This is a genomic window from Bradyrhizobium sp. C-145 (assembly GCF_023375135.1).
Lineage (GTDB): Bacteria > Pseudomonadota > Alphaproteobacteria > Rhizobiales > Xanthobacteraceae > Bradyrhizobium > Bradyrhizobium zhanjiangense.
Genome location: NZ_CP088150.1, coordinates 6,320,088 through 6,550,773, shown reverse-complemented (window position 1 = coordinate 6,550,773; position 230,686 = coordinate 6,320,088). Strand labels below are relative to the sequence as shown.

Genomic DNA, 230,686 nt, shown 5'->3' with positions numbered 1-230,686 from the left:
AACAGCCTTTGAATGCGCGCCCGGCAACGACACCACAACGTCTAACGTGGTGGCCCAGGAATACGGAGGAAACGGCCATCGAGCTGCTTTGGTAGGTATCGGCGAGCAGTTGATGGCTCCGTCAGAGCCGTTGGCGCGGAAAAATCTGTCTTGCATCCGAGTCCTTGAGGTGCGCGGCGTTCGTTGGTCACGCTTGCCACGTGCCCGTGATCTCGAACAACCTCCCGGAATTGGTAGTTGATAAGGTGATGGTTGCCGGTCCAATCGGCCATTGCGGCTCGGCCGGCTCAGCCGTGGCGCTTACGTCGCGTTCCGGATGGAGTTGCTGGTCGCGGCAAGGCGTGAGGGGGCCATCGAACACACTGCAGGATCAGTGGACGGCTTGCATTGGCAGCGGCAAGGTAAGAAAATCTGCAAGGTTCTTCTGAATGGTTTGAAAAAGCTGCGCCATCGCCGACGAAGACGGGAATTATTGCTGGCTAGTGGCGCTATCATCGAGATCGCGCGCAAATTGGAGCGCTGCGTTGCTCAAGAAGCAGCGTTTCATACGAGCAGGGACAGCCGATCGGGAAGCTCGCCAAGATTGATTATTGTCGACGCTGGCGGCTCCTGGAGCGCGTGAGCATCGCAAGCTGTCGCGTCGACGAAATAAGCCTGCTGGAATTGGATGTTGAGCGAGGGACAATGGACTTGATTGATCAAGCGGCCGCCTCAGACTTGCGGCCGCTGTTGCACGGGCCGTCAAGACGGATTCTCCCGGTTTTGGTGCTTCCGCTTGCCCTCGTCGGATCGTGTGCTGCTGGCGCCTGGCTTTGGGCTAACCTTGAAGAGTTTGTCGAGACGCCGGAAGCCCGGGACGTTGCTTCAACGATGAGCCTGTCACTGGAGGACAGGGCGTCCCTGTCCGAGATAAAGTGGGCACAGCAGAAAGCTGGCGATGAGATCGCAGTACTCAACCGCCGGATCGATGCCCAACGGGATGACCTCAAAGCGATTCTGGATCAGATCACCATGCTGACTTCGCGGATCGATTCGCTGCAGAGTTTAACACCTATCCCTTCTGCTGCTTCCGAGCCTCCTTTGTCGTCAGCCCGGGCTGTTCCGTACGTCTCCAGGAAACGCTTCGGGCGGTCCAAACCACAGGGACCTGTTTCCGTCGGAGGCGCGCCAGTGATCGCAGGACCGAAGACAGCCGAGCCTTGAGGTCTGAGACCGCTGCGGGCGTGGTCGAGTCTCCAACTGTGCTCGAGGAGGTGGACCGTAGCTTCACAAAGCTGCCTGCGGCCGTAAAATACCCGAAACTTGTGCGGGCGCCGGCATCTCCAGCGGCATATCGCTGATGCCGTCACCATCATCGAGAGCACTCCAGCGGAGGTGGGGCAGAGCCCTTTCCGCATGATCGAGGCGTGGCCCTGAACGGCGAAGTCCGCTGCGCCTCTCCTTTAAATCAGCTCCCTTTTAATAAGCCCTCGCCAGTTTTGAAACCATATCTGAAACGTCGTGTCATCACACTGCCGCTGCATCCTCGAAATCTGGCCTGTCTGCTCGAGGCGCGTCTTCGGATCGCTCCCTCGCGGGGAGCTTAGAGGTTGGGGATCTGCTCACATGCGTGGCTAAGTTAATAGGGGGTACGGTCGAGATAAGTGTCGAATGCGGCAGCAACAGCACGAATGACAAACCGGTGCTCCTGCTTGACCCGAATGAAGCCCTCTTCAATGTCCACTATCCCGTCTTCGACAAGCATTCCCAGGCCGTCGGCCGAATCAAGAAAAGGAATCGGATCAAATCCGTGAGCAGCACAGATCGCTGGTACGTCGACCTGCAAATCGCACATCAGACGCTCGATGATTGCGGCGCGGAGGCGATCTTCGGGGGTGAGACAGTAGCCTTTTGAGGTCGCTAGACGGCCAGCCTGAATGTGTTGGTGATAGGAATCGGTTGCGATCTCGTTCTGGACGTAACCGTCACGCAGGCGGCCGATGGCTGACGGACCTAAGCCGATCACGGTTTTGCAGGTATCAGCCGAATAACCCAGAGAGTTGCGGCGCAGCTGACCGGCTTTCTGCGCCAGCGCGAGCTCGTCGTCGGGCAGGGCGAAATGGTCGAGCCCGATCTGGCGATAGCCGGCCGAGACCAGCGTATCTGCAATGGCCGCGGCTTGCTCAGCGCGGGCGACATTGTCCGGCAGCGCCGTCTCATCGATCTGGCGCTGACGTTTCATATAGGAGGGGACGTGAGCATAGCCGAAAATCGCAAGCCGGTCTGGCCGCATGGCCAGAGCCGTCCGCGCGGAGTCCACGCAGGATCGCACCGTCTGATGCGGCAATCCGAACAGAAGGTCGAAATTGATGCGGCTTATCCCATGCTGGCGAAGCCTTTCGACGACAGAAGCCGTCTGCACCTCGCTCTGGACGCGGTTGACCGCCCTTTGAACCACAGGGTCAAAGCTTTGCACGCCTATGCTCGCGCGGCTGACCCCCGCCGCTTCTAACGTTTCGACCATCTCGGCCGTGAACGCACGCGGGTCGATTTCTATGGCGATGGTAGATGATTTGCTGAACGCGAAGCAGCGGCGCAGGAGTTCCATCAAGGCCCGGAAGTCGGTCGGTGCAATGGTGGTCGGCGTCCCGCCGCCGAAATGCAGGTCGCTCACCGGCAGAGCGCGCGGCGCTTGCTCTGCGACCAAGCGCATCTCATCCTGCACCGCCGCCAAATAATTGCGCAGCGGTCGCTCGCTGCGAGTGAGGCTTGTAGGGAAGCCGCAATACCAGCAGATCGAGCGGCAGAACGGAACGTGGAGGTAGAGCGATACGGGTTCGTCGGGCGGCAGCCGCCTCAACCATGTCTCACAAGTCTTGGGACCGACCATCGCGGTGAAATCAGGTACGGTTGGGTAGATGGTGTACCAAGGCAGGCGAGCATCGCAATACTTGTTTAGGAGTGAGGTCTGCAAGGCTTAACTTTCCCATGCTCAAACAGCATGAAGCTGACCGATGCCCTCGCTTGTGTCTTTGCGTTATGTCAACCGTGCCTAACCGTTCCTGAGATCTGGTCCCGCTCTCGATGTCAGTCCAACGCGGCTTAGGGGCCGGGGGTGAGAGTGGAGTGAGAGCCCCTCGTTGGCGATTATCTGAATGCTTGTGGGTAGAATGAACTTCTCGTATGAGCACGGTCGAAGCGGCTAGACGTCCTCCGACTAGCCTGCGCGCAGTGTCAATCATTCATTCAAGGGCGCGTCGCTTCCCATCCCCTAACGTGCAGCCGCTTTGCGACGAAAAGGGGGATCTAAAGGCATCACCGGGAGCGGGCCACCCCGGATTTGCCGGGTCTCTCGACTTTCAAGCTGGTTTTCCGTGAAAAAACCGATGTGGATGCGCACAGCATTCGACCTATGCGTCCCGTCCAAGGCCGGCGTGTCACGGAAAAAAGTTGCTTGCTAGATGAAGGAGCCAAGTGCGCGATCGTACAACGTGACGCTACGTGCGATTCAAGTCCTTTGGAGCAGCTCACCAAAACATTTTTGATCTTCAAGCATGAGCCTCAATTCCGCCACGCTGCTTGTCTCATTGCCGCAAGCATCATCACGGATGTACTGATGATGTTGGGGCGGGCCCGGCGCACTTTCACCCCCCGGCAAAGTGCGTCGGGGCGCCTTGGTTCGGCGGCGTCTCGTTCCGGCTCCAATGCAGCTCACCAACTCACAACAACTTGCAGGTCCTGCTTATAGCGAACGCGAGGGCCGGCCAGATATCTCACACGTGACACTATCTGCGATGGTTTCTATTCTGCTTCAGCACTTGATGTCTTCTGTTTTTAACATCGCCTTTGCAGCTATCGGTCGCTGCCAGAGCGCGCATAATTATGCAGTTGGCCCTTCTCATTGGCGTCGCATCAATGCGATGCACCTGCAGCTCTCACTGTTTCACATAAGCCACCTGGTGAGGCGTCGATCATCCCGTCACAAGTAATCGTTCTCCCGCGGCGACCTGGAGGCCATCTAGGAAGAAGCCGGCTGGGAGATGTTGCGCCGCTTCATTACATCAAATGGGATTCGCACCCCCTGGCATTCCAGTTTCACACTGGATCGAAAAAGTTTGTGGTACGTAAGCCGATCGGGCCTGAAGATCATCTTCCGCGAATGAGGGCTGAGCCTATCAAGCCAGCGAGGATGATCGCCGAACAATTTGATAACTTGAAACTGGGCACCCCACGAGATGCCATAATTGAAATGCTCGGCTCGCCGCCAGCCAGCCATCGGTGATGACTACCCGTAAGACGGTAATCAAGAGGGCATAGCGACGGCTACGTACGTGAGAATATGATCGGTGGCGATCATGACCTTCAGTTCGCTATTGAAAACGTTTGCGGCCAATATCGATGCTTCACGCCCCCAAACCGCTTGAGTCTGTCAGCAGCGTTTAGCGAGACCGCGTCGATCTGACCGCGCTGGGCGCTTACCAACCACAAAAGATGGGACTTGAGACTTTCAAGCGCGAACCAATTGGATGCCGGCAACGAGCAGAACCGCCACGAGGATGAACCTGATAGCTGTCTGGTTCAACCATTTCAGGCCGATAACCGTTCCTGCGACGGCACCGGCCAGCGCGGAGATTGCGTAAAGCGCCAAATCCGAGGACGGAAATTGGCCGGTGAAAAGAGCTCCGAGGAAGCCGACTGTGGAATTAGCCAGGATAAAAGGGGGTGATAGCGCGGCGGTCTGCTTAGGTGATGCCCAATTCAGTGCGACAAGCGTCGGGGCCAGGAACACTCCGCCGCCCACGCCGGTCAGGCCGGAAACCAGGCCGAGGACCGCGCCAATGGCCACGCTTGCCCGGAGCGGAGTTTCGCAAATGCGATCGGCAGCTCGTTCGCGCCGCATGATCATCACGGCGCTCGCCAGAAGAAGAGCGATTCCGGTCAGTGTTTTGTAAATGTGTTCCTCGAGCACAATCAAGCCACCGGCAAGCGCCGTTGGCATCGATGAAAGCAGAAGCGGACGCAAGATTATCCAGTCTACGGCTTTGTTGCGGTTGAAGAGCCACGTAGAATAAGTCGCCACAACAATGTTGAGAGCAAGCGCCGTCGGGCGCATCTCTGTCGATGGCATACCAGAAAAGGCCATTAGCGACAGGAATGCGGTGCCACCCGCTTGGCCGACGGTCGCATAGAACAGTGAGGTGATCGCGAAGAGCAGAGAAACCATACTTCACCGATCTTGGCGAAGTTCTTCGCCTTGGTTGCACCAACGGCATCATGATCCGAGCGTGAGGTGCAATTGTCGTTCCGCCAGGGGGCGGATTCCGAGCTCTAAGTCGGGGATCCGCGCGGCCGAAGCTGCCCCTTTCTTCGGCTGAGTCAATTCGTGCCGCGGCTCGCGCAAATGGCCCTGTCGCGTTTCCTCCCGATGTCATGATTGCTTCAATGCACTTACTGCGGAAACCAACCGTCCGCCTTACAAGCCCTTGTTCCGACGCTTGATTTTCACGAAATCAACAGGTGGTACGACACTTGCTGATCTGCTCCAGGGTCCTCTCCCTTCTGGAGATGCGCATGCAAAGTGTCCTCTGCATCAAGCAGGTCTCGCGATTGCGAGTATCTCCCGTGGCGCCTTTGACGTGGCCATTTTCTGCCCGTTCGATTCATTTGCGCCGGACCTGCCTGACGGACACGCTGAAACGCCGGGCAATCGTGCGAGGAGTATGGCTTCTGCCTCGGATGTTACGTGTGGCCCATCGATCGCGTCCACCAACACGGATGAGGGCGCGGTAATCCCGATTTGGCCATCGGCGAGCTGGACCGATCATTTTGCATGTGCAACGGCGCTTCGATTGCGGCGTGCCGTTCAGCCTCAGACCAGGGATGGTGACAGCATCTCGGCTGTTTGACGGGATCATGCCGGCGCAGCCAGGCAGGGCAACGAATTCGGGAATGGCGTCTGACGCAGCGTGCGAGCGCTCAGACTTCACGAAGAACAAACCCAAGAGTTCAGGTCATGGAATGGAATTTGGCTCCGCCTGAAACAAGCGTAATTGAACACAGTGACAGGGAGCTTGATCGGCGTTCTGAGGCACCCATCATGGATCTCTATAGCTTCACCGAATGCGCGAACCAGACGCATTCGCTCAGAGCGCTGTTCGAGCTTCTTGTAAGCTGTGCCACCGAAGAAGGGTTCAGTGAAGTCGCTTACGGCGCTCTCAATTTCGTCGAGCCACTTCGGCTGGCGGAGTATCCACCTCCGACCGTGGCTGTGAAGTGGCCGCCAGACTGGTGCGACCGATACTTCAACCGCAAGTACCATACTATTGATCCGGTGGTGCGGCGGACGCCGATGCATACGCGGCCGTTTTTGTGGGATCAACTCGCCGACCGCCATCAACTTCAACCAGACGAGAGACGAGTACTGGAAGAGGCCAGAGAGGCGGGCCTGAAGCATGGTATGAGCGTACCATTGTTCGGCCCGTTGGGTCGGGTATCTGTGGTGTCGTTTGCATCTCCGTCCGACGATGCTGATCCTCAGGCCCGCATGCGTCATCTTAACGCGCTGGCCTGCCTCTTTCACACCGCCTCTGGCGAGATCGCTCGTCCCTCCAATAATGATTGCGACCGAAAAGTTGCATTATCGCAGCGGGAGATCAGTTGCCTGCGGTGGGTGTCCGAGGGGAAATCGTCATGGGAAATTGGGAAGATCCTGCGAATCAGCGAGAATACAGTCAATTTTCATATCAAAAATGCGATGCGAAAGCTGGACGCGACCAGCCGGATTCAAGCGGTCGTTACGGCTATTCGCCTCGGTGTTCTTTGAATTCATCAGTCGAATGGGACGAGCACCAACTGCCAAATTTTTGTTTCCAGCTTCTGCCAAGTTCAGCATGGCACTCTTGGCCAAATCGCAGATACAAGGGTCATCGAGACAAGCGATCTCAAACCTCACGCGGCGTGAGGTTGTGGAGCTCCATTACCCGTCGATGACGTATCGCATCGACCGTAAACGGTACGAGAGGGCCACGGACTTGGTGCGGACGGCCTACGCACCGCGCTTGAAGCGTATAGGCATCCAGAACTGGCGCAGCGCCTCGACGGTTGCTGGAATGTCGCGCCAGGCGTTTTGGACAATGGGCTGCGTTCCCAGCGTGCGCCGGGCCGGAGGTAGCAAGGGCCGACCTGCGTCGTCGATGCAATGGACCAAGATCGGCCGCAGCATAAGGTGTTCGGTTCCGTTCGGGGAGAGAAGCCGCGACCAGACGAGAAGCCGAAGCTTCATGACGGCGTAGAAGCCCATGCACCAGGGCTGCGGGTCGACTTCGTCGTCCGGTGATCGCACGAACAGCGGCTCGAAGCTCTCCGGTCTCGTCGACAGCGTCTCACCGATTGCGTTGTGGCGCATCAGCGTGGCGGCGATCGCCGAGAACTCCTCGGTGTCGTGATTGAAGGCGTCGGGATCTACGCCGAGGAGCGGGCACACCCATTCCTCGGACGCCATCGAGACCGGCCCGGCGACGACCGCGGCCACCGCGCCGTCGAGCATGGAGAGCGACGTCGCCCGCGGATGCCGAAGCGTCGGCGACCTGGCGCGCTCGCTGATCCATTGCCCGAGCCGTTCGAACGACATGGCATAGTCCGCCATCGTCGTCTTGCGTGCTTTTCGCGTTCCCCGCCGTTGCTTCGGCTTCGTCATGCCACGGCTCGCTTTTCCGCTTCGCGTGCGGCCTTCCAGTTCCAGGCCAGAAGTTTGTGAAGCTGGTTGGTCTTCGTGGCGCCGCTCACCATGCGATCGAGAACGTCGACGAGATACGCCTCGGGGTCGAGGCCATTCAATTTCGCTGTGTTAAGAAGCGAAGCGAGTATCGCCCAGGTCTCGCCCCCGCCTTCGTCACCACTGAACAACGAGTTCTTTTTTCCGATCGCAATTGGCCTGATCGATCGCTCGACCGTGTTGGTGTCCGGCTCGAGCCGCCCGTCATCCAGGAATGCCGTCAGGCCCTGCCAGCGTTCGAGCATGTAGTCGATCGCCTTGATGAGCGTCGAGCGGCGGGAGATCCCGTCCTTCACCGCGATCAGACGGGCCCTCAACGCCTCCATCAGCGGCTTCGTCTCGGCCTGTCGCGTCGCGCGGCGTTCCCCAGCGTCGAGACCGCGGATCCTCTCCTCGATCGCGTAGACGGCCGCAACGCGCTCGATGACCTCCGCGGCGAAGGGTGAGTTCGTCGTCTTGTGCACCCTCACGAAGTTGCGGCGCGCGTGAACGAGACAATACGCCAGCTGGATCTGGCCCGACATCTTCGCATCGCCGGCCAGCGAGGCGTAGGCGGCATAGCCGTCGACTTGCAGCACGCCTTCGAAGCCGGCCAACTGCGCCACGATCTCCTTCTTGCCGCGACCGCCTGCGAACACGTAGGCGACCGCCGGCGGCGCCGGCTCCTTCCACGCCCGATCGTCCGTCGCGTGCGCCCAGAGCTGGCAGATCCTCGTGCGGCCGCGTCCCGGATCGAGAACTGGCATCGGCGTCTCGTCGCAGAACAGCCGCTCGAAGCCATGCATGGTCTTCAGTTGCAGATCGTAGAGGCCCCTGACCAGCCACGCCGCGCTCCCCATCCAGCGCGCCAGCGTCTGACGGTCGACGACGACACCCTGGCCCGCCAGGATCTGCGTCTGGCGGTAGAGCGTCGATTGCCAGGCATATTTGGCCGCGGCGATATGCGCGATCAGCGCCGTCGTCGCCATGCCGCCCTCGACGAGCCGCGCCGGTGCCGGGGCCTGGACAATCGGGCCCTCACAGGAGCGGCAGGCGTATTTTGGACGGATCGTGCGGAGCACACGCAGCCACGCGGGAACCCGATCGAGCGCTTCGCTGCTCTCCTCGCCGATCCGATGCATCTGACCCGTGCAGCACGGGCACAGCGTGGACGCCGGCTCGATCACCCGCTCGACCCGGGGCAGATGCGCCGGCAGCGCGCCGATGTTGCGCCTCGCTTTGCGCCGCTTCGGTCTCGGCGCGTCCGGTTTGTCGTCATTGGCCGGAGGCTGCGCGCCCGCGGTCCGTTCCAGATCGAGCGCGATCTGTTCAGCGCAGACGATTGCCGAGCGCTCCGATCGCGCGCCGAAGATCAGGCTCTTCAACGTGGCGATCTCTGCGCGCAGATCGTCGTTCTCGCCTTCGAAAGCCAGCACCATCTCGGCGAGAGCCGCAGGGTCACAGGGGAGATCTTCAGGGCGAAGCGCCATATCGCAGAGCTACACGAACACACTCGCAATCGCCAGCAAAACAAGACGATTCAGGCAACTTTCGTCGGCCGCTTCGTCACCTTGGGGACCACACGCGACCACTCCGCAAGACCTTCAATCAGCATCGCCAGTTGCGCCCCGTCACCGGCATCGTACCCTCGCGAACAGGTGGCCAGGCGAAGCCCCCATTCTCGAGCCACTTCGTCGCTAGAACCATTCCCGAGCCGTCAAAAACCAGTAGCTTCAAACGATCCGATCGCTTCGATCGGAAGACATAAACGTCGCCGCTGTAGGGCTTGCCGCCTAATCCCTCCGCTACCAGCGCGACCAGGCCATGAACGCCTTTGCGAAAGTCAATCGGCTGCGTCGCGACGAACACACGGACCATTGGACCAAACGAGATCATCGCGTCGACCTCACCGCCGCCAGCACGCGCTCCAGCGTCGCGGCGTCGACGCCGACGGGCACGCGCACCGTCGCGCCCGCGATCATCACCTCGATCCGCTCGGCCGGACTCACCAGAACATGCGCCTTATCGATCGCGTTCGGCTGCGCCTCGACGGCGGCGTCGAGCCTGACTTGCACGAACTGCGGCGCTTCGCTCGACGCGAGCCGCGCCTGGCGCCGCCACACACTGAGCAGTCCCCGGTTGACCCCGTTGCGTCGAGCCACCTCGGAAATGCTCGTCTCCGGATCGGCGCTCTCGGCCACGATCCGCGCCTTCTCCGCATCGCTCCAACTGCGCCGTCGCCTCTCCCCCGTGATCATCTCGATCCGCTGATAGGAGGCGGCATCATGCCTGTCTTGATGTCTGTCTTGATGCATGGAATGAGCGTCCCTCGCGTTGTCAAATCCACGCGCGAGTCTCGCTCATCCCGTCCACCTAAACGAGGTGGGGTCGTCGTACCGCTATCCATCGACCGACCTGGTCCGCCAGCGTTGGAGTCAGTCGGCGTCGTTCCATCCAGCCGGTGATCCAGGCTTAGACGAGCTCGGGCCTGGTGCCTCGGAACTGCGGCAGGGATGTCGCGGGGGAGAGGGGCGTCTGAAGAAGAGCCCCGACCGTGGTCGGGGCCCCCGATTCACGCAGACGCGTGGAGATCAATATTTGGGAAACGTCTGGCCGAACTTGTAATTGAGCCGTGCCGTGATGAGATCGACGTCCTGGTGGACGCGATCGGCGCCAAAGGCCGCTGGGAAGCTTACGTTGCTGCGCTGCATGAACAAGTGGGTATACTCGACGCCAGCTGACCAGTTCGGCATGAGGCTGACTTCGGCACCGGCGCCCAGCGCGCCACCCCAACGCACATCATTGTTTTTGGCAATCTCGGTGCCAGTAGCCACCGAGTTGACGTGATAGGTGTTGCTGATCACCGCAGCACCGCCCTTGCCGTAAAGCAGCACGGCATTGAACGCGTAGCCGATATGGCCGGTGAGCAGACCGAACGCATCTGTTTTGGTGCCAATGGTGTCTGCTGGGAAGGCGGTGCTGACGTTGGAGCCGCTGAAGTCGGCCCAGTTGCCCTGGCCTTCGATCCCGTAGACCATGTTGAAGATGTGCCAACGATAGCCAATCTGGCCGCCAATGGTACCGCCAGTCGAATTATGGCAACCCTCGGGAGTGACGCCATTGAAATCCCAGCAGTTGCGGCTCGTTCCCCAGCCGCCATTCACACCGATATAGTAGCCGGACCAATCGATAATCGGGGCTGCGACCGGCAGCGGTGGCGCCTTGACCTTGACGGGCTGAGCTGCGAAGTCCGCGCCGAATGCGGGAGCGGCCGCACTGAGTGCGCCGATGCTTGCGGTCAGAATAAGAAAATTCTTCATTCGAGTGTCGTTCCTTTCGATGCTCCCCGGCGCCGTGCGTTTAACAATATGATCGCGAATTGCTGTAACTGCGGCACAACATGTCTTCGAAAGAAATGGGTTCAATCGCACGCCGCGTCAGATTGTTGAGCACGCAACTTGCCATGCACTGCCTCGACCGAAATGCGGCCTGACAGTGGTCGCCTCGCGCAGATCCTTCTTTGAATACGATGCGTTCATGATGGCCTGTGATGCGCCGCAATGCTGGCAGGTGCTTGGCTCCTTCTGTCGCTAGAGCGAGTTGTGATCAAAGCGGATTGTATCCGCAATGACGGATGTAATTGGCGCATTGCTCTGGGGTAAAGAGATCCAGAGAGCGGCCGATGAGGTCCCAGAGGGCGTCGACGGTTCTGGCCTGGGCTTGGCGCAATAATTCTTTGAGTTTGGCGAAGGCCATCTCGATCGGATTGAGATCCGGACTGTAGGGCGGCAGGAACAGCAGGTGCGCGCCGGCGCCGGCAATGAGACGCGCAGCCGCTTCATCCTTGTGGCTGGACAAATTGTCGAGGATCACCGTGTCGCCTTCGCGCAGCACCGGGACAAGGACTTGCTCGACATAGGCGAAGAAGCATTCGGCGTTGATCGGCCCATCCAGCACAAAGGGCGCAATCAGTCCCTCGCAGGTCAGGCCGGCAAGAAACGTCGTCGTCTTCCAATGACCGTTCGGGGCGTGGCCGATGGCGCGGGCGCCGACGTCGGCCCAGGCGTAACGCCGCGTCATTGCCGTCGTCGTCCAGGTCTCGTCGAGGAAGATGAGCCGGCCGCCGAGGCTGCTTTGCGCGCACCGCCACGCTTGTCGGCGTTCAGCGACGTCGGGACGATCCTGTTCGCTGGCGTGCACGGTTTTTTTTGAAGCTGATGCCCTCACCAGCAAAGAAGCGCGACAACATCGACTTGTCGGCTTCGACGCCGTGCTTGCGAAGCAGGCGCTCGGCGATCGCATCGAGCGTCAGATCATTCTCATTGCGCCGAAGTTCCAAGAGCCAGTCCCGATGCGGCTTCAGCACAGAGCGCCGGTCCCCGCCAGTCGGCAAAGCCGCCGTGCGCTGCGTTTCCTCAAATGCCTTCACCCAGCGGATCGCGCTCGCGATCCCCACCCGGAATATTCGGGCCGCCTCGTTCCGCGAAAGACCATCCTCAACCACGGCCTTGATGACCCGAATGCGAAGAGCCTCTCCATGCGCCATCCCTGCCGGCCTCCTCCCGGCCTCAAGGATGAATCACGCTTTGCGCCCTTTGGGAATCCCTCCGATTCAACTCGACCCCAACTCGCTCTAACGAGTGCCAAAACCAGGCGCGCCAACACGCCCCATGCCTGCTCGCTGTTCAGGCAGTTCGGCAAATGAAGACCGCTGATCGAGCACACGTCTCGGGCGCTCAAGCTCGTTCTTCCGGCAGGGCGGCCGTGCTGCCGCTTGCAATCGTGAGGGATGCGGTGGTGATCGATCACAGGCCTCGATCGCTTTGGCTCCGGACCTCCTCGATTCCTACCGCGATCGAGGGACGTCAAGAAGCCGATGCGGCTGCGCTCGATGAGGCTCTTGCTTGAAGTTGCGCAAGCTCGTGCCGAGCCAAAGGTCAGGATAGCAAACGGCATGCCATTTCCTGGCGCCAGCGAATATTAGCGCAGCTGTCCCGTCTCGTCGCCGACTTGCTCTGGGTTCCAGCTTACTGGTCTCGGGTCACCAGAAGAGCTGCACAGGCAACAGTCGTCGCGAACGTGCTCGTCTTCAGCGGGGCTGAACATGAGTGGAGGAAGGTCAGCTCGACCACGCTCTGACCCGGTTCTTTTCCCTGCCGCATAAGGTCCCCAAGAGCCTTAACGAAGCCAAACCCATCTGACACTAGAGGTGCAAGCTATTGCTCGGTCGACGGCGCCAGTTCAGCGCGCAAATTGCGTATCGCCTCGTTTGCCAGATTCAAAGTATTTCGTTCGCCGTTCCTTATCGAACACTCAAGGAAAGTTCGCAACCGGCTATGAAGGACGGTCTTGAGATTATGCGCCAGCAACGGATCCTTCTCGACAAAGCGCCAGGCCTTATCAAATGCGACGCTCACGATAGCATCTGGCACCTGCACTTGCTTGGATAAGAACTGATCCATCTCAACACTCCACGACGTCCTGATACAAGGAAGTACCTTGGCAAAAGCTGACCGAGAGTCTGTGGCTTGTCCCAGCAAGTAAGACATCAGGGCCGCAGCCCGCTCGGGTATCGAGCTGCTCTCGGTGCTTCAATGAAGTTTATAGATGTTTGTTGAAGTTCCGATGACCGAATGTCGTATTGCCAGGCGCAATTCGAATAATTTTGAAACGGTTGAAGCGATCACGCGTTGTTCGCGCGCTTCGTTGCCGCAGTTCTCTTGTTGCTTGGCATCGGTCAATAGTTGTGGCTCTTCTTCCTGCAATCGGAAGATCGGCGCCATGCCAATCACGACTAAAGCCGAACATGATGAAAATGGACCGTTCCTCTCCTTTCGCAGTCTCAAGCTAAGATGCGTTCTTATCGCAGCTGCTTGTCATGTCGTTTCTGGAATCGTGTGGCGTTTTCCGAACGCTGCTTGTTTGCCTTCCGACATGTGTCCGCGGCCCGTCGTTCTGTTGCTCGACCTTTCGCGTGGCCTCCTGCCCTCGGTGGGATTTTTGCTCCAGGTGAGTCGCACTAGAGAAGGGAGCGAGATGCAGCGGCAATTGCGATGCTCTCCTACCGAATTCGCTGTCGTCCGGCAAAGGAATGTGGGTGCCGTTCGTTGCGCGTTTGTAGGAGACAATGCCGCAACGAGGGCCGAACGCATGGGGGGATCACAAGCGGCGATAGCCGTGCGATGTCTCGCACGCATGTGTTGGGTTGCGCTTCCCGCTATCAGCCCTTGGAGTTGGCCGCAGGCGTTTAAGACACCATAGCTATCAGGTACTCGAAGAACAGCAAGGTCTAGCTGGATCGAATGTAACTGTGTCATCTCCGGCGCGAGGTGGTTTAATAGGGCGAGCCCGCTTTCGAGCGTGGTGGCGAACAGTTGCGATATGGAAAAGCCAGCGGAACCGGCGCGCTTACGGGACGGTGAACCCATAAATGCCAAGTCGTCAATCCCTGGTGCGTTCGGGCGTAGCAGTCAGCCCAGCGACAAACGCTCGATAAGCGCGCCATCAACTGCAGAAAAAACCACATCTAATCTCAGTCCGCTGCTGCACGTGACAGAATTAGTTTGGCGATCTTCATTTGGTTGGCGGGAGTTCGCAGCACTTCCGGTAATGCCGCCACGGCCTGATCGAGAAGGCGTCCCAAAACCTGAAGGTCTTCTGGGTGGTAAACGCCACGGTCCCGCGACAGTCGCGCTGTTCGCCGGTCGCCGGCGCGGCCCCCGGTTCTCGTATCGCCGAGCTGGCCGAGCTCCAGTTCCGCCGTAATCATTTGGTTTGTGAGTGCGTTTAGCAGTCGGATCGCTTCGAGCTCGTTGCCTTCTTCGCGTATGAGGGCGGCCACGATGTCGAGTTGCAAGTCGATGCGATCCTCGAGGTCTTGTTTGCGTGAATTGGAAGGGTCAAGTTTCACGGTGTTGCTCCAGAGTAGTTAAATGCAGGGCAGCAGGCTGAGTAACGGTTGTGTCGTGCTTCCTCGTTCGCGAGACGGCGGACGCGGCGCTACAACGAATGGCTGCTAGCCAAGTGCGCACGCATAGTCGCCGAAGGGAAAGGGTGGCAGGCACGTGCCGCGAAAAGACCGCAAAGGCGGGATCGAGGGGATAGAACGCCGCGAACAGCGTCTCTCTGCATTCGTTGACAGGCGATGCCTGGCACGCTGAGGGTGCGGATGGGCTCCTGGAAACTGCGCGCGCTAAGATACAAGACCGGCAGATCGCGCACGTCCACCACTCGTTCCAATGGTGATGTAAGGAGTCCTGACAAGGCATAAGCGCGTCGGGATATGGTCGAAGAGCGCCGGCGCATAGAATGAGATGAGGTAACGTCAGTCTGTAGGAAGTGGGTGTGGGCGCCGCCCGCCGACGAAGACTGAGGACGCGAGCGGAGTGAGAATCCACGATCCCACGACGTACGGGGATGGGCAGTAAGATCGCGAGGCTGGTCTCATCACGCGGATCGACATCGGTGCCTCGTCCTGGTCGGAGGATATGTGTCTTGCACTTAGCGTAGTCAGATAGCTGACCGCACCGCTTTGCTTGAAGGCCGCGACAGCGGCGGATTGTCGACGCTACCCGCCTGGTCAGGGCCAAAAGTCCAGCCCGCACCGGTGTAGAGGGCAGTTCGCCTGCCCGAATTCTATGCAGCGCACGCATTTACCTTGGCCAAGCAGTGTGTGTGAGAGCCGATCCTCTTAAAGGGCCTTAGTATGATGGCAAAGGGGGAGGCGACAACGCGATAGATTGCGCGGCGGACGTTGCGGCTGGCCATCCGACCGCATCTGCGCCGCACGTGCGTCGATTTCAAAGCTTGAGGGCTGTCGTTGGGGATGCAGCCACGAGAAGCTTGAATTGGCCTACGACTATGCTGAAAGCAAAAAGGATCCATTGTCACACGACATTCGTGAAATGTTCTTTCCGGAAGCCGGCGATCGACTTATGGGTATTTGGCTGAAATTGGTAAAATCGAAAGTGTTGATGGGATGCATCCAGTGCGTGAATAGCGCACGCGAGTCATCTCATCGCCCACATCAAAAGCGCGGTAATTAGTTTTTTCCCGCCGTCTTGGTTCAGTGAGCTTGAGGAACGTTCAGGCGAGCCTGCTGATTCGTTGATGACCGGACATGATTGAGAAGACAAAAAGGTCGCAGCGGTGACCCTTGGCGAATACCTTTAACTCCAGATGTCACGAAGTTCCCACAAAAAAACCTCGATCGCCGCAAGCCGAAAAGAAGGCGATGGAATCTCGATGGCGACTATCCACCAGCTCCGGCCTCCCGCAGATGCAGGATGACCCTGAGCAATCGCGGGCCTTCGTTGAAGAGGCCCGCGAGATCGAAGCCGACGAAGTGCGTTCGGCTGCGCATGAGTTGATGAAGCGCTTGGCAAAGACTGCCTAAGCCAAAAGCTCCCTTCCAAATAGGAGCCGCCAGGCGGTCAGATATCGCCGATTTTCTCCAGTGTAACGTGTACCGGACTACCCTCAACCATGAGCACCTTTGGCTTCACATCTGAAAAGTTGGCAGGCCAATCGAGTGTGAGGCTCCATCTGCTGTCTGCCGGTACTTGAGCGCCGGTTACAAGCGTACCGCCGGTTGGACAGCCCCTTTATGCGACCGCCTTGCTCGATGTAGGTGCCACTATAGTGAAGGTTTCCAGCGTCGATTCCGACATCTTGCCGTTGCCGACGTAGACGGCACCGCCGCCAGTTCCGCTCATGTCGACAAAGTTCATTGCGCAAAGCGCGCTCACAATCGAAGTATTCCCTTCGAAAGCAGAGCGTCGTGTGTCGAAGTAAGAAGAAGCGCACGCAAGAACATGACCGCTTGATCGCTGCCATTGAGGTTGACGATCGCCTTTGCGCAAGGCAAACGACAACCAAAATCGCAACCAGTTTCGGATACAACCTCAGTGCACCCGTCTACTTGCCAAGTGTATGATTCCCCAATGTAGAGATTATCCGCCAAAGCTATCGAGAATTTCAGTTTTGATTGCGGTTGCGGTGTACAGGGAAATCTCGAGCGGAAGGTTTCCGAATGCAAGCTGGCAAAGCAAATAGTTGGCACCTGCCTCTTCCATCTGGTGAAGAAGGAGCTGTCGGACGGAAGCTGGCGTTCCAACGACGCACAATTCGCTCTCAAGTGCTGCATCGAAGGTCAGCGGAAGGGCGGGCGGTGTCGGAATGGCATTCAGCTCGTAAAGAAACTTAAAGCTCTCCAGCCATCGTCGATACGCAGTTTCGGCCGCCGCATGAGCGTCCTGGTCAGACTCCGCAATCACGACCATGCGGGCCAGCCCGAGGAATGGCTCGCGGCCGTGTGCGGTTGTATTTTGGGCTCGATGGGAGCGGTAGGCGTCCGTAACCTTCCGGACAACACAGGCGGGGCCTATGCACGCCAAATTGGCACCATTTGCAGCGGCCCACTGCGCCGACTCGGCCCGATTGCTCGCGATCCAGGTCGGCGGATAAGGACGTTGATGTGGCCTCAAGGTCAAGGGTATTTCGCTCAGCTCAAAGTGGTGTCCCTGATAAGATAGCGTATGTCCCTTCAGCGCAATATTCAGGATTTCGCTGGCTTCCGTATAACGGCTTGGTGCGGCGTCTGCACTGATGCCGAAATAGCTCCATTCAATCGGCTGGGAGCCGCGGCCTATCCCGAGCTCGAGCCTGCCGCCGCTCAATTGGTCAAGCATGCAGATCTCTTCGAATGCGCGCAATGGATGATAAAGGTTGAGCAACAGCACGAGCGGACCGAAGCGTAATCGCCGGGTGCGCTGCGCGACGCTTGATAGAAACAGGTTCGGCGAGGGCCCTCTGCCATGAGGTGTGCAGTGGTGTTCGGCCAGGTGATAAGCGTAGAAGCCGAGGGAATCGCAGACCTCCGCCAGCTTGAGACGATCTTCATATTGTCGTGCGGCATCTCGGCCGTCGTCATCCAAATGGTCGAAAATGCCGCACGTTAGTCTTGACGGAAGGCGACTCTTCACTCGATCAATCTCCGATTATGGGTTAGGTGGCGAGTCTTGGTTGCTTCATGCCGTCGCGCTCAGAGGTCTCATTCGTCATTTGACCGCTTATGGCGTTCTCTTTGGGAGCGTGGATCTGAGCTTGCACGATGTGATTGGGTCACGAGAACGCGCAGGGGCCGTTACTTTGATCGAAGTTGGCGAAGCGCCTCCACGCCGAGCATGTGCTCGACCAGAAGCATCATTAGCTTCGCGTTCTCCTCTTCCTGGGCCTTCGACCGCTTGGAAGCAGAAACGTCCATGCCGCCAAACCTGGCATCAGATGGCCGCTTCAGAAATGCTGTGCCTGCCAGCCAGATCAGCTCGGTACGCTACTATTTGTCGATCGTCAGACGTAACGTCTCCTTCAGGTCGACATCGGGTAGCTCTGCGAGCGCTGCAACGAACGCGAAAAACGCTCCAAAAGCTGCAAGTATAAGAGAGCTTGCGAGTATCGCTGCTCCAACGTCATGAGGGCGTCTCATCATCCGTGTCACTTTGAGTTTGGGGAGACGGCGTTGATGCCAATCAGTTCAGCTCCACAGTTTCAACACGGCCGTCGCGCCAGCGGTAAACCAGAAAACCAGGAGCCGCGTTGTCTCCCTTTGTATCGAACCGGACTGGGCCAATCACGGTATCGATCGGCCGTGAACGAAGTGCACCGGCGACGCGCGCAGCATTAAAGGAGCCGGTCCGGTTCACCGCTTCTGCCCATGCTTGCACGGCTGCATAGGCGTAAAGCGTGTAGCCTTCAGCGGACAGGTTGGAAGCTTGGAGTCCGGCTACCACGCCGACCGCATTGGCATTCCTGGCGGGGTCCGGCATGAAGGTAAACAATGTGTCATTCCCAGCGCTGCTGGTAATGGCCCAGAATTCAGAGGTCATCAACGGATCGTTCGCCATGACGATGAGTCCCGCTCCTGCTTCTGATGCCTGGCGTACAAACAATCCGATTTCGGTATGATAGCCGCCGATATAGGCAACGCGCACCCGATCCTTCTTCATTCTTGAGACCAGCGCTCTGTAATCCTTTTCACCGGCTACATAGCTTTGCCGAATGACTTGTTCACCGAATCTCTGAAGCTGTGCCTCAACCACGTCGGCAATACCCTTGCCTGCGGTGCTCTTGTCGTCGAGCACCGCGATCTTGTGGTTAGGATAGTTCCTGTGAATGTACTCAGCGGCAACGGTGCCCTGTTGGTCGTCGCGGCCGCAGATCCGAAAGACAGTCTCGAGGCCGCGTTCTGTTAGCTGAGGATTGGACGAGCCAGGTGACAGCTGAACGATGCCTGCTTCGGCGTAGATGTCGGAGGCCGGGATCGACGAAGAGGAACAAAAATGGCCAACGACCATCCGAACCCGCTCTGTTGTGAGCTTATTCGCGACTGCGACAGCTTGCTTCGGGTCGCAGGCGTCGTCGGCGACACTCAATATCACCTTGGTATCGGGAAGTAGGCCCGAAGCGTTCAATGTCTCGACCGCCGCAGCCGCACCAACGCGCATTTGCGCGCCGAACGCAGCGCTGCTTCCGCTCATTGGGCCAGCCACGGCAATATTGACCTCGGAGCCGCGCGCAGCCGAGGCGAGGGCGCAGAAGAGAAGCGCTGCACTCGCAGCAGAAGCGTAAGGCCCATTTAACATTGTAGAGCTCCCAATGCTCACCTGAAGTGAACCGCCAGCAGCTGTGATCAGACGTGCCTGCAGGTCGAAGCCGCCTGCCAAGCGAAGCGTGCGTTAAGTCGGCCAGAGCCTACAATTTGACGTTACGTGCGGTTCAAGCCCCTTCTGAAGGGAGCCTCGATCAATGCGTCAGGGAGCGCGGATCGGCGAGGCCATGACGATCTGCCCGGTGACCGTAAAACTGTCGACCCGCATCAGAGCCGCCGATCAACCACGCTTCATCGCTTTTTCAGCTTGTCAAGGCCGATCGGCAATCCTGTGCGGAGCCAGCCATGAGGACGTCAGTACGGCTGATCCTCCAACCCGCCAAGGGCGAGATCGAGATATTGCATGAGGCAGGGATCCCAACCAGCCAGACTACGGGGGGCGCTTAATCGTGCAAGTACCTTCAGGATCATCGAAACGCGTGAATCGGCCCCGGCGATTTCGCTGATCAGCAAGCGTGCTGCAGCTGCGACGGCCTTTGCCCGCTCGCCGCAAGGGTGCTCGCCTCTATCCATACAATCACGCAGGTCGTCGCGGATCCGCCGCCACCGCTCCTCGCGATCTGCAGCTAACTTGCAGGTGCATCGGGACGTCTGACTACGCGTCTCGACCCGCGACATCGCATTCAGGGTGGCAGGCAGCTCATCCACACTAACCTGGCTCTCGCTGTCGATGGTCATGTTGCGCAAACGGTCGCGCAACAGAGTTGCTCGAGCGACTTGAAGTTCTATCCGCTCTAGATGTTTGCGCAGCAGGTCGATGAGTGAGGTCGTGCCTTCCATAGCTTTACGGATCTCGACAAGGGAGAAGCCAAGCTCACGTAGCGCGCGAATCTGGTGAACCCGCTGCACGCTTTCGCGGTCGTACATCCGGTGGCCGCCGTCAGTACGCTCCGAGGCTGCTAGGAGCCCCGTGTGTTCATAATGATGCAGCGTGCGTACCGTTACTCCGGTCGCCTCTGCAAGTTCGCCAATGCGCCATCGACGCCTTCGTGGTGTAGCTTTGCTCATGTTGTTCAATTTCAAAGCCTACAACCTGACGTCACGTATGATTCAAGCTATTTCAAAGCTCTAGCTGGATCGTCTTCCATTCCAGCGCGAGAATGGTGACTATCCTCAGAATGGCGGGGGATCAACCCTGAGAGGAAATGGTGATCAACAAGTTCGTCAGGCATGCCACTTGAGCCTCGCCAGCCGCTGTACGCTCCAGGATGAGTTTGGCGATTGCTGTGCGATTTTCCGGATTTCGCATCGATGGGGGTAGAGCGGTGACCGCGCCATCATAAAGGCGTCCCAGGACGGAAAGCTCTTCCGGATCGAACACCCTGCTGCATTGCTCCAACGTTCAGCTCCTTATTTGTCATTGCGTCAGGGCAGCGCACGTCGTCAAGACGTTTGGCTGCGGTAGGGCCAAAAGAAGTCAGACCGGCGGCGCAGAGCGACGAAAGATGCGATGTCCTCCAGGGTGATGCGACAGGGCAACACGCGTGCGAGATGCTTGCTTCGACAGCGCAAGAGATCGTGGTCATATGCATGATCGATGACCATCACGCTCACTGTGCGTGGTGGTACTTATCCGAACAAGCCGAATCGTCTCCGCTTATCGGGAGGCACTACTGATTCGGAGAGTTGACGACAGCCCCGTCCCGATCCTGCTGTATCGAGGCGGGTGCGCCCGGCGGCTGGGGTTGCAGCGTAAAGGCCTGGCTTGGCAGCGAACGCGTCGCTCCTGTCTCTAAAAACCAGGCCAACAGTCTGAGCCGCCGCTCGCACGTCGAGCCTAATGCCAACATGTGAAAGAGCTACACAACGTCGCCGTGATAGCCGTCCGCTGCGAGGGTCGTTATCCAGCGACAATGAGCTCGCGCGAGGCGAGCCTGAGTCGTTTAGACATGCGTTGGGATATGATGTTCGCAGACTTTGCGAACGTCCTTACGACAACGGTGAGACAGATCGTACCAAATCTCCGGCAGTATCCGCTCGTTCCGAAGTGATGATGGAGGGCTCTTGTGCAGTTGCTATGCGGGTAGCCTCCTGCAACAATATCTCTCGCATCCAGAGGCTTTCCGGGTCGCTGTTGTGAAGCACGGGCCATTGGACCGCCTCAGTGAAGGCGGGGAATGGCTGCGGAAGCTCGGCAATCCGAAGGAGCATCGTTCTTTGGAAATGCTTTACGAGCCCTAATGGCATCGTCCCTATGCGGTTCGTGCCTACCAGCAGGGGCGGGATCATGCTGAAGCTCTGCACGAGAATGTCGATGCGCCGATTGAGGCCGAGATCGAGTAAAAAGGATTCCTCGACCGGCGTCTTGCACGCACCTCCGAGCTTAACCGCAACGTGGCCCATCGACATGTACTGATCAAATGTAAGCCGCCGTAGTAGTTGGCTGTTCGTGCAGCAGCCTATGCAGACGAGTCTCTCCTCGAATAGGGCCGCCCTGGGGTGCGCGCTGGACATGAATAATTCCGGCAGGATAACAAAATCGACTTCGCCGCGGCGGAGAAGCTCATCGTGCTCATCAATGAGCGCCACCAGTTCGAAGCTGACGGCGGGTGCTTCTCGCGCGACGCGCTCCACGACATTTCGGAAGAATACGACTGTTATAAAATCAGAAAGGGCGATCCTGAATCGCCGATTCGATCGAGCTGGGTCGAACACGTCACGCGCGATAATTGAGAGATCAATATGCATTAGAGCCTCGCGCACAGGAGATGCGAGTCCTTCCGCGCGTGAGGTCGGGACAAGTTCCCGCCCCTTCATCCCAAACAGCTCATCACGGAAATAGGAGCGCAGCCGGGCAACGGCTGCGCTCATGGCCGGCTGACTGAGGTTAATCTTGCGTGCCGCTGCGGTGAGGTTGCGCTCAGTCATGAGAGCATCCAGCGCGACGAGAAGATTTAGATCCAGACCTTTGAAACGCATGTCTTCTTATCCGGCACAAACGTTCTTGCGGCGCATACAACGAGCGGCGACCGCTGCGTCCGAAGCGGTCCTGTCGGCTCGCCCGCATGAACATCGGTTCCATCGTGCGATCGCGTAAAGACGCTCGCGAAATGACCGCAAGGATGGCGAGCTAGACCCACCAACGGCCGGAAACGGTCAGGACTCCCGAAGCTGGTCGATCCCGCCGCTTCCGGCGAGCCACGCACGGACCCGGTCAGTTCGTTAACGGCAGATCATCCCGGTGTCTGGTCAGCGCCGTGAGTTCGCCAAAGCGCCCCGTCGACCGCCGCGCAGCGCAGCATTAGCGGTCAACCTACAACCTGACGCAGTGTGCGGTTCAAGCGATTTTATCGGGCCAGCTAAACATTATTGGACTGGAGGAGGCGTGTTCTGCCGTGATATTGCCGGGCCTCACCTGTTTGCAGTGCAAGCGCATCAAACCACACCCGCGAGGTCGACGCTCACCACTCGGCAAGTCTTCGCAACCGATCCCCGGCTCGCGGCGCTCTCTGGCAGCTTCGCCCCAGAGACGTTGAAGAGACGAAAGGGGCCGAGCACGTCGGAGGATTTATAGCGTATTTGAAGCGTTCGAGCGCGGCATGAGCCTAGCAGCGCCTGCGAGTTGGAGGTTCCTGATGCCCAGATGCCATGTTGGATGCCTCCTCAAGCAATATCCGCCGCATCCAAATGCTCGCCGGGTCGGTATTGTGGAACGCAGGCCACTGCACAGCCTCGGTGAATGTGGGCAGGGGAAGCGGTGGCTCGACGATCCGCAGTGGCATCCGCTTTTCGAAGTGTCTGGCGAGCCGTAAGGGCATCGTGCCGATACGGCCCGTATCTAACAATATGGGCGGAATCAGGCTAAAGCCCTGCACAACGACCTCAATGCGTCTCTTGAGGCCGTGCTCAAGCAAAAACCATTCTTCTAGGTTCGGTCTCAGCGCTCGTCCGAACTTGGCCGTAACGTGCCCCATCGAAATGTATTTTTCGAACGTAAGCTGCCGCGATAGCTGCTTGTTCGCGCGGCATCCCACGCATACGAGGGTCTCGTCGAACAGCATCGCCTTAGGGTGCGCGCTCGACATGAACAATTCCGGCAGAATGAGAAAGTCGACCTCGCCGCGGCGGAGCAGCTCATCGGGTTCATCGGAAAATGGCAGCAATTCGAAGCGCACCGCGGGAGCTTCCTGTGCAATACGGTCCACGATTCTTCGAAAAAAGACGATTGTCATGAAATCGGAGAGAATGACCCTGAAGCGTCGGTTCGACTGAGTCGGGTCGAACACGTCACGTGATATGATCGAGAGTTGGATGTGCAGCAGGGCCTCGCGGACCGGACCTGCAAGCGCCTCCGCGCCAGGTGTCGGGACGAGCTCGCGACCTCTCATGTTAAATAGCTCATCGCGGAAATAGGTGCGCAGCCGCGCGATCGCAGCGCTCATAGCGGGCTGGCTCAAGTTAATTTTGCGCGCCGCCGCTGTGAGGTTGCGCTCCGTCATCAGAGCATCGAGCGCAACGAGAAGATTTAGATCAAGTCCCTTGAACCGCATGTTGTGAGTCTATCCATCGTGTGGATGTGTTCTATCGAAACAATCGATTTTACCAAACTGCGGAATGTTGGATAGCAAACATCAGTTTGAAAAAGTACTCAGGCATACCACGATGGCTGCTGGTCGCTCCCGCGGGCTCAGAGAAAAACTTCTGGACGTGCGAGCACCCGCCGCATCAGTTTCGAGGACGGCTGTGGTCGCGCCGTGCGAGCCCCGTCGCTTCTTATCGGTTGCGAAGCGCGCTCGATTGGACGTCAGGCGGGTCCCCATAAACGTTTGTATGCGTATTCCATCCGTTTCCATATTGGAGGTTTACCCGCGTACACTTGAGAGCGCGTTCAGCCTCATTCTAGTGTCGCGAAATAGCGGCAGGCGCGGATTGCGGATGCCAAGTATTTCCGGCGACTCTCCAAATGGCTCGCCTGTCCACCGCATTGGGGGCGTGTCGAAGATGCATAAGAAAAAGTTTGGTCTGATGCCACTCCGATACGCCATCGATGAGGCTCCTCGCATCGATAGCCTGCCCTCAGACGTCATAACGTCGACAGCGATGCTGGACGAGGCGGAAAAGCTCCGAAGTGCCGACAGGTTCTGGATGGTCCAATCGCCTCGTTGGCATCTTGCGGCATACCGCGCGCAGGGCATTGGCCGGATGACGAGCGCGAACCATGCGATCGTTTCGTCACGAGCGAAGGCGCGCGGCGCGATGCAGGCGAGGGGTGCCGGGCTCCGACAGGGCATGGCAGCGCATTTCAGTATTGATCAGCGGTTCGGCGAGTAACGAGTTCACGTGACCATCTCCGCTCTTAATTCCACTGGCGCAAGGAAGCCCGCCATGAACATTGCCGTATCCCGGACTGCGGAAGCTCCTTCTGCACGCGCTCAAGTGCGGTGGAGCCGTCGCTGGGAAAACGAACTACGGCTCGCTGATCATGCCGAACTCGCCGAGTTCTTCCGCAAGAGTTACGGGCCGACCGGTGCGTTCAATGCGCAGCCATTTGAGGGCAACCGAAGTTGGGCCGGTGCAAGACCTGAGTTCCGCGTTATTGGTTACGACGGGCGCGGGGTAGCTGCTCACCTCGGGCTACTACGCCGCTTCATCAAGATCGGTGGGGTCGATCTCCTCGTGGCCGAACTGGGGTTATATGCGGTGCGTCCGGATCTCGAAGGGCTGGGAATCAGCCACGCAATGCGCGTGACGTATCCGATACTGCAGGAGCTTGGGGTTCCATTCGGCTTTGGTACGGTTCGGCCTGCGCTTGAGAAACATATGACCCGACTGGTCCAAAGGCAGGGGCTCGCCACGCTCATGTCTGGCATTCGCGTCCGCTCCACGCATCCGGATGTCTATCCCAATTTGTCGCCGACCCGCATCGAAGACGTGATCGTGGTGGTTTTCCCGGTTGGACGCTCGATAAGCGAGTGGCCGGCCGGGACGATCATCGATCGGAACGGGCCTGAGCTGTGAAAGAGCTTTTCCCACTATCTGCTGTTCGCTGCGACTATGCTGACGTGAGCGGAAGTCGACCTGTCTATTTGACCTTTGACGATGGGCCAAATCCATTTTGCACGCCAGAGGTGCTCGATGTGCTGGCCCAACATCGGGTTCCGGCGACGTTCTTCGTGATCGGCACGTACGCGGCCGACCAACCTGAACTCATTCGACGAATGATTGCGGAAGGGCATGAGGTTGCGAACCACACGATGACGCATCCGGATCTATCCAGATGCGGACCTGCGGAGGTGCGCGATGAAGTGCTGACGGCGAGCGAGGCGATCCGCTTGGCGTGCCCGCAGGCCTCGCCCAGGCACATGCGAGCACCTTACGGCGTATGGACACAACAGGTGCTCGCTACGTCAGCGAGCGCTGGTCTCACAGCTGTGCACTGGTCGGTCGATCCGAGAGACTGGTCCCGCCCCGGGGTTGATAGAATTGTGAATTCAGTACTGGCAAGCGTGCGCCCGGGTGCAATTGTGCTCCTGCACGACGGATATCCTCCTGATGAGGAGAGACTGTGCACCGATGCCACGCTGCGTGATCAGACCACGATGGCGCTATCATATCTGATTCCAGCATTACAACGGCGCGGGTTTGTAATCCGTCCATTCCCTCAACTTCACTGAAAAAACTGATACCCTATGGACCTGCTCGCTACAACCAGTGCTGTCGCCGTTTCGTCTTATGCGCTGCTCTCGACTATCTACAAGAGCGCGCAAGCGCTTTATGCCCAGCCGCCGATTAAGTCATCGCTGCAGGACAACCTGGAGCAATCGGAGGTCGTCCTTCCCACTGTGGACGTCATCGTGCCGTGCTTCAACGAGGATCCAAACACGCTCGCCGAATGTCTGGAGTCGCTTGCGAGTCAAGACTACGCCGGAAAGCTACAGTTCTATGTGGTCGACGACGGATCTGCAAATCGCGACGTTGTCGCGCCTGTACACAAGATCTATGCGAACGATCCGAGATTCAGCATCATCTTGCTGGCAAACAACGTTGGAAAGCGCAAGGCGCAGATCGCCGCAATACGCAGCTCATCCGGGGACCTGGTCCTCAACGTCGACTCGGATACGATACTTGCTGCTGACGTTGTCACGAAGCTTGTATTGAAGATGCATAACCCGGAAATCGGGGCGGCCATGGGTCAGTTGATAGCGAGCAATCGCAGCGAAACCTGGCTGACCAGGCTGATCGATATGGAATACTGGTTGGCGTGCAATGAAGAGCGCGCGGCACAGGCTCGTTTCGGTGCCGTCATGTGCTGCTGCGGCCCATGTGCCATGTATCGTCGCTCCGCGCTCGCCTTGCTTCTTGATCAATACGAAGCGCAATTCTTTCGCGGAAAGCCGAGCGATTTCGGCGAGGATCGCCATCTAACGATCCTCATGCTCAAGGCGGGGTTTCGAACCGAATATGTCCCCGACGCGATCGCAGCAACAGTCGTCCCGGACAGCCTTGGGCCATATCTGCGTCAGCAACTCCGCTGGGCGCGCAGTACCTTTCGGGACACGTTTCTTGCATTACGCCTGCTGCCAGAGCTCGATGGCTATTTGACGCTCGACGTTATCGGGCAAAATCTGGGCCCGTTGCTTCTCGCCCTTTCATCACTGGCTGCGCTCGCACAGCTCCTAATCGGCGGCTCGGTACCCTGGTGGACGGGATTGACGATTGCAGCAATGACAATGGTCCGCTGCAGTGTGGCAGCCCTTCGTGCTCGCGAACTGCGGTTTCTCGGCTTCTCGCTCCACACACCGATCAATATCTTTCTCTTACTTCCTTTGAAGGCCTATGCGCTTTGTACATTGAGCAACAGCGATTGGCTATCGCGCAAGGTCGCCGATGTGCCGGCCGAAGCGGAAAAGCAGTCTGTCATCCTGCACCCGAACGCTGGCCGAAGTGCTGCAAGTATAGGGGGAATGTCTAGTACAATTCGTAAGGCGGGGTCTTCGCACCGTCCATCGAGCCTGGCGGCGACGGAGAGTGTCTGTGGTCGCGATCGTTCGGCTGCCTACAAAAAGGTGGGTGGCTCATGATCCTGGACGCAAACCGTCAGCTATTAGAGCGAGAGTTGGCTGTCGACGACCCATGGCGCCTTGACAGTAGTTCGTTCGAGCAGGAGCGATACGCGCAAATGCTCCGGATGTCGAGTTGCAACGGAGATGTTGCGTATGCCCTCGAAGTAGGTTGTGCAGCCGGCGCGTTCACGGACATGCTGGCGCCGCTATGCGAACGACTCACCGTGGTCGATGTCATGCCGCAGGCGATCGAGCGAGCGCGACTGCGGACCAGGAAATGGTCGCATATCACGTGGGTGACCTGCGACATTCAGCGGTTCTCGACCACTGAGCAGTTCGATTTGATCGTCGTGGCCGAGGTTCTTTACTACCTCAGGGACATTGTCGAGATGCATACGGCTATCGGCAACCTGGTGAGTATGCTTGTGCCAAATGGAGCTCTGATTTTCGGGTCCGCACGTGATGCCACCTGTCAACGCTGGGGTTATGCTGCCGGTGCCGAAACGGTGATCGCTCTCTTCAACGAGTGCCTATCGGAGGTCGAGCGTCTGCACTGCCGCACCGAGTCGGTCAACGAAGACTGCTTGATCGTCCGGTTCCGGAAGCCGGGTCAATCGTCAGAACAATCAAACGTCGGTCACTAGGCCAGAGGGTCGTATGCGCATCTGCGGCATCAAGTTAACACATGACGGGGCAATTGCTGTCGTCGAGGACGGGCGGCTTGTCTTTTGCAACGAGCAAGAGAAGCGCGGCAACAGTCCACGCTATCAATCCGTCGACAATCTCGATGCTGTCGTGCTCGCCTTGGCGGAGCATGGCCTGGATCCGCGGGATATCGATCAATTCGTCATTGACGGCTGGGATGGGGAGATTGAGTCGCAGTTCCAGGTCCTGAGTGGGGCTGTGCCGATCGCGCTTAAAGGGGCGCCATATGTCGAGCGCCATGCCGAGGGCCTTCTTGATTCCGTCGACGGATTTGGCCTGATCCTCGGAGGCAAGGTGTTTCCATATAAGAGCTACCCGCACGTCACGGGCCACGTCGCGTCAGCATATAGCACCAGTCCCTTTGCCAGCGCGGGGAAACCCGCGTTCTGTCTGGTATGGGATGGCTGCATCTTTCCACGTCTTTATTATGTCGAACCTCGGGGGGCACGGCTCATTGGATCCCTGTTTCCGATGATCGGCCATGCCTATGCTGCCGCGGGCCTTCACTTCGGGCCTTACAGGCAGCCGGATCGCTCCAGTTGGGATCTGGGCATTGCCGGCAAGTTGATGGCCTACATCGCGCTTGGCTCTGTCGACGAAAGCATCGTGGCAGTGTTTCAGGGGCTCTATGAAAAGCGCTTTTCGGCCGACACGGAGCAGGCGCGTCGCTACCGCGCGGACATCAACAATGCAGAATCGTCTCTTGCAGCTCTGCATGACTTCTTCGAGGCAAGCGCAGTGCGCCTGACGGCCAAGCGAGCGGAGGACGTCCTCGCGTCGTTTCACGTGTTCCTGGAACGTCTTCTCGTCAAGGAGATCGCGATGGTTCTGCTGCGGCACTCGTCGCTTCCGGGAGCGCGAAATCTGTGTGTCGCCGGAGGTTGCGGTCTCAATATCAAGTGGAACAGCGCGCTCCGTGCGACGGGACTGTTCGATGATGTCTGGGTGCCGCCGTTTCCGAATGACAGCGGCTCGGCAATCGGCGCTGCTTGCGGCGCGATGGCGGCGCAAAATGGCTTCGGGCCATTGGAATGGTCAGTCTACAGTGGTCCGGTCTTGCAGGACAGCGAGCTTCCGCCGGATTGGGAGGCGGCGCCATGCAGTCTGCGTGAACTTGCGGCGATTCTGGCCGACAACAAGCCGGTCATCTTCCTTTCCGGGCGCGCCGAGCTTGGGCCGCGGGCGTTGGGCGGCAGAAGCATTCTTGCAGCGCCGACCTCTCCGGCAATGAAGGATCATCTCAACGACATCAAGCGTCGCGAGCACTTCCGGCCAGTGGCGCCGATCTGTCTGGAGGATCGGGCGCCAGAAATTTTCAGCCCAGGTACGCCAGATCCTTACATGCTGTTCGATCACCAGACCCGGGCGGAATGGCGCGACAAGGTCCCCGCTGTGGTCCATCTTGATGGCTCCGCTCGGCTGCAGACAATCTCCTGCAACTCTCCGCACAAAATCGCCGCGCTTCTCGTCGAATTTGAGCAACTCACGGGGATACCGCTGCTCTGCAACACGAGCGCCAACCTCCACGGACGGGGATTTTTCCCGGATGCTGCCGCGGCCTGCCAATGGGGGCGTGTCGAGCATGTGTGGTGCGAGGGCCAGCTCTGGACCAACACGGTGGTAAGGAAGCCATTGTCGGCCGAGCGACTTCTGTCAGCCTAAGAGTGACCATGTCCACCGTAGCAATTGAGCTTGCCGGCGTGAAAAAGTCATTTGGCGACAAGGTCATCGTCAATGAACTGTCGTTCTCGGTTGCGCGCGGAGAATGCTTCGGCCTGCTTGGGCCAAATGGAGCTGGCAAGAGTACGATTGCGCGTATGTTGCTCGGCATGATTTCGCCGGACGCAGGCAAGATTACGGTCCTCAATGAGCCTGTGCCTTCCCGCGCTCGTGTCGCACGTGTGCGTATCGGCGTGGTGCCACAATTCGATAATCTTGAACTCGAGTTCACCGTACGAGAGAATCTGTTGGTGTTTGGCCGCTATTTCGGCATGAGCGCTCGCAAGATCGAGGCGGTCGCCCCGTCGCTGCTCGAGTTTGCACGCCTCGAAAGCAAGGCGGACACGCGCGTTGCCGAGCTGTCCGGTGGCATGAAACGGCGGCTGACGCTGGCGCGGGCGCTAATCAATGACCCGCATCTGCTCGTGATGGACGAGCCGACGACTGGATTGGACCCGCACGCCCGTCACCTGATTTGGGAACGCCTGCGGGTTCTGCTTGCGCGGGGCAAGACGATTCTCTTGACCACTCACTTCATGGAAGAGGCCGAACGCCTGTGCGATCGGCTGTGTGTCCTCGAGCATGGACGCAAGATCGCCGAAGGCAAGCCAGACGCCCTGATCGATGAGCATATTGGCTGCAACGTCATTGAAATCTATGGGGGGGATCCACATCAGCTCTGCGAGCTGGTCAGGCCGTATGCTCGGCACATCGAAGTGAGTGGAGAGACTCTCTTCTGTTATGCGCCACATCCGGAGCAGGTACGCGTGAAACTGCGAGGGCGAGCGGGCCTTCGTATTCTGCAGCGCCCGCCGAATCTCGAAGACGTGTTTTTGCGGCTCACCGGGCGCGAGATGGAGAAGTGAGCAATGGGTGAAAGCTATGCGGCGGTAATGCCCGCTAACGCGTACAACTGGATCGCGGTATGGCGTCGGAACTTTCTAGCATGGAAGAAAGCCGCACTTGCATCGATTCTCGGCAACCTCGCAGATCCTATAACCAATCTGCTTGGCCTCGGCTTTGGCCTTGGGCTGATCGTGGGGCGCGTTGAGGGGACGTCGTACATCGCGTTTCTGGCGGCGGGCATGGTCGCGACCAGCGCCATGACGTCTGCGACCTTTGAAACCATGTATGCAGCCTTTGCGCGCATGGATGCAAAGCGCACCTGGGAAGCGATCCTCTCTACTCAGCTCACGCTTGGCGATATCGTTCTGGGTGAACTGGTCTGGGCGGCCAGTAAGTCCGTTCTGGCGGGAACAGCGATCGGGATCGTCGCTGCCACGCTGGGTTATGCATCCTGGCCATCCATTCTGTATGCGATGCCAACAATCGCCCTTACTGGCCTTGTCTTCGCCAGCCTGGCGATGGTCGTCATATCTCTTGCGCCAAGTTACGATTACTTCGTGTTCTACCAGACACTTGTCCTCACTCCTATGGTGTTTCTGTGTGGCGCGGTCTTTCCGATGAGCCAACTGCCCGGCTCATTTCGGCACTTCGCCGGCTTGTTGCCGCTCGCACATTCGGTCGACCTTATTCGCCCGGCGATGCTTGAGCGCGGCGCCGACAGCGCTGCCCTGCACGTAGGTGCGCTCTGCGTTTACGCGGTCCTGCCCTTTTTCGCCTCGACAGCACTATTTCGGCGCCGCCTGCTGCGTTGACGTGAGTTCAGCGAAAACGGAGAAAGTCACATCGATGCAATGTCACGATGCGTTCTGCGGCAGCTCGGGATGACCTGGTCTGTCACAGCAGCCGGTTCAATGGCCTTAAGAGGCCCCGATCGAGCAAGGTCTACGGCCGTCTATTCGGTCGATCGGTGCGGACGCCAGCACCGGTACTTTCTGAGCGCCTGTCGCTAGGCGCCGAGACGGACTTTGCAAAGTTGTGTGTGCTGTCTGGCCCGCGCACCCGACGGAGCGTGACTGTAAAGATTAGATAGGTGGGACGCAGCTGGCGTTCCCGTCATGGTCAAATGGAGAACGGGATGTTGTGCCTGGGAGTGAGTGGCGGACTTGACAGAATCTATGAAAGCACGCCGGAGCTGCCGAATACATTTCTTCACGATGGCGCTGCGGTTCTTGTGCAGGATGGCCGCGTGATTGCTGCTGTCGAAGAGGAGCGCCTCAACCGCGTCAAGCACTCCAACAAGTTCCCGAGCAATTCGATCCGATACTGCCTTTCTACCGCAGGAGTTGAGCTCCGCGAGATTGATCGTATCGCGTTCTACGCGACTGAAGCCTATTGCAACACCATGCTCGAGCGTCTTTCTGTTTCTCAGCCCGTTCCGTTGGACGCCAAACTGTTGCTGCGCCAGCTGCTGGCACGGGAGTTCGGCGCTGAGATCGATCCGTCGCGGCTTTCCTTCGTGAATCACCACGAAGCGCATGCCGTGAGCGCGTTTGCCATGTCCGGCTTCGAGCGAAGTCTCGTTTTTGCGATCGACGGCGGTGGTGATTTTCTCTCCGGCTTATTGGCGGTGGGGTCTGGCACCGAAATTGCGCAACTTGCAAGCTTCCCGGAACATAACTCCCTGGGACTGTTCTATCTCGAGACGATCCGATATCTCGGGTACGGGTTGTTCGACGAGTACAAAGTGATGGGGCTTGCCCCGTATGGTGATCCCGCTCCCTATCGCGAGCTCTTCGCGCAGTTCTACGAGTTGTTGGAAAACGGTGGCTATCGCGTTCACCTGGATCGGATCGGTCCGGCCCTAGTCCGCAACATCGAGGTTCGGCGAAAAGGAATGCCATTCACCCAACAGCATCGAGATGTCAGCGCTTCGCTGCAGGAAGCGCTGGAGCGGATCGTGTTTCACATCCTGCGCCACTATCGCGAAGCGACGGGCATGACTCGCTTGTGCCTGGCTGGGGGTGTAGCCCATAATTGCACGCTGAACGGTAAGCTGCTTTATTCCGGGCTATTTGACGACATCTTTGTCCAACCCGCAGCGCATGACGCCGGTTGCGCACTCGGCGCTGCATTGATGATGTCAAACGAGCTGGGCAGGCCAGCGCCGCGCGAGCGACTGCCGGACGTTTATTGGGGGCCCGATCTCGGAGCCGAGCAAGCCGTAGAGCATGAGCTCAACGCATGGTCAGGCCACCTCGACATTCAACGAAGCGATGACATAGCATCCAGTGCGGCAGAATGGATGGCAAATGGCGCTGTAATCGGCTGGGTTCAGGGCCGCTCTGAATTCGGCCCACGTGCGCTTGGTAACCGCAGCATTCTTGCGGACCCGCGGCCTGCGGAAAACAAGGACCGCATCAACGCGATGGTCAAGAAGCGGGAGGGCTATCGCCCGTTTGCGCCATCTGTACTGGAGGAGGATGCGAGCGAGTTCTTTGAGCTCCCGGACGGCACGCGGCAGCTCCCCTTCATGAACTTCGTGGTTCGTGTGCGTGAAGCCAAGCGTAACGTGCTCGGTGCGATCACGCACGTTGATGGGACCGCTCGGCTGCAGACAGTATCGCGCGAGACAAATCCCACCTATTGGGATGTAATTAATGCGTTCAAGAGGCGAACCGGCATCCCGGTTCTTCTAAATACGTCATTTAACAACAATGCCGAGCCGATCGTGGAGTCCGTTTCAGATGCGATCACCACGTTCTTGACGACTGACCTGGATGGACTTGTTGTTGGGCCTTTCCTCGTCAGGAAGCGGGCAGCATCACTGCAGGATTGGAGTGCACTGGGCGTTTCATTGCCGCCGTATGCATCCCTTCATCGTGTTCGCTCCCACACGGGGCCAGATCGTCAGGAAGCGGTCTGCGAGATCCGCACGGGACATTCCGGCCGCGACAGTATGCGTATCTCATATGAGCTTTTCGAGATCTTGATGCGGATCGAGGGCGAGGCGTCGCTCGGCTCGCTTCTCGACGCGACCACGCTGGGCCAGGGCAAGCGTGAAGATCTCGTGAAGGAATTGCGGCTCGTGTGGGAGCTGCGGGGCGTTCGCCTGCATCCGCCGCGCGCGGCTTGCGGCCGCAATAAACTGCAAAGCGAAACATAGCCGGAGCTCAGAGCATGGCCATGCTTATGCCTGCATGTGAAGAGGCCAGGCCACCCGACGCACAAGGTACATCGGCCATCCGACTGAAATCGGCGCGCCGACGCAACACCGCTGAAGAAAGACGGAAAGTGTTGAGAGAACGCGGCCCATCACGGAAAGCGCTGCTATGAAGTTCTACCGACGCAGCTCGCCGGCACCGCGATTTCAGACCATGACGCCGGACAAGATGATACGTGAGATGTCGGCAATGACGTCTCCTATCCAATCAGGAGCCCGGGAAGAGGCAATGCAGATGCTTAGCGGTTCGAGGAATGATCGGTTCGTAGTTTCCCGGCGACGTACGGGGTTCGGCGACTGCCTGTGGTCACTGGCCGCAGCCTGGCGTTTTGCAAAACAGACAGGACGGACGCTAGCCATTGATTGGCGGGGATCTTGTTATCTCGATGAGCCATTCACCAACGCCTTTCCAGTCTTCTTCGAACCGGTTCAAGACATTGCTGGCGTGCGGGTGATTTGCGACGACAAGATCAATCAGTGTTCATTTCCGGGACCATTCTTCCCGACATGGTGGAACAAGCCATCCATCGATTGCGTCTATCGCCCGGACGAGCAGATTTTCCGGGAGCGCGACGAACTCGATCAACTATTCCAGAGCCAGAAAGATAGTGATGCTAAGACGGTTGTGTGTGACGCCTGCCTGATGTGGCGCTGCGATCAGGAGGCCGAACGAGAAATCTTTCGGAGGATCCAGCCACGACCTGAAATTCAGGCTCGAATTGATGCTATCTACCGCGAGCACTTTGAGCCGTACAGCGTCATCGGCATTCATGTCCGGCATGGCAACGGCGAGGATATCATGGGGCATGCCCCCTACTGGGCTGACCCGGAGCGCGCCTTCCGACAGGTCTGTAATGCCATTGATAAGGCCCGGGGTTTACCCCACGCAAAACCCGTGAGGGCTTTCCTGTGCACGGACAGCGCGCTCGTCCTTGAGAAGGTTTCGACTATATTTCCCGATCTGTTCACGATCCCCAAACGGTTCCAGGCACCTCAGGCCGGCCCATTGCACAACGCCGCGCTCGGAGCCGAGGGCGGCTTCTCCGCCCTCATCGAAATGTATCTCCTTGCGCGGTGCGACACCGTGATCCGTTTTCCCCCGACGAGCGCCTTCACGCGCTATGCGCGTCTCTTTGCCCCACGCGTTATAGAATTCGATTTGAACGATCCGAGCCGATTGATCCTGATTGAAGAAACCTCGCAAGAGCTCGTGGCTTCATGAAAGTCGTAGCCCGCTTGATCGATCTGATTGTCGCTCTTTGCATCCAGCAGTACTGGCAGTTCTTTTCGAGGCGGCAATTGTCTGCCCAAAGTGATGCTCTGTCGCGAACTTCCACCGGAGAACAGAACGATGCGGCGGCCGAATGTCTTCCGCTTAAGCTCGACGTCGACAACAATGGCCTTAACGTGCTGCCGCCGCGTTAAACAGGTGGAACACGTCTTCGTCGTCGCCTCGGCGGACCGCAAGTCGAAGCTAATCGGTGGTTGATCGCGGATGAACATATCGAAATGTTCTCCGTTCAGCCGGTGAGTTCCGTCTTGGCGGTCGGGCACTCGCTGGTGCGGACGGGCGCTCTCGAGGTCCACTATTTGGGGCCGAACATTCAGTACGCTACGTCATGGTCCGAAATTGATCCGCCCGGCGATGTGCCAGTGCTGGACACCGCAGAGCAGGGCGCGATGAAGTTAGCATCAGTTGCCGACGAATCTAACGTACGAAGCTGGTAACGTCAGCTTTCGAGTTGACGCGGCTACTGGCCGCGGCCGCTATCCTGATCGATCGTTGTGTACGATCGGGAAAGAGACCGCGGCTCGTAGACTTGTCTTGACGCAGGCGGGTGTGCTCGCGACATTACGTAGCTGATGCACCATCGCTGTCACAAAGCACACACACACCATGTCTTGAATCCGCCAAGCATTCCGCGTGCGCGACATTAGGACGCAAAACGGAAGCGAATTTACGTGCATCGCAGTGGCACAAACCCTGCTACGCGTGCGCCGGCGCAACAGGAGAGGAGGCGGGCGTGGGTCTCGATCTACCAAATGACGATCTGATCAGAGGCCCGGTGCCCGAAACACATTTGGGCTGCCTGTTTCACTCCGATAAAGCCCCTGTTCATCGCGGAGAACAGAAGGCGATGTTGCTGACCGGCGCATCGCGCGGAATTGGTCATGCCACTGCTAAGCTGTTCTCGGAGGCGGGCTGGCGCATCATTTCTTGCGCGCGCCAACCGTTCGACCGCGAGCGATGCCCCTGGGAGGCAGGGAACGAGGATCATGTCGAGATCGACCTCAGCAATCATCGAATGCTGCCGCGCGCGATCACCGAGATCAAGAAACGCTTGGCCGGTGCACCTTTGCACGCGCTGGTGAATAATGCCGGTGTCTCGCCGAAAACGCCCACTGGCGATCGGATGACGTCGTTGACGACATCAACCGAGACCTGGATGAGGGTGTTCCATCTCAATCTGGTGGCCCCGATCCTGCTGGCGCAGGGTTTATTTGACGAGCTAAGAGCCGCGTCAGGATCGATCGTGAATGTAACGTCGATCGCGGGCTCGCGGGTGCACCCGTTTGCCGGCAGCGCCTATGCGACCTCGAAAGCTGCGCTTGCAAGCCTCACACGCGAGATGGCGCATGATTATGCGCCGCATGGCATTCGCGTGAATGCGATCGCGCCCGGCGAAATCAGGACGGACATGTTATCGCCCGACACAGAAGCGCGTCTCGTGCCAAGTATCCCGCTGCGCAGAGTGGGAACCCCGGATGAAGTGGCCAGGGTCATCTTCTTCCTGTGCTCGGATGCTGCGAGCTATGTCACGGGGGCCGAGGTGCCGATCAATGGTGGGCAACATCTGTGAATCGGTCGGCCTTGGCGACGCAGCTGATTTGAGCTGCAGCAGCGGTACTTATGTTCTCCGCTGACGACGCGCACACAATCCGCAAATTGAAATGAAGGCACACTGTAAGTTTACCGTAGTGCCATGAAAAGGTGTTACGGTTCGATGTCATCTCGTCAACACTTGGCGCTAGATCGAGAGTGACATGCAAAACGAAGCTCGCCGACCCGAACAAGGTACCAGGGAGGATGATCAAGGCAACGGAGACCGCCTCATGCTGCATATCCCTTCCTCACGCGGACCTGCCTCGCAACCTGAGCCGGAGCGTAAGCTCTCGGGGGAGCCGTTGCGTGAGAGCGCGCTGACTGGCATCTTCGAAATATCGAAAATACTCACCGCTCCTTGTCGGCTCGAAGTCACATTGGCCAACGTTGTTGGTCTTCTGCAATCGTTTGTGCAGATGCGACACGGCATCGTCTCACTGTTCGACGATGACGGCATGCCGGAAGTTACAGTGGGCGCCGGCTGGAGCGAAGGCAGCGACGAACATTACCGGATGCGCCTGCCGCAGAAGGCAATCGACCAAATCGTCGCGACAGACAGGCCGCTTGTCGCCGAGAACGTGGCGGCCGAGCCGGCATTCAGCGCTGCCGACCGGGAAGTCCTCGGCGCCTCCGATGATATGCCAGTGTCCTTCATCGGGGTTCCGATCCGCATTGATCCGAAGGTCGTGGGTACGCTGACGATCGACCGTATCCGGGACGATAGGTCAAGTCTCCGGCTCGATTACGATGTGCGGCTGCTCGCGATGATCGCCAACCTGGTGGGACAAACAGTGAAGTTACATCGCTTGTTCGCCTCCGATCGCGAACGACTGATGGCGGAGAAGGATCGTCTCCAAAAGCAGATATATGAGCTCAGGCAGCCTGCTCGGGAGCGCAAGAAGCTACACGTCCATGGGATCATTGGCGACAGTCCGGCGCTGCGCGGGCTGCTCGAGAAGATTGCAGTTGTAGCAAAATCGAACAGCACGGTTCTGTTGCGTGGCGAATCCGGTACCGGGAAGGAACTCGTAGCCAAGGCCATTCACGAATCGTCCTCCCGCGCCAAGCGGCCGTTCGTTAAGCTGAATTGCGCGGCGCTCCCCGAGACCGTCCTGGAATCGGAATTGTTTGGCCATGAAAAAGGTGCCTTTACCGGTGCGTTCAGCTCGCGCAAGGGGCGCTTCGAACTTGCTGACAAAGGAACGCTATTTCTTGACGAGATCGGCGAGATCTCAGCTCCGTTCCAGGCGAAGTTGCTGCGCGTCCTGCAAGAGCAGGAGTTCGAGCGGGTCGGCAGCAACCAAACTATTAAGGTCGATGTTCGAGTCATAGCTGCGACCAACAAGAACCTTGAAGAGGCCGTCGCAAGGAGCGAGTTCCGCGCGGACCTTTACTATCGCATCAGCGTAGTTCCCTTGTTGTTGCCGCCGCTGCGCGAAAGACGCAGTGATATTCCGCTGCTTGCCAGCGAGTTTCTCAGAAATTTCAACAACGAGAACGGCCGTACGCTGACCTTGGAGGCGAGTGCGATCGATGTACTGATGAACTGCGGCTTTCCGGGAAATGTCCGCGAACTTGAAAACTGCATCGAGCGGACAGCGACGCTGTGCGCCGGATCATCGATCGTGAGAAGTGACTTTGCATGCTGCCACGGCCAGTGCCTTTCCGCGATGCTGTGGAAAAGCACATCGGACGAGAGGACAGACCAGCCGGCACCCATCCCACCGGTGCCCGCAAAGTCCATCATTCCGCTAGCTGAAGCGACCCCGCCGGTCCAGTCTGTCGGCAGCGAACTGGCCTCACTGGCGCCTCCCGGCACAGTTCTCGTTAGTGGCGCGAAGATGGCCGACCGCGAGCGGGTTATTGCGGCCATGGAAAAATCTGGCTGGGTGCAGGCCAAGGCAGCGCGCCTGCTCGGACTAACGCCGCGCCAGATCGGCTACGCGCTGAGGAAATACGGAATCGAGATAAAGCGGTTCTGAGCGACGACATCGGTCAGAACTGCTACTGCCAAATAGCTATATGAGGACGATCTGCGATAGGCAATCTCATCACAATCTGAAGGGAATGGGTCCGCCCTCGGAGACGACTTGGCCACGAGCGAAACCACCCCGCCTGCTTGCGAGACTGCTGTCAAAAGGCAGGCTCACCTGGTTCAGTGAGAGATGGACTTGCGCGCCATGACAGAGCGTCACCTGCGGGCCATGCAATGGCGAACGGTCGGCTGCTCAACATCTAATGAGCTCTCATGCCTATCCGTCAATCAAGCTCGGATTAATGAGCGGCAATGCTCATTGAACGTCATCCGGTCCGCCGCCCGCTCGTGATTAGCGGCAGTAGTCTGTCGCAAGCTGTCCTGGCGTCACTCAGCTGGCGTGCCCTGCGGAACAGCGCTGTCGCAGCCCTGACTTGTGTCGGCATTCGTTCGTCAGGGAGAGCGGGCTAGAGAGGCGCATCCCCCGGTCTAAGCCTCTGTGATGGCAAGCCGATTCCAGGAGGGCGGCGATGGTACAACACTTGCTGTGCTCTTCGCAGCTGTCGCAACTTTTGGAGCAACACCGTGCACAATGTCGTCTGCATCAAACAGGTTCCGGACTCGGCGCAGATCCGCGTGCACCCCGTGACCAATACAATCATGCGTCAGGGAGTGCCGACCATCATCAACCCATATGACCTATTCGCGCTCGAGGCTGCGCTGGAGCTGCGCGATCGGTTCGGCGGCGAAATTACCGTGCTTACAATGGGACCGCCATCGGCGGAAGATTCCTTGCGAAAGGCGCTAACTTATGGTGCCGATCGCGCCGTCCTACTCACCGATCGCTGCTTTGCGGGCTCCGATACCCTGGCCACAACGTATGCACTTGCAACAGCCATCCGAAAAATTGGTAGGGAATATGGCCCGACAAACCTCATCTTCACGGGAAAGCAGACCATCGACGGCGATACGGCGCAGGTTGGGCCCGGCATCGCAAAGCGGCTGGGCGTACTGCAGCTAACCTACGTTGCGAAGGTCAGATCCTTAGATCTCGCCGCCCATACGATTGAAGCGGAACGACGCTCCGAAGGTGGTGTCCAGGTGCTGCACACGAGGCTGCCCTGTCTCATCACCATGTTGGAGGCAACGAATCGGATTCGGCGGGGCGCGATGGCGGATGCCTTGCGTGCCGCGCGTGCCCAAATCGTGAAATGGAGCGCGCACGATGCCGGTGTCGAAGACGTCTCCAAATGCGGCCTCAAGGGCTCGCCGACCGTCGTCAAGCGAGTGTTCGCTCCCTCTGCGCGGGCTGAGAAGGCGGCGCTCGTTGAGGCCGCCGAGCAACCGGCGCAGGCGTTGATAGACGCAATTTTCAAGCATCAACCGAAGCTCGAAGCCGATCTTGCGGCACTTGTCCGTGACGCTTGATCGGGAGAGTCCTGGCAACGATAGATCGAAACGGTCCAAGGGATGTACCAACACCAAGAGGCACCGGCGTCCAGTGAGCGCGCAAGATGTAGCTAGGCATCTCAGCCCGCGACTTGCGCATTCTGGTCCATGGCGTTCTTCGATTGCTCGTGATCACCCGGGACCGGTGTTTCGTAGACCACGTTATGGCTCGATCGATGCCCGAAGTTGGCCGCGATTGTCAGGCGCATCGACAAAGCGCTGCGCATGCGTCCAGATCCCACTGTATGGTCGTGTTCGACGGCGTTGAGGCCAGTGCGTTGCGCGTAGTTGTCACGAGCGAAGACGGAATACGTCAGCGACTGGGATCACCATGTTAGCGCCCGAACGCCCAAAGCGCTGTCGCGCTGTTCAGGGCGCGAAGCCCACCTATGTGGCACTTTTGGACCAATCTCCGCGATTCGACAGCCCTATACCCATTGTGAGTGGCGGCTGGCTCTTCGCCGTTTGGTTTCTGACGGCCGTGCAAGCGCTGTCAGGTTCAATACACTTGCAATGAGGAGGCGGTCGCGAGCGTTTTGTCAATGTATTCAGAATCTGTGGAGTGAGTGCACTAGTTGGCACGGTGATTGCTCGTAAACGTGCAAGAAGACAGCGTGGCGGCGCTCGCGAACGCGAAAACCTAGCGGCGGTCTCTTTGAGAAGCTCCTGCCGGCCAGCAGCCGGCATTTCGCGCAGCTTGGGGCCGAAGGCCTCAAGAGCCAGGTAGATCCGGATAGTCCTTGCAATGCTGTACGAAGCTCATAGCGGTTCGATCAACTGGCGGGAGCAGCAGCCGCGAGGGATTGATCCATTCACGACAGATCGCGAAAGCTGCAAGCGCGCCGGGCGACCAGACACGCCACTTGCGCATGTGACGTTAGCCTCCCGATGGCGTGCGCGGCGCAATATCTCACCATGATGCAAGGGAATCCTGGCCGTGTCGGGCATTCGCGGCATCGGACTGCTCGTGGACTGGAATCCGTCTGGATCGCCGCCGCTCAGTTAATGAACGCGTTCACTTCGATGCGCGTGAGCAGGACTGAGCATGCCGCTGCCTGCTAACGCCTGGATGGTGAACGCGAATCATAAGCTCATCGAAACCAACAAACTCGCGGCGGCCAATAGTTGGCCCGGACACGAAGTTGCTTCGTCAAGGATCGTTCTCTCCTCATCGTCAGGGGTCAAATGACATCTCAAGCGTCTCGATTTACACCCGATCAGACTCCGCAGATATCCTGCGAGTATTTGACTGAGCAAGCGCGAGCGCTGTTCGGCCCGCACCCGTTCGCTGCGGAGATGTCCCAGGACCAGGTCGCTAGCCTGCTGCCTGAATACCTGGCGATGTCACAGGCGTTCCCGTACCTGCAGGCGGGGTCGCAAAGAGATCTCATATTCGATGCAATGCATCACAATCGAGATCTTGGGAGGGACATTGAACTGACCAGCGTGGTCGCAAATTTCATCTGTTGGGATGAGACGGGTGGCCATGGCCGAATTCTCCAGGGCGGCAAGGCGGCGCTACCCGATATTCTGTTGACTGAGAACTTCCACTCCAACTTGTTTAGAAAGGATGCTTCGCAACTGCTCGGCAGAGCAATACGGCCCAACTACAGCGCCACGACGAAGCGGTACCTGCATTCTCTCTATGCCGGATTGTCATCGAAAGATCCTTTGGTGCGTTGCGCCTACATGGTCGCGTTTGAACTACATGCTGCGGACATGATCCAGTCGCTGTGGACCACTCTGGTCAAAAGCTTTAAGGCGCGATCTGACGATCTTGAGTACTTCCGCAGCCATGTCGGCGGAGAAGATCCCGCGGAGAAGTATCATGGAGAAATGACAAGCCGGCTGATTGGCGAACTTGTCCAAGCTGAGCGTAATGATCGCTTTTTGGATGAATTCGATCGAGCCTATCGGCTCAACCTGCAGTGGTGCCGCGATCTGCTCCGAATTGTCTCACTTGAGGGAGATGATCACTCGGAGATCGAACACTATGGCCGTTGTCATTGTGGTTCTGTCAAGTTCTACGTCCGAGCGCCGCGAGAGCTCTCTGCAGTTCGATGCAATTGCTCAATCTGCCAAATGTCTGGATTTCTGCACTTGCTCGTACCTGGCGACAAGCTTGGCATTGAGTGCGGCGAAGAATTCCTCACGGCGTACCAGTTCAACAAGAACATCGCTCGGCACATGTTTTGCCGGGTTTGTGGCGTAAAGCCATTCTATAGGCCGCGGTCGAATCCGTCCGGATTCAGCGTAAATATTCGATGCCTGGAGAAAAGGACCATCGACCGCATAAGAATAAGCGAGTTCGATGGCGAGCATTGGGAGCAAGCATTCCGCTCGATGCACCAGGATCTAGAGTCCTGCGTCGAAGATCAAAACCCTGGAGTGAACTCGAATGGCGCGTGCAATGAAAGATAAATCCCGTCTGCTTTCAGAAGAAGCTCTGACAAAATACCGCGTAGAGCTGTTGGTGAAGGGGACAGTCGTGATCGGCCCCCAGATATTGTTTACCCAAGATGACTTGGCCAAGATCGATCAGCTGCAGGCCGAGATTGCCGAAGAAGAAGTGAGGGAGGGAGATGCCGGCGACTCGCACAATGTCTTTGTCAAACGCGTGAGGGTAGACCCGCCCGGCCGCGCGCCTAGCAACGTGGGTGGTGCAGCTCCAGAGCAGATCATGGAACTACTTGAAAGGAAAGACCGCAGCTTCGCGCTAAAAAAGATCTTGGGAGCCACGTCAGATTACGTGATTCGTCGATGCCAAATGCATCGGATGCCTCCTGGTTCCTTTGTTGGCATCCATCTGGATGCTGCGAGCGACCCGGATTTCGAGTACTCGGTGATTGTGCAGCTCGCGAGAGACTTCGAGGGGGGTGAGTTCGTCGTATATCCAAGCGGGTACGAACACCAGGTATTCCGACCGCCATTTGGCGCCGTGCTTGTCACCACATGTAAGCTCCGGCATGAGGTGAAGCCTGTGCTGACCGGTGAGCGGCGATCGCTGGTCTACTTCTGTTCAAAACGCAGCGGCGCGAACCGCCGGATCATCGAAAGCTCTACCGCTGGGCTATGAGGTGGGGTGGCTGAAATGCGCTTTCGAATGAATTAGGTAACGGGTCAGGGGAGGTTGGTAGCTTGGTCATGTCGTGGTCAGAGTGTCCCTCGCAAAAGGCTGCCACAATGCCGGTCGGAAGGAACGGCTAGCCTTGATGCCTGTAAAGGCCACTACGCGTAATCCGAGCAGAGGTTGCTCAGGGTAGTTGGGGCAAGTCATCGTCGCGGCCCCGAACCGGGAGGCGTGTCGGCGCGTGCGCGATGGGCACGGCCGACTACGCGCTAGTGGAAGAAGAGTTGCGGAGGAAAGATCCGGATCTCGCCGTCCAGACCCGGTTCCTTCAACCTCGCAAGCGCAGCTCCTGCGCTTGATCCCGAGCCAGAGCGATCGCGTACAAACCTTCCGGAAGATCGTCAATGATCAGGATGGCAACGATACCACCAACCTCCTGTTCGTGCCTGTGAACGATGGTGGCGTTAGTGGCGGCGGCGCCCGCTGGTCGCTTCTGCTGGTTGATCGGCGCGTGCCCACCGCGCCGGTTGCCTATCACTATGACTCCGTCGGGTCTCGCAACAGCACCGTTGCAGAACAGCTCGCAGCACGTCTGGGCTCCCGTCTGCAACCGGCCCGCATGGCCCGGCAGCAGAACGGCCATGATTGCGGAGTCTATGTGGTAGACGCGACGCGAGCGCTGATTGGACGACTGGCGCAGGGCGAGCGGCCAGACAAGGAGCCGCTGCACCTCGAGCACCTCATCGCCGATCGGCCGGCACAGCGCCTGTATTATGGGTTATACAGCTGCGGGCGCGTAATTCGCTTCGCATTCCGCCGGAGCAACCCACAGTCGCCCCTTACATTTCGCTAGATCTGCATCAGCGGCAACGGAACCGCGGCAGTTACTAAATAAGACGCAGACGCCGCGCCTTGACGACGCACTGGGTACGGCTGGTCGTTTCCAGCTTTCGCATCGCATTCTTGACGTGAAAATTGACGGTGTTCTCGCTCACTTTCAGGATGACGCCGATGGCCCAGGATGACTTCCCCTCCTCGACCCATCGCAAGCACTGTCTTTCCCGTTCCGACAGCACAACCCCTTGCACATCCGCCATGACTTTCTCCTGGAGCCGAGAGGACGTGGAATGAGATCAGCAAATGCCATACCAGTCAGTGGCACCTTAAACTCTCGCGGCAGGACAAAATCTTGGGAGATTGCCGGTTCACTTCTCCGGAGACTGCCATCCAACTGCAGCCCTATCGACGGGATTGCGACATATGTCGAAAACGCAACAGCAGTATTTACGACAACCGTAGCAGTCGATATTTGCTCAACATCTGTGAGCTGGATATCACCCTTTGGCCAGGCGTTCCTCCCGCAAGGGGTGAATGCTCTGTGAAGAGCCGTAGCACCCGGCTCGCGAGCCGAGATCCTTCATTTGCACCAAAGCTTTCCTTTCCAACGTGTCGGCTCCGATCCATCCATCACAACAGCCCCGCGTTCGGCGCCCATCCTATGGCGATAATGCAAGCTTTTACGTCCCAATCAACTACAACGCTGCTCATTGATCGGCATCACAACAAAAAGGTATGAGCAGTGAGGTTTGGAATCCCCGATCGATTCAGCCTCGGGCGATCATGCTCTAGCCTACCAAGGGAGGCCCCCCGGCTCTGCCGGGGAGGCAGCAGAAGTTTGACATTTAAGGCAGTCGCCCATCGATGAAACTACCGACTCGTGAGCCACCACGCACACGAGAAGGAGTTTCACGATGGACGATTACGCGAGCCTAAGCCACAGCAAGTGGGACTGCAAATACCATGTAGTGTTCATTCCCAAGTGCCGCAGAAAGACGTTGTACGGCGAGCTGAGGCAGCATCTCGGGGAAGTCTTCCGCAGATTGGCGATGCAGAAGGAGAGCCGGGTCGAGGAGGGGCATCTGATGCCCGATCATGTCCACATGATGATATCGATACCGCCGAAGTATGCGGTTTCGCAGGTGATCGGATACATCAAAGGCAAGAGCGCCATCCACCTGGCGCGTGTTTACGGGGAGCGGAAGCGTAACTTCATAGGGCAGCACTTCTGGGCTCGGGGCTACTTCGTCTCGACCGTCGGTCGAGACGAAGCGGTGATCAGAGAGTACATCAGGAAGCAGGAGACCGAAGATGCTCGCCTCGATCAACTCAATATGTGGCGCTAGGGCCGCCTTCAGGCGGCCAACAAAATCGGGGACGCGTTAGCGTCCCCACGGCCGCTTTGAGCGGCCCAATTCCTAAAGCCCCCGGCTTTGCCGGGGGATACTTACTTCGAGTTTTGCGGTCTGCTGATCGTATGTGCCGGCGCCATTTGTGCAGCCCCGGGAAGTTCGTCGGTGCTAGATGTGATTGCGGCCTTTGTGGGCTTGGGGGGACTTGAGGCGATTGGCGTTGGCCTCAAACTTTTGCCCGCCAGCCAAACGCGCAACCTGTGGCAGGTTCGTTAGGGCTGCGCCGGGCTCGTATGGAAGGCGCTCGATGTCACGACTCCTAAATGGCGCAGCGGGATCTCTCCTGGGCGACCGTGACCGCGGTAAGGCCCAACATCACGTTGCCGGTGATTCCGAAATGGAGGCGGTAGAGCCACCAGATTGCGCAGCACCGGTCGAGATCGGAAATGGCGAGCGCGCGCTTTATTGCTACACCCATCCGCGCCATCGGCTTCATTCCACGTGTCATCTGGAAACCTCGACGTCTCGGGGCCAGTGCTCTCCATTTAGTGCGTTTTCGGTCGGTGATGGCTCGCTGTCGAACGCGTGCATCTGCAATACATTGGGAGCTGATGTTCGCCATGGCATTCTTTTCCGCGTTTTGAAGCTGGTTGAGCACTCGCCTATGTGCATCCAACCTTGCCGTAACCTTATGATGGAAGTACTGCTTCCAAAACGCCCACATCTGGTAGTGACAATTGACAGGACACCTATCCGATAAGTGCGCGCATGCAATCCCACTGCTGCACAAAGCACCTGCGCCACTTGCCACTGTCGTTGCGGCTATCCGAACTTTGCTGCTACCTCCTTCAGAAATACCTCAGCGCCCAAGACAATCTGGGGTCGCACCGGCAGGGCCTACGCCGTTTTCCGAGGGGCAGCCAACGCCATCGTCGCCGGCCGTATCAAATCGCTCAGCATCGGGTCTGCCAGCTGTCGCGCGTCGAGTGCTCCATCGCGACTGTCCCGAAAGACCGCGCAGAGCGATGCCGCTCTAGCGTTGCGTGTCCACTCAGCCTTCGCTCTTTCTTTTGCCGAATGCCGAGGCCACGAGCTCAATGTTGAAGATTGTCGCAGTAGGGCATTTTCCTAGGAGAAGCCCTTTCGCTAATCGCGAAGTTGATCGCCTCAACCGGCGGGCATAGACAACACTCCTGCTGATGTTCGTGCCGATAGCGGTCGGCGGCGTCGTACTCGTCTCAGGATACGCACTCGGCTACATGCTCAGCGTGAGCTTGAGCTCAAGGTAGCAGGCCTTCCTGGCTCGCCTGTGTGACGGCGTCGCAGATTTTGATTGAAGCATCGGAAGGCGCTTTCTTTCACCTCCACGATCGTGTCCATGTGCTCCAGCACCGCGACGCGCTTCTCGAATGGCGCCCCGATCACGAACTGCAGGCCGAGCTTCTTGTAGAAGCTCATCATCTGGCCCTCCGCACGATACGCCAGTCACGAGGAGCAGCAGGAGGCCGAGCGCGAGCCAGCCGTGCCGAACAACAGGAACAACGTCGCGCCGAGGATGAAGTGTACCTCAGAGACCCCGGCCCCCGTTCGATCCAGACCCTATGTGCCCAATGCCGCGCTGTCCGAGGGATGCGATAAATGCCCGGAGTCTTGGGGGTGCGGCCGAAATCTTCTACCCATTTCACCCGCTCTTCGCGTAAGCGCTTAGCTGAAGCGCCTCACGCTTTGCGGGCTCCTCGGGCTGAGAGCATCGATCTGAGACATCGGCTCAGCCTTGTCCGATCCGAGCTTGTGTGACCCAGGTATGCGGGATCGCCGTCACCCATATTTGCCCCTCTGCAGATCGTGGGGATGACCACCTTGCTCCGGCCTCGGCCATGGCTGTACGCAAAGGTGCATTTTGCAAGAAAGTGTTCAGCATATGACCGCCAGAGACTTTGCGTTATGGGATCGCGGTGCGACTTCACCTGGAAGATCACCTCCGCGTCGATCCGGACGGAGGTCATGTCCGAACCTCCAACGTGCCACAAACGATCCACCGCCGTGCTCGCGGATCGCTAATTGCCGCTGGCCCACCGGATAAATGGACGAATTGACCGGTGAGCAGCTCAGATCGTTACCCTTTTTCATCTTTTCTCTCCGGCGCTTGCCCTTTGATACTTTGCGAGACGCCGGGTTGCGGAGTCGCACAAAGAGACCCATAGCAAGCCTTCTGAGCCTTGTAGTTGGCCAACGTTTGGACCAATACCGATGTAACCTGCTGTTTCAGTTTGTCCGGGATAGCTGCGGGGCCGTCCAGCGACTTCAGCGTCACCTCGATCAACTCGATCGCGCGATCCTTGTTGCCGCTCTCGTAATAGTACTGAGCGACCGCCGGATAGGACCGGAACTTAGGGCCCTCGCGGCGTTGCGGAGGATTCACTGCCAGAATGTGTTCGGATAACTCCTTGCCCATCGCAAAGCGCTCGGCCTGCGGCAAATGAGAGTTGTCATTCGCCGGATCAAAGAGTTGCCGCATCGCCCCGACCATCCACAGCTCGGATTTTTTGTTGATCGCGTCACGAACCAATTGGCGCATCACCGGCAGGCCGGCCTGCAAGTCGTGCATTTTGTGAAGCAACAGATCCGCATGGAGCACGCGGAAGTTCACGTCATCCGGCAGAACAGCGACGGCTTCTTCGACCACCGAAAGCGCCTTCGCCCAATCCTGCGCCTTCATCGCCGGCGTCAGTTTGGCGAAGATCGGCATTGTGCGTTCGCCCTTGGCGATCCGCTCTGCATCGGCGGCTTTCGCTTCATCGCTGATGCGCCAGCTGCCGGTCAGAATCTTCGGCAAAACGTCATCGAGTTGCATCGGGGAACCGATAAAGGCGATGTGGCCGTCACGGTCGACGACGAACGAGGTGGGAATCCCGACAGAAAAGCTGGAATCCATCCAAAGCCTGTCCATTTTGCGTGTGTACTCGAACCCGACCCGATAGTTGAGATTCGGCAACTTTTCGGTCAACCATGCGTCCAACTTGCTTCGGGCCTCTTCCGCTGTTTGAGCGCGCTCACGAGCTGCTATTCCGAGGACCTCAACTCCGCTATCTCTGTATTTCTCTTGCAGCTGTACCAGATCGGACAGCGCCGCCAGACAGGGTGCGCACCAAGTTGCCCAAAATTCGACGATGTACACTTTCCCGGGCTGGAAGCTCGTGAGGGGCTGACCGCGCAGCCAGTTCTCCACCTTGATCGGAGGAGCTGGGGATTCTAAGCCCAGCGCCATGTTACTCTCCAAAATTAGTGTCAGAGGTTGCGCGACGTTTTGCGCTAGCTGATCTCTGATCGCGACCGAGAGGGGTGGTGCCTTGACGGGTTGCCGAGCGAGATCCGCAGCGAATGTCGGTGTCGCCGCGCTAAGCGCGACGACACACAAAGTCACAAGCAACAAGCTCTTCCTCTCACAAGCGGGCCACATCGGTTCAAGGAAGGAGAGCATCGCTCGTCTCGCCTCTGGGTGCGCTCAGCACTTTCAGTACTGCTGCACTTTAGTAGCAATGTCCGTGCCAGCATCGTCTGCGCGCATTAAGTGCCTAATTGCGCATGAATAGCTCAACGGCACTCCACGGCGCCCAGTGTTTTGAACCCGACGGGCTTTGTACCGCTGTCGGAATTTGAACAAGAATTGCGAACTTCGCGCCGCCAGAAAACTGATTTGATGTTGTGAGCCGCCGAACGGAAACTAGGTAATCCTTGTCCCCTAGCAGACAGGATTAGAGGCGAGCGACGATGTAGATCGGACTCGAACGAGCCAAAGCCCGTGGACTGGGGACACGTGTTCGGGTCGATGACGATGGAACCATTCGCGGGGAACTGCAGACGGTGCCGCCGATCAGGGAGGCTCTGAAACTGTCAGTGCTCGCCACCGCGCCAAGCGGTCCTGCACCAAAAACTGGTACTTCGATTAGTTTGCTGTCCAGCCGCGTGTACCAGGGGTCCCTGACGCCTCCATCCACTTCGAAAACCGTTGGCCCTCGTACCGAAACAGATGCCGCCGATCGCCTCGAGGGAGCTAAGGCTTATACGGCGTTCACCTCCAGGTTTCTGACCAGGAGGCCGGCTGGACCCACCCGCTAGCGGCGCGCATCACTTCCTCGATTCTTTGCGCAAGCTGCGGACCTTTAGGGTCCATCGTGCTACAGCTGGATGACAGGTATCGAATAGGCAGATGGTGGCCCCTGCAATATGCGATAACCGCGGTACTGCGGAGCTAAACAGTATGGCCCTAAGCAGCGTCGCCGAGGTCGCCTGACAACGGACGGGCCGCAGCGAGCGAGCCTTGGCGCTGCTTTCTTAAGGGGCGCCGCGCAATTTCTGCGTCGTGAGCCGGAAAGTGCTTCGAATCCTGTTGATCGTTTCGATTTGGACAAGAGAATTCACACGTCTGCGCGGCACCCAACGCACAAAGCGCCGAGCAAATTGCTCCGCTGGAAGCGCGGTCGCGAAACGCGCCGCGCCGTCGTCTTCGGCGATGCGACGCAAGGCATCGCAACTTGCGATCATTCATTCAACAAACACGAATGTTCGTTTTGTTCGCAACTTCGCCAACGAGTAGAAGCCGTCAACAATCCTGCGTCAAACTTCAGGTGCTCCCCTTGTCTTTCGTTGAAGAACGGATCGAGGCTTGTCCGTTCCTCCGAAGCCGAGGTCATGACTGCGCGAGCCGCCGAGCTGCGCGAACAAGGCGTGGACGTGATCACACTGGGTCAGGGCGAACCCGATTTCGAAACCTCACTTGCTGCCTGCGAGGCCAGCATCTGCGCAATCCGCGACGGGCCAACGAAATGCACCGCGCTCGTAGGGAGCAGGCAGCTGCGCGGGCCGTCCGCGGGACTTCAGTCGCGATCACGGGCTCGATTCCAGGATCGATCAGACCACAGTCTTTTGCGGCGCGAAGCAGGTCGTGTTCAACGCGAACTTTGCGAGTCTCGATACCGGGGCAACGGCGGTTCGGAGGCCGACGCAATGACTGGTTGGTGCGTTCTGTATGGCGCAGGACCTTTAACTCTGGTCAAGGCCATCAATCTCGTCCAGAATCTGACCTTTTCCCGCCGGAGCGCGATCGCGCAGCACGCAGCCGTCGAGGCGCGGTCTGGCGTCCCGGGGCATCTGCGGCAATTCGCGCGCCTTTCCGCAACGCCGCGAACTCGTGGTCGCTAAGCTGAACCAGGCGGAAGGACTATCGTGCCTCTTACCGGGCGCATTCTACGCGTTTTCCTCCTGCGCCGGTTTGGTCGGAAAACGCACCCGGGCGGCAAGGTGACAGAGGCTAACAGCCATGTTCGCCAGGTAGCTTCTCGATGCGTTTGGGTCCCTGTAGTGGGCCCGGCGGCTTCCTGGCCTCGCCGTACATTCGCATCTCCCATGCTTCCTCGCTTGAGGATCTCACGCGCGCCTGCGATCGGATCATCACCGCTCGCCGCCCTATCTTGAAAGACTTCCGATCTCCCCTGCCAAACGCCAGCGCGCCCGGATGGCCGAAAGCGCTCTTGTCCACATTATGCCAGCTCATAGCCCGGTTTCAGCGATCCTCGCGGAGGAAGCCGGTTTCGATGGGCTGTGGGCCTCCGGTTCGAACTGACATGAGCCTGATCGCGATGGCAGAGCATCTGGATATGCTGCGTGCAATCGCCGGGCGCACGACGATACCGATCGTGGCCGACTTCAGGAACGACTTAAGGATGGCCGCGATTGGGGCTGACAGAGCTCGAGCAAGACGAAGCAGACATTCACGTCACGTCGTCAGCTACCGGTTTGGGCGCCCGACCGAAAGCAGGGTCAAGTTCGGATGAATTGACCGGTTGAAGATATGGTCGCTGGGATCTCAATCAAACCATTCTCAGTAGCCGGTGCTGCAGATCGCGGGCCGCGGGCCTATCGCGCGCAATCACAAGGCACTCCACCGTGCCAGCCTCTTCGTCGGCGGCAAGCGGAATCACGCCCTCCTTGCGTGTGCGGTCGAACAGAAATCCTTCCTTGACGAAACGATCATGCGCTGTTTGGAGGGATCGTGATCGAACATTCCTCGCGGATAAAATAACGTTGCAACCGGAATAGTCGAAGCCCAGCAGCCGGACGGCAATGCTGTGTAACACCGAGCCGCCACCCCAGCGGCCGTTCGCTTCATTAAACAGTAACCGTCCGTCATCCGCGAAAATGGCGTCAATGTTGATCATTCCGCGATATCCCAGGTCTCGCGCAAGCGCCACAAATCGGTAGGCATGCGCCTGGGCAGTCAACCATTGCTCGTTCCCCAGGTCGCTTGGAAGCTCGAGTCCTGTCCAGATCAGAGCTCTTTCGGATCGATCCGTGCTTTTACGCAGACGTATGTTTCCACTGTTCATGAAAACGATTGAACCATCATCCTCGAGTTCATACTCGAGATAGAACAAAGACCGGGCCAGGTGGTACGATTCCACGACCAGCGTCTTACACGATGCTGTTGTCATCTCAGACCAAAGCGCGTCAGGATCGAACGAAGGCCATGGAATTCGCCGGGTATCTCTTGCCCCAGGTAGTGGATCGCTTTCATTTCCGGTCAGGATGACATTTCCGACTCCACCGGCTCCATTGTCCAGCTTTACAATGACGCTGCCGGTCTCGGATCTGAGGGAAGCGACCGCTCTGAATAGTTCGTTTGAGTCCGTCGTGACGGATCCATTGGGCAGCGGAAGTGCGACGCTGGTCGCCAATTGACGGAAGTGGCTCTTGCGGTTCAACAGATCAGGCCCTCGCTGCAAAGCGAAGTCGTCGCCGGTCTGCGGTATGCCCAGCATGGCCGCCAAGCGTGCGACGCCTTCGGTAGAGTAGCAGGGATACAATCGCCAGGTTGATTTCTGACGAATATGTCTGTTGATTCGTTCAACGACAGACTTGGACAGCAGTGTGCAATCATCAAGGACCGGCGATTGGCGGCCGCCTTCAGGTACAAGCAGACAAAGGCTCGATGCGTCGAAATCGAGCGTCGCGCCAATGAAGGATAGCAGATCCGCCGGGATGACTATCGGGGAGACTATCAGATCGCCCTCCTGAGCAAACCACGCCGAACGGTATGCCGAGTTGGCGGCCAGCGAAAGTTGAGCTGGTGTCAGATCGCCGCCTGACATTTGAGCTGTACCGGCATTCATGATCAAGATCCGCGGCATCCGCGACCTCCGGGCATTTGGACGCGATCAGACAGGGATCGTCATGCCAACAATGGTGAACTTGCTGCGCCGTGGTGAGGCACTGAGCGAAGTTTGATTTGGCGCCGTCTCGACGTCACCTGCGATGTAGCGGGAGAGCACGGCCCGCCTCGTCCTGCCGATCTCAATTGATACCTTCTTTCCGGCTTGATCGCTGGGCGATTTCCTTCAGCAGAAAATGCTGGATCTTGCCCAACGCGGTTTTCGGTAGTTCTTGCGTGAAAATGATTTCGCGCGGCACCTTAAAACGGGCGAGCTGTGACTGGACATGAGCTATCAGCACTTCCGCCTCGATCCGGGCCCCCGGTCGCCTGATCACATAAGCGACCGGTACTTCTTCCCAGCGCGGATCGGGTCGACCGACCACGGCGCATTCCGCGACATCCGGATGGCCCGTAAGCACACGCTCTACTTCTGCCGGATAGACATTCTCTCCGCCCGAAATGATCAGGTTTTTCTTGCGGTCGTGGACCCAAAAATATCCATCTGCGTCGCAGCGGCCAATGTCCCCAGTGCGATACCAACCATTGCTCAAAGCCTCACGCGTTGCCTGTGGATTGCCCCAATATCCGCAAAAAACGTTGGGCCCACGGATTGCGATCTCGCCTGGGGTACCGGGCGGCAACTTGCTGCCCGAATCACCGATGATCGCCGCTTCGCAGCAGAGACCTGCCTGGCCGCTTGAGCCCTCAGGCACGAGATCTCCGCCGAGCTTCGTATACACTGCGATCGGGCAGGTCTCCGTTGAACCGTAAACCTGCAGGACTGGCACGCCACGCGCGACAAAGCGTTCGACGAGGTGCTGAGGCACCATCGTCGATCCGGTACAGATTGCTCTGAGCGAGGATAGATCGGTGCTTTCCCATCGACCATTGTTGGCCAGGGCTTGCATCATGGCTGGCACCATGGCTGCCAGCGTCGGCCGGTCATGCTCGAACGCGTAAAGCATGGTCTCCGGCGCAAAGCGGGTGTGGATAGTCACCGTCGCGCCGTGATGCAAACTCGGCGTCGTCTGGATGTTCAAGCCACCGACGTGGAAGAACGGCAAAACAGCCAGCGCGTGATCAGCCGAGGTGAGGTCATGCATGTGCTGACTCATGATGCCGTTCCACAGCAACGCTTCCTGAGGCAGCACGGCGCCTTTCGGTCGCCCTGTGCTGCCCGAAGTATAAACGATCAGAAGCGGGCAAGACGCGTCCACCCGTGGATTGCGTCCGTCACCACAGTCTCCGTCCAGGAGATCGTCCAACTTGCTGCCGCCGAGGGGCGTAAAATCCAACCCGATAAGGGAGGCATGGGGCACTTGCTTCGTCAGGACAGGCAAAGCTGCGTCGAACGACTGCTCAAGAACGAGCGCTTTTGCCCCCGAGTCTGACAAGATGAAAAGGTGCTCGGCGGCCGCAAGGCGCCAATTCAATGGTACGAGGATTGCGCCGAGCCTCGCGCAGGCATAGAGCAGCGCTAGATAATCAGGCCTGTTGAGGCTGAGGATCGCGATTCGGTCTCCCCTTTGGACGCCAAGCTGGCTCTTGAAGGCGCGAGCGATCCGCTCGATCCGTCGATTGAGGCTGACGTAGCTAAGAGTCTGCCCTTCGAAATGGATCGCGGTTTTGTCGGGAGTGTACGCAGCGTTTCGCTCGATCAGTGTGCAGAGATCCAACTTGTCCCCCATGTGCCTCAGGCCCGCACAGTACGTTTGTCCGATGCGCTTCAGCCGCAACCCGGAATTGCTTGGCGAGATCCCGATCACATGCTTCAGTTGGTCCAGGCTATGATCACACGGCCTTGGCCGGACCCGGTTCTCGATCGTTGTCATGGGTTGCGAACAATGGGTATTGCTTGAGGGATCTCAGGCGATTGATCACTCACGCCGTTCTGCTGGGCGGCAGTCGTGTGCATCTGTCGGTAGTGATAGGCACACCACGAAGACAGTTTCTTGCCGCGTCTTTGATATACAGGCTCGCCGCACATATAGGCCGCCCTGGCATCTCCATCTTTGAAGCCGATAATGCAACGGCATTGGCCTTCAATATGGTCGATTAAAAGGACCTTCTTGACGCCGTCGGGCTCCTTCAACTTGCTGCTCCTGAATGCCAAGCAATATCTTCCGAGGCCGCGCTGTTCACGCGGAGCGACACTTGCAGCTCAGGCTCTTTGAAAACCCGCGCCGTTCTGAGGCCCGCCGTCCGTCGCACCTTCGCGCGATGGAAATGCCTTGCCAGTCACGGGAAAGCAGTTTGAACAGAGCGGAAAGCCGGTTCGGCGAACTGATTTTGGCGCGGTGTCGCGCCAGAGGAGGGGCTTGTTTCAGATTCGGGAAGCTGCGCCCTCCCGTAGGGGCTTCGGATGGAGGTCGACGTCGATCAATTCTGACCTCATCGGCTCTCTGGTGGCCCGGCCCAGAACAGCCACATAGTCTCGGGTCCGGAATGGCGAACCATTCAAAGCTACGTGCGAGCCATCGCGCCGCAATCGGGACTCGCTGCATAGCCCTTCCGGCCGACCCGCCACCGGAGATGAGGATCATGACCGACCGTCGGGGCGTGGATCTGACCAGCTGAGACATTCACAATCCTTCACAATTCCGGCGGCAGACCAAGATCCAACCTCAAGACCGTACAACTTAACGTTACGTCCGATTCAAGCCCTTTTGGGCTGCCTGTGTGAACATGGCCAAGCTCTCAGGCTGCCGGAAACGGGCCGCCGGCCGGTCTGGGGTCGCACGCATTCAGCGTTGCGATTTGCGTCAAGAAAGTTCGTCATCCCCTTGAGATCAGGGTCGCTGCCGATGAGCCCATTGTCGGAAACGCTCGCCCTTTCGCGACCAAGTGCTCGCTGCCTTTGCAGCCGATTGCGCGCCTGACCTCCGCTGCGGCGTCATTGAATAGCTCAGTCACTTCTATCCGGCGCTGACCCTGGAATGCCAAATGCGGCATCCGACCGATAGTTTTCGATGAGGTCGGCTTGATGGGGGCGCAGCCTGTAGCCCTTGGGGGCGGGCGAGGAACAATCCCGCAAATATGCCGGCGGCCATCATCCAACGCACGTCGCGATCGCTGACTTCGCCTGGTGCCGGGATCATCGCAGCGTCTGATAGAGGCGGTACAGCAGTCGCGCGCGAGGTTCAATCGACGAGATGGAGAGTTGCTCATAATGCGTATGCGCGCCCTTGCCATCGACGCCAAGGCCGTCAAGGGTTGCGGTATGCGGCGCGGTGAAATTGCTATCGGAGCCGCCGCCGCTGAACGCGTCGAGCAGCTCGAAGCCAAGCTCGGCGGCAAGCTTTTTGGCGTGTTCGTAAAGCGCGGCACCGGCGCTGGTTTTCTCATATGGCGGACGGTTCAATTTGCCCAATACCTTCACGCTGACGCCCTCGGTGCGCGAGCTGATGCCGAGAATCTTCGGCACCAGCTCGTCGGCATGGGCCATGGTCGGGACGCGCAGGTCGACTTGCGCATAGGCCAGTTCCGCGATCACGTTTGGCCTGGTGCCGCCGCGGACGACGCCGACATTGACGGTGATACCGCGTGTGAGATCGTTCATCGCCTCCAGCGTCTGGATCACATGGCCGAGTTCCCGGATCGCGCTGCGGCCGTCCTCGGGGCGCGTGCCGGCATGCGCGGGTGCCCCCTTGATGAATACGTCGAAGCGCGCGACGCCCTTGCGCCCCGTGATGACCTTGCCGCCGTCGCGCGCCGGCTCGGTCACCAACACGTATTTGGCCTTGCGTCCCTCGGCCTCGATCAGCGCGCGCGAGGTCGGGCTGCCGATCTCTTCGTCCGAGACGTAGAGCTGGGTGATGCCGAGCGGTGGGCGTACGTCATCGGCGCAGATTTGCCGGAATGCGTGATAGGCGAGGTAGGCGCCGCCCTTCATGTCGTAGATGCCGGGGCCGAACGCACTGTCGCCGTCGACCTTGAATGGTAGCCGTTCGATGGATCCCACCGGATGAACGGTGTCGAGATGGCTCAACACCAGAATGCCCGGTACGCCCTGCCCCCAAGAAGAGCGGGTGACCAAATGATCGCCGCAGCCGTCACGCCCCGCAACGCGCTCGACGCCGGCCGGCAGGTCGCGATAGCCTGCTGCGACGAGATCAGCCAGTTTGTTGATCTGATCCGGCCGCTCCGTCGGAGATTCGATCACGACCCAGCGGCGGATGCCCTCCAGAATCGGGGCGATGTCGAACGCGTTGCTGGACATAGTTGTCTGACGCCTTTGAATTCGATTGTCATCGCTTCTGCAAGATCATGACATCACGCCATGTACTCACATCAGAATCGAGGCCGAACATCTAGAAAGTCGCCAACCGTTGTGACCCAGGTGTGCCTCTGGATCCGATCTTGCTGCGGCAACGATGTACGCGCCCGTCGATTTTAACGGAGCTACCAAAGCTGGTAGTTTTCGACGCGATTATGCGGCCCCAAGAAGAAGGCCGTTCTGGCTTGGCCGTTCTGGTGAGCTGTAATTATTCTGATCAGGACCTTCCTGCGACATCCGCGCTAATCGCGTTGTCTTGACCAGATGACCCCGCACGACTTAGAGCGGGAGGTCGCCGGCCAGCGCCAGCATAGCACGAGCGGCGAAGCGCCGAAATCGCCGGAGCTGAGGGGACCCGTCAATACGAGCTCTACTCTGTGAAACCAGTTGCAGGCCGGGCGATTGTTTGATGACTGTCGTTAGAAGCCACTAGGCATTGAGGCCATCCACCGTTCTGCTCTCCCGACGGCATCTGCGCAAGCCGCACTCAGTCAAGCAGTAACGTTCGAAGCGCGCCCCGGAAGTTGATCAATGGATTGCCATGGCCTTCTCGGGCCGCGATAATTCGTCCGATAAAGATGGTATGTGTCCCAAGCACCTTGTGGTCATACAAAACGCACTCGAGCGCGCAAAATGCGCTCGGCAATAGCGGTACATCGAGGACGCCCTGACTCCAGGGTGCGGTATCGAAGCGGTGAACGCCTTTCGCCCCCTCCCGACCGCCAAAACGCAGTGCAAGGTCCTCCTGGTCACTGCGAAGAAGACTGACTCCAAAGCTGCCGCTGGCAAGTATCTCATCATGTGCCTCGGAGCGGGCATTGATGCCAACGACCAGGCACGGCGGCTCCATGCAGATGGACGTCACAGAACTCACCGTCAGTCCACGTCGTCCGCCTGCCGTTCCGGTCGTCACGATGGCAACACCGGTCGCCAGACTTCGCATGGCCTGACGGAACTCTGCCGGTTGGATAGACGGCATTTCCCGAATCGCAGGAGAGAACTGGTGGCTCATGATCTGCCTCTGGAGTTGTACCCCATTTCTAATGTCTCCGTATCCAGAGAAGACTTTGGCCCCTATTGGGTCTGTAATGGGGTACCCGGTGTCGGAATTGCGTGCTCAGATTGAGACCGGGTGTGACTTCGATGTCCTCTGGATCACTACGATCATGACTGGACGGACGTGCAATATCTCGGCGCGTTACGCCGGATCGGCGATCGCGGTGGCAGAACTGAGAATTGCCGCCGCCACGCTAGGGCCTCTTCAAGCAGAAAACCGCGCTGAGCGGCCAGCGACGCGCCAGTGCACATGGAGTCGTGGTCGCGATCCGACCAGCTGGGCTGGAACCTCGCTGGACCCCCGTGCGGATGAGGATGCCGATTGCGGTACCGGCGCACGCCTGCCAGAGTTTCTCCGCATGTAGAGGGCATCGACGCACCTAATGCACGTTTAGGAGAACACGTTTTTTTGCCTCGAGAAGATGCTCATCGAGCGTCGCGTGCAGCGCACCCCGCAGCTCCGGCGGGATCGAGCTATCTGTATCGATCAATTCCCGAAACTTCCGAATGATGTGTTCTATCATTGCAACAGATCCGAGTGTTTCAATCTTCTGCCAGGACATCATCGATTGTCTCCTTTGGCGCGCAGCGCGCGCTTGGTCGCGGGTCCTCACCTCGGCAACCCCGGCCGCAACAGGCACTGGTCGATAAAAGCCGCGTGCTCAGCGCGAATTGCTTTGATCAGGGCGAGGGCAGGCGGTGCACGCTCCCTCAAATCCCGCGGAAGGGACGCGCATTCGCGGCCCCAATATTTTCGCGCTCGTGCGCAGCAGTCTTGGTCGGAATACTGGAACATCGGCCAGCTCGGCTGTCACGCGTTCGAAACCGCGATCAGCCGCTTCAGTCGAGCGGCTGCGGCGCCGCCATCAAGTGATTCTTCTCCAAGTGCTACGCCTTCCTGCAGGGTCGAGGCCCGTCCGGCCAAGACCAATGCCGCCGCCGCGTTCAAAAGCGCGGCGTCGCGAAATCGACCTGGTTCGCCATCAAGCACATTTTGCAGGGCAACGGCATTAGCCTCGGCATCGCTGCTCTTCAGCGCGTCGTTGGGGCAGCGGGGAAGCCCGGCTTCTTCCGGCGTCACTTCGAAGGTGCGGACTATACCCGCCTCAAGCGCAGCAACAAAGGTTGGGCCGGTGAGGGTTATTTCGTCGAGTCCGTCCGAGCCATGAACAACCCATACCGACTCAGCACCAAGGTTCTTCAAGACGTACGTCAGAGGCTGGACCCATTCGGGAGAGAATACCCCAACGATCTGCCGCTTGACCTTGGCCGGATTGGACAGAGGCTCGATCAGATCAAAGATCGTGTGGGTTCCAAGTGCGCTCCGGATCTGCCCGACGCGCTGCCTCGCCGGATAATGGGCTGACGCAAACATGAAGCCGATGTCGGCTTCCTGCACACAACGTGCGATGACCTCAGGCTTGAGATCGACCTTCACACCGAGGCGCGCCAACACGTCTGCGGCGCTTGAACCCGAAGACGCAGCGCGGTTGGCATGCTTGGCCACAGGAATGCCGGCCCCGGCCACGATGAAGGAAGCACATGTCGACACGTTGGCCGAATACATAAGAGTGTCGCTCGCGCCAGCGATACCGACGGGATCGCATGCCGCCTCGACGCGCGGCATTCTATTCCGCATCGCCGAGGCGGCGCCGGTGACTTCTTCGACCGTCTCGCCCCGGACCCGCATCCCCATCAACAAGGCACCGATTTGCGAGGGAGTCGCGTAACCCGACATCATGCTGTCGAAGGCTGACGCAGTTTCCTCACGCGTCAGAGTGGCGCCCGTGGCAACTTTGCCGATGATCGATCTAAGCACTTCCATCGAACTCTACAGTTCCTTGTCCAAACCTGGGGCTCGTCCGTTCAACGAGGCATCGTGGAGACCTGGCACCGGTAGCTTTGATGCACTTGCCCGCCCCATCCGCACGCGCCATGGCCTCATTGATGCTCGAGGCGGCAGTCGGTTGAGTGTGGGCACCCTTCGTGAGGCTACAACCTGACGCTACGTGAGGGTCAAGCTCTCCATTTCGGTAGTGCCGTCGAGAGGAGATCGTCGGCCAGTTAGAACACTGCAGTTGCTTGACGCCAGGACCAATCGCACTGTCTCGCGCCCGCTTGCCGCGTCCGCAGCGGCCTCTTTACCGTGGTGTTCCGGCCGGATCACCGCATCCTTCAAAGCCTTTTAACTTTCCGGCGCCGCCGTGGTGGAGGGTTGAAGCGGCTTCCTCTACCTGCTTCGAATCTGGGTAGATCGATGCCGATCTCAGCTGGCTCTACAAAATGCCCCCACCTGATTGTAAATGAAGCTGCGCAGGGCAGCCTTCATAGAGCGATCGACGCGTCCCGTTGATCCGCCCGCATCAGGCGGTGAGCCGCCCGTGTTCGGTCCTGCCTTACAGTCGGAATACGCCGTACTGCGGCGCGTCGATCGGCGCATTGAGCGAAGCGCTCAATGCGATTGCAAGGGCAGTTCTGGTATCGACAGGATCAAGAATCCCGTCGTCCCAGATTTCCGAGGTCGCATAATAGGCACTCGACCGCTCGCGATATTCTTCAAGAATCGGTGCTCGAATGGCTGCCAATTCCTGGTCCGAGAGGCGCCCTCCGGCCCGAGCCAATTGTCTCGCCTTGACGTGGGTGAGAACTCCGGCGGCCTGCTCGGCGCCCATCGCAGATATCTGAGAATTCGGCCAGCTGAAAACGAATCGAGGATCAAACGCGCGTCCCGACATAGCGTAAGTTCCTGCGCCGTGCGAGCTATTACAAATGATCGTAAACTTCGGCACGGACGCTCCGGACACCGCCATGATCAGCTTGGCCCCGTCCTTGGTGATCCCACGCTGTTCATATTCGCGGCCAACCATAAAGCCCGTGACGTTCTGCAGGAAGAGCAGGGGCGTCCGGTTCTTGTCGCACAGTTGAACGAAATGAGCCCCCTTTAGCGCGCTGTCACCGAACAGCACGCCATTATTGGCAAGAATCCCAATTTGATATCCATGAAGCCGCGCAAAGCCGCACACGAGTGATGTCGCATAGCGCGGCTGGTATTCTTGAAATCGGCTGCCATCGACCAGACGAGCGATGATCTCTCGCATGTCGAACTGCGCTCGCGCGTCCTTTGGAATGATCCCATAGAGTTCGGACGCACTATAGGCGGGCGGCTCGGGGTCCAGTCGATCGATCGAGGTCTTCGCCGGTTGGTGGAAGCGAGCAACGACGTCGCGGGCAATCGCAATTGCGTGGATCTCGGAGCTTGCGAAGTAATCACTGGTGCCTGACATGCTGGTGTGCATGAGGGCACCGCCAAGTTCTTCGGCGGACACTTGTTCGCCGGTGGCAGCCTTCACGACCGGAGGGCCGCCGAGAAAAATCGCTCCAGTGCCTTCGACGATAATGTTGTACTCACTAAGCGCCGGGACGTAGGCCCCTGCCGCGGTGCAGTGGCCCATGACGATGGCGACCTGCGGCACTCCCATCTTGGAGAGAACGGATTGATTGCGGAGGATTCGACCGGCATGGTAGCGATCAGCAAAGAATTCCGCCTGCAAAGGCAGGAATCCCCCGGCGCAGTCGCACAGGTGAACCACCGGCAGACGGTTTTCGATGGCTATATCCAGGGCCCGCACGATCTTCTTGACCGACAGCGGATACCATGCGCCGCTCTTCACGCTGGCATCGTCGGCGTGAACAATAACCTCTCGCCCCGCCACAATGCCGATGCCGACGACCTGGGCGGCGCCGGGCACCTCGCCATCGTAAGCCTTGTTAGCCGCCAGCGTCGAAAGCTCTAGGAACGGAGTCTCCGGATCGAGCAAGGCCGCGAGTCGCTCACGAACAAACAGTTTATTCTGCCGACGCAGCCGCTCGAAGTCCCGCTCGGGCCGGTGGAAGCGGGCAACGCGTTGGCGCTCCTTCAATTCGGCGGCAAGTTGTCTATTGCGCAGGTCGTTGCGACGAAATTCCTGCGAGTTTACGTTCGCCACGGAACCGATCCGCTGCATTTCAGCGCCCTTCTTTAGAGAGCGTGACCAGCACAGCGTCGTGCTCGAAGCTCTCGCCTTCCTTGACGTGAATTCGATCGACGATGCCATCGTGTGGTGAGCGTATGATCGTTTCCAGCTTCATGCTCTCAATCATCATCAGCGCCATTCCCGCCGAAACGGATTGACCAGGCGAAACTTTGATCGCAACAACAAAGCCAGGCATCGGCGCCCGGGCCACCAGCGCGTGAGTCTCGTCATTCCCGGAAGAGCACGCCCGCAACGGGTCATTGTAGCGCAAAATGCGCGTCCTGCCGCGGATGTGGAGGTGAATGAGTTCGCCATCGATCGCGAACCTGACCGATTCATTCTCGCCCGCAATGGTCAAGATGCCGCTACTGTCGCCGCGATGCGTGAGCGCGACAGGGGCAATCACCTGGTCTCGCAGATGAAGTCGATAGCCTTGCTGGCTGCATGAAAGCCACAATTCATGATCTACGCCGTCGACCTCGAATGAGTGATACACGTCAATTTCTCCAACTGCCGAGTGCTGCGTGAAGCTCGGGCACGGCGTCGGCCGCTTCGCGGACAGGTCTCGTCAGGAGAGCTGCGGATGCCAGGAACGCAGACATTCCGGCAGCAAAGTTGCCCGCTGCGAGATGTGGGTTTTCTTCCAGGTACCCCGTATGGAACTGACCGCCGAGAAATGCCTCGTCGCAAAGAATCCGGGCGAGCAAGTTCGCGTTCGTCTCGCACCCAAGTAGAACCAGTTCGCGAACGGCGCGATGTGCTTTCAGAGCGGCCTCTATGCGGCTCGGTGAATGCACGATGATCTTGGCGAGCAAGGGATCGAACGCCGGCGTGATGTTCTGGCCTTGCATTATGCCGCTGTCGATCCGTACGCCATCCGGATACTCGAGAAGAAGTACTTTGCCGGTGGTCGGGACATTTCCGCGTTCGGGAGCCTCCGCGCAAAGCCTGAGCTCGATTGCATGCCCATTTGAAACAATGTCGGACTGAGAAAGTGAAAGTTCGCGACCGGCTGCCGCATAGACCTGTTCGGCGATCAGATCGGCGCCGGTGATCATCTCGGTCACCGGATGTTCCACCTGAATGCGTGCATTCATTTCCAGAAAGTAGAACTCTCCGCCGCTGAAAATGAACTCGACCGTTCCTGCATTCTGATAGTTCGCTGCACGGGCGATGCCGACGGCGGTCTCGCAAACGCGGGTCCGCAATTCTGGTGATAGCGCTGGCGAGGGCGTTTCCTCGATGATCTTCTGGAAACGGCGCTGCACCGAACATTCGCGCTCGAAGAGATGGACCAGGTTACCGAAGGAGTCACCGAGCACCTGTACTTCAATATGTCGCGGGCTTTGGATATATCGTTCAACATAAAGTCGTCCATCTCCAAAGTAGCGACGCGCTTCACTGCTCGCCTGCTCAATGGCTGCCTCCAACGTAGCAAGCTCGTGTACAATCCGCATTCCCTTGCCGCCACCGCCCCTCGATGGCTTCACGAGCAAAGGAACTCCAATAGCCCGCGCTCTCGAAACGAATGTCGCCGGATCATCTTCCTCGACGGCGCAGGGCACGACTAGAAAGCCCTTGCCCTGAACGAAATTACGGGCGCGGATCTTGTCGCCCATTAGTTCGATAGTTTCTGGAGCGGGTCCGATGAACGCAATACCGGCCTTTATCACTGTCCTGGCGAATTCCGCATTCTCAGAAAGCATTCCATAACCCGGATGTATCGCGCCGGCGTTTGCCTTGTGAGCGGCAGCGATGATCTGCGCGATGTCCAGATAGCTTGCGATCGGCGTGCGGCCGCTGATCGGAATAGCCAAGTCGGCCATTGAGACGGCCGGGCTTCCCGCATCAACCTCGTGGTAGGCAATTGCAGAACGAAGTCCAAGCTTGTGCAACGTTTTGATGATACGTACGGCTATCTCACCCCTATTGGCGATCAGAACTGTATCGAAGGGCAATTTGTGCATTCGCCTATCCGGACAAGCGCGATTGAACCAGAGCATTCGTCAATTGTGGGCGGCCATGCTCGTCGCCTGACCTCGCGTGACCGTCCTGCAGGTCAGGCTGGGACCACGTCTGGGCATGAGGCAAGCGAAACAGGCCGCCACATTCTTCACTTCGAGTCGCTGCTTCGCTTGTCAGTGTCTCGCACGGAGATCACGTAGCGACATTGCTGACTGAGGCTCGCTTGCTTGGATCTGAGGCAGGCAGTGATAGCGGTGCGATCTGGTATGTGGTTGCTACAAAGGCGGAACACGTCCTGAGTGCAAGCCTCTTTCTCCTCTGCGGTCGGCGTTTGATCGCGCGCGTTGACCGGCCCGGGGATTACAGCTGTCATTGCGAGGGCAAGAGCGATGGCGCAGTGGTAGATCTTGAGGCGCGAAACCAACTGAGTTCCTTGAGTTTGAGTCATGATATCCCTTCAAGTCGGTGGGTCTGCGGTATTGTTGTTCCTGCGCGAAGCGCAACATGGCCTGTCAACCGGGAAACAGGCCGGAACTGCTTAAGTACGGTGCCCCGGCAGGCTCGTTCTCCCGCTTTTGCGGTCCTGACTGTACGGTGCTGGTCATCTGTCCGGCACGACAGAAACAAGACCTGCCGTAGTGGCGGAGTCCCACGAAGAAGGGAAGCACTGGCGGCTGAGCTGGCCGAGCAAGTGATCATTTTGGAGCTTCCGGTGATTGTGCGGTCGGTGCATGCCTGCGACGCCCGGTCGAAGGGGCCCGGGCCAGCAGCTATCGCGAGGCAGAGAGAGCAGGCAAAAGCCAAGTGCACTCAAGCGATTCTTGATGATGCATGCGTCGTGCAGAGCGAACCATGATGGCGCGCGTCGAGGCTATGTTTGGTGTAATCGCGCCCGTGTTCCACCTTATGTGAAGACGGCGGGTGGGGTATCTGGGATGGACCCTTCGTCTTGCGTCCGTTCCGGTGAGGCTACGGTGATGGGAGCGCCTGCCGTGCAGATCTCGAAACGCGCGATTACGTCCAGCCGCGACAGGAGCAGCCTCCGATGAAGCGCGGACAAGAGTGCATCTGGAAGATCGTATCGTCCTGATTGTGTCGTGCCATGTGAGTTTAGATGTTTGAGACATTCGCAATTCTCATGACCTGTCAGGAAGCGTCTGGATTGTCGGACGTGGTTCCCACTTGTTTAGGATCGTACAATCTGACGCTACGTGCGATTCAAGTCCCTTCGTGCGTCCGATCGTCTGAGAATGTCAAAGCTGTGCATCGTTCGTATGAGCCTCGGATGCAACGCGCACTTTGGCGTTTCGGAACAGCGGCTGTTCATGGCGACTGTTCGGTTCGGAAACCGGGCCACGAGCGTCGCTGTTACGTGATTATACGGAGCGCTGCTGTCGCATTTCTTTGATCTGCGAATTGCATGCTCGCGGCATGAATCCGAAAAGTAAACTCTACCAGCCCGACCACTGGCGAGCCCGTGCGGAAGCAACGCGAAAGAAAGCAGAAGCGCTCGCTGACGGCAAACCCAGAGACAGGCTGCTTAAGATTGCCATGGAATATGACAACCTGGCTCGGCGTGCCCAAGTGTGGCAGACGCGCAGAGACGAGGACGATACGTGGCCTGAGCAAGAGCTGTAAAGCGTCGCTGCGGTTCGATAAAAAGCGCCCCAATCGGTTGATGGCTACCCCCGATGGCTAGGCAAATGTCGCTCAGCAGGCAATTCAGTGGCGCTTGCACGGGACTTGAGGCGGCACCGTAGGACGAGGCATAGGCATACCGACGGTCCTGTGCCGCGCTCCAGATCGCGACACGTACGTCGAGGGCGGAGCAGGCCGCCTGCCCAACGGCCACTTCAGGTCTACTGGTTTAGTCAGCTTTTCGAAAGCTAATCCTCTTATGATGAGGATGCGGAACCATAGACCTCCATTCGCAGTCAATGCGTCGCGCTGAACGTCGAAGGCCGCATGCCATCCGCGCGTGGCAGTGTTGAGCTGTGACAGGTCAGTGTTTGGCACTTCGTCGCGGCTGCAATCCAGGCTGGCGAGCTGGCGGCATATCGGTTTCGCCAATTCGAGACATCTGCGTCATGCCTCACTATTTCGTTTGCGTCGGTCGGAGGGGCGGATTTTATATCCAGGTAGCCGCGCCAAGTGTTGACTTGAACCAAGTCTGTGAAAGAGGTCTCCACGCCCGATTGATGGTGCGCCATACGTTGCGTCCGCGGCATGCGAGAGGCATCGAAAAGCCCCTCGCGCCTTTGCTATCGGCGAGATTATTTCAGAAAAGTGCTCTGATGATCCAATAGATACCGACCCAAAGCAGCGCATTTAGGAGGAGTGCCGCGAGAGGCCACAGGTTCCACCGCCTTTGCGCCTGCCAGGAGCGACAATCGGCGCGGTAATGCTTGATCGTTCGGTGCTTTGGTGCGCGCCAATGTGTCATTTCATCACACGCTGCGCTGGTCCACGGAAAAACGCCAGGCTTTGCATGCTTCGTATCGCTCATAACGTCGCAGTCCTCTTTCAAAGCGCGAGTATCAGAATCCTTGTTTGTTGCGCGGCGAGCATCCGGCCGATGATATGCTCGCGCATCGTCGGTACAGGGAGGTCGCGTTCCGTCACCACAGCAATCTGCATGCCACGACGGAGAAGTTCCGGCTTCGCTTTGATAGAAGAAAAAGCGCGGCTGTCGGCGTTGGCGACACGGAGTCGCTGCCCGTGGTCGGATTCGCGACGTCGACGTCTGAAAGACAACACTCGCATTAGCAGCAAAAGGGTGAGCGCTTCGCGAGCGCCATACCGGAAACAATGCGTTAGGAGTTGCATCGTAGTTACACGGGAAGATCGGCCGACGGTCCTGTTGCAGTCAATGAAATCGACTAATCATTTTCTCTAATCATTAGCTTGCAAGGAGGCAGCGAGATGGCAGGCGATCCGGCCCCCATACAACTCAATCGTGGTCACATAGATGGCGCATTGGCTCTGTTTCAGAGCCCGGCGGGACGGCTGCGAATGATCAAGTACGAGTCACGAAGCAGCACTATCGCCGCGAAGCGTCACCTGGTGCCGCCACTGGTTTTGCGAGGCCATCATGGAATGTAGATGTCAAAGGCCATTATAGGGAGCATGCCATGATGACGATCGATTCATTGAAGACGAGTTGACGGGCCAAGAGCCGTCGATTTCATGTACTCAAGCAGATCGCCATGAGACATGAATGGGCACGGGCACGAGCGCTTGCTTGAAGCGCGAAAGCTCGATGGCATATATTACTGTTGCTGATGCGCGCGCTCTGTTCGGCGATGTGCGGCCAGCACTGGCTGGCATCGATGAGCAAGATGCTTCGCATGAGAGGGGCTCGAAGACGCAGTTGTCCGGTGAGCGAACCCGTCGGGCCACCAAGAGCGCGAAGGTGCAATCCGCGGGCTGATTCGCCATCGCTTAGATCTTGCACGGCTCATAGTCAGGCAATCGGCGGCCCTTGAGAGCGTTCGTCGGCCACAATGCGAGCGTTAGAAGATTAATAACAGGAGAACGAGTGATGATGGACATCTGCAGCTTTCTCGGATGGTTCGCTGAAGAGTGGCATAGGAACACTGGGCCGAAGACCGAGCCGGTTGATGAGTTGCGAGACAACGTCATCTACGTCGAATTCAAGGCCATCCGAGAGGCAAAGGAGGGGGCGTGCGAGCACAGATCATAGAGAAGCTGGAGGCCGGCCGCGTGCAATACGGCCAGTTCGCTACCGTTCCGGGATCAGGCCCTTGCGGTCTGTTCTTTGTGCAGGGGCCTTGCGGGTGTGAACTCAAGATAAGTGGACTAGTCCGTCCTGGCTGGGAGCATGTCGCCGTCTCGACGCCGCGGCGCTGTCCGAATTGGGACGAGATGTGCTTTGTCAAAGACCTGTTCTGGGATGAAGAGGAGTGCGTCATGCAACTGCATCCGCCACATTCGCAGTATGTGAATAACAGCCGATATTGCCTGCACCTGTGGAGACCCACTCATCGGGACATCCCAATGCCGCCGCCGAGCTTTGTAGGCATCGTTGGGCTAGGGCCATCAGAAGCGGCAATGTTGTTTGCGCGGATGAGCGCGACAGCATGATGAGCCGAGTTAACGATATCCGAGCGGAAGATGAGGCCGAGCGGGTGCAGAAGCACCGGTTCAGCACCGCCGGAATGAGGCGTCACAAGCGGATATATGTCAGGACCGATCGCCTGTTGCAGTGTGCGCAGGGTGGGCTGAGCTGAATTCGCTGCTGTCAGGAAAGAGAGCCGCTGACAGTGCACTGATCCGGTTCAAGAGATGTCTCGTATGTCCAGGCCCCGCCTCGGCCACCAGGCGGGGTCGCCGTCACCCCTGACTGCATCCGGAATTGCTCAAGCTAGGCCTACCGGTCGCTGTGCAAGAGCCGTTAGCTCGTCGCCCACTACCCCGCATCTGGAGCGGGGCTGGTGAGCAGAGACGGTCGAGTCACCAAATAGCCAGCTGGGGCAGTAGCTTCTCGAGCTTATCTGGTTGTCAGCTTGTCGTCAGCTTGCCGCGAATATCATTCGCAGGCAGGGTGTAAGCAGCCCGCGCTAGCTTTGACGAAACGTACGCTGAAGAGGCAGGCGAACCGGCATGTATAATCGAGTTAGTGGCCAATCCACGCGCCCAAATCAAACTGACGAACCGAGTCAGTCGGCAGACAGTAGCGAATTTGCGCAAACACTGACGGATCTCGCTCAACGGGAGAGCGCGCCATCCGGGGAATTGTCTGACAAAATGGGGCTCTGCTGCAGCAAGCCACATACCTCAGATGCAAACATTTACACTCCAAGCACCTCGGACCCCAGCACATCCTCTCTATCCTCCAGCTCAAATCCATCCTCTCCAGCGAGGCCTATCCGTCCTCTGTTCGAATACAGGACTGCTGAATTGCCCGAAGCCAATGTCAACGGAATCTGCGTTGGATTGGCAGCGGAGTGGCTCCTCAATCTCCCAAGCAGCCCTTCATCCCGGATGAGGGCGCTGCGCTCGGGTACTCAAAATCACAGCTCAGCGGCAGTGCGGCAGCAGCGGTACGAAGACCTCAAGACTCTGTTGCGAAGCGATAGGGCGGAAGGTTCTCACAACCTTCAGGCAAGAAGCACGATGTTACGCGAAGCCGGCCTAGAGCCGTCGGCCGAACAAACGCGATATAGGTTTGGTACATCTTCGCGCATTGACCAGATCGTGAACGAGGTCACCCACGATCCATCGATCTACTTGGTCAGCTTGCGTTTCGCCGCAGGTGGTGCCCACATGATCGCAACGTCGACATCGAACGGAATGACGACCCTCTTTGATCCTAACTATGGAGAATTTACTGTTCGGTCAGATCAGATGAGTGATCTGTTCAAAAGTCTTGCCGACCGTTACAGCAACCCGCCGAACAGACTTGATATATCGACGGTCGTCACACAAAGGATGACGTGAGTGTTTCGGATGTTCCAACGGACCTTGCCGATCCCACGCGCGGATCCTTTCGTGTTCGTTACTGGACGGCCGCATCGCCTCTGACAGTGCAGCACCACGGCCGGGAACACGGATTTTGCCGCCCTCAACGTGCGCCCGACGTGATACCGGAGCTCACCGCGGCCCTTCAGATGTTGGGAGCGGTACGCTCGACGGAAGCTCTCGGAAAGTAGTGCACCGAGGGGGGCGAATGTTCAGAGATAGAGGCTAGCCTATCACAGGTTGATGAGCTCGTGCCCTTGCGCGTCAAAGCCAAATGGCCGGGGCTTGCACTCAAGCGGGACGAGGGCCCGTTAGAGCTTGCCTGAAAGCTGGCTGAGTTCCTCGTGTGGGCTTCGATCCCTTACGCCCCGCTTGCACTCAGGGCTAAGAGCGGGCACCAGGCACCCACCACAGACGGCACAAGCTGTAGTTCGTCTGCTTCGGAATCATCGCAGGCCTCTTCTCCACTGACGTCGCCAGCCAAACAGCTGGTGCGGCGGCAATGCATGCCGTCGCACCACCGAACAAACCGAGTCGACGCTTGCCGCGAGCTCCGCAACAATCTGCTCCTTCTCGTCGCTGCACTTCCGCTGACGTCCGGTTCTGGTGAAGTCCTCAAGCCTCGAACCGACTCAGTGATAACACTATGCACTGTGTTCGTTCTAAGCCTCACGGTTCAAACAAACCGTCAGCGATGTCCCAAGCCTGATCCATATCTCTTTGGAATTGTTCCAGCTTTGCGCCGAGCTGGACTAGAAGGTCATTTGCCCCGAATAATGCGAGGTGAAGCTCCACTCCGCGGAGCGGGCGCAAGCTGGCTATTAAGCTTGATCTGGAAGACCGTCTCCCGGTGGCTTGGATATGATCCCAGTCTCACATCGGAAGCAGCGCGGGCGCGACTCGGCGCTGGTCGGGCTGGGATGGATCAGACGCTGTCCCTGCCACGCCCGCACTACTGATTGAAGTTAGCAGAAACGTGACTCGGCGCCCAAAAGCCCCACGCATACACAGGGCAAGCGCTGTCCCTACCACGCGCCGCTAACCTCAACGGCGTTGTACGCGGACTAGCTTTCCGAAAGCTGACGAAACCCGACGCGATTCAGAAAACGAAAAGCGGCTGGTGCGGGTCGATGCCCTCTGTCTGGAACCCACCATCTGGCCAGCGGATCGCCCGATGCTGTTGACAGACCTGAAGCCCCCGATCACTGCCAGTGTCGATTACCACCGCCGCTAGCTAGCACATCCGCCCTGCTCGGATCGACCAAGTTGACGTTGGCGTGCCGGTAAAGACGGACCGCACATTCAGGTAGGACGTAAGCGTCGTTCTCAGGCCACGGCTTTGAAGGCTTGAGCTCGGTAGGCCCAGGGCAGTAACTGGTCAGTGTCGCGGTTTGGATGTCCGTTCACGATCCTTGTCAGGCGGCGACGTCGTTGATTTTTCAAGTCTCGAGCAGGGTTGCGACGACGGCCCAATGTTCGGCGCCCTAAGCCAGACCATCAGACCGCTTACACATGGCTGATGGGGTTCAGTATATCTGGCTTGGCCGCTCATGCCCAAAATAACAGAAGCCTCGCGGCACTGGCTAGGTCATGGCGGCCATCGCGTTGCAGCATGCGCTTTGACGCCGGCGTCGCAACGGAGCGTTACAGGACCAAGGATGAAGGGCCTGGGCTTTTCAGTGTGGGGCGGCACTCGTGTGGTAGATGGCGTTTCTCGGGCGCATTACGAGAAAAGTCAGAAGACGCATCCCTATCGCGCAGTCGCCAGGCGCAAAAGCACTGTGGCGTCAGCATCGACCATGGGGGACCACGAAACGGTGGCTGGCCATCATGGACAAGGGTCGGAACGTGCTCGAGTTCATGGGTTCATGGAGGCGGTCCACCGTTGTCGAGCGGCAGCCGGTCGAGGAGGGGGGCCGGCTCCTCCTGAACGCGCAAGCCTTTGCTGCGGCCGCGCGCTGCCCGGGAGCGAGCTTGGGTTAGGCCCTCATAGCAGAGCCTGCCGGACTCAGAGGTGGCAGTGCTCAGGGACGCCTCGGCTTTCCGCAGCTGCGTCGTCGCGCGCGGCACCACTACGTGGAAAGACGTGCGGCATCCGCTAGATGTCAGACATACTGCAACAATTTGAGGTAATCGTCTGTGAGGACAGGTGAGCGAATCGAACGAGCCGCGTCTTGAAGGAAGGTGGTCAGGGTTCGACTGGCCCGATTGCGGCCTTCGAAAGATTGCCTTGCCGGCGCGCGAGTACGGAGAGTTGCTAGTTCCGAACTGACCAGGTCAGCCGCTGCTGCGGTGCAATCTGAGGCAGAGAAGCAACCAGCAGACATGACAGCCTGTGCCAGTCCCAGCGTGGTGAGCCAACCCGCATAGATCAGCACGGCACCGTCTGTCTCATTGAGCGCAGAGAGCTCCTCAATTGCAGCAGCATGGACTGATGCCGCACCAACAGACCGAAACAGATCGGCTATCTCGTGACGCGTGGCTTTAGAGAGGAGGCAGCGACCGAGATGTGATAGGAGCGCCTCAGTGGGACCTTCGAAGATGCGGAGGATGCGAGCGTCTCGATAGATCTTGGCTAAAGGCGTTCCCTCATCGTAACCACGGCCACCTAACAGCTGGACACATTGATCAGCGACAAGGCCGCACCACTCCGAGGACAAAACCTTCGTTGCCGACGCAAGGTGGACGTTGGGCGCGCCCTGCGCTGAAACAAGTCGGCAGGATGCGGCCAGCATCGCCTTCACGACTTCCCGCCGCAGCACCATCTGCCCAAATAACTGCTCGATGTAGCTGTTCTCGATCATGCGCAGTTTACCGAGTCGACGATGGCTTGCATAAGAGGCTGCGACCTGGATAGCGCGCTCAAGCGCTCCAAGACCCATAGCAGCCACACCGATACGGCCGCGGTTCATACTAGATGCCGCCGCGCCCCAGCCGTCTTGATCGCGAGAGAGCACGTAAGCACGCGGCACCTCGACATCCTGGAACTCCAGAGTATTCTGAATAATGCCGCGTAGACCCAGTGTGCGATGCTCGTGCGTTACCTTCAGGCCTGGAGCCTGCCTGTCAACGAGTACACCAACGAGCCGACCTTTCGCATCGGGACCAGACGCGCGTGCAAAGCAAACGATCCAGCGAGCCCAGTCAGCGAGGCCGATCCAGATCTTGCGGCCAGAGATACGAACTTTATCTTCGCGCATGAGAGCCGAAGCCTCTATATGCCTCGGGGCAGAACCAGCTCCAGGCTCCGTCAAAGCGAAAGCGCAGAGATCGCCGCGTGTTGCACCCCAAATGATATTCTTTTGTTCGGGGATGTGCGGTGCCGCTTCGATGCAGGGCAAGGCCAGGAAGTTATGGATAACGAGCGTAGAGGCAGCGGAGACATCGAAGGATGCAGTGGCGGAGATGAGGTTGATAGCCTCTTGCAAGGGAAGAGCTAATCCGCCGTGCTCTCCTGGTGTGGTGAGCCCGAACAGTCCATGCTTTGCCAACATGCTGTGTAGGGTCGGAGGGAATGCTCGGCGGTCATCCGCGTCTGCGAAATTCAGCTGACTGAGGTCAGCGATCAAACTAGAGTATAGTGCATCTGCACGGCCTTCAGCTGTGCGTTCCTGCGCCTCCCCGCATTGGGCGTAAACCTGAGTGTACATATCCATAAGGCCTACAATGATCCCGGCCGCGCTTAGTGCCAATTCATCCCCGTGGCTAGCTCGGCTACACATTGGTATAGTGTGGATGCAGGCGCAGTATAAGCACGTTGTCTGGAACGGCATTTATTGCGGCCGCCGCGCGGGCTCCCATCAAGATGCGTCTTGTCGATATGACCTATCGGAGGCGCACGCTCGTTTCGGTGACCTCCCATTCTCCTCAGGACTCACTCAGGTTGTCGATTGGTGTTTCGTCCCAAAGAGAGCCGCCTGGGGGGAGATCCGTCATGGACCGATCGCCAGCATAGCGAGGCGATACGTGACATATGGCATTTTAAATCATGTTCACCGCCACTCCGTGGCTGTTCGGCTTAGCGCGGACATACGCGCAGCACCAACGAACCGAAATGATCTGTCGCTCAAGACTAGCAAGCGCTAGGCGGGTCCAACCCCGCTCCGCAAGCAAGAGACCTCTCGATAGCCAGACTTGTTGCAAAGCGCGCGCACCGTGTCCGAGGTGCGACGATTGTGAAGATGCGCACAGGCTGCTTTGGGCGACAAAGTTGTAATTCAAAGAGTTCCTTCTTGGCACGACTAATGCTTTGGGTTGGCCGGCGACGCCGCCGGACCAGGATAATACCCTCGAGCAAGCGCGACCTGGCGATATCCAAAGCATGGAATAGCAGATAGATGATATTGATCATGATCCCATTCCTCATCCAGAAACAACTGCAATGGAGCTTGCAAAAACTCGTGCCGCTCCAGCGGCGGACGAACCATGCCGCGTCCAACCACCCGCCCCACCGTGCTTTCGTTCCAGTTCGAGTGCTGTCAAGGCTGTCGACATCTTCATCTCGATCGGTTGCGTGCCTTCTAGCGCTGGTCCTGACCAGCGCCTTCTTGACAGATGGCATGTCAGCCGAGGCTCCTTCGAGCTCCGTGCCGCTCTCCAGCTTTACGCTTAACAACGGCCTGCAGGTGGTTGTGATCCCGGACCATCGCACACCCGTGGTGACGCAGATGATCTGGTACAAGGTAGGCTCTGCAGACGAAACGCCGGGCAAATCGGGGCTCGCACATTTCCTCGAGCACTTGATGTTCAAGGGCACCGAGAAACACCCGGTCGGCGAATTCTCCCAGACAGTGCATCGCACCGGAGGCAACGAGAACGCCTCAACCTCGGTCGACTACACCAACTACTATCAGCACGTGCCGCGCGAGCAGTTGCCGACCGTGATGAAATTCGAGGCCGATCGCATGACCGGGCTCGTGCTCAAGGACGACAACGTGCTGCCCGAGCGCGACGTCGTGCTCGAAGAACGCAACATGCGCGTCGCCAACAGCCCCGCGGCGCGGCTGAGCGAGCAAATTCAGAGGGCACTCTACCTCAATCACCCCTATGGACGGCCGATCATCGGTTGGCGGCAAGAGATCGAAAAATTGGATCGCGAGGATGCGCTGGCTTTCTACCGCCGCTTCTATGCGCCGAACAACGCGATCCTGGTGATCGCTGGCGATGTAGACGCCGCTGAAATCCGCCCGCTGGTCGAGCGCAATTTCGGCTCCATCCCGGCGCAGCCCACCATCCCAGCGCGGCGCATTCGTCCGCAGGAGCCGGAGCCGGCCGCCCCGCGCACCGTCACGCTGGCCGACCCGCGGGTCGAGCAGCCCAGCGTGCACCGCCATTATGTGGTGCCCTCGGCGATGACCGCCGCAGCCGGCGAGAGCGCGGCCCTCGACGTGCTCGCGCAACTGATGGGCAAGGACTACAACTCTTATCTTTACCGCGCGCTCGTCGTCGACAAACCGCTCGCGGTCTCGGCCAGCGCCAGCTATTGGGACATCTCGCTCGACCCGAGCGAGTTCTCGATCTCGGCCTCGCCCAAGCAGGGTGTCAGCTTCGCGGAGGTCGAACAGGTGATCGATGATATCATCGCGGACATCGTAAAGAAGCCGATTGGCGCCGAGGATCTCGAGCGGGTCAAGACCCAGCTCATCGCCCGGGCAATCTACGCCCAAGACGATCATGCGGTGCTGGCGAGCTTGTATGGCAGCGCGTTGACGATAGGCCTGTCCACCGATTACATCCGCAGCTGGCCTGATCGCATCCGCGCAGTCACTGCCGAGCAGGTTCGCGCCGTTGCGCAAAAATGGCTCGAGAAGAAGCGCTCGGTGACGGGCTATCTGATCAAGGACACCGCCACCGCCAAGCGCGAGGAGAAGCGTTCGTGACCTATCCCTTCCTCCGCGCGCGTCACTTCGCGCTATCCTTCGTCACCGGCGCGGCCCTCGCACTGGCTGCGGTCTCGCCGTCGCATGCAGCCGCAAAGATCCAGCATCTGACCTCTCCGGGCGGCATCGAAGCCTGGTTCGTGCAGGACGCAACCGTGCCGCTGATCGCCATGGAATATTCCTTCGCCGGCGGCTCGGCGCAGGATCCCAAGGACAAGTCGGGCGTCGCTAACCTCGTCGGCGACCTCCTCGACGAGGGCTCCGGTGATCTCGACTCCAAGACCTTCCATGAACGGCTCGACCGCCGCGCCATCGAGCTCTCCTTCAACGCCACCCGCGACACCCTCCGCGGCAGCCTGCGCATGCTGCGTGACAACAAGGACGAGGCCTTCGATCTGCTGCGGATGGCTTTGACCTCGCCGCATTTCGACACGGCCGACGTCGAGCGCATCCGCTCGCAGGTCATCTCGGGGCTGCGCCGCGAGACCACCAATCCGACATCGCTGGCGAGCCGCAAGTTCCTCGAGGTCGCCTTCGGCGATCACCCCTACGGCCGGCAGACCAACGGCAACCTCGACAGCGTGCCCACCATCACGGTCGCCGACTTGAAGGATTATGTCGGCCGCGTTCTCGCCAAGGATGGGCTGAAGATCGCGGTCGTCGGCGACGTCGATCCGGCCACGCTCGGCAAGCTGCTCGACCACACCTTTGGTAGCCTGCCCGCCAAGGCCAACCTCACGCCGGTCCCCGACGTCGAGGCCGCAAAGCCGCCGCAACGCGCCTTCGTGACGCTCGACGTGCCGCAGACCGTGATCACCTTCGGTGGCCCCGGCGTGAAGCGCAGCGATCCCAACTTCATGGCGGCCTATGTCGTCAACCACATCCTCGGCGGCGGTGGATTGTCCTCCCGGCTCTATCGCGAGGTCCGCGAGAAGCGCGGGCTGGCCTATTCCGTATACGAATCGCTGCTGTGGATGGAGCATTCGGCGCTGTTCATCGGCAATACCGGCACGCGCGCCGACCGCGCCGGCGACACCATCGACGCCATCGAGAAGGAAGTCCGCCGCATCGCCGAGGAGGGCCCGACACAGAAGGAGCTCGATGAGGCCAAGTCCTACCTCAAGGGCTCGCAGATGCTGGCGCTGGACACCTCCTCCAAGCTGGCACAGGCGCTGTTGCAGTATCAGCAGGACAAGCTGCCGATCGACTATATCGAGAAGCGCAACGCCATCGTCGATGCGGTGACGCTGGACGACGCCAAGGCCGCCGCGAAGCGCCTGTGGGACCAGGGCCTCCTTACCGTCGTCGTCGGCCGGGCACCCCAGGCTGCGCAGCCCGCCGCAGCGACCCCGCCGAAGTCGGACTGAAGTGCCTCATTGCCAGCAGAGCTCCATAAGTCGAGTTCGGCACCTCCCATCTGTAAGATATGTGGCGCTTCGCGGCCCAGCGGAAACCGCATCGCGCCGCGTAGCGTTCTCAACGGCAAAACAAGGAGACGATGCATTTTGTCTCTAGAGGATCGCTGGCACGGGGCTAGACTGCATTTGTTGACAATGAGCATTTTGAACCCGGAGGGCCGCCGGCAGTATCGTCGGCGCCTCCTTCAACGAGAAGCGGATGAGGATTGGGCTGCCCTTTGTCGCCACCAGCGTCCGGGCCACGTCGCGGCTTGTGTAGCGGGCCGTACTGCGCGGGAGAGCGTCGATGCGTGATTGGAAGAGCGAACTCGATGCGCTCGTCGCTGAAGCGATGGCTTTCGCGCTGAAGGTGGAGATCGGGCAGCCCCGGCCTCAACTGAAAGAAGTCATCGACCGGGATGGCGTCAGCCTGCCCGACTATGGTGGCAGCGAACGCGATCAAATTAGGAAGCGGGTCGAGAGCTTCAAAGCGCACCAAGAGCGCTTCATGCGCGAGCGCGAGGAATATGCTAATTCGCTGCTGCGCCGGATCAGGCCGATCACCAAAGCTTAGAAGAGTTCGTTGAACCTTTTCACGAGCCCGGAGGCAGCTTTAGTTATGCAGCTCAAGCAGTGCTCGAGGGCAAACCTGTGGGCCGAGAGTTTTCCGCCATTTCGGTCATTGATAAGCGGGCCCTAGACTTGCGGACCTCTCGAACCGGCTCATTCCGGAGAGTTAAAGTACTCAGGCTCTCGCGGTGCCAGGGTTTTTCCGTCGCACATGTGCCCCCATTACTCTAAAAAGACGCGTTCTTTTCTACAAGTATCGCGGATCTTGCTCCGAGCTGCGGCGTCGTCACGCTCGGGTGTTTTTTCGTGAGCGTCATCCCGGGACCACGGGCTGAGGGCTGATCTGGTGGGTTAGGAAGATCTCGTGGAATGGTTAGTCACGAGGCCTGCATGTCAAAGGATAGTCGTAAGGATAGCGATAAGGATAGGCATACACCTATCCTCGAAGACGGCGCCGACACGCTGCAGCGTGTCGAGATCATCACCGGGACCGGCCGGCGCCGACGCTGGTCGACCAATGCGAAGGGGGCGATTATCGCGGAGAGTTTTGCGCCGGGTGCAAGCGTGTCCGCGGTGGCGCGGCGACATGACATCAGCCCAAGCCTGTTGTTTCTGTGGCGTCGTCAAACGACGCGGGCGAAGGTCGCGGAGCGTGGGGCTGGAGACGTGCCACCTGGCTTTGTGCCGGTCGCGATCACCGGCTGCGGGAGCAAATTACGGTCGTGTGAGGAGCAGGCGGCAATCGAGATCGAGGTCGGCGCGGTTCGCATCCGTGTCAGGGGGACGGTCGACCGGCGGGCGCTGTGCGAGGTGCTGGCGGCAGTCGGGACGGTTTGCCGATGATCGGGCTGCGACCCGGATTGTCGATCTGGATCGCGACGCAGCCGGTCGATTTCCGTCGCGGCATGGACTCACTGGCGATGCTGGTGAGCGAGGCGTTTGGAGCCGATCCGTTCGACGGCGGACTTTATATCTTCCGCTCCAAGCGCCGAGATCGCGTGAAGATCCTGACCTGGGACGGAAGCGGCCTTGTCCTTTACTACAAGAGAATCGAGGGGCAATTCACCTGGCCGCCGATCAAGGAAGGCGTCATGCCGCTATCTCATGCTCAGCTCTCGGTGCTGCTCGATGGCTCAGACTGGAAGCGTGTGCCAATGCGTGTTGTGGATCAGCCAGCACGAGCTGGTTGATCCTTATCAAGAGTAGTTCGTCATTCATGCAGAGTTGTTGTACGATTACGCTGCATGATTGATTTGCCTTCCGATCCAGCCGTGCTCCGACAAGCCGTGATGAAGCTATCGTCACGGCTTGCGGCGTTGTCGGCGGAATGCGGCACGCTGGCGGCCGAGCGTGATGCGGCGATCGCCCAACGCGACGCTGCGGTTCAGGAGAACGACAAGCTCCTGATGATCCTGTCCCAGTACAAGCACACGATCTTCGGTCCCCGCTCCGAGACACTGGATTCCGGACAGCTGTCTCTCTTCACCATCACGGCGCAGGCGGCTGGTGCCGCCGCCAACGACGACGTGACCGGAGGCAGGCTGCCTGATGGAGCGGAAGGCCGTAGCAAGCGACCGGCGCGACGCAACCGGGGGAAGCTTCCGGAGCATTTGCCGCGCATCGACGTCATGATCGATATCGAGAGCCACATCTGCCCCTGCTGCGGCGAGCCGCTGCACAAGATCGGGGAGACCGTCAAGGAAGCCTTCGACGTCATTCCGATGCAGTACCGGGTCAAGCGCATTGTGCGTCCGCGGTACGGCTGCCGGGGATGCCGCCAGAGTGTGCAGCAGGCACCCGCGCCGGCCCAGGCGATCGACGGCGGGATGGTGACGGAAGCCTTGCTGGCCCACATCGCGGTGATGAAATACGGCTACCAGCTGCCGCTGTATCGGCAGGAACAGATGTTCGCCGCGCAAGGCATCACGCTCGACCGGCAGACGCTGGCCTCGTGGATGGGCCGCGCCGCCTGGTGGCTGAAGCCGCTTCACACGCTGTTGCGCGACACAGTGATGTCCTACCCGCGGCTGTTTGCCGACGAGACGCCGCTGCCGGTTCTCGATCCCGGCCGTGGCAGGACCAAAGTCTGCCAGTTCTGGGCGATCGCCACCGACGACCGTCCGTGGAGCGGCCTGGCGCCGCCGGCGGTGGTCTACATGTTTGCCGAGGATCGCAAGGCGATCCGCGCCAAGCAGCTGTTCGGGAACTACCACGGCATCCTGCAGGTCGACGGCTATGCCGCCTACAAGGGCCTGATCAAGAACGGCGGCCGTCTGGTGCAGCTGGCGTTCTGCTTCGCGCATGCGCGGCGGAAGTTCTGGGACGTTCACGTCGCGACGAAGTCGCCGATTGCCGCGGAAGCGCTGCAACGGATCGCGATGTTCTACGCCATTGAGGATCGCATCCGCGGTCTGCCGGCGACGCATCGGGCTGTGGTGCGGCGAACCGACACCAGGCCGCTGATCGAGGACTTCAAACCCTGGCTCGAGGCGCGACTGCTGGAAGTCTCGAAGAAGTCCGGTCTGGGCAAAGCCATCCGCTACACCCTCAACCATTGGGACGGCCTGACGCGCTTCATCGATGACGGACGCATTGAAATAGACAACAATACGGTCGAGCGCAGCATCAAGCCGATAGGCCTGGGAAAGAAGAACTATTTGTTCGCCGGCAGTGAAGGCGGTGCCGAGACATGGGCCATTCTCGCGTCGCTTATCAACACGGCAAAGCTGCAAGACATCGACCCGCGGCACTATCTGACCGATGTTCTCGATCGCGTCGTCTCCGGTCGTACAAAGATCAATCAGCTGCACATGCTGTTGCCGTGGAATTGGAAGGCCGAGCGCGATAGTCCGCAGGCAAAGCTCGCCGCCTGATCAGTTCGACGGCAGGGCATCTGGAACTTCCTGCGCATCGCTGGTGTCGTCATAGATCTCTTCGCGGATCACGCGTTGCGTCACCTCGTGCAGATAGACTTGCAGCGCCCTCTCCAGCTCGGTGAACTCCGGTAGCAGAACCTTGTCGACGAAGCCTCGTGAGGCACGGATCATCACCGTGTTGCGTCGCTGGCGGTGATAACGAAACGGCCGCAGCCCGTACCGGCGGCAAAGCGCCAAGAACAGGTGCCGCGACCATTGGTCGGGAAGTGACAATTGCTGCTCGATTGGCGGATCGTGGCGAGCCAGCTCCTCGACCCGAGCACGCACCCGCTGTAGCGCAGCTTCCGCCGCGAGGCGCTCACCGGCAGTTCCCGCACCCGCGAACAACGCCTCGATCTTCCGAAGCTTCTCGCGCAGCTGCGACTCGCTGGTCATTCCGAGGTCCCCCGTCGCCCGCTCTAACCCGCGGTCACCCCATCATCACGCAACGGCAGCGTCAATCACCTCGATCGGGCAATCCAAAGCATTCCGCGCAAGTCAAGGCCGGGCACGGTGATCCTCTCGTGACGCTCACGTTTTTTCGAGGGTGACGATCGGCAGACGGATTGCGACCAGCTATTTGGCACACAAGTGATCTCCCGCGGCCATAACGCGCAAATTCCCGCCGCGCCCTCATCTCCGGCCAGAAGCGCGGGTTGTTCGGCGCGATCACGCGCGAGGTACGCCGCCATTTTGAAATTGACCCCACCATCGAGACCTCAAGTGGCGGCTTACGATTGCCGAAAGCTTGTCAGTCTCGCAGCTTCGACATTGCAAAGCGGCGATTGGACCGATCCCGACGCCGCCGACGTTAAGAATTCTTTGAGAGCACGCTCATCTTGAAAACGCCGAACGAGCGTCAGACTTCCGCCCGGCCTCCGAAAGGAGGCCGGACTCTTTCGCCACAAACAGCTCTGGCAAATCCCGAACGATTTGAATCGGATGCTAACGCTTCACCGTGGCCGCTGTTCGCAGAAAACCTTCAGCCACAGTTGCCAACCAGAGCTTTGTGGGGCGTAGGCGCTGGCTTCAGTCGCTGTCGGCGCTGCCACCATTTGCCGAATCGTCAATAATCGCTTTGGAGGGGGCCGTGCCGGTGGCGCCGGTCGTACCCTTAGTCCCCTTAGTTGATTTTATGCCCACCTTTCCGCCCACGGAGCCGGGGTGCGCGCTCAATACCTCATCATCGATCTTGGTGCCCTGTGTTTTCTTGCCTTGCATGCCGCTGTGGGGCTTCGTGGATTCGGAAGGAAGTGCTTGCGCGAGGACAGGGCCGACAAGCAAGGCCGAAAGGGCGCATGCGATGGCAGAGGTTTTAACTAAGTTCATCCAAATCTCCTGGATTGCTTCGCGATGAGACGATTCGGTGACTTCCCGCCATTCGCATGCACCGGACCGATCGCATCGCATAAGATGGTGCGAATGGCGCGGGGGTCATCAATCTGCTTCGTGTGGTCATCGTGTAGGGATTTCGGGGCAATTTCGCGGAAATGCCCACCGCATATGCGGCGACACGCAACGCGCACGGCAACGTGCGGTTTGGGCGACGTGGCGGTGCTTTGCTGAAGCCTTAGTCTCACCTTTGGATCAATCCAAGATGCTCGTCTTTTCTATGGCGGCGGACAAACGGAAGTGTGGCTAGGTCTCGCGGAAATCATGCTCAAGCAAGAACCAGGGCCCATCCATCTCATTGCCGAGGCACCACAGCTTGATCCATGAGAATGGGCATTCTCGCTTGGGGGGTTCAAACAAGCCATCTGGCCATGAGATGTAAGTGCGAAATTCCAGGAAAGGGCATTTGGGCGCTTGGGACTACGCGTCAGGACAGGAAAGTAGGCAAGTCGAAAGCGGGTAGGCGGCACCAGACCCAGACGAAGGGTTCGAACACTCGGATGAGCAGAGGCGGCTTTGTGAGAGTCAAATAACGACAGGCTCGTTTCCATCGCCGTGCTGGACCCGCTTTACCTTGGCCGAGGCCCTGTCGCCGCCGAAGGAAAAGTCACAAGCAAATTAGGTCTGGACCTACCGCCGCTCATATGGATAGCCCGATGGGTTGGGCCTTTGGGGCGACTTGCAAGGGCTACGTTGGAAGCTCGCCCGAAGCAAAAACCCTGGCATTCCTGCCAGGGTTTTGCATGTCATCGACACTTTGAGAGGGTGGATCAGAAGTCCATACCGCCCATGCCGGCGCCCGGAGGCATTGCTGGACCAGCCGCGGCCTTCTTCGGCAGCTCGGCAACCATCGCTTCCGTCGTGATCAGCAGCGCCGCCACTGAGGAGGCGTTCTGGACCGCGATGCGCACGACCTTGGTCGGGTCAATGATGCCCTTGGAGACAAGGTTGCTGTACTCGCCTGTCTGCGCATCGAAGCCATAGGAGTACTGCTCGTTGTCGATGACTTTGCCGACCACGATCGAGCCGTCTTCACCGGCATTGATCGCGATCTGGCGGGCCGGCCAGGACAGCGCCTTGCGCACGATCTCGACGCCGGTCTTCTGGTCGTCGTTCTTGGTGCGCAGGCCCTTGAGCTGCTCGGAGGCACGGAGCAGGGCGACGCCGCCGCCCGGTAGGATGCCTTCTTCCACGGCCGCGCGGGTCGCATGCATCGCGTCATCAACGCGATCCTTGCGCTCCTTTACCTCGACCTCGGTCGCGCCGCCGACGCGGATCACCGCGACGCCGCCGGCGAGCTTGGCCAGACGCTCCTGGAGCTTCTCACGGTCGTAGTCCGAGGTGGTCTCCTCGATCTGCGCCTTGATCTGGGCCACGCGAGCGTCGATGTCGGCCTTCTTGCCGGCGCCGTTGACGATCGTGGTGTTCTCCTTGTCGATCATCACCTTCTTGGCGCGACCGAGCATGTTGAGCGTGACGTTCTCGAGCTTGATGCCGAGATCTTCCGAGATCGCCTGGCCGCCGGTCAGGATCGCGATGTCCTGCAGCATGGCCTTGCGGCGATCGCCGAAGCCCGGAGCCTTGACGGCCGCGACCTTGAGGCCGCCGCGGAGGCGGTTCACGACCAGGGTCGCAAGGGCTTCGCCCTCGACGTCCTCGGCGACGATGACCAGCGGCTTGCCACTCTGCACCACAGCCTCGAGCAGCGGCAGCAGCTCGTTCAGCGAGGAGAGCTTCTTCTCGTTGATGAGGATGTAGGCGTCGTCCATCTCAACGCGCATCTTGTCGGCGTTGGTGACGAAGTAGGGCGAGATGTAGCCGCGGTCGAACTGCATGCCCTCGACGACGTCGAGCTCGGTCTCGAGCGACTTGGCCTCCTCGACCGTGATCACGCCTTCGTTGCCGACCTTCTTCACGGCGTCGGCGAGGAACTTGCCAATCTCGGCATCGCCGTTGGCCGAAATGGTGCCGACCTGGGCGATCTCGTCGTTCGAGGTGACCTTCTTCGAGTTCTTCTGGAGATCCGCGACGACGGCTTCGACCGCGAGGTCGATACCGCGCTTGAGGTCCATCGGGTTCATACCGGCGGCCACCGACTTGGCGCCTTCACGGACGATCGCGGCCGCCAGGACGGTCGCGGTGGTGGTGCCGTCGCCGGCAGCATCCGCCGCCTTCGAAGCCACTTCGCGCACCATCTGGGCGCCCATGTTCTCGAACTTGTCGTCGAGTTCGATGTCCTTGGCGACGGCAACGCCGTCCTTGGTGATGCGAGGCGCGCCGAACGACTTGTCGAGCACCACGTTGCGACCCTTCGGACCGAGCGTGACCTGTACTGCATTGGCGAGGATGTCGACACCGCGCAGCATGCGGTCCCGCGCTTCTACTCCGAATTTGACTTCTTTGGCTGACATAATTTCCTCAGTTCTTATTTTCTCATCCTTCAGCGCGCCCGGTGGGCGCTCGTCAGGGGGTGAGCTGTGCGAGTGCTGGGTTAGGCGGCTTTTTTCTTGGAAAACACATCGGTGAGAACGCCCATGATGTCGCTCTCCTTCATGATCAACAGGTCCTGCCCGTCGATCTTGACCTCGGTGCCGGACCATTTGCCGAACAGCACGCGGTCGCCGACCTCGAGGTCGATCGGGATCAGCTTGCCGGCTTCGTCGCGGCCTCCCGGGCCAACTGCAATAACTTCACCCTGCGAGGGCTTTTCCTTGGCTGTATCCGGAATGATGATGCCACCAGCGGTCTTCTCATCGGCGTCGATGCGCTTGACCACGACGCGGTCGTGAAGCGGACGGAAATTCATACAGGACTCCTGAGCGTTTGAACAAGTTGGAGATAGGCACATTGTGACCAACCCAATGATAGCAAGAGACAGGCCAAAATGAGCTGAACGATCCGTGCCTGCAGTTCTGCTGAATCATTGCCTGGCCTGCGCGTGTCTTTGTCCGGAAGCAAACGCCCTCAGGTACACAGCCCGCCAAGCTGTTGCGAAAATGACATTGCGTGTCGTAGAAACACCGGATTGAGCCCAGGGTTCCTCAACATTGCACGGGCGGCCGTTACACCGATCGCAGCGTCGGGTGTTTCGACGACGGCGGCCGGGCTGCACATGATTGCTTCGTCTGACGGCAGCATCTAGCAGCTGACGCCGGCGAAGCGTGCGGTGCACAAGACTCATCGAAGAGCGGCGCTCGATGAAATCTGACGTAGTCGCGACAATAACAATATACTAACTATCTCGAAAACCCAGGCTATGTTTCCTGTAAGAAGAGGCGGCAAGAGAGGCCATCATCGAAATTGTATGGAATTGTCGATGTCCAGCCGTGGCACGGTCGCTCAAAACCTGTTGACGTTATCCCGATTGTTCGTAGACCGATGATGATCGAAGAGATCTGCGACGATCGCTGCGGAGGCTTGCTTGCGCGCAAACGCGTGCGTCAGGGCTTTGACGGCGTACGCTCTTCTTGCGTCAGCGAATCTGTGATGGCGACCGTCAACCGGTAGAGCCATTTCGCGCACCTGTGATCGAAGTGATTGGCTATTGCTGCGCACGAGAGATCACTCTGCCCGGCACGCTCCAGGGAGAATCGACGACAGGTGAAATTCGAGCGAAGCCGATCTATCGGCCGCCCGAAAGAACCGAAGACGACGATCTGGCTCACAGAGGGCGCGTCTGCCGACGCTGGGTTGCAATTTGCATTACGGGGCCAGTCGCTGCACCTGTCGGTCCGACAGGTTTCCCCTTTGATGTCGATCATCAAAATAGCCGTCATGGATCAAGGGACTGACGGACACTTGAATTGTATACCTTGATATACGTTGTACCGGCGCGTCTGGCGTGTGATTGCGGCTTCGAAGTCGAAAATTCACCCGATCTCAGCGCCCAATGGAAAAAGCACCTGTGTCGTCTGTGGAAGTACACCAGCACATCGTCTCACTTCTTCAGAAGCCGAATCCCGTCATCCTGGATATCGGCTGCAATGACGGGACCGATACGCAACAGTTTCTCAACCTGTGCCCGCAAGCTCAGCTCTACTGCTTTGAGCCGGACCCCAGAGCGATCGCGCGCTTCAAGAAGAAGCTGGGCCCATCCCTCAATAGGGTGAAGCTGCTTGAAATCGCGATCAGTGATCGAAACGGCATGATCGACTTCCATCCAAGCAATGCAGATGGTGATGCGAAGGAATGGGACCTCTCCGGCTCAATTCGCCGCCCGAAGAATCATCTTACTGAGTATGATTGGGTTCGGTTCGATCGCCCTGTCTCGGTCGAAACGCGGCGACTGGACGACTGGTGCAGCGAAGCCAAGCTGAATACGATCGATTTCATCTGGATGGATGTTCAGGGAGCCGAAGCTGATGTTATCGCCGGCGGCATGCAAACCTTGAGCAACACGCGCTTCATCTACACGGAATATAGCGACCGCGAGCTCTACGAAGGGCAATTGTCCCTTCAAGCCATTCTTGACCTGTTACCATCATTCGAAGTGGCGGCCCACTATCCCCGCGCAGTGGAGGGTGATGTATTGCTCAAAAATAAGCGCTTGTAGTCGCTACTCATATCGAGCGCCTCATTCATTGCTGGAAGACCTGACTAGCGCGTTTGTGCCGTCAAAGCTGCACAACTGTTGATCATTAAGGCGAGGGGATATCGGTAGCCGAACGGGCAGTCCGGTTTCCGCCTGCCATTGCAGACCCCACGCATCACATCCGCGTCGGGCGGGTGGTGGGTTTCTGACAATCAGTTCTTTGACGAGCCGGCACGACCGACGGCTTCGCGGTCAGCAGCCCGAACCGTTTCAGGCTGGAATCAACCACTGCCAGCCGGCTGCTAACCGAAGACTGCGCCATCAAGATCGCGCACGACTGAAATCTCCCAGCGAGCCTTGGCCTTCGGGCGCGCTTTGAGGTCGCGTGACTTCCCCGCGAAGTACGACGTGCAAGAGGCTGGCGGTCGCTCACATCTGGAGTACTGGATTCCGGCCGAAGATCTCGATGCCTTCAATGCCGCACTCGTCGCCGTATCGAGGTCGTTGGGAGTTTCCCCTAGCTGCGCCGCCCGATCACCCGCAATTCCAGATCGGGCCGATCGGCGTCCGCGTCCAGCACGGCCCGAAACTGCCGCCGTTGTAGCGGCCGCCGCCGAAGCCGGGGCGGCCGAAATAGTGCCACTCGCCATCCCAACCGTAGTACTGAGGAACCGGGTCAATATACCAGTGGCGCCGGTCGGCGCGCGAGAGCCGACGCATCGCGTCCTTCTGCTTGTAGAGCGGAATGCTGTTGCTCAGCGGCTGCTGGTAGCCGGGCAGGAAGCCGAAACCTTGCCAGACCGGCTTGGGCCGCTTTTGAATTGGCGCAGCGTTCGCGACGACCGGCAGCAGCGACATGATGATAGTAGCAGTTAGACACACAAGGCGAGACATGGATCGACAATAGTCGGTCGGTTGCGCGGAGGCCATTCAAATTTGGGTGCAGAGTTCTGCGCAATCTGCGCAGAATTTTTCTTTTAGCTGATCACGCCCTTGCTGATCAGAAAGCACCCATATCCCTGCTGTCCCCACCTGCACGACGCCGAAGCCCGAAGCCGCCGCGCGATAGAAATCCGGCCGCGAGAGCTTGACGGGACTGATGAGCGGCCGAATGGCTTATGCCCCGCAGCTCGATCAGGCGATGCGAGGAGAGCCGTCGCGGCAATGCGAGTAGGGCCCATGGAGGCGAGCAGCCAGAGCAGGTCGGGGGGCAGGATCGGATCGATCGATTACAGCATGTGACGAACTGTCCCAATCGATCGTTTACGTTTGTCTCTGTCTCCCTAACCCTTCGTCAGACACGGGGGCCAGAACACCCAAACTGTCGTTCATTGCTGGCAAAAAAAGCCCGGCCTCATTTCGATGGCCGGGCGGAAGTCAGCCATCGACAGAGGGAGAACTGCCGACGGTTATTGCGGCAAAACGTTCACCGCAAATTCTAACTACGATTGATCAATGATCGGAGAAATCTGGCGTCATTCCTTCTTATCAAAACGATGTTGTCGGAATGCGGCTCAACATTGGCTCGCACAAACCTGGAAGGAGGTGTTCTCCGTTGTCGTGAGGATCGTCAAAGTCATGCTGATTAAAAGAGCGGCGCCGAGAGATGATCCGCGGCTGTTCGCACGGCTTCAACGTTCCGGCCCAAACAAAACCCAGCATCCCCTGGGGCCGGGAAGAAGTACCTTGTTGTTCGCATGCGAGCACTCGGAGCTCGTTCGCGCGATCCTGCAGGCCGGGCGTCGCCCTCTGCTGTACACACATCGACCGCATTGGTATCATCGTCTCACCGATGTCAGCAAAGCCGGTCCGGCTTGCCGGGCATCCTCGTCAGCTACTTCAAAATGGTACAACGTGACGCTACGTGCGATTCAAGGCCTTTTGAGCTGATCTGCATAAAATTCAAGCCGCCGACCTCTCGCAGACAGCTAAGTGATCCGCCAGCACTCGACGTGCATATCGCATTCCATTTTTGGATGGGCTTATACACGTGAGCGCTCAAGGCACATTGCACGTTATATTTGTTGTGTGATGTCGTACGTGTTCGTGTTTTCCAGAGGATCACGTGGTTTGTTGGCGACCACGAATCTTCAGGTCATCATTTTGAAGATTCTTGTTGGCTATCCGACTGGGATGGCCAGCGTCGACGATCTCAAAGTCAAGATGGTCGTTCTGGCCAAGAGTGGACAGGATTGGTGCGAGCCCCGTCTGAGAATCTTTTACAATGTGGCTTGTGGAACGTGCTTATTCGGCTGGTCCCATCACAGCGAGATGCCGAGCGGTATTGGCCAACATGGAAAGCCGCTCTCCTGTGGTCGAGAGCTCCTCATTGCCTGACGAGGCAGATGTTCCGGAGCGTGCTGGCGTTCTTTGCGGACGCCGAATCCGCCTCGACGAGCACGGCCAAGATCGGGGTGGAGGTGCCGTCCACGTCCTGGATTGCCTGAATTTGACGTTCTCCACACAAGCCACTACACCGAAGCTTTGGATCATACCTCAGCAAGGTTGTGTTTTTGATACGCTGTGCCCACGCTCAAATATTTAGAGCAAATCAGGGAGGCAATTGAGCTCCAATGTGGCTCCTTGCGCGAGAGCCGGCCCGAGGAGGACAAACTCGATCTATTCGTCTGGTGAGCGAGTTTTTGTACGATACGCTCAGATCTGTAGCCGGGATGGCACACTAATCGGATGCGGCGAGATCGTGGATCGCTGCGTACGATGTTTACTGGCGCAAAAAGACCGGTCTGCCGGTACAATACAGAGCAAGATTATACTTGAGCCGTCGTTCGCGCTTACCTGGTCGGATAGAGGTTCAACATGAGTTATGCGGCCGGGAACCGCTGTAAAGTATCGAGAATGACAGATGAAGAGCGCGAATTGGCGCGGTGCAAGCAAGAAATAGCGAGACTCAAACAACTGGTTGTGCAGCTTTCTGAGCTCGTCTTGCGCAATGTCGCGGAAAATACCGAGGAGCGAAAGTCGCAAGGCGGGTGAAGCGCTCGGCCTTATATCGAATAATCAGTCGACAGATAAGCGACGGTAGACAAAAGTCATTGTAATGCGATTAAGGAACGGACTGCTAACTCAGAACCTTTCGCTGCGAACTTGCGGGCCATGTTGAGGGAGATGCCGCTCTCCGATAGACAATGAGAGTGGACATTTTGAACTCTGACAGCTTGCCGAGCAACTGCACCTTAACGCCGGCTCATAAGTCGCAAACGGCAAGCCGGGGTCGTCAGTTGGCGCCGCTCAATGGCAAAGCGCAGATCACATCTTCGCCCGCGATCTTCACCTTGAGGTCACGGTCCAGTCGTTGAAATTGAAGTTCATTCCCCCCGGGGACGAGGTGATCTCGACGCCGTATTGGACGCTACCGACGTTTATGTCGCCGAAGTAGCCCTTTGACTTGATCCACTGCAGGATACTCTTGATGTCCACTGTCCCGCTGTTCGTCTTCGAAGTGCGCAGGAGTGAGATGACCTTGTGACCATTGAAGCCTTCAAAAACGTTCCAAGTCGCCCCGCCCACGTCGACGTTGGTGTAGACCGGGATCGCCGCCCCGGAAGGATCCTGCCGATAATGATAAGAAATTGGTTTGACGTTGCCGCTGCCGTCCGGATTTCCGGTGTAATTGGTCCAGAGCATTATCTCATGCTGGTTTGAGCTGTCCCAGATATCGTAGGCGACGTCCCAGGCGCCGCTAGTCGGACCATCCTGATTGAAGCTCGAGCGCAGAGTGTTAATTGAACTCAGCGGTTTTCCGATATTGAAGGCCTCGTGCGGGTAACTCTTGATGCCAGCAGTATTAGGCTGGTTCGACCACACGCCCCATTGGTTGGCTGCATGCACCGAAATTGTTTGAGGCCCAGCGCCCGCACCCCATACGTCGTTGTTCCAAGAGTAGCCATCGCGTGAGAAGGTCCCGTATGGATCGCTCGAACGCCAAATCGGAGCCTTTGCCGATGCAGGCGCAGCAGACGATGGCCTGGCTTCACTCACAGCCTGCCTAAATAGATTATGGTCGTCCTGTGTGCGAACGTACCCCATTGGGGACCCTGGCGAGCCGGCATCGTTTATCCGATTGGAATCCATAATTGCTCTCCTTGCTCTTATTCGAACAAAGTCTCTTGCCGATCCGTCGAGCGGGTACCCCAGGCTCGTCACCAGTCCCGGTCATAGGCGGCATCGGCATCTAGAGACCAGGTTCGAATGCTAGGAAGGTTGGCTGTCGAGAAGCTGACTAGTGCCTATCTGCGGTGATTATGATTCTTTGAAAGTGTTGGGGTAAGGTCCTCCAGCGGCAGACCGCATCATACGCAGTTCCGGCAATCCGTTGCTGCGGGCGTGCAGAATTGCTCGTGGATGACTACTTCATGGAAAGCCCGGCTGTGCTGCACTTCCGAGCAGGAGGCTGCCGGCGCTCTGGAGAGTTCCCTCGTTTAAAGCTGCGTGCTGGGCAACCACGAAGCTGTCGCACATGGCGCGCGCTAAATTGCTGGTGGTATAGAGCGACGCAGTTCCAGCGAGACCGCTCGCAATCTGGCAGACCTCAGCGCTCTGCCGCGCGGCGTTCGTCGCGGCGAGCCGCATCAGCGTCGCCGTGCTCAGGTTTACCGCACCCTTGAGCGCTTCCTTCCACAGCTCCTCGGTGGCCTCATAGAAGAAGGAACGGGCGGAACGCAGCATGGCCTCGGCTCTGGCCATCTCCAGCTGGATATAACCGCGCTCTGCCATCACGGGCGCTCCAGTGATCGAGGCGCGGCTTCCGGCCATGGCGATCACCTCGTCTAGCGCGGAGCGCGCAATACCGATGCCGACAATCGCATGCGCCTGCGCAGCGAAAGCCACGGATGGATAACGATAAACCGGTCCGTCGAGTGTCGGCGGACCGCCGCGGATCAAGGTCCATTCCTCTGGCACAATGACGTCGTTGACAACGACGTCGTGGCTGCCGGTGCCTTGCAGGCCGATGACGTCCCAATTGGGGCGGATTGTCACCTTCTCGGCCGGGATCACGGCTACACGCGCAAGACCACCGGTCGGTTCATCTTCCACAGTGATGCCAACGCCTATCAGATCCGCGCCCGGTGAGCCGCTGGCGAATGGCCACACGCCGTTCACGACAAACCCGTCGGTGCTTCGCCTGGCGGGCTGGAGCGGGAAAAGCGCACCTGCCAACACCACGTCAGGTCCATTCGCGTATACCTTGCGAAGCGTGTCGTCCGGAAGAGCAGCGAGGTAGCGAGCTCCATCGCCGAAGCTGGCGACCCAACCGGCGGAGCCATCGGCTTCGGAAATGCGCTCGATCAGGCGACAAAAATCGGCCGGCGTTCGCTCCTCGCCGCCGAATCGTCTGGCGGCCATTGCCCGATAGACGCCAACGCGCTTGAAGCCCTCGATGATCTCGTCTGGAATCTTCTGCGCGCGGGCGAACTCGTTTCGACGCGCGCGGATATCGACCAGTAACGGCGACAGATTATCCCAGGTCGCAGCCGTAGCGTCGGTTTCTGGCGTGATCTTTTCTGGTGGAGCGTTCATAAGCTGTCCTCGCTGTCTTGAGTCGATCGAGCCGCGCGTCATTGATATGGATTGCGCGCATGGCGAAGCCGGCCGGATTGATGCCCCAGCCGGAGGGGATCGTCGAGACTGTCGCAGTTGATATCGACTGTGATGAGATTGCAGGCGGTTGCGACTCCAAACCGCGTCCCGAACGGATTGGCTCAAAAAAAAGGTCTTGAGGGCTGGGAAGGCTGACCGAGATATGGCTGTTGATGTTTCTCATTGTGGCTGAACCGGCAAAGCGGCCGATATGCGGCGGCGAGATCGATCCGCCTCTGCTGCACTATGTCTCCGATGGTCGAGGGCACCGCAGGTCTTATGTCTTCTCCAACCGACGGTTTGTCACACTCGGGCCCGGGCCGGCTCGAGCCACGTTGTGAATTCCTGAGTTGCGACGGCGGGGTCGCCCAAGGCTGCAGCTCCGTTTCCATCTCCCCAGCAATCGACGTGCCATCAAAGTGGTCTGCCGGCCTTGTCTGAATCGAGCGAGATCACGTGGCCCGTGGCGCGCCGAGCAGGATGCTCGCGCCTCTGTGGTCTGGTTCCAGGCACAAGGCGTCATCAATCGGACACGGCGGTAGGAGAACGACTGAAGTGGACCTCGACCGCGGACCAGTCGGGCTCGGCTTGCTACTGGAGTTTCAGGCCCGCGCCGATCTAATTACCAACAACGCAATTTACCGTTGTCGCGACTGTGGGTGAGCTGTCGGTTACGAGCGGACGTCAGACGGCAGGTGTTCAACAAACGCGACGGCGGCTTCAGACGCTGCCATTGCATGATCAAGTCGCTGTCACAGGTGCTGCAAGAGTGCACCCGCTCATGCAAGCGAAAGAAAAAGCTTCCAGCAGGCTTTGAGATTTTCGAGGTTCGCCACCAACTGATCCGCCTGTTCGCGTTCTGCCGTACCGAACGCAAGAGATTTGCGCAGATTCCTGACGTGACTCGCCCTTTTCCGGCCGCTGGCGCCTGCATTTGGGTCCGATGCTTCGGATCATGGCTGAGCTTGTCCAACTCGTCCAGCAACAGCGTCAAAAGGGCCTGCCGGTCCTTCTGAGACCACTGCTGTACAGGACGCCGAGATCGCGATCGACGTTCGCGCGCGCGACGTATCCGTACAGTCGCCGTCCTTTGCCCGGGACGGTCCCGCAAACCTAACGTTGGCGCCTAATACCAGCAAGCCCCAGCAATTGTCGCGGTTTGGGCCAACAGCCATCCGGTAGAGCGACTGAACTCCCGCGCGTCTGCCGGCTGCTAAGCGCAACACGATCTGATCAGGCTGCATCGCCAAGTGTGCCCGTGCAAATAGCGAAAATATTGTCCAAAACGGACGATGCGCGCAGCCACACCTTCGACGATCTCATCGATGTGAGCCGCATCCTTGGCGGCGAAGAGACGATGTAACGAAGCACGGATACGAAGCTTGTGTCGCAATCTGTCAGATAGCTCGTGAGATTGACCGCATCGCAATGCTGGTGTGTTGCCGTGACGCGCGGCGGGGCGGCCGGTGGTTCGGCACGCCGAAACTGGAACTCTTCTCACACTCGGTACGCACCGTACGCTTATGATACGATCAGATCACTCTCGCTGAGAGAGTGTGCATTTGTCCGGTCAGTACGAAGGTTGCGCGCGCATGCCGAAGCGCAATCTGCCAAATAACCATGCGGAGAGGAATCGTCGCACCGCAACGGTTCCTTCTTTCGGCGGGGCTTTGGAAAGGTCCTTAGGCGCAAAGAAGTGAGGGCGCAGTGTCTCCGTGCAGCGGCGGCATCACCGGCACGGGCGAGGGTGGCGCGGGCGCGGGATAGTTGATCAACAGACATACTGTGACCTGCCAAAATCGAAACCGAAGCGCGATCAGCTACGTAATCGAAGCACTCCAGTCGCCAATCATGGTGGCGATTAATGGGCGCGCGACTGGCTGCAGTTAAGCGTCCTTCGAGGAGGGAAAAACGTGCAGGCCGCGCATCGTGCTGGTTCATGGGAGACGGTTGCGTCCGACCGGCTTGAAAGAGTGCACGGCGGATCCTTCATCTTCTTTTTGTAGCCATCACAGTCGTTTCAGGAGTGATGGCATCGGGCGGATTGAGCAATGTACCCAACCCATATAGGCAAGCTTAACAGCTATGCCGCGTCCCTTGAAGCCTTGAGAGGAGACGATCGACTGCGTGGCCTAAAGCCGCGCGCAGGGACTGATTTTGCTTCGAACGATTATCTGGCCCTGGCGAGCGCGCCGCGTATGAAAAAGGCTCTGCTCACCGCGCTTGAGGCCGGCACGCCGATCGGAGCTGGCGGCTCACGGCTGCTGCGCGGCAATTACGAGGAGCACGAAGCTCTCGAAGCCGAGGCGGCGCAGTTCTTCAGATCGGAGACAGCGCTGTTCTTTGGCGGCGGCTATATCGCAAACTTCGCTGTTCTGACAACGCTGCCGCAGCGGGGCGATCTGCTCGTTCTCGATTCGCTCGTGCACGCCAGCATTCATGAAGCCGCGCGAGCGGGCCGAGCCGAGTTTCGGATAAGTGCCCATAATGATCTACAGTCGGTTGAAGTTACGATTAGCGACTGGCGCGCCAAGGGCGGAATGGGGCGCATCTGGATCGTGGTGGAGAGCCTCTACAGTATGGATGGTGATTTCGCGCCGCTTAAAGATCTGGTCGCAATCGCCGAGCGCTACGAGGCGTTCCTGGTCGTGGACGAGGCTCATGCCACAGGCGTTTACGGCGAGCAGGGACGGGGGCTCACCGCTTCCTATGAGGGGCGCGAAGATCTGGTGGTGGTCCACACCTGCGGGAAAGCGCTGGGCGCGGCGGGCGCGCTTGTCACTGCTTCCGGCGTATTGCGCGACTTCATGGTCAATCGGTACCGTCCATTCATTTTCGCCACCGCGCCATCACCCCTTATGGCTGTCGCGGTGCGAGAAGCACTCTTGATCCTACAGGAGGAGCCTGAACGGCAGCAACGCCTGATCGATCTGGTCGACTTTACACATCGTCAGCTCGTTGTGTGCGGGCGCCCGAGCCGTTCGAACTCTCAGATCATTCCTTACGTCGTGGGCGACAACGCCCGCGCGATGCGGCTCGCCTCTGCACTACAGGCGCGCGGCTTTGATATCCGCGGGATACGGCCGCCGACAGTGCCTGTTGGAACGGCAAGGTTGCGGATCTCGCTGACGCTTAACGTCGGGCAAGTTGATGTATCCGATATGATTGATGCGTTGGTCGAAGAGACTTGGGGCGACGTGCGATGACGGCGCGAGCCGCGATCATGAGGCTGATGCCCGCGTCGGCAAAACGATCTTCAAAGGTGCGCGCCGGCGCGCGATAATGCTCCTTTTCGATGCGCACTTCGGAAATCCCAATGCAAAGACTCGCCTGCGCAGAGCCAGGACCGCTCTTTGGATGGCACGTCAGGCGTTCGTCGATAGTTGACCGCCAGGCTTGACGAACTCCGGCGAGGGCACAAAAGATTGTTTTCCGCTCGAACCGCTGGTCGCAATTGTCGGACGCCGGACAAGTGTCTGTTTATGCTGATCCAGGGTACAGGCCCAAGACAGATGCAACGAGGCTGCTTTTTCGACACTGGCGGTTTCCCAAATGGCTGATGCAAGAGAGACCGTCCGATGCCGACGCGAGTAGCATTATTCTTTACATCCGCAGGCTGGGCCATCATGGTGGTCGTAATCCTGCTCTATGTGATCTTCGGCCCTGGCTGAGCTGATGATCGTAAGCAGGACCATAGGTGGCTTGCCGGATCGCGGGTGAGAGTCCGCCGGAATTGTCGCGTGTTCCGCAGGCCGAGAGCTCACACCCAGTATGCCTCGCACCGCAATCTGGCGCTTGAACCACCTCTGTTGGCCTAGCGCATCAACGTGGAGGCATGAATGATGTCGGCCGCGGTATGAGTGTTTCTTGGTGCTGGCCGCGCGTTGCCAACATGAGTACGTAGAATACGAGGAGAATTAAGCAGCCGCGCATACCAAAGGTCTTCCCGAAGCTATGACAATATGGAGCGGATTGTATTCGGTGCATTTTATGCGTCCGGTGGACGAGCGAATTGTGCGGAACTCGATCGAAGCCCTGTATCAGGCGGCAAACGACTGGCCGGCCGCGCAAAGGTGCCAGCGTCAGCTCACCAAATCGACCCTGCCCGTGGCGAGCCGATACAGGCCCCCGACGACCTTCAGTCTGTTCTGCTCAACTGCCGCGTTCAGAATCGGCCCCGCCGATTTGAGTTTGTTGACATTATCGATTACATTTTGTCGGGTTGCTTCGGCGAATGTGTCACCGGTTTGCTGGCGAGATGCTTGTACCGCAGGCGCAAGCGCAGCGACGAGGGATGAAATGTGGCCCGGCGGCGGCTTATCGTCCTGGAGCGACCTGATCGCGGCGTCTATCGCGCCGCAATGATCGTGGCCAAGTACCAGGATCAGCGGCGTGTTCAGCACGGCGACCGCATATTCCATACTGGCGAGCGTGTCATCGTTGGCGAAGTTGCCAGCGAGGCGGCAGACAAACAGATCACCAAGTCCGGTGCCGAAGACAAGTTCAGGCGCCACGCGAGAATCGGCGCAGCTCAGAACCGCCGCATATGGATTCTGCCCATCGACCAAAACCGGGCGCTCGCGCTTGAAATCGTCGCCTCGTGATGCGCTCTGGACATAGCGATCGTTCCCCTCCATCAGCCGCTTCAGGGCAGCATCCGGCGAGAGCAGGTTATGTGGCTTGGGCGGCGCTTTTGCTTGCTTCGCATCGACAATGTTGTTGCCAAGCCGCAGGCAAACCGCCGAAACAGCGAACAGCAACAGCGAGCGGCGCAAAGGTGCGATCTTGGTGAGATAGGACATATTCGGAGAACGGCCGGCATACATGCGTCTCACCTCATCGCGCGGCTTTACGCCACCCGGTGGCTTCGGCTTCCGCTTCGCTGCAGAGCCAGCGTCCACCGGGCTTCTTTGTCATGTCGATTTGTCCGTAACTGAGTTGCCCGGGCAGGTGATAAATGCGCTCGCCGTTGAGGTCCGCGGTGCCTTTTATCAGACACTCGGGCGAGGGCGGGTCCAATAGCAGAGCGGATCCGAGCAGGAGTTCCTGAGCGTCGATCGGAATCGAACTTGCGCCGACGATGATCGTCCTCTTGTTGCGGCGACGCCAGTCCCAAGGCGCGATGAACGCCCCCGACCACAGCCCCGCATAGCCTGTGCTCGCCACCAACTCATAGATAGCATAGCTATGGTTAGATGGACCCGACGATAGTGCCCAGCCCGAGCGTACCATCCAGGCGTTCACATCTTCGCCTTCGATAAAGCAACTGCCGAGTGACCTCCTGTACTCATCAACTCCTGTGGTATGACAATCCCACGTTCGTCCGTTCGAATGCTTGATAAGCTCGTCGCGAGCAGCTACGCCGCAAGCCCATTTCCTGCCGTGGGCGTCGAGGCAAATCTGATCAGTCTCAGGAGCTTCGATCCCTGAGAGCCGAATCTTGGTTTGCTCGATCTCGATCATATTGCCGTCGACGATGCGCGGAGCACCGCTGAGTTTGCCCGCGCAGACCGGAGATGTGATGAGAGCGAGCAATGCGACCATCATTACGCGGTGTTTCATCCCGACAATTACCTTTCGCTCTTGATCCACGTTCACGCACGAGCCGGTGCCGCCACATTCGACTGCTGGACGCATCATGTCCGTTATTCGGCCGGCATCGTTCGACGTGTGCTTTATGAAAGCTTGGTCGAGATTTCGAACCTACGACCTGACGCTGCGTGAGGTTCAAGCGATTTCTTCCGGTGTGCGTGTCGCGGTATCCTTCGAGTCTCGATGGGCTCTCTCAGTGGGCGCGCACTGCACCCTCTCGACCTGAGGAGGAGATTCCCATCGCTCAGCGCCGAACTCGCGATGCAGGAGAAAGCCGAAGCTCGGAACGCTGTTTCTGCCGCGCTTGAACAAAAAGCGCCTGTGAATTTTCGGCGGTGGAGTGGAAGTCAGGCGTGGAGGAGCGACCCTGCTATGCTTCGTGCCAAGTTCCATCGGCAGACAGAAGGCTGCCGCCGGTCTCGACGAGGGCGATGACATTTCGCCGTAAATTCTTGTCACGAAAGACCGATGTTCGAAAGAAATCTGGTCTCGCTTCCTCTGAGATTTGGACCGCCGCGGAGTTCAGATCAACGTTCGCTGCGGAAATGATCGGTATCGTTTGCGCAAACCGCGCAGAACCCGGAGCTCTCTTTCGTAGAGCCAGCCGGGATGGGTCCTTGATGCCAATTGCATTGTGGCTTTTCGTACCTCCGCGCTGCACCATGATCGTGCGCCAGGGCAGGTGGAGCAGAACTAAAGAAGCGTTTTCCCATGCTTCAAATCCGGATCTATGACGCGCAGACGAATGCGCGCGAGAAAATCTAGCGCCGACTCAGCTCGGTCCTCGATGCCTCGCGCACGGCTCCGGGGCTCCTCGCCGGGGCTCTCGGAAAAGGGTCGGCACTCAGGGGGTATGCCGGCATCGCTAACCGTGCCCCTGTTACCCTCTTAACCGGTTTCGTCGCAACACTCGATCCCGCGCGCGGCCTCCGCGTCGGCATGCTCACGCTCTTGCGGGTGCCAGTCAGTCGCGCGATGCGCGGCGCGCACGCCGGATCGGGCTTGGGCCCGAGGCATCTTCAGGCCCGCTCCCGTGAAGAATGGCATGGAGAGTGGGTCCCTCGCAGATTGGTGTGCTCTCACTGCCTGGGGTGCGCCGGGGGCCAAATCTCGCTAGCTGGCACGCGCCGCTGAGCTCGACTCCTCGCAGAAAGAGTCGAGGTAATCGTGCTGCCCGATTTTTTCGATGACGGGCTGAAGGCTGCGGAAAGGCTCGCGACTGTTGCGGAGGCGTAAACACCGCGACTTTAGAGCTGATATGTCTTGCAGTTGCTCTGAGGCGTTCGGCGCTAAAGGAGCTGCGGTGCGATCTTGCTCTGCGGGACCATTTACCGAGGCCTTTCGCTCCCCTCTAACTCGTCCCGTTCCTTTGGCTCCATGCGAGCGAACCAGGAGCCAGGAGGAAAGGCCGCGATACGCTTGGCAAAAGAGGATTGCGGCTCCCAATCTTGTCCTTCGCTCTTCTCGAAAGTGATGACTCCGTTATGGGTAAAATAACGGGGCCCTGCGATATTACAGTTCACCAAAAGCAGAACGCGCCACAGATCACCGTTCTCGGTGGGCTTGTCATTCTGCTTCGGCAAGTAGTTCACTCCAACAGGTTCAACGATGTTGCAGCGGCCCTGCCGCAGAAGATCGCCGAGCTGGCCCTGCGCGGTCGTCACAAAGTTGAAGTTGGTCGGATCATGCAGAAAGCGAAGATTTGCGTCCCTTTCGCCATCCGCGACTTCACTGGCGATCAACGAGAGCGCCAGGGCGCGCCAGCCCAGTTCCATCGGCTTTGCATAGGTCGACGCAAGTTCAATCGTCCCGTCGAGCGCGATCTTCCAGGTGATAACGTACTGTTCGTCTGATTTATTGTCCCGGTGCCTGGTCCACGAAACGAAAACATACTCATTTCGGTCAAGTTCAGCGACGCCCCACGTTCGAGGGACGAAGTGTGCCACCTTCGAGACGTTGGACAGAATTTGTTCTATCGTCTCACCATCTTGCGCTCGCCACGTTGACTTGACTCTGTCGACAAGAGGGCTGTCGTTGGCGCGAACACTGTTGCTCATGGCAGCCAGCGCGGCCAGGCAGATCAGCGGTCCACCGAGACAAAACCATAGCGCGCGTCTTCCAGACATTCTCTTCATAACCGTCCGCCCATCTGGTCTTTCATCAACACGTCTTTCAAAGCGGGCAACCTTCAACTTGTTATGCGCGAGCGCAAGAAGTTAGCGGCTACGCGACGGGGCGACCGATGGTGTCCCGCGCGAGCAGGCGCTCCCCTCTATGTCACGCGCCGCTAACTTCAGCCGCCAGCGACAGCCCCAATTTGCTGTGCTGGACATGCCCAGCAGGAGGAGCCTGGGCATGCCGAGGACTTGCATTCTCCGTGCCAGGTAATAGACGGCAATTCTCACCGGTTTTGTGTCCTCTTTGTCGACTTTCCGACTTGCACTCGTTTCGATCGTTCCATTCAGCCTATCCATCGCGGCTTATCCATCCTCGTCACGCACTGGATATTCGACGGCGCAGGGGAACGCCTCGGTGTCCTGATGAGAATGGGGAGCACGTTTGCCGCAATTGAACCGTTTGGTTTATCGTTCCTGGAATGTGGCCTTCGATCTCTGCCATGCCTTGGGGCACTTGTGGCCAAGGAGCCGCGGCGCGGTTGGCGCTCCTTTCGCGATATGCGGCGCTCCGGAAGTCGAGGGCAGCCTCCGTCAGCTGCGCTTTGCACTCGATGGCCAAGGACGCCAAGCCAATCTTCACCGCCGAGCATTTGGAGTCTGGTTGGCACGCAAATCAACGTGCTCGCCGCGTATGTTGCTGGCTTTCGCCAGGTGTCTTGGGCCTAATCAACACTGATCCTGTTGGTCGAGAAGGCGGCTGGGGCGGACGTGCTCGAAGAACCGCTGGGAAGCCGGGACTCGCATCAAATGCGTTCTGCTCGAGGCAGCAGTTCCGGCCGCGCAAGCCGCATTTGTCCTTTCCACCGATCTGGCATGCGGCCCCACGCGCAGGTAGCCACGATGGTCATTCTGATATCGCTGATTGGAGAGCGCTTCTACATCGTAGTCAGCGATAGAGATGCTCAGTCATTCGCGTAGCAGATGTTCGCAGCATTAGCTTGCGACATAATCTGAGAGGTTGACGGAAGAGTTCTCTTGCCGATAATCCAAGTCGTCGAGGTTCTCCGGTTTGCATTTGATCCGGAGCTAAGAGGGAAGCCGGTGAAAATGCCGGCGCTGCCCCCGCAACTGTGAGCGGCGAGCCGCTGTCCAACGATGTCACTGAAGCCTGCGCGGCTTCGGGAAGGCCGGACAGCAGCGATGACCCGCGAGCCAGGAGACCTGCCCCGACAATATATTCGTCCACGGGCGGGGTGTCCCGGTGGTGCGCCAAGCAGCCGTCGCACCGCGCGACTTCCCCTGCCTGCGTCCGCCATGGCCTTTGCCCCCAACATGGGGTTTACGCTATGTCTCTTCTCTCCCTTCCGGTTGCCACGCTCGGAACGCCACGCATCGGTCCAAGGCGCGAGCTCAAACGTGCTCTAGAGAGCTACTGGGCCGGAAAAAGCAGCGAACAGCAGTTGCTCGAGGACGCAGCTGGCCTGCGTGCCGCGAACTGGGCTCGTCAGAAATCTATCGGCGTCACGGTCATTCCATCGAATGATTTCTCGCTGTATGACCAGGTGCTCGACACAAGTGTCATGGTTGGCGCCATCCCGGAGATCTACGCCTCGAAAGCCGAATCCGTTTCGCTCAAGACGTACTTCGCCATGGCCCGCGGTTCACAATGCGACGACCAGGGTGCGAGTTGCGGTCATGGACCCCGCGGATTTGGCGCACCCGCGCAGGAGATGACCAAGTGGTTCGACACCAACTACCACTACATGGTCCCCGAGTTTCACAGGGGACAGACTTTCAGGCTATGCTCTCGCAAGCCGATCGAGGAGTATGAGGAAGCCAAGGCCCTTGGCTTTCAGACCCGCCCTGTCCTGATCGGGCCGGTCACATTCCTAAAGCTCGGCAAGAGTGCCGATCTCGCGTTCCAGCCACTCTCACTGCTGGATGAACTGATACCGGCCTATATCGAGGTTCTGGAGGAATTGGCCAAACGTGGGGCAAATTGGGTTCAGTTCGATGAGCCCTGCCTGGTTCTTGATCTGGATGAGGGGGCGCGAAAATCTCTGCTCCATGCCTATGACCGGCTCGCCAAGGAGGGGCCGGCCATCAAGATCATGGTTGCCAGCTATTTTGGCGACCTCGGCGACAACCTGGATACCGCCTTGAGGCTGCCAGTTGCCGGACTTCACCTCGATCTGGTTCGAGCGCCACAGTTATTGGACCAGATCATTGCTGGCCGCCGAAGTGATCTCGTCATCTCGCTCGGCGTGATCGACGGCCGGAATGTATGGCGGTCGAATTTGTCCTCGCTGCGCCAGCGGCTCGAACCCGCGATTGCGAAGCTTGGCAAGGATCGTGTACAGATCGCCCCATCCTGCTCGCTGCTTCATGTGCCGGTCGATGTTGAACTCGAGACCGGGCTCGCTTCCGACGTCAAGAACTGGCTTGCTTTCTCGGTCCAGAAGATGCGCGAGCTTGCGATCCTGGCGCGGGCACTCGCAGGCGACCAGAATGTTGCGCTAGCTCTTGCCGAGTCGGAATGTGCTGCGACTGTCCGCCTGACTTCGCCGAAAATCCGCGATGCCAATGTCGCTGCCCGGATGAGAGCGATCGACCAGAGCATGCGCCCGCGCGCCAGCCCATTTGCCCGTCGTGCCGAGATCCAAAGCAATCGTTTCGGACTACCGGCTTTTCCTACCACGACGATCGGATCGTTTCCGCAGACCACAGAGGTCCGGAATGCCCGTGCGGCGCATGTGCGAGGCGCGATGAGCGACGAGCAATACGACAGGTTCCTCAAGGAGGAGACTGCGCGCGCCGTACGTTGGCAGGAGAACATCGGTCTTGACGTCCTCGTGCACGGCGAGTTCGAGCGCAATGACATGGTGCAGTACTTCGGCGAGCAACTCGCCGGCTTCGCATTTACCAGGAACGGATGGGTGCAATCCTACGGCTCGCGCTGCGTCAGGCCACCGATCCTATTTGGCGATGTCTTGCGGTCGAAGCCTATCACCGTAGACTGGTGGCGCTACGCGCAATCACTAACGAGCAAGCCGATGAAGGCGATGTTGACCGGACCGGTGACGATCTTGAACTGGTCCTTTGTTCGCGATGATATTCCCAGAAGCGAGGTCTGCCGCCAGATTGCGCTCGCGATCCGAGACGAAGTCCGTGATCTCGAAAATGCTGGTGCGACCATGATCCAGATCGACGAAGCTGCACTCCGCGAAGGATTGCCATTGCGCCGATCGGAGTGGACGGCTTATCTCGACTGGGCCGTAGATTGCTTCCGCATCTGCTCATCGGGCGTCGCCGATCAAACGCAAATTCATACGCATATGTGCTACTCGGAGTTCAACGACATCATCGGTGCGATTGCTGCAATGGATGCGGATGTCATCTCGATCGAGACGTCGCGCTCGAAAATGGAACTACTCGACGTGTTCAGGAACTACGAATATCCAAATCAGATCGGGCCGGGCGTGTACGACATCCACTCTCCACGCGTTCCCGAGACGGGCGAAATAAAGGAGCTGATGGCGTTGGCTCGGACACGGCTGCAGGATTCGCAGCTCTGGGTCAATCCGGACTGCGGCCTGAAGACGCGGAAATGGGAGGAGGTTCGGCCCGCGCTAGCGAACATGGTCGCTGCCGCCCGCGAACTGCGCGCTGCATCCGATCCGCGAGGCCGTTAATCCCGGGTTTGGGTCTTTTCTCGACAAAGCTGATCCGCTTGTGCTCATTTGGGCTCTCGACAATCGAGGGAGCCTTGGGAACACAAAAAGATGCCCGGCCCCGCTTAGCGGGCCGGGCGGAAGTAAAGTCTGGGAGGAGCGACGCTGACGCATCGCGCGGACTTCCATCGGCGGAGGGAGGACAGCCGCCGGTTCGATCACGGCGAGGACATTCGCCGAAGATCTGAGCCCAGTTGAAGCACAAGCTCAGCTTAGCTCAATTATGCCGTGGTATGCGACCGATATAGCTTGAGATTAGAAATCTACACCAGCGTTTGTCGCTCATGAGCACGTTGGCAGCGGTTGCCGACAGCAACGAGGGGCAGTGATGCCGGGCGGTCGCCGCAGGGCACCAACCGCAAGCTCGGTGCGCTTTCCTGCCTGGAAACCTTATGCTCGATCAGCGCGACGATACGAAAAAACCGGCTCCAAGAATCTCCCGAGCGTAGCCAGTGCATGAGCGGTTGCTATTGATTTGGACCCTGCTTAAGGCAGTCCTTGGTCGACCGGTTCCACCCGATAGTCGGGTTTCGGCTTGGGCCTCTGTTTGAGATCTATGAGCGGGCCACGCAGAGCATGTCGCGAACTTGAAGGTGGCGTGTGCCGACAGGGTGCTCCTCGGCCGTGAGTGTGGTCCTGCTCGGCCTAGCCGGTTTAGACCGCCGGACTGCGTGTAGCCGCGCCCCGAGGAAGATGAGCGTCGAACGCCGATGCGACGCTCCGGACCAGGAACTCTGCGCCATCAGCTACGGAAAGCCGGCCATCGTCAATCACCACGACGCCATCTGCGATAAGGCTCTCGATTCGAGAACGATCGACGACGGCCAACTTCGGGTCCAGTCCGTGACGACGGGATGTCTCGGAGAGATCGACTGCCATGTCGCACATGATTCGCTCGATGATCTCGGCGCGGAAGCGATCCTCCTCCGTCAGCAAATAGCCCTTCGCGGTAGCGAGCCGATCCTCGGCGATGCGAGCAAGGTAGTCCTTGGTCGAGACAGCGTTCACGACGAACCCTTGCTGCATGCGCCCGATGGCGCTAGCGCCGAGGCCAATGAGGGCGTCAGCGCAATCGTCAGTATAGCCCTGGAAGTTGCGCTTCAGCCTGCCTTCCTGCTTCGCCCGGGCAAGACTTTCGTGCGGCAGGGCAAAGTGATGGATGCCGACGCGTACGTATCCAGCATCAATTAAAGCTTCCGCGATCGTTTCGAATTGGAGGTAGCACTCGACACTGTCGGGCAGAGTGAATTCATCGATCTTGCGTTGATGCTTCTTAAATGCAGGAATATGCGCGTAGCCGAAGGCCGAAATCCGATCCGGATGCAACTCGAGGCATTTGGCGACGGTGTCCAGGCACGAAGCGACTGTCTGCTGGGGCAGGCCATAGAATAGGTCGAAATTGATCCGGCCGACGCCGGCGCGGCGTAACCGATCGACCGAAGTCGCGGTCTGACCGAAGCTCTGCAGACGATTGATAGCCCGCTGAACAACCGGATCGAAGCTCTGGACGCCAAGGCTCGCCCGGTTGACCCCGCAATAGCCAAGCGTCTCGGCCATCGGCTCGCTCAACGTGCGCGGATCGATCTCCACAGCGATCTCTGCATCAGGTAGGACGGCGAACGAATAACGTAACGAACCGACCAGATCAGCAAACGTTTCAGGCGTCATGACCGTGGGGGTACCACCCCCGAAGTGGATATGAGAGATCGGTTGTCGTTGCCCGGCTACCTCTGCAACGAGGTAGGCTTCAGTCCGCAGCCCAGCCGCATAGATCGCGATCGGCTCGTCGCGTTTCGTAGCAGACGTGTGGCAGCCGCAGTACCAGCACATGCTTCGACAAAATGGCACGTGCACGTAGATCGAGGCGGATTGCTGGCCGCCCAAGGACTTGAGCCACGCTTGATAGTCTAACTCGCGAACTGACGCTGAGAAATGCGAGGACGTCGGATAGCTGGTGTAGCGCGGTAGGGGGCCGGGCCATAGAATTGTGCCAGGTCCGGTCGCATTCGGATGCCTTTCTTGCTTTCTGGACCCGATTATCGGAGTGTCGGCTGATGGCTATGGCCACTCCAAGGCGCAATGGAGGGGCATGCTACACGCCGCATACACGAATGTTGGATGGCGATGAAGCGGTCACACACCAGAAATGAGCATCCATTACGATGTGTAGCCCCATAGCTCGTTGTAATCCAATCGCGCCAGAACTGGTGGTGGCGATTGACGTCCAGCGCCTTGTTGTTCGTGCTGAACGTACCCGGCGTGGCAGTGCTTCGCAGTTGGCGTGCAGTGAGTCGAACCGGCTGCGGTCGGATGATTAAGAGCGTGCTGGGCAGGGCTCAAGGATTGGGAGTGCTTCGCCGCACCCGCCTGGCCCCAATCGTCCGTCCTTATCGGTCGGCGGACATGAGAGGCGTCCGTTTCGCGCGATATCACTGCGCAACCGCCAGGCCTGCGACGGTCACATTGTGGAACGTGCCGGAACCAGAGCTCAAGAAGGCCTCGACCATGCCGTTTTCATTGATGGTCGAGATCATATTGCGCGGAAGCCATTTTGGCGGCACGGCAGCCTACGCGCCCGCGAGCACCCCATTTTTACTTCGACAAGATGAGCATGAGGTCCACTTCCTGCTATGAAACGGCAGCGATCAATACGGCCCATCCTTTTCGGCGCCGTGTCACGGGTTGCCGGCCTTGGCGGACGAAAATGCGACCGAGCTCCGTTCGGCCTCAGCTTCTTGCTCCAATTGCAGAATATGGGCTCTTAGCGCATCGGAAGTCGCTGCCGCTGTCTGGCTGAACAGCGGATCTCCATGATCGGTGAGGGCGGAAGCGATTTCGGTCCAATCCTGAGCCGAGAGAGCCTTCAGGGCAGCGGGAAAGAAATCTCGTTCTTCCCACATCATGTGGTGCCGCTCGCGTACTATAAAGTCGCGTATGATATTGCCGACGTCTTGCCGAAGGAGTTCACGATCCGCGAGGATGGCGTCAATAGCTTGCGCGAAGTGGTGCAAACGGTCGACGACTTCCTGGTGTTCAAGCGCGAGATCGCCGACGATTGCAGCTGCATCCGGATCGCGAGCCTTGAGCTTGGAAAAAATCAAGTCTTCCTGTGGATGATGGTACACCTCGGGGTAAACCTCGAAATAGCTGATAATCGCGCGAATGACCTCATAGTCGGGGCGGATCCCATTCCCAAAAATCTCCAATTCGCGTTGAAGAGCGACCAGAAGCAGATCAATGTTGCGATGCTCTCGAAGCAAAAGATCGATGATCATTGGGGTGCTCCTGGAGGCACAATGTAGGCTGGAAGCGTTTCTGCCATTTGCAAGATCGCCCAAGCCGAATTCGGTGTCCTTCGCTGCGCTGCAATGTCCGCGCTGTTCGACGCAAAAAGGAGCGCTTCAATTTGAGCGAGCGTAAATCAACTTAGCCGAAGTGTTGCACAAAGCTCCTGGGCAATCTGTCGTTACGCAGCTCGACTCGGCGTGAGGTCTGCAGGGCGATCACGCCATTTTGCTCAAGTTGGGTAAAGGTGCGCGACACCGTTTCGATCGTTAAGCCAAGATAATCGGCGACATCCTGCCGTGACATGGGCAGTTCGATGGCAGCGTTCTTCGTAGCGCGGCGAGACATATCGAGCAGAAAGGCGACGACCCGGTCTTCAGCGCTGCTGATCAGGAGCATCATATGTTCCTGAAAGCGGCGGAGCTCGAGCGCCATCGCGTCCCACAGCTGCCGTGTTAGCTCCCTCTCGTGACTAGCGTGAATAATGAGGGCGGTGCGCTTCACCATCAGCAGCTGTGTCTCACAAATCGCTCCGGCCGAAGAGATATGGCTTTCTCCGGCCTCGAAGCCGAAGATGTCACCGGGCAGATAAAACGCGCCGATCTGACGGCGTCCGTCTTCCAGAATCTTATAGGTTCGCACAGCGCCCGACACCACCTGATACAGGTATTCCGCTGCCTCATCTTCGCTGTAGATCTCGCGATTGCGAGTGAACCGCATCAGTGTCGCAATCATCCCAAACGGTCCACGACGATGAGGTTGCCCACGCAAGACGCTGGTCGGATAGCGGCTGGTCTCGGTAAAACTGGCGGCCTGGGCGTGCATGGCGGACCCTATCTTGCGAACGTCGATGAGACGCAGATTGGCCGCTCGTGACGAACTGGGAAATTTGGATGTTTTCCCTAGGTAGAAGCCCCTAAGTATTTACACGTAAGTCCCATGAGGAGCGCGTCTTGAATGCGGGCGGCGCATTGGTTGCTCAAACATGCTCAAATCGGGTTAGAAAGCTGAATGCTGGCTTCGTCGGCCGCGTCCATGGAAACAGTCGGAAGCGCACGGCCGCAGCCGTGAGGAGCTCCAGCCAACCGAAAGTTGTCGTCCACCGCCACTGTCCGCTCGCCGCAGGAGGTCTTGCTCGGACGCCTTGACTCTGATCCTCGTCAGCATCGGTCGGCCGCAGAGGTGACGAGCCGGATATTGACAGCATCCTCATCGATGTACGCTGGCCGACGTGGTCGACGTCTTGATGATCATGCAATACGTGCGCATGTGGACCGAGTTGGGACCCACCCGGATCATAATACTCGGCTCGCGTGACATATTGACGTAGCGCAACGGCCGGCCTTGCGGCGCTCCAGCAATTTTTGAAACCGCAGGAAATCGTGGCTGGCCTGGCTTGTCGCTGAGCTCGGGGCATCGCCGGATGGCCGGTGACAGACTGCGAGCAGTTCCTGCGGCATCTCGATCGTTAGCGCACGTGCAACGTTCGGAGCAGTGTCGCATGATGGCGGGCTCGACCGCACCTCGTCGATGGAGCGCCGGCGAACGCGCTCGCGTCGTGCAACGCGCGGGCCGCACGGCGGCTGCCGCCCCAGCAAATCCAGATTCGTCTGATCCGAAAAGCGCCATTGAAGATGTATGGCAGGTACAAAACAGGGCCGCCGGCCTGGCAAAGGGAATAGAGTTATCGTAGCTGTCGTAGCCCCTCTGAGGCTGTATGACGATGGTTAGGTTGTAGATCCGCGCTCTGGCGCAGATGATCCGGCGCGCCTCGGCCGGAACCGCACTCAGCGCGCTGTTATGCCGGCGTTCTGTGCCCGCAGTGCCGCTTCCCCCCGCTCCAACGCACGAGACCGTTTGATTTCGAAGACCGAAGTGACTGCGGCCCAGCCGAGCGCAACGACCGAATGATGGTCCTCTCGTAACCGATCGCCACAGTGTCAAAGATGCGCACCCGTGCCCAATGCGAAGGAAATCGAACCGTTTACTGCAGCCCTCACCGGGAGCTCCGTTGGCGGATGGATCAATATATTGCCGAACTATGCCGTTCTCTGGGATGACAGACCTGCTGTCCATCGGAGCACAAACCGGGGCCGACGCAATTGATCTGCTTCATGTGCCGTCGTGATTTTGTTTAAGCACGATCGATCCGGCAAGCAGCAGCTCTCGCGATGGTCCGGAGGCAAGAAACTAGCGTCGCGTGTGTTGCATCGGTAGTCGTCACCAAAAACATGATCGGTGCGGTGCGCCCGAAAGCCCTGCGTTCGTCGTCTGGACTGCGCAGGTTGAATGCATGAATACGCCATTCGCGCCATTTGCGCTGCTGCTAGAGTCCCGCGGTAATGGCGATCCGCATCAACTCGGACATGCTGCGGACATTGGTCTTGGCCATGAGGTTCGCACGGTAAACCTCCACCGTCCGGGGACTAATGCCGAGATCATGGGCGATCACCTTGTTAATCTTGCCGGCTAATAGTCCCTGTAGGACGTCACGCTCGCGCGACGAGAGGTCCGCGAGGCGGGCTTCCGCCTGCAGTTTCGCTACGTCATCCGTTGGCTTTGTTGGTCGTACTTCCAAAGCACTATTGATCGCACGCAATAGCACCTCCTCTTCGAACGGCTTCTCAATGAAGTCGACCGCACCCGCTTTCATCGCTTCGACTGCAAGCGATACGTCGCCATGACCAGTTATCAGGACGACGGGGCAGTCGACGCGATCGGCCTTCATTTTGCGGACCAGTTCGAGGCCGCTCATACCCGGCATGCGAATGTCTGACACAATGCAGTTAGCCGGACCGCTCGCGACGTCATTGAGAAACGCGGTCGCCGTTTCATAGGTTGCTACGTAGAAACCGTTAACATCAAGCAGAAACGCGAGCGAGTCCCGCATCGCGGCGTCATCGTCGATCACAAGAATGCGCCGGCCAATCATGACTAAGCTCCGCGAGCGCGGTGAACTGAAAGATCGTGCCGCCGCCCGGATTCGCTTCGGCGACGATGTGGCCGCAATGTGATTCGAATGGTCCGGCAGATCGATAGCCCCACACCCATGGCATGGTCTTTGGTCGTGACAAAGCCGGCCCTATCTGGGCCAGATACGCCAGTGCGTCGGCTGCACGGCTACGTGTTCTCCGGTCTTTGCCTTGATCCAGCCGCCGAAGATCCGGCGGCAAGGAAAGACCACCCGGTGAATCGTATTACCCTCGATCACGGCGATCTCCAGATCCCGATCAAAGGGCGGCGCCGTTTCGAGCCGCTCCCAGGTCAGGTCGCCGTTAGATCTTAGACGGCGTTCATCGCTGCCGGCTGACAAATTCAGGCAACCTTCTGAACAGTACGGACGAGATCGCTTGGCCGGCGCGCGAACAGGCTCAGCCCAATATTACCCAGGCGCCGCGTGGTCTCGATCACGTCAGCCGCGGCCGGCGTTTTATCGGCCGTCGCGCCGTTGAACCTATCGTGCCGGGACATGATCCGCTCACCAACCGAAATATTAGGATTGGCGCTGCGAAACAACTCCGGGGCTTCGGTCGAATCGATCTGGATCAGCTCAAGCCCGCGGCGGTTGCTATTGATCGCTGTTCTGCAGAAGTTAAACTGGACTGCCGCTCCCGCAATCTGGCCCGCGGCGGGACAAATGGCGCCGTGGTCTGTCATGTCGAAACATCCTCCGTTGATGAGAAATCTCCTTGTCCCACGGCGTCAGCGTGGGGCGTTGGATTGTGATAACGTCAGCCGCGCCCTTGCGAGCGGGGCGGCGTCCCCAGGCGAGAACGGGAAGACGCCGGAATTCGCTTGACGACATTCGGATGGGCCGAGCTGCGCTCGGCGCCGATCATCGCGCCGGTCCGCAGGTCGATGAAGTGGACGCCATCGCAAGCGGCGCAGGTTATCTCGCGCAGGTCATCGGCACGCAGCTCGGGTGCGTCCGGCAGCAGTCCTTGAACTCGGTCGCCGGTATCTGGACATGAAAAGATGATGGGGCGCCAAGTCTTTCTATCTGCCATGTGTCTGACCTTGGACTGGAAGACCACTTCTATCAGTAAGCAACCGCCGCAGTATTGATACAGGTCAAAAGAGCTGATGCGCGTCCAGCATGGCGGAGCTCGAGCGGCCGCTGTGAGCCGGACAGGCCTGCGTTGGCGGACGACATGTCCCAATTCGGGCGATCCGCCAGGGCCTCGCGTTGGTCCGCAACACGCCAGCGTGTAGCCGGGTTGATGAGGCGCACCGCACGCGAATGGGCCACGAAAGCATTTGTCCTCAATGCTGTGATCGGCCGGCAAGCAGATGGTCAATTGATCGCTCGCCTCGCATTGTCAGTAGCCTTGCCGGCGCTGATCGCGCATAGCTTTTGGCGCTGAAGTCCTGAACCTTGGCCTATCGAAACGTTGGCTGCGACAAGCCTGATCATCGGCTTTGCTGTCGCGGTGGCAGGGTGGACCGTCAGGAGCGAAATCGGGGCGGTTCGCCTCATTGACCCAAGATCACGTGCGCGTAGGTCTCGCCGTCAATAGCGCCCGACCGACGGCGTGCGTCAGAAATGGCTTTGCCGAGATTGGCCAACGACCCGGTGTTTGCGGCAATGCCTCGTGAGACCACGAAGTATCGCGTGCAATGTTCGCGGCCTCTCAAGGTTCCATATTGCCAGCGGTTGAGTATGGGATCGATAGAGATCAATAGCCCTCATCTCGGGCGTGACGGCGCATTCTGCTCTCGATCGTCGATTTAAGACATTCCTCGATCATCGACTCAATTTTGTTGGTCGAAGGCATGAGCAGACCAGAAGGCGCTGTCGCTCGGCTCAAAACAGAGTGCGGTCCGCCAAGCCGGACAGATAGCGATTGCGGGGGCTGCGGGACAACAGGAGCGCTCGAGCCGTGCCGCCCAAGTCTCGACCGCATCTCCGAGGAGCGGACAACCTCCTGGGGATGCTGCTTGAGGCAGATCAAATACTCTTGTGGCGCGAATGGCAGAATGGCGGATAAGCAAACCCACAGGAAGACGGTGCCATGCCTTCATTTAACGTTCGGTTCATTAAGACCGTTTGTGACGATACCGGCCACGAGCATCGTGCCTGTCAGGCAGCGTTCAAGATCGATGCCGCCTCGCTGAGTTCTGCTGCACAGCAGGCGGAGACCGATTTCTGCAAGCAAAAGAGTGTCCGCGATTGGACAGTCTTCGCCGATGTGATCGAACTTCGAACCCCGCCTGCATTGCCGCCGGCATGGGGTGGTTAGCTTGAGTTTGGCCAGGGAAGTCTGCGAATTGAATTGTGAGTCAATCCATGAATCTAGGCGCGATCCCGGACAGCGTCGTGCCGACCGTCGATTCGAGAGGACAACTCGTGACGCTGTCGTCAATTCGGCAGGCGCCATGTTGTCTCACGACACCTAAGCGGACCTCGCTGGAAGGTTTGCCGGCCTGCCGTTCAACTGGCTCTGCAGCGCTCCGCCAAGCGTCGTACCGGCGCGCCATCCGGATCGAAGGATTTGCTCCCACAAATCGGTCTTATTTGATTGATGTCAAAAACAAGTCGGCCTCCTGCAGCTATGGCTTTTTCGAAGAGTATGCATGTTTGGCCAATCTGCACATATCGATGCCCTTGTCGGTTTAGGAATCTGCTCAGCCGGTTACGCGCGAGCCTTCCCGGAAATCCGAACCGACTCACTTGAGCCCGCAGGACATCGATGCGATCGCACGTTAGCTGCCGCCAAGGAGACGTATTGCGCGAGGCAGCGGGTGTGCGGCCTGTGTCAGGCCAGACCCGCTGCGCCGCCGACCTCGAGAGGCAGAACCATGCAATCCGCTTAAAGACTGCCCAAACAAACAGGCCCCGCGGCTCGGTCGTGAGATATCCTCCCGCTGCGCTTTCGCGATCGATCGCGCTCAATCAGTTCCTCGCCGAAGATCTTGACTCCTGAGCAAGCCCCATTTCAGGCCAATACAGGACAAGCCCATCGCCGCCTCGAGATCCACGACATGGGTGAAGCAGGCCTGATGTCTGTATTCGTTGTTTCTGCCTACGTTTGCTTCTTTGCCGGAGCGGGTGGGACACGATCCGGCGTTTACCTTCTGCGCATTGCTGGCTTTCGCCGCCAGTCTGGCCGCCCCCGCCGTCATTCTCAATCGCCACTATGAACAACGGGCGTGACTACTGCCGGCGCAGATGAACGGTCGGCCGAGCTACAACTCGGTCCGATCAAATTCGCCTGGCGATGTGGCATCGCTGGGTTTTCCATCGGTCTTCTATCGCGTCACAGCTTGCTTGGCCTGCACTGATTTCGGTCTGTCCTGGACGAGCTTCAGGCGACTCCGCCCGCTGCATACGTCGGCTATGATCTTTGCGTTCGGCGGCAACGTGCTTATCGCGACCTCGTTCTACGTCGTGCAGAAGACTTGCCGCACGCGACTGACTGGCGATCTCGCGCCGTGGTTAGTGGTCGTCGGCTATGGTGTGTGTCAATTTTTTTGTTCTGGTCGCGGGCACCGGCTATCTGTTCGGCGCCACCCAGTCGATGGAATACGCCGAGCCGAAGTGGTACGCCGATCTCTGGCTCACCATCGTCTGGGTCATCTATCCCATTGTGTTCCTTGCGACATTGGTGAAAAGGAAGGAGCCGCGGTCTTTAAACGCGACTGTTGCTTCGATGTCACCAAATGGATGAACCGGCGATCTACGCTCGTGTCAAACGAGGGACGACATGTTCGATATTTATTTGAACGGAAGACACGATCTTTTGGTCGTTCCGCGAGGCTTTGCGATCCCCGCGGGATTGGACGGCAATTGGAAGCGAAAGAAGCGGGCGGTGCGTTCAGTGAGCGATGTCATTCGCCAAGATGTGCAACAGCGCGGTTACCACCGACGTAGTTTGATTTCAAATCGGTCGAAGGTGGCAGTTGAGACCTCGTCACACGCGTAGCCAACGCGGCTATCCACGCTGACCCATTCTTCGAAACACTCTGGGCAGGATGTCGCCGATGCGGTCGAGAAACTTGCTTACCGCGTCGACGGCAGATGGGGATCCTGCTTCATTAGGCTTAGGAAGCAAGGTTTCTTTTGAAAAGCGGCGCACGGCGCTACGGCTTCCCTCAGGATAAGTATTATGGAGCTTTTCCTTGAGTCGATGGCGAGCGCGCGTGAGTTTTCAGCTGTCCATACTGAAGATACTTGCCGGCCAGCCGCACGGACGGGCGAGCATCGAAGTCGTTAAACAGCATTTGGCCATCTATTATAGCAGCGGCTCAGAGTGGCCGGCGCGTATGAAGCGCATCGCGAACCGCGCGCCCCAACTCGATATTTTCGGCCAAAGGCTGATCGAGCGAGAGGCCGGGTGCTGGATGATCACCGAGGAGGGAAGGAAGTTTCTTCAGACGCTCGAACAGCTAGATCGGGGTGCTATGCAAGGTCAGGTTGAGCGGGAGACAAGCGATTGAGCCTGCGCAAAGGGCTATTGGCGTGAGGGCTTGCCGCCCAATCCCTTGCTCATGGCGACGTACTCCGATTAGATCGCGCAAGTTCAGTTCGGAGATCATGCAGCGGCAATGGGTACGGTGAACTGGTTCAATGCGACCAAGGGATATGGCTTCATCCAACCTGAGGATGGAGAAGCTGATGTCTTCGTGCACATCGGCGCGGTCGAGAAGGTCGGCTACACCAGTTTCGCGGAAGGCGGCCGGGTCAGTTACGACATGAAGCCGATCGTTCAGGCAAAATCCGTGCGGAGAACTTGCGGATTGGTTGACGACGTCGCCTGGCGAGCTCTGCCCAGTCCTTCAGCGCTCTGACCGCCTCTGGCGTTCTGACCTGGGGTCTGGCTTCCTTATGAAGCCAGCGATATGGCCTCAGCATGTCATCTCGAAGACTTGTCCTACTGCTTTTTCAGCAAACATCTTATCCTCGAAATTGGGCATGATGATCTTGAGGTTGGAGCGAAGGGCATCAATTGCGCGGGGGCATGCGGAAGATCGAGCGCAATCTGTCGAGCATTCCGGATGTGACCTCGGCACGCGTGAACCTCACCGACAACCGGATCGCTCGAGTCGAGGACCATCAAGGGGCCGCGGTCTACGCGAAATTGGATACATCACACCGAAAGCGAATTGGACGAAGAGCGTGCGATCAAAGCTGAAGCGTGGCCCGTGCTCTTCACGTCGGCCGCCTCCTCTAAGAAAACATAGCGCACGCTGAAACCACAACGTTTTCCGTTCTCTGTCCTGCTTTAAAAGAAGTGAAAGCTGTTCATCCGGCCACGCTTTCCCCTCGAAGGGTTGAGCCGAGCCCGGACGACGCACGAGACCGATCTGGCGTCTAGATAACGCAGCGCATCGTCATAAGGCGACATAGTAAGAGGTCGCCACGATGTCTCACAGGGTCTCGTGTTTGATCGCTCTAGGCTTAATACAAATCACGCACCTCCGCGAGTTGCAGGTGTTCAAGTTCATCGCGATTGGCTTGCTCATCCCAGAACATGTTAGTCTACGTGCTTAGCTTCGAATAGAATGGCGTCGATTGGGGTGCATTCAATTATAACGAAGCCTCTCAACACGGCGTCTGTACGAAGTTTACAATTCCACAGCTGCACTAGTCCAGACGCCTTGTCTTCCGAAAGCACGACCGAGCTTATACCCTGGCGCAAGTTTCTATGATTGTCTCTTTTTTACGGTCGTCGCTCCGAAAAAACTATGTTACAAGCCGCTCCTCTCAAAAGGAGCATTCATCGTGAAAAAAGCAACCAAGAAACGCGTTAAGCGGCGCGAGTGGACGAAGGCAGATATCAAAGAGCTCAAAGTCCATTCGAAGGCTCGGACACCGGTCATAAAAATAGCAAAAATGACCAAACGCACCGTCGGTGCGCTACGCCAGAAGGCCTTAAATCTCGGAATCGGACTCGGACACCAGCGGTAATTTTGAGCAACGCTGGCTACTGGCGCGGTAGGGCGGCTCGCGGGCCGCCCTCCATGGCCATACAAACTTTGTCGCACATTAGCTTTGCCGATCCGCGCTGAGAGCTGGATGGCCTTCAATGTCGCGGAACGGGCTCCAACGCCTCCTCATCTTTGATCGTTTCGACGGCCGCTTGCGATGTATGATCGCGAGTGAAGACATAGTCTTAGCCATAGCCCTGTCTCGAAGATAAAACCCGAAACACTCGGTCCCGGCACGGATGCGATGGGGCCACAACGCCCAGTCCGAGGCGCGTTAGCTTTCGAGAAGCTGACCACTCTCAGACGAACTCCCGTTGGGGCCGAATCTAGCATCCGTTCGGCCAGCAGCTTATTCAGCTTCGGCGAGGCAGCCTTGGCCCCGCTGGGCCTAACACATCGGCTGATCGCTTTAGCCAAATGGAAACAACCTCGTGAATGGGGCATTCCTCGAAGCTCATGCCAGGCTAAAGTTTGGGCGTAAGCGGGCGCCGCCGAGCCTGTCGGTTAGCTCGAGCTCCAAAGCGATATGGCGCGCTCAGCAGCAATTGAAAAAGCGCTCTGTTAGCTTGATAGATGGCGGCGGAGCGGTTACGTCCTGAACCCGTCATCACCTGCGCGCCCTCGGCGTTGTGAACAGACCACAACCACCTGCGACCGCGCTGCTTCAAGAAATACTCGAAGGATGGCAGACTGGACATGGTTAGCGACCTCCATTTCTGACGGTCGTGCGTTGTCTTCTGAATGCCAGAGCGGGCCCTCTCCAGGCGATGCCTCACTGTAGCAGGCTTGGCAATGAACTCGCTTGATCGGTGAGCGCCGAATTCATCAAAAGCGAGCTCATCCCGCGCTTCCTGTCGTGGCGCCAAAGTCGCGAGATGCTTGCGCATTTTGGGCGTCAGCGACATCTGCCCGATCCGGGCATCGCTTGCGGAGGACTTGCGCCGCAGGAAACGTTTTTCTCTAGCAGCTTTATAGTGGTGCTAACGAAGGAAGGTCGACGGGCATCGATCGTGACACCAGGTTGAGCAGTACACCCGTTTTTTCTTTGCCCAAATAGGCTACCGCCATCAGGATCGTCCATCGTGGCCCAGATGCCCAGCACATTGGCAGAATTTGGCAAGTTCTTCGAGAAACGCATTGATCAATCTGATCTCCCACATGAACGGCCGGACAATCTCATCTCCGTCAGTAGAGATGCGGCCAAGCGCGCTTGCTGGATCAGGTAAATCCGGCGGCATCTTAGGTCAGGTTCCATCCTTGACAAGCCTCCCTAGCGCCGAATAGGGAGCAACTACGCTGCAAGAGCAGGTAAATCAAATACTTGGTACTATTCGGAGGGACGGGCTTGCGAAAAACAGGCTGGCCCGAGCTATGGCTCACTGTCTTGACGGGCCAACGGCAGCATTCAGGGAAGGTTGCGTCAGGATCAATACGCGCTGACAAGATTGATGCGTCCTGCCAAGTGAGATGTCCGCGATATGATCTGCTTCTTTGCCCCGCTCGCCTTAGCCGAATTTCATTATAGGTAGCAACGTTCCATCTGCCGCGGACAGTTATCCGGTGAACCTCCGTATAGTTCTTTCCAACCTTCCCATATCCGCAGGCAATCTTCGTGCGATTGAGTTGGCCCTTGACTTGGGCTCAGCTGTCGAGCAACCAGGGCGCGATTGCCGGTGTCGAACCTTTCTGTGATCCGGCCAATCGATCAAACTGAACGGATCTCACATCATGAGTGGCAGGAAAGATTCTTGTCGTATTGACGCTTGATACGCAAGCAGTCGGCCCCAAGCGATCCCGCGGTTGGCTTTATTTGGCTCGATCGAACGAGCGGGGACGAGGTTCGCTTTTCAAGCACGAGGGTCTGAACGATGAGCGGACGTTTTGGCCGTTCGCCTGCGGTGTGCTTTCTCCTCGGTCTTCCGCGATCGGGGACGACACTCCTGGCGCACTTGCTCCAGCACCACCCAGACATCGTGGCTCCGCCTGAACCCTGGTTGATGTTGGCGCTTGAAGCATTTGGCAGGGTGGATCAGCGTCACCCGGCGGGCAGCTCACTGATTAAGGCCGCGACCTCCGAATTCCTGGGGCGGATAGATCGCACGATCGTCAGCCGCGCTTTTGCCGATGCAGCATACGATCAGTATCTGGCAGAAGCGGGCAAGCGCATCATCATAGATAAGACACCACGCTATTGGACAGTGCTTGAGTTTCTTGAATCTGTCTATCCAGACGCGCCACACATCCTTCTGATGCGCAATCCCTATGCCATCGCCGCTTCACTGAAATCGACGTGGGGCATCCCACTGCGGACAGAAAGCTCGCATTCGGTTAGCGTATCCAGTCTCGCCGATCTCATCCTCCGTCTGCCCGACGTCATCATAACTTCACTCGCCGATTTGGTTCTGGGCCTTCCCAAGCTCGCCGCGCACCGCACTCGCCCCGAGACACAGTTCGTGCAATACGAACTGCTCGTGGCGCATCCGGACGAGGAAATCCGGCGTCTGTTGACGGGGCTCGGCTGTGACCCAGCGGCCGTCGCATCGGCTGGGATGAGACAAGCAGATTATCTTCGATCCAGCAGCTTTGGGGATCGAAAAATCCTGGAACGAAACGCCGTCGACGAAAGCTCTGTCAAGTCATGGCAATCTCAATTGAGCGTCGAAGAGATGCAAACCGTGACTGATTTGGTCGGCGCTGAGCTTTTGCTAGAACTCGGATATCAGCAGGAACTGCTGCATGCACAGAAAGCCGGGGTGCTGGATAGGGGAGGGGAGGTAACCGAACTCTATCGTCGGATATTCCGAACCTGGTGGGATTTGCGAAGTACCAAGGCGGGAGCATTATCCGGCCCCTCTCACGCTGGAGAGCCGGTCCACACTGCTTGGAACGTTTCGGAGAACCGCGACGCGGCTATCGAGATGTTGCGAGGCGAGGTCGCGCGGCTTGAGCAAATCCTCAATATCTCCTAGGACGATCTGAATGCTTGCGATCCAAACACGCTGGTTGATTTAGCCAAGATCCTTAACCCGCACGAGCTGATCTCCCGATCAGGTGTGACGCAGGCGCCGGCCGCACCAGCGGCGGAATGCGATATGCTGCCGCGTCTGCAAGTCTGCTGTCCAATGGGGCTTGACCTCATGGACGAGCCTGCCTCTTGGCCGGCCGTTTCCGCCGCGGATATTCCCCACTCTGGGCTGAAGCCATAGAACGGCGAAGAACAGAGATCCTGCATCGAAAAGAAGATATATGCTGCCGAAACATCTGCGCCGTCTCGAAGCTGAATCGATTGAAATCATGCGTGATGTGGTCGCCGAGTTCAAAAGGCCGGTCATGCTTTACTCGATCGGAAAAGACTCAAGCGTGATGCTGCACATTGCGATCAAGGCGTTCTATCCGGCAAAATTGCCTTTCCCCCTGCTTCACGTCGACACGACCTGGAAGTTCCGCGAGATGATCAGCTTCCGAGACGCGACAGCCAAGCGGCTCGGCCTCGACCTGATCGTCCATGTCAACAAGGAGGGCATCGCGCGCGGGATCAATCCGATCGATTCCGGCTCCGCGCTCCATACCCAGGTGATGAAGACAGACGCGCTGAAGCAGGCGCTCGACCTCCACGGATTTGATGCCGCCTTTGGCGGAGCCCGGCGCGATGAGGAAAAGAGCCGCGCAAAAGAACGGATACTCTCCTTCCGTTCGGCCGGACAGGTATGGGACCCCCGTAACCAGCGGCCGGAGCTTTGGAGCCTGTTCAACACACGAATCCGCCAGGGCGAAACCATGCGCGTGTTTGCGATGTCAAACTGGACCGAGCTCGATGTGTGGGAATACATCATGCTCGAGAAGATTCCGGTCGTTCCGCTCTACTTCGCAAAACAAAGACCGACAGTGCGTCGAAATGGTGCGACGATCATGATCGACGACAAGCGATTGCCGCTTAACTGCGACGAGACGCCGGAAATGCGGATGATCCGCTTTCGCACGCTTGGATGTTATCCTTTGAGCGGGGCTATTGAATCCGATGCGATGGCGATCGAAGACATCGTCGCGGAAATGCAGACTGCGACTGTGTCGGAGCGCCAGGGACGCCTAATTGATACCGATGAAGCCGCTTCAATGGAGAAGAAGAAGCGGGAAGGCTACTTTTGATGTTTGTAAAGCCGACAACGGAAGCGGTCCCGGCCAGGACAAAGGATCAGCTGCGATTCATCACGTGTGGCTCGGTGGACGACGGCAAATCGACGCTGATCGGCCGATTACTGCACGACAGCAAGATGATCTACCACGATCAGCTCACGGTGCTGGAACGCGACAGCATCAAGCACGGTAGTTGCCAACCTGGTTGATCAAAAGCTGTGTGGCATGTCGCGGCATACCATGCTGCTGGATGGCGACAACCTCCGGCACGGATTAAACGCGGACCTCGGCTTTTCGGAGACGGACCGCGTGGAGAACATTCGGCGCATCGGTGAAGTTGCCAAGTTGATGGCGGACAGCGGCTTGATCGTGATCTGCTCGTTCATCTCGCCCTCTAGGGCCGAACGGGACAGGGTGCGCGGCCTGGTTGGCAAGGAAGAGTTCATAGAAGTCTTTGTCGATACGCCGATCGAGGAATGCGCGCGGCGAGACCCAAAAGGCCTATATTCAAAGGTGAAATCCGGCAAGATCAAGAACTTCACCGGGATCGATTCGTGCTACGAAGCACCAACAACACCGGAGATTCATCTCAGAACCATGGAGCAGACCCTAGAGCATTCAGCGGAAGCGGTAGTGGATGTCTTGATGGCGCGCTCAATTCTTGATGGTTAGATGACGCACCATCGTTTCGCAGCAATATCCTGCTGGCCCGGCCAAGGCGATTCGGATCAGGCGGGCCTTCGATCGGACTTTTCGCTCTAAAGGAACAAAATGGTCGCACCCACTCCTCGACTGCCCGCTTCCGGTTACGTGCTCGAAGTGGATGGTCAATTCAAGACCGAGTACGCGAGCAGAGATGGAGCATGGGCGGGAGCGGAGGAGCTCAAGAGGCGCCGTCCCATGCTCCAGATCAGAATCTACGACGCGATGACAAAGGCCAGAGAGGAAGTCCGACTCCCTGTAGGTTGAGTTTCGCTTAGCGCTTCTTGCTATGCGTGCGGCCAGCGACACGCCGAGCTCCCATTAAAGCCGAGCCAGGCAGCGTCTCGGCCGGCTTCGATCTCTCGCGCAGTATGAGGGTGGGGCCTCGGTTTTCCGAGCTGGCCGCATCCAGCGAGCGGGCGCTTGCTTCAGTATATTGACCAATCCGAACTTAGCAGTCGGCCACGACTCCCTCCTGTCGCGACCGTGCCAGCTTTCGGCAAGCTTGCTTCCTTCTGGCCCGCCGCTCGTCGACCGATGCGGCCCGCGTACGCGCCGCGCCTTCGCATCGCGAGACAAAGCAGCCGCGAACCTTAGCCATCCTGCGCTGCGCTACGGGCCTCCGCCATGCTTCGGGTTCTGCTCCGCTCCGCCTGCCGCCATTGATCGCCATAAAGCCGGCGATGGGCGCGGCCGAAAAGGCAAGGGAGCTCATCCATGGCAAGCGACAAGGACAATCTCTTGAGATCTGCTCTGCTCAACCGTCAACCTGCTCGATCGCGCGGTAGACCGCGTCGAACGCGAGCTCGCCATCAACGAATAGGCGCTGCAGAGGAGCCAACGCGAGCAGAACGGCTCGGAGATGCGATCCGTCGAACCAGAGCGCCTCACGGCCGAGGTACTTGCGCTCATTGAGTGCCGCGACGCGATAGACCTCCGGCTCACCTTGGGGCTCACGCTTTGGACCAACTGTCAACCACGGCACGCTCACCACGGCGACGATTGATCCGTGAGACGTTCTCGCCGAGAAGCGGCGCGCAGAACCGAGAGATGCTGCCAGCCTAGCGATCGCTTTCAGAGAGGGACACGTGCCACTCATCTGGAGTCCGCTCGACGTATTCCTAGCAAAGCAGAGCGACATGTTCTGCTTCACGACGAATCGCCGAAAAGTGTCGAACTGATCGTTGCTAACGGCCAGCGATCCAAGGTCGCTCAATTCCCTTCAAGCCGGACTCGACCACAGCCTGCCAAGGCCGCTCCATTCATGCGCAACGACGTGATACCGGAAGTCATGTACGACGAGGGCGTTCAGTTTCCAGGCACAAGCATCCAGGAGGATCTCGCAGGCTGGGGCAGAAGCTCGGTACCTCCATCTGGGGTTGGCGAGCAATCGTACGTGAACGGGAAGATTGGGCCATCACTTACCTGCAGGTAGCGAGCTCGCAGGCGGAATGCCGACAGTCCTGATGTCGAACTCTCAAATGATTCTATCTCGCTGTGAATCTCCGCATTCTGCTGCCTACGTCGGCTTGTCGGCCGCCAGATAGGAGTAGGTCATGAAAAATTCACGCGAGAAAATCGCGCGAGAGGGTTGAAACGCCCCTAACGTCAAGTTGTACGATCTCAAAATGGACAACGACAGTCATCAGCGTCCCAAACCCTCCAACCCGCGACCGAGTGCGAATGCATCAAGTCTCAAGCCCACGCATCAGACTCCCGCTGCCAACGACGATCATCAAGTGTGCCATGCCTTGATCTGCATCCGGGCGCGATGATCCGACTGAATCGCTTTCCTAACGTCAAGTTTGCCTGAATGGCGCAGGTTCACACGTAGTCGGTCGGCCGACCTGCCGCTTCGTGACGCAAGAAGGCGACCGCGCTCAAGCCCGCGCATGCGTGATGGCCGGATGAGAGCGCGCGTCAGCGCCAATTGCGTTCGAGAGCGCGGTGGCAAAGCCAATTTCTGGGAGGTCTGAATGGTATCAGTGAGGAGCTTTGTGAAAGATCGTTCTGCATCTGGGATTAGATATGGAGGTTGTCACCTGACAGGGTTTTCGGACAGCGACCCGAAACGCGCCCGCGATCCATGGCGTTTGCCCCGAAGCTGTTGAGCCGAGGAAATCGACGCTCGCCATAGGGGCTCCCTGGTGGGGTGGGCGTACTCCAGATCCATGCACGAATACAACTTGAGGAGGAATGGTTTGACAAGACAGCGTTCTTTGCTGACGCCTGGTCCATTGTCGTTATCGCTGGCGGTCAGGAGCCAGATGCAGCTTGATCTCGCATCGCGCGATTGCGAGTTCAAGGAAGTGACCGCCTGCATGAGGCGGCTGATGCTCGACTTGCTGGGAAATGCTGACGACTATTCGGTGGTGCCTATTCAGGGAGGCGGCTCCTTCGCAATGGAAGCCGCTCTCTCTTCATTTATCTCCCGAGCCCACAGGCCGCTCGTTTGCATAAATGGCATCTATGGCGAGCGCATTTTACAAATTTTGCGGCTGTGGGGCGTCGACGCACTGAAGCTTGTCAAGCGAGCGACCGATCCTTTGGATCCCCAAGAAATTGGCGAGCATCTGAGCCGAAATCCTGGCGTTACGCACCTATGTTTCGTGCATTGTGAGACGACAACCGGAATCGTCAATCCGCTGGACGCGATCGTGGAGGAGGCGAGGCGACGTGGCGTAAAGACCATCATCGATGGGATGAGCTCTTTCGGCGCCCTTAATATCGATCTGAGCCAGCGTGGACCTGACGTCCTGGTCACCTCGAGCAACAAGTGCATAGAAGGGCCGCCGGGAGTGGCGTTTGTCATCGCGTCTCGCGAGCTGCTGGAGAAGGCGGTTCAAGAACCGAGATCGTTTGTGCTCGACGTGAGAGATCAATGGCTCTCGCTCGAGCGCACGGGTGAGTGGCGATCGACCCCTCCCACCCACATCGTTCAGGCAACGACAAAGGCCTTGAAGATTCTGCACGAGGAGGGCATCGATGCCAGGCGCTCTAGGTACGAGAAGGTCAGGGACGATCTCGTCAAAGAACTCGAAGGAGTTGTGTCTCCGCTGCTGTCCCCGGACTTGCAGTCGCCGGTCTGCGTCGCGTTCAGTGCGCCGTCCGGAATCGTGGACCAGGCAGGATTCGATGGGCTGTATCGCCACTTGGCGGCCCACAACCTTTACGTCTACGCGAAGCTGCATCTTCCGACGCGGAGTTTTCGCGTCGGTTGCATTGGGGAAATCCAATCCAGCTGGATCGAGCAGTTGGGGTGCGCTTTTCGTACATATTTCCGGTCCGCTCAGGCTCGGTCAGCAAGGCCAATGTCGGGCCAAGAGGCATGCGCGGCTCGCGTAAAGATGCCGGCTCGAGCGGCTGGGGACCCGCAGCTGCCGTTTTCCGCGGAGACTGCTGTTCTGCATGCGGGCTATCGACGCGACCCGGTGACGAAAGCCGTCGCAGTGCCGATTTACCAGAATACGGCTTATGAACTCGATGGCGATCTAAACCACATTGCTGACGTCTACAACGTCAAGGCCGATGGGTTCACCTACACGAGGATCATCAATCCGACGACCCGCGCGCTGGAAAAGCGCTACGCCGCCGTCGATATGGGAAGCGACTCGCTCGCCGTTGCCTCAGGTCAAGCGGCGACGTTCCTGGCTATCGTCAACCTGTCAAGTGGCGAAGTGGGGGACAATGTCGTCGCCTCTCCCTATCTATATGGCAATACCTGGAACCTGCTCCACAACACATTAAAGCGTCTTGGGATCAGTGTGAGGACGGCAGATCCTCGAAGGCCCGAGACGTTCGAACGTGCCATTGATGATCGCACGATATGCCTGTTCGGAGAGGTGATTTCGAATCCCTGTCTGATTCCGCTCCCCGTCAAACAGCTGGCGGAGATCGGCCGAAAGTACGGCGTGCCTTTGGTCGTGGACAATACGACGACGCCACTGGTATGCCGGCCGTCAGATCTCGGCGCTGCGATTACGACGTACTCGGCAACGAAATATATATGCGGCCATGGCACGACGCTCGGCGGACTGATCGTTGACAACGGCGAGTTTAGCTACCGGGGAGCCTCTCGCTTTCCCTTGTTCAACCGTCCCGACGATGCGCATGGCGGAATCGTCTGGCATAACGCGGTGCGCGATGTCGACGATCTTGGAAAGAGCGAGTTTCTGCTCAAGGCTCGGATGACCTGGTTGCGCGATACCGGCGCGGCCATCGCCCCCTTTGCGAGCTTTCAACTGATCCAAGGGCTTGAAACGCTGCCCCTTCGCATGAAGCAGCACTGCGCGAATGCCAGGACCGTGGCCGACGTTCTCAAGGAGCATCCTAAAGTGCGCCGTGTCTTCTACCCGGGGCTCTTTGAAGGCGCCGATCGGGAAACCGTCGAACAGACACTCAATACCGCATACGGACATGGGGCGATGGTCATGTTCGAAGTGGAGGACGAGCAGGCTGGGCGCAAGTTCATCCAGAACGTCGACTTGATGTATCACGTTTCGAATGTAGGCGACGCCCGCACGCTCGTGACTCATCCTGTCTCGACGACCCACACCACCGTCCCGCGAGAAAAGCGTGAAGCCGCCGGCATATTTGGCGGCTCGATCCGACTTTGCGTCGGCATCGAAGATGTCAGCGACATCGTACGCGATCTGGACAAGGCGCTTTCCGCAATCTGACAACCAGTAAGGCGATCAGGAAGAGGTTCTCATGAATCAGGCAGACGCTTGGAAACTGAGGTCATCACGCTATGAGGCCGTTCAATTCAGCCGGGAGATTAATAAGCAGCTTTCCGAGCTAAGGCCCGACAACATCACGGGAGCCGCCTATATTGCCAAAGATTACGCTGTCATCGCAGCGTGCACGCTCGCGACCGTGTCCATCTCATGGTGGCTCTACCCGCTCGCCGTTCTTCTGATTGGTGCCTATCAGCGCGGATTGACAACCATCGCCCATGATGCGGCTCATCGGACGCTCGCGAAGAACACGAGCTGGAATTACGTCCTCGGCATTCTGTTCGCTTCCTATCCCCTGTTCCAGCGCCACTGGGCCTACCGGATCTCGCACGTCTATTTGCATCATCCCTATCTCGGGGACCCGGACAAGGATCCCGACCTGAAGTTTTTCCTGGCCAGCGGCGTTTACGACGTGCAGCCTCCGGAGCGGTACGCTTTCAATATGATCTGGAAGCCGATCTTCGGCGGCGCGACAGTGGCGTATCTGAAGTATCTTTGGACCAATCGGTTTTCGATCACAGATGCCGAGGATCAGAGCCGCTCAGGCATACTTATCGACAAGTATGGCTTCTATCTCTTCTGGATCAGCATCCTGGCGGGGTCATATGCTCTTGGGGTGCTCCATATCGTCGTCCTATTTTGGATCGTGCCCTATCTCACCACGTTTCAGGTCCTCGGCTGGTTTATCGAGCTCGCCGAGCACTCACCTATGTGCGAAACCGAGACGCAGAACGTCTATCTCACCAGGAATCGGAAAGGAAGTTTCCTTGAGCGGGCCATCCTCGGACAGAATCTGGATGAGTACCACCTCGAGCATCACCTTTCGCCGGGTATCCCGTTTTGGCTGTTGCGCAAAGCTCAGAAAATCCGAATGCAGGATCCGAACTACGCGAAGGTTGCCGAGACCTGGGGCGGGCTCTTTGTCAAGGGACCCCAAGGTCAACCTAGCGTCATAACTCAGTTGAAAGAGCGAAATCGACGGTTGTATGAGCAGTCCGTTGCCGAGGTTCGCACGCGAGGGCAGGTGGCGTGACGTTGCTACAGCCAGAGCGCGCCCGAGCCGTGGTCGGCGTCACTTCGAACCGTCTTTTGGTGGATGGCGTGCATCGCGACTGGTTGCGGCGCAAGTACGTGCAGGCACTCCATCGTCATGCGGGAGTTGCGTGCGTCATATTGCCGACGGTCGACGGGGAAGATGCGAGGGAGGAGGTCGCCCCGGCGATCATAGGCCGGCTCGACGGCCTGGTGTTGACTGGTGATGAATCGAACATCGACCCCGCCATCCTGAGAGCGCCTGCGTCCTTGACGGAGGCTGATGGGCAGGACGTTGAGGTTGGGATCCTTGACCGTCCGCGGGACAGGCTCTCTGCCGTAACCATAGAGACCGCCATCGCGCTCGGACTGCCCATTCTGGGCATCTGCCGTGGGCTTCAGGAACTCAACGTCTATTTCGGCGGTACACTCCGCCCATCGCTTGCGGAGTGGAGGCCGGAAAGTGGCGCGATGCATGCCGAGAAGCCAGATCGTCCAAGAGACCGTCAGTATGACGCCGCGCACAGCGTCAGGATATGTTCCGATGGCGCGCTCTTCCCAATCGCGCGGACGATCGAAGCGCAAGTCAACTCGCTGCACAATCAAGGCATCGAGGCGCTTGCCCCGGCGCTGAGGCGGGAGGCGTGGGCGCCTGACGGCCTGGTCGAGGCGGCTTCGGTCATTGGCGCGCCGACACTGCAAATCGGCGTGCAATGGCACCCCGAATGGCACGTCTCAACCGATCTCCTCAGCAAGCAACTGTTCAAGACATTTGGTGAGGCGTGTGTTGGGTACTGCAGAGCTAAGAAGCACTAGAGGCGGATTGTGACATTTCAAACCAAACGTGGTCCGTGCAGGTCGAAAGCAGAGTCCCTCGGAGCCGATGCACGCGCCTGGTCCTCCGCGGGCCGTGCGCCGCCGCGCGGGCAGCGATTGACGAATCGCTTCGCACTAGGAGTGTTCTTTGTGGCGCTTTATGTCGTCGTGAGCGCGGCAGGCGAGGTTTATGCGGCATCGTATTTTCAGCAAGCAGATGTGTTCGTCGCGCTTCTGCTATCCTTCGCTGTGGTTTGTCTGACGTTCAATCTCCTGGCTCGCCACGAGGAAGGCGAGGCAAGGGTGGCGAAATGGTCGCTCCTGGTCTTCGTCGCGCTCAATGTTGTGACAGCGATCAGCTGGATCGGCCTATTTATCGGACTGAAATACGCTGAACCTGCGATCGTCGTCGCCTTCATGGTGGCGTTGGGGCCCACCGCAACAGTGTGGTTAAACGCACTGGTCAGGCGCCAGGGCACCCCTCCAGCATCCGATATCGTCGTGAGCGTTACGATCGCGACGATCGGGAGTTACATGATTTGGATCTCGGCCAGCGGCAACGCGGGCGTGGAATGGGGGGCTCGATCGTCCTTTGGCATCATCTTGGCGATCGTGGCCGGCCTATCGCTGGCCCTCACAAATATACTGGTCAAACTGCTGTTCGACCGTGGGTTTTCTGGCCGACAAGTGCTGGCGCATCGCTTCTATGGAACGATTCTCTTGCTGCTGGGCCTGGTCGACCATTCATCTATCGTGCCCGAGATCTCGCAGCATTGGTTTGCGATCGCAACGATTGGGCTGTCGACGATCCTTGTTCCTTTGCTCTTGATCCAGCAGGGCATTCGCCGCGTAGAGCCCTTCACTGTCAACATGGTCCTGTCCACCGCCCCTATCATCACCTTCCTGTTCCAGTACTTCGATTCTCGCATCGTGCCTTCGTCACATACGTTCGTTGGAAATGTTCTCATTACGGCTGTCGCTGTCAGCAACATCTACTTGCAGTATCGGAGATCCGCATGAAAGAACGGAATTGTGTAATCGTAGACGCATACTCAACCGGCCGCTACCTACCGGAAGAATTCAAGCGCTATGGAATTGGAACGGTGCATGTGATGTCGGCTGCACAGATTCCACCCATATTCCAATCGCATTTCAACGCGGATCTGTATGATGAAGTCATTCGCCCCAGCGAGCGCATGGGGTATGACGAGATCGTTGAATATCATCTTCAGGCTCTCCATGGCAGGGAATTGGAGTTCGTTATCGCGGGCTGCGAGACCGGAGTTGAGCTCGCCGATTCTTTGTCGGAGCGGCTGGGCTTACCTTCAAATGGGACCGCGCTATCGGCTGCTCGGCGTGACAAAGCGCGATTGTCTTGCGCGCTGACCTCTGCAGGCGTGCGATCGATCAGACAAGTCGTGTCCGACAGTGCTGTAGAGATCGCAAGCTGGAAGCGTGACGCGAAGTTCGATCAGATCGTGATCAAGCCTCTGAACAGTACGGGTACCGAGGATGTATTCTTTTGCTCGACAGATGCTGATATTCAGCGGGCTCTAAGCGCAATTGTCGGGAAGACGAACCGTGTCGGAGCGTTGAATCATTTTGCCCTTGGGCAGGAGAAAATAAACGGCCAGCAATACACCGTAAATGCCGTCTCGATCGACGGGGAAGCCTTCGTTACGGAGGCCTGGACCTATGACACCGTTCCTGTTGAGGGGGCATCATCGGTCTGCTCACTTGAGAGGTTGTTGGGCGGCAGCGAACCAATCGTTCAGGAGCTGTCTGACTACTTGGTGCGTGCGTTGCAGGCGCTTCAGATCGTCGACGGACCGGCTCATGCTGAGATCATTGTCGATCATCGGGGGCCGGTTCTGGTGGACTTCGGAGCGAGACTTCAAGGGACCATGTCGGCAAAAGCACGAACTATGGCGTTGGGGCACAACCATATGACGCTGACGGCCTGGCGCTACGCAGATCCCAAGGGCTTTGGTGAGTACATGAGGCTGCGCGGGCCCTACAAGCGGCAGGCTCACGCACTATGCGTCTCGCTGATCTCCGATATAGGCGGTGTCGTTGCCGGTTACCCGGGACTCGAGACAATCCGCAAGCTTCCGAGCTTCGCGGATGCCATTGCATTCGTTCCGATTGGTCAAGAGCTGGTTCCGACGATCGACTTGGCGTCGACACCAGGCATCGTTTATCTCGTGAATAGCGACTCGACACAGCTTGAGGATGACTATCGCAAGTTGCGCGCAATGCGGATGGATCAGGTGTTCGATTTAGTGGATCGCGACTAATGCCAACTGGTGCCAGGTTGACCGAGACGAATCCAGCCCGCGCGGCGATGATCGGCGTAAGCGACTTCGATGGCGTCCTGCGAGGCAAACACGTCTTAGGTGAAGATCTCTCGGATGGAGATAAAGTTATCAAGTTCTCTGAAGCGGTGCTGGCGTGGGATTGCTCGGACCGGGTCATTCCGGCCAGTTTCACGCAAAAACCGCTATCAGCATTCGGAGATGCTGATGTGCGTATCCTGTCAGGCACCGGCCGTTCGGTGTCTTATGTCGGCGATCAATATCTCTACCTGGCCGAGTTCATGGGCGCACATGAGAACATCTGCCCGCGAGGTATTCTGCGTAAGGTCCTGAGAAGGGCCGCTGATCATGGATACGGCTGCGCTGCCGGGTTCGAGTTTGAATTTATGCTGTTCAAGGAGAACGCCGACACAATTGAAGACAAGCCGTTCGGCGAATGGGCTCCTTTAACACGGGGCCCGTTCGGCTACTCGATTGCGCGCTCTGTCGCGCAACATGAGCTGTTCGATGAGATCTTGGCGCTTTGTGAGAAGGCGAGAATACCTCTCAGCGGACTGCACTTTGAAACGGGGCCTGGCGTGGTCGAAGCGTCACTTCGTCATTGTGATGCGCTGGAAGCTGCCGATCGAGCAACCATATTCAAGTCGATGATAAAAGCGTGGGCGCAAACGCGAGGCATGATGGCTACATTCATGGCCAAGGTTTCCGAGAAATGGCCCGGCCAATCCGGCCATATTCATATCTCGATGTCCTCGGATGGTCAGAACGCCTTTTACGACAGCGATGCGTTCGGTAACGTTTCGAAGCTTATGAGGCAATTCATCGCCGGACAACTAGAATACATGAATGAGTTCTGTGTGCTCGCTGCGCCGAACTTCAATAGCTACAAGAGATTGGTACCTGGCTGCTGGGCACCGATCTGTCCAAGCTGGGGAGTTGACAACCGCTCCTGCGCGGTTCGGGCGATTCCGGGAGATTCGTCTGCCCATCGCTTGGAGTATAGGCTGGGTGGCGCAGACGTGAACCCATATCTCGCGCTCGCATGTGCCATTGGTTCCGGAATACTGGGCGTCGAAACAGATGTGGCACTACCGGCTTCGATCGTCGGTGATGCAGGCGTCGAGATGTGTCGTCCGTCTGCGAGATTGCCTCAAAGCCTATCAGAGGCAACATCTCGGTTTGCACAGTCTCCAGCGGCCAATGATGTTTTCGGAGAAAGGTTTGTTGAAGCCTTTTCTTGCTCCCGCCGTTGGGAATGGGAAGCCGTTCAACATCGGGTTACCGACTTTGAACGTCGGAGATACTTCGAGATCATTTAGCTTGAGCTCTTCGACAGTTTTCATCTCAGTCCTGTCGTCATCATGTGAATGGCGCCGGAGGGCTGGTGCGACTGTCTGTGCCGTCGATGTTAGACTTCAATACAGGGCAAATGTGGGTCACTCGTTAAGCGTTTTGATTCATATCGGGATCCATTCGCATAATTGCACGCGCGGAACTTTGGATGCAGTAGGTGTGGACACGCTGATAGTGGCGTTACCGATGGCACGCCATCCCGGTCGACGTGCAGATCAACGGCTTGAAACCGTTCAAGCGAATGCCAAACTCACGATTGATCACGCCATCGCCACGCTGGAGCAGAACCATCGCCAGATACGAGCGACCATACAAAAAGATTGCGACGCTTCAGCCAGGGCTAAGCTGGAAACCGGCCTCAACCTGATTGAGCAAGACCTCAAGCTCGCCAAATTGAAATCTTTAGAAAGCGACAGCAAGTGCTTGCAAACAAGAAAATCGCCGCTGGGCTGATGGTCGATTTCGGATTGCTCCTTCTGATGACGGCTGCAATTGGCGCTTACTCGATCCATGCTTCCCCGAGCGCGAGCGGATCGTTGGGTGGTCCGCCAAAAGAATCACGAGGTCGAAGACAAGCGCATCGAAAAACGTGTGTTTGAATCATCTCGGATGCATGTGTAGATGACGCCGCGCGAATAAAACTAAAAGCCGCCAGCGCTGCCTATCGTGGCCTGAAGGAGCACGGTGACTTGGGTCCCCTAATAGACGCGTACTTCACAGACAGCGAAACGAGGACAGGGAAGCGGCTCGACGCGCTCCTCAATGTGACCGACGCTGTTATCGAACAAATCACCGACACCGAAGACTCAGGATCGGAAGTGCTGTCGCCGGTGCGCGATTTGACGCGCAAGAGTGAACAGGCCGTTTTGCTGGAGCTTCGCCTCTCGCGCCCAAGCCCCTCTTTGTGCCGGTGTCCGACGGGCGAATCGCTCGACTCCGGGTGGAAAAATCCGCTTGCATCTCTTGGTGTCCTCTCCGCCGTTACGTCTCGATGGATGCCAGGAATTTAGCCGCATTCTCCGCGGCCACAGCCAAGGCGCGAGAGAGTTTGAGCGCCTGATCCGCCGTTACCCGGAAATGAACGCCGACAACGCTCGCAATGGTGACGGTGATCTCGTCATCGATCTGCCCAACTATGATCGCAGTCGACTCGTCGATTTCGATCTACTCGACACGCGGACGTCGTCAGGTTCCTTCGTCATCGCTACATTCTCCATAAAGTCCCTGGCGACCAGCATATGGGAGATCTTGGTTCCTCCGCCATCAATTCCGGAGACCTCGCTTGGCAAGAAAGGCGGGATCGACTTCGCGACCGGCAGGCGCCAGGATTTCGACGAGATTGCCGTCATCGTCGCGGCAACGTCGGATCGTGTAGGCGAACCTGCCGAGACTCGGAGTAGGAACGTGTACTGTCGCAACGCGCGGACGCGTCATCCTGGCTCCATGTGCGGGGCCGCCAATGAATTCAACGAGGGCTTTGGTCATGGGATGATCATCCCGGGTTTCTGCGTGGCGGAGATTATGGCCCGCGACAATCGAGAGCCATCTGCCAATCTTAGCTCTCGAGGAGGTCGCTCTCCTCGAGGCGTGCTCGCCGGTCAAGCTTGCCGCCGGTCCGGACGTTCGGCGCATGTTCCAGAAGGCCAGCGCGTCTGCGAGCGTCGGCGAATGAACGATAGGATTAAGGCAGTCGACCTCGATGCAGGCGATCCTTGCCGTCAGGCCTAGCTCGACCTCGGGCATCTCGCCGCAGAACGGGCAGGCCTTGGCGCGTTCATCGCCGCGCAGCGCGGCCCGTTCGTGCGTTATTTCTCTCTTTGGCTTATCGGTCATAGGCGGGGCTCTGGTACGTGGGCGGGGCCGGAAGCGGAGTTTCTGTCCCGGCTTTACGGCGATGTGCTCCGGGGTCGGCGCCTCCTCCGGCACGGTGGTGATCGCGCTCGGCGCCTTTTCGCTTATCGCTTGTCCGGCCTCTCAGGAGGTCCGGAGTTTGGATGCCACACGCGCAATTTCCTCATCCGCTGAACGACAGCGAGTTCGCTTCTCTCCAGTAGGATAGAAATGCGCTTCGGTATTTCGTTGTTTGACGTAAGTTTGAGCAGGCGCTCGTCCTCTTCCTTGCATCGTCTAGAGCGGTTCCTAAACACGATATGATTGACTGTCATTCCTTCGCCTTGGCCGTTGGGTGGAACGCGATTGCCAGATTAGCAGTCTCCGGCGCGCCAGTCCGCGTTGTGAGGGCGGACCATCTCGCGATGAGCACATTTGATCAAGGCCCGCTCGAACCAAGGGCCAGTATCGAATGATGCGGTGAGCGTTTGCATGCGGCGAAACATAGCTATTCACAAAATCCCAAGTCGCATTGCCAGCGGCGACTCCGAGGAAAATGCCTAACATGACAGTATTGCGAATACACTGACCATATCGATCCTGGGCAAATACCAAGCGCACCTTAGCATTGCAATCACAGCGATAATCAGCGCAAAGCGATTGTCATCCGCTGTCTTTCTGCACGGTGGGTGGAAGGGGCACGGGTTGGCGGCCACAAGGCAAGCCTCATGTTCGGCGCCAATTCGATGCAGCGCCGATACAGTGTGCTCCAAGAATGTAATGGGGTTGGCGTATTCACGGCCGAACGAAGTGGAAGGGGCCGACTACCCAATCAACCTCCGACGCTGAGATCGTCAAAGCGAATCGAAGATGACGAAGTTGCCTTTGTTTTTGCTGGTCAGCCCTTGAGCCTTGAACCCGCAGTTGCTGACGTGGCCTGATGGCGGCAAGGTTCATCAAGGCGCCACGATTGGTGAAGACCTTGACAAAGACGAAGGCTGCCTGCGCGGCTGGAAAACTCTGACAAGTTTGAGGCTTGTAGCATCGCTGTTCTAAGTTGACTGGGGTGCATCGCGCCCCGCAAGTTCCCGAATTCGAGGAATTGATCGCGGCCGTCAGCTTTTGGTCAGGGGACGGGGTTAATCAGGCGCTGACCGAAAGATGGCTCGGCAGTTTCCTTCACCGGTCATGCTCGATCAGGTGGAGGGGCAATGTCGTAGCGTTTGACGAACACGTATGGCGCCTCGCGCGCGACGTTGATCGGCAAGGCGTTAATAGACAAATCACATATCTAGGGTGTCCAAATGCCGCATGACTATCGCAGCCTTAGTGTTATCGTTCGGTCCCCGTCGGGCGCCAAGGGCGATACCGGCGAGATAGCGGAAGGACAATACAAGGTCGAGGATGGATACGTACTGCTTAACAAGTTCAAAGATAGTGGCGTTGCGTATCAGGCCGCCCTTGGCAACGACGATGATCCCACCGCTGTCGCGAAACGACTCTTGAAATCCTGGGCGCAGACGCAGGACGTTTAGGGCGGGAGCCTGGAGCCGCCTAAGCGGATTGCTTGAGCCAATATTGGCGCGTTCCGGACCGGGACGCCGTGGCTGGGCCGCAACCGCAGGCGCAAATGAAGAGATCTCGTGCCAAGCGGTGTTCTTTTGCTTCTTCCCAGCGGACGATCTCTTCGTAACCGTTGATGAGCGGGACTGGAAGTATTGGGGGAGCCGCGGGACGCGAATCCCGCATTGACGCGACCGTCTCCGGTCTCACGACCGCCATCGAGGACGTGATCGGCGCGGCCCGAGCAGACAAAGGGAATGAGACAATGGCTACCATCGGCACCTTCACCGAAAGCGCTCGGCAATCCCGAAAGGGGCCCTCGAGCAGCGCGCCGAACGCTCGACCAGGAGCTTGCCGGTCATTGATGCCGCGCAGGCGACCAAATACGCGGAATGGCTTTTTGCGCTGCCGAATGCTGCTCGGACATCCGGGGTTCGAGCAGCGGCTGCGATCTCTCTAGGGCGAAGCGAGACAAAAGCATGATTGAAGTCGGTAGCCGCAGGTCGGATACGGAGCGGTTTGTCGAGGCCGCAATCGTGCAGGTCCAGGTCTGGAAGGGGCGCCGCTTGTCTTATCAGCCGGTGTCCGGCGGCAACACCAATTTCCGCGTCACGGTCGCGCACGATCCCGTCGGATATTTTGTGAAGATTCCGGGGCGCGGCACCGAGATCGATCGGGGCGCGGCGCGGGCCGCGAGCAGACAGGCCGACGATGCCGGGCCAACCTTCGACTTCCTCGACCATCTGAACATCGAGGTCTCCGAATTTCTTGATGACCGGCGGCCGTCGACCCATCGCGATTTCGTCGATCCGGCATTCCGCGCCAATGTGGTGCAGATCAATGGCCGCTTTCACGAGGCTCCGCCGCTGCCGCTGACCAAGACCGTGTTCGACATGATCGAGGAGCACTACGAGCAGGTGAGGCAACTCGGCGGTTTCTGGCCCGAGGACATGCCTGGCTCTACCGCCAGTATCAGCAGGCACGTGCAGCGCTCGAGGCGGCCGGGCTCGATCTCGTTCCCTGCTTCAACGATCCCATGCCCGGCCGCCTCAAGCGCCGGCACGCGCGCTCCATCGTTCACAAGGCACTGGCCGACATCAAGTGGAGCACCTGGGCGATGGTGCAGAACCGGATCTCGACGCTGGATTTCGATTTCTACAAATACGGCATCTGGAAACACATGCGGGGCGCGCTCCATCATCCGCGATCCGCGATGGCCGCTGTTTCTGAAGGCGCTGTAATGGCCCAGCATGCCGACACGGCAGACGATGCCGACGTCTATCTGTCATTCGCCGCTGAACTCGCAGATTCGGTCAGGCCCATCGTGCTGTCTTATTTCCGCACTCCGCTGGATGTCGCCGCCAAATCCGATGCCAGCCCGGTGACGATTGCCGATCGAGCCGTCGAGCTGCGTCTCAGGGAAAGGATCGAGGCGCGCTTTCCGGAGCATGGCATCATCGGCGAGGAGATCGGAAACAAGCCAGGTGGCGCTTTCACCTGGGTCGTCGACCCGATCGACGGCACCAAGAGCTTCATCAGCGGCTTTCCCTTGTTCGGCACGCTGATCGCGTTGACCTATCAGCAGCAACCATTCTACGGCCTGATCGACGTCCCCTTTACGGGCGAGCGGTGGATGGCGAAGCCCGGCGAAGCGCGGTTCGGCGATGGATTGGCACGGACCAGCGCATGCGAGAGCGTCGCCGATGCGCGCTTCTACACCACATCGCCTGACATGTTCCGCAAAGGCGAGATGGAGCCATTCGAGCGGCTGTCGCGAGCTGCGCGGATGCGCCGTTTCGGCGGCGATTGCTACATCTATGGCCTGCTTGCGTCGGGACACTGCGACATCGTTCTCGAAACGGGGCTTCAGCCATATGACTACATGGCACTGGTGCCGATCGTGCAGGGCGCCGGCGGCTGCATCACCGATTGGGAGGGATGCCCGCTCTCGATTCACTCGGAAGGGCGCATCTTGGCAACCGCAACGTCGCGGCTTCATGCCGAAGCGCTCGCCTTGATCCGGGGATAACCACCGATCATGCCCTACAGAACGACTATCGGAGGGACGGTCTTCGGCTTTGCTGACCTCAGGGATCTGATGGCCAAGGCGACGCCCGAGCGGTCGGGTGATCAGCTCGCCGGCATCGCCGCTTACGGTCCGGTCGAGCGGCTTGCGGCCAGATGGCACTCGCCGATCTGCCGGTCAAGGCCTTCCGCCGATTACCCTCCATGGTGCGATATGGCTGCCGATCACCGCATCGTCACCAAAAACACCGATTCCGCGCTGTGGCCTGATCGATCTGGGCCCAGCGATGGATTGGCGCAGCGCAAGTAACGGCGGCTTACGACCTCATTCAGGAAGTTCACGCGCGTGTCTGTGTCTTCCGGAAATGGCCCCCTTAGGAGAGGAAAGGCTGCGTCTGCTGTACATGCGGGACACCCGCCCCTTAGTCTTTAGGGGCGTCGCCAGTAAATATCTGAATACGCGGGCGTAGCCGTGGGGTAATCGCTATGCTGCCCCGGGAGCTGGCGTTTTCCCGACCGCCGGAAACGGCGTCATCTGGGTCCATGGCGTCGGCGTCAAGGCGTTTACCGACTTCGGAATCGAAAACCTGATCCAGCTCATCAAGTTCTACAAGGAAAACCCCAAACTGCTGAAGCGGTGATCCTGCGGCCTACGTCGCAAGTTACAGGCTATCATGCCCAGAGGACGAAGCCGAAGACGTGATCCGCGACGCTCTAGCCGAGCCGCGGGGCCTCGCAGGACGCGAGGCGCATCGATGCGGCTCAGCGCGACCGGATGAGGCGTAGCCGCCACCGACCAACGACGAGGTTGGCGTAGTTCAGCGCTGACCAGGATGCTCTTCGCCAATTGGCGATTGGCGTCGGTTCCGGGATTCCCTGATTGCCGACGATATCGAGCGAGCCATAGCCGCTTGCGACGGAGAAAGCCGTATCCACAGGCATCGGCGCTGTTTGGACGTACGTATCCGGTCAAGCTCCGCCCGCGGACAGCACGATGTGAAACACATTGCGACCGGCGCTATCCTCCGGGTACCAACGGTGCGGTAATCCGACCATGGTCATGGCGTCACCGGTGCCTTCCATCGCATGAAGGCCCGGAAGCATTAGGATAGGATAGTTTCACTCGCATCACTGGAGGCGGCGATCTGCTGGGCTAGCATGATCCCCCGCGCCATCTCGTCGTGCCGGTAGACAAAGTCGCGGGCCTCGTCGGCCACCGTTACGAAAATCTCTGCGATCAGTTCCGGTTCCGGCGGCAGCGGGATATATTCCTTGGCGCCGGCACGGATCGCCGCGGCCGCGGCGCGGGCGTCGTTGGTGATGCCGCAGGCGACGATCGGCACGTAAATGTGCTCGGCTTCCAGCCGCATTACGAGGTCGCGGATGTCGAGCCCGACGTCGACCAAGAGCAGGTCGGCGCCCTTGCCGCCGCGCAAAGCCCGCATCGCCAGTTCATGATCCTCGGTCTGGGTAACGGTCGCGCCGTTGTCGATGGCGATTTTGGTGGCTGTCGTGAGCTGGCCCTTCAAGGTGCCGACAATAAGAAGCCGCATGCTATTATCCTATACGTCTGTTCGCGTCGTCCACGACGCGAGTCTATGAAACGTCACAATATGCTTTGCATTGTCATGGTGACGCCGAGCTTTTCTTTCAGCACCACCTCGACGCCACTAGGCGGTGATTCCTCAGTCAATCTACGTATGGTTGCTGAGTGCCGGCCGCCGGTCAAGCTCAAATCTGCACTGTGCGGTGCGCTCGGAGCACCACTTCTATTGGAGTATCAATCGGCGTCCCAAAATTGCACGCCGAATGACACGGCATAAACGGCTTAGCGACGTCGATACGAAGACGGATTGGCGAGCTGGGCGGGCTCTTTGTAGTGATCCAGAAGTATCACCAGCTCCCTCTTCAATTCGCATTTCTTCGATTTTCACGAGGGATGGATATATGTCCTCGGCGTGGGAGTTGTCGTCGCAAATGAGCTTACAAAGTCAACAGCGGGCCGTAATCCGCGCCCCGCTACTCATTCGCCAGGCCGCGTGGGATCCATCCAAAAAAGATACCCGATGTAGCGGAAACGAAGACGGCTAAAGCAAGCGCCACTCGTCCGGCCGGCAAGAAGCCCATGACGCCTCCTGAGTGTGCTCCTATCGCCATGCCAGCCAACAGCACAGGATAAGATTGCTCATTATCACTCTCAGCCGGGTGAGATTGCTCCGTATCGCTCGTCCGGCTCTCGGCTCTTTTCTTCACGCGGCGGACCAATCAGATTGGAGGGGACCGTATTCGCTTATTGTGCAAAGGCCTCCACTTTGGCTGACCGTCCAACACATTCGCCCCGCCCCATGGAGACTCCATGGAGACAAGGGCGGGGCCGCTCCGCCTGCCCCCCAAGGGCGGGGAGCCACGCTGCCGCGAACCGCGCGCTACTATGCAACGTTTTCCGCCCGGCTTATTAGTCCGCGGGGCGTTCAGAGACTCTCTGGCACTCCGATTTTCGAGCCCCGGCGCTCGTTCTGACGTGGGTCTAACCGATCGGACGGATTGCGACCCAGCGTCAGCTTCAACTGTGCCAGGTCGATAAATTCGTCCGCCCGCCGTCGAAGTTCGTCGGCTATCATTGGCGTCTGGCTCGCGATCGTGGACACGACAGTCACCCGCACGCCGCGCCGCTGCACGGCCTTGACCAGGGAGCGGAAATCGTCGTCGCCCGAGAACAGGACCATCTGGTCGATATGCTCGCCAAGCTCCATGGCGTCGACCGCCAGCTCGATATCCTTGCTGCCCTTGACCTTGCGGCGGCCGCTGGCGTCGATGAATTCCTTGGTCAACTCGGTGACAACCGTGTAGCCGTTATACCTGAGCCAATCGATGAGCGGCCTGATGGACAAACTCCTCAATAATCATCGTGTAATAGAACGCGCCCAGCACTATGTCGCGGCTCTGAAACTCCCCGAGCAAGCGCCTGTAGTCAATGTCGAAGCCAAGCGCCTTGCAGGTTGCGTGAAGGTTGGCGTCGTCGATAAAGAGCGCGATTTTGTCGAATGGTGACATTGGCGTTTGACCGCTCCCACCACTCATTCGCCTAGGCCGCGTGTGCGATCAAAAAAACGGTTGAAATGGCGTGCCACGGCAAATCAGAAGCAATCGCTGCCATCAGCTACAACAAGACGCGCGCTTGATCAGTCCATCCCGTCATCAATGTGTCTCCTGGCCTATCCTACGCTTCCAACTAAAAATTAAGAGCCCTGCCTCATGGAGCATAAGGGCAGGGCCGCTCCCCGTGCTCCTCAAGGCGGGAAGCCACGCTGCTGGGAAACAGCGCACTAATTCGACGTCGCTCAGAGACTCAGCTGGCGTTCCGATTGTCGCCCCTCGTCGCTCTTTACGACGTTGCGCAAGACAATTTCGGAAAGCTCCATAACCAGCTGTTTGAGACGCGCAATCTCTTGCTTGCAGCGCCTCAATTCGCGCTGGTCATCTGTCATCTCCGATGTTCAAGGGTGGCTGCTATTGCTGTCTTTCATGTTAGGACCATCGGACCAGCGTCACCTTCCGAAAGCAAGGGATGACTTCACCATACGACGCTAGGGTCGGACTCCAACGACAAATATCTTAGTCCCGCGGTCCGTGCTACGACAGATACAGTACGTAACGAACGAACAATTTCGTTTCTCGCCTGAGTCCGTCACCTCGGCGGTGCGTTTCGTACAAAAGGGCATCATAAACATCACGACCGCGCCGTCGGTAACGTATAGAACGAAGTCCGCACCTCCCGGGATATCGAATCCGTTGACGACCTCGGCTGACGATTTGATGGCCTTCTTGAATCTAGCGATGATATCTGAACGCTCCCGCTCCATAGTTCCTAGCACAAGCACTTGAACAGGCGGTCCTACCACCTTCGTCGAAAGGCTGCGTAAGAGCCCCATCAGTTCAGAGTTGTAAGTCAGGGATGTTGGCGTGCACGGGGGGGAAGGCTCAGAACCAGATTCAGCGCAGGCAGGCGCGGAGGAGAGAATGACCGTCAGCAAATGTCAGTTCAGGCACGAGCTGCGGCAGCTTATCGAGAAGCACGTCAGCGCGGCGAGCACGTTCGAAGACTACGTCCTCATCGTCGGGCAGTTAAAAGAGGCGAGGTACATGTTGGACTTGGAGGCCGAGAAGTTTCCGGACGAGGAGGTCGATGCCTTCGAATTGTAGCGAGCGCTTCCCGCTCGCTTAAAGGACAGTATCCGCAGCGGATCTAGACATGGCCCGGACCGCAGTCATTGTCTTCGGCTTGAGGTACTGAAATACACTGGAGAAGCCGGCCAAATGGAGGATTAGGTGCGAACGTGCGTCTCGTTGCATTAATCGATTAAACAAAACGCTCCAATGTGAAGCCGAGACGACACGTTCAGGTAAGAAAGGAGATTGTTCGTTCGTTTCGTACAGTGTTGGTCGAGCAAAAGCGCCCAAAGCGCTGGCAAAGTCAGTGTGCCGGCCAAGCCCGAATAGGGGCAACGCGGATGGAAGATATGAAGATATAATGTTCGAGCGCGATGGTGATTTGATTTCTCAACTTCTGCTTTACGCGATCCTGTTGCTTATTCTTGCGTCTCTGATGATCGCTGCATGGCAGACTGCAGGATGACAGAAACCGATCGCCGCGAGTTGCTGGAGACTTTGATCGAGCGCGATCGCGGCAGGGAAGTCGGGTTCGGGCGGCAACACTCTTTGCTGCGTAACAATCATTCCGTTGCCGCGTAGATCCAATTTCAGGTTCGTGCCCGAATGACAGCCCCTTATGCGAGACTAACTTGCTCGCTGTTCGCAGGCGGCCGTATCTGGGAAGAGAAACCAGGGTTTGATGCTGATCCCTTTGCGAAGCGAATACATGTAGAAGATTGGAAGGCTTTGGGGAAAAAGCCCTCGAAATTCGCTTCCGTTGAAGGTGATGAAAATTGAGTCAGGAAATGCGCGTTCGACCGCACGTTTTTCGACCATGTTCATCCGGTAATATTCTAATGCGCCCTCTTCACAACTTCCATTTCCACGATACCATTTCATCGCGCTAGCAAGCAGCCGCTGGAACGTCGGCTCCGGTACGGTTCCATCGATTAAAGGACTTGTGTTATCCGCTTCTGCGGCCTTTGTGAGGTCACCCAACCAACAGCTCTCGAAACCGCGTTCGCGGGCGCCATCGGCAACCTCATCAAAATATTGGCGTATGTTCTGTGATGAATGTCCGTTCAATTCCGCATGGGTATCGGTGAAAATCAATCTTAGTGCTGCCCCGGGCGCGTATGTTTTACTGATTCGGTGGGTGAAGGCAGCCAAATAGTTCAGACATTCGAAGTCTGGCTTGTCGATGTTGGACCGCGGACCTTTGCCCCAATAGAGCACAAACGGAACAGGATTTCTGACCGCAATTGATTTGGAAATGCTCTGCAACATTGCAACAGAGTTGTCAGGTTGCTCACGCTTAAAAGCCCAGGTGTTGAAGGCTTGCAGGACCTTTTCTGGCGCGATCTCCTTGGCTCGAGGAGTGACAGGCACCGCGATTTGGATTGATCGTCCGTCAACAGCTTTGTTGCCAAAGGGTTGCGGACAAGCCGTTATTTGAGCGTTGGTTGATGTGTCTTCCTTCGAAACAATCCTATCGCAACCCGACATATGAACTCCGAAAGAAGATCTTTTTATCGCGAGTTAATAATCGGTTATTTTTCGCAACGTCAACTCGGAGGAGTGGTGACTTATCTATTAAGGTTAACCTTTCACGCTCCGGTGGCCGATCAATGAAGTTAAGTCGCCCGAAATATCCGACGAGTAAGCCCTGCCGATAGGGGGCCTGTTTTCGGTATGAATTTACAAATCCTAGAGCTGCCAAAGCTGATTGCTGAGCGTCGAAGCTCGGCAATTTTCGGCCTGGTGATCATCGCCATGGTGTGGGCAGGAGTTGCTGTAAAATACTTCGGCGATGTTCGGGGGGATCAAAGAGAGGCGCATCGGGACGCCCATAACTTTGCGCTGGTATTCGAAGAGAATGTTCTTCGATCAATCGGAGAAATTGATAAGGCGCTCCTATACTTGCGACGGAGCATTGAGACCCGGAAAAATTCGGTTAGTTTCAGCGCTATTGCCAACACGACCGACGTGCTGAGCGACATTATCGTCCAAGTCGCCATTATTGATGACAAGGGAATTATGCGCGCGTCGAACAGCGGTCCTCAACCCGCGCCTGCCCTGGATCTGAGCGATCGGGAGCACTTTAAGTTTCATTTGAACAACATCGCGGATCAGCTTTTCATCAGCAAGCCGGTGGTTGGCCGTGTCAGCGGAAAATGGTCCGTGCAATTCACGCGGCGCTTCGTGAACAGTGACCAGACGTTCGGCGGCGTCGTCGTGGCCTCGCTCAATCCAGACCATTTGACGAAATTCTACAACAATATCAATTTTGGATCGGCGGCGGCGATCGCCCTGATCGGAAGTGATGGCGTGGTTCGTTCGAGTGGCGGGAGCGCGGTCAGTTACGCACTTGGAGACGATCTTAGCGGAACAGAACTGCTCGACCAAATGCGAGACGGGGTGGAAACTACATTTGAGAGCATTGATCCTGCCAACAACGAGACGCGTTTCATTACTATCCGAAAGGTCAAGGGCTATCCATTATGGGTCAGCGTTAGCTTGAGCAAAAGCCAGATCTTGGAAAGCTCTCGGAACGCCCTCAAGTTGAATTCGTTGCTGGGCACCGTACTTACTTTGCTGGTTCTCATTGCTCTTGAGCAGCTTCTACGGATAGACGCGAAGGCAAGACAAAAAGCGAATCAGCTTGATCTTACGCTCGAGTATATGAACCAAGGAATTATGCTGGTTACCTATGACCAGCAGATTCCGATTATCAATCGTCGCTGCGGCGAGTTGCTCGATTTGCCCGTAGAGTTCATGCAGAACCCACCAAGAGTTGATCAGCTCGCCGAATACGAGACCCCGACGGGCAGATTGACCGCGGCGTCTGTTCGGATCTTGGCAGATCTTGTCGCAGGAGAACTCGGCGTTAGCGAACGAACGATGCCGGATGGATCAATCATCGAGATTCGCAGGGAAAGTCTCCCCGATGGTGGATTCGTCCAGACCTTCACTGACGTCACGAAAAGATCGCGCGCTGAAGCAGATGCAGTCCGCCTTAGTTCCGAGGATTCTCTCACCGGTCTCCCAAACCGGCGGATGTTCCGCTCCATGCTCGACCAGATGAGCCGCCGGCAACCACCGGCAGTAGACAACGAGCAGCCACCGGCGGAATTCGCCGTCCTGTTTCTTGATCTCGATCGTTTTAAAGCTATCAACGATACGCTTGGCCATCAGACCGGCAACTTGCTCCTGCAGGAGATGGCCAGGCGCCTAAAGAGTACGCTCGGTGCAAATGAAGTGCTGGCGCGCCTCGGTGGCGATGAATTCGCAGTTGTTGTGGCGACGGTTGAGTCTCGACCAGCGCTCGAGGCCCTGGCGAATAGTATGATCGAGGCAGCACAGAAGCCCTTTGAGATTGGCGGCCACCGAATCCGTTCTGGAATCAGTATCGGCATCGCCATTGGACCGTGCGATGGAGTAAATTGCGACGACCTTCTGATTGCCGCCGATCTGGCACTATACGCGGTCAAAGCCCAAGGTCGGGGCAGCTATAAATTCTATCATGCTGCAATGAACAGGGAGCTTAGGCAACGACGGCGGCTTGAGATCGATCTGCGTGAGGCGATCGAGCAAAATGAGATGGAATTATACTATCAGCCCATCCTCAATTTGCGGAGCAACATCATAACCGGATTCGAAGCCCTGGCGCGATGGCGCCATCCGGTCAATGGCATGATACCGCCGGCAACATTCATCGCGGTAGCGGAGGATACTGGACTCATTCAACCTCTTGGCGAATGGGCTCTGAGAGAGGCGTGCCGCTGCGCCGCGCACTGGCCGAACAATCTTAAGATAGCGGTCAATCTTTCTCCGATTCAGTTTGCAGCTTCCAATCTCTCCGAGGTCGTGAGACACGCCCTGGAGGAAACCGGACTTCAGCCGCATCGCCTTGAGCTTGAAATTACCGAGGGAGTATTCATGACCAATAATGAATCCACCCTATCTACCCTCCGTCAGTTGAAGCAACTCGGCGTCCGTATTTCGTTGGACGATTTCGGTACCGGGTATTCCTCTCTCAGTTATCTGCGCAGCTTCCCATTCGACAAAATCAAGATAGATAGGTCGTTTGTTTCTGACCTTGCCGAAGGCACCGAGCACGTTGTGATTGTGCAAGCCGTGGTGAGTATTGCTCGCGCTCTGGGAATGACGACGTTGGCAGAAGGCATCGAAACCGTCGGACAATACGAATTTCTCGCGGCGCTCGATTGCGACGAAGGGCAAGGCTATCTGTTCAGTCCGCCTGTTCCAACAGCGAAAGTTCCTGAAATGATTGCCAAATGGTCGCTCGGGCGCAAATTTGTCGCCTAGAGTTTGGGACCAGCTTAGCCAGCGACTTTCTGAAGACCGTATTCTCCAGTTTGTTCACTGGAGATCGGCTTCTTGGTTGGCCGCCGAGCCTCGTGCACGAGCAGGAACAGGCCCGATGCAACAACAATGCCGGACCCGATCAGAAGCCAAAGCGTCGGTACGTCGCCCCAAACGAAAAATCCGATCGCAAGTGCCCAGACGAGCGTCAGGTAATAGAATGGCGAGACGGCGGCGGCCGGGGCTAGGTGAAGCGCTTGCGTCCAAAAATATTGTGCCGCGGCGTTTGTAAGACCGCTCAGGGTCAACATGATTGCGTCAGCCGGGGCGGGCATCCGGAATCCAAACAGCAGCAAGAAGGAGTGAAAGAAGGTTACCGTAAGCATCTGCCACATCAACAGCGTCTTTGCAGACTCAGTTGCGGTCATTCCGCGAACGGCAACCGTGACGCTGCCATACATAACCGCGTTTGCCAGCGCAAACAATGCGCCAATCTGCAACGAATCTGCACCTGGATTTACCACAACGAGAACCCCGACGAATCCCGTTACCAGCGCACTCCAACGCGCGATTCCGGCACGCTCCTTAAGCCAGATAAACGACAGCAAGGCCGCCCACAACGATGCAGAAAAATTGATTGCGATCGCTCCTGCAAGCGGCATCAGACTAACGGCGATGACAGTGAACGTCTGCGAGATCGACTGCGACAGCCCGCGCGCAAGGTGGGCGCGGGGCCGCCGAGTCTTAAAGACTGACATGCCCGTTGCCGGGAGGATCAATGCGGCGCAGAGAACAAACGCAGAAACGGAGCGAAAGAACATAACCTCGCCAATTGGATAGAGAGCGGCTTGCCATTTCGATAGTGCGCTCGATAGTGCGAACATCACGCTCGCGGCGATCATGCAGTATATTCCGCGAACAACGTCATCCTTCCGTAAGCTGGGAATGGCAATTGGGTTCTGCGGATGGTGGGCGGTGTCCGTAAGATCGCTCATCATGCGTTCCATGAAATTGGAAAGATAGCGTCAGCGTTTGCCGCGCGACTATTGCTCGCGACCCACTAGAAAAAGTTGGTCTCGCTTAGCTTTAAGTCTTAAGGAAGTGTTATGGGTAACAGAAACAATTCTTGGTTAATTTTCGCGAAACATGACGGCGTCCGATTGCCGAACAGCCGAGCCAAACACCCCTTGCCTGGCCCCGTGCCCCAGGCAATTGCCGAGGAAATGTCTAAAAGTGTTCATTTTCTTCCAACTAAATCTGGAGCCATTCGGGATACGTTGCCGACACTGAAATCTGAATTGGGTGGGAGCGGAAATCGTGAAAGTTGAGCTTAACGACGTGCGTTCTGGCAAGGGAGGTAAAAGTCTCGTCTCATCACCCTTGATATGCTTGGACGGAACGTGGTGGGCAATTGATGTCAACGATCCAGATCTAGAAGCTCATTTGAAGCAGTCGGCTCGCTGCGGCGTTGTGCTGTCAGCGGTGCGTGAACGGCAAACCATTAATGGACCCGAACGGCCGCGCAAGGGGCGCCAGCGTCGATCGGCTCAAGACAGCGGTGATCGAGGAGCAGAAGCTCGATGCGGTCGAGATCGTACAATAGGCGTTGATGGCGACTGTCGTCGCGCGCCAGGCGAGCTCGGCGAACAGTCGCGGTAGGCGCTTATAGAGCACAAAACGATTGTCGCGGTAGGGCTTATTTGCCGAACCTGAAGGTCGCCCCAGTAGGACGCCGCCGGCCCTTCTGGCCTCTGGTTGAGATGGCCATTTTGACAGTCGCACGCATCGCGCTCCCAAAGGTTAGGTCCTCGTTGAGCGGGCTCCGTTCATTTTCCGCGGAGCTTGTTGGGTCTCGCCGGAGATCTCAGCCAGCTGTCGTCAGTGCATGGATGTCGCTTCAGCTGTGGCGCTGGATCGACGTGGAACGGCGGAAGCTAAGGTCGAGATAGGTTTCTAAGATGGCAGAGTTCCTATCATCTTCATAATCATGGTCTGATCCCCACTGCGATGAGATTGCCTGTCCCGATCTCTTCCTCCAGCAGCTTCATGGGGGCGCAGCGATCTCGGTGCGCTGCGGCTCGGGCAGCGAGTCCACGTGCGGCTTAGTCTATTCGACGAGGTTCAGAAGTCACGGAACGCCAGCGGTTCAAGCTAGTCGAAGACGTTGGTACGGCTATTCGTACGCAAAGTGACACGCAAATTATCATCGTGGAAGTGGTTCGTTATTTGCGGGATGCCCTGCGGAACGGCGCCTTCGCGCCTCCGATGTACCTACCGATAGATCTTCGACCTAGTTGATCGATATCGGTCTTACCCTTGACGCTGAACAACAAGACGATGTGACGAATTTGGTGCAGTAGGGTGCTATCGCAAGTTGGTCACATTCCTGTCCTGGGAGTGATTCGGCTAGCAATGCCAGCGTCGCGCTTCATGATGGTCAGTCGGTTTGCCCAAGGCGTTTCAAGCAGCAGGCGTCGACCATTGCTTATTTTGGTCGAGCAGGGCGAAGATGCGGTCGGCTGATACCGGCCGACCGATGAGATATCCTTGGACTTCATCACAGCTGGTTTGGCGCAAACACTCGAGGTGCTCGGTGGTCTCGACACCTTCCGCGACCACGCCAATGTGCAGATCCTGCGCTAGCGTGATTATTGATTTTACGATCGCCGCGCTGTCCGGCCGTGTCAGCATGTCGCGTATAAAGGACTGATCGATTTTGATGCGGGTGTAAGGCAATTTGAGCAAATAGGTCAACGACGAAAATCCCGTTCCGAAATCGTCTAGCGCCACCGTCACCCCCAGTTGCAGGAGTGAACTCAGGATCGATGATGCCGGCCCGTACTTTGAGATCAGCATCGACTCCGTTATTTCGATTTCAAGCCGGCTAGGGGCGACTCTGGCCTGCGTCAGGGCCTGCACGATTGTTTGCAGGATGCTGGTGTTATGGAATTGCGCTGCAGAGAAGTTCACCGCGACCCTGAGATCAGAGGGCCAGTTCGACAGCGTTGAGCAGGCGCGTCGGACCACCCACTCACCGATCGGGTGGATCAAGCCGGTTTCCTCGGCAATTGGAATGAACTCTGCCGGCGAAATGACTCCGCGGACAGGGTGTTGCCAGCGCAGCAAGGCCTCAAAGCCGGTTACTCGGTTTTCGCGAATATCAAAGAACGGTTGGTAGACGAGAAAAAGCTCGTCTCTCCCGATCGCCTCCTCCAGATCCCTTTGCAGCGCCCTGCGATCGCGCGCTGATTTGTCGTCGCTGACCTCAAAGAAGCGAACCGTTCCGGGCCCCGCTTTCTTGGCGCGATAGAGCGCAAGGTCGACATTTTTCAGGAGCTCATGAGGCGTATCGCCGTCGCGTGGGGCCAACACGATTCCGACGCTCGTCGTGCCCGCGACCTCGCATCTTTCGATCAGGAATAGCTCGCCGAAAGCGCCGACGAAGCGCTCGGCGATTTCCAATGCGTCTTCTACTTTGGCCAGATTGGCCATAATCAGCGCAAATTCGTCCCCGCCGATCCGCGCGACAGTATCGGTCTCACGCGCGCATCGCTGGAGTCTCGCCGCGGCCTGAACGAGAAACTCATCTCCTGCGGGGTGGCCGAATTTGTCGTTCACCTCCTTAAAGCGATCGAGATCAAGGAGAAAAACCGCAAATTCCTCGCCCGAGCGAGCCAACCGGTTGAGGGCAGCTTCGAGGCTTTCGTTGAAGGCGAAACGGTTCGGCAACTGGGTCAGGGAATCCCGCCGGACCCTCCGTTCGGCTTCCAATTGAGCAATGGTGCGTTTCGTGAATTCGAAAGAATGGGCGAAAACGCCGCGCAGAAGCACGAAGCCATAGGCCACAACGAGGATAGCCACGAGCAGATAGACGAAATCGCCGTTTCTGCCGAGGCAGATTGCCGTACCCACGAAAATCGGAGCCGTGAATGCAACGGCGGCCACCGGAATCGTAGCGAAGGCGAATGCTCCGCCCGCGAGCATCCCGGAGCAAAGACATGTGATCACGAGTTGGCCGCCATTCGAGGCGTCGGCGAAGAAAGCTACCGGAACGACCGCCCAGGCGGTTCCAAGAACGAGCGCATTTCGCACCAGCCGATGCATGGCCTGTCGGGAGACGAACTGCGGCTTCGTAATCCGTCGGGATAAACGCGCCTTCAAGCCTATCGATAACGCGCCGCAAACCACGGCAGCTGCCCAGATCAGGGCATAGTTTCTGTTGGGCGAGTGCCAGAGGGCAATTGCAAGCACCGTCGCATTGCAGGCGTTGGCTAGCATTATGCCCAGGGAATAACCAAGCACGAGGGAGATCTGCTCCGCGCGAATGTGCCCTGCGACCGCTTCATCAGTCGCCGGGCCGCCGAAAGCCGCCAGATCCCCCGCGAATAGCTTCGAGAGATACGAGCTCAGATATGTCCTCATCTGGGACCCCCGCAGGACTGGCTCTAACGTTGCCGCCAGTACTGGAAGGTCGCGGCAAACATTTGAGAAAAGATAAATTCTTGAAGTTCGCCACGTTCGGCGCGGCATGGGGTGGCCGAACTCATTATTTCGGTGGCTAAGGCGGGGCTGAGAGCTGGGCCGCCCCTTTGTCGTCTGTCACCGCAAACCCGGCGGCATAGTTCTGTACGTTGCGTACTGACCTATGCCTTTAATCGATCGCCGAATTCAGCTCAGCAGCCATGATGGCAGCTTGTGCGCTAACCTGCGGTGGGGCGGTATATGATCGACGAAAATGAGATGCCGAACGCATCGTAAGTTGCGGCCGCCCGCGCCGACGACTTTCTCTATCGATGACGTCGGTAGGATGACGCAGCTTGTGCCGATCGTGGCGGCCCCGAGATCTCGCCGCTTTCCCGCGCCATGTCCGATAGAACGAAGCAATGCTGCGAGTTCAATCCAAAACACGCACGATACAAACGCAAGGGCAGGTCTAATGTCGCCAAGGCCATAGAGGTGATGTGGGCACGACGATCTCCACATCCCTCTAACCGATGTCCCATTCCCGAGACCTAAGTACGAGCGCTAGCGGCAGAAGGCGTTGAGGCGATGGCCGGCTGTTTTCTCGTCAAGCCAAGGCGGGATTGCTGCCTTCGCTCCTAGGAGCAATCGTGGGTGTTTCATGCGCAATCGTGACCTTGTCTCCGACAGCTTCCTGACACTGACTGTGGTCGGTCTGGTGGTGCTCTGCTCGAGCCTGCTTGCCTTTGCGTTCGCTTAAAGCGAACGCGCTCGTTGCGTTTGGCGCCTTGACCAGTGTTTCCGGACAACAGGTGCCCGGATCACACTCTAACCTTCGCGGAAGCGGTGAGATGAGCAACTTCAGCCAGGAAAGCGTGCTGAGCGTCCATCACTGGACCGACAATCTCTTCAGCTTCACCACCACGCGGAATCCATCGTTCCGCTTCCGCAGCGGCGAATTCACTATGATCGGGCTCAAGGTTGACGAAAAGCCGCTGCTGCGCGCCTACGGCCTCGCCGGCGCCCATTACGAGGACCGGCTGGAATTCTTCTCGACCAGGAAGCCGAACGATCCCTTAACCTCGCGTCTGCAGCATTTGAAGGAAGGTGACAAGATCACCGTGAGCCGCAAGGCGACCGGGACGCTGGTCATCGACAATCTCGAGGATGGGCGCAATCTCTATCTGATTGGCACCGGCACCGGTCTTGCTCCGTTTCTGAGCGTGATCAAGGATCCTGAAACCTATCTGCGATTCGGAAATGTCGTGCTGCTGCACGGCTGCCGCCGCGTTGCCGAGCTTGCCTATGGCGAAATGATCACCGAGAAGCTACCGAGCGACGAGCTGCTCGGGGATTTCGTGCGCTACCAGCTCATCTACTATCCGACCGTTACCCGCGATCCTTTCCGCAACCGCGGCCGGATCACCGACCTGATCGCGTCAGGCAAGTTGTTTTCGGATCTCGAACTGCCGGAAGTCGAGCCGCAGCATGACCGCGTCATGATTTGCGGCAGCCCTGCGCTGGTGCGCGATACCCGCGAGCTGTTGGTGGGGAGGGGCTTGGTTGAGGGCAGTCACGGCAAGCCGGCGCAATTCGTGGTCGAAAACGGCGTTTGAACAGTAGCGCTAGATTGTGTGAGATCCAGCCAGGGCCTCAACTGTCACCGTCGCCCGCCGGTGGCCCTTTAAGGGTGCTTGTTCTTTACCCAGTTTGCAGGCTCGGAACTCCGGCACCTTTGGCGATCTGGCCGCGCACTTGCTCACGCTGCACTCGCACGAGGGTCCGCTCTCATGTGGCCATGCCGCTATCGCTATCACTGGCCCTCCTGTCGGGTACCCTTTTAACCGGTCTAGTCGCCCGCGGGGCACGATCAGCAGAAGTCGGAGGACCTGCAACAACACCTCGAAAGCTTTAGCAACGAGTCCGAACAGGACGGCGCAATGCGATCGATTCCATCTGTGTTGACTACCACTTGCCGACGTCCGCTGGTTGGAGCCATTCGAGTCGTCGAATACTGCGCGCTATTCGATCTGACTTCACAGCCCGACCCGCTTCAAGTTCTGTTTGAGGGCGCGTGCGGCTGGCCGACAGGGGACACTACCCGTCGAGATCATGGAGCTGCCTCTTGGTGGAAAGCTCGCCGACGCCCTTAAATCTTCTGATTGCACTGGCCGACTTCCTGTCAATCGGCCCTTTAATTGCGGTTTGTTGTCAAGCTACCATTCTTTTTCTCTCCAGTGACACGCCGGTAGCGATTGCTCCGTCGGAGCTGGTCAGATTGCGGAGACGGAGCGATCGCGGATGGCGAGACGATTGCCTAGCGGGATTGGCAACCCGATGTCGTTGGCGGCTTCAGCGGAGTTGGGTTGATGTCGGACGCTGGGGTCATGGTCCTTTCCGAGGTCGCGAGCGCCTCATGATGATGTCCGGATCGGGCGCCTCAACGTTTGCAGCGGAGTGCGGGCGAACCGCCACCAGCCGATTGACCGAGGTCACCACGACCACCGTCCCGGCGGGACATCGCCAGTCCGGCGGACCGGACCAGGAACTTGCGGGCAAATATCAGATTGGCTTCGGCTGGCCCAAGTCAAACGATGTACCATCGACCCAGATGCAGTGGAGGATCACGGCGATCTTTCGGGCGATGGCGACCTTTGCTTTCTTCATGCCGATCCGCTTGGCGAGCTTCATGCCCCAGGCCTTTAGGGAAGACCACTTTTTGGTTCGATAAAGAAGGACAGTGGCGGCCTCGAACAAGTAAGTTCGGAGAAGCCGGTCGCCCCATCGAGATATCTTTCCATTAGAGTCGGTTTCGCCGGATTGGCTGCGCCTCGGCGTAAGGCCGAGGTAGGCGCCGACCGTCGAAGCCGATCGGAAGCGCGAGGGATCATCGATCGTGTGGCGGAACGTTAGGGCCGTCACGATACCGACCCGCGGGACCGTCATCAGGCGACGCGTCGTCTCGTCCAGCTTTGCCAACCGGCGGACCTCGTTGTCGAACTTACCTTGTTGTTGACAAACGTTCTCATGGATCGAGAGCAGCGGCGATATCACGCTGAGAAGCAAATGATCAACGCCCAAGAGTTCTCTGACCTGGTTGCGGAACTGTTGGCCGATCGCGCGAGGGAATAGTAATCCACATTCCTTGATCAAACTGCGAACCTGGTTCTCAATGTCTCGGCGCATGGACACCAGCCGAGACCTGGCGACAAGGATCGCTCGGATCTTCTGGCTCTCCTCACTTTTGACTTTGACCTCTCGATACCATCCAACCCTCACCAGTTCGGCAAGGCCTCGCGCATCATTCTGATCGCTCTTGTTCATGCGGACCGACAAGGCTGCGTGCGCATGCCGAGCGTCGATGCAGACCACCGGAAGCTCAACCCTGCGGAGTTCATGCCATAGCCAACTCGCCATCGCACCTGTCTCGAAGCCGATACGCTCGGCATGAGGCGCATGTTTGCGAAGCAGGTCCGTCAAGGCACCAGGATTAGACTTGGCTTTTCCTTCGAAGATTACTTGACCAGTCTCGTTGACCGCGCACACAGCGGTTTCTCTCTGTGAAACGTCAAGCCCGACGTACTGCTTCATGGGAGCTCCTTCGAATCATTTGATTGCGAGGGCTCGACGATAGCGGAGCTTGCCTGCCACGAGCGCCGACCGCAATTACGTCATCGTGTTCAAATTTGGCTCTCGTCTGCTCTGACGAGGCTTTGATGCAGCACCATTCTATTCTGCGCCGATTAGTCTGGCCTGAAGCAGATCGATTTTCCCGCGGCCGTACATTTGCCGTCTAACGAGTTTGAGGCGGATGATCTGCCCCTCGGTCTGCCCGTTAGACCAAGGCAAAGTGATTGCCGCCCGAACTGCCGCTTCATCAATCGTAACGCCACGAGCGAATGAGCAGATGAGACTGGCACGAGCGCGCTCGATCCATGACGATAGCTCGGCGGCGGCTCCGCGCCGGATCATCAAGTGGAATTCGGCTATGATCTCTCGAGCTTCGACAAGGGTGGGAGTGACCGCGGCTTTAGCGAATGCTCAGACCAAGATATCGGCGGCCTCAAATGGACGCGAACCCACTTTTCATCGGCTTAAACCCGGAAGGGCCTTCCAATGCGCAAGCGTTTGAAACGACGATGCGGTGTACAGCGGAGCTAGAATAGAATGCAATAGCCGGCGAATGGCAGGTGGTAGAATCTGTTTCAATGCAGGCCGAATGGCACATGGAGGGGTTTGCTGCTCCGAGCTCCTCCATCTTGAGCAATCTCGGCAACCGTAAAAGCGCCAGGCCGAAGCAAAAGAAGTCTAGTCCGACTTCGTCACCGGGCAATGCCACGACAGTTTCCGTCGCCGTGCGAAAACTTGCTCAGCATGATCGCGATATTTGCCGTGTCAGGCACCGTGCTGCTGGGCTTGCTAGCCGCCAAGCACTTTTAGCTTGGCATCGGGTCCGGCGCACCAGCGCACCCGACCCACCTAACCGAACATAGCGTCTCGCAGCGGGCTTGCCGTTCTGGTAGCGCCGCGCGATTTACGCCAGCAACTCCCGCTGACGCGCGTCACGTTGCGCTTTGAAAGCAGCGACGAAGGTCTCAAGGCCGGCCGAGGTTAAACCGTTCTCAGTGACGAGACCCAGCCGCGTGAGGTTGACCGTCTCGATCAGGCTGTCGCCATGCGTGGAACCTCCGCCGAACAGCTTAATGACAATTCTCTGCTCCTTGCGAGTCAGCTTGTTCCAGAGCGTCAAGTCGGGCATCCCGTGCCTCACGCGAATCGCTGCATGACACTGATGAATTAGCCGATCTCCCAGAGGCGAAATCGTGGCAGCGGCCTCAACGCTGTGAGTAGAGGCTAGTTTTTTGTAGATGCCCTGATGGTACCGAGCTCGCAACGCGGCGATGATGGTCGTGCACGGAGCCGACCCGCGCTAGAAAATGCGAGTTCGCTTGCGCATCTTACATCGCCGACGCTCGATCGCCAACACCTTGCGCGCGAGCCGACTGGCGTAAGCGGGAAGTGGCGCGAATGCGCCGCGATTCTTGAAGATCGCCTGATGCACGCATCCCAGTGTCTTTGGTTCGTCCAACTCTGGTCTTGACGGCTATGCCCGGCTCAGGCGAGGACAGTACATACTCTACATTCACACATTCACCCATAATTCATTTGGCAGGCCCGCAATTCTGATCCGGCCGCAAGTGCCCCTCGTTACCGCAAGCACTTCGATTTTGAGGCCGGATTTTGCTCGATGCTGTTGAACTGAGGCTTTGCAAGAGATCCCGAACTGCCCGGAGTTAATCAATGCTGCCAGCCCATCAACGAAGCTGTGCTTTGTAGGTAGACCCGCAAGCTCATCGATCCCCGCAGCTTCGAATAAGCCCTAATATTCCGGGCTGCACTCACTGCGGCACTTCTTCGCGAGCTGGTGTATCAACCGCAAGGTCGATGGCCGCCTCGAATTGCCGCCGAAGGTGGTTCAGGAGCGCCTTGGTCATTCGAGCATCGCAATGACCCTAGACATCCACGGTCACCTGTTTCCGCGTCATGATGACAGCGGGGAACTGGCCGCAGCGGAGCGGGTATTGCTTGGTTAATGCCAGGTTATCTGGTTAAGCTGTTGAAAAGGTTGATACTCCCGGACTTTGCAATGTCGTCGATCGATGACGTCCCGAAATGTCGCCGAACGACGACTTTTTCGGTTGTCAGCGAACGGTGACATACGCTAAAGTAAGCGAACGCTGACATTTGGATTGCCCATGCTCATACGTACACCTGCCGAGCTCGGCGCCGTCATTCGCGACAAACGCAAACGCCTCAAGCTCGACCAGTGGACACTGGCCAAGCGCATCGGCGTCAGCCGTCAATGGGTGATCGAGGTCGAGCACGGACATCCGCGCGCAGAGCTGGCGCTTGTCCTCCGCGCTCTCGACGTCCTCGGCATCCCTTTGGACGCAAACAGTGGAACGCCCACCAGCCGTGGGTCAACCTCCGCGGTTGATATCAACGCCATCGTCACCAAAGCCAAGAAGGGCAAAGCATGACGAGTGAACTTGTCGCGCTCCTGGACGGCAATGAAGTTGGCCGGGTGCGCAGCGATGCCCGCAGCCGGCTGACCTTCGTCTATAACGACGACTGGCGCGGATCAGCGGGAGCTTACCCTCTCTCGCTGTCCATGCCCCTTGCCGCACAGGAACACGGCCCTGCCGCCGTGCAGGCCTTTCTTTGGGGGCTTCTGCCGGACAATGAGCGCGTACTCGATCGTTGGGCAAAGAAGTTCCAGGTCTCAGCTCGCAACGTCTTTGCTCTCATTTCCAATGTCGGCGAGGATTGCGCCGGAGCCGTCCAGTTTGTAACGCCGGATCGGCTGGAAGATCTAAAGACAGGCAAAGACGACAAGATCGAATGGCTGGACGAGCCCGAACTAGCAAACCGGCTTCAGGCGTTGCGTGAGGATCATGCTGCCTGGCGTCTGCCCCGCGACACGGGCCAATTCAGTCTTGCGGGCGCCCAGCCGAAAACGGCTCTTACCCTGAAGAACAAGCGATGGGGCATTCCGTCCGGACGCATTCCGACCACCCATATCCTGAAACCGCCGACAGGCCACTTCGATGGTCACGCCGAGAATGAGCATATTTGCCTGCAACTGGCGCGCGAACTCGGGCTGCCGGCCGCTGAAACCAAGGTGATGTGGTTCGAAAAGGAAATCGCGATCGTGGTGGAACGCTACGATCGGCAAGTCCGTGGGAACGATATCATCCGCGTGCATCAGGAGGACATCTGCCAAGCCATGGGCATCCTCCCGACCAAGAAATACCAGAACGAGGGCGGACCAACGCCCGCCGATGTGATCGAGCTCCTACGCACCTACTCGACGGACCGCGAGGCTGACCTTGAGACGTTCGTCAGCGCTTTGGGCTTCAACTGGCTCATTGGAGGCTCCGACGCTCACGCAAAGAACTATTCCTTGCTTCTGGCTAGTGGCCCGCACGTACGCCTCGCACCGCTCTACGACATAGCCAGCATTCTTCCTTACGATCACGTCGACTTGCGGAAGGTCAAACTCGCCATGAAGGTCGGAGGCGAATACAAGCTCGATCAAATTGGGCTGCGCCAATGGCAGAAGTTCGCGCGCGAAACGCGGGCTGACGCGGATGTGGTCATTGGGACCCTGATCTCCATGGCCGGGCAGATCCCCGACCTCGTGAACGACATCCGCGCGCGCGCGCAAAAGGAGGGGTTGGAGAACGCCGTTATCGAGCGATTGGCAATAGCTTTGACCAAACGAGCGCAGGACTGCGAACGCCTTTTAAAGGGAACCTAGCTTTTGGGGGCTGGCAAATAGACCAGCATCAGCAGCAGCATGACGATCGTCGGCGTCGACATCGAGACCGCGATCATCGCGGCCATGATCGGTGCCGGCATTGCCGGCGCCGCTGATCATGATCTTCATGCAGGTTGTCAGCGGCAGTTTCGCGGGTCGTGAATGTCGCCGAGTAGTCACCCGCCCACTCGCGCTTCCACCTGGCAAGCGCGGCGTCGGCCACCGTGCGGCAATATCCGTCCGGGGTCATGAACCGGTGCTGCTCTCCGGCGGAGGAAATCCCGCCGATGCGCGCAGTGCCCTCCATGAAGACCTGAAGATCCTGGACTTCGTGCTCGCCGAATGTGTTCAGCCGACTGCGATTGAACGCGAACTCATACGCCCGCTCGAGCGAGGCCGTGATGTCCGCAAACAACAATAGGTCCAGCTTCGAGGGCGGACTCGTGGACGTACGCGCCCTTGTCTCCGGCCGGGAATCCGATGAAGGCCTCCGCCTTCGCCATCCGGAACTGATCAGGACCTGGTCGGCCTCGAACAGGAAGATGGTCCGCAACTCATCGAGCATTTGGTCATTGGTGGGAGGTGAGGGATGCGCAAAGCAAAATATGCATAAATGTTTGCATATATGCGTTTAATTGCTTGCCGAATCTACGTATGTCGAGAAAGCAAAATGATTTCAACAGCTAGGCAGTAGTATCGCTGGCCGACACCCGTCGAACCTTCGGGAGCCTAGAGCCGCTGAAGCCAGCGGCGGTGGGATCCCTGCTGCAACTTTCGGAGACTCGACAACGCCGGGACTGGAAAGCGTATCAGGAACATAGTAAGAACTATTCCCTTGGTTGCACCCTATTGAACCCACCCTCAACCAAAATATTCTGCCGCATATCATGAGTTCAGGGGCCGACTTGATGAGTCCTTCGGGATGAAGCCGGTCCAAGGAGCAGCGCCCATTGTCCTTGTTCCGCCATTTGCATGACGACGCGTTTCTGGCCTTTTCGCGCGATCACAAACACCTGTACGCAGCGTGTCTGCTCGAGCTGCATGAGCGCTTCTTTTCGGGCGCGCCGGCGTTTCCGACGCCCCAACAGGTCGTCCACGCCGTCTACGACGTCATGCGAGCGAATCCTGCGTTGTGGAACGAGGGCGATGATTTCGGCGCGCTGCCGGAAATGATCTCGGCGGGCCGCCGCCGCATCCGGAAGGCGGATGTCGCGCTCGCCTCCGAGAAGGGCGACAAAGCACTCGCCCTGGCACGGCAGCTCTACGCGCGGTTACTCGCCTGGGGATGGCTCGAGGAGGAGGAATACGGTCTGAGGGTCACCGTCGACATGGCGATGGGACCACTCCTCGTCATCCAGCGGTTGGCTAGTCTCAACAAGGATCTCTCGCAGCGGTTCGGCGGACTGATCGTGCAGATCCGTCTCAATCTCGAGGCAGTTGAAAAACTCACGCCCGAGATCACCGACCGTAAGCAGCGCGAAGCCGCACTAGCTGTCCGCGAGGCGCGCAACCAGGCCGACCAGTTCACCAAGAGCTTGCGGGCAATTCTCGCCGACCTGAAGCGCATCCGCCGGACGGTCATGGAGTCGAAGACCGTGGGCACTCGCCTGGAGGCCTTTTTCGAAGAGTTCGTCGACCAGCTCTTGTTGAAGGATTTCGAGTCCATCCTGACCGTCAACCATCCGTACCGGTTCCGCGACGCCATCGTCGACCTCGCCCGACGGGTCTCCTACACCCCCGAGACCATGCAGGTGCTCGCCGAGGAATACGTGGCAGCCAGTATGGCGTCCGATGTCGAGGACGGGCGAATGGCCGCTGCGGACGATCTGTTGGCGATCGAAAACATCTTCGAGCAGATCGGCGAGATGTTCGATCGGACCGAGACCTTCCGCAGGCAGCTCGAGGCCCGGGTCCGCAACACGATCAAATACGCCGAACGCGGAGCCCAGGGGCTCGTCGGACGGGCCGGCGACTTGGTACGTCGCTTGGACGCGCTGCTGCGCGACGGCCGGCACGACAAGGCGACCGTCGAGTGGAGCGTCGAGCCGCTGCGGTCACCCTGGTCGGAGCATCATCAGGCGCCGACCAGGCAGCCGCGCCGTCCCGTCGAGGCGAGGGCGCTCGCCGGACCGCCATCGGATCCGCTGTACGAGCTGCGCAAGAAACTCCGTCTCGAATACATCGCGCGCATCGCGCCGAACCCCGAGGACGTAAGACGCTTTCTCGAAGGGCAGGTACCTCCCTTCGCGACCAAAGAAGCCCGCTTCATGGAGATCGACACCGTGGACGACTTTCTCGCATTCGATTGCGCCCGTCGTTATGCGCTGACCGGCGAAGTGCCGGTGCAGATCGCCGCCGGATTCGAACTCGAGCCGTGTCCAGACACGCCGCCGCACGACAGCGACTGGCTTCGGTGCGCCAACTTCCTGGTCCGGCGTTCGGGCCCGCTCCGGAAGGGCAGGACGGTCCATGCTTAGTGAATTCGAGAACATCGAGAATTCCTCCGGCGCCGACAAGGCGGCCGATCTCCGCAAGGCGCTGCACTTCCTGTTGCGCCGACAATTCGTGTTCGCGGGAGACCCAAGGACCGGTAGCGTCTTCAACACGATCATGGACGGCCGCTTCCGCGATGTGATCGACGGCTTCTTCGACAGTTGCGGCTATCGGGTGCATCGCGATCCGGAGGCGCAGTGGGCAGGCATCGTCGCCATGGACGAGGACGTGCCACTGCCCCGGATGAAGCTCGACGAAACCATCGTGGTGCTGGTGCTGGCGGCATATTGGCAACAGGAGGTCAACATCGGCGCGGTCGAAGATCGCGCGGTCGTGGTGGCGACCTTGAACGACCTCTTCGACCGTTATCGGGAGATGGCCCAGCACAGTGGCGGAGGGGCGATCTCCGCAGCCCGTTTCCGCGACATCCTGCGCGAGGTCGCCCAGCGCAACCTGGTCGAGATCGGCGACTTCGACGACGAGCAGCAGGATTGGGAGGTCAGAATTCGCCCGATGATCAAGCTAATCAGCGGCGGTGACGCCCTTCAGCGCCTGGAGCGTTACGTCCGCAGCGAGGAGGCTCGTTTCCCGCAAAGGACGGGAGGAGAGACATGATGGAGCTCCGCCATCTCACGATGGTGAACTGGCATCTATTCGATGTTGCCGACATCGAAGTGGCCGGTCACGTCGGCGTGCTCGGCGAAAACCGCTCCGGCAAATCGACGATCCTGGACATGGCGCAGGTCGTTCTCACGGGCGGCAGCCGCCGCTTCCTGCGCCTGAACGCGGTCGCCGGCGACAGCGGAAAATCTCGCAGCGCCTCGAAACGCAGCGTCGTCGACTACTGTCTTGGAACTCTCGGCGAAGACCAGCGGCGGCGCGACGAGGCGCGCACCTACATCGCGCTCGGCTTCGAAGACGCGGACGGAGAGCGGCCATCGGTCACCATCGGCATGGCACTGGAGGCCCGAAAGTCAGACACCAGAGAGACCGTGCTTGCACTGTTCGTCGCGGTTGGAGCGATCCTGACATCCAAGGACTTCATCGAACAAAAAGGAAAGTCGCAGTACCCCGCGCAGTGGGACGACGTGCGCGCCAGGATTGTCGCCGCGGTCGGCGAGGCGAATTTCGTCAATCACCGCGACCGGGCGGGCGACTACGTCCGCGAGTACATGCGGCATCTCCTGCCGCACTCGCCGTGGGGCGAGCAGAACGCGAGCGCGCTGCAAAAGTCGATCGTCAACGCCATGACACTCGACCACAATCAGACCGCCACTCAGTTCGTGCGGAACTACATCCTCGAGGACAGTCCGATCGGGATCAAGGAGCTGCGCGAGTCGATCCAGACCTACCGCAACATCAGCGATACCATCCGGAAGATGCGCCTGAAGCTGGAGGCACTCAAGCAATTGAGGGAAATCCTGGCCAACCTGGAGGCGACATTCGAAGCCATTTTCCGCGAACAGTGGATCGCCAAGCGCGCGGAATGGCTCGCTGCGCGAGCCGCCAACCGCGAATTCAGGAACAAGCTGCGACTGGCAACGGCCCAGCGCGACGCCGCCACTGGCGAACTCAAGTTCCTGGACGACGACATCAAGGCGATCGACGACGAGATCGAACGACTGACCGAGGCCATCGCCCAGCACGATGCCAAGACCGGCAGGAAGTCGCTGCAGCAGAGCGCCTCGGTAGCCGAGCAGGCAGCGCAGCGCGCGACGTCCGATTTCAAGGCTCGGCTCGAGACGATCCGCCGGCTGCAGCCGCTGCGCGCGATGGCGGGCCACGGATTTGACGATCTCATTCCCGTCGTCGAGAGTCTCCTTGCCGCCGCAGGGACGAGCTCCGTCACCTCAGTTTCCGGGGAGCTCTCTGCCGCGGAAGCTGCTGTGACGGGCTTGGGCGCGCAGCGGCTCGCGAAAGTGGACGAGGGGCGTCAGACGATCATCGCACAGCTGTCGAAGCTACGCAGCGAGCGGAACGAGCTCCTCGAGCGGATCCGGCAGCATGCATCCGGAGGACCCGGAGCGCACCTGGAGGATGATACGAAACTCCTCTGCCAACGGCTTCGGCAGAAGGGAATGGCGCCGCGCGTGCTTTGCGAATTGATCGATGTCGCCGAGTCCGAATGGGCAGGAGCCGCGGAGGCCCTACTTGGCCGCGACCGCGATGCGGTGTTCGTCGACCGGACGCAGATCGAAGTCGCCACGGCAATCTTCAAGGAAGGACGCCGCGAATTCCGCCGTACCTCCCTTGTGAGTCTCAACAAGCTTGAACAGTTCAGGGCCAAGCCGGAGCGAGGAACTTTCCCCTCGATCTTCCGGACGCAGGATCCGGACGCGCTTTCGTTCATCATGCGCCGGTACGGCTCGGTTCGGCTTGCCGACACGCCGGACCAGTTCAATAGGCCCGGCCGCGCCATCATGAAGGACGGCCTCTACGACGACGGTCTCGTCCGGACGCATCGGTCGATCGACCCGTCGCAGCACAAGATCGGCAAGGCGGCGCAGTCGAGCGCGCTGCGCGCCCTGCAGGAGCGAGCCGAAGATCTGGCGGACTCGCTGGCGCTGGCCGAAAAGGAAGCTCAAATTGCCGACAGCGCCTTCATGGCGCTGAAGACGCTCTGTGATGCCCCTTCCAACGACCTGAAGGCCGCAGCCACGGCGTTTGCCGCAGCCCAAGCCGAGGCAGCGGACGCGCAGGCGAGGCTTGCGGCCCTCAACGGCGCCGGCGACGGCGGCCTCCGGGACAAAAAGCTGGCCCAGCACCAACACAAGCAGAGAAGACTTACGGAGCGCAAAACCCAGCAGGATGCCTTCAACAAGCACGACGGCGAGGTGAGGACGGCGCGAAGCAGGTTGAGCGATGGTGAAAACGTGCCTGGCTCTCAGCTCAACCTGAAGATCGCTTGGTCGCTCTTCGCCAAGAACCTCTCGCTCTACTCGGTGGCGAAAGGCCGCCCCGTGCACCGGGCGCGTCTCGACGCCCGGCCGCACAAGAACGAGGTCGAACGCCATCGCGTCATTGCGGAGAAGTCCGCCAAGGATGTCGAGGCGGCGAACGACAAGCGCAGGGAGATCGAGCGGGAGGTGCGCGAGGCGCTGGAGGTGTATTTCGGGGAGTTCGGCGTCAGCTCTCAGGTCGGCATCGAGAGCGAGCCTCTTCAGGAGGTGAAGCCCTGGATGACGCAGTTGATCGACGACATCGAGTCGAACGAGTTGCGCCAGTACGAGCGGCAGGCGCGTGAAGCGGCCGAGAAGGCCGCCACGCTGCTGCGCGGGGAGTTCATCAACGCGCTGACTTCGCGGATCGGCAAGATGGAGCGGGATCTGCAGTCCCTGACCCGCAGTCTGCATGCCCACCCATTCCACAACGAGCGCTATTCGTTCCACCGGACCCAGGTGGTGGAATTCCAACCAATCCTGAAGATCATCGAGATCGGCAAGACATCTCCGGAGGCATTGGACATGCTATTCCGCGGCGACGTCCCCGACGACTTTCCGCACAAGGACACGATCTTGGCGCTCGAGGCGTTGCTTGAGGATCCCGATAAGGACTTCACCCAATTCGAGGACTACCGAAACTTCTATACCTTCGAAATCCATATGGAGGACGTCGTGACGGGGCGGTCGAGCCGCTGGGAGCAGCGGCGCGGCACCGGATCAGGCGCCGAACAGCAGGTGCCGATCTACGTGGCCATCGGCGCCTCGCTTGCGGCCGTCTACGGCAGCGCGGAGCGGCGTGCCGGAAAGCCTTCGGGTTTCGCGCTTGCCATGTTCGACGAGGCCTTCTCCAAGATGGACGGCAAGAACCAGCGGCAGATGATGAGCTTCTACAAGAATTTGGGGCTACAGTTCGTGATCGCGGCGCCATTCGAGAAGCGGGTCGCGGTGCTGGAGCACATGGACACGATCGTGGAAGTGGATCGCATCGGCGAGCAGTCGAGGGCGACCGTGGTCGCGCTAAAAGAAAAGGCCAAGCGCGAACTGATGGCGATCGATCCGGATCTGATGTCCGAAGATGAGCTCGCCACGCGCCTTGCCGCCGAGTAGCCATGGCGCGGCGCTTCACTGACGCAAACGAGCTACTGAACGACCTCCTCGACCGATACGAAGGCGGGGCCGCGAGCCCCATAGCGCATCCGGACTACGACGCGTTTTCTTCTGTGGTAGCTGCCGATACATTCCTAAAGCAAATCGCGCGCGCCGAAGAGGCCGGCGCAGTCAGTCTCGGAATGGGGAAGGGCGCCAGACGAGACCAGATCGCGCACGTCAGGCTGCGCGCGGCCAATGCGCTTTATGGCCATCTAGGTCGCGTTCCGGCCGGACAGCTCGCGCAAGATGCTGGTATGCGACTCGTCGCCGGCCTCGCCTTGGACGGGCGCCTGGTCGAGGCAATCCCGTCGATCACAGATGCTTGGGGAAGAGGGAAGAGCTGGCATGGATTCGGGTCGTCGGATGTCAACAAGCTGCGCGATGCCTTCGCTCTCGCTCAGGCGATCCTGGACAACAAGCATCTCGACGTCGATTACAAAACATTTTCACGAAGGACGGTGGGTTACAGCAAGACGCTCGAGCACATAGAAGGCGTCGTCGTGCGGCTTCTCAACGGAATTCTCGAATTTCCGCCCGGCGCCCGCCCGCGAGAGGCGCTGCGAACCATCGGGTTAGAGCGCTTCGCTCCGCCGCTCCTGATCGCGGGGCGGATTGATCTAGATGGGGCCGATCTGTCCCGCGCCTCACCCCACTATCTCGGAATTACGCCCAAGGAGGCAGATCGTATCCGCTTTCGGGAGCCTCCGACTTACGTCCTGACGATAGAGAACTTCGCAAGCTTCAACAGGCACATTGCCGAGGCGGACCCTGGTCGACTTGGCACGACGATGTACGTGGGTGGCTATCCTTCGCTCGCCACCCAACAGGCGCTGCGAACGATCGCGGGCATGGTGTCCGAACGCACGCCGCTCTTCCATTGGTCGGACATCGATCCGGACGGCACCTGGATCTTCCATACGATCGAGCGTGCCGTCGGTCGCCCGGTTCGACCTCATTTGATGAGCGTCGAAATAGCTGAAAGATTCGGCGAGGTGCCGTCGAAAAAGTCGGCCCCGGCGAGATGTCCGCCGGAGTCCGGGATTGCAGCTCTGGCGGCGTACCTAGCGAAGGAAGATGCCAAGACGCTGGAGCAGGAGGAACTCGATCCCATCCTGCCTCTGCTTTTTTCCAACGAATAGAGGATGCTGAGACTGTGCGGACTTCGACCATCTTCCGATGCGGAGCGACGTTGTCACTCGCTTTCTATTGGGCTCTCCTTCGGCAAGCTTCAGCTCTAGCGAATCAGCAGGAGTTCCAAACTTGAGCCGTGGTCCTCAACACCCTTCCATAATCAGCAGAAGCAGCAGCAGAGGGGATCATGTGATCACAGTCGCAGGCTTCGACGAAACCAAGCTTGTGAATGTGCTGACCGAAAAAAGGCCTGTCATCGGCAACGACGCCGGCGCAGCCCAACGGGCCCATGGTCATAGCCATCTTGTTCGCCATGGTCTTCCTGGCGACCATGGTTTACGGGCCGCTCGGAGCGCTTCTCGTTGAACTCTTTCCGGTCCGCACTCCATACAGCGGCGTTTCCGTAGCCCTGCAACTCGGAAACGGCTGGATCGGCGGATTCGCTCCGTTCGTCGCGACCGCGGTCGTCATTGCGACCGGTAACATCTTCGCTGGGCCCTGGTACACGGTGGTGTTTGCCGGCCTGACGGCGATCGTCGGTGCGCTGTTGTTGCCGGAAACTCGTGGCCGCGACATCACTGTCTGATCGGGTGCGATCTGCGACACGTGGGCGTCAATGTTTGGCGCCGCGGGTCGTCGTACGTGCGGGCAGGGGGTGTCGCCGCGTTGCCGATGGCTTCGTGGTGGTCGGGGATGGTTTAGTTGGATGCTACCAGCAGGGTGACAAGAAGTAACAGCCTAACGAAGCGTTAGGCCAGTAGCTTAGGCAAGTTCTCAGCTCTCGCGGAGTGGAAGCTGTCCAATTGTGCAGCGGCTTGCTTGCTGTCGTACCTTGATTATGAGGCGCTGCCCGATCGGGCGCCGATGCTGCTTCCGACTAGGCAGCCTCGGCGAGGCTACCATCAACTGCTTATTCGGCGGACCGCCGACACGAGAGTTTCAACCTCCTGGAATGTATTGTAGTAATGCGGCGACGCGCGAACGACATCAGGAAGGTCTCTCCGCGTTGCGTCCAACGGGGTGCTTGTTGGTGGCGAGACTGACACATTGATTTTCCCTGCTGCCAAATGACGCATGACCTCGCGTGCACCCACGTTGCGAATTGTGAAGGAGACGATTGAAGCGGGACGTTCTCCCAGGTCATGAATCGACACTTCAGCGATTGCAGCGAGCAGTTCGCGCAGTCCATTCGCAAGCTGACGGCAACGTCGTTCGATTCTCTCGATGCCGATCGAAAGCGCGTAATCGACAGCTATCCCAAGTCCAAGCCGCGCTGCATAGTTTGATTCCCACGTCTCGAATCGTCGCGCGTCGGATCTAAGTTCGTAGCGCTCAGGTCCAACCCACGGTGCTCCGAACAGGTCGATCATGGCAGGTTCGACGCACTTCAGGAAATCGCTACGTATATACAGGAACCCTGTCCCGCGCGGACCGCGCAAGAACTTCCGGCCTGTTGCGGTAAGCATATCGCAACCAAGTGCACAGACATCGATCGGCATCTGCCCAACCGCCTGACACGCATCTAGCAAGTAGGGGATACCATGTCGGCGCGCGATCCGTCCCACGGCCTCAGCCGGATTCACGAGGCCGCCATTGGTCGGCACCCACGTGATAGCGATCAGTCGTACGCGAGCATCAATCATACGCTCGAGCGCTTTCGGGTCGAGAACACGATTTGCGTCGTCAGGTATGACCTCAACCCGTGCACCGGTACGACGCGCTACCTGCAACAACGCAACGTAGTTGGCCGCAAATTCGGCTGAGGTCGTGAGAATTCGGTCTTCTGGGCCAAAGGAAAGCGAATAAAAGGCGCGCTGCCATGCCAGAGTGGCGTTCTCGGCTAGCGCGATCTCCTCCCGTCTGGAGCCGACGAGCCGGGCGATGCTGTCGTACACGCCGTCCAGGCGAGCGGTGTTCTCAGCGCTTGCCTCATAGCCGCCAATTTCCGCTTCGCGCTGCAGGTATTCGATCATGCCGCCGACAACCTGCTTCGGCATCAATGCCGCGCCCGCATTATTAAAATGGAGTCGATTTGCGACGCCTGGTGTATCTTCCCGCAAACGATCCACGTCGGAATCGGAAAGATCCGCGAATTCCGAACAACCTGTCGGCTGTGAAAAAGACGGCTGCACCGGAAATCACCTTTCCTCAACTTAAGGCCCCGTTCGGCCAAGTTCAGTGCACGAGTCTTCGAAGCGTAACTGGAGCTTCAGGCCCAAACCGGGCGTTTTACATCGAACAATGCCCAATTCTGTCATCGAGCAGCTCAAACTTTGCGGTAATCGCCATCGGGTTTCGCCAGAGTATGGTCTGACACGAGGGAGGACGAATTGCGAGCGCCCCTACAGCCTGTCAAGGCTGCATCGACCGATCCATCCAGCCATCTTCGACCCATGCTGCTGCGTCCGTCCTCGGACGTAAAGCACATTCCTTGGTGGTGCGACCGAAACGCAGGGGAGGAGCCGCTCTGCCTGCTTCGAGCTTGTCCGCGCTACGCTCCTACCAAACTGATCTCTCTGCCGCGTACAGCCGAGAAGCTGGGCGTAGGCGAGATCTGGATCAAGGACGAGACACAGCGACTCGGCATAGGCAGCTTCAAAGGGCTCGGCGGTGCATACGCGGTGCTGAAGCTCGCTATGAAACACGTTGAGGGACGGACGGGACGAGCGAGTCTGCCGGCAGAGTTGTTGGAGCCTGGTGTGCGATCCATGCTTTCCGAACTCACATTTTCCTGCGCTTCGGATGGGAATCATGGTCGTTCGGTATCGGCAGGAGCGAGGCTCATCGGAGCGCGGGCTGTCGTGTATCTCCACGAAGGCGTGAGCGACGAGCGAGCCGCTCATATCTCGAGGCTCGGCGCTGCGATCGTGCGTGTGGCCGGAGACTATCACGACTCTGTCGAGGCCGCGGCCAAGGCAGCTTCGCAGGACGGTTGTATTGCTGTCCCGGATACAGTCGGGCCGGGAGAAGATGAGACTGCCTGCACGCTCGTGGTCCAGGGCTACTCAATCCTGATCGACGAAATCATTGCAGCGACGGCGGGACAACCAAAGCCATTTACGCATGTTCTGGTTCAGGCTGGCGTAGGAGGCCTTGCAGCAAGCGTGTTCGGCCACGGCTGGGCGCGAGGTCTATTCGGGCGCGATACCCATCTGTGGATCGTGGAGCCAGAACGGTCGGCATGCCTCTACGAGAGCGCTCATGCAGACAGGCCTGTACGTCTTCCGTCGGGGCCGCCCACGAACATGGCCATGCTCGAGTGCCAGAGCCCGTCGTTGCTCGTTTGGCCCATCATCGAATCCATGTCCACTGGCTTCCTTACTGTCACAGACGAGCAAGCGGCCGATGCGGTTCGTCTACTAAATGCAGGCGTGTCCGACGATCCGCGTCTTCGGGTTGGCGAGTCGGGAGCGGCGGGATTTGCCGGTCTCATCAGAGCAGCTGGCGAAGATCGAGACAGGCTCGCACTCGGACAGTCTTCGAAAGTTCTGCTGTTCGCGACTGAAGGCCCCACAGACCTCTCAGCCTGGAGCGGGAGCCGTTAGGCTGCGGCGAAGAGAGCGCGCACGTCCAGTCAGGAAACGTCGAGATTGATGCGCGTCGTGAACTTGACTGTCTGCATCGCAACGAAGGTTGTGAACGACTTGATATTCTTGTCAGGGAAAAACGCCCTTTCAGTGAAAGCTCCATACTCTTCCATCGAATCCGTATTGACGACCAATATGAAATCGGCTGCCCCGGTCACGTAGTAACATTGCGTGACCTCGGGATAGCCGCTCATTCGGCTCTTGAAGGTGTCGAGCAGAGGAAGGTGTTCCTGTTCCAGAGCGACGAGCACAATTGACGTCACCCGCTTTCCCGTGACCGACGGGGCTACGATCGAAACATCAGACATGATCGCGCCGCTCTCGCGTAGCCGCCGTAGTCGACGCAGGCAGGATGTCGGTGACAGGCCTACACGCTCCCCAAGCTCTTCCGAGGTCTGCTGATTGTTCTCCTGAAGCAACATCAGCAACTTGAGATCGAGGCGATCGAGATCCGCGCGCGTGACGGCCATCCGAACTTCCCTCAAGATTGCAACTTTCCGGCACGGAGGAATGAAAAACGGCGAATTCCGCCGCCGGCACGTCACATTATATGCGCGAGCAGTGTCGGAGCAAGTGTCGTCATCAGGTAAAGGGAGAGCAGCTATGGTCGACATCGTGAGACGCAGACTTCTTCAGGGCACCGCGCTCATCGGAGGCCTTGCGGCGACGCGCTCGCTATTTCCGGCTCCCGCGATCGCTCAAATTCCAAAAGGCACCGGCGAAGTCGTCGTCTATGACGGCGGCGGGTCCTGGGGTGAAGCAAAGCGGATAGCCTACTTCGAGCCTTTCGAGCGCGAGACCGGCATCAAGGTGATCGCGCAACCTCGCACCGATACGGGAGCTGTGCGCGCGAGCGTTCTCGCGGGGGCGCCTCGGTATGACGTCACGATTCTGCCGGGTGGTAAGGCGCCGACATTCGAGCGAGATAATCTGCTGCTCCCGATCGACTACGGTTATTTCGACAAGTCCGACCTGGAGGCGTTTAGTCCTGTCAAGGTCGGCAAGTTCACCGTGCCTGCGATCGTCTATTCGCTCTTCATCGCGTACGACGCGTCGAAGTTTACATCCAATGCACCGAACTCGTGGGCTGATGTCTGGGATGTCCAGAAATTTGCAGGCCGACGTTCGTTGATGGCCGGTACCTGGGCCTCCGATGGCGGGACGTTCGAGGCAGCGCTGATGGCGGACGGTGTTGAGCCCTCGAAACTCTATCCAATTGATTGGGATCGGGCGTTCAAGAGCCTCAGTCGCATCAAACCGAACATCGTGAAATGGTGGAACAACGGGGCGGAAGCGCCCCAGCTTATCATCGACAAGCTCATCACAGCCGGCAGCGCCTGGAATGGCCGGGTTTCCGCGGCGAACGAACAGGGGGCGAAAATTGGCTACACCTGGAATCAGGGTATCTTGCAATACGACTGCTGGGTCGTCTTGAAGGGTACCAAAAACGCGGAAAACGCGTTCAAATTCCTCGCCTTCTCCGCGCGAGCTGAAAACCAGGCGAAATTCGTGCAGCACATACTCTATGCACCGCCAAACTCGCGCGCCTACGACTTCATCCCGCCTGACCGCGCCAAGCTTCTGCCCACCTCGCCGGATGCGCGGAAACAGCAGTTCGTGCAGGACTATGAATTCTGGAACGCTCGGTCCGCTGGGGAGCGCGCGAACAACGAAATCGCCGTGGCTCAGTGGGAGCGATGGCTGGCTGGTGCGCGGTAGGATCGCGATGTCGAATTCGAGCGCAACCATAGGACTGAGGCGGAGCTGGTCGATTGGATGGGACAAGCTCACGCCTGTCCTGTTGCTTCTTCCGATCGTGGTGCTGTTCGCGTTCGGCTACCTGATGCCGCTGTCCCAGCTTGCGCTCAAGAGCCTGCAATCGGATGGTGGTTGGTCCCTCAAGAGCTATGTCGAAATCGCGAGCTCTTCCTCATTCTTTTGGATCGTGCTGAGGACGCTCACGCTTGCCTTGACAGTGACCGGCATCTGCCTGGTGATCGCATATCCACTGGCTTATACGATCTCTCGATGTTCACAGAGAGTGGCGACGCTTTTGCTCTTCATCGTCACTCTCCCGTACCTCACAAGCGTCCTCATCCGAACATATGCCTGGATCGTTCTGCTTAGTCCCAACGGGCCGATAAACAAGGCGCTTCTCGCGCTTGGTGCGATTTCCGAGCCGCTCCAGATGGTCTTTAATTCCATCGGAGTCTATATTGGCATGGTGCAGGTCCAGCTCCCGCTTATGGTATTTCCTCTGTATGCGGCGCTGACACGAGTCAATCCGAATTTGACGAGAGCCGCACAGGGCTTGGGAAGTCCACCATCGGATGCATTCCTTCGCATTACGCTTCCGGCATCGATGCCCGGCCTTGTCAGCGGATGTACGCTCGTTTTCCTCTCCTGCCTGGGATTCTATATCACGCCGGAGCTTCTTGGCGGGCCGGACGACTATCTTATTGCGCAAGGCATTAGCCTTAGAGTCCTTATCCTCGGGAATTTTAGCGAGGCGGCCGCGCAATCCTCTCTGCTCTTGCTCGCAGTCGTTGTGATCTTTCTTATATTTCGGCGGCGCATTGCGGAAGAGCTCGACGACCGCCCGGGATCGGATGTTATCCCTGCATCGAGCGTCCTCGACTTGCGGTCTCCCGTCAGACGACCATTCGCAGAGCGCTTGTCCTCGCTGTCGCACGGTCCCATTTTACGCCTGCACGAATTTCTGTCTAAGATTCGTAAGCCGGTACTGTACGCGTCAGCAGGATTCGCCCTTCTCCTGCTCGTCCTCCCCTTTGCGGCGGTCATTCCGCTGGCGTTCAGTGACGCTCCGTATCTGACGTTCCCGCCGCCAGCCTATTCGCTTCGGTGGTTTTCTCGGCTGTTCAGTAACACCCAGTGGCTGGATGCGCTGAGCTTCAGCTTGCGCTGGGCGGGCTTGTCGGCGCTCTTGAGTGTTGCGGTTGGCGTCCCAGCCGCCTTCGCATTGGTCCGTCATCGCTTTTTCGGGCGACTTCCGATCTACCTTCTTCTGATCTCGCCCCTTATCGTTCCGCATGTCGTCATGGCCGTCTCGCTCTTCTTTGCGCTTGCAGGATCGCCGTTGATCGGCTCTCCCCTGGCATTTGCACTCAGCTACACGATCATCGGAACGCCATACGCTGTCGTCGTTATGATTGCCGGCTTGAAGCGCTTCGATCGTAACCTCGAGCGGGCGGCATCGAGCCTTGGCGCAGGCCCGATAACCACCTTACGGACCGTGACTTTGCCTCTTCTGTTTCCGACGCTCGCGAGCGCGGCGATATTCGCCTTCATCGTGGGCTTCGACGACGTGGTGTTTGGCCTTTTCCTGAGTGGGCCATCCGCGACGCCGCTGCCTATGCGAATGTGGGACAATATCCGCCTGGAGATCAGTCCGCAGATCGCGGTGATCGCTGTCTTGTTCCTGGCCGTGCTGGTTCTGCTTTGCTTATTGCGTCTCTTCGTCGGAGCAGCCCTTGAAGGACGCCGGACGCAGGTTGGAGCTTGACAATGAAGATGACGACTTTGGGACGCGTCGCATCGCATTGGCACAAGGGTGATCTCGTTGGTGTCGCTAGGCAATATTTTAAGAGCAGAAAGTTGTAACATGGTTCGCGATCTCACCTTCTCTGTCGACGAGTACAGGCGGCGATTGTTGTTGGTTCAGGCGCTGATGGCGGCTCGTCGCTTGGACTGCGTTATTCTCGATGAACCGGAGATGATGGCGTGGCTGTCTGGCTACACCGTCTCTGAGAACCTCTGGCGTACATGCATCGTGCCGGCCTCGGGCGAGCCCTTCCTTCTGGTTCGCAAGCTCGATATACCGCCGGCGCGCCAGCGGAGCTGGATGGAAGATATCGTCGGCTTCGGCGACTGGGATGATCCGCTGGTCGCCCTGGTAGATGCCTTGCGCGAGCGGAGCATCACCCACAAGCACATCGGTGCCGACTTTCAATCGAACTCCTTCACCGTTCAGCGACACAATCGCCTTCGCGAGCTTCTCCCTGGCTCTGACATTTGCGATCTCGAACGCTCTGCATGGAGCCTCAGAGGACGAAAGTCGGCCGAGGAGATCGCCCACATGAAGCGCGCGGGCTCCCTTCTGGACAGCGCCCTGCAAGCGACCGTGAGGGAGATCGAACGTGGAAAGAGCCAGCGCGATGTCGCGGGGGCCGCTGCAAGCGCCTATTACAAACTCGGGTTTGACGATGGCTTCGTCGGTCCGCTGAATGTCGGATCCGGCTGGGACTCTCTACATGGATTTCTCGAAGAGCGACCTCTGGCGGACGGTGACATCGTTCACATCGAGCTCCTGCCTCGCCTGCGCTTCTATACTGTTCGCATTATGCGCTCTGTCATCGTGGGGCGAGCAACCGATGAGCAGAGGGCGGCTGCGGAGACCCTAATCTCGCTACAGGACCAGCAAATTGCTGCGCTTCGGCCTGGTGCGGCAGCTGCCGACGTCGATCGCATCGTGCGGGAAGGTGTTGTGGCGGCGGGCTTGCGTGATTCCTACGACAATATCACCGGCTATACGCTTGGAGTGACGCCACTCGTCTCTCAGCATACCAGTGATCTATATCGCTGCTTCACTCCCCACTCGGACTGGGTGATTGAGGAGGGCATGGTCTTCCACATGTATACCTCGGCCGCAGGTCTTGCGATCAGCGATTCCATCGTCGTGACCAGGAGCGGAGGCGAACGACTGACCAAGACGCCACGACAGATCTTCGAAACGGACGCAACATGACAATCATTGCAGCGATGACCGCCGAGCATTCGACTAGCATTCCTGTGTCCAGCAAGGACAAGCGGGGCGCGGTGTCGGTCGACGCGATCACCAAGATGTTCGGTTCGGTGAAAGCAGTCGACGGCGTCTCGTTGTCGGTAGAGCCCGGCGAGTTCGTCGCCCTGCTCGGATCCAGTGGGTCCGGGAAGTCCACGCTCCTGATGATGATCGCTGGCTTCGAGATTCCTTCTTCGGGCGATATCAAGCTTGATGGCGTCCGGATCAACGATGTTCCCGGACATCGCCGTGGTTTTGGAATGGTGTTCCAAAACTATGCACTCTTCCCGCATATGACCATCGCGGAGAACATTGCGTATCCTCTTCGTAGACGCGGCATGAGCGGCCGCGATGTCGAACGTGAGGTCACGAAGGCATTGAAGCTGGTCGCGCTCGACGGTTACGGTGCGCGGCTTCCAAGCCAGATTTCGGGAGGGCAGCAGCAACGTGTCGCGCTGGCCCGTGCATTGGTGTTCCGTCCGGCTCTTCTGTTGATGGACGAGCCGCTCGGGGCTCTCGATCGCAAGCTTCGGCAGCAGCTCCAGATGGAGATCAAGCTGATCCATAAGGAGGTAGGCAGCACCATCATCTTCGTCACTCACGATCAGGAAGAAGCCCTGTCAATGGCCGATCGCGTGGCCGTTCTTGAGCATGGCCGCCTGCAGCAGTTCGGATCTCCTCGTGAACTGTACGAGGAGCCGGCTACGGCCTTCGTCGCTGATTTCATCGGCGAGACGAATTTCTTGCCCGCCGAGCTAAGCCGGTCTGGCGAAAATGTTGAAGTAGCAACGCCGGATCTCGGGCTGTGCGTTGACCTACGCAAGGAGCAGGTGCTCTCTCAGCAGGATCGAGGGCTGCTCGCGGTGCGCCCCGAATTTATCCGTTTGGAGATCGATGACGAGGGCAAAGCGACGGTGCTGGAGTCCGCGTACACCGGCACCAACCAGAGCGTTTTGGTGCAAGTGGGCGGGCTGAGGCTGACCGCGCGGATTCCGGTCAAGCCAGGACGGCCGCTATTCCAATCCGGTCAGCGGGTCCGCGTTGAGATCGAAGCTGTGCATACTCGCGTGTTTCCGGCCGCCCGTTGAGCTCCCTTTGGCGTAAGGAGGTGCGCTAGATGAGCCGCAACGCCGCAATCTCGCGCGCGAGAAGCCATCTCGATTCTGGGGACTTCGAGACCGTGCTTTCGCGGCTCGTCGCCATTCGTTCCGAGAGTCAGAATCCGGAGCGAGCACTTCAGATAGTCGAATATCTCAACGAACTCCGCTGCATGCTTGAAGAGCTCGGCTGCGATTTCCAGCATTTGACTGCTGCAGGCACGGATTTCCTGTATGCAGAGCGCAGAGAAGCGGGAGCGTTACTGACGGTGCTCGGATATGGGCACGGCGATGTGGTTCGAGGAATGGACGAATCGTGGGCCACAGGAATATCGCCTTGGCGCCTCGCAAAGCTCGGTGATCGCTGGTATGGCCGTGGTGTCGCCGACAACAAAGGACAGCATGCCATCAATATTGCCAGCCTCCGCGCTGTCCTCGAGACGAGGGGTCGGCTGGGGTTCAACCTGAAATACCTCATAGAAATGGGCGAAGAGGTCGATTCCCCTGGCCTGCGCGAACTATGCACGATGCACAAGAACCTCCTCTGCGCCGATCTTTTCTTGGCGTCTGACGGACCCCGTCTATCCGAGCATCGGCCTACTATATTCCTGGGCTCGCGCGGATGTGTCACATTCGACATCTCAATTGACGCGCGCGAGAGCGCATATCATTCGGGCAATTGGGGCGGTCTGCTTTCCGATCCTGCAATCCAGCTTGCGCATGCCCTGGCCTCGATAGTCTCTCCGACCGGCCGCATCCTGATTCCAGAATGGCTTCCAGGTGGGCTGCCTGACTCCGTCCGGAGGGTGCTTGCCGATTGTGTCGTTGACGGAGGACTTGGCGGGCCTGATATCGATCCGGCTTGGGGCGAGCCGGGACTGACTCCGGCAGAGCAGGTGTATGGCTGGTGCTCGTTTGACGTTCTCGCCGTCACTTCCGGAAATCCGCAGACGCCGATCAACGCCATTCCCCCGAGTGCTTGGGCACGGTGTCAGCTCCGCTTCGTGGTTGGCGTTGATCACGAGGATATTTTACCGTCGCTTCGACGACACCTCGCGAAGTCCGGTCTCGACATGGTGCAGGTGACACTTAGCCCAGACGATGGCATTTTTCTTGCCACGCGCCTCGATCCTTCGGATCCCTGGGCTAGGTGGGCCCAAGCATCGATCGCTCGGACGACGCAGAAATCGCCGGCAATCTTGCCCAATTTTGCAGCATCGCTTCCGAACGACATCTTTGCCAACGTGCTGGATTTGCCCACGTTGTGGGTACCCCATGCCTATCCTGGATGCCGGCAACATGCAGCCAACGAGCATCTGCCGATCGGACTCGCGCGTGAAGCTCTGGAGATTATGGCGGGGCTATATTGGGATCTTGGTGAGCCAGATACCTTGCCTTCAGTTCGACGAGGATGAGCTGATCGGCTGCGCTTTGCTGGCGCCCGTGGGCCGGTGATCGCTTTTCGCGAAGGCCGTTGCGCATTTTCGAAGTACCGCTTCCCGGCTGATACGCCAAGCTCCGTCAAGGCGGCGCCGAGCGCCATCTTTGAGTTCGCACGCTGAAGGGGGCAAAGCACATGGGTGATGCATCGGATCGTCATGGCTTCGCTGGCAAGAGTTGCAATTGCTGCGAGCTTGGTCCTGCTCAGCCGAGCCTTGAGGCTGCCGTCTCGAACCGAGTCGAGCAGGCGCTGCTGCAGGGGCTGTTTCCGCAGCCGATGTTGCGGCGCGAATTGTTGCCAAAGCCCTCACATTAGCATTCGTGATCGAGTTCAGCCTCGGGACTGTCATTGCTGCACGGAGAACAAAATCTCACGATAGGCCTCACGAGGGTGACCCATTGCTCCCTTGACTGAAGAAAGGAGCCATCTCAGAAGTCCTCAACTCCCCCTGAGATATCGGAGGTCGAAAGCAAGAGAAACGACGGCGGTGCGCTCGATGCGCTGATCGACTTTTATCGCTGCCTCAACGCGCGGGACCTCGATGGTCTCGCGGTAAATTGGGCGGAAGGCGATGTGCCGAGCATGAACAATTCTATTGGCGGAATTCGTCGCGGTTGGCCCTCCATCCGTGATGGCTGTGCCAAGCTGTTCGGAGGAGCCGCAGTCGTGAACGTGACGTTTTATGACTTTTCCTCGCAAGGTGGAAGCGACTGGCACCTCTTCGTGGGGCGTGGGAAGGGCGCCTGCAAGACACCGTCGACTACCATCGACCTGCACTTCCGAACTACGCGCTGGTTCACGAGGATGAACGGCGTCTGGAGGCAGCTCCATCATCACGGATCGATTGAGGATCCCGCTCTGCTCGCCGAATATCAGCGAGCGATCTTCGGCTCTCCTCTACAGAAGCCGGTGTGAGGCCTCAAGCCAGCCCATCCCATGCAGGCCGGTCTGCCCAATCTGTGAATCGCTGACTTCGGAACCCGCATCTCCGCACACCGCGCAGCGAGAGCGTTGGGTCGCTCGCGCGGATAAGCCAGTCTCCGAGTTCAATTTGCGCGACGCGCAAGTAGAAGCGTAGCTCCCAGGCTAACCATCACGGCGCCCGACGCCCGTCGCGTCTTGGCAATGAATGACGGTCGCTTTGCAAACCCGGCTCTCGCCTTCGCAGCCCAATAGGTCACGATTAAGTCGACGCTTGTGTTCAGTGCAACCGAGATGAGCCCATACACGATGAACTGCGCGGCGACGTACGCGCTTGGGTCGACGAATTGCGGGATGAAGGCGAGAAAGAATGCGGCCGTCTTCGGGTTGAGCGCCTCGACCACGATGCCTTCGCGAAAGGCGCGATGCGCCCCCGTCGTTTGAACCCCTGTTGGTTCGAGGACTCGGGCTTCGCGCCATGTCTTGATCCCGAGCCAGATGAGATACAGGGCTCCCGCGATCTTCAGAAAAGTGAACGCCTCCGCACTCGCCATGACGAGCGCAGATATGCCGACGGCGCCGCCGAGAACGTGCACAAGCCCGCCCAGACCGAGGCCAACGCTCGATGCCAATCCTTCCGTGCGCCCGCCGGCAAGCGTTCGCGCCACGATGTAGAAGATGCCTGGCCCCGGTGTGATTGCGACAACGACGGCCGCTGCCAAGAACAAAACGAGGGTCTGAAAGCCAAGCATCGTTTACCCGTGATCGTGTTAATTTGGGGAACTCTCGCCTCAGCCCTGAACCGAAATGAGCAGTCCCACTTCTCGATCCCTCGGCTCCTCGCTTGCCGCAAGGCCGACGGCGACGCGGGTGCGGTCAGCTTCGGGACGGTTCTGGCTCATCTTGCGCTTGCCTTCGAACCTGGTGACGGGAATGCGCACCCCAACGATCCCGCGCAACTGTGCTGCGATGTAATCCGTGGGAGCTTCGTTAACGGTCCAAGGCGTCGCGCGCGGCCTCTCGTGAATGTTCGTAAGGCGTGTGACAACCTCCAGCAAGCGTTCGGGATCATGGAAGAAATCAACCGGGCCATGGGCGTGGACAGCGATGTAGTTCCATGTCGGCACCACCTTCCTGGTTTCTTGCTTGGTGGCGTACCAGGAGGGCGTCACATAGGCTTCTGGACCCATGAAGATTGCGAGGGCTTCGCCGATCGAGGAGGCCTTCCATTGTGGATTGGCCTTTGCCACGTGCCCGTACAGCACGCCGCGCTCGCCTTCGGTCTCATCGAGGAACAGCGGCAGAGGCGTCGCAATTGGACCGTCAGTCGTGGCGGTGACCAGATTGGCCAGCCGGGCAGAGCGGATCGTCGCTCGGATATTGTCGAGGTCATCGTCCCTGAAGGCGGGGGGCACATACATGGTGTTTCTCCATTCTGCGCCTGAGATAACGCCGGCCTGGTATGCATGAAACTGCCAGTTACTGAAAATTGTGGTAGTCCAGTTAGCCGCGCCGCTATCGGCGCTAACGAAGCTGCTCCACCGCTTGAGCCAGTAGTTGACAGCCATGCTCAATCTGGCGCGGCTGCAGGGCGGCATAACCCATGACCAGCCCAGCAAGTTCCGGCCGGCGCCCACGACCGGCATGACGTGGATCGAAGAGCGGAGAGACGGGGTAGATACCTACACCCCTCGCGCGCGCAGCCTCGATCAATATTGCTTCGGACGCCTGGGGCAGATCGCAAAACCAGACTACGACATGCAAGCCGGCTGCGGCGCCGTCGATCTGGATACGATCGCCAAATTTGCGCCGTAAGGCATCGAGCAGCATTTTCCGACGCTCGCCATTGCGCCTTCGGATGCGATTGACATGGCTCTCGTAGGTGCCGGTCTCGAGCATCGTGGCAAGCGCCTCCTGCTCGAACAACGGCGTGTGCCGGTCGATGCCCTGCCTGGCGGCAGAGAAGATGGACTGTAGTTCGGGCGGCACAACCAGGTAGCCGATCCTCAGCGTGGGCGAGAGCGTCTTCGAAACGGTACCAAGATAGATGACATTCTCGCTATCTTCGAGGGCGTGCAGCGGGGGAATGGGCTTGGTGTCATAGCGGTACTCGCTGTCGTAGTCATCTTCGATCACGTAAGCGTTGAATTTCTTTGCCCAGTTGAGTAACTGCTGCCGGCGCCCTATTGGCATGACGCTGCCCAACGGAAATTGATGCGACGGCGTCACGTAGGCAACGCGTGCTTCCGTTGTTGCGAGCCGCTCTGTGAGCAATCCGTCCTTATCGACCGGGATTGGCACAGCGGTAGCCCCCGTGGCCGAGAAGGCGTGCTTTGCCATCAAGTAGCCGGGATCTTCCATGACGAACCGATCGCCGGGGTCTAGCAGTAGACGCGCGCACAGATCGAGCCCCTGTTGCGAACCATTCACGACAATGATCTGATCGCTTTCGCATCGCACAGTTCTCGAGCGCCAGAGATAGCCCTGGAGCGCGGCGCGTAACCGCCGACATCCGCACGGATCGTCGTAGGCCAATCTTTCGGGCCGCTGCGTAATCGCGGCAACCATGGCCTTTTTCCACGCGAGCACGGGAAAATCCGACGGAGAGAGGTCGCCATACCGAAAGTTTGCCACGAGGTCGCGAACTCGCCCCTCCGGCCGCGGCGCTGCCTGCCTCACACGCTCGCCATACATCGACAGCCGCACCCTCCGCGAGGACGGCCGGGACTTCGTCCCGGTGTGCTCCATTTCAGCAACAGCTCTTGCAACGCGCGGGCGGGCGCCATGACGGATATTGATGAAACCTTCGGCCGCGAGTTGTTCGTAGGCGACTGTCACGGTGCTGCGCGACACGCCGAGCTCGCCGGCAAGCCCGCGAGACGACGGCAGCAGGCCATCGGCGCCATAAACATGCCCCAGGATCTGGCCCTTGAGGGCGTCGTAGATTTGACGTGCTCCTACGCTCCCAGTGCCCTTTGGCGTGGACGTCTTCATCTGGCCATCAAAGTGAGTTAGCGTCGCTTCGCAGTCGGGCTAGTCTGTAGGCTTTCTTGCTGAATGCCAACTAACTTTGCCCAAGTCGGAGAATGGAGCAAAGAAACCTCAATAGGAGGGTTCTTGTCGAAAGCCGCATGCCTAAGAATCGAACGTTGTCGCTTGCAGCCGCGGCATTGCTGCTCGGCATTGACACTCACAGTTCGTCCGTTGAGCCTGTTTCGCCGTCGATTGGTCAGGTCTAGACCTAGCAGCCCCAAATCGCGCCAGCCACCAGATTCTCGTTCAGGTGTTGTCCGCAGATCGGCCAGCCCTTACCAGCAGGCGCGTCGGATTTAGCGACGACATGTAGCCTCGCGGCCCAGTCAGGACCGATGCGCTTGGCCGCCCGTCCTTGTCGGCTGACCCGACTAAGACATAAGTCAGCTTGGTGAAGAAATCCCGATGCTGTACCGGCATCTCCTTTCGAATTGCCACCTTTGCATGCTTGCGGATGTTGTCATCCACACCAGCCCGCCGCTGGACTTCTAGTTCACCCGAGTGAAACGGAGACGAATCGCGTTCCGGCATCATGATGCACTCTCTACAAGCCTGCTATCGGGGCGCTGGCGGCATTGACTCGAACTTCGGCAAAGCCTCGATACGCTCAAGCCATCGAACGATGTTCTGATGGGCTTCAACGACACGCCGCCTTCCGGTGCGGCGCGCGTATAACTGTAGTATGCGATGTCAGCCACAGTGGGCAGGCCGGTCGCCACGAACTTAGGTTCTGCGAGATGCTCGTCCATCACCTTGAAGAGCCGATCCGCCAACTCGATGGACCGCTCACGATCTATCGATCGTCCAAACACGGTGCCAAGACGAGCGGTAGCTGGGCCAAACGCGAGCGGGCCGGCAACGACGGAGAGCTTACGCGTCTCAAGGAAACCCAGACCGAAACTCGCGAGGCGAGTTCGATCTAAGGTCGCGGCGTTGCAAGATTGAACACTACCATACGCGCGTGAATATATCCGCGCCCTTCAACTTGCTAGGCTTGCCGTTCTTATCAACGTAGAACAGCGTCCATGACGTTGGCATCTGAGGCCCGTTAACTTTTCCAACCCACTGGGTGAAAGAATTGCACTGGGCAAAAGTAACAACAAAATACAGTCCGGTTGGACGAACGGCTCCCGATGCAGGATAAGGGATACCCTGGCAAGCAAACCCTTGAGCATGGTTTGTGAAAGTCCCTTGTATTGACCCGCTATTAGCGGACCAAACAAACAGTTCTGAACCCCGTTCATTCTTCCAGTATGAGGGAGCAGGAAGCCCTTGCGCCCTGGCCTCGGCGCAAAGCAAGCAAAACTGAGCGATCAACAAAAATCCCAGAAGTCTCTTCATATTGAAGCCCCAAGAGAGTTCGCTTAAAAGTAGCAACTTAGATAACTACTTTGGTATAACTTGAGGTGACGTTCGCTGCTCTTTTCTCGCATTCGGCAACGGAATGCGGCGCATATGCACGAAATCAGGCTGGATCGCGGCGAAGTCAGCGTCCCTCGATCCCAGCGGCCTTGCTTCCCTGCGTCGGTTCGCCTGGGCGGCCGAGGTCGAGCCGATGCTCGGTTATTTTGGTGAGGCGCGCTTCCCCCGACGGGCGGGTCCTACTTCTTGATCTGCACCCGTTTTGCGGACCCGTCGAAGACGATGGATGCATCGGCGAACTGCGGGCTACGATGCTCTCACCGAAATCGTCGATTGATGGTGCCGAATGCAAAAGGGCGCTTCACCTGCAGCTGCGCGACGAGGTTCTGATCTCGAATCGCTACATCGCAACGCCATTGCTGACGCGATGATAGTGAGATTGCGGTCAGCACCCGTGCTTCACGGGCAGCTCTTGACGGTTGCCCGTTATCACGTCAACGAGAAAGAGCGATGAATGGGAATGGCAAGCTGAGGATGATGGATGTGATTGATCAAGCGAGCGCCTCGGAGTTGCCGCCCGTCTTGCATAAATCCTCACGACGTTTTTCCTGGATTCTCGCAATCGTGGTCATCTCCTTTGGTCTGTGCGCCGGGGCAGCCTACTATTGGACTGACATCGAGGCAGTTTTCGCGACATCGTCGGTGCATGAAGCTGCCTCAAAACCAGGCTTGCCACCTGAAGATAGGGAAGCTCTCTCGGAGATTCGATTAGGGCAACAAATGGCGAGAGATGAACTTGCAGAGCTCAATCGCAACATCGGTGCGCAACAAGCCGATTTGAAACGGATGGCGGACCAGATTGAGGCGCTCACCGCGAAGATCGAATCTTTGCAGAATATACCCGTGCCTGCCTCTGTGCTGTCGGCTCCTTCTCCGCCGGCCGCCCATCCCACTTTGAGGCCAGCGAAGAGAGTGGTTCAACCATCTAAACCAGAAGGGCCAATCTCGGTCGGGGGCGCGCCGCTGATTCCTGAGCCCGGCTCCGACCAGCGTTGATCCAGAATACGGCTCTGGCGTGTGAGGATCGAGCCGGAAGTGCCTGACCGCCGCCGGGTCGACTCTGGCTAGGATGCTAGGGGAGTGGCTGGAAACCAGGGCTTGCGCCCGCGGCCCCTTCGTCAGATCCCTGATCTGCTGAACAATGCGAGACAGGTAGAAAGGAGCGAGATTGTTCTCCGGTTCCTCGACGGCGATAAGCGTGAGGGCCGGCAGCGGCACTCCACCCGCCTGAAAGCCTGCTGCGGCGGGATCGGCGACAATGCCGGCTTCCACGTCGAGCGTCGCCGCCGTCATTGCCAGGTGAAAGAGGGAGCGTTGGCCATCGCTCAAATCATCCAGGCGCGCTCGCGGCCCGCCTCGTCGGGCCGGAAAACCACCTCTACCTTATGGATGAATTCCTGGAAGCGCAGATCGATCGGGCGGAACAGCGGCGTTGTGTCAGTACCCGCTGTATGTACCTCTTGCCATCGCCGCGTAACCGCTGCGGCGATCACGTCGACCGCCGGCTCGCCAGCGAAGGCGCCGTTCAGAATCGTACCGGTTTTGGTGAAGGTGTCGCGGACTCCTTGCGACCAGTTGATCGCGCGCCAGAGTCGCCCGCGCAAAAAGGCTGTAACCTGGGAGGCGCCATCGCGCGTCGCCGGCACGTAAATCATCTGAATGCGGGCACGGTCAGTCGCCTTGAGCTCAGTGCAATCAGCTTCCGTGTACTGCCCGAAAGCCCTGATCGCCCAATATTTCTGCTCGATCGTCCCGTCGAGCGATCCATCATCCGTCCACGTTGCCTCGAGACGCAGGCGGCACTTAAGCCTGCCGGCCTCGTCAGCGGCCATCTGGTGGAAGAATTCCGGAATCGCGGCCCCACCGTCGCCATCAAGCTCGGGAAAAGCGATGATAGCTTCCAGCACGAAATTCCGCTGCGGTGGGGCCACGAGTTCGCTGGCAGGGACATGAAAATCTTGACGCCGTAGTCTTCTTTGCTCGCCGGTCACGCCGAAGAGGCGCTGAAGCGCCTGCATGACGGCTGTCTTTCCCGCCCCGTTGACGCCGACGAAGGTCGTGAGCCCGCCGGTCAGGTTGATCGTTGTCGATGCGGCCCCGAAGCAACGGAAATTGGTCAGAATGAGCTGTTCAATATACATTGGTGCGCGTTCCCCCAAGAGCTGCGCTCGTTTGCTTTGTTTCGGCCACGACGCCCGCGTACGTCATCTGACGGTGCGTTTCCGAACCACGGTCTGGCTCACGATCCGGCGATTGATTTTGACTTTCCACGCACTTTGCGCGTCTGAGAGATTTCTCTTCCGCATCGTCTGCTTCAGGAAGGTGTATTCCTTCTCACTATACAGGTAGCCCATTCGGAAGGCGTGTTCGATTAGATCGCTGTTGGCGTTGGCAGTCAGGTCCTTAGCGATCCGCTTTAGACCGTCAAACAAATTGCCCGTGTCAATCTGGATGAAGCGGTTGATGCATACATTACCGACGTAGGTCTCGTTGCCATTGAGGCGGTTGCGGATGTAGCAGTGCTCTTTGATCTCCTGGCCGCACGGGCATTGGTCGAATTCTTCGCTTATCTCGACCGCGACAAGGGACCATTCGCTGCGGGCGATGTCGAAGCGGCGCGACACGGAAAGGGGCAATATGTGTGCTTTCAGTCTCTCGAAGTTGCGTCCCTCCATGTTGTGCCTCGGCTACATCTGGATACGCGGATGCGACGTCCGCTCACCGAATACGGCATCGTCACCCTTAGACGTCGCGGCGTACATTGGTCGGCACCCTGCGATGATGCCAACTTGGAGCCCTACCAGTTCTTGCATCGGCCAACCATCGTACAACGGACGATACTGCGGCCAGACCCCCAACGCGGTATCAAAATCGCGGGCGTTGTCTCCCCATTTCATTGGCGGTCTCCGAAGCGAGCAGCTGTGGTTTGTCCGCCTTCCGCGCGGCGCCATACCGGTTGTTCTCATCGAACTTTTCTGTGTCCGGAGATTGTGGGGGATCCACGAAGCCCGGATAAGGAAGTCTTCGTCATCGTGCCAATTGGCAACTCCAACAACACCATCCGTGTCACCCCAAGCATTCCGGTCTGTGTGATCGAAACTATAATCTGAACCCGGATAAAAATAGGTATTCTTGGACTGTGTCGCGTAGAGTTTGAGCATGAGAACGCCATCAGCGATCTGCTCGATATAACCGCTCCCCCTGTAGCTGACGGCGCCTCCTGTTCCGGGAGGCCGCACTAAGGACAGCTCGGGAAAGTCGATATACAGCTTGCGCTGCTTGAAATCGGATAAGGCGCGATTGGGGTCCATGAAGCGTTATGCCCATTCTGCTTCGAGCGCCGGCAACGAGCTATGTTCGGTGGATGTGAGGTCCAGATAGGTCGGGCCTGGTCGGCTAAGATCCGCGGGCATTCGAGCTGGCCTTTATCCGCTCGCGCTCGCGCTCGATTTCGGGAATGAGATGCCGCGGAAGGTGGATATTGTTCTTCACCCACGCCCACAATGCGTCGTTCTGGGCAAAGTGGGCGGGTCCCGCCGTAAGTGGATCGTAGAGACGCCGGACCAGGACGGGCTCCCGGGAAGACCAAAGATAGGACGTCGGCGGATGCTCGAAACCGGAAGGCGCGAATGGGAAATTCCAGGTCAGTGCGGCACGCATCAGCTCGTCGCCGCGCTGCCCCCCATGGTGCTCTCGAGAAGTGAGTTCAATCGCCATCGGCCCGGATAGTGCGCGAGAACCTCTCTGTTTGAGAGGTTTGCCGCACCATCATAGGGTTTGCCGAGGACATAGGCCTCCAGCGGACAGCACATTCGTCGTATCGCGAAAATCGCTTGGTCGAGTTTCCAGAGATCTTCCGGGCGCCTGCTGTAGCCAAACAGCTGATAGCGATTGTCTGCGCGGCCATCGCGATATAGCCGCTCGATGAAGTCTCTCACCGTCTCGACATGCCAGTACGGCTCGGGCATATCATCGTCCGGCCTTTGAAAGGCGGCGGGAAGCAGCTCGGGCGCAAGAGGTGCTACGTCCGCAAATAGAGCGACATTGTCGTGGCCGTGAGGCTTTGCGCTCCGTCCGTTCAAGAGCAGAACGGCCTTCAAGTACTTCTCCAGCGCATGAACGGCGAGCCAGTAGAAGTCGACGTTCAACTGCTGATGAAAGCACCAACGAGCCAGGACGTAGTTGTCGTCGGCGGTCCTGATGAAAAGCTCATCGATGATGCTCTTCTGATCCGAAAAGAGGTCGTTCAATATCTCTGGCACAAATCACGCGGTTGCTGAAAAAGGGACGCTCAACCGCCAATTATGACGGCAGACAAGCCGGCTTGTCGAGCTGCCCGGACGGCGGCCCGGCTGTGGCATTTCACCCTCCGCAGATATACGGCACGCATTTTAGTAGGTGAGAAGCTCGCGCTGCAGCGAAAGCAACCCCTCGTGATTGGCGGGCGCCGCGGCGCGCAGCTTCTGCGAGATCGGAGCCTATAAGATCACTCCCGATCCGGACGGCTTCAAAGTCAGCATCTGAAACTCAACTCCAGGGGGCGGTGGGCCAGGATCGCCGTCGCCCGCGACGAGGCCCGGGCGCGATGGCGCCGCTTTCCGCCGGTGGGCATGGGTGCAGAGCTGGAGGTGAAGACGAGTGCCCCCGGGCAGTTACAATGCGACATAATTTAGCCATATTTATAATTACAATAAATCCTATTCAATTTGGATGAGGTTATGCCACTCAACCTTTCGAACAACGAAGCGCTCGGCCGGACTTATGCGGCCGCGCGCATGTTGGCCGGCCTGGACCAAGCAACGCTGGCCGCGCGAGCAGGGCTTTCCGCGGGCACCGTCAGCAATGTTGAGCGCGGCCGGGATTCGAAGGCGGACACGCTGAAAGCGATCCGCCGTGCTCTCGTGAAAGAAGGAGTTCTCCTGGCCTTCAGTCGAAATAACGGTCTCGCATCGGTGGCGATCTCATTTGCGAGCGAAGATGAAGAAGAGGAGGGTGAATGATGAGCCGCTACTTTGGCGAATTCAACCGCGTTAAGGGCGACAATATCCGGAATGCCGCCCGACGTCTGCGCCGCCGCGGAATCGATGCTACGGTTCTCGCCCATCGAACGACTTTGGAGATGATAAGGCCTGACAGGATGCCGTGGGCCGACTTTGCCAACGCTATCCGATCCCAATTGCAGCCACGACGCGGCTCAGCGATGATCTCGAGCGAGCGTACAGGCAACACCTTCATCTGTAGTTTTGCCGGCAACCAGACCGGCCGATTTAGGCTTCAGTGATCGGAGCCACCCATGTCGCTCGCCTTCCACGAGACTGAGGCGTGTGAAGGGGTTGTGCAATATATCGAGCGTCGTGAGGGCGCTATCCGCCACGACGTAAAGGCTCAGGATAGGGATCCAAATACGCCACCGGATGTGCGGGTGGAATTGACCCTCAGGCTCCAAGGAAGCCTGTACGCGATTGAACACACGGGGATCGAACCTTTCGATGGATTCATGGCCCATCAAAACCGGGCCGCGGATCTTTTTGACCCCATTCAAACCCTTGCGACATTGGCATTGGGCCCCTCCTGACGAACGGCACTGTCATCGAGTTGCAAATGCCGCTCGACGGGTTGACCGGCCTCAAGATGGCGGACGTTCGCGCAGTCCAGACTGCACTTGTCACCTGGATCTCGTCCACCACCCCGACGCTTCCGACGCGCAAGTACGCTGACTATAACGGAACGCTCCTGACCGTGCAGCCTGCCGGCGTTCCCTTTTCGGTATCTATCATCCGCTTCGCGGGCGTCGCCTCGCTTCCCGGACGAGTCCAAATTAAACATCTCGTCCCGCCAGAAACGCAAATCTCGCGAGTCGAACGGATCGGGCGTGCCTGTGAGAAGAAATTTCCGAAGCTTGCTCGCTGGAAGCAAATGCACGGCGCCCGTACAATCCTCGTGCTTGAAGACAACGACATGCAGCTCACGAACCCGTCGGCCGTGGCCCATACATACTTGCCTATCGCTGCCACGCGCAGCGATCGACCTGACGAAACCTATATGGTTTCGACATTCACTACGCCTTGGTATGCGTGGCCACTTCTGATTGACGGGCGGACCTATTTTGACCTCGCTCAGTTTCCATGACCACACCTTCTCCAACCAACATGCTCCATTCGCCGCTCCAGAAGGCTATCGATTCATTTGCGGAGTGGCGGGACAAGCACCTTCAGATCGAGCAGGACACGAGCGCGATAACAACCCCACTGTATCACTATACGAATGCGGACGGCTTCAAAGGCATTCTTGAATCCGGCAGCATCTGGTTCACGGACTATCGGCACCTGAATGACCCGACCGAGTTGCTTCACGGGATCAACCTGTCGCATGTCGCGGCACAGAAGATTGCCGCCGGCGCGGACGGGCGCGTCCGGCTTTTCCTGGAATGCCTGGCCGACATGTTCCGGCGGGATAATTTCACCGGCGCGCTGGAGTTCTTCATTACGTGTTTTAGCCGCGCGCGCGACGATCTAGGCCAGTGGCGGGCCTACGCGGACAATGGCCGGGGCGTCGCGATCGGCTTCTCTCCATCTCTCTTTGCGATCACAGCACATCCTCCATTAGGTCGCCTTCCAGAATTCGTCGGATCCGTCCACTACGCCGATGCCGAGATCGTCTCTCGCCATTCGCTGCATCTGAGGAAGGCCGCGGAGCTCTTCCTGGCCGCGGCCAATGCCAATCGAAATATGCTTGCTGATCGGGCCATCGGAATCCCGTTCATGCAAGACTTTGCGCGTGAACTAATTGCATCGCCGCTCATCTGGAATTGCCTCACCTCGAAGCATTCAGGTTATATCCACGAGCAAGAGGTCCGGCTTGTCATCATGGGGACGCTCTCTGCGCTCTCGTCTCATATCAAGACTCGCTCAAGGGCTGGGGGAACCCTGCGATACATTGCCCAGCCGATACAGATCCGAGCGCCCCGGATGATCAAGGAAATTGTGATTGGTCCCGCAGCCCCACCGGATGCAGAACGGAACATACGTGCGTTCCTGGTTACGCTCGGCATAGATCAGGACGTTGAGATTGTGCGCTCCGCGATTCCCTATCGGGTGTCCTGAGGATCAACTTTGCCTGAAGACGTGGCCGGCCGCCTGTGGCGACAATGACGAGTGAGTTTTCATGCGCGACGAGTTTCCAGCTCCCATAAGGTCTGCGCTTGCGCTCCGAGCTGCTTATCGCTGCTCGATCTGCGAGGCGCCCACGGTCGGTCCGAGCGACAAGTCGACTGCGGCGGTTTCGAACATAGGTACGGCCGCCCACATCTGCGCCGCCTCCGAGGGCGGACCTCGCTACGACCGGACGATGACGAGCGAAGCACGCGGTCGATCGACAACGGCATTTGGTTTGCGCTGATCATGGTCGAGCAATCGACAATGATACTGTCACCTATACGGCCGAAATCCTACTTCAAATGAAGCGCGAACATGAGAGTCGAAGCAAGCAGGCCCTCATGGGTCGAACGATCCAGCCACAACCACCTCACGATCTTGTTGCTCTTGGACCCGATATTGTCTGCGTTGGCGACCTAACCGGCGCAATCGGCGCACACTGGCGGTTTACACTCCATCATTTCGTTGCTGGTGCATTTGCGGACTTACTGCGCTTCAGAAAGAGCGACCCTCAGCACCCCCTACGATCGCTACGTTGTTGCCACGAGCCTCGGAGGAGGACGCTCCCTCATCGGTCCATTGAGAATCGAGCGCCACTTAGGAAAGATCATCGTCGAGGGCGTCGTCGCGCCTGACTTTCCCCGAGATCTGGCCGCGACCCTGCCGACGGACGTGGCGTTATCCGTCGAGCACGATCTTTTGGCCGACGCCGGAAGAAGCATCACAACCGTCAGCGGGCTCGACGCGCTGCCGCAGACGCTGATTACCTGCCTGTCGATGATGCGGGGCGAGAGCCCCTTTCATCCAGACTATGGGTCCAGGCTAGCTGAATACTGGCACTGCTACGTTGGCTCACCCTGGCTGAATACGCTTATCAAGCTCGACGTAGCCCGCTTGGCTTCGATACCTTACGGAGACCCAGTCTTGAACCAGCGGTACACACCATTGCGGTGTGTTGAGCGCGTGGAGAAGGTTGAGGTGATTGGATCGCTGGAGCGCGGCCGGTTGCCTATCCGCCTCGAACTGATGATTGCCGGCGTTGGTTCTTGGTCGCGCGCCTGCGGATTTTTGTGGCCCCGATGATCGACGAAGCAGCGGGAGAATAGAATGGCGGGTTCGCGCGGTTGATCAGGTGCCATACTCGCGAAAGAGAGTTTCGCTCGCCGTGGTCTAGCGCTTCAAGTCCTCCTTCCAAAGCTTTCCCAGTAAGCCTGCGATTCGCGTTAGAAGAGAGCGTATGATCGGGCGACTGACGAAGTTGGTCTCTTGAAATGTCCCGTCTGGCAGCACGGAAACCTCTTTGCATTCAAAGAGGCCAGTCGGGAATGGCTTGCGCGCCCAGTAGTTATGAACAAGAAGTGGCTGTCCGCTATTTCGAACATAAAGGACCGCGCCGGTTGTTCGATTTTTCTCGGGTGTCCAGCCACCATCCTTGTCGAAAATCAACTTGCCTTTGTCGGGACGTTGCTTAGGTAAGACGAACTTCAGATTCCCGTAGAGGGCACTCTTGATGATCGTTTCGTCTGGGACATCTAGCCCGTCGTGAAAGATCGTCAGGAGGCACGGAATGTTCTTGTATTTCGTGCCATTCTTGAATTGATCGTTCGCGTTGCCAAGTACTTCGCGGATTCGTTGGGGATTCTTCAGCCTCTTTGCAGGCAAAGCTGAGGCGGCCGTGATCAGAGAGAAGCGATCCGAATGCTTCGAAACCACGATGGCCGCGAGAAATGTCTCGTTCGGCTGCAGGAAAGCACCTGCTAAGGCGGTGCGCTCCGTTCCGAATGAGAAGTATTGCGTCACCTGCTGCTCGAAAGGATCAGCATAGATGCTATCCGGACTCCCATAGATTCCCGTTAGCGATACGCAGCTGTGAAATTCGACAGCGCCATGTCTTCCTGTCGCGACAGAGAACCGGACAAATTGCTTTCGATTTGGACTTCTTGGAACAAGCGCGACGATTACATCCGGGGAGTCGCCGTCCTCAAAGCGCTTCAAGCCGCGCTTCAGAAGTTGCACAACGCTTTTGGCGTCGCGCTCGGAGAAGTCGTCATGGACGTAGGCAATGCCCTGTCCGGTTTGCTCGATGTTAGCGGTGCGGTCTCTAAGATCCCGAAACGCCCTGCTGAGCTTCTCGGAATCCTCTGGCCTTTCTAGAGTCTTCACCTCGCACCAGAACGGCTTTTTCCCTTTGCAGTAAAAGTCGGGCTTTTGGCCCTCCTTGATCCACTTGGGTTCCGGTTCGAAAGAAATGCCTGCCCTGTTGAGAAGTTGCTCGGCTCTCGCGTTGCTCAATAACTATCCCCGTGCCTGTCACAGCTTGAAGTCGATGAGTGTCGCTTTCTTCTTTCGTCGCTCGCTATCAACTCCGAAGGCGATAGCTGGTCGTCGCGGTGCTGCGAACTTCAAGTCTCAATCAAGCCGCGGCTGTATCAGTTGTTCTCGTCAGGCTCGTCTGCGTCTCGGGATTCTCGAGGGATCCACGAGGCCGGGATTAGGAAGTCCTCGTCATCGCGCCAATTGACAACGCCGACCACACCATCCACGTCCCCCCAAGCATTCCGGTCTGCGTGATCAAGAACGATAATCTGAACGCGGCCCTCGAAGCTTTGATGAGCGCGCGAGAGGCTGGAGAAGATGCGTTGGGTGCTTTCGATGTCTGTCAGATGCCTGCGGCGCCTAGGCCGCTGGGCCTGTCCGCCTGCCGGCTGTTCCCCCTTGATGAATGCATCGAATGTGTCGCTCGGAAAGTACACCTGGCTGGGCTGATCGATGACAAGGAAGGACGGTACTGGGTTGGTTGTGCCGCGGGCTAGGAACACCCCATGAAGTGCTAGAAGCGCTGCTAGATGGTACGCCATCCAATTCTCTCCGCTGCCGATCTCCCATAGATAGTCAGGGCGATTTGCACCCTCGCGTTCGAACTTGATGTTTAACTCACGTTCGTCGAGGACTGGTTTGCCTTCCGCACCTGCGACGCCCATCGCTTCGATAAATCTCGGGATGTAGCCTGATATCTGATTGTGAACTCGTTCTGCTCGGCTCTGTCGCTCCCGCTCATTGGCTTGGGCGTTGAGATCCGCGATCTCCTTGCGAAGCGCCTCTGCGCGGTCGGCGAGTCCGCTTTCGCCTTCGACCTCTCCGAGCATGTTGAGAGCTTGCTCAGTCGAGCCAATAAACCGATAAACGTTCTCTAAGCTCTGACTGCGGCCTTGCTCGACATCGACTTCTGCTTCAAAGGCCTGTCGCGTCTGCCGCAATGCCAATAGGTCGCGCTCATGTCTCAACAGCTCTTCTTGGATCGCGATAATATCTCGATCCACCATCGGCTTGGTCGAAGTCGTGCTTGCCGCAAGGGCAGAGAGTTCGGCAATGGGCTCTTCTAAATTAGCGAGTGCCTGTTTGGCGGCATCGGTGTCCGATCCACACAGGATGCACGTCTCTGCATGGGTTTGAGCCCTGAACCATCCAACACCAACCACACTGGCGCGCTGCTCTTGCAGGATTTCGTCATAATCAAGCACGGAACGGGCTAGGCTCTTCAATTTGCGAAGCCGCCGTCGATCGGCGCTAATCTTGGCATCAAGGGTTTCCTCGCGACGGCGAATTTCTTTGAGCCGTTCCACGGCGGCCGTCACTCTGCCTGCCGTAGCGATCGTATGGCCGCCGGCGTCCACGACCTTTTGAAGGAGTCCGATCAAGAGCTGCAGGCTTTCTGGCGGTTCGCCAGGCGGAAGCAAGCTAAGCTCTTGAGCCCGATAGAAAGCGCCTCGTGCATTCGCCTTCCAGTTGTCGATCGCATCGCGTCGTGTCCGCAGCTCCGTCTCTATCTGGCGAAGCTCATCGCGAAGAAGCCTTAACCGGTGGGCGCGAACTAAATCTTCATTAGTCACAATGCCCATGGCCAACGGAAGCACCTGCTGGAGTTTGGTGCGGTGGGACTGTGAATCCGCTTTAAAGAGAAGCGTGTAGGGATTAGCGACTATATGCTGTGGCAACAGGTTAAAAGATGCCATGTCGCGGAAGCTTGCCCGGCTTTGCTCCCCTTCCGGCACGACGCCAAGATTTGATAGGCCTGACATCGCATCGAACATTGCTTTCAAACGTGCAACATTGATTGTCATCGTTGGCCGCCTTGGGAGTGGTCCGTCCGTGTCGGCACCTTGCTGTAGCCAGATATCGTCCGAAACCTGCCGAGCGGCTGGTTTAGGACGAGCGATCCGCATCGGACCTACGTCAGTCTCGATCTCCAGCCCGTACCAAGATGCGAGATCGCGAATGTAGCCAACCGGTATCGAACAGGTTCCCGACCCCAGAACGTAGTTGATAATGTCGACGATCGAGGACTTACCCGTACTGCTCCAACCGGTCACTACGGACACTTTCTCGACGTCGAAGGGTACCCTTCTCGGGTCGTGGTTTGGGTCCTCCGGCCATACGACGAGCTTCATTGACTTAAAACTCTATGACGAGTTGTCGTTGGATTACCTCGAAGGGCTCCAGCGCAAACCATGCGCCGAGCCTTTTCGCTGCGGCGATCATTTCTCCTGAGCTGGAAGGCTCTCGCAGAGCCACCGGCAAATCTGCCCCACCCAAGGCCCGAAACGTGGGAAAGCCACTCCCGCCGTCGCGCTGGAGAAGCTCTGACGCAACACCAACCTGCAGCGCGACGAGTGATGCGCCAAATGCCCCTTCTACCCTCGACTGCAGGCCACCTAGCAAATCCGGTCTTTCGGCGACTACCTTGAGAAACCGACTGTCGAAGTTCATGCGGTGTACTTTGTCGACAGTATCTCTGTGAAAGAGAAGGCCTGCACCCACGAGAAATATCGGTAAACCCGGAGCTGGTCCCTCCGCCGTTTCTCCGTACTTTCGGGCCAGATGCCAGAAGCATCGGCTGAGGAGAGCTGGATTGCGCGCAAGAAGCTCCTCGTGGTCATCTCTCACGCTGTGCCTCCCTAAAAAAGTTCGGATCCCACCAAACTTCATCTTCCTCAGCCAGACGGTGATAGTGCCCGGACGTCATGTAGAGTTCGTCGCACATTTGGCCATCCAGGCTTTCACGGTGCTCGTAAGTAGTCTCAGCTAGCACAGCCTGGCCAATGGTGTTGTTCGTGGATCCCTCGAGTTCTCGTCGTTTTCGGCGCATTAGGTTGCTCCAACGTTCCCTCAGCCGATTTGAGCGGTTGCGCCACTCGGCATCGGGCACGTCTCCGGCCCGAACAAGACGGTGCTTTTCGATACTGAACTTGAGGAAATGATCGACGGCTTGAACTACGTCCTCATTCTCAGCGCGGATCCGTCCAAGATGTTCGACGAAATTTCGTGCAAGCGCCCCCTTGCGGTCCTCTTCGTTGACGATGATGTCAGCCGACGGCCGAGGAAGAAATCGGCGCTTAGCTTGCTTTTCTTGCAACGCGTAGCTTTGGATGAGGATCTCTCGGCGCGTGATCACACCTGGCCGTCCCTCCGACCATTCGATGCGAAGCTTCGTCGTCAACCAACCCAGTAGGCCCTCTATGATGTCGTCTGCATCGGCGCGAGGATTCAAACCGAGCCCATTTGCTAAACTCGCTCGTTCGCTGGAGGGATCCTCGGCCTCGACGATCTCAATCGTTTCGATGAGCGCAGCTAGATCTGGATCGCTCCTGGATAATACGTCATTTATAACACCTTGGATTTTCGACTTAGAGCGCGATGCTCCGATCTCTCGCATCGCCCTGACGACTTCCGCGCTTTCGATCTCTCGCTTGGCTCGCTTTTTGAGCAGAAGCGCAATCGGGGAAGACACCCACTGATTGACGAAGAACAGCCGGCGCTCGACGTGGCGACCGTCTGGACTTTCTCGGTGGCGAAGCCAAATTTGAAGCGTCCGCCAAAAAGCTCGGCTACGATTAGCCAACAACTGAACGGTAGTCTGAAATGAGCTCTTGTCCTGTTCAACCAGGATAACCTTGCCATCGCGCATGATAACGACGTCGTCGACGTGTTCCACTGCGACGGCAACGTCGCTGCTCGCCGCAAGCGCCAAGTGATGCAATGCACGATCAAGCTGCAGGATGTAGCCTGCAGCCTGTGCGGCGACAGTATTATCGTACCTGGAATCCAAGACCTTCCGGCCGTTGCAAATCTGTCAGAAGAACATACAAAACATACAGTTGTGGAAGCGATTTGCCTATCGTCTGAGTAAGCCTATCCCCAAGTGGGATCTGGACGGCAGCCGCCGCCCACATCAAAGTGCGTGAACGCGGTATTTTGACGCGCAAAGCGCTCCAAGCCTATCAGGCAATGCAAACACTAAGATCGTGCGACGAATGCCCACTTTCAGCCGGGTAAGCCCGGTGGTGCGACCGGTAAGTCATTGATTGTTCTCAGCCCGGGGCTGTCTCTTAATCAGCGGGTCCCAGGTTCGAGCCCTGGTGCGCCCACCAAACAAATCAAGACCTTAGCGAGAGAAACCGTTTGAGAGGACCGAACTAAAACGGTTTTTCAAACGGTGATTTTGGCGGCCGATCGGCGGGTCCACTCTCGGCATTGTGATCTACTCTGCTCGCCTAGGCAGAGGCGAAGCCGACTCGAACGCTGCCGGACAGAACCGCTTTCCTTGTTCTAGCTGTGTTAGAGCCGCCCGACATGGCCGGCATTTTCCCACTTCCGTTCTATGTCGTCAGCGACGCATTGGGGCGGCTGCGCCGCGCTGCCATCGAAATAGTGTTTGAAGTCGACGTGAACCCTCATGTTGTCCGGTCGATAAGCCGCGATGCGGTCGTACAGGAGAACCGACCCTGCCTCGAAGCGGCGATAGACCGATTTGTGCATGGGTGATCTCGACTCCTCAGTCTTCGGATCGATGGGAAGCTCGCGAACTCCGGCCTTGAGGAAGCCACCCGCCTGTTCATTGTGTTGGGGGCCGGCAGGATCGGGTGACAGCCGCAGGACACTGCTGTCATGTTTCAGGCCGCCCGGGATGAGCGAGGCTCCGGCGAGCAGCCAGTTCAGCGCCACATCCGACAAGCGGGCTTCATTTTCCAGATAGCCGCCGCCGACATCAGCATGCACGCCCGGAAACCAGACCTGCTCGAAGTAGAGGTTGCCGAGCGCGTCGCGTACGTCCTGCTTCTCGGCCGTGGGCGACCAGCCGACCCGCTTGAAGTCGGCGCGGTTTTCGTCGATCGAGATCGCATGCTTGGCATAGCCGACATTTGGATTCAGCGTCGTGTCGTAGAACTTGTGCTTCGGTGGGGCGAAATGCACGGTCCGGAGGCGCCTCAAGAACCCGTAGCCGGGCAAGGATGGCGCGATCTTGAGATAGTTCATGAGAAAAGCGATCAGGGCTGCGGCGACGCCGAGGTAACTCAGACTCCAAGCTCCCCATCCCGCCCATGGAAAGACCGGCTGAAGGAAGCCACCGAGCCAGTGCACTCCGATCAGCAGTGCAATGCCGGAGGTCACGAGCGCCGTGCCGAGATATTTGTGCCCGAGGGCGGCGACCGTATCGAACACGCCGACGAAGTATGGAAAGACGTTCGCCCGCTCGGCGCCGTTGATGGTGGTCGTGCTACCGTACTGCTGTCTGAATTGTGCGGCGATCGCGTCTCGGGTCTCTAACAGAAACTGCCGGTATCCAAGACTCTTGCGCGAATAGGATGGGCAAAATTGATAGACATCCTTGACGGCGTGCTCGGCCAGCTTGTGGATGCTCTTTGGATCGCGGTGCAGGGGCGAGCCATCGGGCATATGGCGCGGGATGCCACAATAGGTCATCACGCCGGCAACCGATCGCACAGTGTAGGCCCCCCGGCTGAAACCGATCAGAAAAACGCGGTCGCCTTCCTCATAAAGGGCAATGATAGCGGCGTAGCAATCGACGATGTTCCGCGTGATCCCGAGGCCGGTTGCCATGCTGGCGAGGTTGTAGAGCCAGCGCATCCAGCCGATCTTGAAATGACCGCCATCCGAGGCCGAACCGAGACCGGCATCGTAGAAGGCGACCTGTTCGGATGGTTCGACCTTCGTGTCCGGGCCGACGCGGCAGGCGCGGTAGAGCTTGTAAACGTTCGTCCGCGCTTCGTCGAAATTGATTCCGCCGGCTTGGCCTGTGCCGTCGGAAAAGATCACAATATTCTTCGGCATCGCACACAATTCCCCCAAAGTGCGCCAAAGGCCGATCTGTATCACAGATTGCAGGGGTCGGAATGTGAGCTGACCCACTTGCTCACAACTCGACTGAATGCGGGTTCTGGTTCCAGGGTCACACATCACGAGATGTTTGGCGATTGGTTTCCGAGGCAGCAGACACAACGTTGCAAGTTGTGTTATTTCAGTACCGCCGATCGATCAGAAGTGAAGGCCGCCGAGTCGCTGGCTGGGCTTAGCGAGGAATTTTCCTTGGTGGCACAGTGGCGAATATCTATCGCTGCCGAGAATGTCATAACCTAATTGGGAAGAGTAGGGGCCGCCCGGTCGGGTCCGTCTCCATTGATTAAGTCAACGGTCTCGCCGACCTCTGAACGACAGTTTCGCCATGTCTGAGCCCGACCAACAGAGCGAAATGAAAGAGCCCAGCCCTCCCGGCTGGAGGAGGCGCGGCGCGTCATCGAGGAATATGCCGCCGATCTCCGAGAGCTTATCCAGAAGCTACGCCGCAAGATGAACTAAGAGCGCACGCAGCCAAGACGCGGCTCAAAACAACAGTCCAAGAAGAAGTAAGGCGGCCTCCGCTGGCCGCCTCTTTCACACACAACCCGTGTCCGGTTATTGCGCTTCGCAGCCGTGCTACTAGGCTCACTGTTGGTCGGCTTCTCGAGAAGGCCTGTCGCCCAAACTGCTCATCTTGAGCCGTAGCGGACTTGAACGACCCAAGTCGCATTTCGCGCTAGCGTGTGAGGCGGTACAAATCACCACGGAAATGCTGAGTCTTTCGCTGTTTCCGAGTGCTGACTGGCCGACTCACCGCTTTGGCACCTCTCGGCCGCATGGGCGTTAGCTGGGATGCTGGAAACGATAGAAAAGCTGCGGCGCCATGTTCGAATCCTGGTAGATCTTGGCCGCATTGCCGGGCAGAACTCCGACATCGATAGATTTCTCGATCAAGCGGTCGTGCAGGTGGCTCGCGCTGTCGAGGTGGATCACGCTAAGATCATGCGCTATCGCAGGTCAACGGCAGACTTGCTGATGGTCGCCGGCGTCGGCTGGAAGACTGGCGTTGTTCGAGCTGCGACCTTTCCGGCCGACCTCAAATCGCCGCCCGGTCTGGCGTATCAAACAGCGGAACCTGTCTGTCTCGCGGATACAGCATCGGCGCAGGGTTCGTCATCTCCTCCATTCTCCAGGAGCACGGCATCGTTTCCCTGGCAAACGTACCCGTACTGATCGATGGAGCGGCGTGGGGCGTACTTGAAATCGATAGTTCCGTCGCCTGTGACTTCACCGAGGATACGACCGACTTCCTGACTGCAGCTGCCGCAATCATCGGCGCGACCGTGCAACGCCGAACGGCCAGCGATATTGACGCCGCGGCAATGGCTGAAGCGGCGGCAAGCGTGCAGCACCGCGAGATCCTGCTTCGGGAGCTTCAGCATCGGGTCAAGAATAACTTCCAAATAATCCTTTCCTCGATCGGAATTCAAAAACGTCGATTCGACGACCCGGCGATCCATCGTGCCCTGGACCATGTCGCCAATCGCATCAACGCAATCGCGCTGGCACATGACCAGCTTGCTATCCGTCAGAACGTCTACGTGGTGAACGTCGCCTCTTACCTTCGGGCTCTCGTGATCTCAATCGAACAGCAGGTCGACAGAATCGTCATAGACTTCGAAGCCGACGAGACCGAGCTTTCGATTGAGCGAGCGGTGCCGCTTGGATTGATACTCAATGAAGTCGTAACGAACAGCATCAAACATGCCTTCGACGAAGCTGGCGGCAGGATCTCGATAACTTTGCAGACAGGCGTTGGCTTCGGCGAGGGCCGGCTCACCATCTCCGACAACGGGGGCGGCATCAAAAAGCCCAACACAGACGGTTCAGGTCTGAAGCTTATAGACTCGCTGGCGCGTCAAATTGGCGGCGAGGTTCACCGAGAGAGTAGTCCGATGGGAACCTCAACTTCGATCCTTTTCCCGCTCATAAGTTGATCACGCGAGCCTTGGGTAAGGATTGGGCCAGCCGGGTGGAGCCACTTAGAGCGGGTAGCCCTCGGAGCTATAGCTTGGAATCCAGTGCCGCTAGGTTTTTTGCCAGTCAGAAGGAAGGTCGGCTTGCATTTTCCGTCTCCATCACGGGTTAGAGCAAGCACTTCAGCCCCGATGACGTTGGAACCCAATCGTTTGAACTAAGCCGAGGCTGATAGGAACGACTTAACAAACGTTGCATTGCCCTTTCTAAGCGAAGGGCCAAACATGACCCGGTACTACTTGGATATCCGGGACGACGCTGGCCTTTGGCCGGACGAGGAAGGTTGAGTTCCATTCTCAGCAAGAGGCAGAGGTGGATGCCGCTGAGTCGCTGGATGGCGTGGCAAAGGAGTTTGCCTCGACAAGGCAAGACGTTGCGGTCGAAGTGCGGACGGACATTGAGCGTGTGTTTCAAGCCGCGTTCATCTTCGACAGAAGCACGATGAAGCAGTAAAGCTTGGCAGCCTCGCATCGAGTCGCGTGGCACGGTTCACGCTGCGCCGCATCTGGAGGTCGCGCCTAGTTCTTGCTGGGCGCTCGGATCGTCTCAAGAACTTCGCCGTTGGCATCCCGGACGGTTACGGTCCGCCCGGTGTGCTCGGCGATGCGCTCTGCTATCGCCAGTGCTTCATCTGGATCGGCGAGATCGAGCGTGATCATTGAAAGCTTCGTACCCGATCCAACAACGACAAGCCTCTGACTGCTCCTTTGGGCGGCTGCACGCCAGGGGATCGCAGCCAATCGTTCAGGTGGGATGCCGCCTCCGCTTGCCTCGCTCGTCGGAGAAGCAATTCCCGAGACAGGCTTCCCAGTGGTTCCGTTTCAGCCGCGTCCCTAAATCGTTTGGCCTCTACCGCCAACCGTTCTTCAAAACTCAGCGTGTGTTTAACTCGTCGCCGCAATTGGCCCATGACAAGCCTCCTCGCAAACTGCTCCCTCGCTTCTTAGCTCTCGCGCATCAGGCATGTCTGTCCGGCGTTTGACTCAAGAGGTCAAAAATCGACCAAGTTCGAAGATGCGGGCAAACAAAGCGGCTATTGTTGAGGCGAAATGCTGCGCTGCGAAATCGCCCTGCTAAGTCATCCACCGTACAGAGCTGCAGTTCTTCGCGTGTTAGGGTGTATCATTGCTGGCCACGACATTGGGCGTCGGCAACTGAGAGTTCTTGCACTCCCGCCTTTGAAACGGGAGTGCACGATGTTTCAGTCAAACGCTATCCTCGCATCTCTGTCAGACAGCGACCGAACGGCCCTTCGGCCTCATCTCAAGGCCACCCATCTGGAGCAGAAGACAGTACTCTATGAAGCCGGCGATATCATCGACGCGGTCTATTTCCCTATAACTGCGGTCATATCTCTTGTTGTGTCGCTTGCGACGGGCGAAATGACGGAGGCCGCGATGGTAGGCAGGGACGGTGGGTTTGGTCTCGCCTCTGCGCTGGATGGAAAAGTCGCAATGTGCCGCGCCATCGTCCAGTTAGGTGGTGATGCCATGGTTTGTGAGCCCGCCGCATTCAAGAGCGCGGCGATGCAGTCGGAGAGATTGATTTCGATTGTCATGCGTCATGAGCAGACGTTGTTTGCGCAAGCCCAGCAATCAACGGCTTGCATGGCGCACCATGAAGTCGAGGCCCGACTCTGTCGATGGTTGCTGCGCGCCCGCGACCTCGCGGGAAGCGATCAGCTTCCTTTCACGCAAGAGTTTTTGGCTGAAATGCTGGGCGTCCGGAGAACGAGTGTAACAACCGTCGCGCGCACTCTCCAGAAAGCCGGGATGGTCAAGTACTCCCGGGGCAAAATTGAAATAGTTGACATTGAGGGCATTAGTGAAGGCGCCTGTGAGTGCTATGAGACGAATAGAGCGCAGTATCAGCAACTGCTGCCCATGGCCGACTGAGTCTGTAGCAACTGATGTTGCTCGTGTCCGTGTGTGGTACGCAGCCGAACAACGCTCAAACATTAGTCACAGCGGTTATCAGCAGTAGACCGGACACCGGCTGGGCCTCAACCGCGGTCGCCCCTCATACGAGCCAAAGATGTGTTTACGGTGACACTTATTACAGCCTTCCGACCCAAAAAGCGCGCAGAGGCCATTAAAGGCAACTGCGACCGCAGATCTCATGGCATCTTTGGTTTCGGCCGCAACACGAAGATCGTCGGCCCTGTTCTATCGGCGCTCGGGTGTCGAATGCCCTACGAAGCGGTATCGCCGATCGGCAGCCTTTTAGCGCTCGCTATTTTCAAGCGGCAGGCCTAGGGTTGCCTATCACCGCCCTTTCCACGGCTTCCATCGGTGACTGAGGGCAAAGAACGCTCCCGCCGAAGTGGAAGGAGCGTGCATGTCTCGATTTCGTCTGGCCGACTGGATCGTCCCGCCAGTCGTTATTCCGCCGTTTCTCTTGATTCTGGTGTTTGCAGCGGCTGCATAGCGTGGATAGCGCGACGCAACTGCAATACCTGGTGGGCGGGAATGACCGGTTCGGCCGCATCAACGTCGGCCGTGACACGGCGGCAGCTGCGTTGAAGAAGGCGCAGGAACTCTTGCGGGAAGGCTATGCCGACGTTCGGATATGCACGCCGCACGGCCGCATCCTGCTGCCTGACGAGTTCGATCAGCTCGAAGGCTAAAGCAACGCCAGCAGCTCGTTTCGTGCTTGCGCCTGCAACGATCAAAGAAGGGGCGAAAGGACACGGCATGTTCAAATCTAAGCAGCATCGCGCAGAAGCGGCCGAGTATGCCGAACGGGTGAAAGATTCGAACGATCCGGACGAAGGCCGAAAACTTCGGGAAGCGCAGGGCCGCCTCGTCTCGCTCGTCGATAATGAGCAAGGCTTGGCGGACAACTATGACGATGCCGTGCATGTCGAAGAGCAGGACCGATCTTGCGGCGCCGTCCTTGCCAGCGAGGAAGAGCGCGTTCTGCGGTGTCTCGGCGCTGCCGTCATCATGCAGTGGGACGCCCTGCCGACGACGTTTTCAGCGGGAGATCTTTGATACCGCCGGGTCCGTTGGCAGCTTGCTCGAGACGGCGGAGCTTCGCGGGCAAATCGCCCGATTTCTGCACAAGCACAAGAACGACGCCGACTACAATGCGCATTGAGCGGAGGCGCGGCGCAAAATGGTAGATTGACTGCCGCTGCTTTGTACCGGGGGGCTGCACGGTTCGCGGTGAGCCGCTGACATGAATTAATGCAAACCACAGGAGGACCTACCTATGCCACTAACACAATTTAGCGTCGATGTCGGACTGCATACGATGGACGGGCTGAGGCTTTGTGCCCGAGACGGCACTGAACCGGTCGAGGCGTTCATAGGGCGCAAGGTGCTAGACGTCTGGGTTGAATCTGTCGAGCACAGCGGCGGACGTCAAAGCTTGTTCCGTGATCAGTACAATGCGCTCGGCCAGCTGAACCTTGCTGCGATCGGGCGAGTGGTGGGCGCGAAGTATCAGCGAGGCGCTGCGTAGCGCCAGCACCCGTTTGTCGAGGTCTTGATCTCGGACATCGAGGACAGCGGCGAAGCCCTGGATCTGAGTGGACTCATGCGCAAGCCTCTGCCGCCGACGTTTCAGAGGATTTATTGAGCCGGCACGTGAAGTGCGTCCTTGCTGCAAGATCGCGCAGAACAATCGTTCAAGTCTGCCGGTGCGTCCGCCGCCGTGCATTCTGCGACGTCAAGAAAGAGTATTGAGGCACAGACATGACGCCGCTCCGCCGCATCGTCGTTATCGGCAACTCGCTACCTCGCCGCTGCGGTATCGCAACCTTTACCACCGACCTGCAGCAGGCCATATCGAGTTCCGACCGCGGCTTGGAGACCTGCATCGTGGCAATGACCGATCGGGGGCAAGCCTACGACTATCCCGCGTCGGTCGCTTTTCACATCAGGGACGACAACATCGAGGAATACGTGCGCGCGGCAGACTTCCTGAATGCAGGCCGGTTTGACACCGTCTGCCTGCAGCACGAATTCGGCATTTTTGGCGGCGAAGCCGGTGCCCATATCCTCGCGTTGTTGGCGCCCCTCAGAATGCCGGTAGTGACGACGTTCCATACAGTGCTGGCCGATCCGGCGGGCAAGCAGCGCACGGTGATGGAGCGCATCGTCGATGCGTCTTCCAAGGTGATAGTCATGGCCCACAAGGGGCGCGAGCTATTGCGTGACGTCTATCAGGTGCCGGACGACAAGATCGAGGTGATTGCTCACGGCATTCCCAATGTCGCTCTTGTCGGGCCCGATGCGGCGAAGGCCATGCTCGGGTTTGCTGGCAAATCAGTCATTCTGACATTCGGTCTTCTATCGCCCGGCAAGGGCATCGAAGTCATGATCGATGCCATGCCATCGGTTCTGACACGCTGTGCTGATGCGGTTTATGTCGTGCTAGGCGCGACACACCCCAATCTGGTTCGAGACCATGGCGAAGCCTATCGCGACAGCCTTGTGGCGCGGGTGCGCGAGCTCGGAATCGACAACCACGTGGTGTTTCTCGACCGGTTCGTCGACCTTGCCACGCTGCTCGAGTTCATCTCGATGTGCGACGTCTATGTCACGCCTTATCTGAATGAGTCCCAGATGACCTCGGGAACCCTGGCCTACAGCTTTGGACTCGGGAAGCCGGTCGTTTCGACCCCGTACTGGCACGCACGCGAGCTCCTTACCGATGGATGCGGCGTATTGGTGCCGTTCGGCGACGCGGCGGCGATCGGCCGAGAAATCGCAAAACTGCTTACCGATCACCCGCGACGGCATGCGATGTCTCGGCGCGCCTATGCCGCCAGCCGAATGATGACGTGGGAACGCACGGCCGAGCGTTACATCTCTGTCTTCGAGAATGCTCGTCAAGGCCACCGACTCAAGGTACTCGCGCGCGCCGACAAGGGACCGCCGGAGCCACGTGGCTCGGAGCCACCTGACATGCAAATCGCCCATTTCCTGGCGATGTGTGATGATACCGGCCTGTTCCAGCACGCAGTGCATTCGGTGCCCGATCGCTCGCACGGATATTGCGTCGATGACAATGCCCGAGCGCTGCTGTTGGCCTGCGCCCTCAACGATCCGGGCGAACAGCCCCTTCCGGAAATTCTAACGACCCGCTTTGCCGCCTTCGTGCAGCATGCATGGAACCCCGACACCAGGCAGTTCCGCAACTTCATGGGCTACGATCGAGTCTGGCTTGAAGACAGGGGCTCCGAAGACAGTCACGGGCGAACTTTATGGGCATTGGGTGAATCGGCGCGCAGAGACACAAGCCCCTCGCGGCGCAGGTGGGCCACCGATCTGTTCGCCCAAGCTTTGACGACCGCGGAAAGCTTTCGTTCACCCCGAGCATGGGCATTTACGCTGCTGGGGCTGGACGCTTATTGCACTGCAGCTCCGGACGATCTTCACGCCATGACAGTCAGGCATTCTCTTGCGGGCAGATTGATGTCATGCCTGGCGTCAGTTGAGACGCCGAGCTGGGGGTGGTTCGAGGAAGGCCTTGCTTACGACAACGCGCGATTGCCACAAGCTTTGATGCTGACTGGCGTAGCGACGCAAACATCGGTCTACCTCGATGCCGGATTGCGATCACTGCGCTGGCTGATGACGCAACAGACGACCACAGCAGGTCACTTCCGGCCCGTCGGCACCGCCGGTTTCGGCGACCGGCGGCAGCGTCCTCGTGCCTTCGATCAGCAGCCTGTGGAAGCAACGGCGACGATCGCTGCATGCCTTGCGGCGTGGCGCGCGGATGGCGACTCCGATTGGAAATCGATGGCAACGCGGGCCTTCGCCTGGTTTCTTGGCAGCAATGATCTGTCCGTGGCGCTGGTCGATCCGGATACCGGGAGTTGCCGCGATGGGTTGCACCCTGATCGGGCCAACGAAAACCGCGGGGGCGAGTCGGTTGTTTGCTATCTCCTTGGACTTGCGGAAATTCGTCAGCTTGCGCGCGTAAACATCAGCCGGGCAATGCCCGCGCCCGTGCGCGCCGCGAGCGCCTGAAATTCTTCCTGATTAGCGAGCCGAGGATATCGTGTCACAAGCCACTTTCCTGAATCGGCAGGCACTTCACCTGCGCCCCGATCCCACGCGGGTGATCGTGCGACCATTCAAGCCGGCGACTGAACCGCGCGATCTGAACCCGACCGACAAATTGCGAGCAAATCACATCGTCAACCGGGTTCTCGCGCTCGAGCCCGAAGCAGTTGCCACTCAGCTCGCGGATGTCCTGGATAATTTCGAAGGTCGTCACCGCAATCTGCTGGAGACGTTCGAGGCCCGTGCGGATGAAATGGAGGAAGCTCTGGCAAGCCACGGAACCTTTTCGAAAGCCCAGCGTCAGCTGATCGGGGCCTACTTTCTGAGTGAGTATTCGTTCGAAGCGTCCGCCTTATTCAATCCCAGTATCGTGCCGCATCCCGATCAGTCGGGTTCGCCAAAAGGTGGCGTTCGCTTCATTCTCAGTCTACGTGCGATCGGGGAAGGGCATGTGTCATCATTGACATTTCGAACGGGAATAATTGCAAAGGATGGCAGTGTGATCGTTGATCCGACGGCACGCCTTGCCTCGATGCCGCGGATTTGTCATCGCGTAGCCGAACCGGATGGCGAGCGTGTCGAGTTGATTTTCAAACCTGAAGAAGATCTCACCGAGCGCGTGATCTTTCCTGTCACCGAATCTCAATCGAACGGCATTGAGGATGCGCGCTTTGTCGAATTCAAGGACGACAATCGCAAAACCTACTACGCGACCTACACGGCCTACAGCGGACGGGCGATCCGCTCCGAATTGATCGAGACCAGCGATTTCATCTCGTTTCGGTTGGCGCCCTTGAGGGGGGCTGCGGCACGGAATAAGGGCATGGCCCTATTCCCGCGTAAGATCGGCGGCAAGTTCGCCATGATCGCGCGGCAGGACAATGAGAACCTTTATCTGATCTATTCAGACGACCTCTACACATGGGAGGGCGGTCAGGCCGTTCTGAAGCCGGAATTTCCCTGGGAGTTCGTCCAGATCGGCAATTGCGGGTCGCCGATTGAGCTTGACGAAGGCTGGCTGCTCCTAACGCACGGCGTCGGTCCCGTACGCAAATATTCGATCGGCGCTGCGTTGCTCGACAAGAACGACCCCGCCAAGGTGTTGGCTCGTTCGCCTGAGCCGCTGTTGCGGCCCGAACCAACGGAGCGCGAAGGATATGTCCCCAATGTTGTCTACACATGTGGCGCTATGCGGCACAACGACCAGGTCATTTTGCCGTATGCAGTGTCCGACACCTTCTCGAATTTCGCGACTATCAAGATCGCGGAACTCATGGAGGCAATGAGATGAGCGCCGCCTCCACAACGTGGACGTCCACTGCTCGCCAATTCAAGGAGCCATCATGGCGCGCGAGACGACCTACGTCGTGCAAGCATTCAATGCTGGCGAGAGCGGAAAATTGAAGCCGGAGTTCTCCGATCGTCTGCAAATCGGAAAGTGGCGCCCTTCGAACGGCGGGAAGACTCGCATTGAGCAAATTCGCCGTCGTTGCATTCTCGTCTACAGGCGACCCCGAGATGGGCGACTATGACGATGAGCCTACCATTTTCTTCCGGAAGGGCGACCTTCCGGAAGACTTCGACTGAGTACTTGGTCCCCATCGAGATCAATTTGCAAGGGAGTCCACATGAGCGAGCGACTTGAGACACTGAAGAAAGCCCGTGATCGCATGCTCGCGGACAGAGACGCGCACGTGAAAGTGTTGGCGGCTCCTTTTGAGTGGGATACGGCTGAGCGTGCGCGCAACAAATTCGTCGAAATGCAGGCACTGATCGATGCCCTGGACCGCGCGATCAACGGTGAAAATCTCATGTCAACAGGAAGCTGAAGCGCGTGGAAGACGAGACCAGCGGCGACTTCGTTGCAGGTAGGACCGCGTGGCTCGCCAAACCGCACCTCCGGCTCGATCGGCAGCAACACCACGGACCGCCAACTTCCGCGGTATCGAAGTCGTGCCCAAGAGACGCCAAGCTGACGGCACGCTGTGGCGGTTCTCAACCGGTGGGAACCACTTCTCTTGTCCGGCAGCCGATGTAGGGCTCGCTATTGCGCGGGGTTAGGCGCATATTTTTCCCGACCGAATCATCTTAGAGTGGCCGGTGACGAGAGACGGCCACCGCGCTAGCGCCTTATCGGAGCAAGCCCTGCCGCTCTACTTCTTTCACGTTTCCGATGGAACCTCTGTGCCCGACGAGATAGGCACCGAGCTTGCTGACGTTGCGGCTGCACGTGCAGCAGCGGTCGACATGAGTGGACAGATCCTCAAAGATGGCTCGACCGCTGAGTCGTGGGACGGCGTTCCGTGGCGGCTCGAGGTCACGGACAGTCCGAGACGAGGCGGCCATAGTTTCTTCGTCCTTCATTTCTCGGCGACGAAAAGATAACGTCTCGGTACGTGGGGCGACGTGCCGGAATTCGGGAAGTGAACCCTTGCGCACTACTCGGTCCAGGGAGGATCAACCTCCCGCTCTCACTTCGTATACCGCGGTCGTCAGCTCCGTGGGCTCCAGCGCAACAGCTCGTCATCCTCAACGACAAGCACGACTGGCCATTTGCCGGCGTCTTCGTTGCATCCGGTCCGGCTTCCCTATGCGTTCGCCAGATTGTGCGCGGGCCCGCTCTCCGCGCCAGCCGCGCGGCCCGGCTAGAGCCTATTGGTCTGCTGCACGATGAAATGAATCGAGCCCGTACCACTCCTATTCGTTAAGCGCGCATTCTGATCCCAGGCGATCCTCGACCAGGCCTGCGGGTGCGCCCGTCAAGTCTTTGTCGCTGTCTTGGCAATCTCTGTTTCGATCCCGGTGGCACATGCCTTGGCGAACGAGTAATCCATGCTGGTGGACGCCACATCTTTCACGAATTCGCTGACGATGTTTCCCCTTGAATAAGGGCTGGCCGCCTTGAACTTGGCCAGAGCGCCGTCCGCGGCTGTGAACTGCGCGACGCAAAGCGGTACCAGAATGGACATTCTGCCATCGCTCTCCGCCGTGGCGCGCATGATCCTGGCGGTCTCCCCAGTGATCCAACCACCCCAGATAAATCCAATGGCCATGGTCGCCACCGCACCGAAGGCGATGCCTTGAAGCACGCGCGTCCGTGCCTCGCCTAGCAAGATTGCGGGAAGTTTCATGAAGGTCGCCTTTGTTGAGCGCACTGATGCGCGCGTGCGCCGCCGGCGCGCCGTGGTGGACATGATTCTTATGATTGCGCCTTCCGATGGCACGGGAGCTGCTGCTACGACGTGTGGCGGCGACTTCGGAGGTCGCTGCTTCATGGGCAGCTTCAAGGTGAGCATCTGCTAACCTGTAGCCGAACGCTATACCGCTAACCTGGTCGTGTAAAGGACGCTCTGTTCTAAGACGGGCTGCGTGTCCAAGTTGCCGCTTGCGTCGAGACTGCGATGGCTGGTGCGCCGTCACCGAACCGCTCTTTGGCGGGCACGACTGGTAGGATTGGTTGAAGACATTTCCCGCTCTCCGACCTCGCGGGAGCATGTAGAGCTGTCAGTCACCGATTCTTGCCAAGGCTCGGGCGGTGTCGGTCCGAAGCTAAGGCAGAACGCGGCTCCGAAATAGAGGAACTTTAACCAGATCCCGGTGCGCCTACTGCAGACGCCGCACAATCCAGCCAAGGTGCGCTTCTGCGACCTGCCCGGCGGCGTTCCGCACCTCGATCGAGAGGTGCTGCATCTCCGCACCTCTACTCATGTCCCTGGCCAAATCAGCAAGCGAGTTGGCGGCTTCTCTTTGAGCCGCTTCGATGCTCGGCAGCATCATCCCTTCCTCGTCAAGGGCCAATTCTTCCCTGCCGCGAATATCGAAAGAATACCGCTTCATCCCAGCGCTCCATTTGGCGGGAGCGCTGCAGCGCCTCTCTGTCACCGGCAATCGCCGAGTTCGGGACCGGTGATAGACCCCGAACCAGTCATGCGGACCAACGTTCCTAATTGCTTGTCGAAGTCTGCTACCGCTCCGCGCCTTGCCATGAGCGATTTCAGAGTAAGCATGGCAACTGCGCTTTGCCGCTGCTGCTTTGCCATAGCTTGCCGACTTCAAGCGTCGCTTGATTTCGCCCTCTCGCGCGCCAGCCGCTCAGCTCTTAGCCGTTCTAGGTTCTTGCGGAGGGCCTTTTGCTCCTGTTCGTATTCAGTAACGGGTCTATCCGATGGACGAAAAGAATTGTCCGCGTCATATTCGCGTCTGCTCATGACGACCTTTCATTTCGTTAGCGAGGCCTTAGCCGATCTCTGGATCGAGGCAGGAGATAGGCCGGCGCCTCATCTTGTTAGCATGGTGGCTGTAGTCCCGGGGAGGTCTGCCACTTATTGACCTCTACGGCGACATCGATCTGCCGGGCTTTTTGCAACAGCTCAATGCGGCGGATGCCACTAGGCATTCCTTGAGCCTGCTGGCGCAAGTTTGTTGCCTCTTGCGTTAGACGGTATTCGAACGTCGATGATTGTTCTGAAGATCGTCGAGCTGCCATGTTGGTGCTCCGCTAAGGGGTGAGCGGGAGCGCAGCTGCGTTCTCATCACCGATAGATGCTAGGGGGCCGCTCGATGGTACCGCGATTATGCGCCTCGATTAGCCGAATAGCGAGGGCTTTGTTTCATGCTATGTCGGGAACCATCGGCAGTTGCCGAAAGTGGGCCGCTGGCTGAATCATCGTCTCTTCGAGTCCTCTGAACGGCGTTTGACCTGCAGTGGCCATAGCGCGGACACTGAAGCCGTCGGCGAGATGCTGCGCGGCGCCGACGGTCGGGTTTGGCCACGAGCAAACATTGCTGGCCGTTCAAAATGAGAGGGGCCCTCGACCGAGGCGGCCTTAGTTGTAGAACCGACGCAGGCTTTGATGATCTCGCGATATCGTCCGTTGGCAGGACATTCGTGCGGCAGATTGGGATGCGCACAACGCAACGCCGCCTAGCGTTGAAACGTTCGCCGGCGGCGATGGGTGTATCCCCCGAGAGGGTACTAACAAAATCCCGGATATGGATTGGTCTATGCCAGCCGCCAAAGGTTCACTCTCGGACCGCAATTAGGACAACTCGCCGGCGCGCAAACACTGGGCGAGAAATTCCATTGAAGGGGCTGCTCGAGTAGTGCTCCGTCGCACGTGCGCAGCAGGGAATATTTGCCAGAACCCAACGGCTCACCGTCTCGTAGCATTTCGCGCACGCGCCGTCTTGCAGCCATTCCATACCGAGGATGTGGCACGCCCCTACTTCGGCGGATGCAAATCGCCTTGAAGGCACCGGCCCGCCTTGGAATGCATAGGGTCTTCGCACGCGGCAAGGATCGTTAGTACATGATTGCACACGGCACACTGAAAGCGATGTAAGTCGACGCCAGGACGTTCTGACTCAATGCTGACAAGCATCATCGAAGATTTGCAGATCGGACAGCCCGGGCGCTGCAATGCGATGGGCCCAACGTTAGGTAAACGGTCTTGAGATTTGGGCATAGGGGCTCCCCCTCCGAAACAGGCGGGAGCACGACGCTCTCGGTCACCAGTAATGCCTGGGCGCGGACCGGTGATAAGTGCAAGTGTGCGCCTGATCGGTCTCAATCGCGAGTCAATCGCGGCCGTGCGACCGCTGCTTTCAGCACGCCCGATTGTAGTGCAGATGGCGAAAGTTCCGACAAAGCCATTCCATCCAGGTGGCAGCGAGGAGCGAGGCCTGACGATCCCTCGGCGGCCCTCAAAAGGGATCAGGGTAGTAGCACCTGACATTTCGAGCATTGAAAACTGCTAGCCTCGGGATCAATGCAGGCAAAGCCGACCGGCACATGATCGGCCCGGGTAGCGGTGTTCCCTCTCACATAGGCGTAGCCATCCGCCTGCGAGAGCCGGGCCACGTCGATCCTCCCGCAGCGTGGACACTCAAGATCTACGGTCCATCTATCGCGCGTTGTCATTTGCCGAACCGGGCTGCGGACCGACTTGGTCGCGGGCGATAGACTTGACGACATGATCGAGGATCGGCTCGCTCTGCGATCCGAAGACGTGACGGCCAGTTCGGCAATCGCGCGCGAGATCGACATTGCCGCGCGCGTGGCGGCGGGGGCACCAAGTGTTCTTGAAACGCACGGCCGCCCTGCTGCTGCGTTGGTCAATCACCGGGAGGAGGGTCATGGCCGACGCCGATTGCGCAGATGGCACACCCAAAGAGGCCGCTCATTCTCCAAACCGTCCCTTACTGAGGCGACCTCAGTTCACTGTTAATCCAGCGCAAGGCGTTGAAATCGATCGGATCTGCAGGAGCTTGCGCTTCGTAGACCAGCCGGCATTTTAAGCACCGAAGTGTTCGACGCTCCAATCCGGGCCGGCCCGCTACAACGCGCAGGGTCTCCATGCGGGCGCCGCAGTTGGGGCAGCGGGGACGTACGGTCTCGCGTGGAGAAAGCTTGTTCGTGAGTAGGGCGTCGGGCATGGCACTCCCTCGTCACGGCGGGAGCACGACACTCTCAGTCACCGACAATGCCACGAACCGGTCGATGATATACAACCCTATCCCTAATGCACCCCGCCGTATATGGCGAATGCAGACGGAAAGGAGGCGATGTCGCCAAGAGGGAGCGCCGCAGGATATGTGGGTGAAGCAGCGCCGCCGCGGCCAGAGGCAGATTAAAGATGCAGGTCGGCTGACGCTTGAGCAGCGCGCTTGGCCACCGCTTGTGACCCGAACTGAGACATCGGCTCTCCCGAACTCACTTGCACTCGAAACCGAATTAGGCCACATCGCAGCCAGGACATGGGCCGCCGTATGCTTTCCGACGCTGCATATGTATAGGCACACAGCTCCTTGGTTCATGCTGGGACAGATTGTCCACGCCGGCACGGTGGCAAAGCCGATCGCCTCATCAAAGATGGAACGCAAAGGCTTTTTCAATGGCTGGATACAAAGAACCTACCTTCGCGGATCGGCATAATGCGGCGCAAGAAGCCAGAAGGAAGATCCTCGATAAGTTTCGCAGCCAGCCTGGACCCGACGATCCTGTGGTGAAAGCGCGGCAGGCCGAGCGCCAAGCGTTCGCCGCCGCGCGGGCCAAGGTCAGTTCGGCGCGCGAGGCCGCAAAGGCCGAGAGTGCCCGCCTAGCGAATGAGGCCACAGTCGCTGCCGCAGCCCAGCTGTTGCGCGAAAAACAAGAGATCGCGATGCGGCAAGCAGCTATCGAAGCCCAGCAGAAAGCTGCACGCGACGCGCGTTACGCCGCGCGAAAGAACAAGAAAAGATAGGAGGCGCGGGTCCGGCGTTGGTGGGCGGGTCATCAACCCGAGGCGTGCACACTCCAGAATGGAATCCCTTTGATGGGAGAAGGGGAAGCGGCTTCCCACGCAGCGCAACATGGTACGTTCTTTGACGACGCGAAATGGCCAAAAGCGGAGGCCGAGAGAATCCCCGCCACGAGCGGTTTTCGATAATTGAAGAAGGTGCGCGAGTTGATCGGGTCTGGGGAAGGGCGGTAGCGGTCCACTGGCTCGACCTCGGGCTCCTGGGCTTCGTGGGCCCGACCCACGAGAATGGATTTCGTGGTCCTTCAACGTGCGTCTCTAAGAGCGTAAGAGCTGAACTCGGCAACGGCTCAAGAACTGGCTCATGCAATGGATGACGTATCGCAGGTTTGGTTGGTGTGGGGAAAGTCGGTAGCGCTCCAGTGCCTCGAACCCCGGACGTGTGCCTGGACAGAAGCCCTTGGAACCCGAGCCGGCTGGCTTCAGCTCACGCTGCCTGCCGAATGCTTTCTTGCTCCTCGCCGAGATTGCTTGGCTTCGATCGGAATTTGCTCACAGCTCTTCGGCTTGCCCGATGACCAAGCCAATCGATCAGAGCTCCCTGTTCTGTGCGCAACTTACCGAGTGCGGAAAACACGACGGTACTGATAGCTTGTTGCTGGCTGCGCAGATGGTCTTCAACTAGCTTGTGCCGAGTGACATAGCCTGCATTCACTCCAGGGATTGAATGGTTCATCAGGAGCTTGGCGTCGAATTCGGAAACGCCAGCAGCGGTGGCAAGTGTCCGAAATGTTTGACGAAGGTCATTGCCCCATTTTGACAATATATCTCGGTCCTCCTTGGTTTCCGCCAGGTGTCCGGAGGCGCTTTCGGCTGGGAATAACCATTCTTGCGCCTGAGTCGGATGCATTTGCCTGCCGAAGCGAAGCACTCGAATGAGGCTCAGGATCATTTCCCGAGACAGCGGGATGTCGAACGCTCGCTTGCTGCCTCCCTTGGGCCTAGGGATGTGGAGCGTTCGCCGCCGAAAATTGATGTGTTCCGGCTTAGCCTGCTGCAATGCGGTTGGCCTAGACCCACACAGCAAAGTGAAAAGATGGAATTCGCGCCGGATTGGATTGTCCAGATTGGCCAGCTCTATGAACCATCTTTTCAAATCGCCGGTGCCCATACCGGTGTTCCTGCGCTCCTCCTGATTCCAATCGACAGCATCCGCGGGATTGTCACGCGGCAGCGATCGATTGGTCTTCCGAGCATGATTGTAGATGGCTCGCAGCGTCCGCATGCTCCCATTGGCCATGTAGGGACCGTTCTCCCTGGTAAGCTGATCATGCTTTTTGGCGACGCGAGCCGGATCGTTCGCGAGATCGAGCAGAGGAGTGTCGAGCCATTCCGAAAAGAGACGTTCGACGTGATCCCGATAACCACTTATCGTTTTCTCGCTACGGCATTTTCGGATTAGGTGGGCTTCCAAATAGCGTTGCCAAGCTTGCTTCAGGGTAGCGCCCGTTACGCCACTATTCCCATCGGTCTCGGCCTGTCCGGCCTTTCCGTCTAGCCTCGCTTTCGGGTGCTGTCCTTTGCTGATCTGAGCAAGGTATTCCTTGGCAATTGCGCGAGCCGCTCGAGTCGTTAATTCGGTGACATCTCCAATCGACACTCTTACGGAAGAGGCCCGCTTTCCCCGTTGTCTGAGGTCACCTTGGACAGTGAAGGTCCTTTTCCGCTTCCCCACGACCACGAAGAAGCCTTTCAACTCGGTGTCGCGAGCCAGATACCAGCCATCTTCAGGAGTCGGTAGCTGAGCGATGGCCTTGTCGCTGAGAGCAATGCGAATGTCGGTCATGGGGGGCGGATGTGAACTGCTAAAACGGTTTTCAAACGGTTTTGGCGAGCCGAGGTGTTTGAAGGTCTGGGTTCGCTGGACTGCGAAGCTATGCGACAAGTCCCTAGAAATAAAAGACCTTCTTGGCCGCTGTCGTGGCGTGGCGTAGATTCAGAAATCGTAGAGAGGCGCCCGTTTTGAACTCTTAATCAGCGGGTCCCAGGTTCGAGCCCTGGTGCGCCCACCAAGCCTTTCAAGGGCTTGGGTACCCCTCGCGATAGCCATTCCGACAAGCGGTCAGCGGCTGGACGTGGTCCAGCCCGCATTCGGTAGCCGCGAAAATCCTTTCTTTGAGCCTGTTGGCGGACGCTGGGTTGCATACATTCCCGACGAGCGGAGCCGACCGCTCTGCGTCATCCGAGCCAGCGCTTGCGACGCTTGTAGTGCTTCACGTCGCGGAATGATTTTCGCCTATCACCGGCAACGCCAAGGTAGAATTCCTTGACGTCCTCATTTGCTGCGAGCGCCCGTGCCTCGCCGTCCATCACCACGCGGCCATTTTCGAGGATATAGCCGTGGCTCGCGTATTTGAGCGCCATATTGGTGTTCTGCTCGGCGAGAAGAAAGGAAACACCTTCCTTGACGTTGAGATCCTTCACGATCTCGAAGATCTCCTCCACGATCTGCGGCGCAAGGCCCATCGAAGGTTCGTCGAGCAGGATCATCTTCGGGCACGACATCAGCGCGCGCCCGATCACGCACATCTGCTGTTCACCGCCTGACGTATAACCGGCGGTGGAATCACGTCGCTCTCTGAGGCGGGGGAAATAGGCATAGACCCGCTCAAGGTCCTGCGTGATCGCCGACTTGCCGTCCCTGCGCGTGAAGGCGCCAGTCAGAAGATTCTCTTCTATCGTGAGGTGAGGGAAGGCACGTCGCCCCTCCATCACCTGGATGCAACCGCGCTGCACCAGATCGCTCGGCGACAGGGACTTCACCTCGACGCCGTCGAACAGAATCGACCCCTTGGTGACTTCGCCGCGCTCTGCATGCAGCAGATTCGAGATCGCCTTCAGGGTCGTGGTCTTGCCGGCACCATTGGCACCGAGAAGCGCGACAATGGCGCCCCGCGGGACCTCCAGCGATACGCCTTTTAGCACTAGGATGACGTGATCGTAGACAACCTCGATATTGTTGACCGACAGAACCGGGGCTGCCGCTTCCGTCGCCGGAGCGAGCTTGGGGGTTGACACGGCAGACCTCCAAACAGTTGCACCTTCGGGGATCCGGGAGCAGGCAAACCTGCCTCCCGGATCAGTCAGACTGGTTCAAGTTTCTTTCGCGCAGTCGCGCGGCTGGATCTTCTTCTCCGCGGCATACTTCGCGGACACATCGGCGACGAGCGGTTCGATGAGCGATTCGTCTGCCGTGTACCAGTCGGAGATTACTTTCCAGGCCTTGCCATCCCACTGCTGAACGCGCCCGTAGCGCGCACCCTCGTGATCGGAGCAGGAAATGCTGACCGGCTTCAACATCCCCTCAAATCCGATTTCCTTGATGCGTGCATCGGTGAGGATGAGGTTCTCCAGCCCCCAACGGACCTGCTCGCCCGTCAGCGGTTTCTTGCCGAACTTTTCCTGCGCCTTCCGGATCGCCTCCACGCCGAGCATGGCGTTGACCATGCCACGGTTGTAGAGAACTTCGCCGACCTTGCCAGATTCCGTTGAACCTTTGCCTTTCGCGTAGACGTATTTCTCTATGTCAGCATGGACGGGAAACCTGCCAGCACCATGCTGAAGCATCAGTGATTTGTAACCTGTGGCCTGATCGCCTGCCGGCGTCACGTCGGGCTCTGCGCCCGACCACCAAACACCGATCATCTTCTCGCGCGGATACGCAACGGCCGCCGCTTCCTTGATTGCCGTGCTGTTCATGACGCCCCAGCCCCAGACCAGGACATAGTCCGGTCGATTCTGGCGGATCGCCAGCCATTGCGACTTCTGCTCGACACCGGGGTGCGTGACCGGGATCGAGGTGAACGCAAAGCCGTACTTCTGCGCCAGCACCTGCAGCATCGGAATCGGCTCCTTGCCATAGGGGCTGTCGTGATACAGCAGCGAAATCTTCCTGCCTTTCAGCTTGTCGAAGCCACCGAGTTCCTTGGCGACATGCTGGATCGCGATATCCGCCGCCGACCAGTAAGTGCCGAGCAACGGGAAGTTGTAGGCGAACACCGCGCCGTTCTTGGAATCGGCACGGCCGTACCCCATAGTGATGATCGGGATTTTGTCGGTCGCGGTCTTCTCGGTGAGGGCAAAGGTGATCCCGGTCGATAGCGGGTTGATGAAGGCCGCGCCGGTCGGTCCCTTGCCCTTGAGGCGCTCGTAGCACTCAACGCCCTTGTCGGTCGCGTAACTCGTCTCGCATTCTTCGGTCAGAATCTTGACGCCGTTGATACCGCCGTCACGCTCATTGATCAGGTTATAATAGTCCACAACGCCGTTTGCGTAGGGCGCTCCGTTCACAGCGTACGGTCCGGTCCGGTAGGACAGAATTGGGATGAACTGCTCGTCTTGCGCTGCGGCCGGTGCACTAAACGCCGCGCCCGACAACGCGGCCGCCAGGATCAGTACATTGCGTGTAATACTTGCCATGTTGATATTCTCCTCCTTTGAGCCCCTCTTTTTCCGTTCGGGGGATTGTTTCCTTCCTCCTTTGTCAACAGCCGCCATCCGCTCGAGGCGCGATCGCAACTTCAATAGGGAAACGGCCAAAGTCTGAGCTTCTCCTTGCCGATTGATATCAGCCGGGCGAACCCATGGGGTTCTTTGATAAGAAGATAGCAGATCAACGACCCAAAGATAATGAACTGCAGGTGAGTGATCGTTTCCGTCGACAGCGGCACGCCGAGCTGGGTTGGAAGGACGTTCAGCATGATCGGCACAATGAGGATAAACGCCGCCCCGACGAACGGGCCCATGATGGATCCTAGCCCACCAATTATCACCATGAACAAGAGCTCGAGCGAACGGTCGATCGAGAACGCGAGCGGCTCCCATGAGCCAAGGTAGACGAACGCCCAAAGTGCGCCCGCCACGCCGATGATAAATGAAGAGACCGCGAAGGCGGTGAGCTTTGCATAGAGTGGCCGGATGCCGATCAGCTCGGCAGCGATATCCATATCGCGAATTGCCATCCATTGTCGGCCAAGGTTGCCGCGGACGAGATTCTTCGCCAAGACCGCGATCACCGTGACGAAGATCAGGCACAGCAGATAGCGTTCGATCGGCGTGCGAACGACCACACCGAAGAAATTCAGTTCCGGCGCATTGACCGACCCTGACGGGGCGTAGTTGGTGAACCACGGCACCCGCAGGAATACCCAGTCGAAGAAGAACTGCGCCGCGAGCGTTGCAACCGCAAGATAGAGGCCCTTGATCCGCAGACTGGGAATCCCGAACAGGATTCCGACACCCGCCGCCATGAACCCGCCAAGCAGAATGGATACCAATACGGGCAAAGGCGGGATCGAAATCGCGAAGCCATGCGAGGTGAGCGGGACATGAACGCCTGTCGCCAGCTTGTAGGCGGAATAGGCGCCAATGGCCATGAACGCACCGCTGCCGAGCGAGATTTGGCCGCAATAGCCGACGAGAATGTTTGTGCCGATGGCAGCGAGTGCGAGGATCAGGAAGGGCAGTAGAATCGCCCACAGCAGATACTCGCTACCAAACGGCCAGATATGGAAGCTGGCCAGCACCGGCACCCCAATGAAAGCGATGCCGAGCAAGATCGCGAGCGCAATGCGGTCCTGACGGATCGGGAAGATCGCCATATCCTCTGCGTAGGTTGTCTTGAATTGGCCGACCTCACGATAAAGCAAAGCTAGCTCCTGTCTCAGATACGCTCGATGATCCGCTCGCCGAACAGGCCCTGCGGCCGCACAAGCAACACTGTTAACGCCAGCACATAGCCAAACCAATATTCGATACCGCCGCCGATAGATGGCCCGAGGTACACCTCTGCAAGTTTCTCACCCGCCCCGACAATGAGCCCGCCGGCGATGGCTCCCGGAATGGAGGTGAGGCCCCCGATGATCAGGACCGGCAGAGCCTTCAGCGCGAGAAAGGTGATGGAAAATTGCACACCAAGCTTGGTGCCCCACACGGTCGCCGCAACCAGCGCAACGAGACCGGCAACGAGCCAGACCACGAACCAGATCCAACTGATTGGAATCCCAACCGAGTGCGCGGCCAAATGGTCATCGGCCACAGCCCTGAGTGCGCGACCGGTCTTGGTACGCTGAAAGAAGATCGCGAGGCCGGCGACCAGGATGCCTGCGATCAATGCACCCCAGACGTCCAGCTTGTTGATCAGAATTCCACCCGGGAAGAGGCCCTCAAACACGAACCAGGCGTCCGTCGGGAATAGCCGCAACGGATAAACATCCGATCCGAAGATCATTTCCGCCGCGCCCTCGAGAACGAATGTCACGCCGATGGTGGACATGAACAGCGTGAGGGCGTCCTGGTTGATGAGGGGGCCGATCACGAACCGCTCGATCAGCCAAGCCGTTGTCGCCATGATCACGGCGGCAAAGCCGATGCCGAGAACGATCGCAACCCAAAGCGGGAAGCCGTTGGCCATGAGGAGATCGAGCGAGCGAACCAGCGCCAATCCCGCGAGCAATACCATTGCACCCTGAGCAAAATTAAAAACGCCGGATGCCTTGAAGATCAGCACGAAGCCGAGGGCGACCAGCGAATAGAGCACGCCGGACATCAATCCGCCGATCAGGACCTCGAGAAATTGACCCAATGCGATCACGAACGCACCTCAGTGTGCGACGCCAAGATAGGCGTCGATGACGGCCTGGTTCTCCCTCATCTCGTCCGGGGTGCCGTCGGCGATCTTTACGCCGTGATCGAGCACCGCCACGCGATCCGATAGATCCATGACCACAGCCATGTCGTGCTCGATCAGCACGATCGTTGTGCCGTAATGGCTGTTCACATCGATAATGAACCGCGACATGTCCTCCTTCTCCTCGAGATTCATCCCTGCCATGGGCTCGTCGAGGAGAAGAAGGTCGGGCTCCATGGCGAGAGCGCGACCAAGCTCGACGCGCTTCTGCAAGCCGTATGGCAAGCGCCCGACAGGCACCTTGCGGATCGATTCGATCTCCAGGAAGTCGATAATCTCCTCGACCCGGTGCCGATGCTCGACTTCCTCTGCCAGAGCAGGGCCGTAACGCAGCATCTGCCATAAGAGGCCCCGGCGCACCTTCAGCGTGCGGCCAGCCATGATGTTGTCTAGCGCGCTCATTCCCTTGAACAGGGCGACGTTCTGGAAGGTGCGCGCGACGCCGCCGCGGGCGGCCTCGAAAGGCTGCATCCTGGCCCGGGTGCGCCCCTTGAAGGTGATGGCGCCACGATCAGGGTGATAGAAACCGTTGATGACGTTGAGCATCGAGGTCTTGCCGGCGCCGTTGGGGCCGATGATGGCCCGAATTTCGCCTTTTCTCACGTTGAACGAAACATCCCTCAGCGCCCTGACGCCGCCGAAGGCCAGGGCTACGCCCTCGACTTGAAGCAGGATCTCGTTCGTGTCCGGCGCTCTCATGCTGCCTTCCCCAAAGATTCCGCCGAACCAGTGGCCTGCATGTCGCGGATCTTGACACGAGCCGCGATAGTGCCCTTGCGGCCATCCTCAAAGGTGACTTCAGTGGAAATGTCGGCCTCATGCGAGCCGTCATAGAGTGCGGTGACCAGTGGCGCATAGCGCTCGGCAATGAACCGGCGACGCACCTTCTGCGTGCGGGTCAATTCGCCGTCATCTGCGTCGAGTTCCTTGTGCAAAATGAGAAAGCGACGAATTTGAGCGCCCGCCAGCACCCTTTCCTTGACGAGAGAGTGGTTCACCGCGGCAACGTCTTTCGCTACCATGTCATAGACCAGCGGATGCCCGGCAAGCTCCTGATAGGAGCCATAGGCGATATTGTTGCGCTCCGCCCAATTCGCGACAGCGACCGGGTCGATGTTGATCATGGCGCAAACAAACTCTCTCGAGTCGCCGAAAGTGATCGCTTCCTTGATATTGGGAAAAAACTTCAGTTTGTTCTCAAGGTACTTCGGCGCAACCATCGTGCCGTCAGCCAGCCAGCCGACGTCCTTCGCCCGATCGATGATCTTTAGATGTCCGGTCTTCTCGTCGAAAAAGCCCGCATCGCCGGTCTTGACGTAACCGTCGAATGTCATGGTTTCCGCGGTCTTTGCTTGATCCTTGAAATATCCGACGAACATGCCGGGCGAGCGAAATTGCACTTCGCCCGATTGCGCAATGCGGATGTCGACGTTCGGGGCCGCCGGACCAACCGTATCGGGGTAGATCTCGCCATCAGGCTGGCACGTCACGTACAGGAAGGCTTCGGTCTGGCCGTAGAGCTGCTTCAGATTTAGTCCGATCGAGCGGTAGAACGCGAACAAGTCCGGACCGATGGCTTCGCCTGCAGTGTACGCGACACGCACCCGGGACAGGCCGAGAACATTCTTGAGAGGTTCGTAGACCAGCAAGCGCCCGAGCGCATAGAGCAACCGGCCCCGCAGCGGCACCTGTTTTCCGGTCAACACCTGCTCGCCATACCGGCGCGCTACGTCGAGAAAGTAGTTGAACATTCGACGCTTGACAGGCGCAGCGTCCTCCATGCGGATCATCAGGCGCGTCAGCATGGCCTCGAAACCACGCGGCGGCGCGAAATAGAAGGTCGGTCCGATCTCGCGCCGATCCTGCTCGATCGTTTCACTACTCTCGGGACATGCCATGCAGAAGCCAGCGACAAGGCCTTGCACATAGTTGAGGTAATGATCGCCCACCCAGGCCAGCGGCAGATATGCGAACACCACGTCGTGGTCGGCCAGTCCGTCGAACCTGGTGGTGTCCGACGCGGCGTCAATGCAGCCTCGCGTCGACAGCATGACGCCCTTCGACGCGCCGGTCGTTCCCGAGGTGTAGAGGATGACCGCGATGTCAGAACCATCACCCTGCCGGACGAATTCATCGATCTGTCCACAGAGCGCCGGATCCGCCGTAAGCGCTGCGCGACCGTCCTCGATGACATCGTGGATTGCGATCAGCCGGCTGTCCGCGTAGCCATCAAGGCCGCGCGACTCGTCATAGAGAATCTTTTGAAGATGCGGCACTCGCTCGCATACGGACAAGACCTTGTCCACTTGCTCCTGATCCTGTGCTGCAACAAAGCTCGCCTCAGCGTGCGCGAGAACAAAGGCAAGCTCTTCAGCCACTGCGTCCGAGTAAACCGGAACCGGAATCGCTTGCAGCGCCTGCGCTGCCATCATGGTCCAGTAGAGCTTCGGTCGGTTGGAACCCACTACCGCGATCTTGTCTCCTGGCTGCAGTCCAAGTCGATGCAAGCCCGCGGCGTAAGCCCGGACGATCGCAGCAACCTGGGCCCACGTCCACGTCTGCCAAATGCCAAGATCCTTGTGTCGAAACGCCGGACGCGTGCCGAACTGCGTCGCATTTCGCAGAAGCAACTTGGGGAACGTATCAAACGATCCGCCATCGGCCATGTCGCTCTCGATCCCAAAAACCGACGCGTTGGTTCGCGCCTGCTTATGGTGACGCCGCGCCCTTTATGGGAAGCAGCCATGCGAACGCCGCACGTTCCAACATTACAACGGTTCGAAAGTCCTACAAGTCCCGGTTTGCCGGGCCGAGATTGTCGTGACCGTCCGGGCGGTCGGTCATTGAGGGGGCCGCCTGCCAATAACCGATTGCGGTGTTGACGGCTAAACTCGAGCGTCCAGATTTATGTTGCGTTGCGGTATTGAAGCTGCGCTCCAGTCCGACAGGGGAAAATCCTATTCTGCGTAGCGCATTGGTCGGCTGCAAAGGCGGTGGAGGGCTGCCTTGCCGCCCTGACCAACCGAGGCTTCGAGGGCCGGATACATGACATCGGCAGCTTTTTTGCGCAAACCGAACGTTTAAACGGTCCACTACGACGGCAAATCGCGTGGCCTTCGTTTCTTTGGCCGGCCGGAACGATGTAGACCCCGCACTTCCTGCTGTTGAAAGAGCTCACCGCACACGTCACGCAGCCATTGGCTTGCCGGATCGTGATGGAAGCGGGCGTGCCAATATTGCTTCACCGTAAAGCCGACGATCGCCAGCGGGCAGTCGAGCACGCGCAGTCCGTAATAGTGAGCCAACGTTTCGCCGATGTGCCTTGGAAGGGTGGCGATCAGGTCAGTCGTTCCGACGATTGCGGGTAACCCCAAAAAGCCCGGCAGCTCGAGCGCAACGTCAAGGACTATCCGCTGCTCCTGTAGCGCGGCCGCGAGCAACTGATGTCCGGTGCCGGAGCGAATGAGGACGTGCGCCTCACGCCTGAAATCCTTTGCGGTGATGCGGTCGCGGATCCGGGCATGTTTTGCGTTCGCCAAGCAGACCCAATCCTGCGGAAAGAGTGCCTGCTGGAAGTGCCCAGCGTCGAGGTCCGAGATGTAGCCGAGCGCCAGATCGGCCTCGCCAGACTGCAGCATTCGCGGGGTATCGCCGCCGATCTGCGCCGCCTCGATGCGGATGCCCGGAGCAACGCGGCGAACGTGGGCGAGGATGGCCGGAAGCAGCGTGATGTGGCTCGCATCCGTCATGCAGATGACGAAGCGGCGCTTTGCAGTCGCCGGATCAAACTCGGGGCGAAGCTCCGCCAGACGACGCAGCATCTCCAACGCCTGTCTGGCCGTGCCGATGAGAGCCTCGGCGCGTGGGGTCGGCAGCATTCCCTCCGCCGACCGGATAAAGAGCGGATCGTCCAGTTCCTTTCGCAGGCGCGCCAGCCAGATCGAAATGGTCGGCTGGCTTTGACCGAGCTTCTCGGCTGCCTTGGTCACGCTACCCGTGGTGAACAATGCATCGAAGAGCCGGAGCAGGCGCGGCTCCAGCAGGTTCGTCTCGGAGAGGTCCCGGTGCTTCATTGCATTCTGCAATAATGGATATAAGGATCATAGCATATCCAAATACGGAGCCGACTGCTACCACGCTTCCAACGCCAAAATGGGCGAGGGAGAAGCGTTCGGATGAGGATCTGCTTTATCGGAGCAGGAGCCCTGGGCTCGACCATCGGCGGCACGCTGGCACGCGGCGGTGCCGAGGTTTGGTTGATCGATCCGTTTCAGGCTCATGTCGACGCGATCAATGCCAGTGGTCTCCGGATGCTCGAAGGTGACGCCGAGACCGTTGTGAAGGTCTCTGCCTGCACCTCCGCGACAAAGGTCGGCATCGTGGCGGACCTCGTCATCGTCCTCGTCAAGTCCTATCACACGCGGGATGCGATCCGGGCGGCAGCGCCGATCATCGGACCGCAGACGGTCGTGATGTCGCTTCAAAACGGTCTTGGTCATGAGGACATCCTTTCGGAGGAAGTCGGTCGTGACCGGGTCATGGCAGGCAAGACCTACGTAGGCGGCGTGCTGCTCGGCCCCGGTCATGTCCGCTCCGGGGTCATCGGCAAGGAAACCATCATCGGCGAGCTCGAAGGACGCCTGACGGAACGCGCTCAGCGAATTTCCGAGACGTTCAATCGTGCCGGCATTCTCACGCTGCTCAGCGACAACATCTTGGGCACGATGTGGGACAAGCTGTTCATCAACGTCGCCGGAGGAGGAATTACCGCCGTTACCGGGCTGACGTATGGCGGTCTCTATTCGCTGCCGGTCCTGGAAGATTGCGCGCTGGCCGCGATCTCAGAGGGCATCGCGGTCGCGCAGGCGGCCGGCGTGAAGATCTCGATTGCCGATCCGCGTCGTGCCTGGACGATGGCATACGCTGGTCTGCCGCCCGAGTTCAAGACGTCCATGTTGCAGAGCTTGCAGTCCGGCAATCTGACCGAGATCGATTACATCCACGGCTCCGTCGTGCGTTGGGGCGCCAAGCTCAATGTGCCGACCCCCGTCAATTCCACCCTCGTCGCGTTGGTCAAAGGGCTCGAATACGCCCGCAGCGATTATCCAGGAAAGGCCTGAGACAATGTCGTTGCCCCGCGCTTATGTCGAACACGTCGCGATCCGTGTGCCTGACGTTGATCGTCACGTCGACTTCTTTCGTGAGGTGCTTGGTCTTGCCATTCGCGACGAGCAACCCGCCGATGGCGCGCGCCCACGTCAGGTGTGGGTGCTCGGAAGCGTGCAACTCATCGAAGATCCGAACTTCGTGGGACCAGAGGGGCGTCTCGCCCATCTCGGCATCATGGTCGACGATTACGAAGGTGTGCTCGCCCGTGCGGCCGCGTGGGGCGCCAAGGCGTTGCCTGCCGGGCCGAACTGGCTCGAGCTACCGGGCGGGCTCAACGTCGAAATCTTGCAAGCCAGTGCAGGCGCCGTGGAAGCCGCCCTGGCGATCAATCCCCGTGCCTAGAGTTAGAGGAAGACGCGACATGACCGGTGAGCGCTACTGGGACGATGCCAGGGTCGGTGACGAATGCATCACCCCCTCGGTGACGGTCACCGAAGCGATGGTGAATGCCTATGCCGAACTGACGGGTGATTTCACGCCGGTCCATGTCGACGAGGAATACGCCAAGACCACACCATTCGGCACGCGCGTCGCGCACGGGCTGTTCGGTCTGTCGCTGGCCGACGGTTTGAAGACCCGTGCCGACTACCGTTTCCTGCCGGGAATGTCGCTGGGCTGGACCTGGGATTTCAAGCTACCGATCAAGCTCGGTGACACCGTGCACGTGAAGTTCCGCGTCGGTTCAATGCGCGCCACGAAGCGTGATGGATGGGGCATCGTGGTGCTGCCGTCAGAACTGATCAATCAGCGCGGCGACGTGGTGCAGACTGGTGAGCATCGACTGATGATTCCGATGCGCCCGAAGACCAACGCCGCAGGAGAGCAGGCATGACGGCACAAGATCTGCCGCTCAAAGGCATTCGCGTCATCGACTACAGCCATTTCCTGGCCGGCCCGTTCATGGGCCGTTGCTTAGCTGCGATGGGCGCGGAAGTCATCAAGGTGGAGCGTCCGAAGGAGGGCGATGCGGGCCGAGCCCATGGGTATTTCAAGGACGGACAATCCGGCTACTTCCTGCAGCAGAACATGGGGAAGCAGGGATTGTGTATCGATCTGCGCGACACGCGTGGTCTCGACATGATGATGAAGCTGGTCGACACAGCCGACGTCTTCATCGAGAACTACCGCCCCGGCGCACTCGAGCGCCTCGGGCTCGGTTACAAGGCGCTGTCGACGCGGAATCCCGGACTGATCTACTGCTCGGTCTCCGCCTATGGCCACACCGGTCCCTATGCTGACCGTCCGGGCTTCGGCCTGATCGCAGAGGCGATGTCGGGCGCTCTGGCGCAACTGGGCTCCCCCGGTGAAGCGCCGCCGCTGCTGCGGATGCCACTGGCCGACATGTATACCGGCATTCACGGTGTGGCTGCCATCAATGCAGCGCTGGTCGGCCGCGCGTCGTCCGGCCGCGGCCAGCATATCGATCTGGCGCTGTACGACTGCATGGTCTCGATGCACGACTATGCGGTTCAGCGTTACTTCCTCTCCGGCGGTACCGACCTGCCGAAGCAGACCGGTAGCGGACAGCCGGACTCGACCGTTTACGGGGTCTTTCCGGCCAAGGACGGCAATCTTGTCATCGCTGCGCAAGTCGATGATGCGTGGCGACGATTGGCGGCGCTGATCGGAGGAAGCAGGTTGTCATCCGACGAACGCTTCACCACGCCAGCCGCGCGGAACGCCCACTATGCCGAGGCGATGGAAATTGTGCGCAACTGGACGCTGTCGCAGCCGTCTCGGGATGCCTGTCTTGTCGCACTCGAGCAAGCAGGTGTGCCGTCCGCTCCTGTGCAGACCATCGAAGAGGTCGTGAGGGATCCGCAGATTCACGCGCGTGGCATGCTGGTCGAGCAGGAGCATCCTGTTCTCGGCAGGGTGACGTTGCCGAACCTGCCCTTCCGCTTCTCCAGTTGCGACATCACGGTGCGCACTCCGGCACCACTGCTCGGCCAGGACAATCGCCGCATTGCAGAGTCGCTGGGACTGTCGGCCCAAACCATCGACGCGATGGTGCGAGACGGTGTTCTCTACAACGAAACTGCAGTGCAGGAGTAAGCCATGAGCGATCGTTATGCGGTGATTGGCAATCCGATCGGCTTCAGCAAATCACCCCTCATCCATGGCACTTTCGCCAAAATGACGGGACAGGACCTTGTCTATGAGGCGATCGAGGGACCAATCAATGGCTTCAGCGAGCGGGTTGATCAATTCCGGACGGAGGGCGCCAAGGGGCTGAACATCACCGCCCCGTTCAAGCTCGATGCATTCGCCTACGCAAATGAGCTTTCAGAGAGCGCCAAACGAGCAGGCGCCGCAAACTGCCTGAAATTCGACGGCGATCGGATCATTGCCGAGAATTTCGACGGGATCGGCCTGGTGCGTGACATCACCGTCAATCTCGGCGTCAAAATGGCCGGCCGGCGCGTCCTGATGCTCGGCGCTGGAGGAGCAGCGCGTGGCGCGTTGCTGCCGTTCCTGCGCCAGGAGCCGTCCGAGCTGGTTCTGGTCAACCGAACGCTGTCGAAAGCGGTGGCATTGGCCGAAGAGTTTGCCGGCTGTGGTCCGCTGATCGTCAGCGGCTATGCTGAACTGGCCGATCTTGCCGAGGGCTATGACGTCGTCGTCAACGCGACGTCGGCCAGCCTGCGGGGTGAAATGCCGCCGCTTCCAGGCAATGTCTTCCGCGGTGCGGCGCTGGCGTACGAACTCGCCTACGGCAAAGGGCTGACGCCCTTTTTGCAAGCGGCTCGCGCCGAAGGCGTAGCCAAGCTGGCCGACGGCGTCGGCATGCTGGTCGAGCAGGCGGCCGAAGCTTTTTCCTGGTGGCGCGGCGTTCGACCGAGCACGGCTCAGGTCATCGCCGAACTGACCGTCCCATTGAGCTGACGGGCGATGCCGAGCATGCATCCGAAGTCCAGCTTTCTCGTCGGCCTGATCGGCAGTGGCATCGCTGCGTCCCGCACCCCGCCCATGCACGAAGCGGCCGCAGACGCCGCTGGCATCCGCTATATCTACAAGAAGATCGATCTGACAGAGTTGAAGCTCGGTGTGGAGGCGTTGCCGGAGTTGCTCACGGCCGCAAGGCGGATGGGCTTTGACGGGTTGAACGTGACCCATCCCTGCAAGCAGGCGATCCTTCCACTCCTGGACGAGCTTTCGCCTGACGCAGAGGCGCTTGGCGCCGTGAACACCGTGGTCATCAGGAATGGCCGAATGACCGGCCACAACACGGACTGGTTCGGCTTCGCCGAGAACTTTCGCCGCAACATGCAAGGTGCATCGCTCGGTCGCGTCGTCCAATTCGGCGCGGGCGGCGCAGGCTCGGCGGTCGCTTTCGCGCTCATGAAGCTGGGCGTGCGGGAACTAACCATCATCGACGTCGACGTGGCCAAGGCGCAGAGTTTGGTGGATAGCTTGTCCCCCCGATTTGTAGAGGGGCACTTGAGGGCCGGCCATGATGTCGCGGCGGCCGTCGCTGCCGCAGACGGAATTGTCAACGCGACGCCGATCGGCATGGACAAGTATCCGGGCACGCCGCTGCCGACGGCCCTGCTGCATCCCGATCTGTGGGTCGCCGAGATCGTCTACTTCCCGCTCGAAACCGCACTGCTGCGCGCGGCGCGTGCCCTCGGCTGCCGCACCGTCGATGGTGGTGGCATGGCGATCTTCCAGGGCACCGAGGCATTCCGCCTGTTCACGGGCATCTCACCTGATCCAGACGTCTTCTTCGCCACTTTTGCATCCCGGGGAGGGTGACACCCGGCCGATGGGCGAGCGGCACGTACAACGCCCGAGAGGAAACGCAAGATGGGCTACACGCTCGATTTCTCGGTGGTTTGGCATGCGATGCCCGCGCTGCTGTGGGGATGCGTGGGTACGTTGGGCCTGGCGCTTGCCGGCATGACGCTCGCAATGATGATCGGTGTCGCCGGCGTCGCGGCACGCGATTCGAAGGCGGCGTGGTTGCGTGCTCTCGTGATCGGCTTCGTCGAGACCGTGCGCAATACGCCTTTCCTGGTGCAGATCTTCTTTCTGTTCTTCGCTCTGCCGCTCGTCGGATTGAAGCTCAATCCGACAGCCACCGCCGTCATCGCACTCGGTGTCAATGGCGGCGCCTACGCCATCGAGATCATCCGCGGCGGGGTGCAGTCCATTCATAAGGGACAGGTGGAAGCCGGCTACGCACTCGGACTGCACAAAGGGCAGGTATTCCGGTTCGTTATGCTCAAGCCAGCGCTTCGCGCGATCTATCCCTCGCTCACGGGTCAGTTCATCATGCTGACGCTGACCTCGTCGATCTGCTCGGCCGTATCGGCTTACGAATTGACGTCGGTTGCGCAGCGCATCGAAAGCGACACATTTCGCAGCTTCGAGGTCTACTTCTTCGTCACTTTCCTCTACCTCGCGATCTCCTGGCTGTTGATGCTGGGCTTCGCGGTCATCTCTCATCGCTTCTTCTCATATCCGACACGCTGAGGGGGAGATCATGGCACCGCATTTTGGCCTCCCTGAGTTCGGTTTCCTGATGCGTGGGCTGCAATGGACGATGCTGCTGACGCTGGTTGCGTTTGCGGGCGGCTGCACGGCGGGGCTGGCTGTCGCATTGCTGCGCACTTGTGGTCATAAGGGCGTGGAATGGGTCATCCGCATTTACATCGGGATATTCCAGGGTACTCCGCTGCTGCTGCAGCTTTTCGTCGTGTATTACGGATTGGCGCTAACCGGGCTGAAGCTCGACGCCTTCGTCGCGGTGGCGATCGGCTTCACCGTGAATGCCTCCGCCTTCCTTGGTGAGATTTGGCGCGGTGCGATACAGGCCGTGCCGCGCGGCCAGACCGAGGCGGCAATGGCGCTTGGACTGCATTATTCGTCGCGCATGCGCGACATTGTGCTGCCGCAGGCGATCCGTATCTCGCTGCCGGCGACCATCGGCTATCTCGTGCAGCTCATCAAAGGCACTTCGCTCGCCGCCATCGTCGGCTTCATCGAACTCGCCCGCGCCGGTCAAATCGTATCGAACCAGACCTTCCAGCCGTTGCTCGTCTTCGGCGTGGTCGGCGCGATGTATTTCATCCTCTGCTGGCCACTCTCATGGTGGGGCAGCCGGATGGAGGCCAGGCTCGCCCTGGCTAGTCAAAGGTAGGAACGGCGCACTTGCCCAATCAAACAGAGCCATCACCAGGAGGAGGAAACATCAGATGTTATTTTCGATCAATCGTCGCCAGCTCGGCGCCGCGCTGCTGATACTGGGGACCGTCGCCGTCGCAGGTAAAGCGCATGCGGGCACTCTGGAAGACGTCAAGAAGAAGGGCGTCGTCGTCATCGGCATCCAGGGCGACAATCCTCCTTGGGGCTATGTCGATAGCTCAGGAAAGCAGGATGGCATCGATGCTGATATGGGGCGCGCCTTTGCTGAATATCTTGGCGTGAAGGCCGAGTTCGTCCCGCTGGCGGTGGCCAATCGCATTCCGGCGCTGACCACAGGCCGCGTAGACATTCTGTTCGCAACCATGGCGATGCTGCCGGAACGTGCAAAGGCGGTGCAGTATTCCAAGCCTTATGTCGCCAATGAGATTACGCTCGTCGCGGCCCAGGCAACGCCGATCAGCAGCAATGCCGATATGGGCAAGTACGTCATTGGCGTTCCGAGGTCGTCCACGCAGGACACCCAGGTCACCAATAGCGCTCCAGCGGGCACCGAAATCCGCAGATTTGATGATGATGCGGCCACGATCCAGGCGCTGCTCTCGGGTCAGGTGCAGGCCGTCGGCGCAAACAGCTTCTACCCGCAGCGTCTGAACGCCGCAAAGCCGGAATTTGGGTTCGAGCCCAAGCTTCACTTCACCGCTCTGTACAACGGAGCCTGCACCCGCCTGGGGGAGAAGGAGTGGAACGAGACCGCCAACAAGTTCATCGACCAGATCAAGTCGAACGGCAAGTTGGCCGGCTTCTACGCCAAATGGATGAAGGCGCCCGTGCCGACCTTCCCTGACTCGGTCCCCGGCGTTCCGTTCACAGCCCAGTAAATACCGTTAAGCGGCCGACGCGCTGCGCGCGTTGGCCGCTGTCGATGTTGGAGGCCGAATCCATGCAGGACGATATCCTGATCGAAATGAAAGGTGTGCAGAAGTGGTACGGCGGGTACCAAGCTCTCCGCAACGTTGATCTCACTGTGCGCAGGGGTGAAAAGATCGTGCTCTGCGGTCCGTCCGGCTCAGGCAAGTCGACGCTGATCCGCTGCATCAACCGCCTCGAGGCGATCCAGCAGGGCAGTATCGTAGTGAACGGTCATCGGCTGGACGACAGCATCAAGGCAATCGATGTCGTACGTCAGGACGTCGGCATGGTCTTTCAGAGCTTCAACCTCTTTCCGCATATGACGGTGTTGCAGAACTGCATGCTCGCCCCCATTCGCGCGCGCCGCATCAGCAAGACCGAGGCGGAGGCGACCGCGCGAAAATATCTCGAGCGCGTGCGCATCGGTGACCAGGCCGAGAAGTATCCGGCTCAGCTCTCGGGCGGTCAGCAACAGCGCGTCGCGATTGCGCGTGCGCTCTGCATGCAGCCCAAGGTGATGCTGTTTGACGAGCCGACCTCGGCTCTCGATCCCGAAATGGTCAAGGAGGTGCTCGATACCATGATCGGCCTCGCCAACGACGGCATGACCATGATTTGCGTCACCCACGAGATGGGCTTTGCCCGCCAGGTTGCCGACCGGGTCATCTTCATGGCTGAAGGCCAGATCATCGAAGAAGGCGAGCCCGGCGCTTTCTTCCGCAATCCCCAGCATGCCCGCACCAGGCAGTTCCTTGGCGAGATCCTCGCCCATCACTGAACGGAGTACTTCCATGAGTCATCTTGTCTACGTCCTCAACGGGCCAAATCTCAATTTGCTCGGCAAGCGCCAGCCCCACATCTATGGCCACGAGATGCTCGCGGACGTGGAACGGGATTGTCGAGCGTTAGCCAAGGAGCTTGGCTTGGAGGTTCGCTTTCATCAATCCAACAGGGAATACGAGCTGATCGAGTGGATCCACGAGGCGCGCGAGACGGCTGCCGGTATCGTGATGAATCCTGCGGCTTTCACCCATACGTCGGTCGCCATCCTGGATGCTCTAAACACGTTCGAGGGGACAGTGATCGAGGTGCACATTTCCAACGTGCACAAACGCGAGGAATTCCGCCACCACTCGTTTGTCTCCAAACGAGCTGATGGAGTCATCGCAGGCTTCGGGACCCAGGGTTATCTGCTCGGCTTGCGTCGTGTGGCCAAGCTGCTTGATGAGAAGAAGGGATAGCATCGTATGAGTCCGTCGTGATGCGCCAACGTCTCACGCCGATCGCTGCGGATGTTTGGTAGTCTGCGCCGGCGTCGGCGGAGGGCGTAGTGGTCGGAACCGCTCGCTTGATCTGGATCAAGTCTCCGGCCCCCGCGGTCTTCAAGCTGTAAGCTGTCTGGCCTCTGAGATCCGGCACAAAGCCTTGAAGACACTTCGCCAACTTCTGTCCACCGACGATGTTGTCCAGCTTGTGATCCGGCTGGCGCTGCTCGGCCTGCTGATCCTATGGACATTTCTGATCATCCGACCGTTCGTGCCGATCCTGACTTGGAGCGCGGTGCTAGCGGTGGCGTTCTACCCTGTTTTTGCCTGGCTCGCCCAACGCCTCGGCGATCGTCCCCGGATCGCCTCGGCCGTTCTCACCCTCGTCACGCTAGGCATCGTCATCGGTCCCGCCGCCTGGCTGGGCCTGAGTGCGGTTGAAGGGCTCCGGGACCTTGCGGGCCAGATCGGCAGCGGGGATCTCGTGCTTCAGGCGGCGCCAGAGCAGATCAGGGATTGGCCCTTGATCGGTCCGCAGCTCTACGCGTTCTGGGATGAGGCCTACACGAATATCCGTGCTGCGTTGCGCGAGGTGGCGCCGTATTTGAAACCGCTCGCCGGGACGATGTTGTCGTTTGCGGGCGACACCGGCATCGGAATGCTCCAATTCCTGCTGTCGGTGG

General features: G+C 58.6%; 178 protein-coding genes, 20 pseudogenes and 1 riboswitch (2 of these 199 only partly in view). Of the genes and pseudogenes, 108 read left to right on the top strand and 90 right to left on the bottom strand.

Annotation, left to right across the window (positions count from 1 at the left end):
* From LRP30_RS30830 to LRP30_RS30820, 3 genes are all read left to right on the top strand, one after another.
* Window positions 1-12 carry the final stretch of a hypothetical protein gene (locus tag LRP30_RS30830; RefSeq protein ID WP_249757217.1) on the top strand. The gene continues 189 nt to the left of window position 1, outside the view, so only the last 12 of its 201 coding nucleotides appear in the window; its start codon lies off the left edge, out of view; its stop codon occupies window positions 10-12.
* Window positions 13-316: 304 nt separating this feature from the next.
* The gene (locus LRP30_RS30825) at window positions 317-622 is read left to right on the top strand and encodes a hypothetical protein (protein WP_249757216.1); all 306 of its coding nucleotides are present in this window, start codon (window positions 317-319) and stop codon (window positions 620-622) included.
* Complete coding sequence (locus LRP30_RS30820; RefSeq protein ID WP_249757215.1) at window positions 619-1,203, top strand: hypothetical protein; 585 nt, start codon at window positions 619-621, stop codon at window positions 1,201-1,203. The genes LRP30_RS30825 and LRP30_RS30820 overlap by 4 nt, the downstream gene beginning before the upstream one ends.
* A 415-nt stretch (window positions 1,204-1,618) precedes the next feature.
* Here LRP30_RS30820 and hemN (LRP30_RS30815) read toward each other — a convergent pair whose 3' ends face one another.
* Window positions 1,619-2,953 (bottom strand): oxygen-independent coproporphyrinogen III oxidase, encoded by a 1,335-nt coding sequence (hemN, locus tag LRP30_RS30815; RefSeq protein ID WP_249757214.1) that lies wholly within the window; start codon window positions 2,951-2,953, stop codon window positions 1,619-1,621.
* Between the two features lie 1,533 nt (window positions 2,954-4,486).
* On the bottom strand, window positions 4,487-5,203 hold the full coding sequence (locus LRP30_RS30810; protein ID WP_249757213.1) for a sulfite exporter TauE/SafE family protein: 717 nt from the start codon (window positions 5,201-5,203) through the stop codon (window positions 4,487-4,489).
* Window positions 5,204-6,076: 873 nt separating this feature from the next.
* Between LRP30_RS30810 and LRP30_RS30805 the strand changes: the two genes are divergently transcribed.
* Entirely contained in the window at window positions 6,077-6,802 is a 726-nt protein-coding gene (locus tag LRP30_RS30805; protein WP_249761865.1) for a LuxR family transcriptional regulator, read from the top strand.
* A gap of 222 nt (window positions 6,803-7,024) precedes the next feature.
* On the opposite strand, the gene LRP30_RS30800 is transcribed toward LRP30_RS30805, so the two are convergent.
* The 9 genes and pseudogenes from LRP30_RS30800 to LRP30_RS30760 all read right to left on the bottom strand — a co-directional run bounded on the left by LRP30_RS30800 (window position 7,025) and on the right by LRP30_RS30760 (window position 14,642).
* On the bottom strand, window positions 7,025-7,609 hold the full coding sequence (locus LRP30_RS30800; RefSeq protein WP_249757212.1) for a UPF0149 family protein: 585 nt from the start codon (window positions 7,607-7,609) through the stop codon (window positions 7,025-7,027).
* A gap of 62 nt (window positions 7,610-7,671) precedes the next feature.
* On the bottom strand, window positions 7,672-9,222 hold the full coding sequence (locus LRP30_RS30795) for an IS66 family transposase (RefSeq protein ID WP_249757211.1): 1,551 nt from the start codon (window positions 9,220-9,222) through the stop codon (window positions 7,672-7,674).
* 50 nt (window positions 9,223-9,272) lie between these two features.
* Window positions 9,273-9,628 (bottom strand): annotated as a pseudogene (gene tnpB / locus LRP30_RS30790) (IS66 family insertion sequence element accessory protein TnpB).
* Window positions 9,629-9,843: 215 nt separating this feature from the next.
* Window positions 9,844-10,047: pseudogene (locus LRP30_RS30785) on the bottom strand (transposase); the annotation flags it as partial.
* 276 nt (window positions 10,048-10,323) lie between these two features.
* On the bottom strand, window positions 10,324-11,052 hold the full coding sequence (locus tag LRP30_RS30780) for an outer membrane beta-barrel protein (RefSeq protein WP_249757210.1): 729 nt from the start codon (window positions 11,050-11,052) through the stop codon (window positions 10,324-10,326).
* A gap of 286 nt (window positions 11,053-11,338) precedes the next feature.
* Window positions 11,339-12,278, bottom strand: a protein-coding gene (locus tag LRP30_RS30775; RefSeq protein WP_249757209.1) for an IS630 family transposase whose coding sequence is annotated in 2 segments (ribosomal slippage) — window positions 11,339-11,942 and window positions 11,941-12,278 — 942 coding nt in all. Because the reading frame shifts where the segments join, the coding sequence is not laid out codon by codon here.
* A 670-nt stretch (window positions 12,279-12,948) separates the two neighbouring features.
* Window positions 12,949-13,194, bottom strand: coding sequence for a hypothetical protein (locus LRP30_RS30770; RefSeq protein ID WP_018322338.1), 246 nt, complete (start codon window positions 13,192-13,194; stop codon window positions 12,949-12,951).
* Between the two features lie 129 nt (window positions 13,195-13,323).
* Complete coding sequence (locus LRP30_RS30765; RefSeq protein WP_249757208.1) at window positions 13,324-13,515, bottom strand: hypothetical protein; 192 nt, start codon at window positions 13,513-13,515, stop codon at window positions 13,324-13,326.
* A 749-nt stretch (window positions 13,516-14,264) separates the two neighbouring features.
* Entirely contained in the window at window positions 14,265-14,642 is a 378-nt protein-coding gene (locus tag LRP30_RS30760; RefSeq protein WP_249757207.1) for a NolY, read from the bottom strand.
* 937 nt (window positions 14,643-15,579) lie between these two features.
* On the opposite strand from LRP30_RS30760, the gene LRP30_RS30755 reads away from it, so the two are divergent.
* Window positions 15,580-15,777: a hypothetical protein gene (locus LRP30_RS30755; RefSeq protein WP_249757206.1), complete on the top strand. Its 198-nt coding sequence runs from the start codon at window positions 15,580-15,582 to the stop codon at window positions 15,775-15,777.
* 906 nt (window positions 15,778-16,683) lie between these two features.
* On the opposite strand, the gene LRP30_RS30750 is transcribed toward LRP30_RS30755, so the two are convergent.
* The 6 genes and pseudogenes from LRP30_RS30750 to nodD1 form a co-directional block, all read right to left on the bottom strand.
* Complete coding sequence (locus tag LRP30_RS30750; protein WP_249757205.1) at window positions 16,684-17,715, bottom strand: LLM class flavin-dependent oxidoreductase; 1,032 nt, start codon at window positions 17,713-17,715, stop codon at window positions 16,684-16,686.
* Window positions 17,716-17,894: 179 nt separating this feature from the next.
* Window positions 17,895-18,008, bottom strand: a pseudogene (locus LRP30_RS30745) (IS3 family transposase); the annotation flags it as partial.
* A 253-nt stretch (window positions 18,009-18,261) separates the two neighbouring features.
* Complete coding sequence (locus LRP30_RS30740; RefSeq protein WP_249757204.1) at window positions 18,262-19,374, bottom strand: branched-chain amino acid ABC transporter substrate-binding protein; 1,113 nt, start codon at window positions 19,372-19,374, stop codon at window positions 18,262-18,264.
* A 320-nt stretch (window positions 19,375-19,694) separates the two neighbouring features.
* Entirely contained in the window at window positions 19,695-20,408 is a 714-nt protein-coding gene (locus LRP30_RS30735; protein WP_249757203.1) for a MerR family transcriptional regulator, read from the bottom strand.
* A 921-nt stretch (window positions 20,409-21,329) separates the two neighbouring features.
* Window positions 21,330-22,319 (bottom strand): transcriptional regulator NodD2, encoded by a 990-nt coding sequence (gene nodD2 / locus LRP30_RS30730; RefSeq protein ID WP_249757202.1) that lies wholly within the window; start codon window positions 22,317-22,319, stop codon window positions 21,330-21,332.
* Window positions 22,320-22,945: 626 nt separating this feature from the next.
* Complete coding sequence (nodD1, locus tag LRP30_RS30725; RefSeq protein ID WP_249757201.1) at window positions 22,946-23,890, bottom strand: transcriptional regulator NodD1; 945 nt, start codon at window positions 23,888-23,890, stop codon at window positions 22,946-22,948.
* A 385-nt stretch (window positions 23,891-24,275) separates the two neighbouring features.
* Between nodD1 and LRP30_RS30720 the strand changes: the two genes are divergently transcribed.
* From LRP30_RS30720 to LRP30_RS30655, 14 genes are all read left to right on the top strand, one after another.
* Window positions 24,276-24,671, top strand: a complete 396-nt coding sequence (locus LRP30_RS30720; RefSeq protein ID WP_249757200.1) for a hypothetical protein — start codon at window positions 24,276-24,278, stop codon at window positions 24,669-24,671.
* Window positions 24,672-24,725: 54 nt separating this feature from the next.
* Window positions 24,726-25,358 (top strand): NodA family N-acyltransferase, encoded by a 633-nt coding sequence (locus tag LRP30_RS30715; RefSeq protein WP_249757199.1) that lies wholly within the window; start codon window positions 24,726-24,728, stop codon window positions 25,356-25,358.
* Window positions 25,355-26,014 (top strand): chitooligosaccharide deacetylase NodB, encoded by a 660-nt coding sequence (nodB, locus tag LRP30_RS30710; protein WP_249757198.1) that lies wholly within the window; start codon window positions 25,355-25,357, stop codon window positions 26,012-26,014. Before LRP30_RS30715 ends, nodB begins: the two co-directional genes overlap by 4 nt.
* Before the next feature lie 15 nt (window positions 26,015-26,029).
* Window positions 26,030-27,421 (top strand): chitooligosaccharide synthase NodC, encoded by a 1,392-nt coding sequence (nodC, locus tag LRP30_RS30705; protein ID WP_249757197.1) that lies wholly within the window; start codon window positions 26,030-26,032, stop codon window positions 27,419-27,421.
* The gene (gene nodS / locus LRP30_RS30700; protein WP_249757196.1) at window positions 27,418-28,047 is read left to right on the top strand and encodes a nodulation methyltransferase NodS; all 630 of its coding nucleotides are present in this window, start codon (window positions 27,418-27,420) and stop codon (window positions 28,045-28,047) included. Before nodC ends, nodS begins: the two co-directional genes overlap by 4 nt.
* A 13-nt stretch (window positions 28,048-28,060) precedes the next feature.
* The gene (gene nodU / locus LRP30_RS30695) at window positions 28,061-29,770 is read left to right on the top strand and encodes a nodulation protein NodU (protein WP_249757195.1); all 1,710 of its coding nucleotides are present in this window, start codon (window positions 28,061-28,063) and stop codon (window positions 29,768-29,770) included.
* 2 nt (window positions 29,771-29,772) lie between these two features.
* Window positions 29,773-30,693 carry a nodulation factor ABC transporter ATP-binding protein NodI gene (gene nodI / locus LRP30_RS30690; RefSeq protein WP_249757194.1) on the top strand — a complete coding sequence of 307 codons (921 nt, stop codon included), beginning with the start codon at window positions 29,773-29,775 and terminating at the stop codon, window positions 30,691-30,693.
* Between the two features lie 3 nt (window positions 30,694-30,696).
* Window positions 30,697-31,485: an ABC transporter permease gene (locus tag LRP30_RS30685; protein ID WP_249757193.1), complete on the top strand. Its 789-nt coding sequence runs from the start codon at window positions 30,697-30,699 to the stop codon at window positions 31,483-31,485.
* Window positions 31,486-31,808: 323 nt separating this feature from the next.
* A complete protein-coding gene (locus tag LRP30_RS30680; RefSeq protein ID WP_249757192.1) occupies window positions 31,809-33,836 on the top strand; it encodes a carbamoyltransferase in 2,028 nt (675 codons plus the stop codon).
* Between the two features lie 166 nt (window positions 33,837-34,002).
* Window positions 34,003-35,115 carry a nodulation protein NodZ gene (locus tag LRP30_RS30675; RefSeq protein WP_276017362.1) on the top strand — a complete coding sequence of 371 codons (1,113 nt, stop codon included), beginning with the start codon at window positions 34,003-34,005 and terminating at the stop codon, window positions 35,113-35,115.
* Window positions 35,112-35,318 (top strand): hypothetical protein, encoded by a 207-nt coding sequence (locus LRP30_RS30670; protein ID WP_249757191.1) that lies wholly within the window; start codon window positions 35,112-35,114, stop codon window positions 35,316-35,318. The genes LRP30_RS30675 and LRP30_RS30670 overlap by 4 nt, the downstream gene beginning before the upstream one ends.
* A 599-nt stretch (window positions 35,319-35,917) precedes the next feature.
* Window positions 35,918-36,754: an SDR family oxidoreductase gene (locus LRP30_RS30665; protein ID WP_249757190.1), complete on the top strand. Its 837-nt coding sequence runs from the start codon at window positions 35,918-35,920 to the stop codon at window positions 36,752-36,754.
* Between the two features lie 184 nt (window positions 36,755-36,938).
* Entirely contained in the window at window positions 36,939-38,759 is a 1,821-nt protein-coding gene (gene nifA / locus LRP30_RS30660; RefSeq protein WP_249757189.1) for a nif-specific transcriptional activator NifA, read from the top strand.
* Between the two features lie 578 nt (window positions 38,760-39,337).
* On the top strand, window positions 39,338-40,180 hold the full coding sequence (locus LRP30_RS30655) for an electron transfer flavoprotein subunit beta/FixA family protein (protein ID WP_249757188.1): 843 nt from the start codon (window positions 39,338-39,340) through the stop codon (window positions 40,178-40,180).
* Window positions 40,181-40,281: 101 nt separating this feature from the next.
* Here the strand turns inward: LRP30_RS30655 and LRP30_RS30650 are convergent, their stop codons facing one another.
* Window positions 40,282-40,428: a hypothetical protein gene (locus LRP30_RS30650; RefSeq protein ID WP_249757187.1), complete on the bottom strand. Its 147-nt coding sequence runs from the start codon at window positions 40,426-40,428 to the stop codon at window positions 40,282-40,284.
* 1,018 nt (window positions 40,429-41,446) lie between these two features.
* On the opposite strand from LRP30_RS30650, the gene LRP30_RS30645 reads away from it, so the two are divergent.
* The 3 genes from LRP30_RS30645 (at window position 41,447) to LRP30_RS30635 (ending at window position 44,124) form a co-directional block, all read left to right on the top strand.
* The gene (locus tag LRP30_RS30645; RefSeq protein ID WP_249757186.1) at window positions 41,447-42,622 is read left to right on the top strand and encodes a GFA family protein; all 1,176 of its coding nucleotides are present in this window, start codon (window positions 41,447-41,449) and stop codon (window positions 42,620-42,622) included.
* Window positions 42,600-43,277 (top strand): 2OG-Fe(II) oxygenase, encoded by a 678-nt coding sequence (locus LRP30_RS30640; RefSeq protein ID WP_249757185.1) that lies wholly within the window; start codon window positions 42,600-42,602, stop codon window positions 43,275-43,277. The genes LRP30_RS30645 and LRP30_RS30640 overlap by 23 nt, the downstream gene beginning before the upstream one ends.
* Window positions 43,278-43,626: 349 nt before the next feature.
* Window positions 43,627-44,124: a Ulp1 family isopeptidase gene (locus tag LRP30_RS30635; RefSeq protein WP_249757184.1), complete on the top strand. Its 498-nt coding sequence runs from the start codon at window positions 43,627-43,629 to the stop codon at window positions 44,122-44,124.
* A gap of 34 nt (window positions 44,125-44,158) precedes the next feature.
* Here LRP30_RS30635 and LRP30_RS30630 read toward each other — a convergent pair.
* Window positions 44,159-44,344 (bottom strand): annotated as a pseudogene (locus LRP30_RS30630) (helix-turn-helix transcriptional regulator); the annotation flags it as partial.
* Window positions 44,345-45,022: 678 nt separating this feature from the next.
* Between LRP30_RS30630 and tnpA the strand changes: the two are divergent.
* On the top strand, window positions 45,023-45,454 hold the full coding sequence (tnpA, locus tag LRP30_RS30625; RefSeq protein ID WP_249757183.1) for an IS200/IS605 family transposase: 432 nt from the start codon (window positions 45,023-45,025) through the stop codon (window positions 45,452-45,454).
* A 325-nt stretch (window positions 45,455-45,779) separates the two neighbouring features.
* Here the strand turns inward: tnpA and LRP30_RS30620 are convergent, their stop codons facing one another.
* The 14 genes from LRP30_RS30620 to LRP30_RS30555 form a co-directional block, all read right to left on the bottom strand.
* The gene (locus LRP30_RS30620; protein WP_018322364.1) at window positions 45,780-45,956 is read right to left on the bottom strand and encodes a hypothetical protein; all 177 of its coding nucleotides are present in this window, start codon (window positions 45,954-45,956) and stop codon (window positions 45,780-45,782) included.
* Between the two features lie 767 nt (window positions 45,957-46,723).
* Window positions 46,724-46,921, bottom strand: a complete 198-nt coding sequence (locus LRP30_RS30615; RefSeq protein WP_249757182.1) for a hypothetical protein — start codon at window positions 46,919-46,921, stop codon at window positions 46,724-46,726.
* Between the two features lie 655 nt (window positions 46,922-47,576).
* Window positions 47,577-48,728: a TlpA disulfide reductase family protein gene (locus tag LRP30_RS30610; RefSeq protein ID WP_249757181.1), complete on the bottom strand. Its 1,152-nt coding sequence runs from the start codon at window positions 48,726-48,728 to the stop codon at window positions 47,577-47,579.
* A gap of 2,602 nt (window positions 48,729-51,330) precedes the next feature.
* Complete coding sequence (locus LRP30_RS30605; protein ID WP_249757180.1) at window positions 51,331-52,647, bottom strand: peptide ligase PGM1-related protein; 1,317 nt, start codon at window positions 52,645-52,647, stop codon at window positions 51,331-51,333.
* A 163-nt stretch (window positions 52,648-52,810) separates the two neighbouring features.
* On the bottom strand, window positions 52,811-54,346 hold the full coding sequence (locus LRP30_RS30600) for a long-chain fatty acid--CoA ligase (protein ID WP_249761863.1): 1,536 nt from the start codon (window positions 54,344-54,346) through the stop codon (window positions 52,811-52,813).
* 152 nt (window positions 54,347-54,498) lie between these two features.
* On the bottom strand, window positions 54,499-54,762 hold the full coding sequence (locus tag LRP30_RS30595) for a hypothetical protein (RefSeq protein WP_249757179.1): 264 nt from the start codon (window positions 54,760-54,762) through the stop codon (window positions 54,499-54,501).
* 1,002 nt (window positions 54,763-55,764) lie between these two features.
* Window positions 55,765-56,889, bottom strand: a complete 1,125-nt coding sequence (locus tag LRP30_RS30590; RefSeq protein WP_249757178.1) for a M20 family metallopeptidase — start codon at window positions 56,887-56,889, stop codon at window positions 55,765-55,767.
* Between the two features lie 544 nt (window positions 56,890-57,433).
* A complete protein-coding gene (locus LRP30_RS30585; RefSeq protein ID WP_249757177.1) occupies window positions 57,434-57,958 on the bottom strand; it encodes a flavin reductase family protein in 525 nt (174 codons plus the stop codon).
* A 424-nt stretch (window positions 57,959-58,382) separates the two neighbouring features.
* On the bottom strand, window positions 58,383-58,568 hold the full coding sequence (locus tag LRP30_RS30580) for a hypothetical protein (protein ID WP_091886436.1): 186 nt from the start codon (window positions 58,566-58,568) through the stop codon (window positions 58,383-58,385).
* A 245-nt stretch (window positions 58,569-58,813) separates the two neighbouring features.
* Window positions 58,814-59,827 carry an anthranilate phosphoribosyltransferase gene (trpD, locus tag LRP30_RS30575; RefSeq protein WP_249757176.1) on the bottom strand — a complete coding sequence of 338 codons (1,014 nt, stop codon included), beginning with the start codon at window positions 59,825-59,827 and terminating at the stop codon, window positions 58,814-58,816.
* Between the two features lie 571 nt (window positions 59,828-60,398).
* The gene (locus tag LRP30_RS30570) at window positions 60,399-62,006 is read right to left on the bottom strand and encodes a carboxyl transferase domain-containing protein (protein ID WP_249757175.1); all 1,608 of its coding nucleotides are present in this window, start codon (window positions 62,004-62,006) and stop codon (window positions 60,399-60,401) included.
* Window position 62,007: 1 nt separating this feature from the next.
* Entirely contained in the window at window positions 62,008-62,511 is a 504-nt protein-coding gene (locus tag LRP30_RS30565; RefSeq protein ID WP_249757174.1) for a biotin/lipoyl-containing protein, read from the bottom strand.
* Between the two features lies 1 nt (window position 62,512).
* A complete protein-coding gene (locus LRP30_RS30560; RefSeq protein WP_249757173.1) occupies window positions 62,513-63,982 on the bottom strand; it encodes a biotin carboxylase N-terminal domain-containing protein in 1,470 nt (489 codons plus the stop codon).
* Window positions 63,983-66,503: 2,521 nt separating this feature from the next.
* Entirely contained in the window at window positions 66,504-66,806 is a 303-nt protein-coding gene (locus tag LRP30_RS30555) for a hypothetical protein (protein ID WP_249757172.1), read from the bottom strand.
* Between the two features lie 415 nt (window positions 66,807-67,221).
* On the opposite strand from LRP30_RS30555, the gene LRP30_RS30550 reads away from it, so the two are divergent.
* The gene (locus LRP30_RS30550) at window positions 67,222-67,410 is read left to right on the top strand and encodes a hypothetical protein (protein WP_249757171.1); all 189 of its coding nucleotides are present in this window, start codon (window positions 67,222-67,224) and stop codon (window positions 67,408-67,410) included.
* A 1,490-nt stretch (window positions 67,411-68,900) separates the two neighbouring features.
* Window positions 68,901-69,440 carry a YopT-type cysteine protease domain-containing protein gene (locus tag LRP30_RS30545; protein WP_249757170.1) on the top strand — a complete coding sequence of 180 codons (540 nt, stop codon included), beginning with the start codon at window positions 68,901-68,903 and terminating at the stop codon, window positions 69,438-69,440.
* A gap of 467 nt (window positions 69,441-69,907) precedes the next feature.
* Here the strand turns inward: LRP30_RS30545 and LRP30_RS30540 are convergent, their stop codons facing one another.
* From LRP30_RS30540 to LRP30_RS30530, 3 genes and pseudogenes are all read right to left on the bottom strand, one after another.
* On the bottom strand, window positions 69,908-69,982 hold the full coding sequence (locus LRP30_RS30540) for a hypothetical protein (protein ID WP_249761862.1): 75 nt from the start codon (window positions 69,980-69,982) through the stop codon (window positions 69,908-69,910).
* Between the two features lie 805 nt (window positions 69,983-70,787).
* A pseudogene (locus LRP30_RS30535) lies at window positions 70,788-70,981 on the bottom strand (transposase domain-containing protein); the annotation flags it as partial.
* A 585-nt stretch (window positions 70,982-71,566) separates the two neighbouring features.
* Window positions 71,567-72,955, bottom strand: a complete 1,389-nt coding sequence (locus tag LRP30_RS30530) for an acyl-CoA dehydrogenase family protein (RefSeq protein ID WP_249757169.1) — start codon at window positions 72,953-72,955, stop codon at window positions 71,567-71,569.
* 1,065 nt (window positions 72,956-74,020) lie between these two features.
* Here LRP30_RS30530 and LRP30_RS30525 point away from each other — a divergent pair.
* From LRP30_RS30525 to LRP30_RS30500, 6 genes and pseudogenes are all read left to right on the top strand, one after another.
* Entirely contained in the window at window positions 74,021-75,340 is a 1,320-nt protein-coding gene (locus tag LRP30_RS30525) for a pitrilysin family protein (RefSeq protein WP_249757168.1), read from the top strand.
* Entirely contained in the window at window positions 75,337-76,707 is a 1,371-nt protein-coding gene (locus LRP30_RS30520; protein ID WP_249757167.1) for a pitrilysin family protein, read from the top strand. The genes LRP30_RS30525 and LRP30_RS30520 overlap by 4 nt, the downstream gene beginning before the upstream one ends.
* Window positions 76,708-77,044: 337 nt before the next feature.
* Window positions 77,045-77,311 (top strand): hypothetical protein, encoded by a 267-nt coding sequence (locus LRP30_RS30515; RefSeq protein WP_249757166.1) that lies wholly within the window; start codon window positions 77,045-77,047, stop codon window positions 77,309-77,311.
* A 434-nt stretch (window positions 77,312-77,745) separates the two neighbouring features.
* A pseudogene (locus tag LRP30_RS30510) lies at window positions 77,746-77,934 on the top strand (transposase); the annotation flags it as partial.
* A 212-nt stretch (window positions 77,935-78,146) separates the two neighbouring features.
* Entirely contained in the window at window positions 78,147-78,497 is a 351-nt protein-coding gene (gene tnpB, locus LRP30_RS30505; protein WP_249757165.1) for an IS66 family insertion sequence element accessory protein TnpB, read from the top strand.
* 99 nt (window positions 78,498-78,596) lie between these two features.
* The gene (locus LRP30_RS30500) at window positions 78,597-80,180 is read left to right on the top strand and encodes an IS66 family transposase (protein WP_249761861.1); all 1,584 of its coding nucleotides are present in this window, start codon (window positions 78,597-78,599) and stop codon (window positions 80,178-80,180) included.
* Here LRP30_RS30500 and LRP30_RS30495 read toward each other — a convergent pair whose 3' ends face one another.
* The 4 genes from LRP30_RS30495 to LRP30_RS30480 all read right to left on the bottom strand — a co-directional run bounded on the left by LRP30_RS30495 (window position 80,181) and on the right by LRP30_RS30480 (window position 84,420).
* The gene (locus LRP30_RS30495; protein ID WP_249757164.1) at window positions 80,181-80,618 is read right to left on the bottom strand and encodes a hypothetical protein; all 438 of its coding nucleotides are present in this window, start codon (window positions 80,616-80,618) and stop codon (window positions 80,181-80,183) included.
* A gap of 633 nt (window positions 80,619-81,251) precedes the next feature.
* On the bottom strand, window positions 81,252-81,551 hold the full coding sequence (locus tag LRP30_RS30490) for a hypothetical protein (RefSeq protein ID WP_249757163.1): 300 nt from the start codon (window positions 81,549-81,551) through the stop codon (window positions 81,252-81,254).
* Between the two features lie 833 nt (window positions 81,552-82,384).
* Window positions 82,385-84,025, bottom strand: a complete 1,641-nt coding sequence (gene groL / locus LRP30_RS30485; protein ID WP_249757162.1) for a chaperonin GroEL — start codon at window positions 84,023-84,025, stop codon at window positions 82,385-82,387.
* A gap of 80 nt (window positions 84,026-84,105) precedes the next feature.
* Complete coding sequence (locus LRP30_RS30480) at window positions 84,106-84,420, bottom strand: co-chaperone GroES (RefSeq protein ID WP_183233492.1); 315 nt, start codon at window positions 84,418-84,420, stop codon at window positions 84,106-84,108.
* Window positions 84,421-85,518: 1,098 nt separating this feature from the next.
* On the opposite strand from LRP30_RS30480, the gene LRP30_RS30475 reads away from it, so the two are divergent.
* Window positions 85,519-86,166, top strand: a complete 648-nt coding sequence (locus tag LRP30_RS30475; RefSeq protein WP_276017380.1) for an FkbM family methyltransferase — start codon at window positions 85,519-85,521, stop codon at window positions 86,164-86,166.
* Between the two features lie 513 nt (window positions 86,167-86,679).
* Here LRP30_RS30475 and LRP30_RS30470 read toward each other — a convergent pair.
* On the bottom strand, window positions 86,680-87,039 hold the full coding sequence (locus LRP30_RS30470) for a hypothetical protein (protein WP_249757160.1): 360 nt from the start codon (window positions 87,037-87,039) through the stop codon (window positions 86,680-86,682).
* Between the two features lie 1,923 nt (window positions 87,040-88,962).
* Here LRP30_RS30470 and LRP30_RS30465 point away from each other — a divergent pair.
* A complete protein-coding gene (locus LRP30_RS30465) occupies window positions 88,963-89,139 on the top strand; it encodes a hypothetical protein (protein WP_249757159.1) in 177 nt (58 codons plus the stop codon).
* A 294-nt stretch (window positions 89,140-89,433) separates the two neighbouring features.
* Here LRP30_RS30465 and LRP30_RS30460 read toward each other — a convergent pair whose 3' ends face one another.
* The gene (locus tag LRP30_RS30460; protein WP_249757158.1) at window positions 89,434-90,237 is read right to left on the bottom strand and encodes a glycosyl hydrolase; all 804 of its coding nucleotides are present in this window, start codon (window positions 90,235-90,237) and stop codon (window positions 89,434-89,436) included.
* A 279-nt stretch (window positions 90,238-90,516) separates the two neighbouring features.
* Window positions 90,517-91,725, bottom strand: coding sequence for an acyl-CoA dehydrogenase family protein (locus tag LRP30_RS30455; protein WP_249757157.1), 1,209 nt, complete (start codon window positions 91,723-91,725; stop codon window positions 90,517-90,519).
* A gap of 2,069 nt (window positions 91,726-93,794) precedes the next feature.
* On the opposite strand from LRP30_RS30455, the gene LRP30_RS30450 reads away from it, so the two are divergent.
* Complete coding sequence (locus LRP30_RS30450; protein ID WP_249757156.1) at window positions 93,795-94,949, top strand: 8-amino-7-oxononanoate synthase; 1,155 nt, start codon at window positions 93,795-93,797, stop codon at window positions 94,947-94,949.
* Between the two features lie 876 nt (window positions 94,950-95,825).
* Here the strand turns inward: LRP30_RS30450 and LRP30_RS30445 are convergent.
* From LRP30_RS30445 to LRP30_RS30435, 3 genes are all read right to left on the bottom strand, one after another.
* On the bottom strand, window positions 95,826-96,569 hold the full coding sequence (locus tag LRP30_RS30445) for a carbonic anhydrase (RefSeq protein ID WP_249757155.1): 744 nt from the start codon (window positions 96,567-96,569) through the stop codon (window positions 95,826-95,828).
* 10 nt (window positions 96,570-96,579) lie between these two features.
* Window positions 96,580-97,383 carry a thermonuclease family protein gene (locus tag LRP30_RS30440; RefSeq protein ID WP_249757154.1) on the bottom strand — a complete coding sequence of 268 codons (804 nt, stop codon included), beginning with the start codon at window positions 97,381-97,383 and terminating at the stop codon, window positions 96,580-96,582.
* A gap of 1,280 nt (window positions 97,384-98,663) precedes the next feature.
* Window positions 98,664-99,527 carry a nodulate formation efficiency C protein gene (locus LRP30_RS30435; RefSeq protein WP_249757153.1) on the bottom strand — a complete coding sequence of 288 codons (864 nt, stop codon included), beginning with the start codon at window positions 99,525-99,527 and terminating at the stop codon, window positions 98,664-98,666.
* 965 nt (window positions 99,528-100,492) lie between these two features.
* Window positions 100,493-100,696, top strand: a riboswitch (cobalamin riboswitch).
* Window positions 100,697-100,798: 102 nt separating this feature from the next.
* Between LRP30_RS30435 and metE the strand changes: the two genes are divergently transcribed.
* On the top strand, window positions 100,799-103,144 hold the full coding sequence (metE, locus tag LRP30_RS30430) for a 5-methyltetrahydropteroyltriglutamate--homocysteine S-methyltransferase (RefSeq protein WP_249757152.1): 2,346 nt from the start codon (window positions 100,799-100,801) through the stop codon (window positions 103,142-103,144).
* 693 nt (window positions 103,145-103,837) lie between these two features.
* Here the strand turns inward: metE and hemN (LRP30_RS30425) are convergent.
* The 6 genes and pseudogenes from hemN (LRP30_RS30425) to LRP30_RS30400 all read right to left on the bottom strand — a co-directional run bounded on the left by hemN (LRP30_RS30425) (window position 103,838) and on the right by LRP30_RS30400 (window position 110,125).
* Window positions 103,838-105,189, bottom strand: a pseudogene (hemN, locus tag LRP30_RS30425) (oxygen-independent coproporphyrinogen III oxidase).
* 669 nt (window positions 105,190-105,858) lie between these two features.
* Window positions 105,859-106,458 carry a hemerythrin domain-containing protein gene (locus LRP30_RS30420; RefSeq protein ID WP_249757151.1) on the bottom strand — a complete coding sequence of 200 codons (600 nt, stop codon included), beginning with the start codon at window positions 106,456-106,458 and terminating at the stop codon, window positions 105,859-105,861.
* Window positions 106,459-106,609: 151 nt separating this feature from the next.
* Window positions 106,610-107,293, bottom strand: a complete 684-nt coding sequence (locus LRP30_RS30415; protein WP_249757150.1) for a helix-turn-helix domain-containing protein — start codon at window positions 107,291-107,293, stop codon at window positions 106,610-106,612.
* A gap of 1,501 nt (window positions 107,294-108,794) precedes the next feature.
* On the bottom strand, window positions 108,795-109,400 hold the full coding sequence (gene fixJ / locus LRP30_RS30410) for a response regulator FixJ (protein WP_249757149.1): 606 nt from the start codon (window positions 109,398-109,400) through the stop codon (window positions 108,795-108,797).
* A 150-nt stretch (window positions 109,401-109,550) separates the two neighbouring features.
* A complete protein-coding gene (locus tag LRP30_RS30405) occupies window positions 109,551-109,781 on the bottom strand; it encodes a hypothetical protein (RefSeq protein WP_346016182.1) in 231 nt (76 codons plus the stop codon).
* A gap of 2 nt (window positions 109,782-109,783) precedes the next feature.
* Entirely contained in the window at window positions 109,784-110,125 is a 342-nt protein-coding gene (locus LRP30_RS30400; protein WP_249757148.1) for a hypothetical protein, read from the bottom strand.
* Between the two features lie 152 nt (window positions 110,126-110,277).
* On the opposite strand from LRP30_RS30400, the gene LRP30_RS30395 reads away from it, so the two are divergent.
* The 10 genes and pseudogenes from LRP30_RS30395 to cysC form a co-directional block, all read left to right on the top strand.
* Entirely contained in the window at window positions 110,278-110,439 is a 162-nt protein-coding gene (locus LRP30_RS30395; RefSeq protein WP_249757147.1) for a hypothetical protein, read from the top strand.
* A gap of 1,041 nt (window positions 110,440-111,480) precedes the next feature.
* Entirely contained in the window at window positions 111,481-111,708 is a 228-nt protein-coding gene (locus LRP30_RS30390; protein ID WP_249757146.1) for a hypothetical protein, read from the top strand.
* Between the two features lie 742 nt (window positions 111,709-112,450).
* Window positions 112,451-113,091 (top strand): annotated as a pseudogene (locus LRP30_RS30385) (cbb3-type cytochrome c oxidase subunit I); the annotation flags it as partial.
* 517 nt (window positions 113,092-113,608) lie between these two features.
* Window positions 113,609-113,905 carry a hypothetical protein gene (locus LRP30_RS30380; RefSeq protein WP_249757145.1) on the top strand — a complete coding sequence of 99 codons (297 nt, stop codon included), beginning with the start codon at window positions 113,609-113,611 and terminating at the stop codon, window positions 113,903-113,905.
* Window positions 113,906-114,013: 108 nt separating this feature from the next.
* Window positions 114,014-114,213 (top strand): annotated as a pseudogene (locus LRP30_RS30375) (cold-shock protein).
* A 977-nt stretch (window positions 114,214-115,190) separates the two neighbouring features.
* Complete coding sequence (locus LRP30_RS30370; RefSeq protein WP_174221599.1) at window positions 115,191-115,376, top strand: hypothetical protein; 186 nt, start codon at window positions 115,191-115,193, stop codon at window positions 115,374-115,376.
* A gap of 1,888 nt (window positions 115,377-117,264) precedes the next feature.
* Entirely contained in the window at window positions 117,265-118,365 is a 1,101-nt protein-coding gene (locus LRP30_RS30365; protein ID WP_276017361.1) for a sulfotransferase, read from the top strand.
* 277 nt (window positions 118,366-118,642) lie between these two features.
* Window positions 118,643-119,542: a sulfate adenylyltransferase subunit CysD gene (cysD, locus tag LRP30_RS30360; protein WP_249757143.1), complete on the top strand. Its 900-nt coding sequence runs from the start codon at window positions 118,643-118,645 to the stop codon at window positions 119,540-119,542.
* Window positions 119,542-119,724, top strand: a pseudogene (locus LRP30_RS30355) (GTP-binding protein); the annotation flags it as partial. The gene cysD and the pseudogene LRP30_RS30355, both read left to right, overlap by 1 nt.
* Window positions 119,717-120,202: pseudogene (cysC, locus tag LRP30_RS30350) on the top strand (adenylyl-sulfate kinase); the annotation flags it as partial. The pseudogenes LRP30_RS30355 and cysC, both read left to right, overlap by 8 nt.
* Before the next feature lie 787 nt (window positions 120,203-120,989).
* Here cysC and LRP30_RS30345 read toward each other — a convergent pair.
* A complete protein-coding gene (locus LRP30_RS30345) occupies window positions 120,990-121,226 on the bottom strand; it encodes a hypothetical protein (protein WP_249757142.1) in 237 nt (78 codons plus the stop codon).
* Window positions 121,227-122,499: 1,273 nt separating this feature from the next.
* Between LRP30_RS30345 and LRP30_RS30340 the strand changes: the two genes are divergently transcribed.
* From LRP30_RS30340 to eutB, 12 genes and pseudogenes are all read left to right on the top strand, one after another.
* Window positions 122,500-124,911, top strand: coding sequence for a 2-aminoethylphosphonate--pyruvate transaminase (locus tag LRP30_RS30340; protein ID WP_249757141.1), 2,412 nt, complete (start codon window positions 122,500-122,502; stop codon window positions 124,909-124,911).
* 31 nt (window positions 124,912-124,942) lie between these two features.
* On the top strand, window positions 124,943-126,001 hold the full coding sequence (gene rtxC / locus LRP30_RS30335) for a dhydrorhizobitoxine desaturase (protein WP_249757140.1): 1,059 nt from the start codon (window positions 124,943-124,945) through the stop codon (window positions 125,999-126,001).
* Window positions 125,998-126,816 (top strand): gamma-glutamyl-gamma-aminobutyrate hydrolase family protein, encoded by an 819-nt coding sequence (locus LRP30_RS30330; RefSeq protein WP_249757139.1) that lies wholly within the window; start codon window positions 125,998-126,000, stop codon window positions 126,814-126,816. Before rtxC ends, LRP30_RS30330 begins: the two co-directional genes overlap by 4 nt.
* 150 nt (window positions 126,817-126,966) lie before the next feature.
* Window positions 126,967-127,836: a DMT family transporter gene (locus tag LRP30_RS30325; RefSeq protein WP_249757138.1), complete on the top strand. Its 870-nt coding sequence runs from the start codon at window positions 126,967-126,969 to the stop codon at window positions 127,834-127,836.
* Window positions 127,833-129,113: an ATP-grasp domain-containing protein gene (locus tag LRP30_RS30320; protein WP_249757137.1), complete on the top strand. Its 1,281-nt coding sequence runs from the start codon at window positions 127,833-127,835 to the stop codon at window positions 129,111-129,113. The genes LRP30_RS30325 and LRP30_RS30320 overlap by 4 nt, the downstream gene beginning before the upstream one ends.
* 17 nt (window positions 129,114-129,130) lie before the next feature.
* Window positions 129,131-130,450, top strand: coding sequence for a glutamine synthetase (locus LRP30_RS30315; protein ID WP_249757136.1), 1,320 nt, complete (start codon window positions 129,131-129,133; stop codon window positions 130,448-130,450).
* Window positions 130,451-130,643: 193 nt separating this feature from the next.
* Window positions 130,644-130,937, top strand: coding sequence for a hypothetical protein (locus tag LRP30_RS30310; protein WP_249757135.1), 294 nt, complete (start codon window positions 130,644-130,646; stop codon window positions 130,935-130,937).
* 501 nt (window positions 130,938-131,438) lie between these two features.
* Complete coding sequence (locus tag LRP30_RS30305; protein WP_249757134.1) at window positions 131,439-132,212, top strand: hypothetical protein; 774 nt, start codon at window positions 131,439-131,441, stop codon at window positions 132,210-132,212.
* A 1,406-nt stretch (window positions 132,213-133,618) separates the two neighbouring features.
* The gene (locus LRP30_RS30300; protein ID WP_249757133.1) at window positions 133,619-133,849 is read left to right on the top strand and encodes a hypothetical protein; all 231 of its coding nucleotides are present in this window, start codon (window positions 133,619-133,621) and stop codon (window positions 133,847-133,849) included.
* Window positions 133,850-134,356: 507 nt separating this feature from the next.
* Window positions 134,357-135,118 (top strand): annotated as a pseudogene (locus tag LRP30_RS45290) (choline/ethanolamine kinase--aminoglycoside phosphotransferase).
* Window positions 135,118-135,906 (top strand): histidinol-phosphatase, encoded by a 789-nt coding sequence (hisN, locus tag LRP30_RS30290; protein WP_249761860.1) that lies wholly within the window; start codon window positions 135,118-135,120, stop codon window positions 135,904-135,906. The pseudogene LRP30_RS45290 and the gene hisN overlap by 1 nt, the downstream one beginning before the upstream one ends.
* Window positions 135,907-135,915: 9 nt before the next feature.
* Window positions 135,916-136,091, top strand: a pseudogene (gene eutB / locus LRP30_RS45285) (ethanolamine ammonia-lyase subunit EutB); the annotation flags it as partial.
* A gap of 932 nt (window positions 136,092-137,023) precedes the next feature.
* Here the strand turns inward: eutB and LRP30_RS30280 are convergent.
* Window positions 137,024-137,455, bottom strand: a pseudogene (locus tag LRP30_RS30280) (sigma-54-dependent Fis family transcriptional regulator); the annotation flags it as partial.
* Window positions 137,456-137,755: 300 nt separating this feature from the next.
* On the opposite strand from LRP30_RS30280, the pseudogene LRP30_RS30275 reads away from it, so the two are divergent.
* Window positions 137,756-137,974, top strand: a pseudogene (locus LRP30_RS30275) (ligase); the annotation flags it as partial.
* A gap of 399 nt (window positions 137,975-138,373) precedes the next feature.
* On the opposite strand, the pseudogene LRP30_RS30270 reads toward LRP30_RS30275, so the two are convergent.
* Window positions 138,374-138,956, bottom strand: a pseudogene (locus tag LRP30_RS30270) (NYN domain-containing protein).
* A 966-nt stretch (window positions 138,957-139,922) separates the two neighbouring features.
* Here LRP30_RS30270 and LRP30_RS30260 point away from each other — a divergent pair.
* Window positions 139,923-140,105 carry a hypothetical protein gene (locus LRP30_RS30260; protein WP_249757130.1) on the top strand — a complete coding sequence of 61 codons (183 nt, stop codon included), beginning with the start codon at window positions 139,923-139,925 and terminating at the stop codon, window positions 140,103-140,105.
* 594 nt (window positions 140,106-140,699) lie between these two features.
* Here the strand turns inward: LRP30_RS30260 and LRP30_RS30255 are convergent.
* Window positions 140,700-141,560: a hypothetical protein gene (locus tag LRP30_RS30255; RefSeq protein WP_249757129.1), complete on the bottom strand. Its 861-nt coding sequence runs from the start codon at window positions 141,558-141,560 to the stop codon at window positions 140,700-140,702.
* Between the two features lie 186 nt (window positions 141,561-141,746).
* Between LRP30_RS30255 and LRP30_RS30250 the strand changes: the two genes are divergently transcribed.
* A complete protein-coding gene (locus LRP30_RS30250; RefSeq protein WP_249757128.1) occupies window positions 141,747-144,383 on the top strand; it encodes an EAL domain-containing protein in 2,637 nt (878 codons plus the stop codon).
* Between the two features lie 14 nt (window positions 144,384-144,397).
* On the opposite strand, the gene LRP30_RS30245 is transcribed toward LRP30_RS30250, so the two are convergent.
* Together LRP30_RS30245 and LRP30_RS30240 are read right to left on the bottom strand one after the other, a co-directional pair.
* Window positions 144,398-145,378, bottom strand: coding sequence for a DMT family transporter (locus LRP30_RS30245; protein ID WP_249757127.1), 981 nt, complete (start codon window positions 145,376-145,378; stop codon window positions 144,398-144,400).
* A 1,462-nt stretch (window positions 145,379-146,840) separates the two neighbouring features.
* Window positions 146,841-148,802, bottom strand: a complete 1,962-nt coding sequence (locus LRP30_RS30240) for an EAL domain-containing protein (protein WP_249757126.1) — start codon at window positions 148,800-148,802, stop codon at window positions 146,841-146,843.
* A gap of 890 nt (window positions 148,803-149,692) precedes the next feature.
* On the opposite strand from LRP30_RS30240, the gene LRP30_RS30235 reads away from it, so the two are divergent.
* Window positions 149,693-150,457 carry a ferredoxin--NADP reductase gene (locus LRP30_RS30235; RefSeq protein WP_249757125.1) on the top strand — a complete coding sequence of 255 codons (765 nt, stop codon included), beginning with the start codon at window positions 149,693-149,695 and terminating at the stop codon, window positions 150,455-150,457.
* Between the two features lie 946 nt (window positions 150,458-151,403).
* Here LRP30_RS30235 and LRP30_RS30230 read toward each other — a convergent pair.
* The 3 genes and pseudogenes from LRP30_RS30230 to LRP30_RS30220 all read right to left on the bottom strand — a co-directional run bounded on the left by LRP30_RS30230 (window position 151,404) and on the right by LRP30_RS30220 (window position 153,600).
* Window positions 151,404-152,432: an IS110 family transposase gene (locus LRP30_RS30230; protein ID WP_249757124.1), complete on the bottom strand. Its 1,029-nt coding sequence runs from the start codon at window positions 152,430-152,432 to the stop codon at window positions 151,404-151,406.
* Window positions 152,433-152,570: 138 nt separating this feature from the next.
* Window positions 152,571-152,852: pseudogene (locus tag LRP30_RS30225) on the bottom strand (ISL3 family transposase); the annotation flags it as partial.
* Window positions 152,853-153,375: 523 nt separating this feature from the next.
* The gene (locus LRP30_RS30220) at window positions 153,376-153,600 is read right to left on the bottom strand and encodes a hypothetical protein (protein WP_249757123.1); all 225 of its coding nucleotides are present in this window, start codon (window positions 153,598-153,600) and stop codon (window positions 153,376-153,378) included.
* Window positions 153,601-154,225: 625 nt separating this feature from the next.
* Between LRP30_RS30220 and LRP30_RS30215 the strand changes: the two are divergent.
* From LRP30_RS30215 to LRP30_RS30175, 9 genes and pseudogenes are all read left to right on the top strand, one after another.
* Window positions 154,226-154,435, top strand: a pseudogene (locus tag LRP30_RS30215) (site-specific integrase); the annotation flags it as partial.
* Between the two features lie 162 nt (window positions 154,436-154,597).
* The gene (locus LRP30_RS30210) at window positions 154,598-154,882 is read left to right on the top strand and encodes a helix-turn-helix domain-containing protein (RefSeq protein ID WP_249761859.1); all 285 of its coding nucleotides are present in this window, start codon (window positions 154,598-154,600) and stop codon (window positions 154,880-154,882) included.
* Entirely contained in the window at window positions 154,879-156,162 is a 1,284-nt protein-coding gene (locus LRP30_RS30205; RefSeq protein WP_249757122.1) for a type II toxin-antitoxin system HipA family toxin, read from the top strand. The genes LRP30_RS30210 and LRP30_RS30205 overlap by 4 nt, the downstream gene beginning before the upstream one ends.
* A gap of 100 nt (window positions 156,163-156,262) precedes the next feature.
* Window positions 156,263-156,583: a hypothetical protein gene (locus LRP30_RS30200; protein WP_249757121.1), complete on the top strand. Its 321-nt coding sequence runs from the start codon at window positions 156,263-156,265 to the stop codon at window positions 156,581-156,583.
* A gap of 529 nt (window positions 156,584-157,112) precedes the next feature.
* Window positions 157,113-158,639 carry a Wadjet anti-phage system protein JetA family protein gene (locus LRP30_RS30195; protein ID WP_249757120.1) on the top strand — a complete coding sequence of 509 codons (1,527 nt, stop codon included), beginning with the start codon at window positions 157,113-157,115 and terminating at the stop codon, window positions 158,637-158,639.
* Window positions 158,632-159,270, top strand: coding sequence for a DUF4194 domain-containing protein (locus LRP30_RS30190; protein ID WP_249757119.1), 639 nt, complete (start codon window positions 158,632-158,634; stop codon window positions 159,268-159,270). Before LRP30_RS30195 ends, LRP30_RS30190 begins: the two co-directional genes overlap by 8 nt.
* Window positions 159,267-162,704 carry an SbcC/MukB-like Walker B domain-containing protein gene (locus LRP30_RS30185; RefSeq protein ID WP_249757118.1) on the top strand — a complete coding sequence of 1,146 codons (3,438 nt, stop codon included), beginning with the start codon at window positions 159,267-159,269 and terminating at the stop codon, window positions 162,702-162,704. Before LRP30_RS30190 ends, LRP30_RS30185 begins: the two co-directional genes overlap by 4 nt.
* A 2-nt stretch (window positions 162,705-162,706) precedes the next feature.
* Window positions 162,707-163,885: a Wadjet anti-phage system protein JetD domain-containing protein gene (locus tag LRP30_RS30180; RefSeq protein WP_249757117.1), complete on the top strand. Its 1,179-nt coding sequence runs from the start codon at window positions 162,707-162,709 to the stop codon at window positions 163,883-163,885.
* 281 nt (window positions 163,886-164,166) lie between these two features.
* Window positions 164,167-164,463: a hypothetical protein gene (locus tag LRP30_RS30175; protein WP_249757116.1), complete on the top strand. Its 297-nt coding sequence runs from the start codon at window positions 164,167-164,169 to the stop codon at window positions 164,461-164,463.
* Window positions 164,464-164,779: 316 nt separating this feature from the next.
* On the opposite strand, the gene LRP30_RS30170 is transcribed toward LRP30_RS30175, so the two are convergent.
* A complete protein-coding gene (locus tag LRP30_RS30170) occupies window positions 164,780-166,009 on the bottom strand; it encodes an aminotransferase class V-fold PLP-dependent enzyme (RefSeq protein WP_249757115.1) in 1,230 nt (409 codons plus the stop codon).
* A gap of 261 nt (window positions 166,010-166,270) precedes the next feature.
* Between LRP30_RS30170 and LRP30_RS30165 the strand changes: the two genes are divergently transcribed.
* The gene (locus LRP30_RS30165; RefSeq protein WP_249757114.1) at window positions 166,271-167,422 is read left to right on the top strand and encodes a diaminopropionate ammonia-lyase; all 1,152 of its coding nucleotides are present in this window, start codon (window positions 166,271-166,273) and stop codon (window positions 167,420-167,422) included.
* 29 nt (window positions 167,423-167,451) lie between these two features.
* Here the strand turns inward: LRP30_RS30165 and LRP30_RS30160 are convergent, their stop codons facing one another.
* The gene (locus LRP30_RS30160) at window positions 167,452-167,934 is read right to left on the bottom strand and encodes an Lrp/AsnC family transcriptional regulator (protein ID WP_091893989.1); all 483 of its coding nucleotides are present in this window, start codon (window positions 167,932-167,934) and stop codon (window positions 167,452-167,454) included.
* A 133-nt stretch (window positions 167,935-168,067) separates the two neighbouring features.
* Between LRP30_RS30160 and LRP30_RS30155 the strand changes: the two genes are divergently transcribed.
* The 6 genes from LRP30_RS30155 (at window position 168,068) to LRP30_RS30130 (ending at window position 175,718) form a co-directional block, all read left to right on the top strand.
* The gene (locus tag LRP30_RS30155; RefSeq protein ID WP_249757113.1) at window positions 168,068-169,183 is read left to right on the top strand and encodes an ABC transporter substrate-binding protein; all 1,116 of its coding nucleotides are present in this window, start codon (window positions 168,068-168,070) and stop codon (window positions 169,181-169,183) included.
* A 7-nt stretch (window positions 169,184-169,190) separates the two neighbouring features.
* The gene (locus LRP30_RS30150; RefSeq protein WP_249757112.1) at window positions 169,191-170,987 is read left to right on the top strand and encodes an ABC transporter permease subunit; all 1,797 of its coding nucleotides are present in this window, start codon (window positions 169,191-169,193) and stop codon (window positions 170,985-170,987) included.
* Between the two features lie 99 nt (window positions 170,988-171,086).
* Window positions 171,087-172,229 carry a Xaa-Pro peptidase family protein gene (locus LRP30_RS30145; protein ID WP_249757111.1) on the top strand — a complete coding sequence of 381 codons (1,143 nt, stop codon included), beginning with the start codon at window positions 171,087-171,089 and terminating at the stop codon, window positions 172,227-172,229.
* Window positions 172,226-173,353, top strand: a complete 1,128-nt coding sequence (locus LRP30_RS30140) for an ABC transporter ATP-binding protein (protein WP_249757110.1) — start codon at window positions 172,226-172,228, stop codon at window positions 173,351-173,353. Before LRP30_RS30145 ends, LRP30_RS30140 begins: the two co-directional genes overlap by 4 nt.
* Window positions 173,354-173,382: 29 nt before the next feature.
* Window positions 173,383-174,777, top strand: a complete 1,395-nt coding sequence (locus LRP30_RS30135) for a M20 family metallopeptidase (RefSeq protein ID WP_249757109.1) — start codon at window positions 173,383-173,385, stop codon at window positions 174,775-174,777.
* A 479-nt stretch (window positions 174,778-175,256) separates the two neighbouring features.
* Window positions 175,257-175,718 (top strand): nuclear transport factor 2 family protein, encoded by a 462-nt coding sequence (locus LRP30_RS30130; protein WP_249761858.1) that lies wholly within the window; start codon window positions 175,257-175,259, stop codon window positions 175,716-175,718.
* Between the two features lie 131 nt (window positions 175,719-175,849).
* On the opposite strand, the gene LRP30_RS30125 is transcribed toward LRP30_RS30130, so the two are convergent.
* From LRP30_RS30125 to LRP30_RS30105, 5 genes are all read right to left on the bottom strand, one after another.
* Window positions 175,850-176,476 (bottom strand): LysE family translocator, encoded by a 627-nt coding sequence (locus LRP30_RS30125; RefSeq protein ID WP_249757108.1) that lies wholly within the window; start codon window positions 176,474-176,476, stop codon window positions 175,850-175,852.
* A 39-nt stretch (window positions 176,477-176,515) separates the two neighbouring features.
* Window positions 176,516-177,145 (bottom strand): FMN-binding negative transcriptional regulator, encoded by a 630-nt coding sequence (locus LRP30_RS30120; protein WP_249761857.1) that lies wholly within the window; start codon window positions 177,143-177,145, stop codon window positions 176,516-176,518.
* Window positions 177,146-177,248: 103 nt separating this feature from the next.
* On the bottom strand, window positions 177,249-178,718 hold the full coding sequence (locus tag LRP30_RS30115) for a PLP-dependent aminotransferase family protein (protein ID WP_249757107.1): 1,470 nt from the start codon (window positions 178,716-178,718) through the stop codon (window positions 177,249-177,251).
* A gap of 285 nt (window positions 178,719-179,003) precedes the next feature.
* Window positions 179,004-179,291, bottom strand: coding sequence for a hypothetical protein (locus LRP30_RS30110; RefSeq protein ID WP_249757106.1), 288 nt, complete (start codon window positions 179,289-179,291; stop codon window positions 179,004-179,006).
* A gap of 414 nt (window positions 179,292-179,705) precedes the next feature.
* Window positions 179,706-180,098: an avidin/streptavidin family protein gene (locus tag LRP30_RS30105; RefSeq protein ID WP_018322452.1), complete on the bottom strand. Its 393-nt coding sequence runs from the start codon at window positions 180,096-180,098 to the stop codon at window positions 179,706-179,708.
* Window positions 180,099-180,629: 531 nt separating this feature from the next.
* Here LRP30_RS30105 and LRP30_RS30100 point away from each other — a divergent pair.
* On the top strand, window positions 180,630-181,175 hold the full coding sequence (locus LRP30_RS30100) for a hypothetical protein (RefSeq protein ID WP_249757105.1): 546 nt from the start codon (window positions 180,630-180,632) through the stop codon (window positions 181,173-181,175).
* A gap of 126 nt (window positions 181,176-181,301) precedes the next feature.
* On the opposite strand, the pseudogene LRP30_RS30095 reads toward LRP30_RS30100, so the two are convergent.
* The 6 genes and pseudogenes from LRP30_RS30095 to LRP30_RS30070 all read right to left on the bottom strand — a co-directional run.
* Window positions 181,302-181,472, bottom strand: a pseudogene (locus tag LRP30_RS30095) (hypothetical protein); the annotation flags it as partial.
* Between the two features lie 32 nt (window positions 181,473-181,504).
* A complete protein-coding gene (locus LRP30_RS30090) occupies window positions 181,505-182,320 on the bottom strand; it encodes an AAA family ATPase (protein WP_249757104.1) in 816 nt (271 codons plus the stop codon).
* Window positions 182,321-182,383: 63 nt separating this feature from the next.
* Window positions 182,384-182,854, bottom strand: coding sequence for a hypothetical protein (locus tag LRP30_RS30085; RefSeq protein ID WP_249757103.1), 471 nt, complete (start codon window positions 182,852-182,854; stop codon window positions 182,384-182,386).
* Between the two features lie 12 nt (window positions 182,855-182,866).
* The gene (locus LRP30_RS30080) at window positions 182,867-183,490 is read right to left on the bottom strand and encodes a hypothetical protein (RefSeq protein WP_249757102.1); all 624 of its coding nucleotides are present in this window, start codon (window positions 183,488-183,490) and stop codon (window positions 182,867-182,869) included.
* 85 nt (window positions 183,491-183,575) lie between these two features.
* Window positions 183,576-183,839, bottom strand: coding sequence for a hypothetical protein (locus LRP30_RS30075; protein ID WP_249757101.1), 264 nt, complete (start codon window positions 183,837-183,839; stop codon window positions 183,576-183,578).
* A complete protein-coding gene (locus LRP30_RS30070; RefSeq protein WP_249757100.1) occupies window positions 183,839-184,429 on the bottom strand; it encodes a HEPN domain-containing protein in 591 nt (196 codons plus the stop codon). Before LRP30_RS30070 ends, LRP30_RS30075 begins: the two co-directional genes overlap by 1 nt.
* A 468-nt stretch (window positions 184,430-184,897) precedes the next feature.
* Here LRP30_RS30070 and LRP30_RS30065 point away from each other — a divergent pair, with 468 nt between their 5' ends.
* The 6 genes from LRP30_RS30065 (at window position 184,898) to LRP30_RS30040 (ending at window position 188,416) form a co-directional block, all read left to right on the top strand.
* Window positions 184,898-185,179 (top strand): helix-turn-helix transcriptional regulator, encoded by a 282-nt coding sequence (locus tag LRP30_RS30065; protein WP_249757099.1) that lies wholly within the window; start codon window positions 184,898-184,900, stop codon window positions 185,177-185,179.
* Window positions 185,176-185,460, top strand: a complete 285-nt coding sequence (locus tag LRP30_RS30060) for a hypothetical protein (protein WP_249757098.1) — start codon at window positions 185,176-185,178, stop codon at window positions 185,458-185,460. Before LRP30_RS30065 ends, LRP30_RS30060 begins: the two co-directional genes overlap by 4 nt.
* Window positions 185,461-185,472: 12 nt before the next feature.
* On the top strand, window positions 185,473-185,754 hold the full coding sequence (locus LRP30_RS30055; RefSeq protein WP_249757097.1) for a hypothetical protein: 282 nt from the start codon (window positions 185,473-185,475) through the stop codon (window positions 185,752-185,754).
* 26 nt (window positions 185,755-185,780) lie between these two features.
* A complete protein-coding gene (locus LRP30_RS30050) occupies window positions 185,781-186,308 on the top strand; it encodes a hypothetical protein (RefSeq protein WP_249757096.1) in 528 nt (175 codons plus the stop codon).
* Window positions 186,305-187,282, top strand: a complete 978-nt coding sequence (locus LRP30_RS30045; RefSeq protein WP_249757095.1) for a DUF2971 domain-containing protein — start codon at window positions 186,305-186,307, stop codon at window positions 187,280-187,282. The genes LRP30_RS30050 and LRP30_RS30045 overlap by 4 nt, the downstream gene beginning before the upstream one ends.
* A 630-nt stretch (window positions 187,283-187,912) precedes the next feature.
* Window positions 187,913-188,416, top strand: coding sequence for a hypothetical protein (locus LRP30_RS30040; RefSeq protein WP_249757094.1), 504 nt, complete (start codon window positions 187,913-187,915; stop codon window positions 188,414-188,416).
* Window positions 188,417-188,503: 87 nt separating this feature from the next.
* Here the strand turns inward: LRP30_RS30040 and LRP30_RS30035 are convergent, their stop codons facing one another.
* The 5 genes from LRP30_RS30035 to LRP30_RS30015 all read right to left on the bottom strand — a co-directional run bounded on the left by LRP30_RS30035 (window position 188,504) and on the right by LRP30_RS30015 (window position 195,631).
* Window positions 188,504-189,625: a hypothetical protein gene (locus LRP30_RS30035; protein WP_249757093.1), complete on the bottom strand. Its 1,122-nt coding sequence runs from the start codon at window positions 189,623-189,625 to the stop codon at window positions 188,504-188,506.
* Between the two features lie 137 nt (window positions 189,626-189,762).
* Window positions 189,763-191,454, bottom strand: a complete 1,692-nt coding sequence (locus LRP30_RS30030) for a DUF3732 domain-containing protein (RefSeq protein ID WP_249757092.1) — start codon at window positions 191,452-191,454, stop codon at window positions 189,763-189,765.
* Window positions 191,455-191,785: 331 nt separating this feature from the next.
* On the bottom strand, window positions 191,786-192,277 hold the full coding sequence (locus tag LRP30_RS30025) for a three component ABC system middle component (RefSeq protein ID WP_249757091.1): 492 nt from the start codon (window positions 192,275-192,277) through the stop codon (window positions 191,786-191,788).
* On the bottom strand, window positions 192,267-193,439 hold the full coding sequence (locus tag LRP30_RS30020; RefSeq protein WP_249757090.1) for an ABC-three component system protein: 1,173 nt from the start codon (window positions 193,437-193,439) through the stop codon (window positions 192,267-192,269). The genes LRP30_RS30025 and LRP30_RS30020 overlap by 11 nt, the downstream gene beginning before the upstream one ends.
* A 509-nt stretch (window positions 193,440-193,948) precedes the next feature.
* Entirely contained in the window at window positions 193,949-195,631 is a 1,683-nt protein-coding gene (locus LRP30_RS30015; RefSeq protein ID WP_249757089.1) for a DUF2235 domain-containing protein, read from the bottom strand.
* Between the two features lie 690 nt (window positions 195,632-196,321).
* Between LRP30_RS30015 and LRP30_RS30010 the strand changes: the two genes are divergently transcribed.
* From LRP30_RS30010 to LRP30_RS30000, 3 genes and pseudogenes are all read left to right on the top strand, one after another.
* Entirely contained in the window at window positions 196,322-196,702 is a 381-nt protein-coding gene (locus LRP30_RS30010; protein WP_249757088.1) for a hypothetical protein, read from the top strand.
* A pseudogene (locus LRP30_RS45280) lies at window positions 196,672-196,752 on the top strand (hypothetical protein); the annotation flags it as partial. The gene LRP30_RS30010 and the pseudogene LRP30_RS45280, both read left to right, overlap by 31 nt.
* A gap of 99 nt (window positions 196,753-196,851) precedes the next feature.
* Window positions 196,852-197,466 (top strand): sensor histidine kinase, encoded by a 615-nt coding sequence (locus tag LRP30_RS30000; protein ID WP_249757087.1) that lies wholly within the window; start codon window positions 196,852-196,854, stop codon window positions 197,464-197,466.
* A 558-nt stretch (window positions 197,467-198,024) separates the two neighbouring features.
* Here the strand turns inward: LRP30_RS30000 and LRP30_RS29995 are convergent.
* Window positions 198,025-198,165 carry a hypothetical protein gene (locus LRP30_RS29995; RefSeq protein WP_249757086.1) on the bottom strand — a complete coding sequence of 47 codons (141 nt, stop codon included), beginning with the start codon at window positions 198,163-198,165 and terminating at the stop codon, window positions 198,025-198,027.
* 537 nt (window positions 198,166-198,702) lie between these two features.
* On the opposite strand from LRP30_RS29995, the gene LRP30_RS29985 reads away from it, so the two are divergent.
* From LRP30_RS29985 to LRP30_RS29955, 7 genes are all read left to right on the top strand, one after another.
* Window positions 198,703-199,401: a Crp/Fnr family transcriptional regulator gene (locus LRP30_RS29985; RefSeq protein ID WP_249757084.1), complete on the top strand. Its 699-nt coding sequence runs from the start codon at window positions 198,703-198,705 to the stop codon at window positions 199,399-199,401.
* 533 nt (window positions 199,402-199,934) lie between these two features.
* Complete coding sequence (locus LRP30_RS29980; RefSeq protein ID WP_249757083.1) at window positions 199,935-200,132, top strand: hypothetical protein; 198 nt, start codon at window positions 199,935-199,937, stop codon at window positions 200,130-200,132.
* Window positions 200,133-200,154: 22 nt separating this feature from the next.
* On the top strand, window positions 200,155-200,499 hold the full coding sequence (locus LRP30_RS29975; protein WP_249757082.1) for a hypothetical protein: 345 nt from the start codon (window positions 200,155-200,157) through the stop codon (window positions 200,497-200,499).
* A gap of 220 nt (window positions 200,500-200,719) precedes the next feature.
* A complete protein-coding gene (locus tag LRP30_RS29970) occupies window positions 200,720-200,971 on the top strand; it encodes a hypothetical protein (protein ID WP_346016181.1) in 252 nt (83 codons plus the stop codon).
* A gap of 233 nt (window positions 200,972-201,204) precedes the next feature.
* A complete protein-coding gene (locus LRP30_RS29965; RefSeq protein WP_249757081.1) occupies window positions 201,205-203,490 on the top strand; it encodes a glycosyltransferase family 4 protein in 2,286 nt (761 codons plus the stop codon).
* Between the two features lie 31 nt (window positions 203,491-203,521).
* Entirely contained in the window at window positions 203,522-204,817 is a 1,296-nt protein-coding gene (locus tag LRP30_RS29960) for a glycoside hydrolase family 130 protein (protein ID WP_249757080.1), read from the top strand.
* A gap of 337 nt (window positions 204,818-205,154) precedes the next feature.
* Window positions 205,155-205,355 carry a hypothetical protein gene (locus LRP30_RS29955; RefSeq protein ID WP_249757079.1) on the top strand — a complete coding sequence of 67 codons (201 nt, stop codon included), beginning with the start codon at window positions 205,155-205,157 and terminating at the stop codon, window positions 205,353-205,355.
* Between the two features lie 930 nt (window positions 205,356-206,285).
* On the opposite strand, the gene LRP30_RS29950 is transcribed toward LRP30_RS29955, so the two are convergent.
* Window positions 206,286-206,657: a hypothetical protein gene (locus tag LRP30_RS29950; protein WP_249757078.1), complete on the bottom strand. Its 372-nt coding sequence runs from the start codon at window positions 206,655-206,657 to the stop codon at window positions 206,286-206,288.
* On the opposite strand from LRP30_RS29950, the gene LRP30_RS29945 reads away from it, so the two are divergent.
* The gene (locus LRP30_RS29945; RefSeq protein WP_249757077.1) at window positions 206,656-206,829 is read left to right on the top strand and encodes a hypothetical protein; all 174 of its coding nucleotides are present in this window, start codon (window positions 206,656-206,658) and stop codon (window positions 206,827-206,829) included. The genes LRP30_RS29950 and LRP30_RS29945 overlap by 2 nt on opposite strands.
* A gap of 300 nt (window positions 206,830-207,129) precedes the next feature.
* Here LRP30_RS29945 and LRP30_RS29940 read toward each other — a convergent pair whose 3' ends face one another.
* The gene (locus LRP30_RS29940) at window positions 207,130-207,363 is read right to left on the bottom strand and encodes a hypothetical protein (protein WP_249757076.1); all 234 of its coding nucleotides are present in this window, start codon (window positions 207,361-207,363) and stop codon (window positions 207,130-207,132) included.
* A 3,056-nt stretch (window positions 207,364-210,419) separates the two neighbouring features.
* Between LRP30_RS29940 and LRP30_RS29935 the strand changes: the two genes are divergently transcribed.
* Window positions 210,420-210,767, top strand: a complete 348-nt coding sequence (locus LRP30_RS29935; RefSeq protein ID WP_249757075.1) for a DUF6481 family protein — start codon at window positions 210,420-210,422, stop codon at window positions 210,765-210,767.
* Between the two features lie 484 nt (window positions 210,768-211,251).
* On the opposite strand, the gene LRP30_RS29930 is transcribed toward LRP30_RS29935, so the two are convergent.
* The 8 genes from LRP30_RS29930 to LRP30_RS29895 all read right to left on the bottom strand — a co-directional run bounded on the left by LRP30_RS29930 (window position 211,252) and on the right by LRP30_RS29895 (window position 221,585).
* The gene (locus LRP30_RS29930; RefSeq protein ID WP_249757074.1) at window positions 211,252-212,610 is read right to left on the bottom strand and encodes an integrase arm-type DNA-binding domain-containing protein; all 1,359 of its coding nucleotides are present in this window, start codon (window positions 212,608-212,610) and stop codon (window positions 211,252-211,254) included.
* A 392-nt stretch (window positions 212,611-213,002) separates the two neighbouring features.
* Complete coding sequence (locus LRP30_RS29925; protein WP_249757073.1) at window positions 213,003-213,842, bottom strand: ABC transporter ATP-binding protein; 840 nt, start codon at window positions 213,840-213,842, stop codon at window positions 213,003-213,005.
* 75 nt (window positions 213,843-213,917) lie between these two features.
* On the bottom strand, window positions 213,918-215,363 hold the full coding sequence (locus tag LRP30_RS29920; protein WP_249757072.1) for an ABC transporter substrate-binding protein: 1,446 nt from the start codon (window positions 215,361-215,363) through the stop codon (window positions 213,918-213,920).
* Complete coding sequence (locus LRP30_RS29915; RefSeq protein ID WP_128932296.1) at window positions 215,345-216,472, bottom strand: branched-chain amino acid ABC transporter permease; 1,128 nt, start codon at window positions 216,470-216,472, stop codon at window positions 215,345-215,347. Before LRP30_RS29915 ends, LRP30_RS29920 begins: the two co-directional genes overlap by 19 nt.
* A gap of 14 nt (window positions 216,473-216,486) precedes the next feature.
* On the bottom strand, window positions 216,487-217,371 hold the full coding sequence (locus tag LRP30_RS29910) for a branched-chain amino acid ABC transporter permease (protein WP_249761856.1): 885 nt from the start codon (window positions 217,369-217,371) through the stop codon (window positions 216,487-216,489).
* Window positions 217,372-217,425: 54 nt separating this feature from the next.
* Window positions 217,426-218,211 (bottom strand): ABC transporter ATP-binding protein, encoded by a 786-nt coding sequence (locus tag LRP30_RS29905; RefSeq protein WP_091878471.1) that lies wholly within the window; start codon window positions 218,209-218,211, stop codon window positions 217,426-217,428.
* On the bottom strand, window positions 218,208-220,178 hold the full coding sequence (locus LRP30_RS29900; protein ID WP_128932298.1) for an AMP-binding protein: 1,971 nt from the start codon (window positions 220,176-220,178) through the stop codon (window positions 218,208-218,210). Before LRP30_RS29900 ends, LRP30_RS29905 begins: the two co-directional genes overlap by 4 nt.
* Before the next feature lie 426 nt (window positions 220,179-220,604).
* The gene (locus tag LRP30_RS29895) at window positions 220,605-221,585 is read right to left on the bottom strand and encodes a LysR family transcriptional regulator (RefSeq protein ID WP_128939435.1); all 981 of its coding nucleotides are present in this window, start codon (window positions 221,583-221,585) and stop codon (window positions 220,605-220,607) included.
* A gap of 102 nt (window positions 221,586-221,687) precedes the next feature.
* On the opposite strand from LRP30_RS29895, the gene LRP30_RS29890 reads away from it, so the two are divergent.
* From LRP30_RS29890 to LRP30_RS29835, 12 genes are all read left to right on the top strand, one after another.
* On the top strand, window positions 221,688-222,632 hold the full coding sequence (locus tag LRP30_RS29890; protein ID WP_249757071.1) for a ketopantoate reductase family protein: 945 nt from the start codon (window positions 221,688-221,690) through the stop codon (window positions 222,630-222,632).
* A 4-nt stretch (window positions 222,633-222,636) separates the two neighbouring features.
* Window positions 222,637-223,023 carry a VOC family protein gene (locus tag LRP30_RS29885; protein ID WP_027571023.1) on the top strand — a complete coding sequence of 129 codons (387 nt, stop codon included), beginning with the start codon at window positions 222,637-222,639 and terminating at the stop codon, window positions 223,021-223,023.
* A gap of 19 nt (window positions 223,024-223,042) precedes the next feature.
* The gene (locus LRP30_RS29880) at window positions 223,043-223,513 is read left to right on the top strand and encodes a MaoC/PaaZ C-terminal domain-containing protein (protein WP_128932302.1); all 471 of its coding nucleotides are present in this window, start codon (window positions 223,043-223,045) and stop codon (window positions 223,511-223,513) included.
* Window positions 223,510-224,736 (top strand): CoA transferase, encoded by a 1,227-nt coding sequence (locus LRP30_RS29875; protein WP_249757070.1) that lies wholly within the window; start codon window positions 223,510-223,512, stop codon window positions 224,734-224,736. The genes LRP30_RS29880 and LRP30_RS29875 overlap by 4 nt, the downstream gene beginning before the upstream one ends.
* Window positions 224,737-224,739: 3 nt before the next feature.
* Window positions 224,740-225,567, top strand: coding sequence for a shikimate dehydrogenase (gene aroE, locus LRP30_RS29870; protein ID WP_249757069.1), 828 nt, complete (start codon window positions 224,740-224,742; stop codon window positions 225,565-225,567).
* A gap of 15 nt (window positions 225,568-225,582) precedes the next feature.
* The gene (locus LRP30_RS29865) at window positions 225,583-226,437 is read left to right on the top strand and encodes a shikimate dehydrogenase (protein ID WP_249757068.1); all 855 of its coding nucleotides are present in this window, start codon (window positions 225,583-225,585) and stop codon (window positions 226,435-226,437) included.
* Between the two features lie 51 nt (window positions 226,438-226,488).
* Entirely contained in the window at window positions 226,489-227,157 is a 669-nt protein-coding gene (locus LRP30_RS29860) for an amino acid ABC transporter permease (protein WP_249757067.1), read from the top strand.
* Between the two features lie 10 nt (window positions 227,158-227,167).
* The gene (locus LRP30_RS29855) at window positions 227,168-227,824 is read left to right on the top strand and encodes an amino acid ABC transporter permease (RefSeq protein ID WP_128932306.1); all 657 of its coding nucleotides are present in this window, start codon (window positions 227,168-227,170) and stop codon (window positions 227,822-227,824) included.
* A gap of 55 nt (window positions 227,825-227,879) precedes the next feature.
* On the top strand, window positions 227,880-228,707 hold the full coding sequence (locus LRP30_RS29850) for a transporter substrate-binding domain-containing protein (protein WP_128956331.1): 828 nt from the start codon (window positions 227,880-227,882) through the stop codon (window positions 228,705-228,707).
* Window positions 228,708-228,769: 62 nt separating this feature from the next.
* Window positions 228,770-229,516 (top strand): amino acid ABC transporter ATP-binding protein, encoded by a 747-nt coding sequence (locus LRP30_RS29845; protein WP_128956330.1) that lies wholly within the window; start codon window positions 228,770-228,772, stop codon window positions 229,514-229,516.
* A gap of 13 nt (window positions 229,517-229,529) precedes the next feature.
* Window positions 229,530-229,979: a type II 3-dehydroquinate dehydratase gene (gene aroQ / locus LRP30_RS29840; RefSeq protein WP_128956329.1), complete on the top strand. Its 450-nt coding sequence runs from the start codon at window positions 229,530-229,532 to the stop codon at window positions 229,977-229,979.
* Window positions 229,980-230,163: 184 nt separating this feature from the next.
* Window positions 230,164-230,686, top strand: the 5' portion of a protein-coding gene (locus tag LRP30_RS29835) for an AI-2E family transporter (RefSeq protein ID WP_249757066.1). Its footprint extends 602 nt past the window's final position; 523 of the gene's 1,125 nt are visible here — the first part of the coding sequence; its start codon is at window positions 230,164-230,166; its stop codon lies beyond the right edge, outside the window.

Bases quoted from the DNA above. Each gene is read 5' to 3' on its own strand.
- LRP30_RS30615 (WP_249757182.1), bottom strand. From the start codon at position 46,921: ATGATGAGCTTCTACAAGAAGCTCGGCCTGCAGTTCGTGATCGGGGCG.
- tnpB (WP_249757165.1), top strand. From the start codon at position 78,147: ATGATCGGGCTGCGACCCGGATTGTCGATCTGGATCGCGACGCAGCCG.
- LRP30_RS30105 (WP_018322452.1), bottom strand. From the start codon at position 180,098: ATGAAGAGACTTCTGGGATTTTTGTTGATCGCTCAGTTTTGCTTGCTT.
- LRP30_RS30480 (WP_183233492.1), bottom strand. From the start codon at position 84,420: ATGAATTTCCGTCCGCTTCACGACCGCGTCGTGGTCAAGCGCATCGAC.
- LRP30_RS30300 (WP_249757133.1), top strand. From the start codon at position 133,619: ATGCCGCATGACTATCGCAGCCTTAGTGTTATCGTTCGGTCCCCGTCG.
- nifA (WP_249757189.1), top strand. From the start codon at position 36,939: ATGCAAAACGAAGCTCGCCGACCCGAACAAGGTACCAGGGAGGATGAT.
- LRP30_RS30075 (WP_249757101.1), bottom strand. From the start codon at position 183,839: ATGCGTGCCGCACTGACCTGGAATTTCCCATTCGCGCCTTCCGGTTTC.
- LRP30_RS30640 (WP_249757185.1), top strand. From the start codon at position 42,600: ATGGCGCGTGCAATGAAAGATAAATCCCGTCTGCTTTCAGAAGAAGCT.
- LRP30_RS30465 (WP_249757159.1), top strand. From the start codon at position 88,963: ATGAGTTATGCGGCCGGGAACCGCTGTAAAGTATCGAGAATGACAGAT.
- LRP30_RS30120 (WP_249761857.1), bottom strand. From the start codon at position 177,145: ATGTATGTGCCCCCCGCCTTCAGGGACGATGACCTCGACAATATCCGA.
- LRP30_RS29855 (WP_128932306.1), top strand. From the start codon at position 227,168: ATGGCACCGCATTTTGGCCTCCCTGAGTTCGGTTTCCTGATGCGTGGG.
- LRP30_RS30340 (WP_249757141.1), top strand. From the start codon at position 122,500: ATGCAGCTTGATCTCGCATCGCGCGATTGCGAGTTCAAGGAAGTGACC.
- LRP30_RS29930 (WP_249757074.1), bottom strand. From the start codon at position 212,610: ATGACCGACATTCGCATTGCTCTCAGCGACAAGGCCATCGCTCAGCTA.
- LRP30_RS30780 (WP_249757210.1), bottom strand. From the start codon at position 11,052: ATGAAGAATTTTCTTATTCTGACCGCAAGCATCGGCGCACTCAGTGCG.
- LRP30_RS30220 (WP_249757123.1), bottom strand. From the start codon at position 153,600: ATGCCCGACTTGACGCTCTGGAACAAGCTGACTCGCAAGGAGCAGAGA.
- LRP30_RS30175 (WP_249757116.1), top strand. From the start codon at position 164,167: ATGGTCATAGCCATCTTGTTCGCCATGGTCTTCCTGGCGACCATGGTT.
- LRP30_RS30825 (WP_249757216.1), top strand. From the start codon at position 317: ATGGAGTTGCTGGTCGCGGCAAGGCGTGAGGGGGCCATCGAACACACT.
- LRP30_RS30605 (WP_249757180.1), bottom strand. From the start codon at position 52,647: ATGCCGCGGATCTTGATCATGAATGCCGGTACAGCTCAAATGTCAGGC.
- LRP30_RS30135 (WP_249757109.1), top strand. From the start codon at position 173,383: ATGAGCCGCAACGCCGCAATCTCGCGCGCGAGAAGCCATCTCGATTCT.
- LRP30_RS30145 (WP_249757111.1), top strand. From the start codon at position 171,087: ATGGTTCGCGATCTCACCTTCTCTGTCGACGAGTACAGGCGGCGATTG.
- LRP30_RS30470 (WP_249757160.1), bottom strand. From the start codon at position 87,039: ATGTCTCGCCTTGTGTGTCTAACTGCTACTATCATCATGTCGCTGCTG.
- LRP30_RS30445 (WP_249757155.1), bottom strand. From the start codon at position 96,569: ATGTATGCCGGCCGTTCTCCGAATATGTCCTATCTCACCAAGATCGCA.
- groL (WP_249757162.1), bottom strand. From the start codon at position 84,025: ATGTCAGCCAAAGAAGTCAAATTCGGAGTAGAAGCGCGGGACCGCATG.
- LRP30_RS30530 (WP_249757169.1), bottom strand. From the start codon at position 72,955: ATGTTGGCAAAGCATGGACTGTTCGGGCTCACCACACCAGGAGAGCAC.
- LRP30_RS30185 (WP_249757118.1), top strand. From the start codon at position 159,267: ATGATGGAGCTCCGCCATCTCACGATGGTGAACTGGCATCTATTCGAT.
- LRP30_RS30260 (WP_249757130.1), top strand. From the start codon at position 139,923: ATGACCGTCAGCAAATGTCAGTTCAGGCACGAGCTGCGGCAGCTTATC.
- LRP30_RS29900 (WP_128932298.1), bottom strand. From the start codon at position 220,178: ATGGCCGATGGCGGATCGTTTGATACGTTCCCCAAGTTGCTTCTGCGA.
- LRP30_RS29880 (WP_128932302.1), top strand. From the start codon at position 223,043: ATGACCGGTGAGCGCTACTGGGACGATGCCAGGGTCGGTGACGAATGC.
- LRP30_RS30100 (WP_249757105.1), top strand. From the start codon at position 180,630: ATGAATGGGAATGGCAAGCTGAGGATGATGGATGTGATTGATCAAGCG.
- LRP30_RS30715 (WP_249757199.1), top strand. From the start codon at position 24,726: ATGAACATTGCCGTATCCCGGACTGCGGAAGCTCCTTCTGCACGCGCT.
- LRP30_RS30320 (WP_249757137.1), top strand. From the start codon at position 127,833: ATGAAAGAACGGAATTGTGTAATCGTAGACGCATACTCAACCGGCCGC.
- LRP30_RS30165 (WP_249757114.1), top strand. From the start codon at position 166,271: ATGCTGCTGCGTCCGTCCTCGGACGTAAAGCACATTCCTTGGTGGTGC.
- LRP30_RS29970 (WP_346016181.1), top strand. From the start codon at position 200,720: ATGCCACTAACACAATTTAGCGTCGATGTCGGACTGCATACGATGGAC.
- LRP30_RS30795 (WP_249757211.1), bottom strand. From the start codon at position 9,222: ATGGCGCTTCGCCCTGAAGATCTCCCCTGTGACCCTGCGGCTCTCGCC.
- tnpA (WP_249757183.1), top strand. From the start codon at position 45,023: ATGGACGATTACGCGAGCCTAAGCCACAGCAAGTGGGACTGCAAATAC.
- LRP30_RS30080 (WP_249757102.1), bottom strand. From the start codon at position 183,490: ATGGACCCCAATCGCGCCTTATCCGATTTCAAGCAGCGCAAGCTGTAT.
- LRP30_RS30090 (WP_249757104.1), bottom strand. From the start codon at position 182,320: ATGTATATTGAACAGCTCATTCTGACCAATTTCCGTTGCTTCGGGGCC.
- LRP30_RS30585 (WP_249757177.1), bottom strand. From the start codon at position 57,958: ATGAGCCACCAGTTCTCTCCTGCGATTCGGGAAATGCCGTCTATCCAA.
- LRP30_RS30110 (WP_249757106.1), bottom strand. From the start codon at position 179,291: ATGATGCCGGAACGCGATTCGTCTCCGTTTCACTCGGGTGAACTAGAA.
- LRP30_RS30680 (WP_249757192.1), top strand. From the start codon at position 31,809: ATGTTGTGCCTGGGAGTGAGTGGCGGACTTGACAGAATCTATGAAAGC.
- LRP30_RS30620 (WP_018322364.1), bottom strand. From the start codon at position 45,956: ATGAAGCCGATGGCGCGGATGGGTGTAGCAATAAAGCGCGCGCTCGCC.
- LRP30_RS29895 (WP_128939435.1), bottom strand. From the start codon at position 221,585: ATGAAGCACCGGGACCTCTCCGAGACGAACCTGCTGGAGCCGCGCCTG.
- LRP30_RS30670 (WP_249757191.1), top strand. From the start codon at position 35,112: ATGAAAGTCGTAGCCCGCTTGATCGATCTGATTGTCGCTCTTTGCATC.
- hisN (WP_249761860.1), top strand. From the start codon at position 135,118: ATGGCCCAGCATGCCGACACGGCAGACGATGCCGACGTCTATCTGTCA.
- LRP30_RS30125 (WP_249757108.1), bottom strand. From the start codon at position 176,476: ATGCTTGGCTTTCAGACCCTCGTTTTGTTCTTGGCAGCGGCCGTCGTT.
- nodS (WP_249757196.1), top strand. From the start codon at position 27,418: ATGATCCTGGACGCAAACCGTCAGCTATTAGAGCGAGAGTTGGCTGTC.
- LRP30_RS30060 (WP_249757098.1), top strand. From the start codon at position 185,176: ATGATGAGCCGCTACTTTGGCGAATTCAACCGCGTTAAGGGCGACAAT.
- LRP30_RS30395 (WP_249757147.1), top strand. From the start codon at position 110,278: ATGGGCCGAGCTGCGCTCGGCGCCGATCATCGCGCCGGTCCGCAGGTC.
- LRP30_RS30685 (WP_249757193.1), top strand. From the start codon at position 30,697: ATGGGTGAAAGCTATGCGGCGGTAATGCCCGCTAACGCGTACAACTGG.
- LRP30_RS29955 (WP_249757079.1), top strand. From the start codon at position 205,155: ATGAGCGAGCGACTTGAGACACTGAAGAAAGCCCGTGATCGCATGCTC.
- LRP30_RS30570 (WP_249757175.1), bottom strand. From the start codon at position 62,006: ATGCAGCGGATCGGTTCCGTGGCGAACGTAAACTCGCAGGAATTTCGT.
- fixJ (WP_249757149.1), bottom strand. From the start codon at position 109,400: ATGATTGGCCGGCGCATTCTTGTGATCGACGATGACGCCGCGATGCGG.
- nodD1 (WP_249757201.1), bottom strand. From the start codon at position 23,890: ATGCGGTTCAAGGGACTTGATCTAAATCTTCTCGTTGCGCTCGATGCT.
- LRP30_RS29860 (WP_249757067.1), top strand. From the start codon at position 226,489: ATGGGCTACACGCTCGATTTCTCGGTGGTTTGGCATGCGATGCCCGCG.
- aroE (WP_249757069.1), top strand. From the start codon at position 224,740: ATGAGCGATCGTTATGCGGTGATTGGCAATCCGATCGGCTTCAGCAAA.
- LRP30_RS30720 (WP_249757200.1), top strand. From the start codon at position 24,276: ATGCCAAGTATTTCCGGCGACTCTCCAAATGGCTCGCCTGTCCACCGC.
- LRP30_RS30740 (WP_249757204.1), bottom strand. From the start codon at position 19,374: ATGTTAAATGGGCCTTACGCTTCTGCTGCGAGTGCAGCGCTTCTCTTC.
- rtxC (WP_249757140.1), top strand. From the start codon at position 124,943: ATGAATCAGGCAGACGCTTGGAAACTGAGGTCATCACGCTATGAGGCC.
- trpD (WP_249757176.1), bottom strand. From the start codon at position 59,827: ATGGAAGTGCTTAGATCGATCATCGGCAAAGTTGCCACGGGCGCCACT.
- LRP30_RS30055 (WP_249757097.1), top strand. From the start codon at position 185,473: ATGTCGCTCGCCTTCCACGAGACTGAGGCGTGTGAAGGGGTTGTGCAA.
- LRP30_RS29885 (WP_027571023.1), top strand. From the start codon at position 222,637: ATGTCGTTGCCCCGCGCTTATGTCGAACACGTCGCGATCCGTGTGCCT.
- LRP30_RS30400 (WP_249757148.1), bottom strand. From the start codon at position 110,125: ATGACAGACCACGGCGCCATTTGTCCCGCCGCGGGCCAGATTGCGGGA.
- LRP30_RS30240 (WP_249757126.1), bottom strand. From the start codon at position 148,802: ATGAGGACATATCTGAGCTCGTATCTCTCGAAGCTATTCGCGGGGGAT.
- LRP30_RS30735 (WP_249757203.1), bottom strand. From the start codon at position 20,408: ATGAGCAAAGCTACACCACGAAGGCGTCGATGGCGCATTGGCGAACTT.
- nodC (WP_249757197.1), top strand. From the start codon at position 26,030: ATGGACCTGCTCGCTACAACCAGTGCTGTCGCCGTTTCGTCTTATGCG.
- LRP30_RS30810 (WP_249757213.1), bottom strand. From the start codon at position 5,203: ATGGTTTCTCTGCTCTTCGCGATCACCTCACTGTTCTATGCGACCGTC.
- LRP30_RS30525 (WP_249757168.1), top strand. From the start codon at position 74,021: ATGTCAGCCGAGGCTCCTTCGAGCTCCGTGCCGCTCTCCAGCTTTACG.
- nodU (WP_249757195.1), top strand. From the start codon at position 28,061: ATGCGCATCTGCGGCATCAAGTTAACACATGACGGGGCAATTGCTGTC.
- LRP30_RS30590 (WP_249757178.1), bottom strand. From the start codon at position 56,889: ATGTCCAGCAACGCGTTCGACATCGCCCCGATTCTGGAGGGCATCCGC.
- LRP30_RS30495 (WP_249757164.1), bottom strand. From the start codon at position 80,618: ATGACCAGCGAGTCGCAGCTGCGCGAGAAGCTTCGGAAGATCGAGGCG.
- LRP30_RS29845 (WP_128956330.1), top strand. From the start codon at position 228,770: ATGCAGGACGATATCCTGATCGAAATGAAAGGTGTGCAGAAGTGGTAC.
- LRP30_RS30250 (WP_249757128.1), top strand. From the start codon at position 141,747: ATGAATTTACAAATCCTAGAGCTGCCAAAGCTGATTGCTGAGCGTCGA.
- LRP30_RS30560 (WP_249757173.1), bottom strand. From the start codon at position 63,982: ATGCACAAATTGCCCTTCGATACAGTTCTGATCGCCAATAGGGGTGAG.
- LRP30_RS29965 (WP_249757081.1), top strand. From the start codon at position 201,205: ATGACGCCGCTCCGCCGCATCGTCGTTATCGGCAACTCGCTACCTCGC.
- LRP30_RS30050 (WP_249757096.1), top strand. From the start codon at position 185,781: ATGCCGCTCGACGGGTTGACCGGCCTCAAGATGGCGGACGTTCGCGCA.
- LRP30_RS30455 (WP_249757157.1), bottom strand. From the start codon at position 91,725: ATGACGCGCGGCTCGATCGACTCAAGACAGCGAGGACAGCTTATGAAC.
- LRP30_RS30770 (WP_018322338.1), bottom strand. From the start codon at position 13,194: ATGGATCAGTTCTTATCCAAGCAAGTGCAGGTGCCAGATGCTATCGTG.
- LRP30_RS30230 (WP_249757124.1), bottom strand. From the start codon at position 152,432: ATGAAGCAGTACGTCGGGCTTGACGTTTCACAGAGAGAAACCGCTGTG.
- LRP30_RS29945 (WP_249757077.1), top strand. From the start codon at position 206,656: ATGAAGGTCGCCTTTGTTGAGCGCACTGATGCGCGCGTGCGCCGCCGG.
- LRP30_RS30765 (WP_249757208.1), bottom strand. From the start codon at position 13,515: ATGGCGCCGATCTTCCGATTGCAGGAAGAAGAGCCACAACTATTGACC.
- LRP30_RS29850 (WP_128956331.1), top strand. From the start codon at position 227,880: ATGTTATTTTCGATCAATCGTCGCCAGCTCGGCGCCGCGCTGCTGATA.
- cysD (WP_249757143.1), top strand. From the start codon at position 118,643: ATGCTGCCGAAACATCTGCGCCGTCTCGAAGCTGAATCGATTGAAATC.
- LRP30_RS29950 (WP_249757078.1), bottom strand. From the start codon at position 206,657: ATGAAACTTCCCGCAATCTTGCTAGGCGAGGCACGGACGCGCGTGCTT.
- LRP30_RS30160 (WP_091893989.1), bottom strand. From the start codon at position 167,934: ATGGCCGTCACGCGCGCGGATCTCGATCGCCTCGATCTCAAGTTGCTG.
- LRP30_RS30460 (WP_249757158.1), bottom strand. From the start codon at position 90,237: ATGGATTCCAATCGGATAAACGATGCCGGCTCGCCAGGGTCCCCAATG.
- LRP30_RS29935 (WP_249757075.1), top strand. From the start codon at position 210,420: ATGGCTGGATACAAAGAACCTACCTTCGCGGATCGGCATAATGCGGCG.
- LRP30_RS30155 (WP_249757113.1), top strand. From the start codon at position 168,068: ATGGTCGACATCGTGAGACGCAGACTTCTTCAGGGCACCGCGCTCATC.
- LRP30_RS30800 (WP_249757212.1), bottom strand. From the start codon at position 7,609: ATGTCGTTCGAACGGCTCGGGCAATGGATCAGCGAGCGCGCCAGGTCG.
- LRP30_RS30030 (WP_249757092.1), bottom strand. From the start codon at position 191,454: ATGACAATCAATGTTGCACGTTTGAAAGCAATGTTCGATGCGATGTCA.
- LRP30_RS30675 (WP_276017362.1), top strand. From the start codon at position 34,003: ATGAAGTTCTACCGACGCAGCTCGCCGGCACCGCGATTTCAGACCATG.
- LRP30_RS30210 (WP_249761859.1), top strand. From the start codon at position 154,598: ATGCTCATACGTACACCTGCCGAGCTCGGCGCCGTCATTCGCGACAAA.
- LRP30_RS30245 (WP_249757127.1), bottom strand. From the start codon at position 145,378: ATGATGAGCGATCTTACGGACACCGCCCACCATCCGCAGAACCCAATT.
- LRP30_RS30140 (WP_249757110.1), top strand. From the start codon at position 172,226: ATGACAATCATTGCAGCGATGACCGCCGAGCATTCGACTAGCATTCCT.
- LRP30_RS30065 (WP_249757099.1), top strand. From the start codon at position 184,898: ATGCCACTCAACCTTTCGAACAACGAAGCGCTCGGCCGGACTTATGCG.
- LRP30_RS30255 (WP_249757129.1), bottom strand. From the start codon at position 141,560: ATGTCGGGTTGCGATAGGATTGTTTCGAAGGAAGACACATCAACCAAC.
- LRP30_RS30555 (WP_249757172.1), bottom strand. From the start codon at position 66,806: ATGCAACTCCTAACGCATTGTTTCCGGTATGGCGCTCGCGAAGCGCTC.
- LRP30_RS29875 (WP_249757070.1), top strand. From the start codon at position 223,510: ATGACGGCACAAGATCTGCCGCTCAAAGGCATTCGCGTCATCGACTAC.
- LRP30_RS29905 (WP_091878471.1), bottom strand. From the start codon at position 218,211: ATGAGAGCGCCGGACACGAACGAGATCCTGCTTCAAGTCGAGGGCGTA.
- LRP30_RS30805 (WP_249761865.1), top strand. From the start codon at position 6,077: ATGGATCTCTATAGCTTCACCGAATGCGCGAACCAGACGCATTCGCTC.
- LRP30_RS30500 (WP_249761861.1), top strand. From the start codon at position 78,597: ATGAAGCTATCGTCACGGCTTGCGGCGTTGTCGGCGGAATGCGGCACG.
- LRP30_RS29890 (WP_249757071.1), top strand. From the start codon at position 221,688: ATGAGGATCTGCTTTATCGGAGCAGGAGCCCTGGGCTCGACCATCGGC.
- metE (WP_249757152.1), top strand. From the start codon at position 100,799: ATGTCTCTTCTCTCCCTTCCGGTTGCCACGCTCGGAACGCCACGCATC.
- LRP30_RS29910 (WP_249761856.1), bottom strand. From the start codon at position 217,371: ATGTCCGGCGTGCTCTATTCGCTGGTCGCCCTCGGCTTCGTGCTGATC.
- nodD2 (WP_249757202.1), bottom strand. From the start codon at position 22,319: ATGCGTTTCAAAGGTCTGGATCTAAATCTTCTCGTCGCGCTGGATGCT.
- LRP30_RS29865 (WP_249757068.1), top strand. From the start codon at position 225,583: ATGCATCCGAAGTCCAGCTTTCTCGTCGGCCTGATCGGCAGTGGCATC.
- LRP30_RS29940 (WP_249757076.1), bottom strand. From the start codon at position 207,363: ATGAAGCGGTATTCTTTCGATATTCGCGGCAGGGAAGAATTGGCCCTT.
- LRP30_RS30115 (WP_249757107.1), bottom strand. From the start codon at position 178,718: ATGAAGACGTCCACGCCAAAGGGCACTGGGAGCGTAGGAGCACGTCAA.
- LRP30_RS30450 (WP_249757156.1), top strand. From the start codon at position 93,795: ATGTACCCAACCCATATAGGCAAGCTTAACAGCTATGCCGCGTCCCTT.
- LRP30_RS30415 (WP_249757150.1), bottom strand. From the start codon at position 107,293: ATGCACGCCCAGGCCGCCAGTTTTACCGAGACCAGCCGCTATCCGACC.
- LRP30_RS30000 (WP_249757087.1), top strand. From the start codon at position 196,852: ATGGCTGAAGCGGCGGCAAGCGTGCAGCACCGCGAGATCCTGCTTCGG.
- LRP30_RS30085 (WP_249757103.1), bottom strand. From the start codon at position 182,854: ATGGAGGGACGCAACTTCGAGAGACTGAAAGCACACATATTGCCCCTT.
- LRP30_RS30365 (WP_276017361.1), top strand. From the start codon at position 117,265: ATGAGCGGACGTTTTGGCCGTTCGCCTGCGGTGTGCTTTCTCCTCGGT.
- LRP30_RS30190 (WP_249757119.1), top strand. From the start codon at position 158,632: ATGCTTAGTGAATTCGAGAACATCGAGAATTCCTCCGGCGCCGACAAG.
- LRP30_RS30515 (WP_249757166.1), top strand. From the start codon at position 77,045: ATGCGTGATTGGAAGAGCGAACTCGATGCGCTCGTCGCTGAAGCGATG.
- LRP30_RS30235 (WP_249757125.1), top strand. From the start codon at position 149,693: ATGAGCAACTTCAGCCAGGAAAGCGTGCTGAGCGTCCATCACTGGACC.
- LRP30_RS30045 (WP_249757095.1), top strand. From the start codon at position 186,305: ATGACCACACCTTCTCCAACCAACATGCTCCATTCGCCGCTCCAGAAG.
- LRP30_RS29985 (WP_249757084.1), top strand. From the start codon at position 198,703: ATGTTTCAGTCAAACGCTATCCTCGCATCTCTGTCAGACAGCGACCGA.
- LRP30_RS30150 (WP_249757112.1), top strand. From the start codon at position 169,191: ATGTCGAATTCGAGCGCAACCATAGGACTGAGGCGGAGCTGGTCGATT.
- LRP30_RS30580 (WP_091886436.1), bottom strand. From the start codon at position 58,568: ATGATGTCCTGGCAGAAGATTGAAACACTCGGATCTGTTGCAATGATA.
- LRP30_RS30440 (WP_249757154.1), bottom strand. From the start codon at position 97,383: ATGATGCGTCCAGCAGTCGAATGTGGCGGCACCGGCTCGTGCGTGAAC.
- LRP30_RS30180 (WP_249757117.1), top strand. From the start codon at position 162,707: ATGGCGCGGCGCTTCACTGACGCAAACGAGCTACTGAACGACCTCCTC.
- aroQ (WP_128956329.1), top strand. From the start codon at position 229,530: ATGAGTCATCTTGTCTACGTCCTCAACGGGCCAAATCTCAATTTGCTC.
- LRP30_RS30650 (WP_249757187.1), bottom strand. From the start codon at position 40,428: ATGCGCAGCGCTTTGTCGATGCGCCTGACAATCGCGGCCAACTTCGGG.
- LRP30_RS30390 (WP_249757146.1), top strand. From the start codon at position 111,481: ATGCCTTCATTTAACGTTCGGTTCATTAAGACCGTTTGTGACGATACC.
- LRP30_RS29995 (WP_249757086.1), bottom strand. From the start codon at position 198,165: ATGATCACGCTCGATCTCGCCGATCCAGATGAAGCACTGGCGATAGCA.
- LRP30_RS30490 (WP_249757163.1), bottom strand. From the start codon at position 81,551: ATGAACTTAGTTAAAACCTCTGCCATCGCATGCGCCCTTTCGGCCTTG.
- LRP30_RS30010 (WP_249757088.1), top strand. From the start codon at position 196,322: ATGCTGGAAACGATAGAAAAGCTGCGGCGCCATGTTCGAATCCTGGTA.
- LRP30_RS30420 (WP_249757151.1), bottom strand. From the start codon at position 106,458: ATGATCATCGATCTTTTGCTTCGAGAGCATCGCAACATTGATCTGCTT.
- LRP30_RS30205 (WP_249757122.1), top strand. From the start codon at position 154,879: ATGACGAGTGAACTTGTCGCGCTCCTGGACGGCAATGAAGTTGGCCGG.
- LRP30_RS30610 (WP_249757181.1), bottom strand. From the start codon at position 48,728: ATGGCGCTGGGCTTAGAATCCCCAGCTCCTCCGATCAAGGTGGAGAAC.